Annotated in this window: 211 protein-coding genes, 6 tRNA genes and 4 pseudogenes; 100 read left to right on the top strand and 121 right to left on the bottom strand. The window is 59.1% G+C overall.

Annotated elements, in window-relative coordinates; all coding sequences use genetic code 11:
- Nucleotides 1-1,646: arylsulfatase (locus ACJ8PL_RS16575; RefSeq protein WP_442531288.1), on the bottom strand; the 1,646-nt coding region annotated here is incomplete at its 3' end.
- A 481-nt stretch (nt 1,647-2,127) separates the two neighbouring features.
- Between ACJ8PL_RS16575 and ACJ8PL_RS16580 the strand changes: the two genes are divergently transcribed.
- The 4 genes from ACJ8PL_RS16580 to ACJ8PL_RS16595 all read left to right on the top strand — a co-directional run bounded on the left by ACJ8PL_RS16580 (nt 2,128) and on the right by ACJ8PL_RS16595 (nt 6,113).
- Nucleotides 2,128-2,775, top strand: coding sequence for a helix-turn-helix transcriptional regulator (locus ACJ8PL_RS16580; protein ID WP_016929201.1), 648 nt, complete (start codon nt 2,128-2,130; stop codon nt 2,773-2,775).
- Nucleotides 2,776-2,915: 140 nt separating this feature from the next.
- Complete coding sequence (locus ACJ8PL_RS16585; RefSeq protein ID WP_442531289.1) at nt 2,916-4,103, top strand: MFS transporter; 1,188 nt, start codon at nt 2,916-2,918, stop codon at nt 4,101-4,103.
- The gene (locus tag ACJ8PL_RS16590) at nt 4,100-5,212 is read left to right on the top strand and encodes a class II histone deacetylase (RefSeq protein WP_305179387.1); all 1,113 of its coding nucleotides are present in this window, start codon (nt 4,100-4,102) and stop codon (nt 5,210-5,212) included. Before ACJ8PL_RS16585 ends, ACJ8PL_RS16590 begins: the two co-directional genes overlap by 4 nt.
- Nucleotides 5,213-5,306: 94 nt before the next feature.
- A complete protein-coding gene (locus tag ACJ8PL_RS16595; RefSeq protein ID WP_079450054.1) occupies nt 5,307-6,113 on the top strand; it encodes an alpha/beta hydrolase in 807 nt (268 codons plus the stop codon).
- 38 nt (nt 6,114-6,151) lie between these two features.
- Here ACJ8PL_RS16595 and ACJ8PL_RS16600 read toward each other — a convergent pair whose 3' ends face one another.
- The 3 genes from ACJ8PL_RS16600 to ACJ8PL_RS16610 form a co-directional block, all read right to left on the bottom strand.
- A complete protein-coding gene (locus tag ACJ8PL_RS16600; protein WP_004933207.1) occupies nt 6,152-6,517 on the bottom strand; it encodes a cupin domain-containing protein in 366 nt (121 codons plus the stop codon).
- 18 nt (nt 6,518-6,535) lie between these two features.
- On the bottom strand, nt 6,536-7,837 hold the full coding sequence (locus ACJ8PL_RS16605; RefSeq protein WP_016929206.1) for an NAD(P)/FAD-dependent oxidoreductase: 1,302 nt from the start codon (nt 7,835-7,837) through the stop codon (nt 6,536-6,538).
- Between the two features lie 220 nt (nt 7,838-8,057).
- Entirely contained in the window at nt 8,058-8,816 is a 759-nt protein-coding gene (locus tag ACJ8PL_RS16610) for a helix-turn-helix transcriptional regulator (RefSeq protein WP_016929207.1), read from the bottom strand.
- A 229-nt stretch (nt 8,817-9,045) separates the two neighbouring features.
- On the opposite strand from ACJ8PL_RS16610, the gene ACJ8PL_RS16615 reads away from it, so the two are divergent.
- Nucleotides 9,046-10,173, top strand: a complete 1,128-nt coding sequence (locus ACJ8PL_RS16615; protein ID WP_115116240.1) for an iron-containing alcohol dehydrogenase — start codon at nt 9,046-9,048, stop codon at nt 10,171-10,173.
- A gap of 258 nt (nt 10,174-10,431) precedes the next feature.
- On the opposite strand, the gene ACJ8PL_RS16620 is transcribed toward ACJ8PL_RS16615, so the two are convergent.
- Nucleotides 10,432-11,361 (bottom strand): LysR family transcriptional regulator, encoded by a 930-nt coding sequence (locus ACJ8PL_RS16620; protein ID WP_016929209.1) that lies wholly within the window; start codon nt 11,359-11,361, stop codon nt 10,432-10,434.
- A 135-nt stretch (nt 11,362-11,496) separates the two neighbouring features.
- Between ACJ8PL_RS16620 and ACJ8PL_RS16625 the strand changes: the two genes are divergently transcribed.
- The 4 genes from ACJ8PL_RS16625 (at nt 11,497) to ACJ8PL_RS16640 (ending at nt 16,988) form a co-directional block, all read left to right on the top strand.
- Nucleotides 11,497-12,837, top strand: a complete 1,341-nt coding sequence (locus ACJ8PL_RS16625; RefSeq protein ID WP_116404113.1) for an aspartate aminotransferase family protein — start codon at nt 11,497-11,499, stop codon at nt 12,835-12,837.
- A gap of 10 nt (nt 12,838-12,847) precedes the next feature.
- The gene (locus ACJ8PL_RS16630; protein ID WP_048795368.1) at nt 12,848-14,356 is read left to right on the top strand and encodes a CoA-acylating methylmalonate-semialdehyde dehydrogenase; all 1,509 of its coding nucleotides are present in this window, start codon (nt 12,848-12,850) and stop codon (nt 14,354-14,356) included.
- Between the two features lie 143 nt (nt 14,357-14,499).
- Nucleotides 14,500-15,876 carry an APC family permease gene (locus ACJ8PL_RS16635; protein ID WP_016929212.1) on the top strand — a complete coding sequence of 459 codons (1,377 nt, stop codon included), beginning with the start codon at nt 14,500-14,502 and terminating at the stop codon, nt 15,874-15,876.
- A 2-nt stretch (nt 15,877-15,878) separates the two neighbouring features.
- A complete protein-coding gene (locus tag ACJ8PL_RS16640) occupies nt 15,879-16,988 on the top strand; it encodes a DmpA family aminopeptidase (RefSeq protein ID WP_049300758.1) in 1,110 nt (369 codons plus the stop codon).
- 38 nt (nt 16,989-17,026) lie between these two features.
- Here ACJ8PL_RS16640 and ACJ8PL_RS16645 read toward each other — a convergent pair whose 3' ends face one another.
- The 5 genes from ACJ8PL_RS16645 to ACJ8PL_RS16665 are packed head-to-tail and all read right to left on the bottom strand — an operon-like array spanning nt 17,027 to nt 22,408.
- A complete protein-coding gene (locus tag ACJ8PL_RS16645) occupies nt 17,027-18,277 on the bottom strand; it encodes a phospholipase D-like domain-containing protein (protein WP_033638814.1) in 1,251 nt (416 codons plus the stop codon).
- A complete protein-coding gene (locus ACJ8PL_RS16650) occupies nt 18,270-18,920 on the bottom strand; it encodes a MotA/TolQ/ExbB proton channel family protein (protein WP_016929215.1) in 651 nt (216 codons plus the stop codon). Before ACJ8PL_RS16650 ends, ACJ8PL_RS16645 begins: the two co-directional genes overlap by 8 nt.
- Nucleotides 18,921-18,966: 46 nt before the next feature.
- Nucleotides 18,967-21,201 carry a TonB-dependent receptor family protein gene (locus ACJ8PL_RS16655; protein WP_016929216.1) on the bottom strand — a complete coding sequence of 745 codons (2,235 nt, stop codon included), beginning with the start codon at nt 21,199-21,201 and terminating at the stop codon, nt 18,967-18,969.
- Nucleotides 21,202-21,240: 39 nt separating this feature from the next.
- Complete coding sequence (locus ACJ8PL_RS16660; RefSeq protein ID WP_079451108.1) at nt 21,241-21,999, bottom strand: energy transducer TonB family protein; 759 nt, start codon at nt 21,997-21,999, stop codon at nt 21,241-21,243.
- A gap of 1 nt (nt 22,000) precedes the next feature.
- Nucleotides 22,001-22,408, bottom strand: a complete 408-nt coding sequence (locus tag ACJ8PL_RS16665) for an ExbD/TolR family protein (RefSeq protein ID WP_004933244.1) — start codon at nt 22,406-22,408, stop codon at nt 22,001-22,003.
- Between the two features lie 653 nt (nt 22,409-23,061).
- On the opposite strand from ACJ8PL_RS16665, the gene ACJ8PL_RS16670 reads away from it, so the two are divergent.
- Nucleotides 23,062-24,081, top strand: a complete 1,020-nt coding sequence (locus tag ACJ8PL_RS16670; RefSeq protein WP_028127883.1) for a hypothetical protein — start codon at nt 23,062-23,064, stop codon at nt 24,079-24,081.
- A gap of 12 nt (nt 24,082-24,093) precedes the next feature.
- Nucleotides 24,094-24,390 (top strand): hypothetical protein, encoded by a 297-nt coding sequence (locus ACJ8PL_RS16675; protein WP_016929218.1) that lies wholly within the window; start codon nt 24,094-24,096, stop codon nt 24,388-24,390.
- 249 nt (nt 24,391-24,639) lie between these two features.
- Here ACJ8PL_RS16675 and ACJ8PL_RS16680 read toward each other — a convergent pair.
- The 3 genes and pseudogenes from ACJ8PL_RS16680 to ACJ8PL_RS16690 all read right to left on the bottom strand — a co-directional run.
- A pseudogene (locus tag ACJ8PL_RS16680) lies at nt 24,640-25,557 on the bottom strand (L,D-transpeptidase family protein); the annotation flags it as partial.
- A gap of 229 nt (nt 25,558-25,786) precedes the next feature.
- A complete protein-coding gene (locus tag ACJ8PL_RS16685; RefSeq protein WP_079451109.1) occupies nt 25,787-26,662 on the bottom strand; it encodes a helix-turn-helix domain-containing protein in 876 nt (291 codons plus the stop codon).
- Nucleotides 26,663-26,675: 13 nt separating this feature from the next.
- Nucleotides 26,676-27,053 (bottom strand): hypothetical protein, encoded by a 378-nt coding sequence (locus ACJ8PL_RS16690; protein WP_016929221.1) that lies wholly within the window; start codon nt 27,051-27,053, stop codon nt 26,676-26,678.
- Between the two features lie 120 nt (nt 27,054-27,173).
- On the opposite strand from ACJ8PL_RS16690, the gene ACJ8PL_RS16695 reads away from it, so the two are divergent.
- Nucleotides 27,174-27,995, top strand: a complete 822-nt coding sequence (locus ACJ8PL_RS16695) for an AraC family transcriptional regulator (RefSeq protein WP_004933266.1) — start codon at nt 27,174-27,176, stop codon at nt 27,993-27,995.
- Between the two features lie 38 nt (nt 27,996-28,033).
- On the opposite strand, the gene ACJ8PL_RS16700 is transcribed toward ACJ8PL_RS16695, so the two are convergent.
- The 7 genes from ACJ8PL_RS16700 to ACJ8PL_RS16730 all read right to left on the bottom strand — a co-directional run bounded on the left by ACJ8PL_RS16700 (nt 28,034) and on the right by ACJ8PL_RS16730 (nt 35,264).
- Complete coding sequence (locus ACJ8PL_RS16700) at nt 28,034-29,170, bottom strand: porin (RefSeq protein WP_004933268.1); 1,137 nt, start codon at nt 29,168-29,170, stop codon at nt 28,034-28,036.
- Between the two features lie 369 nt (nt 29,171-29,539).
- Complete coding sequence (locus ACJ8PL_RS16705) at nt 29,540-30,310, bottom strand: 3-hydroxybutyrate dehydrogenase (RefSeq protein WP_442531290.1); 771 nt, start codon at nt 30,308-30,310, stop codon at nt 29,540-29,542.
- Between the two features lie 12 nt (nt 30,311-30,322).
- Entirely contained in the window at nt 30,323-31,714 is a 1,392-nt protein-coding gene (locus ACJ8PL_RS16710; RefSeq protein WP_015376499.1) for a GntP family permease, read from the bottom strand.
- 45 nt (nt 31,715-31,759) lie between these two features.
- Nucleotides 31,760-32,683 carry a 3-hydroxyacyl-CoA dehydrogenase family protein gene (locus ACJ8PL_RS16715; protein ID WP_016929225.1) on the bottom strand — a complete coding sequence of 308 codons (924 nt, stop codon included), beginning with the start codon at nt 32,681-32,683 and terminating at the stop codon, nt 31,760-31,762.
- A gap of 18 nt (nt 32,684-32,701) precedes the next feature.
- A complete protein-coding gene (locus tag ACJ8PL_RS16720) occupies nt 32,702-33,886 on the bottom strand; it encodes an acetyl-CoA C-acetyltransferase (protein ID WP_016929226.1) in 1,185 nt (394 codons plus the stop codon).
- Nucleotides 33,887-33,900: 14 nt separating this feature from the next.
- Nucleotides 33,901-34,554 (bottom strand): CoA transferase subunit B, encoded by a 654-nt coding sequence (locus ACJ8PL_RS16725; RefSeq protein ID WP_049239732.1) that lies wholly within the window; start codon nt 34,552-34,554, stop codon nt 33,901-33,903.
- Between the two features lie 11 nt (nt 34,555-34,565).
- The gene (locus ACJ8PL_RS16730) at nt 34,566-35,264 is read right to left on the bottom strand and encodes a CoA transferase subunit A (RefSeq protein WP_004933280.1); all 699 of its coding nucleotides are present in this window, start codon (nt 35,262-35,264) and stop codon (nt 34,566-34,568) included.
- 168 nt (nt 35,265-35,432) lie between these two features.
- Between ACJ8PL_RS16730 and ACJ8PL_RS16735 the strand changes: the two genes are divergently transcribed.
- From ACJ8PL_RS16735 to ACJ8PL_RS16745, 3 genes and pseudogenes are all read left to right on the top strand, one after another.
- Complete coding sequence (locus ACJ8PL_RS16735; RefSeq protein WP_342097481.1) at nt 35,433-36,332, top strand: LysR family transcriptional regulator; 900 nt, start codon at nt 35,433-35,435, stop codon at nt 36,330-36,332.
- Between the two features lie 108 nt (nt 36,333-36,440).
- A pseudogene (locus ACJ8PL_RS16740) lies at nt 36,441-37,444 on the top strand (hypothetical protein).
- Nucleotides 37,441-37,839, top strand: coding sequence for a hypothetical protein (locus ACJ8PL_RS16745; protein ID WP_442531291.1), 399 nt, complete (start codon nt 37,441-37,443; stop codon nt 37,837-37,839). Before ACJ8PL_RS16740 ends, ACJ8PL_RS16745 begins: the two are co-directional and overlap by 4 nt.
- On the opposite strand, the gene ACJ8PL_RS16750 is transcribed toward ACJ8PL_RS16745, so the two are convergent.
- Nucleotides 37,830-38,147: a hypothetical protein gene (locus ACJ8PL_RS16750; protein ID WP_442531292.1), complete on the bottom strand. Its 318-nt coding sequence runs from the start codon at nt 38,145-38,147 to the stop codon at nt 37,830-37,832. The two genes, ACJ8PL_RS16745 and ACJ8PL_RS16750, sit on opposite strands and share 10 nt — an antisense overlap.
- A 236-nt stretch (nt 38,148-38,383) precedes the next feature.
- Between ACJ8PL_RS16750 and ACJ8PL_RS16755 the strand changes: the two genes are divergently transcribed.
- Genes ACJ8PL_RS16755 through ACJ8PL_RS16765 form a run of 3 tightly spaced genes read left to right on the top strand, consistent with a single transcriptional unit; the run spans nt 38,384 to nt 40,900 of the window.
- Nucleotides 38,384-39,754: a glutamine synthetase family protein gene (locus tag ACJ8PL_RS16755; protein ID WP_117287167.1), complete on the top strand. Its 1,371-nt coding sequence runs from the start codon at nt 38,384-38,386 to the stop codon at nt 39,752-39,754.
- Nucleotides 39,755-39,786: 32 nt separating this feature from the next.
- Entirely contained in the window at nt 39,787-40,197 is a 411-nt protein-coding gene (locus ACJ8PL_RS16760) for a GNAT family N-acetyltransferase (protein WP_442531293.1), read from the top strand.
- A 13-nt stretch (nt 40,198-40,210) separates the two neighbouring features.
- Nucleotides 40,211-40,900: a trehalose-6-phosphate synthase gene (locus ACJ8PL_RS16765; protein WP_016929237.1), complete on the top strand. Its 690-nt coding sequence runs from the start codon at nt 40,211-40,213 to the stop codon at nt 40,898-40,900.
- Between the two features lie 2 nt (nt 40,901-40,902).
- On the opposite strand, the gene sfnG is transcribed toward ACJ8PL_RS16765, so the two are convergent.
- A complete protein-coding gene (sfnG, locus tag ACJ8PL_RS16770; protein WP_049239726.1) occupies nt 40,903-41,997 on the bottom strand; it encodes a dimethylsulfone monooxygenase SfnG in 1,095 nt (364 codons plus the stop codon).
- Nucleotides 41,998-42,433: 436 nt separating this feature from the next.
- On the opposite strand from sfnG, the gene ACJ8PL_RS16775 reads away from it, so the two are divergent.
- The 4 genes from ACJ8PL_RS16775 (at nt 42,434) to ACJ8PL_RS16790 (ending at nt 46,499) form a co-directional block, all read left to right on the top strand.
- Entirely contained in the window at nt 42,434-44,614 is a 2,181-nt protein-coding gene (locus ACJ8PL_RS16775; protein ID WP_079450037.1) for a carbon starvation CstA family protein, read from the top strand.
- Between the two features lie 218 nt (nt 44,615-44,832).
- On the top strand, nt 44,833-45,036 hold the full coding sequence (locus tag ACJ8PL_RS16780; RefSeq protein WP_004953088.1) for a YbdD/YjiX family protein: 204 nt from the start codon (nt 44,833-44,835) through the stop codon (nt 45,034-45,036).
- 21 nt (nt 45,037-45,057) lie between these two features.
- Nucleotides 45,058-46,020, top strand: coding sequence for a GTPase (gene yjiA, locus ACJ8PL_RS16785; protein WP_116404105.1), 963 nt, complete (start codon nt 45,058-45,060; stop codon nt 46,018-46,020).
- Nucleotides 46,021-46,076: 56 nt separating this feature from the next.
- Complete coding sequence (locus tag ACJ8PL_RS16790) at nt 46,077-46,499, top strand: hypothetical protein (RefSeq protein ID WP_016929240.1); 423 nt, start codon at nt 46,077-46,079, stop codon at nt 46,497-46,499.
- A 24-nt stretch (nt 46,500-46,523) separates the two neighbouring features.
- On the opposite strand, the gene ACJ8PL_RS16795 is transcribed toward ACJ8PL_RS16790, so the two are convergent.
- A complete protein-coding gene (locus tag ACJ8PL_RS16795; RefSeq protein WP_139375546.1) occupies nt 46,524-47,546 on the bottom strand; it encodes a LacI family DNA-binding transcriptional regulator in 1,023 nt (340 codons plus the stop codon).
- 284 nt (nt 47,547-47,830) lie between these two features.
- Between ACJ8PL_RS16795 and ascF the strand changes: the two genes are divergently transcribed.
- Nucleotides 47,831-49,273 (top strand): PTS cellobiose/arbutin/salicin transporter subunit IIBC, encoded by a 1,443-nt coding sequence (ascF, locus tag ACJ8PL_RS16800; protein ID WP_116404104.1) that lies wholly within the window; start codon nt 47,831-47,833, stop codon nt 49,271-49,273.
- A gap of 16 nt (nt 49,274-49,289) precedes the next feature.
- Nucleotides 49,290-50,720: a 6-phospho-beta-glucosidase gene (locus ACJ8PL_RS16805; RefSeq protein ID WP_306376584.1), complete on the top strand. Its 1,431-nt coding sequence runs from the start codon at nt 49,290-49,292 to the stop codon at nt 50,718-50,720.
- A gap of 23 nt (nt 50,721-50,743) precedes the next feature.
- Here the strand turns inward: ACJ8PL_RS16805 and ACJ8PL_RS16810 are convergent, their stop codons facing one another.
- From ACJ8PL_RS16810 to ACJ8PL_RS16820, 3 genes are read right to left on the bottom strand one after another with little or no spacing between them, the layout of a single operon-like run.
- Entirely contained in the window at nt 50,744-51,076 is a 333-nt protein-coding gene (locus ACJ8PL_RS16810; protein ID WP_442531294.1) for a contact-dependent growth inhibition system immunity protein, read from the bottom strand.
- Nucleotides 51,073-51,360 carry a contact-dependent growth inhibition system immunity protein gene (locus tag ACJ8PL_RS16815; protein ID WP_242141295.1) on the bottom strand — a complete coding sequence of 96 codons (288 nt, stop codon included), beginning with the start codon at nt 51,358-51,360 and terminating at the stop codon, nt 51,073-51,075. The genes ACJ8PL_RS16810 and ACJ8PL_RS16815 overlap by 4 nt, the downstream gene beginning before the upstream one ends.
- A gap of 4 nt (nt 51,361-51,364) precedes the next feature.
- Nucleotides 51,365-52,192, bottom strand: a complete 828-nt coding sequence (locus ACJ8PL_RS16820) for an RNase A-like domain-containing protein (RefSeq protein ID WP_306376582.1) — start codon at nt 52,190-52,192, stop codon at nt 51,365-51,367.
- Between the two features lie 378 nt (nt 52,193-52,570).
- On the opposite strand from ACJ8PL_RS16820, the gene ACJ8PL_RS16825 reads away from it, so the two are divergent.
- The 7 genes from ACJ8PL_RS16825 to ACJ8PL_RS16855 all read left to right on the top strand — a co-directional run bounded on the left by ACJ8PL_RS16825 (nt 52,571) and on the right by ACJ8PL_RS16855 (nt 60,003).
- The gene (locus tag ACJ8PL_RS16825) at nt 52,571-52,813 is read left to right on the top strand and encodes an ash family protein (protein ID WP_306376581.1); all 243 of its coding nucleotides are present in this window, start codon (nt 52,571-52,573) and stop codon (nt 52,811-52,813) included.
- Nucleotides 52,708-53,019 carry a hypothetical protein gene (locus tag ACJ8PL_RS16830; protein ID WP_306376580.1) on the top strand — a complete coding sequence of 104 codons (312 nt, stop codon included), beginning with the start codon at nt 52,708-52,710 and terminating at the stop codon, nt 53,017-53,019. Before ACJ8PL_RS16825 ends, ACJ8PL_RS16830 begins: the two co-directional genes overlap by 106 nt.
- Before the next feature lie 164 nt (nt 53,020-53,183).
- On the top strand, nt 53,184-54,614 hold the full coding sequence (locus ACJ8PL_RS16835; RefSeq protein WP_049187780.1) for a DNA cytosine methyltransferase: 1,431 nt from the start codon (nt 53,184-53,186) through the stop codon (nt 54,612-54,614).
- Between the two features lie 8 nt (nt 54,615-54,622).
- Nucleotides 54,623-55,096: a very short patch repair endonuclease gene (locus ACJ8PL_RS16840; RefSeq protein WP_306376579.1), complete on the top strand. Its 474-nt coding sequence runs from the start codon at nt 54,623-54,625 to the stop codon at nt 55,094-55,096.
- A gap of 162 nt (nt 55,097-55,258) precedes the next feature.
- Complete coding sequence (locus ACJ8PL_RS16845; protein WP_306376578.1) at nt 55,259-56,473, top strand: type II restriction endonuclease; 1,215 nt, start codon at nt 55,259-55,261, stop codon at nt 56,471-56,473.
- 298 nt (nt 56,474-56,771) lie between these two features.
- Entirely contained in the window at nt 56,772-58,943 is a 2,172-nt protein-coding gene (locus ACJ8PL_RS16850; RefSeq protein ID WP_442531295.1) for a sensor histidine kinase, read from the top strand.
- Nucleotides 58,936-60,003, top strand: coding sequence for a hypothetical protein (locus ACJ8PL_RS16855; protein ID WP_306376576.1), 1,068 nt, complete (start codon nt 58,936-58,938; stop codon nt 60,001-60,003). The genes ACJ8PL_RS16850 and ACJ8PL_RS16855 overlap by 8 nt, the downstream gene beginning before the upstream one ends.
- Before the next feature lie 1,054 nt (nt 60,004-61,057).
- Here the strand turns inward: ACJ8PL_RS16855 and ACJ8PL_RS16860 are convergent.
- The 7 genes and pseudogenes from ACJ8PL_RS16860 to lptF form a co-directional block, all read right to left on the bottom strand.
- Nucleotides 61,058-62,335 (bottom strand): MBL fold metallo-hydrolase, encoded by a 1,278-nt coding sequence (locus ACJ8PL_RS16860; RefSeq protein ID WP_306376575.1) that lies wholly within the window; start codon nt 62,333-62,335, stop codon nt 61,058-61,060.
- 41 nt (nt 62,336-62,376) lie between these two features.
- Entirely contained in the window at nt 62,377-63,402 is a 1,026-nt protein-coding gene (locus tag ACJ8PL_RS16865) for a hypothetical protein (protein WP_306376574.1), read from the bottom strand.
- A 236-nt stretch (nt 63,403-63,638) separates the two neighbouring features.
- A pseudogene (locus tag ACJ8PL_RS16870) lies at nt 63,639-64,384 on the bottom strand (tyrosine-type recombinase/integrase); the annotation flags it as partial.
- Between the two features lie 198 nt (nt 64,385-64,582).
- Nucleotides 64,583-64,667: transfer RNA gene (locus tag ACJ8PL_RS16875), tRNA-Leu, on the bottom strand.
- A 1,070-nt stretch (nt 64,668-65,737) separates the two neighbouring features.
- Nucleotides 65,738-66,454, bottom strand: a complete 717-nt coding sequence (locus ACJ8PL_RS16880; RefSeq protein WP_242141285.1) for a helix-turn-helix transcriptional regulator — start codon at nt 66,452-66,454, stop codon at nt 65,738-65,740.
- Nucleotides 66,455-66,590: 136 nt separating this feature from the next.
- Complete coding sequence (gene lptG, locus ACJ8PL_RS16885; RefSeq protein ID WP_004933350.1) at nt 66,591-67,661, bottom strand: LPS export ABC transporter permease LptG; 1,071 nt, start codon at nt 67,659-67,661, stop codon at nt 66,591-66,593.
- Complete coding sequence (gene lptF / locus ACJ8PL_RS16890; protein WP_016929274.1) at nt 67,661-68,755, bottom strand: LPS export ABC transporter permease LptF; 1,095 nt, start codon at nt 68,753-68,755, stop codon at nt 67,661-67,663. Before lptF ends, lptG begins: the two co-directional genes overlap by 1 nt.
- A gap of 282 nt (nt 68,756-69,037) precedes the next feature.
- On the opposite strand from lptF, the gene pepA reads away from it, so the two are divergent.
- The 5 genes from pepA (at nt 69,038) to ACJ8PL_RS16915 (ending at nt 76,510) form a co-directional block, all read left to right on the top strand.
- Nucleotides 69,038-70,549, top strand: coding sequence for a leucyl aminopeptidase (gene pepA / locus ACJ8PL_RS16895; RefSeq protein ID WP_004933352.1), 1,512 nt, complete (start codon nt 69,038-69,040; stop codon nt 70,547-70,549).
- Nucleotides 70,550-70,633: 84 nt separating this feature from the next.
- Entirely contained in the window at nt 70,634-71,083 is a 450-nt protein-coding gene (locus ACJ8PL_RS16900; protein WP_016929275.1) for a DNA polymerase III subunit chi, read from the top strand.
- Between the two features lie 12 nt (nt 71,084-71,095).
- Nucleotides 71,096-73,972, top strand: a complete 2,877-nt coding sequence (locus tag ACJ8PL_RS16905) for a valine--tRNA ligase (protein ID WP_442531296.1) — start codon at nt 71,096-71,098, stop codon at nt 73,970-73,972.
- 199 nt (nt 73,973-74,171) lie between these two features.
- A complete protein-coding gene (locus ACJ8PL_RS16910; RefSeq protein WP_442531297.1) occupies nt 74,172-74,675 on the top strand; it encodes a GNAT family N-acetyltransferase in 504 nt (167 codons plus the stop codon).
- A 227-nt stretch (nt 74,676-74,902) separates the two neighbouring features.
- Nucleotides 74,903-76,510, top strand: coding sequence for a GMC family oxidoreductase (locus ACJ8PL_RS16915; RefSeq protein WP_016929278.1), 1,608 nt, complete (start codon nt 74,903-74,905; stop codon nt 76,508-76,510).
- Between the two features lie 15 nt (nt 76,511-76,525).
- Here the strand turns inward: ACJ8PL_RS16915 and miaE are convergent, their stop codons facing one another.
- Nucleotides 76,526-77,290 carry a tRNA isopentenyl-2-thiomethyl-A-37 hydroxylase MiaE gene (gene miaE / locus ACJ8PL_RS16920; protein WP_015376459.1) on the bottom strand — a complete coding sequence of 255 codons (765 nt, stop codon included), beginning with the start codon at nt 77,288-77,290 and terminating at the stop codon, nt 76,526-76,528.
- 180 nt (nt 77,291-77,470) lie between these two features.
- Nucleotides 77,471-77,896 carry a ribonuclease E inhibitor RraB gene (gene rraB / locus ACJ8PL_RS16925; protein WP_004933365.1) on the bottom strand — a complete coding sequence of 142 codons (426 nt, stop codon included), beginning with the start codon at nt 77,894-77,896 and terminating at the stop codon, nt 77,471-77,473.
- Nucleotides 77,897-78,058: 162 nt separating this feature from the next.
- Between rraB and argF the strand changes: the two genes are divergently transcribed.
- The 6 genes from argF to ACJ8PL_RS16955 all read left to right on the top strand — a co-directional run bounded on the left by argF (nt 78,059) and on the right by ACJ8PL_RS16955 (nt 86,212).
- Complete coding sequence (argF, locus tag ACJ8PL_RS16930; protein ID WP_048795039.1) at nt 78,059-79,078, top strand: ornithine carbamoyltransferase; 1,020 nt, start codon at nt 78,059-78,061, stop codon at nt 79,076-79,078.
- A gap of 196 nt (nt 79,079-79,274) precedes the next feature.
- On the top strand, nt 79,275-80,843 hold the full coding sequence (locus tag ACJ8PL_RS16935; protein ID WP_261420084.1) for an ABC transporter substrate-binding protein: 1,569 nt from the start codon (nt 79,275-79,277) through the stop codon (nt 80,841-80,843).
- 289 nt (nt 80,844-81,132) lie between these two features.
- A complete protein-coding gene (gene pyrB, locus ACJ8PL_RS16940) occupies nt 81,133-82,068 on the top strand; it encodes an aspartate carbamoyltransferase (protein ID WP_004933375.1) in 936 nt (311 codons plus the stop codon).
- Nucleotides 82,069-82,080: 12 nt separating this feature from the next.
- On the top strand, nt 82,081-82,545 hold the full coding sequence (gene pyrI / locus ACJ8PL_RS16945) for an aspartate carbamoyltransferase regulatory subunit (RefSeq protein ID WP_004933377.1): 465 nt from the start codon (nt 82,081-82,083) through the stop codon (nt 82,543-82,545).
- 98 nt (nt 82,546-82,643) lie between these two features.
- Nucleotides 82,644-83,030 carry a 2-iminobutanoate/2-iminopropanoate deaminase gene (gene ridA, locus ACJ8PL_RS16950; protein WP_004933379.1) on the top strand — a complete coding sequence of 129 codons (387 nt, stop codon included), beginning with the start codon at nt 82,644-82,646 and terminating at the stop codon, nt 83,028-83,030.
- Between the two features lie 203 nt (nt 83,031-83,233).
- Nucleotides 83,234-86,212 (top strand): non-ribosomal peptide synthetase, encoded by a 2,979-nt coding sequence (locus ACJ8PL_RS16955; protein ID WP_234213533.1) that lies wholly within the window; start codon nt 83,234-83,236, stop codon nt 86,210-86,212.
- 36 nt (nt 86,213-86,248) lie between these two features.
- Here the strand turns inward: ACJ8PL_RS16955 and ACJ8PL_RS16960 are convergent, their stop codons facing one another.
- A complete protein-coding gene (locus ACJ8PL_RS16960) occupies nt 86,249-88,639 on the bottom strand; it encodes a beta-N-acetylhexosaminidase (protein ID WP_282677098.1) in 2,391 nt (796 codons plus the stop codon).
- Nucleotides 88,640-88,906: 267 nt separating this feature from the next.
- Complete coding sequence (gene mgtA, locus ACJ8PL_RS16965; RefSeq protein ID WP_442531298.1) at nt 88,907-91,615, bottom strand: magnesium-translocating P-type ATPase; 2,709 nt, start codon at nt 91,613-91,615, stop codon at nt 88,907-88,909.
- Between the two features lie 424 nt (nt 91,616-92,039).
- On the opposite strand from mgtA, the gene treR reads away from it, so the two are divergent.
- From treR to treC, 3 genes are all read left to right on the top strand, one after another.
- Nucleotides 92,040-92,987 carry a trehalose operon repressor TreR gene (gene treR / locus ACJ8PL_RS16970; protein WP_016929286.1) on the top strand — a complete coding sequence of 316 codons (948 nt, stop codon included), beginning with the start codon at nt 92,040-92,042 and terminating at the stop codon, nt 92,985-92,987.
- A gap of 137 nt (nt 92,988-93,124) precedes the next feature.
- Nucleotides 93,125-94,540, top strand: a complete 1,416-nt coding sequence (gene treB, locus ACJ8PL_RS16975; RefSeq protein ID WP_019453304.1) for a PTS trehalose transporter subunit IIBC — start codon at nt 93,125-93,127, stop codon at nt 94,538-94,540.
- A gap of 197 nt (nt 94,541-94,737) precedes the next feature.
- Entirely contained in the window at nt 94,738-96,402 is a 1,665-nt protein-coding gene (gene treC, locus ACJ8PL_RS16980) for an alpha,alpha-phosphotrehalase (RefSeq protein WP_110146642.1), read from the top strand.
- A 28-nt stretch (nt 96,403-96,430) separates the two neighbouring features.
- Here the strand turns inward: treC and ACJ8PL_RS16985 are convergent, their stop codons facing one another.
- Nucleotides 96,431-96,955: an NAD(P)H-dependent oxidoreductase gene (locus ACJ8PL_RS16985; RefSeq protein ID WP_079451141.1), complete on the bottom strand. Its 525-nt coding sequence runs from the start codon at nt 96,953-96,955 to the stop codon at nt 96,431-96,433.
- Between the two features lie 105 nt (nt 96,956-97,060).
- On the opposite strand from ACJ8PL_RS16985, the gene ACJ8PL_RS16990 reads away from it, so the two are divergent.
- The 3 genes from ACJ8PL_RS16990 (at nt 97,061) to nrdG (ending at nt 100,991) form a co-directional block, all read left to right on the top strand.
- Nucleotides 97,061-97,975: a LysR family transcriptional regulator gene (locus ACJ8PL_RS16990; protein ID WP_240293834.1), complete on the top strand. Its 915-nt coding sequence runs from the start codon at nt 97,061-97,063 to the stop codon at nt 97,973-97,975.
- 244 nt (nt 97,976-98,219) lie between these two features.
- Nucleotides 98,220-100,358 carry an anaerobic ribonucleoside-triphosphate reductase gene (gene nrdD / locus ACJ8PL_RS16995; protein ID WP_049294746.1) on the top strand — a complete coding sequence of 713 codons (2,139 nt, stop codon included), beginning with the start codon at nt 98,220-98,222 and terminating at the stop codon, nt 100,356-100,358.
- 168 nt (nt 100,359-100,526) lie between these two features.
- Nucleotides 100,527-100,991: an anaerobic ribonucleoside-triphosphate reductase-activating protein gene (gene nrdG / locus ACJ8PL_RS17000; protein WP_116404086.1), complete on the top strand. Its 465-nt coding sequence runs from the start codon at nt 100,527-100,529 to the stop codon at nt 100,989-100,991.
- Between the two features lie 341 nt (nt 100,992-101,332).
- Here nrdG and ACJ8PL_RS17005 read toward each other — a convergent pair whose 3' ends face one another.
- Both ACJ8PL_RS17005 and ACJ8PL_RS17010 read right to left on the bottom strand, forming a co-directional pair.
- Nucleotides 101,333-102,448, bottom strand: coding sequence for a helix-turn-helix domain-containing protein (locus tag ACJ8PL_RS17005; RefSeq protein WP_240430055.1), 1,116 nt, complete (start codon nt 102,446-102,448; stop codon nt 101,333-101,335).
- Entirely contained in the window at nt 102,445-103,116 is a 672-nt protein-coding gene (locus ACJ8PL_RS17010) for a hypothetical protein (RefSeq protein WP_060419616.1), read from the bottom strand. The genes ACJ8PL_RS17005 and ACJ8PL_RS17010 overlap by 4 nt, the downstream gene beginning before the upstream one ends.
- A 224-nt stretch (nt 103,117-103,340) precedes the next feature.
- On the opposite strand from ACJ8PL_RS17010, the pseudogene ACJ8PL_RS17015 reads away from it, so the two are divergent.
- Nucleotides 103,341-103,601, top strand: a pseudogene (locus ACJ8PL_RS17015) (4Fe-4S cluster-binding domain-containing protein); the annotation flags it as partial.
- 414 nt (nt 103,602-104,015) lie between these two features.
- The gene (locus tag ACJ8PL_RS17020; protein WP_261420069.1) at nt 104,016-105,113 is read left to right on the top strand and encodes a CBS domain-containing protein; all 1,098 of its coding nucleotides are present in this window, start codon (nt 104,016-104,018) and stop codon (nt 105,111-105,113) included.
- A 234-nt stretch (nt 105,114-105,347) separates the two neighbouring features.
- Here the strand turns inward: ACJ8PL_RS17020 and ACJ8PL_RS17025 are convergent, their stop codons facing one another.
- The 3 genes from ACJ8PL_RS17025 to ACJ8PL_RS17035 form a co-directional block, all read right to left on the bottom strand.
- A complete protein-coding gene (locus ACJ8PL_RS17025; RefSeq protein WP_261420068.1) occupies nt 105,348-106,727 on the bottom strand; it encodes an RES domain-containing protein in 1,380 nt (459 codons plus the stop codon).
- A gap of 223 nt (nt 106,728-106,950) precedes the next feature.
- Nucleotides 106,951-107,148: a hypothetical protein gene (locus tag ACJ8PL_RS17030; protein WP_442531299.1), complete on the bottom strand. Its 198-nt coding sequence runs from the start codon at nt 107,146-107,148 to the stop codon at nt 106,951-106,953.
- 44 nt (nt 107,149-107,192) lie between these two features.
- Nucleotides 107,193-108,248: a permease gene (locus ACJ8PL_RS17035; protein ID WP_117287203.1), complete on the bottom strand. Its 1,056-nt coding sequence runs from the start codon at nt 108,246-108,248 to the stop codon at nt 107,193-107,195.
- 227 nt (nt 108,249-108,475) lie between these two features.
- Here ACJ8PL_RS17035 and phnF point away from each other — a divergent pair, with 227 nt between their 5' ends.
- Genes phnF through phnP form a run of 11 tightly spaced genes read left to right on the top strand, consistent with a single transcriptional unit; the run spans nt 108,476 to nt 116,782 of the window.
- Nucleotides 108,476-109,204 (top strand): phosphonate metabolism transcriptional regulator PhnF, encoded by a 729-nt coding sequence (phnF, locus tag ACJ8PL_RS17040; RefSeq protein WP_048325886.1) that lies wholly within the window; start codon nt 108,476-108,478, stop codon nt 109,202-109,204.
- Complete coding sequence (gene phnG / locus ACJ8PL_RS17045; RefSeq protein ID WP_019453314.1) at nt 109,205-109,648, top strand: phosphonate C-P lyase system protein PhnG; 444 nt, start codon at nt 109,205-109,207, stop codon at nt 109,646-109,648. It abuts the gene before it with no gap.
- A 3-nt stretch (nt 109,649-109,651) separates the two neighbouring features.
- Nucleotides 109,652-110,233, top strand: a complete 582-nt coding sequence (phnH, locus tag ACJ8PL_RS17050; RefSeq protein ID WP_442531300.1) for a phosphonate C-P lyase system protein PhnH — start codon at nt 109,652-109,654, stop codon at nt 110,231-110,233.
- Complete coding sequence (locus tag ACJ8PL_RS17055; RefSeq protein ID WP_117187876.1) at nt 110,233-111,318, top strand: carbon-phosphorus lyase complex subunit PhnI; 1,086 nt, start codon at nt 110,233-110,235, stop codon at nt 111,316-111,318. The genes phnH and ACJ8PL_RS17055 overlap by 1 nt, the downstream gene beginning before the upstream one ends.
- Entirely contained in the window at nt 111,311-112,171 is an 861-nt protein-coding gene (locus ACJ8PL_RS17060; RefSeq protein ID WP_004933420.1) for an alpha-D-ribose 1-methylphosphonate 5-phosphate C-P-lyase PhnJ, read from the top strand. The genes ACJ8PL_RS17055 and ACJ8PL_RS17060 overlap by 8 nt, the downstream gene beginning before the upstream one ends.
- Nucleotides 112,171-112,959 carry a phosphonate C-P lyase system protein PhnK gene (gene phnK, locus ACJ8PL_RS17065; RefSeq protein WP_079451151.1) on the top strand — a complete coding sequence of 263 codons (789 nt, stop codon included), beginning with the start codon at nt 112,171-112,173 and terminating at the stop codon, nt 112,957-112,959. The genes ACJ8PL_RS17060 and phnK overlap by 1 nt, the downstream gene beginning before the upstream one ends.
- A gap of 16 nt (nt 112,960-112,975) precedes the next feature.
- Nucleotides 112,976-113,680 (top strand): phosphonate C-P lyase system protein PhnL, encoded by a 705-nt coding sequence (gene phnL, locus ACJ8PL_RS17070; protein WP_019453319.1) that lies wholly within the window; start codon nt 112,976-112,978, stop codon nt 113,678-113,680.
- Complete coding sequence (gene phnM, locus ACJ8PL_RS17075; protein ID WP_033638888.1) at nt 113,680-114,816, top strand: alpha-D-ribose 1-methylphosphonate 5-triphosphate diphosphatase; 1,137 nt, start codon at nt 113,680-113,682, stop codon at nt 114,814-114,816. Before phnL ends, phnM begins: the two co-directional genes overlap by 1 nt.
- Nucleotides 114,816-115,385, top strand: a complete 570-nt coding sequence (gene phnN, locus ACJ8PL_RS17080; protein WP_079451152.1) for a ribose 1,5-bisphosphokinase — start codon at nt 114,816-114,818, stop codon at nt 115,383-115,385. The genes phnM and phnN overlap by 1 nt, the downstream gene beginning before the upstream one ends.
- On the top strand, nt 115,382-115,984 hold the full coding sequence (locus ACJ8PL_RS17085; protein WP_442531301.1) for a DapH/DapD/GlmU-related protein: 603 nt from the start codon (nt 115,382-115,384) through the stop codon (nt 115,982-115,984). The genes phnN and ACJ8PL_RS17085 overlap by 4 nt, the downstream gene beginning before the upstream one ends.
- 15 nt (nt 115,985-115,999) lie before the next feature.
- Nucleotides 116,000-116,782: a phosphonate metabolism protein PhnP gene (gene phnP / locus ACJ8PL_RS17090; protein WP_079451154.1), complete on the top strand. Its 783-nt coding sequence runs from the start codon at nt 116,000-116,002 to the stop codon at nt 116,780-116,782.
- Here the strand turns inward: phnP and ACJ8PL_RS17095 are convergent.
- Both ACJ8PL_RS17095 and ACJ8PL_RS17100 read right to left on the bottom strand, forming a co-directional pair.
- Nucleotides 116,739-117,371, bottom strand: a complete 633-nt coding sequence (locus ACJ8PL_RS17095; protein WP_028127579.1) for an NAD(P)H-binding protein — start codon at nt 117,369-117,371, stop codon at nt 116,739-116,741. The two genes, phnP and ACJ8PL_RS17095, sit on opposite strands and share 44 nt — an antisense overlap.
- Before the next feature lie 30 nt (nt 117,372-117,401).
- Nucleotides 117,402-117,842, bottom strand: coding sequence for a YhbP family protein (locus ACJ8PL_RS17100; RefSeq protein ID WP_015376428.1), 441 nt, complete (start codon nt 117,840-117,842; stop codon nt 117,402-117,404).
- 433 nt (nt 117,843-118,275) lie between these two features.
- On the opposite strand from ACJ8PL_RS17100, the gene speFL reads away from it, so the two are divergent.
- From speFL to ACJ8PL_RS17125, 5 genes are all read left to right on the top strand, one after another.
- Nucleotides 118,276-118,380, top strand: a complete 105-nt coding sequence (speFL, locus tag ACJ8PL_RS17105) for a leader peptide SpeFL (RefSeq protein ID WP_004933443.1) — start codon at nt 118,276-118,278, stop codon at nt 118,378-118,380.
- A 275-nt stretch (nt 118,381-118,655) separates the two neighbouring features.
- Entirely contained in the window at nt 118,656-120,818 is a 2,163-nt protein-coding gene (speF, locus tag ACJ8PL_RS17110) for an ornithine decarboxylase SpeF (protein WP_079451155.1), read from the top strand.
- 62 nt (nt 120,819-120,880) lie between these two features.
- A complete protein-coding gene (gene potE / locus ACJ8PL_RS17115) occupies nt 120,881-122,197 on the top strand; it encodes a putrescine-ornithine antiporter (RefSeq protein WP_025305085.1) in 1,317 nt (438 codons plus the stop codon).
- A gap of 500 nt (nt 122,198-122,697) precedes the next feature.
- On the top strand, nt 122,698-123,216 hold the full coding sequence (locus ACJ8PL_RS17120; RefSeq protein ID WP_004933453.1) for a nuclear transport factor 2 family protein: 519 nt from the start codon (nt 122,698-122,700) through the stop codon (nt 123,214-123,216).
- 136 nt (nt 123,217-123,352) lie between these two features.
- Nucleotides 123,353-123,649 (top strand): GIY-YIG nuclease family protein, encoded by a 297-nt coding sequence (locus ACJ8PL_RS17125; protein ID WP_033634297.1) that lies wholly within the window; start codon nt 123,353-123,355, stop codon nt 123,647-123,649.
- Here ACJ8PL_RS17125 and ACJ8PL_RS17130 read toward each other — a convergent pair.
- Nucleotides 123,636-124,139: a GNAT family N-acetyltransferase gene (locus tag ACJ8PL_RS17130; protein WP_016929312.1), complete on the bottom strand. Its 504-nt coding sequence runs from the start codon at nt 124,137-124,139 to the stop codon at nt 123,636-123,638. The genes ACJ8PL_RS17125 and ACJ8PL_RS17130 overlap by 14 nt on opposite strands.
- Nucleotides 124,133-124,654 carry a ubiquinone anaerobic biosynthesis accessory factor UbiT gene (gene ubiT / locus ACJ8PL_RS17135; protein ID WP_028127577.1) on the bottom strand — a complete coding sequence of 174 codons (522 nt, stop codon included), beginning with the start codon at nt 124,652-124,654 and terminating at the stop codon, nt 124,133-124,135. The genes ACJ8PL_RS17130 and ubiT overlap by 7 nt, the downstream gene beginning before the upstream one ends.
- A 258-nt stretch (nt 124,655-124,912) precedes the next feature.
- On the opposite strand from ubiT, the gene ubiU reads away from it, so the two are divergent.
- Together ubiU and ACJ8PL_RS17145 are read left to right on the top strand one after the other, a co-directional pair.
- Nucleotides 124,913-125,908, top strand: coding sequence for a ubiquinone anaerobic biosynthesis protein UbiU (gene ubiU, locus ACJ8PL_RS17140; protein WP_016929314.1), 996 nt, complete (start codon nt 124,913-124,915; stop codon nt 125,906-125,908).
- Nucleotides 125,909-125,919: 11 nt separating this feature from the next.
- Nucleotides 125,920-126,798 carry a U32 family peptidase gene (locus ACJ8PL_RS17145; RefSeq protein WP_016929315.1) on the top strand — a complete coding sequence of 293 codons (879 nt, stop codon included), beginning with the start codon at nt 125,920-125,922 and terminating at the stop codon, nt 126,796-126,798.
- A gap of 307 nt (nt 126,799-127,105) precedes the next feature.
- Here the strand turns inward: ACJ8PL_RS17145 and ACJ8PL_RS17150 are convergent, their stop codons facing one another.
- From ACJ8PL_RS17150 to ACJ8PL_RS17165, 4 genes are all read right to left on the bottom strand, one after another.
- Nucleotides 127,106-127,480 (bottom strand): hypothetical protein, encoded by a 375-nt coding sequence (locus tag ACJ8PL_RS17150; RefSeq protein ID WP_126502204.1) that lies wholly within the window; start codon nt 127,478-127,480, stop codon nt 127,106-127,108.
- 153 nt (nt 127,481-127,633) lie between these two features.
- On the bottom strand, nt 127,634-128,773 hold the full coding sequence (locus ACJ8PL_RS17155) for an ABC transporter permease (RefSeq protein WP_016929316.1): 1,140 nt from the start codon (nt 128,771-128,773) through the stop codon (nt 127,634-127,636).
- A complete protein-coding gene (locus ACJ8PL_RS17160; protein WP_033651473.1) occupies nt 128,770-129,924 on the bottom strand; it encodes an ABC transporter permease in 1,155 nt (384 codons plus the stop codon). Before ACJ8PL_RS17160 ends, ACJ8PL_RS17155 begins: the two co-directional genes overlap by 4 nt.
- A complete protein-coding gene (locus tag ACJ8PL_RS17165; protein ID WP_016929318.1) occupies nt 129,906-130,877 on the bottom strand; it encodes an HlyD family secretion protein in 972 nt (323 codons plus the stop codon). The genes ACJ8PL_RS17160 and ACJ8PL_RS17165 overlap by 19 nt, the downstream gene beginning before the upstream one ends.
- A 232-nt stretch (nt 130,878-131,109) precedes the next feature.
- Between ACJ8PL_RS17165 and ACJ8PL_RS17170 the strand changes: the two genes are divergently transcribed.
- The gene (locus tag ACJ8PL_RS17170; protein ID WP_028127575.1) at nt 131,110-132,123 is read left to right on the top strand and encodes a luciferase-like monooxygenase; all 1,014 of its coding nucleotides are present in this window, start codon (nt 131,110-131,112) and stop codon (nt 132,121-132,123) included.
- A 37-nt stretch (nt 132,124-132,160) separates the two neighbouring features.
- On the opposite strand, the gene yedF is transcribed toward ACJ8PL_RS17170, so the two are convergent.
- The 19 genes from yedF to rlmE all read right to left on the bottom strand — a co-directional run bounded on the left by yedF (nt 132,161) and on the right by rlmE (nt 151,718).
- Nucleotides 132,161-132,400, bottom strand: coding sequence for a sulfurtransferase-like selenium metabolism protein YedF (gene yedF, locus ACJ8PL_RS17175; protein WP_004933486.1), 240 nt, complete (start codon nt 132,398-132,400; stop codon nt 132,161-132,163).
- Entirely contained in the window at nt 132,397-133,611 is a 1,215-nt protein-coding gene (gene yedE / locus ACJ8PL_RS17180; protein ID WP_442531302.1) for a selenium metabolism membrane protein YedE/FdhT, read from the bottom strand. Before yedE ends, yedF begins: the two co-directional genes overlap by 4 nt.
- 146 nt (nt 133,612-133,757) lie before the next feature.
- Nucleotides 133,758-135,680 (bottom strand): DEAD/DEAH family ATP-dependent RNA helicase, encoded by a 1,923-nt coding sequence (locus tag ACJ8PL_RS17185; protein WP_004933492.1) that lies wholly within the window; start codon nt 135,678-135,680, stop codon nt 133,758-133,760.
- On the bottom strand, nt 135,670-135,750 hold the full coding sequence (gene yrbN, locus ACJ8PL_RS17190) for a protein YrbN (protein WP_099032700.1): 81 nt from the start codon (nt 135,748-135,750) through the stop codon (nt 135,670-135,672). The genes ACJ8PL_RS17185 and yrbN overlap by 11 nt, the downstream gene beginning before the upstream one ends.
- A gap of 116 nt (nt 135,751-135,866) precedes the next feature.
- Entirely contained in the window at nt 135,867-136,751 is an 885-nt protein-coding gene (nlpI, locus tag ACJ8PL_RS17195) for a lipoprotein NlpI (RefSeq protein ID WP_004933495.1), read from the bottom strand.
- Between the two features lie 128 nt (nt 136,752-136,879).
- Complete coding sequence (pnp, locus tag ACJ8PL_RS17200; protein WP_016929321.1) at nt 136,880-138,997, bottom strand: polyribonucleotide nucleotidyltransferase; 2,118 nt, start codon at nt 138,995-138,997, stop codon at nt 136,880-136,882.
- A 256-nt stretch (nt 138,998-139,253) separates the two neighbouring features.
- Entirely contained in the window at nt 139,254-139,523 is a 270-nt protein-coding gene (gene rpsO / locus ACJ8PL_RS17205) for a 30S ribosomal protein S15 (protein WP_004933502.1), read from the bottom strand.
- Nucleotides 139,524-139,647: 124 nt separating this feature from the next.
- Nucleotides 139,648-140,592 carry a tRNA pseudouridine(55) synthase TruB gene (truB, locus tag ACJ8PL_RS17210; RefSeq protein WP_039567792.1) on the bottom strand — a complete coding sequence of 315 codons (945 nt, stop codon included), beginning with the start codon at nt 140,590-140,592 and terminating at the stop codon, nt 139,648-139,650.
- Nucleotides 140,592-141,002: a 30S ribosome-binding factor RbfA gene (gene rbfA, locus ACJ8PL_RS17215; RefSeq protein WP_004933508.1), complete on the bottom strand. Its 411-nt coding sequence runs from the start codon at nt 141,000-141,002 to the stop codon at nt 140,592-140,594. Before rbfA ends, truB begins: the two co-directional genes overlap by 1 nt.
- A 70-nt stretch (nt 141,003-141,072) precedes the next feature.
- Complete coding sequence (gene infB / locus ACJ8PL_RS17220) at nt 141,073-143,760, bottom strand: translation initiation factor IF-2 (protein WP_004933511.1); 2,688 nt, start codon at nt 143,758-143,760, stop codon at nt 141,073-141,075.
- A 23-nt stretch (nt 143,761-143,783) separates the two neighbouring features.
- Complete coding sequence (gene nusA, locus ACJ8PL_RS17225; protein ID WP_004933514.1) at nt 143,784-145,292, bottom strand: transcription termination factor NusA; 1,509 nt, start codon at nt 145,290-145,292, stop codon at nt 143,784-143,786.
- Between the two features lie 21 nt (nt 145,293-145,313).
- Nucleotides 145,314-145,766 (bottom strand): ribosome maturation factor RimP, encoded by a 453-nt coding sequence (gene rimP, locus ACJ8PL_RS17230; RefSeq protein ID WP_028127574.1) that lies wholly within the window; start codon nt 145,764-145,766, stop codon nt 145,314-145,316.
- Between the two features lie 217 nt (nt 145,767-145,983).
- A tRNA-Met gene (locus ACJ8PL_RS17235) sits at nt 145,984-146,060 on the bottom strand.
- Between the two features lie 60 nt (nt 146,061-146,120).
- A tRNA-Leu gene (locus tag ACJ8PL_RS17240) sits at nt 146,121-146,207 on the bottom strand.
- Between the two features lie 68 nt (nt 146,208-146,275).
- Nucleotides 146,276-146,611, bottom strand: coding sequence for a preprotein translocase subunit SecG (gene secG / locus ACJ8PL_RS17245; RefSeq protein ID WP_004933519.1), 336 nt, complete (start codon nt 146,609-146,611; stop codon nt 146,276-146,278).
- 220 nt (nt 146,612-146,831) lie between these two features.
- A complete protein-coding gene (glmM, locus tag ACJ8PL_RS17250) occupies nt 146,832-148,169 on the bottom strand; it encodes a phosphoglucosamine mutase (RefSeq protein WP_021504256.1) in 1,338 nt (445 codons plus the stop codon).
- A 4-nt stretch (nt 148,170-148,173) separates the two neighbouring features.
- A complete protein-coding gene (gene folP, locus ACJ8PL_RS17255) occupies nt 148,174-149,010 on the bottom strand; it encodes a dihydropteroate synthase (protein WP_016929326.1) in 837 nt (278 codons plus the stop codon).
- 90 nt (nt 149,011-149,100) lie between these two features.
- Complete coding sequence (ftsH, locus tag ACJ8PL_RS17260; RefSeq protein ID WP_004933529.1) at nt 149,101-151,032, bottom strand: ATP-dependent zinc metalloprotease FtsH; 1,932 nt, start codon at nt 151,030-151,032, stop codon at nt 149,101-149,103.
- 56 nt (nt 151,033-151,088) lie between these two features.
- On the bottom strand, nt 151,089-151,718 hold the full coding sequence (gene rlmE, locus ACJ8PL_RS17265) for a 23S rRNA (uridine(2552)-2'-O)-methyltransferase RlmE (protein ID WP_004933533.1): 630 nt from the start codon (nt 151,716-151,718) through the stop codon (nt 151,089-151,091).
- 143 nt (nt 151,719-151,861) lie between these two features.
- Here rlmE and yhbY point away from each other — a divergent pair, with 143 nt between their 5' ends.
- Nucleotides 151,862-152,155, top strand: coding sequence for a ribosome assembly RNA-binding protein YhbY (yhbY, locus tag ACJ8PL_RS17270; RefSeq protein WP_004933536.1), 294 nt, complete (start codon nt 151,862-151,864; stop codon nt 152,153-152,155).
- Nucleotides 152,156-152,267: 112 nt separating this feature from the next.
- Here the strand turns inward: yhbY and greA are convergent, their stop codons facing one another.
- Complete coding sequence (gene greA / locus ACJ8PL_RS17275; protein WP_004933539.1) at nt 152,268-152,744, bottom strand: transcription elongation factor GreA; 477 nt, start codon at nt 152,742-152,744, stop codon at nt 152,268-152,270.
- A 256-nt stretch (nt 152,745-153,000) separates the two neighbouring features.
- Between greA and dacB the strand changes: the two genes are divergently transcribed.
- From dacB to pmrB, 3 genes are read left to right on the top strand one after another with little or no spacing between them, the layout of a single operon-like run.
- Entirely contained in the window at nt 153,001-154,434 is a 1,434-nt protein-coding gene (gene dacB, locus ACJ8PL_RS17280) for a serine-type D-Ala-D-Ala carboxypeptidase (RefSeq protein ID WP_028127573.1), read from the top strand.
- An 8-nt stretch (nt 154,435-154,442) separates the two neighbouring features.
- On the top strand, nt 154,443-155,105 hold the full coding sequence (gene pmrA, locus ACJ8PL_RS17285; RefSeq protein ID WP_004933545.1) for a two-component system response regulator PmrA: 663 nt from the start codon (nt 154,443-154,445) through the stop codon (nt 155,103-155,105).
- Nucleotides 155,102-156,163: a two-component system sensor histidine kinase PmrB gene (gene pmrB, locus ACJ8PL_RS17290; RefSeq protein ID WP_097102914.1), complete on the top strand. Its 1,062-nt coding sequence runs from the start codon at nt 155,102-155,104 to the stop codon at nt 156,161-156,163. The genes pmrA and pmrB overlap by 4 nt, the downstream gene beginning before the upstream one ends.
- A 36-nt stretch (nt 156,164-156,199) precedes the next feature.
- Here the strand turns inward: pmrB and cgtA are convergent, their stop codons facing one another.
- The 4 genes from cgtA to rplU all read right to left on the bottom strand — a co-directional run bounded on the left by cgtA (nt 156,200) and on the right by rplU (nt 159,052).
- Nucleotides 156,200-157,372, bottom strand: coding sequence for an Obg family GTPase CgtA (gene cgtA, locus ACJ8PL_RS17295; protein ID WP_442531303.1), 1,173 nt, complete (start codon nt 157,370-157,372; stop codon nt 156,200-156,202).
- Between the two features lie 16 nt (nt 157,373-157,388).
- On the bottom strand, nt 157,389-158,360 hold the full coding sequence (locus ACJ8PL_RS17300) for a DMT family transporter (protein WP_016929330.1): 972 nt from the start codon (nt 158,358-158,360) through the stop codon (nt 157,389-157,391).
- Nucleotides 158,361-158,465: 105 nt separating this feature from the next.
- Entirely contained in the window at nt 158,466-158,723 is a 258-nt protein-coding gene (gene rpmA / locus ACJ8PL_RS17305) for a 50S ribosomal protein L27 (RefSeq protein WP_004933559.1), read from the bottom strand.
- 17 nt (nt 158,724-158,740) lie between these two features.
- On the bottom strand, nt 158,741-159,052 hold the full coding sequence (gene rplU, locus ACJ8PL_RS17310; protein ID WP_004933561.1) for a 50S ribosomal protein L21: 312 nt from the start codon (nt 159,050-159,052) through the stop codon (nt 158,741-158,743).
- 270 nt (nt 159,053-159,322) lie between these two features.
- On the opposite strand from rplU, the gene ispB reads away from it, so the two are divergent.
- On the top strand, nt 159,323-160,294 hold the full coding sequence (gene ispB, locus ACJ8PL_RS17315; protein WP_016929331.1) for an octaprenyl diphosphate synthase: 972 nt from the start codon (nt 159,323-159,325) through the stop codon (nt 160,292-160,294).
- Nucleotides 160,295-160,344: 50 nt separating this feature from the next.
- Here ispB and ACJ8PL_RS17320 read toward each other — a convergent pair whose 3' ends face one another.
- On the bottom strand, nt 160,345-160,701 hold the full coding sequence (locus ACJ8PL_RS17320; protein ID WP_028127572.1) for a DNA-binding protein: 357 nt from the start codon (nt 160,699-160,701) through the stop codon (nt 160,345-160,347).
- 181 nt (nt 160,702-160,882) lie between these two features.
- On the opposite strand from ACJ8PL_RS17320, the gene ACJ8PL_RS17325 reads away from it, so the two are divergent.
- Nucleotides 160,883-161,143 carry a helix-turn-helix domain-containing protein gene (locus ACJ8PL_RS17325; RefSeq protein ID WP_016929333.1) on the top strand — a complete coding sequence of 87 codons (261 nt, stop codon included), beginning with the start codon at nt 160,883-160,885 and terminating at the stop codon, nt 161,141-161,143.
- A 66-nt stretch (nt 161,144-161,209) separates the two neighbouring features.
- Here ACJ8PL_RS17325 and mdh read toward each other — a convergent pair whose 3' ends face one another.
- A complete protein-coding gene (gene mdh / locus ACJ8PL_RS17330) occupies nt 161,210-162,148 on the bottom strand; it encodes a malate dehydrogenase (protein ID WP_028127571.1) in 939 nt (312 codons plus the stop codon).
- Nucleotides 162,149-162,612: 464 nt separating this feature from the next.
- Between mdh and argR the strand changes: the two genes are divergently transcribed.
- The 3 genes from argR to yhcN (ACJ8PL_RS17345) all read left to right on the top strand — a co-directional run bounded on the left by argR (nt 162,613) and on the right by yhcN (ACJ8PL_RS17345) (nt 164,134).
- On the top strand, nt 162,613-163,083 hold the full coding sequence (gene argR / locus ACJ8PL_RS17335) for a transcriptional regulator ArgR (protein WP_016929335.1): 471 nt from the start codon (nt 162,613-162,615) through the stop codon (nt 163,081-163,083).
- Between the two features lie 403 nt (nt 163,084-163,486).
- Nucleotides 163,487-163,750 (top strand): peroxide/acid stress response protein YhcN, encoded by a 264-nt coding sequence (yhcN, locus tag ACJ8PL_RS17340; RefSeq protein WP_193160804.1) that lies wholly within the window; start codon nt 163,487-163,489, stop codon nt 163,748-163,750.
- Between the two features lie 120 nt (nt 163,751-163,870).
- On the top strand, nt 163,871-164,134 hold the full coding sequence (yhcN, locus tag ACJ8PL_RS17345) for a peroxide/acid stress response protein YhcN (protein ID WP_025305042.1): 264 nt from the start codon (nt 163,871-163,873) through the stop codon (nt 164,132-164,134).
- A gap of 197 nt (nt 164,135-164,331) precedes the next feature.
- On the opposite strand, the gene mpl is transcribed toward yhcN (ACJ8PL_RS17345), so the two are convergent.
- Entirely contained in the window at nt 164,332-165,711 is a 1,380-nt protein-coding gene (gene mpl, locus ACJ8PL_RS17350; RefSeq protein ID WP_442531304.1) for a UDP-N-acetylmuramate:L-alanyl-gamma-D-glutamyl-meso-diaminopimelate ligase, read from the bottom strand.
- 169 nt (nt 165,712-165,880) lie between these two features.
- Between mpl and fbp the strand changes: the two genes are divergently transcribed.
- Complete coding sequence (fbp, locus tag ACJ8PL_RS17355) at nt 165,881-166,885, top strand: class 1 fructose-bisphosphatase (protein ID WP_004933587.1); 1,005 nt, start codon at nt 165,881-165,883, stop codon at nt 166,883-166,885.
- Between the two features lie 45 nt (nt 166,886-166,930).
- On the opposite strand, the gene ACJ8PL_RS17360 is transcribed toward fbp, so the two are convergent.
- Nucleotides 166,931-168,484 carry a methyl-accepting chemotaxis protein gene (locus ACJ8PL_RS17360; protein ID WP_016929339.1) on the bottom strand — a complete coding sequence of 518 codons (1,554 nt, stop codon included), beginning with the start codon at nt 168,482-168,484 and terminating at the stop codon, nt 166,931-166,933.
- A gap of 260 nt (nt 168,485-168,744) precedes the next feature.
- Between ACJ8PL_RS17360 and ppa the strand changes: the two genes are divergently transcribed.
- Nucleotides 168,745-169,275, top strand: a complete 531-nt coding sequence (ppa, locus tag ACJ8PL_RS17365) for an inorganic diphosphatase (protein ID WP_004933594.1) — start codon at nt 168,745-168,747, stop codon at nt 169,273-169,275.
- Between the two features lie 52 nt (nt 169,276-169,327).
- On the opposite strand, the gene ACJ8PL_RS17370 is transcribed toward ppa, so the two are convergent.
- From ACJ8PL_RS17370 to tamA, 3 genes are read right to left on the bottom strand one after another with little or no spacing between them, the layout of a single operon-like run.
- On the bottom strand, nt 169,328-169,675 hold the full coding sequence (locus tag ACJ8PL_RS17370) for a gamma-glutamylcyclotransferase family protein (protein ID WP_004933596.1): 348 nt from the start codon (nt 169,673-169,675) through the stop codon (nt 169,328-169,330).
- 2 nt (nt 169,676-169,677) lie between these two features.
- Nucleotides 169,678-173,496 (bottom strand): autotransporter assembly complex protein TamB, encoded by a 3,819-nt coding sequence (tamB, locus tag ACJ8PL_RS17375; protein ID WP_442531305.1) that lies wholly within the window; start codon nt 173,494-173,496, stop codon nt 169,678-169,680.
- Nucleotides 173,493-175,211, bottom strand: coding sequence for an autotransporter assembly complex protein TamA (gene tamA / locus ACJ8PL_RS17380; RefSeq protein WP_249339672.1), 1,719 nt, complete (start codon nt 175,209-175,211; stop codon nt 173,493-173,495). The genes tamB and tamA overlap by 4 nt, the downstream gene beginning before the upstream one ends.
- Before the next feature lie 307 nt (nt 175,212-175,518).
- On the opposite strand from tamA, the gene msrA reads away from it, so the two are divergent.
- Together msrA and ACJ8PL_RS17390 are read left to right on the top strand one after the other, a co-directional pair.
- Nucleotides 175,519-176,157 carry a peptide-methionine (S)-S-oxide reductase MsrA gene (msrA, locus tag ACJ8PL_RS17385; protein ID WP_086013601.1) on the top strand — a complete coding sequence of 213 codons (639 nt, stop codon included), beginning with the start codon at nt 175,519-175,521 and terminating at the stop codon, nt 176,155-176,157.
- A gap of 180 nt (nt 176,158-176,337) precedes the next feature.
- Nucleotides 176,338-177,669: a hemolysin family protein gene (locus tag ACJ8PL_RS17390; protein ID WP_004933603.1), complete on the top strand. Its 1,332-nt coding sequence runs from the start codon at nt 176,338-176,340 to the stop codon at nt 177,667-177,669.
- Between the two features lie 69 nt (nt 177,670-177,738).
- Here the strand turns inward: ACJ8PL_RS17390 and ACJ8PL_RS17395 are convergent, their stop codons facing one another.
- Nucleotides 177,739-177,945 carry a DUF1107 domain-containing protein gene (locus ACJ8PL_RS17395; protein WP_004933604.1) on the bottom strand — a complete coding sequence of 69 codons (207 nt, stop codon included), beginning with the start codon at nt 177,943-177,945 and terminating at the stop codon, nt 177,739-177,741.
- 330 nt (nt 177,946-178,275) lie between these two features.
- Here ACJ8PL_RS17395 and ACJ8PL_RS17400 point away from each other — a divergent pair, with 330 nt between their 5' ends.
- On the top strand, nt 178,276-178,833 hold the full coding sequence (locus ACJ8PL_RS17400; protein WP_025159587.1) for a YtfJ family protein: 558 nt from the start codon (nt 178,276-178,278) through the stop codon (nt 178,831-178,833).
- Between the two features lies 1 nt (nt 178,834).
- Here the strand turns inward: ACJ8PL_RS17400 and cysQ are convergent, their stop codons facing one another.
- Nucleotides 178,835-179,575, bottom strand: coding sequence for a 3'(2'),5'-bisphosphate nucleotidase CysQ (cysQ, locus tag ACJ8PL_RS17405; RefSeq protein ID WP_004933611.1), 741 nt, complete (start codon nt 179,573-179,575; stop codon nt 178,835-178,837).
- Nucleotides 179,576-179,830: 255 nt separating this feature from the next.
- Here cysQ and ACJ8PL_RS17410 point away from each other — a divergent pair, with 255 nt between their 5' ends.
- Nucleotides 179,831-181,783 (top strand): bifunctional 2',3'-cyclic-nucleotide 2'-phosphodiesterase/3'-nucleotidase, encoded by a 1,953-nt coding sequence (locus ACJ8PL_RS17410; RefSeq protein WP_049300851.1) that lies wholly within the window; start codon nt 179,831-179,833, stop codon nt 181,781-181,783.
- Nucleotides 181,784-181,881: 98 nt separating this feature from the next.
- On the opposite strand, the gene fklB is transcribed toward ACJ8PL_RS17410, so the two are convergent.
- The gene (fklB, locus tag ACJ8PL_RS17415; protein WP_004933618.1) at nt 181,882-182,502 is read right to left on the bottom strand and encodes an FKBP-type peptidyl-prolyl cis-trans isomerase; all 621 of its coding nucleotides are present in this window, start codon (nt 182,500-182,502) and stop codon (nt 181,882-181,884) included.
- 267 nt (nt 182,503-182,769) lie between these two features.
- On the opposite strand from fklB, the gene ACJ8PL_RS17420 reads away from it, so the two are divergent.
- Nucleotides 182,770-183,444, top strand: a complete 675-nt coding sequence (locus ACJ8PL_RS17420; protein WP_016929348.1) for an OapA family protein — start codon at nt 182,770-182,772, stop codon at nt 183,442-183,444.
- A gap of 3 nt (nt 183,445-183,447) precedes the next feature.
- Here the strand turns inward: ACJ8PL_RS17420 and ACJ8PL_RS17425 are convergent, their stop codons facing one another.
- The 5 genes from ACJ8PL_RS17425 to rpsF all read right to left on the bottom strand — a co-directional run bounded on the left by ACJ8PL_RS17425 (nt 183,448) and on the right by rpsF (nt 185,361).
- Nucleotides 183,448-183,801 carry a DUF488 domain-containing protein gene (locus ACJ8PL_RS17425; RefSeq protein ID WP_016929349.1) on the bottom strand — a complete coding sequence of 118 codons (354 nt, stop codon included), beginning with the start codon at nt 183,799-183,801 and terminating at the stop codon, nt 183,448-183,450.
- Nucleotides 183,802-183,912: 111 nt separating this feature from the next.
- Nucleotides 183,913-184,365: a 50S ribosomal protein L9 gene (gene rplI / locus ACJ8PL_RS17430; RefSeq protein ID WP_004933629.1), complete on the bottom strand. Its 453-nt coding sequence runs from the start codon at nt 184,363-184,365 to the stop codon at nt 183,913-183,915.
- A 39-nt stretch (nt 184,366-184,404) separates the two neighbouring features.
- Complete coding sequence (gene rpsR / locus ACJ8PL_RS17435; protein WP_000135199.1) at nt 184,405-184,632, bottom strand: 30S ribosomal protein S18; 228 nt, start codon at nt 184,630-184,632, stop codon at nt 184,405-184,407.
- A 4-nt stretch (nt 184,633-184,636) separates the two neighbouring features.
- Complete coding sequence (gene priB, locus ACJ8PL_RS17440) at nt 184,637-184,954, bottom strand: primosomal replication protein N (RefSeq protein ID WP_049233092.1); 318 nt, start codon at nt 184,952-184,954, stop codon at nt 184,637-184,639.
- Between the two features lie 8 nt (nt 184,955-184,962).
- A complete protein-coding gene (gene rpsF, locus ACJ8PL_RS17445; protein WP_004933634.1) occupies nt 184,963-185,361 on the bottom strand; it encodes a 30S ribosomal protein S6 in 399 nt (132 codons plus the stop codon).
- A 236-nt stretch (nt 185,362-185,597) separates the two neighbouring features.
- On the opposite strand from rpsF, the gene ACJ8PL_RS17450 reads away from it, so the two are divergent.
- Nucleotides 185,598-185,804 (top strand): hypothetical protein, encoded by a 207-nt coding sequence (locus ACJ8PL_RS17450; protein ID WP_126186680.1) that lies wholly within the window; start codon nt 185,598-185,600, stop codon nt 185,802-185,804.
- Between the two features lie 10 nt (nt 185,805-185,814).
- Nucleotides 185,815-186,081 (top strand): DUF1471 domain-containing protein, encoded by a 267-nt coding sequence (locus tag ACJ8PL_RS17455; protein WP_004933636.1) that lies wholly within the window; start codon nt 185,815-185,817, stop codon nt 186,079-186,081.
- A gap of 98 nt (nt 186,082-186,179) precedes the next feature.
- Here ACJ8PL_RS17455 and ACJ8PL_RS17460 read toward each other — a convergent pair whose 3' ends face one another.
- Nucleotides 186,180-186,554, bottom strand: coding sequence for a hypothetical protein (locus tag ACJ8PL_RS17460; RefSeq protein WP_016929350.1), 375 nt, complete (start codon nt 186,552-186,554; stop codon nt 186,180-186,182).
- Between the two features lie 124 nt (nt 186,555-186,678).
- Nucleotides 186,679-187,431, bottom strand: a complete 753-nt coding sequence (gene yjfP, locus ACJ8PL_RS17465) for an esterase (RefSeq protein WP_123867819.1) — start codon at nt 187,429-187,431, stop codon at nt 186,679-186,681.
- 127 nt (nt 187,432-187,558) lie between these two features.
- Here yjfP and bsmA point away from each other — a divergent pair, with 127 nt between their 5' ends.
- Both bsmA and ACJ8PL_RS17475 read left to right on the top strand, forming a co-directional pair.
- Nucleotides 187,559-187,867 carry a biofilm peroxide resistance protein BsmA gene (gene bsmA, locus ACJ8PL_RS17470; RefSeq protein WP_016929352.1) on the top strand — a complete coding sequence of 103 codons (309 nt, stop codon included), beginning with the start codon at nt 187,559-187,561 and terminating at the stop codon, nt 187,865-187,867.
- Nucleotides 187,868-187,990: 123 nt separating this feature from the next.
- Nucleotides 187,991-188,266 (top strand): DUF1471 domain-containing protein, encoded by a 276-nt coding sequence (locus tag ACJ8PL_RS17475; RefSeq protein ID WP_025305027.1) that lies wholly within the window; start codon nt 187,991-187,993, stop codon nt 188,264-188,266.
- Here the strand turns inward: ACJ8PL_RS17475 and ACJ8PL_RS17480 are convergent.
- The 16 genes from ACJ8PL_RS17480 to nnr form a co-directional block, all read right to left on the bottom strand.
- Complete coding sequence (locus ACJ8PL_RS17480; RefSeq protein WP_016929354.1) at nt 188,263-188,661, bottom strand: DUF350 domain-containing protein; 399 nt, start codon at nt 188,659-188,661, stop codon at nt 188,263-188,265. The genes ACJ8PL_RS17475 and ACJ8PL_RS17480 overlap by 4 nt on opposite strands.
- A 66-nt stretch (nt 188,662-188,727) precedes the next feature.
- The gene (locus ACJ8PL_RS17485; protein WP_016929355.1) at nt 188,728-190,356 is read right to left on the bottom strand and encodes an isovaleryl-CoA dehydrogenase; all 1,629 of its coding nucleotides are present in this window, start codon (nt 190,354-190,356) and stop codon (nt 188,728-188,730) included.
- Between the two features lie 116 nt (nt 190,357-190,472).
- Nucleotides 190,473-191,204 carry a 23S rRNA (guanosine(2251)-2'-O)-methyltransferase RlmB gene (gene rlmB, locus ACJ8PL_RS17490; RefSeq protein ID WP_004933653.1) on the bottom strand — a complete coding sequence of 244 codons (732 nt, stop codon included), beginning with the start codon at nt 191,202-191,204 and terminating at the stop codon, nt 190,473-190,475.
- Between the two features lie 61 nt (nt 191,205-191,265).
- Nucleotides 191,266-193,740 carry a ribonuclease R gene (gene rnr, locus ACJ8PL_RS17495; protein ID WP_123867817.1) on the bottom strand — a complete coding sequence of 825 codons (2,475 nt, stop codon included), beginning with the start codon at nt 193,738-193,740 and terminating at the stop codon, nt 191,266-191,268.
- Nucleotides 193,741-193,799: 59 nt separating this feature from the next.
- Nucleotides 193,800-194,225: a nitric oxide-sensing transcriptional repressor NsrR gene (gene nsrR, locus ACJ8PL_RS17500; protein WP_004933660.1), complete on the bottom strand. Its 426-nt coding sequence runs from the start codon at nt 194,223-194,225 to the stop codon at nt 193,800-193,802.
- A 233-nt stretch (nt 194,226-194,458) separates the two neighbouring features.
- Entirely contained in the window at nt 194,459-195,757 is a 1,299-nt protein-coding gene (locus tag ACJ8PL_RS17505; protein ID WP_004933663.1) for an adenylosuccinate synthase, read from the bottom strand.
- Between the two features lie 98 nt (nt 195,758-195,855).
- Complete coding sequence (locus ACJ8PL_RS17510; RefSeq protein ID WP_004933666.1) at nt 195,856-196,056, bottom strand: DUF2065 domain-containing protein; 201 nt, start codon at nt 196,054-196,056, stop codon at nt 195,856-195,858.
- A gap of 63 nt (nt 196,057-196,119) precedes the next feature.
- Nucleotides 196,120-197,124 (bottom strand): protease modulator HflC, encoded by a 1,005-nt coding sequence (hflC, locus tag ACJ8PL_RS17515; protein ID WP_004933669.1) that lies wholly within the window; start codon nt 197,122-197,124, stop codon nt 196,120-196,122.
- Nucleotides 197,125-197,127: 3 nt separating this feature from the next.
- Nucleotides 197,128-198,378, bottom strand: coding sequence for an FtsH protease activity modulator HflK (gene hflK, locus ACJ8PL_RS17520; protein WP_016929360.1), 1,251 nt, complete (start codon nt 198,376-198,378; stop codon nt 197,128-197,130).
- Nucleotides 198,379-198,446: 68 nt separating this feature from the next.
- Nucleotides 198,447-199,727: a ribosome rescue GTPase HflX gene (gene hflX / locus ACJ8PL_RS17525; protein WP_004933675.1), complete on the bottom strand. Its 1,281-nt coding sequence runs from the start codon at nt 199,725-199,727 to the stop codon at nt 198,447-198,449.
- Nucleotides 199,728-199,825: 98 nt separating this feature from the next.
- Complete coding sequence (gene hfq, locus ACJ8PL_RS17530; RefSeq protein WP_004933678.1) at nt 199,826-200,134, bottom strand: RNA chaperone Hfq; 309 nt, start codon at nt 200,132-200,134, stop codon at nt 199,826-199,828.
- Nucleotides 200,135-200,248: 114 nt separating this feature from the next.
- Nucleotides 200,249-201,190, bottom strand: a complete 942-nt coding sequence (gene miaA, locus ACJ8PL_RS17535) for a tRNA (adenosine(37)-N6)-dimethylallyltransferase MiaA (RefSeq protein ID WP_033634226.1) — start codon at nt 201,188-201,190, stop codon at nt 200,249-200,251.
- Nucleotides 201,183-203,066 (bottom strand): DNA mismatch repair endonuclease MutL, encoded by a 1,884-nt coding sequence (gene mutL / locus ACJ8PL_RS17540; RefSeq protein WP_079451164.1) that lies wholly within the window; start codon nt 203,064-203,066, stop codon nt 201,183-201,185. Before mutL ends, miaA begins: the two co-directional genes overlap by 8 nt.
- 22 nt (nt 203,067-203,088) lie before the next feature.
- Nucleotides 203,089-204,885, bottom strand: a complete 1,797-nt coding sequence (gene amiB, locus ACJ8PL_RS17545; RefSeq protein ID WP_016929364.1) for an N-acetylmuramoyl-L-alanine amidase AmiB — start codon at nt 204,883-204,885, stop codon at nt 203,089-203,091.
- Nucleotides 204,886-204,892: 7 nt separating this feature from the next.
- Nucleotides 204,893-205,363, bottom strand: a complete 471-nt coding sequence (gene tsaE / locus ACJ8PL_RS17550) for a tRNA (adenosine(37)-N6)-threonylcarbamoyltransferase complex ATPase subunit type 1 TsaE (protein ID WP_028127566.1) — start codon at nt 205,361-205,363, stop codon at nt 204,893-204,895.
- Nucleotides 205,364-205,373: 10 nt separating this feature from the next.
- Nucleotides 205,374-206,888, bottom strand: a complete 1,515-nt coding sequence (gene nnr, locus ACJ8PL_RS17555) for a bifunctional ADP-dependent NAD(P)H-hydrate dehydratase/NAD(P)H-hydrate epimerase (RefSeq protein ID WP_028128242.1) — start codon at nt 206,886-206,888, stop codon at nt 205,374-205,376.
- Between nnr and queG the strand changes: the two genes are divergently transcribed.
- Nucleotides 206,887-208,026 (top strand): tRNA epoxyqueuosine(34) reductase QueG, encoded by a 1,140-nt coding sequence (queG, locus tag ACJ8PL_RS17560; RefSeq protein WP_016929367.1) that lies wholly within the window; start codon nt 206,887-206,889, stop codon nt 208,024-208,026. The genes nnr and queG overlap by 2 nt on opposite strands.
- A 311-nt stretch (nt 208,027-208,337) precedes the next feature.
- On the opposite strand, the gene ACJ8PL_RS17565 is transcribed toward queG, so the two are convergent.
- The 4 genes from ACJ8PL_RS17565 to orn form a co-directional block, all read right to left on the bottom strand.
- Nucleotides 208,338-208,413 (bottom strand) — tRNA-Gly (locus ACJ8PL_RS17565).
- Nucleotides 208,414-208,467: 54 nt separating this feature from the next.
- A tRNA-Gly gene (locus ACJ8PL_RS17570) sits at nt 208,468-208,543 on the bottom strand.
- Nucleotides 208,544-208,608: 65 nt separating this feature from the next.
- Nucleotides 208,609-208,684, bottom strand: a tRNA-Gly gene (locus tag ACJ8PL_RS17575).
- A 192-nt stretch (nt 208,685-208,876) separates the two neighbouring features.
- Complete coding sequence (gene orn / locus ACJ8PL_RS17580; RefSeq protein ID WP_004929689.1) at nt 208,877-209,422, bottom strand: oligoribonuclease; 546 nt, start codon at nt 209,420-209,422, stop codon at nt 208,877-208,879.
- Nucleotides 209,423-209,667: 245 nt separating this feature from the next.
- Between orn and rsgA the strand changes: the two genes are divergently transcribed.
- The 3 genes from rsgA (at nt 209,668) to mscM (ending at nt 215,048) form a co-directional block, all read left to right on the top strand.
- Nucleotides 209,668-210,717, top strand: coding sequence for a small ribosomal subunit biogenesis GTPase RsgA (gene rsgA, locus ACJ8PL_RS17585; protein WP_016929368.1), 1,050 nt, complete (start codon nt 209,668-209,670; stop codon nt 210,715-210,717).
- 76 nt (nt 210,718-210,793) lie between these two features.
- A complete protein-coding gene (asd, locus tag ACJ8PL_RS17590) occupies nt 210,794-211,687 on the top strand; it encodes an archaetidylserine decarboxylase (protein ID WP_028127565.1) in 894 nt (297 codons plus the stop codon).
- 13 nt (nt 211,688-211,700) lie between these two features.
- Nucleotides 211,701-215,048 carry a miniconductance mechanosensitive channel MscM gene (mscM, locus tag ACJ8PL_RS17595; RefSeq protein ID WP_442531306.1) on the top strand — a complete coding sequence of 1,116 codons (3,348 nt, stop codon included), beginning with the start codon at nt 211,701-211,703 and terminating at the stop codon, nt 215,046-215,048.
- A 68-nt stretch (nt 215,049-215,116) separates the two neighbouring features.
- Here mscM and epmA read toward each other — a convergent pair whose 3' ends face one another.
- On the bottom strand, nt 215,117-216,094 hold the full coding sequence (gene epmA / locus ACJ8PL_RS17600; RefSeq protein WP_028127564.1) for an elongation factor P--(R)-beta-lysine ligase: 978 nt from the start codon (nt 216,092-216,094) through the stop codon (nt 215,117-215,119).
- Nucleotides 216,095-216,479: 385 nt separating this feature from the next.
- On the opposite strand from epmA, the gene frdA reads away from it, so the two are divergent.
- From frdA to blc, 5 genes are all read left to right on the top strand, one after another.
- The gene (gene frdA / locus ACJ8PL_RS17605; protein WP_028127563.1) at nt 216,480-218,276 is read left to right on the top strand and encodes a fumarate reductase (quinol) flavoprotein subunit; all 1,797 of its coding nucleotides are present in this window, start codon (nt 216,480-216,482) and stop codon (nt 218,274-218,276) included.
- The gene (locus ACJ8PL_RS17610) at nt 218,269-219,003 is read left to right on the top strand and encodes a succinate dehydrogenase/fumarate reductase iron-sulfur subunit (protein WP_004929676.1); all 735 of its coding nucleotides are present in this window, start codon (nt 218,269-218,271) and stop codon (nt 219,001-219,003) included. Before frdA ends, ACJ8PL_RS17610 begins: the two co-directional genes overlap by 8 nt.
- A gap of 14 nt (nt 219,004-219,017) precedes the next feature.
- Entirely contained in the window at nt 219,018-219,410 is a 393-nt protein-coding gene (gene frdC / locus ACJ8PL_RS17615) for a fumarate reductase subunit FrdC (RefSeq protein ID WP_025305010.1), read from the top strand.
- Between the two features lie 12 nt (nt 219,411-219,422).
- Complete coding sequence (frdD, locus tag ACJ8PL_RS17620) at nt 219,423-219,782, top strand: fumarate reductase subunit FrdD (protein WP_016929374.1); 360 nt, start codon at nt 219,423-219,425, stop codon at nt 219,780-219,782.
- An 84-nt stretch (nt 219,783-219,866) separates the two neighbouring features.
- The gene (gene blc, locus ACJ8PL_RS17625) at nt 219,867-220,400 is read left to right on the top strand and encodes an outer membrane lipoprotein Blc (RefSeq protein WP_028127562.1); all 534 of its coding nucleotides are present in this window, start codon (nt 219,867-219,869) and stop codon (nt 220,398-220,400) included.
- Here the strand turns inward: blc and sugE are convergent.
- The 4 genes from sugE to efp all read right to left on the bottom strand — a co-directional run bounded on the left by sugE (nt 220,394) and on the right by efp (nt 221,924).
- A complete protein-coding gene (sugE, locus tag ACJ8PL_RS17630; protein ID WP_004929669.1) occupies nt 220,394-220,711 on the bottom strand; it encodes a quaternary ammonium compound efflux SMR transporter SugE in 318 nt (105 codons plus the stop codon). The genes blc and sugE overlap by 7 nt on opposite strands.
- 192 nt (nt 220,712-220,903) lie before the next feature.
- Nucleotides 220,904-221,035, bottom strand: coding sequence for an entericidin A/B family lipoprotein (locus ACJ8PL_RS17635; protein ID WP_004929668.1), 132 nt, complete (start codon nt 221,033-221,035; stop codon nt 220,904-220,906).
- 120 nt (nt 221,036-221,155) lie between these two features.
- Nucleotides 221,156-221,287, bottom strand: a complete 132-nt coding sequence (locus ACJ8PL_RS17640) for an entericidin A/B family lipoprotein (protein ID WP_004929667.1) — start codon at nt 221,285-221,287, stop codon at nt 221,156-221,158.
- A gap of 70 nt (nt 221,288-221,357) precedes the next feature.
- On the bottom strand, nt 221,358-221,924 hold the full coding sequence (gene efp / locus ACJ8PL_RS17645) for an elongation factor P (RefSeq protein ID WP_004929666.1): 567 nt from the start codon (nt 221,922-221,924) through the stop codon (nt 221,358-221,360).
- Nucleotides 221,925-221,966: 42 nt separating this feature from the next.
- On the opposite strand from efp, the gene epmB reads away from it, so the two are divergent.
- Complete coding sequence (gene epmB / locus ACJ8PL_RS17650) at nt 221,967-222,995, top strand: EF-P beta-lysylation protein EpmB (protein WP_028127561.1); 1,029 nt, start codon at nt 221,967-221,969, stop codon at nt 222,993-222,995.
- Nucleotides 222,996-223,083: 88 nt separating this feature from the next.
- On the opposite strand, the gene ACJ8PL_RS17655 is transcribed toward epmB, so the two are convergent.
- From ACJ8PL_RS17655 to ACJ8PL_RS17670, 4 genes are all read right to left on the bottom strand, one after another.
- The gene (locus ACJ8PL_RS17655) at nt 223,084-223,428 is read right to left on the bottom strand and encodes a DUF4156 domain-containing protein (protein ID WP_025305007.1); all 345 of its coding nucleotides are present in this window, start codon (nt 223,426-223,428) and stop codon (nt 223,084-223,086) included.
- Nucleotides 223,429-223,672: 244 nt separating this feature from the next.
- Nucleotides 223,673-225,319 (bottom strand): chaperonin GroEL, encoded by a 1,647-nt coding sequence (groL, locus tag ACJ8PL_RS17660; protein WP_004929662.1) that lies wholly within the window; start codon nt 225,317-225,319, stop codon nt 223,673-223,675.
- 44 nt (nt 225,320-225,363) lie between these two features.
- Complete coding sequence (locus ACJ8PL_RS17665; RefSeq protein ID WP_004929661.1) at nt 225,364-225,657, bottom strand: co-chaperone GroES; 294 nt, start codon at nt 225,655-225,657, stop codon at nt 225,364-225,366.
- 189 nt (nt 225,658-225,846) lie between these two features.
- Nucleotides 225,847-226,335 (bottom strand): FxsA family protein, encoded by a 489-nt coding sequence (locus tag ACJ8PL_RS17670; RefSeq protein ID WP_004929660.1) that lies wholly within the window; start codon nt 226,333-226,335, stop codon nt 225,847-225,849.
- Between the two features lie 368 nt (nt 226,336-226,703).
- Here ACJ8PL_RS17670 and aspA point away from each other — a divergent pair, with 368 nt between their 5' ends.
- Complete coding sequence (gene aspA / locus ACJ8PL_RS17675; RefSeq protein WP_004929659.1) at nt 226,704-228,140, top strand: aspartate ammonia-lyase; 1,437 nt, start codon at nt 226,704-226,706, stop codon at nt 228,138-228,140.
- Nucleotides 228,141-228,280: the final 140 nt, after the last annotated feature.

A 228,280-nucleotide genomic window follows, 5' to 3' on the forward strand; every position in this document is an offset into this window, starting at 1 on the left:
GCGTCAACGCCGAGATAGTCGATCGCTGCGCCTTTGGCTTCAATGACCATGCTCTGCTGCGCAAAGCGGCGATACGCTTCGCTCAGCCGTTTGACCCGTTCCGGGTTAGCGGCGGCCAGATCGCGCGTTTCCAGCGGATCGTCATGCAGGTTGAACAGCCCCCACGGCGCCAGCTGCGCCGTCGGCCCGGCCTTCACCAACCGCCGCAGCTTCCAGATGCCGTCTACATAGGCGGCCTGGTTATGCAGCTCCACGCCGTAGGTCGCGCGCGGCACGCCGTTGGCCTCGCCGCTGAAATAGCGCTTGAAGCTGACGCCGACCATCGGCAGCGTCGGTTTCGCCTTCAGCGGTTTGTTGGCGTCGATGCCGGCATAGTCGTACAGCGTCGGGGCGATGTCATACACCGCCATCGGCGTGCGGTCGATGCCGCCGCGCCCTTTCAGCTGTGGCGCGGAGATGATGAAATCGGTATTGATGCCACCCTGTGCGCTGGTGGTTTTGTGGTAGTTGGCATACGGCGCATTGCTGACGTTGGCCCAGTGCGGCCCGTAGGAGATGAACGATCCCTTGCGGCCGAGGTTGGCGTAGCTGTTGTCGAACTGCCGCCAATACTCCGGCTTCGAGCCGTAGTAGAAGCCGCTGGCGGGGTTGGCGCCGTTGTCGGTGGCGAACACGATCACCGTATTTTGATCGCGACCGGTCTGCTTCAGGGTGTTCAGCACCGCGCCGACCTGATCGTCCATATAGGCAATCATCGCCGCGTACACCTGCATGGTCTTGGCTTCATATTTTTGTTGCTCGGGCGTCAGCGCGTTCCAGGCCTTATCCAGCGCCAGCGTCGGCATCGGCGTGCGATCGGAAATCAACCCCAGCGCTTTCAGGCGTTGAATGCGCTGCTGATAGGCCTGCTGGTAGCCGGCGTCGTATTTGCCGTCGAATTTGGCGATCCAGTCATCCGGCGCCTGCAGCGGATCGTGCGGCGCGGTGAACGCCAGATAAGCGAAGACGGGCTTATTCTGCGGCGTCTCGCGGATCCACTGTTCCAGTTGATCGGCATAGGCCTTGCTGGAGTAGAAATCTTTGGGCAATGACACGCGTTTGCCGTTCAGGGTGTAGAAGGTGTGGAACGCCTCCACGGTGCCCAGCGGTTTCGCATCGTCGAAATGGCTGGTGCCGCCGCCCATGAAAGCGAAGGCGCGCTCGAAGCCGCGATCGGTCGGTTTGGTGCCGTCGACATAGCCCAGGTGCCATTTGCCCGCCATCATGGTGGCGTAACCCGCGTCGCGAAAGCGCTCCGGCAATGTGGTCACTCGGTCGGTCAGCCGCATTTCATAGCCCGGCTGCGCGGCGGTGCTCTCATACCACCACATGCCGCCCATGCCGGCCTGCTGGTTGGTGTTGCCGGTCATCAACATCGACCGCGCCGGCGCCGACATCGGCGAGGTGTAGTACTGGCTCATGCGCACGCCCCGCTCGGCCAGCGCCTGCAGGTTGGGGGTCGGTATCTCGCCGCCGAACGGGCTGATGTCGGAGTAGCCCATGTCGTCCACCAGAATGATCAGCACATTGGGGCGATCGGCGTCCGCCCCCTGAGCCAGGCCCGATAAGGCGCCGCTCAACGCCACCGCCAGCGTTTTTTTCTGCATCGTTCGTTCCCCGTATGGTCATGTGGACTGAACAACCCGACGCCTCAGCCCGAGAAAGGTCATCATTTTTTCGTCTTATACGTTTGGCGCCGCCTGGCGCTATCTTCAATTCGCAGTGTAGGAAGCGGTGGAAAAGCCTGGCTATCGTTCTTAAGAACGAGGGACGGCGACGGTCGCGCCGGTTGTAGCACGCGCAGAGCGGCGAGGGCCTCGCCCAGGCAAGCATTGAAAAGCGCTGTAAATTCAGCGGGAAAAGCGGTGAATTATTTCATTAACCTATTAATGAAAATCGCGATGAATACAGCCTGAAAAGCCCTGACTAACGCAGTGTCATCTTGTTATTTATGTGTTTTATTGCAATCGGCCTCACGTTGTTAATATGTTTTTATTGTGTTGCCAAATTGCTACAACTATGCTTGTATCGTTCATATATTGACCGCCAACATTCTCCAGTTGAACGATAAAGGGAGGAACACGAATCATGCACAGCACCGCATCCGATGCCTTTATCAACAGTTGTTTGGCGACCATTACGCACCTTATCCCGGTGTCCGCCGGGGTGTTTTATCTGGTCGATCGCGACCTGCGGCCGGATCACTACATCCTGCACGGCATGCCCGATAAAACGCATCAGCAGTACCTGAACCACTTCCAGCAGATAGACCCGCTGCAGCCGGCCAATTTCCATCGCCAGGACATCACCATGGTCGGCATGAGCCCGGCGGCGATCGCCGGCAACCGCCGCTATTACCACGACTTTATGCTGCCGAACGACATGCGCGACATGACGGAGATCTTCATCCGCCAGCGCAAGCGCATCGTCGCCGGGGTATCGCTGATCCGCGATACGCCGTTTACCGAAGCGGAGCGCGGCCGACTGCGCGCGGTGCTGCCGCTGATCGAGCTGGCGACGCGCGATCTGCTGCCCGACGGCGAGGCGCAGCTGCTGACCGCCAAAGAGCAAGAGATCGTCAACCTGGTGCGCGAAGGCGCCAGCAATAAGCGCATCGCCCTGAAGCTGGGCATTTCGCTGTCCACGGTGAAAACCCATATGCGCAATATTTTCGCCAAAACCGACGTGGTGAACCGCACCGAACTGGTCGCCGGCGGTTTTCTCGCCCACGGTTAACGCCCGATAGCGGCCGCCGCTGCCGACGGCCGAAAAATAACGCCAGAACGTATTCGCCATTTATGGCGCGGCTTCCCCCTGCCCGCAATCGGGCCGAGCGGGATATTTCATCGTCACTTAACGCTTGGGGAATAAGGTTTATGTCCAGTGATTCGGTTTCCGCGCCCGCCGTCGGCGCGGCGCTCCCCTGCCCGCCGCGGCTGCTGACCGCCATTATCGTCTTCGCCGCCATCGCGCCGGGCATTCTGATGACCGCCCCCGCCGTGGCCGCCCAGCTCGCCGCGCAGTGGCAGCTCGGTCCGGCGCAGATTGGCCACCTGTTCTCCACCGAACTCGGCGCCATGAGCCTGGCCACGCTGCCGGCGTGGTGGTGGATCGGGCGCATCAACTGGCGGCGGGTCGCTACGCTGTCGGCGCTGGTGTTTATCGCCGGCAACCTGGCTTCGGCGCTGGTGCAGGATTTCACCCTGCTGCTGCCGCTGCGCTTTATCGCCTCGCTGGCGGGCGGCACCCTGATGATCCTGTGCATCACCTGCGCCGCCGGCACCGCCAATCCCAGCCGCGTCTATGCCTTCTGGGTGCTCGGCCAGCTGGTGCTGGGCGCGGTCGGGCTGCTGGTGCTGCCGCCGCTATTCGCGCACTTCGGCCTGATGGCGGTCTACCTGATTTTGGCGGCCATCATGCTGTGCTGCCTGCCGCTCATCCCGGCGTTCCCCAACGGTTTCACCGCCGCCCGCGCCGCCCGCAGCGGCTCCGCCGCCTCGCTGGCGCGCAAGCTGTGCGCCGTGCTGGCGGTGCTGACCTTTTACATCAGCCTGAGCGCGGTCTGGACCTTTATCGGCGGCATCGCCGCCGGCGCCGGGCTGTCGCCGGCTCACAGCGGCCAGGTGCTGGCCGTCGCCACCTTGCTCGGCATCGTCGGCGCCGGCGCCGCGGCGCTGATCGGCGCGCGCTTCGGCGGCGGGCGCCTGATCGTGCTGGGGTACGCCCTGCTGCTGGCCAGCGTGGCGCTGCTGGCGGGCCAACCCTTGCTGCTGCGCTTCGCCCTGGCCGCTCTGCTGTTCAAATTCACCTGGACCTTCGTGCTGCCGTTCATTCTGGCGCGGGTCGCCGGGCTGGATAACGACGGCAAGCTGATGAACGGCATCAACCTGGTGATCGGCGGCGGCATGGCCATCGGCCCGACGCTGGCCGGCTCTCTGATCGAATCTTCCGGCGGTTTCAACGCCTTGCTGCTCGGCGCGCTGGGCTGCGCGCTGCTGTCGCTGCTGTTGATTTCGCTGGCTTCACCGCGCGCACCGCGCCGTATAACAGGAGGAGAAAGGTGAAAAGAACAACCGGTTTCTTGTTTGATGAACGCTGTTTCTGGCACAGCACCGGCCTGCACGCCACCACCCTGCCGGTCGGCGGCTGGGTGCAACCGCCCTCGGGCGCCGGCCATGCCGAGTCGCCGGAAACCAAACGGCGCATGAAGAACCTGATGGACGTATCCGGCCTGTCGCGCCGGCTCACCCTGCTGAGCGCTGAACCAGCGACGGAAGAAGATCTGCTGCGCATCCACCCCGCCCACTACCTGCAGCGCTTCAAACAGGTGAGCGACAGCGGCGGCGGCCTGCTGGGGGAGGAAGCGCCGCTGGGGCCGGGCAGCTATGAAATCGCCAAACTCTCCGCCGGCCTGGCCTGTGCGGCGGTGGAGACGGTGCTGCAGGGCGAACTGGATAACGCCTATGCGCTGTCGCGCCCGCCGGGCCACCACTGCCTGCCGGATCAATCGATGGGCTTCTGCTTCCTGGCCAATATTCCCATCGCCATCGAGCGCGCCAAGGCCCGTTACGGCCTCGGAAAAGTGGCGGTGCTCGACTGGGACGTGCACCACGGCAACGGCACCCAGCACATCTATTGGCAGCGCGGCGACGTACTGACGCTGTCGCTGCATCAGGACGGCTGCTTCCCGGCGGGCTATTCCGGCGAGCAGGATCGCGGTGAAGGCGACGGGGCGGGCTGCAACGTTAACGTGCCGATGCTGGCCGGCGCCGGCGACGACGGCTACCTGCACGCCATGCGGCGCATCATCATCCCGGCGCTGGAAAAATTCGAGCCGGAGCTGATCATCGTCGCCTGCGGTTACGACGCCAACGCCCTCGATCCGCTGGCGCGCATGCAGCTGCACAGCGACAGCTTCCGCGCCATGACCGCGCTGGTGCAGGACGCCGCCGACCGACTGTGCGGCGGCAAGCTGGTGATGGTGCACGAAGGCGGCTACGCCGAATCCTACGTGCCGTTCTGCGGGCTGGCGGTAATGGAACAGCTGAGCGGCGTGCGCACTGAAGTGCAGGATCCGCTGCTGGCGTTCATCCAGCAGCAGCAGCCGCGCGACGCCTTCAACCGCTTCCAGCGCGAAGCGCTCGATGCGCTGGCGCGCCAGTTCGGCCTGTAATCCCCCCTTTGCGGGCGCCGCACCCGGCGCCCCTGACAACCTCGCCGCCAGCCGCTACGCTGAAGGGCAACCCTACCACCATGAGAACAATAACATGTCCGAACAAACCGTCAGCTTTATCAAAGGCCGTCACGGCGACATCGCCGTGCACGACTGGGGAAACGACAAGCCGCGCTATCTGGCGCTGCTGGTGCACGGCTACGGCGAGCATCTCGGCCGCTATCAATACGTGGCGCGCACGCTGCAGGCGCAGGGCGCGCGGGTGTTCGGCCCCGACCACCTCGGCCACGGCCTGTCGCAGGGCGAACGCGTGCTGATCGAGGATTATGACGCCGTGGTCGACGACGTGCAGCGCGTGGTCAGCCATTTCCGGCAGCAATACCCCACCTTGCCGCTGGTGGCGATCGGCCACTCGATGGGCGGCATGATCGCCACCCGCTACGTGCAGCGCCATGGCGAGGAAGTGCGCGCGCTGGTGCTGTCCGGCCCGCTGCTCGGCGACAGAACGGCGATCTCCGATCTGGCCGAACTGCCGACGATCCCCGACGCGCCGCTGGATACCGCCACCCTGGCGCGCGATCCGGCGGTCGGCGCAGCGTATCAGGAAGATCCGCTGGTGTGGCACGGGCCGTTCAAGCGCCCCACCCTGCGCGCCATGCAGCGGATCCTCGCCGCCATCAACGCCGGATCGGGGTTCGGCGCGCTGCCCACGCTATGGATCCACGGCGACGACGATCGGTTAGTGCTGATGAGCGAAACGCAAACCGCGCTCGATCGTCTGCAGGGCGACGATTTCGAACGGATGATCAATGCGGGCGGGCGGCACGAGAGCTTTAACGAAACCAATAAGGATCAGATCCTCAAGCGGGTGACCGATTTTATTGCGCGGGCGTTAGGCTAAGGCGTTCCCCCTCAGCAGGCTGAGGGGGCACGACGGCGTCAGCCTTCGACGATGGCGAGGTAGTGTTTGACGAAGCGATCCGAGGTGATGTCCCAACGCACCGGGGTGCCCTTCTCGACGAACCAGGAGTCGCCGGCCTGATAGTGTACCGACTCGCCGGTGCGTTCGTTGGTCAGAGTGGCGCTGCCTTCCCACACCGTGGCGTGCTCGGCGAACGGGTACTCCATCACGAAGCTGCCGCGGGTGCAGCTGAATACGCCGCAGTTCAGGTTGTCGGTCGGTTCGCCGAAAATGCTGGCCACGCCGACGTTTGGCGTGCCGGCGATCACCGTGGCGCCCAGGTTGCTGACGCTGCCGATCTCCAGCAGTTCCGGCAACGGTTGTTTAAGCAGTAACGGTTTCATGTCATTCTCCTCTGAGGGTTAACGGCGGCCTTTCCAGTAGCCGGATGTCTGGTGCCAAACCTTACCGGCGGTGGTCATCACCCGCCGCAGCTTGTCCTTGCCGAAGATGTTGACGTGCGGGATCGAGCTCATCAGATCGTACCGATCGGATCCTTCGCTCATGCCCTCCGCCAGCACCTTGCACACGATGTGGCTCGGCGTCACGCCGAAGCCGGAGTAGCCCTGCACGTAAAACACGTTGTCGCGATCCGGCAGCGTGCCGATCTGCGGGAACAGGTTCGCGCTGCAGCACAGCGGGCCGCCCCAGGCCAGATCGATCTTCACGTCTTTCAGGTACGGGAACACCTTCAGCATCAGGTTGCGGTTCCAGGCCTTGAGATCCGACGGGAAATATTCGATCAGGCGGGTGGCGCTGCCGAACAGCAGCCGGTTTTCGTTGGTCACCCGGTAATAGTCGATCACCGGGCGGATGTCGCTGTAAGCGCCGCGGATCGGACTGATCTGGCGGATCAGTTCGTCAGACAGCGGCTCGGTGGCCAGCTGGAAGGCGTAGGTATTGATGGTCTTGCGGTAGATCTGCGGCTCCATGCCGTTGAGGAAGCCGTTGCAGGCCCACAGCATCTTGTTGGCGCGCACCGAGCCCATGGCGGTGCGCACCGTGATGCGCGGGCCATACTCGACGTCGAGCACGCTGCTGTTCTCGAAGATTTTCACTCCGTAGCCGCTCAGCGCCTTGGCCTCGCCCAGCAGCAGGTTGAGCGAATGCACGTGGCCGCCGCCCATGTGTTTCAGCGCGCAGGTGTAGGCGTCGGAGCCCACCACCTGCTTCACCTCCGCCCCGGTGTAGAGCTCAATTTCCTCCTCCGGCGCCACCGCCCTGAACTCCTTCAGCCAGCCGCGCAGGGTCTTCTCCTGGCGCGCGTTGCTGCCGAGATAGCCGTAGCCGAAGCAGAAGTCGGCGTCGATGTCATATTTCTTGATGCGTTCGCGGATGATGCCGGCGCCGAGGTTGCTGATCTTGAAGATGGTTTCCAGCCCGGCCGGGCCGACGTGGCGTTTGATCTTCTCCAGATCGTGGCCGATGCCGGCCATCACCTGGCCGCCGTTGCGCCCGGTGCCGCCGTAACCCAGATAGCGGCCTTCGAGAATGGCGATGTTGGTGATGCCCTTCTCCGCCAGCTCCAGCGCGGTGTTGATGCCGGAGAAGCCGCCGCCGATGATCACCACGTCGACGTCCAGATCCTCTTCCAGCGTCGGGAAGCGCAGATCGTATTTTTTGGTCGCCGCGTAGTAGGTTAAGGACTCGATTTCGTTGTTCACTGCCGCACTCCCGATTGCCTATGCCATGACATCGGATTATCGGGAGCAGTGGGATCGTTCGCTATGTCCCCTTAGGGACATTCGTCCCCTTCATCTTTCAAACCACAGCGTTGTTGGCTGCTGACGTTCACCCCAGTCACTTACCGAAGTAAGCTCCTGGGGACTATCGTCCTGGCCACCTAGCTGTAGCTTGAAAGCTATAGGGGATACATCGATACATTCACGCGCTGCGCCGCTGCGGGGCGGTCAGCAGCAGGCTGAACAGTTCGGCCTGCGAACCGATGTTCAGCTTGCCGTAGATGTTCTTGCGGTGGTTTTTTACCGTGCCGAGGCTGATGAACAGCCGGTCGGCAATCTGCTGCGAACCGCAGCCGGCGAGGATCAGATCGACGATCTCGCGCTCGCGCGGCGTCAGCAGATAGCGCGCCTGCGCGCCGTCGCTGTTCACCGTCGCGGCCTCGGCCGGCGCCGCCACCACCTCACCGTGCAGCCGAGCCACGCTTTTCACCAGCGTCAACGCGCTGCGCAGATCCGCCCGTTGCGGGTAGCGCACCGCCACCGTGCGGCGCGCCGAGCCGAAGAACACCCCCAGCCCGCGCTCCGGCGTCAGCTGCAGCAGCACGCCGGCCTCGTCGTGCCAGCCGGTCTTGCGATAAAAATTGCGGTAATAGTCGCTGTGATAAAACCCGCAGGGCGCCAGCTGGCGCAGCGTGAGCACCTCACCTTCGCCGCCGTCGCTCAGCGCGCGGTAAAACGGATCCTGCAGGTAGGCGCCCTGTTGGTAGAGCTGGTTGACCGCATCGCTGTTTTCCCGCTCGGTTTTGATCAGGCAATGCGGCGGCCGACCGCGTTCGAAGGCATAGACGATGGCGTTGTCGAAGGCGAAAAACCCTTCCAGCCAGTTCAACAGGCTGGGATAAAAGCGTGGGCTGGCCACCGCATCGATCACCGCAGACAAGCGTTCAACCTGAATTTCCATACCCGCCTCGCCATTATTAACACATTAACAATCTACCGATTTCGGATGGGGTTGGCCGCACGACGGCCGGTACTGTTAAAAAAAGCATCCGCAGCGCCGAAATGCAAGAACGCGATCGTTTACATGTTAAACAACTCACAGGTTGCCGCGGCGGGGAAAGCGGTGGCCGCTCCGCGCCCGCTGGCTTATGCTGTGGCATCGCGACCTGCAACGCCGTCAAGGAGACCTCATGTCCGTCAGCCACATCATCGCCAACCGCCAGACCTGGTTCGGCCACGGCAGCATCCAACAGCTGTCGCCGCTGCTGCTTGCCGATCCGCAGCCGACGCTGCTGTTCAGCTGCCGATCTTTTCTCAACGGCCCGGTGTACGCCGGCCTGCGCGAATCGCTGGCGCCGCTGTTCATCGGCACCGAGATCGTCAGCCACGAGGCGTCGCCGCAGGAAATCGACGCCTGGGTGGCGCGCTGGCGCGGACAGGTGCGGCGCGTAGTGGCCATCGGCGGCGGCAGCGTGCTGGACGCAGCCAAAGCGTTCTCCGCGCTGGTTGAGCACCCGCTGCCAACGCTGCGCTATATGGAAAAGGTGGGCGACAGCAAAATCAGCGGCGCCACCCTGCCGCTGATCGCCATTCCCACCACCGCCGGCACCGGCAGCGAGGTGACGCAGAACGCGGTGATCACCGATACCCAGATCAGCAAGGTGAAAGCTTCGCTGCGCCATAACAACTTCGTGCCGCACATCGCCATTCTCGATCCGCAGCTGCTGGCGGGCGCCCCGGACAAGGTGCTGGCCTACTGCGCCATCGACGCCTTCACCCACCTGTTCGAGGCCTATCTGTCGAAAACCGCCGGCGCCATGACGCGCGACATGTCGCTGAGCGGCATCCGCCACTTCCTCGCCGCCTGGCCGGCGCTCAACCGCAGCGACGCGGCGCGCGAGGCGATCATGCAGGCTTCCTACCTCGGCGGGCTGACGCTGAGCGCCGCCGGGCTGGGGGTCATTCACGGCATCGCCGGCGAGATCGGCGCGCTGCGCGACTACCACCACGGGCAGGTCTGCGGCCGCCTGCTGCTGCCGTTCCTCGCCCTGCTGGAAAACAGCGAACAGCCGCAGCAGCGCGCGCTGATGGCCGAGCTGGCCGCCAGACTGTACCCGCACTGGCAGGGCAGCCCGGAGAGCTACCTGACCGATTTCATCACCCGCCACGCCATCGCGCCGTTCTGGCAGGACGATTTGCCGATTTCCGGCCAGGAATTGGCGGTAGCGCTGGAGAAATCCAACAGCAAGAATTCCTGGATCGACTATGCGCCGGCGCAGCGGCAACGGATGATCGAAGAGGCGTTTCGCGTCGAATGATGATATCTACCCTAAATAGTTGGAGCTGCATCCCGGCGGCAAGAGGCGGCTCGCCAGGAGCTTACTCAAGTAAGTGACTGGCGTACGCACTCGCAGCCAACACAGATGCAGTTTCAAGTATGACGGGTATAATCAGATCAACGCACTAGCAGGAGTAAGGAAATGGGCATCATCGGCTGGATCTTCGCCGGCATCGTGGTCGGCATCCTGGTCGGCGCGCTGATCAGAATCTTCGGCAAGAAGAAAGAACAGTAAGCGTCACGCTGTTCCGTGGGCCGCCAGCAGGCACTCATGGAACAGCTTCACCACCCGCTGCGGCACCGGCGAGCGGCGCAGCACGCTGGAGTATTCGCAGTGATAGCGGAACAGCGCCGGTTTGATCGCCCGCATCATATTCTGCGCCACGAAAAACGCCGCGTAGTGATCCGGCAAAAAGCCGACGTATTTGCCGGACAGGATCAGCGTGGCGATCGACTCCTGCGCAAACCCCGTCGCCTTGCGATGCAAATGTTGCTGCAGGCTCAGTTCCATATTCGGCGAATGATAGCCTAATCCGGCGAAGGCATAATTGTGCAGCAGATCCCAATTTAATGTTTCATGGGGGCCGGAAAATAATTCATGCTGCGCGCCGCAATATAAGAACATCCTCTCACTGAATAACGAATGATAAGATAAACTTTCCGCGCTGCGGTGCATGGGAATAACGCCAACCTGAAATTGCCCGTCAATGACGCCGCGTTCAATGGTATTAATCGGCTCCACGTACATTTGCAAAGAAACCTCCGGCGCGCGCTCGCTGAATAATGCGATGGCCCGGCCGATCTGCGCCTGCGGATTGCTGACCGTATGGTCGAATATCGCCACGTGCAGCTGCCCGCCCATGCGCTGGTGCACCTCGTCCACCCCGCGCCGGAATGCCTCGGTGGCCGCCAGCAGGTTGACGGTTTCCTGGTAGATAATCAGCCCCTCGTCGGTGACCGCAAAGCCCTCACGCCCGCGCTGGCACAGCGTCAGGCCCAGCCGTTGTTCCAGATCCTTGATGTGCTTGCTGATGGTCGACAGGCTGATATTCAGCTCCAGTTCGGCGGCGCTCATGCCGCCGCAGTCGACCACGGCCTTGAATACCCGCAGCAAACGCAGATCCATATCCGACAATTGTCCTAACAGCGCGCGCTTTTTTACTTGCATAAAACCTTAAGTAAGTTTCGACATATGATTATTCACAGTAGAGAACAAGCGGTACATAGTCAATTTCGCACAACAATTCGTTAACAACTCAGTTTATTTCATTAATCGCTCTTATTTTCCTGTTCGGAGGAAAACATGGCCGCTGAAAATCACCCGCTAAATAACCTCGATGCCGCAGGATTAGAGGCCCATTGGATGCCTTTCACCGGCAACCGCAATTTTAAAGCGCAGCCGCGCATCATTACTCAAGCCGCGGGGGCGTATTACACCAGCCACGACGGCAGAAAGATTTTCGACGGCCTGTCCGGATTGTGGTGCTGCGGATTGGGGCACGGCCGGCAGGAAATCACCGACGCCGCCCAGCGCCAGCTGGCGACGCTGGATTACTCGCCGGCGTTTCAGTTCGGCCACCCGCTGTCGTTCGAGCTAGCCAACAAAATCAAAGCGCTGACGCCGGCGGGGCTGGATTACGTGTTCTTCACCGGCTCCGGCTCGGAAGCGGCGGACACCTCGCTGAAAATGGCGCGCGCTTACTGGCGCGCCAAAGGCCAGGCGGGCAAAACCTGCTTTATCGGCCGGGAAAAGGGCTACCACGGCGTTAACTTCGGCGGTATCTCGGTCGGCGGCATCGCCGGCAACCGCAAGGCGTTCGGCGCCGGCGCCGAGGCGGACCACCTGCCGCACACCCTGCTGGCCGGCAACGCCTTTTCGCGCGGCATGCCGCAACAGGGGGCGGAGCTGGCGGAAGAGCTCAACCGCATCATCGCGCTGCGCGACGCCTCGACGATCGCCGCGGTGATCGTCGAACCGTTCTCCGGCTCCGCCGGCGTGATCGTGCCGCCGGTCGGCTATCTGCAGCGCCTGCGCGAGATCTGCACCCAGCATGACATTCTGCTGATCTTCGACGAAGTGATCACCGCCTTCGGCCGCTGCGGCGCGATGACCGGCGCCGAGGCGTTCGGCGTCACGCCGGACATCATGAACATCGCCAAACAGGTGACCAACGGCGCGCAGCCGATGGGCGCGGTGGTGGTGCGGCCGGAGATCTACCAAACCTTCATGAACGGCGGCGAGCCGGACTACCAGCTCGAATTCCCGCACGGCTACACCTACTCCGCCCATCCGGTCAGCTGCGCGGTCGCGCTGGCGACGCTGGACATCCTGCAGCGCGAACAGATGGTGGAGCGCGTACAGGCGCTGGTGCCCTATTTCGAACGCGCGGTGCACAGCCTGCAAGGAGCCAAACACGTCGCCGACATTCGCAATATCGGCCTGGCGGCCGGCATCACGCTGGCGGCGCGGCCCGGCGAACCGGCGCGGCGCCCCTTCGAGGCGGCGATGCGCTGCTGGGAAAGCGGATTTTACGTGCGCTACGGCGGCGACACCCTGCAGCTGGCGCCGCCGTTCATCAGCAGCGAGGCGCAAATCGACGCGCTGATCAACGCCGTCGGCGACGCCCTCAACGCCACCGAATAAGGAGAGAATCATGACCATCACCCATTGGATCAACGGCGAGCCCGCCGCCGGCGGCGAACGCAGCCAGCCGGTTTACGACCCGGCCACCGGCCAATCGGCGCAGGAGGTGCAGCTGGCCGACCGCGCCACGGTGGAGCGCGCCATCGCCGCCGCCGAACAGGCCTATCCCGCCTGGCGCGATACCCCGCCGCTGAAACGCGCGCGCATCATGATGAAGCTCAAGGATCTGCTGGAGCAACATGCCGACGCCGTCTGCCAATTGATCACCGCCGAGCACGGCAAAGTGCTCAGCGACGCCCTGGGCGAACTGCAGCGCGGCATCGAGAATATCGAATACGCCGGCTATGTGCCGGAACTGCTGAAAGGCGAACACAGCAAAGAGGCCGGCCCAGGCATCGACAGCTGGAGCGAGTTTCAGCCGCTGGGGGTGGTGGCGGGCATCACGCCGTTCAACTTCCCGGCGATGGTGCCGCTGTGGATGTGGCCGATGGCGGTCGCCTGCGGCAACACCTTCGTGCTGAAGCCTTCCGAGCGCGTCCCTTCCGCCGCGCTGTATATCGCGCGGCTGGCGGCGGAAGCCGGGCTGCCGCCGGGGGTGCTCAACGTGGTCAACGGCGATCGCGAAGCGGTGGAGACGCTGCTGCATGACGGACGCGTGAAGGCAATCAGCTTCGTCGGCTCAACGCCGGTGGCGGAGCACATCTATCACACCGGCTGCGGTCAGAACAAACGGGTGCAGGCGCTGGGCGGCGCCAAGAACCACGCGGTGGTGCTGCCGGACGCCGATATCCCCGGCGCGGTCGGCGCGCTGATGGGCGCGGCGTTCGGCTCCTGCGGCCAGCGCTGCATGGCCATCCCGCTGGTGGTCGCGGTGGGCGACGGCACCGCCGACGCGCTGATCGCCGGGCTGCGGCAACAGATGGCCGCCATGCGCGTCGGCCCCGGCAGCGACAATCGCAACGACATGGGGCCGCTGGTAACCCAACAGCATTATCAGAAGGTGAAAGGCTATATCGAGCAGGGCGTGGCCGAAGGCGCCGAGCTGCTGGTGGACGGCCGCGAGCTGAGCGTGACCGGCGACGACGGCCGCCCCAGCCAGGGGTATTTCCTCGGCCCGACGCTGTTCGATCGCGTGACGCCGGGCATGCGCATCTATCAGGAAGAGATCTTCGGCCCGGTGCTCGGCGTGGTGCGCGCGGCGTCGCTGCAGGAGGCGATGACCTTGATCGACGCCCACGAATACGGCAACGGCACCTGCCTGTTCACCCGGGACGGCGAAGCGGCGCGTTACTTCTCCAGCCGCATTCAGGTCGGCATGGTGGGGATCAACGTGGCGCTGCCGGTGCCGGTGGCCTACCACTCGTTCGGCGGCTGGAAGCGCTCGCTGTTTGGCGATCTGCACGCCTACGGCCCGGACGCGGTCAGGTTCTACACCAAACGCAAGACCGTGACCCAGCGCTGGCCGGCCTCCGGCGACGCCCGGCTCGCCAGCTTCAGCTTCCCGTCGGGGCAGGGGTAATCCCAGCATAACGAAAAGTCCTTTCCGGGGAAGTTCGCTTCCCCGGTATTTCCACGCGCTCCATTTCATCTTTACGCAGGACAACAGAGCCGCCCTTCTGGCGGCAACAACAATTCACCCAAGCGTTAATGGAGTAGTTCCCAATGAAAGAGTCCGCCCCTGAACACACCTTCAAAGGCAATCTCAGCGTCCTCGACGTGGTGATGATCACCGCGTCCGGCGTGACGCCGGCCAGTTCGATCTTCGTCATCGCGCCGCTGGCGATCGCCAACGCCGGCAGCGGCGCCTTTCTGTCGTTTCTGATCGCCGCCTGCGTCGCCGCCGCCATCGCGCTGTGCTATGCCGAGCTCGGCGCCGCACACCCCAGCGCCGGCGGCGAATACAGCATCATCAAGCGCCTGTTCGGCACCCTGTGCGGGTTGCAGACCTACCTGTTTATCCTCAGCGCCTCGCTGTTCGTGCCAGCGGTGCTGGCCACCGGCGCAGTGCCCTACCTGAATACCGCGCTGGGCACCCAATTCGACGCCTCCACCGCCGGCATGCTCACCGTGCTGGTCGGCGGTATCTGCGCCATTTTCAACATCAAGGCCAACGCCCTGCTGACCGGCGCCTTTCTGGTGGTGGAAGTGGCGGTGCTGGCGCTGATCGCCTGGCTCGGCTTCAGCCACCCGCATCAGAGTACGGAGATCCTCACCGCGCCGGTGATGCTGGACGCGCAGGGCAGCCTGGCGCCGGTATCGCTGCCGCTGATCGTCGCCATGGTCGGGGTCGCGCTGTTCTCCTACAACGGCTACGGCGCGGCGGTGTACATGGCGGAAGACATGCGCGAACAGGGCAGGCCGATGGCGATCGCGATCATGCTGACGCTGGCCATCGTGGTGCTGGTGGAACTGGTGCCGTTCACCGCCCTGCTGATCGGCTCGCCGTCGCTGACGGAGATGGCCAAACAGGCCGATCCGGTCGGCTACGTGGTCACCCAGCTCGGCGGCCCGACGCTGGCGCGGGTGGTGAGCGGCGCGATTTATCTGTCGGTGTTCAACGCCATTATCGCCATCGTGGCGCAGTTCAGCCGCATGATGTTCGCCAGCGGACGTGACGGCTTCTGGCTGCCGGCGTTCAACCGGGCGCTGAAAATCATCCACCCGCGTTTCGGCACCCCCTGGATCGCCACCCTGCTGTTCGGCGTGCCCTCGGCGCTGCTGGCGTTTTGCTCCGATCTCGAATCGCTGACCTCATTCACCGTGATCCTGCTGCTGCTGGTGTACATCATCATGGCGGTGGCGGCGCTGATCAGTCGCCGTCGCCGCCACTTCCACCACCCGTACCTGATGCCACTGTGGCCGCTGCCGGTGGTGGTGGCGCTGCTGTGCTGCCTGTACGTGCTGTGGACGATTTTGATCGCCAGCAGCCTGAAAGACTTTATTATCATTGCCGGCATCATCGGCTTCGGGTTGGCGCTGAACCATCTGCGCGGCCGCCAGACGGCGCCCCTCGCCGCCCCCTCTATAGAAGGAGAATAACCATGACGCAGCGCGCTCAGGATCTGGGCATCATCATCGGCCAGGGCACGCCCGGCCCGCTGAACGCCATCACCGACGTGCCCGGCGTGCGCGTCGGCCATGCCAGCATTCATGCCGACTTGGCGGACGGGCGCAGCGTGCGCACCGGCGTGACGGTGATCGAACCGCGCCCCGGCTCCGCCCGCCACGCGCCCTGCTTCGCCGGCGTGCACGTGCTGAACGGCAACGGCGACGCCACCGGCCTGGAATGGGTGCGCGAAGCGGGCCTGCTGACCAGCCCAATCGCCTTCACCAATACCCACAGCGTGGGCGTGGTGCGCGATGCGCTGATCGCGCTGGAGCGTGAAGCGCTGCCCGCGAGCGACAACGCGGTGTACTGGAATATGCCGGTGGTGATGGAAACCTTCGATGGCCTGCTCAACGACATCAACGGCTTTCACGTCAAGGCTGAACACGTGCGCGAAGCGCAGCAGGCGGCCCGGAGCGGCTTGCCGCAGGAAGGCGCGGTCGGCGGCGGCAGCGGCATGATCTGCCATGAATTCAAAGGCGGCAGCGGCACCGCATCGCGCCGCTTGCCCGCCGATCAAGGCGGCTGGACGGTGGGCGCCATCGTGCAGGCCAACCACGGCAAGCGCGAGTCGCTGTTGGTGGGCGGCTACCCGGTGGGCCGCCACCTGGGGCATCTCCCCTCGCCGTTCACGCCGCAGTTGCCGCATCCCGGCATGGGCTCCATCGTGGTGGCGCTGGCGACCGACGCGCCGCTGCTGCCGCACCAGTGCGCGCGGCTGGCGCAGCGCGCCAGCATCGGCATCGCCCGCACCGGCGGCGGCACCGAGGATTCGAGCGGCGACATTTTCATCGCCTTCGCCACCGGCAACGACGGCCTGCCGCCCGCCGACTACGCCAATAAAGGCGATTTCACCACGCCGCTGCGCATGGTGAACAACGACTACATTTCGGCGCTGTTCGCCGCGGCGGCGGAAGCGGTGGAAGAAGCGATCGTCAATGCGTTGCTGGCGGCCAATACCGTCAGCGGCAACGGCCATCGGGCGGAAGGGTTGAGCGCCGAACAGCTGGTGACGGCGCTGGAGAAAGCCGGTTGGCGGCGGTAAAAAAACACAGGGCGCGGGGGTTAACCGCGCCCTGATTATCAGGATTCGCCGCCCGGCTTGGGCGTCGGGTAGTCGTAATCCAGCCGCAACGGTTCGGCGTAGACGCTGTTCCACAGCTGTTGGTACAGCTGGTCCAACCGCCCGCTCATCGCCGCGCTGTGCAGCACCAGCTCCAGATTGCGCGAGTTGTCCAGATAGCCGCCGGTCCAGTTGCTGGTGCCCACCCAGGCGATCTCATCATCAATGGTCATCAGCTTGCTGTGGATCACCCGGGCAAACGGGATGAAGCCGCTGCTGGCCGGCGGAATGGTCACCACCTTGATCTGCACGTTCGGCACCAGCGCCAGGCTCTTCAGCCAGGCGATATCCGGCTTTTTGGTGTTCCAGTTTGCCACCATCAGCTCGATCTGCACGCCGCGCGCCGCCGCGCTGCGCAGCGCGTTGTCGATCACCGCATAGAAGGGACGGCTGCGTTCCGGGCCGAACGACAGCGGCGCGTAGTCCATCACCTGCACCCGCACCCGCCGTTTGGCGTCGGCCAGCAGGCGCGGCAGCTCGGCCTGTGAGTCGATCACCCCTGCCGGATTGTAGGCGCGCGGGCTGGCCACCAGATAGTTGCCCTGCGGGGGCGCGGTCGGCGGCGAGTCGGGCAGCGCCGGCACCGGCTTATCCTGCGCCAGCAGCGCCTGCGCTCGCCAGTCCTGTTCGAAGATCGCCTGGATCTGCCCCACCACCCTGGCGTCGCTGATGCGCAGCCCGGTTTCGTGAATGTGTTCCAGCGCGCGCCAGTCGAAGTTCTGGCTGCCGACGAACGCCTGCTCGCCGTCCACCAGCAGATACTTGGCGTGCAGGATGCCGCCGCTCAGCTTCTGGTAAGGAATGATGCGCAGCTCCAGATTGGGGATCGCCTTCAGCTGTTCCAGCGTTTCGGCGGTAGAAATGCGAAGGCCCTTCTCTTCGACCAAAAAGCGGATTTTCACCCCGCGCTCGCCGGCCGCCTTCAGGTGCTGCAGCACGCCGTCCAGCAGCGAACCGTCCTGATTCGCCACGTAGAACTGCCCCAGGTCGATGCGGGTTTTCGCCGCGTCGAACATCTCGCGCCACACCTCGGCGGTGTTGCGCAGGTCGTCGGCCTGCAGCGCGGTTTCCACCGGCGCGGTGTACACCAGCTCGTAACCGGGAATAGCAAAACGCGCCGCAGCGCTCTGGCTCAACATCAACAAACAACCGCTCCACAATGCCGTATAAAGGCGGCCTCTCGGCCGCCGTGCTGGATGGCCATTAGGCATAGCGCGGCGCTCCGCTGTCAACCCATTGTTCGCCGCTGCCGCTCTCCGGACGGCTGGCCGGTTGACCGGCGCGGATCAGCAGCACCTTCAGCAGTTCGTTGATGCGCTCCATGCGGCTCTGCAGAAAATTGTTGGCCACCAGGCACAGCAGCGCGATGGCGATGCCCAGCCCGGTGGCGTACAGCGCGGTGCCCATGCCGGCCGACACCAGACTCGGCTCGGACACCCCCGAGGCGGCCAGCGCCTTGAAGGTTTCGATGATCCCCATCACCGTGCCGAGCAGCCCCAGCAACGGCGCGGCGGTGACCACGGTTTCCAGCAGCCACAGGCCGCGCGCCATCGGCGGCTTGCTCAGCAGGTACTGGGCGTCGATCAGATCGCCGATCGCCTCGCGGTCGCCGGCGCGGTGTTTCTGCGCCAGCACCGGCGCGATCACCGCCATCGGCAGGCTGTTGCGCTGGGTCAGCGCGTCGGGCAAATCGGCGGCGCGGCGCACCTCCGGCGTCAGCGCCTGCTCCAGCCGGCGTGCCTGGCGCTGGGTATAGGCGAAGTACAGCGTGCGTTCGATGATGATCACCAGCGCAATCGCCAGCGCGGCGTACATCACGTAGAAAATAATGTCGTGCAACAGATTGGCGTCCATACAGGTTTCCTCTTCCCCGCCGCACGGCAGGCTGCGGGGTATTCAGTTAAAAGGTGGCTTCCAGCGAGACGCTGAAGGTGCGTTCTTCGCCGACGTTGTAATACGGCGTGCTGGCCTTCACACCGCCGTAGGGCGCCGCGTTGAAGGTGGTGGTGCGCACCGAGGTCAGGTATTCCTTGTCAAACAGGTTGCTGATGCCAAAGCGCAGCGCGGCGCTTTTGACGATTTTCTTGTCCACCGGCAGATGCACCCCCGCCGCCAGATCGAACACCGTGCGGCCGCCGATCTTCTCGTCGTTGGTCAGATCGCCGTAGAACGCGCTTACGTACTTGCCGCTGACGCTGCCGTAATACAGCCCGTCGTCATAACCCAACGTCATGTTCAGCAGGTTTTTCGGCACGTTCGGCACCTCTTTGCCGGAGGTCGGCAGCGGCTGCCCGCCATTGCTGACGATGTCGCTCTTCTGCTTCGATTGGGTATAGGTATAAGAGGTGTAGTAGTTGAAGTTATGCGGCAGTTGGCCGCTCCACTCCAGCTCCAGCCCTTTGTTCTCCACGTTGCCGATGTTCATCATCTCGTAGTCGCCGGCCGCGTTGGTGGTGGAGATTTGGCGATCGCTGTAGCGCATGTAGAACAGCGTGGCGCTCAGCAGCATGTCCTCTTGCTGGAAACGCCAGCCCAGCTCGTGGTTCCAGCTCAGTTCCGGCTTGGTGCTGAGCGAGTCGCCGACGTTGTACAGCACGTAGTTTGGCGGCGTGCGCATGTTGCGCGTCAGGTTGTAGAACACCTGGTTTTCCTGGTTCACCTTATAGCTGGCGCTGAAATTCGGCAGGAATTCGTGATAGGTGGCTTTGCGCTTCTCCGGCACGTTGTACAGGCTGCCGCGGTTGTCCCCTTTGCGCTCCACATACTGATAGGCCAGGCCGCCGACGAAGGTCCAGTCCGGCGTGGCGAACCAGGTGTCCTGCAGCCACACTTTCTGCGCCGGGGTGATGGTGTACTGGTTGCGTCCCTGCACGGTGTTGCCGTTGGCGTCCTTCACCTGATCGGAACCGCCAGGTTTCCCCCAAATCTGTGACGGGTTGCCGTCGCCCTTGATGCTGATGAACGGCTGAGTCTGCAACTGGCGCGCGCGCTCGTACCAATAACCGACGTCCAGGCTGTGCTGCTCGTTGATGTCCCATTTCAGCTTGGTGGTGATGCCCGGCCGCCAGGTTTGGGTCCACGACGGGCGGTAATAGGTGTTGGACTGCAGGTTGCTGAGGTCATACTGCCCGGCTCTGTCCGACGTGCTGGACAATACCGACGCCGTCTGGCCGTTGAAACTGCCGCCGTTGCCCCAGTAGTAATAGGGCTGCAGAGTCAGCGACAGGTTGTCGCGCAGCTGCAGTTTCTGGGTGAACGACAGCGTAAAGTTCTCGAACGGGTTGCGTTCAATCTTGTAATACTTGTTCAACTGCCCTTTGCTGTTGTACTCCGGCGAGGTGACATAATCGGTGTCACGACCGTCGTTTTGGAACTGCGCCTTGCTCAGGGTGTTGTAGTTGGTGTTGTTCTGGCGGTTGTACTTCATCACCAGATTGCTGCTGTTGCCGTTGCCGTCTTCATACAGCGAGTTCATCTCGAACTTGTCGGAGTACAGCCGCCCCTCGCCGCGCCATTTCTTCGCCTCGGTGTGCGAATAGGAGAGCCAGTTGCTGAAGCCGTTATACTCGCCGGTTTCCAGGCGGGCGAAGGTTTTGCTCAGGCTGTTGCTGCCCAGCGTCTGCTTGACGAAACCGCCGAAGTCTTTCGCCGGGCGGCGCGTCACCAGGCCGATGTTGCCGCCGCTGGAGCCGATGTGCGGGCCGTCCGCTTCGGAAGACCCCTGGGTGACGAACACCTCTTCCAGGTTCTCCGCATCGCCGAGCAGGTTCGGGTAGACCGCGTAGTTGCCGGAGTCATTGATCGGGATGCCGTCCATCGACAGGCCGATCTGATCCGAGTTCATGCCGCGCATGGTGTAGTCCACGCCGCTCAGGCCGCTGGCGTCGTTGCTGTTGACGTTCAAGCCCGGCGTGTATTTCAGTTTATCGATGGCGTTGGCCGCCGACGGCATTTTGTCCATCGCTTCTTTGGTGACGGTGGAGCGCGCCTTGGCGCTGTCATCCTGCACCATCATGCCGCCGCCGAGCGACTGCCCCTTGACGCTGATGGTGCCGACATCGGTGGCGTCGGCCGCCAGCGCGGCGCCCGGCAGCATCACCGCCAGATAGATCCCAGAACGATTAAACGATTTCATTGTGTGCATCCCATAAAAATCAAACGATTAACCCTTGCGCTAAGGCGCCTGATAATTGAACGTCGCGGTAAATCTTTTGGTTGTTTGCCCGGCGAACGCCTCGCTCGGGAACGGCTTCACTGAACTGATGCTTTGCAGGCTGCTCATCGCCGCGCGATTCAGCAGCATGCTGGCGGCTTTGTTGGCGATGCCGGAAGAGAGCACCCGCCCGCTGCGATCGACCTCCAACCACACCTCGACGTTGCCCTGCGGACGCTCGAGCGAGGCCTGCCGCCCGCTCGGGTAGCGCTTGCGCTGTTCCAGCTCACGGCGCAAGGCCAGCAGGTAGCCGTTTTCTATCGCCTGCGCGTTCACCTTCGGCGCCGCGGGGGCGGCCGGTGCGGGCTGCGCCGCCGGTTTGCTGGCCAGCGCGCGCGGTACGGCAGGCGCCGGCGTCGGTTTGGGTTTCTCTACCGGTTTGGCTTTCTCTTTCACCGGTTTGGGTTTGGGTTTGGGCTTCGGCTGTGGCTTCGGCACCGGCTTGGCTTCCACGATCGGTTCCGGCGCCGGCACCACCGGTTCGGGGATCGGCTCCGGCTCGGGCTCGGGCGGCGGCGGTTCGGGCTGAGGTTCCGGCGGCGTTTCCGGTTGGGGTTCCGGCGCCGGTTCAGGTTCCACCAGCGCCAGTTCAATGGCGGTTTCGTCATAGCGCGGCTGGATCTTCAGCGCCGCCTGTTGGCTGGCGAACAGCAGGCAACCGGCGACAATCAGCGCCGGCAACCAGCTGAAAAGATGACGTGAGCGATAGAGCAGATACATGTCACAGCTTCCGTGTCGCGATGGAGACGGAGAAGAAGCCGCCCTGGCGCAGGTTGTCCATGACCGCCACCAGCCGCTCGACCGCCACGCCTTTATCGCTGTTGACGATGATGGTGGTGGTCTGGTTGGCCTGCTGCTGTTGTTTCAGCGTGTTGACCAACGCGTCGAGCGCGATCGGCTGGCCATCCAGCTGCAGCTGTTCGTCGGCCCCCAGCGTGATGATCGCTTTCTTCTGCGGTTTCAGCTGTTGCGCGCTGCCGGCGGACGGCAACTGCGTTTTCAGCCCGAGCGCCGGGATGACGTTCAGGCTGATCAAGACGAAAAACACCAATAAAAACATCATCACGTCGATCATCGGGATCAGTTCGATGTGCGCTTTGTTCTTTTTCGGTTCGTTCCAGTTACGCATGACACTCCCTCCAAAAGCGAAGCAGCCAATATAGGAGGGGTTTGTTTACCTTTTGTTACGCTTGTGTGATCTTATTTTCACAGTACGGATTTTTTGCGAGAATTTTTTCAATGGCAGGCGATAAGGGAGTAGATATAACTTATTAATTAGCGATAGTTTTTATTGGAATAATTGCAGAGTGACGTATAGACAAGGCTACCGGCATGCCGAAAATGTGAGAATAGTGACAATCAGGCCGACACAGCAGAATGCCACCACTTCAGGCGAAGGAGCCGTTACCCAAATATCCCATCAGCTTATCCTGCCAGCATCGCCACATCTGGAATAAAATATCGACAATAAAGATACCAGGACGATGAATGACACAATTTATTAGAACGCGCACAAGTCAGACATAAATCAACTGGAATAATGCAAGATAAGCAGTAGATTTAATAATAACACCATGAAAGCTTATCTTATCACGATAATGATTTGCAGACTATGAAGAAATAAAAATCACAATAGCAACCTTGGAATACATCATTCTTATTAGCATTCCTTTGATGCGCCTTCCGTCTTTGAAGGTCAAAATTCCATTGCTATAACACTCGTCCTAAATGCCTTGAAAAATTGTTACTGTTAATAATTTAACGACCACAGCGAGAAAGGCCATGAAAACAAAAAAATCCATTTCCATGCTAGCCATCACATTATTGCTGGTTAGCTGCAGTTCCGGAAAACTCACTATCAACCATACTAAAGAAACAGTCACTGCCGGGCATGAAGCTATAGGCGAATCAAAAAAATATTTTGACGTATTGTTGGCGCTTCAACAAAAACGGGCCGTTGTTGTCTACGCGACTCAACCTAATTGCAAATTTAATACAGACGGAAAGATAACAGTAAGAATTAACGAGTCATCTGTACCTAATCCAAACTCACCTCTTTGCGCCACGCCTCAGGACTTCAAAAATAATAATGTTATGCTACTTAACCTTATGCCATTGGATCTACAGATGTTCCAGCCGGACCTGGACATTCTCTCTGCTTTCTCCAGCTATCTCTCCGCCCTGACGGTGTACACAGCGGATCCGACATACCCGGTGGGCGATCTTGTGGACAAGGCATTGACCAAAGCCGAATCGGTAAAATCGCTGGCTAACCTCACCGATAACCAAAAAAAGTCCGTCAGTAACCTGGCGGGGTTCTTGCAAAGGCTCGCTGAAGAGGAAAAAAACGGACGCGACATTGCCAAATTGATTAAACAAGAAGGAAAAAACCAGAATGATAATATGGAGTTGGTTAAGCAAGATATCCATCAGCTAAAGACGCAATATGATGACGTAATGAAACAGGACATTTTCAACTTCACCGTCGACAATTTTAACAAAAGAACGCCCAAATCCCCTCAACCCTCTGACATGGAAAAGTCCGCTGTCTATATCGATAACATTATCACGCTCAATAACCTGACGCAAAAAAGTATCAAAAACCCCACCGCGGCCGAACAGGCGATTGAGGCCTTCCAGCGGTACCATGAAGGGTTAATCTCGATTATCGATGACAACATTATCGATAAAAAAATAAAAGAAGAAAAACTAAAAATCCAACAGGAAAATTTAAAGGAGGCCTTAGGATATATAAAAGACTTTGTCAAAGACTTCACACCGCTTCTGGTAGCGGCTCTTTAAGAGGACAATATCATGGCGACTAAAGAACAAAAAGATGAGCTTGTTAATGCTCTGCATATTCTTAAAAAAGAATGCGACAACATGATCACCACGCCCAATGGGAACGTATTTGTCTATATCAGTTTGAAACTGTCTGCTTTCATCGGAAAAGTATACAGTATCGATCCTTCAATATTGAGCCCCCTTGTTATCAGCGATTTACTGTACTGGACAGAAGGTGCAATAGAAGCCCTTCAAAGCAGCAACACCTCTGATGATATTCCCGCATTGAATATTGTCGTTGGAAAGTTGTACTACCAATTTCCCTGACATTAACGAAGCCGCTTGCCAAGCAAGCGGCGAACCAGGGCTGGGGGACAGGCGGCATACACTATACAGCGTGTCGTTGTTGACAGTCCTCCAGCTTGGTTTACCTAAAACGCCTCATGCGCACTAGCACTGGATATCCTGCCCCGCTGCGCGTCTGCATAAGCCCATGCAACGTTCGCAGGCCAAACACCACAAAAAAAGACGCCCGCAGGCGTCTTCTTGGCATTGTCACTGAGCCCGAGGCGATCAGTTCACTTTCACCGGCATACCGGAACGGGCCTTGATCGCCGCGTCCACTTCGCTCTGGTTGACGCCGGCGTCCATCAGCACTTTGCCGACCGGCGCAGAGATGGTCAACGGCACCGGATCCTTGGATTGCAGCTGCTCTTCGTTGGCCGACAGCGGGTTGTGCACTTCCACGTAGCGCGAGCCGTCCGGTTCGACGGTGGCCTTCATCGGTTCGTTGATGAACTGCACGCGGGTGCCGACCGGCACGTTCTGGAACAGGTACTTGATGTCGTCGGCGCGCAGACGCACGCAGCCGTGGCTCACGCGCAGGCCGATGCCGAAGTTGGCGTTGGTGCCGTGGATGGCGTACAGGCGGCCGACATACAGCGCATACAGCCCCATCGGGTTGTCCGGGCCGGCCGGGAACACCGCAGGCAGGATCTCGCCGTCAGCCGCGTATTCGGCGCGCATCTTGGCGGTCGGCGTCCAGGTCGGGCCGTCTTTCTTGCGCTGCACGGTGGTGGTCCAGTTCAGCGGGGTGTCTTTACCCAGCTGGCCGATGCCGATCGGCAGCACCACCACGGTGTTGGAGCCTTTCGGGTAATAGTACAGACGCATTTCGGCGCTGTTGATGATGATGCCTTCACGCGGCGCGTCCGGCAGGATCAGCTGCTGCGGGATAGTCAGGGTGCTGCCGGCCTTCGGCAGGAACGGATCCACGCCCGGGTTGGCCTCCAGCATGTTGCTCAGCCCCATCTGATACTGGGCGGCGAAGCTCTCCAGCGGCAGTTTGCTGTCTTCCGGTACGGTGATTTGGATATTCTCGCCCACCAAACGGCTGTCTTTTGGCGGCAGCGGGTAAACGACGGCGAAGGCAGCCTGGCTGAATGCAACCAGTGCCGTAAACAGGGTTAATAACGCGCGAATGCTCATTTTCATCTTCGTGTTGGTCAAGGCCACTGGCGATTAGGGATATCGGTTTCTACGGCCACTTCGCCCCGATGAGTTTCAGCCGGCAGCCACTCGCTGCGGCCTGAAAAACAGGGGGATTGGACCGGATGCGCATTATATGTGCACATCAATCAAAGTGTGAACCATTACCGATGTAATATCGCAATTTTTTGTAACCTCACGCGCCACGAAGGCGATTTTTTGCGAGAACCGCCGCCTAGCTGGCGGCGGCCAACGCTTCCTCCCGCCGTATCGGGATCAGGTATTCACAGCGGATCGCCGCGCCACCGAGCGGGCAACTGCCCTCCTGCGCCGGGTAGAAACGCTCGATATCCTGCCCCGGCCGGCGGATGGCGTTCATCTGCGGCATGGCGGTGTCATACAGCCGGACAATAAAGTTTTGTAACCCTTCCGCCTGTCCCTGGTAGGTGAAACGGGCATACTCGCCCTGCTCGATAGTCACCCGCTCTCCCGGCGCCCCTTCGTCCGGCAGAGCGGCGGTGTAGGCCATGCGCGGGCTGCCCCGGCGGCGCCGGTCAACTTCCAGACTGGTAAGGCCGTATACTACCTCCGGCAGCACCTGCGGCTGCAGCAACTGCCGCCAGGCGTGGCGGCGCAGCTCACACTTGGAGGCCGCCAGTTGCCCCAGGGTAAAACTGCGGCGCTGGGTATGGCCCACCAACTGCATGGCGGGCAGCGTCACGATATCGGCCTGCGGCAATGGCGCTTCGGTCAGGCGCAGCGGCGGCTGCAGGCCATAGCTCGACCAATCCTGGCTGCGACGATAGCTGGCCGGCGGCAGACCGAACTGCTTGCGGAAGCAACGGGTGAAGGTCTGCTGCGAATCGAACTGGTAAGTATCGGCGATGCAGGCCACGCTGGTGCCGGTCAGGCGCAGTTCACGCGCGGCGGCGGTCAGCCTTCTGCGGCGCGCGTAGGTGCCGAGAATATGGCCAGTATGCTGCTTGAACATCCGCTGCAAATGCCATTTGGAGTAGCCGGACTTGGCGGCGATATCGTCCAGCGTCAGCGGCTGATCCAGGCTCTGTTCGATCCAGGCCAGCAGCTGTTCAATCACCTGTTGCTGGTGCATGGTGTTCTCCCCCTTATTTGATCAATAACGTCTGCGCCAATACCCGGCCTGCGGCTTCATTGGCGGCCACCAGCACCGGATAGCCCCAGAATTTGGCGCCGTATTCGGCGAATTCTTCCGCCGCCGCGCGTTTGGCGTCGTCCGGCTCCAGCATGATCATGCCTTTCACCCACCGCTTCAGCGCCTCGCGGTTATCGCGTTTCCACAGCGCCACCTGGGTGCGAGCATCGCGGTCATGTTCTTCTTCTTCATCGCCGACGCTGCGGTCGGTGATCAGAACAAAAGGTTCGGCGCGCGCCAGCAGCGCGCTGAATTCGGCCAGCTCGGCCTGGGTATCGCGCCCGTTTCGGCGCATCCACACCAGCGGAAAATCGGCGGTATCCAATGACATAATCAGTTTCCTCGCGAAAGGGTTTAGGACTGGCGCTTACTTTATCGGCACCGGTGCTAGACCGCATTGCGCAATCAGGACATAATACTTTTCAATTCCGCCAAATTGAGAACTATTCTCATGAAAGTACAGATCCCCCGCCACTGTCTGGATATCGATCAAGTGCCGCGCCCGCTGTTTGCCCTGCAGGGGTCGACCCTCGAACAGGATTGGGAAGTCGAGCCGCACCGCCACCGGAAGGCGCAACTGATCTACACCGTGCGCGGCATGATCCGCTGCGAAGTGGAAAACGGGCTGTGGCTGGTGCCGCCGCAGTGCGCGCTGTGGATGCCGGGCAACGTGTTGCACAACGCCCAGGGCGCCGGCTCCACCGAGGCTTACTGCCTGTTCGTCGATCAACATGCCGCCGCCGGCCTGCCGCAAAGCTGCTGCACGCTGTCGGTCTCGCCGCTGCTGCGCGAGCTGCTGCTGCAGGCCAGCACCTTCGAGCCGCTTTACGACGAACAGGGCGCCGAGGGGCGTCTGACGGCGGTATTGCTGGATCAGTTGGCGGCCGCGCCGATCGAGAATCTGCATCTGCCGGTGTCCGACGACGCGCGCATCCGGCAGTTGACCGAAGGCATGCTGAGCAGCCCGGCGGACAAATCCACCCTCGGGCAGTGGGCGCAGCGCATCGGCATGAGCGAACGCTCCCTCAGCCGCACGCTGCAACAGCAGATGGGCATGAGCTTCGGCCACTGGCGGCGCCAGTTGCACGTGATGCTGGCGCTGCAGCGCTTGACGCAGGGCGAGAGCGTACAGACGGTGGCGCTGGATCTGGGCTACGAGAGCGCCAGCGGCTTCGTCACCATGTTCAGAAAGGCGGTGGGCAAACCGCCGGCGCGCTACCTGGCGGAGCGCAACGCCTCTGGAGAAACCCTGGGCGGCGCGATCACCATGTGAAAAAGCCGGCGCAGGCGCCGGCTTGGAGCAGGTGAAAATCAGAAATCGTAGAACACCGTTATCCAGGTGGAATCCGGCTCGTTGTCGCTGCTGTTGGCCAGCGTACGCTCCACATACACCGAAAGACCGTAACCGATGGTGGTGCCCGCGCCAAGATAGACGTGGTTGGCGTGATACGCCTCGTCTCCCTTCAGCCGCAGCGAGTCCGCCGCCACATAAGGCTGGACGGATTTGAGGAACGGCTTGTCGATATTGAAGGTATAACCGACGAAGCCTTCCAGCCCGTAGCCGTCACCGGCGAAGAAGTGCGACAGCGTGCGCTGGCGGGTGCTCGGCACATAATCTTTGTAATAGCTGGCGGTGCCGACGATGTACCAGTTGTTCGGCTGCCAGGTCAACGCGGTGCCGGACAGCTGCTGGTGATAATCCTGTTCGTGGTACAGATTGTCTTTGATCTTCGCATCGGTATAACTGTAGGCGGCGCTGAAGGTGAAATCCTTCGTCACCTTGTAATCGAAGCCCAGCCCGCCACCGCCCTTGCGGCGGTAAATCAGGTTATCCGCGGTGTGCAGATCGTCTTCCGGCAATAAATAGTTGGCGTACAGCGTGACCGGCCCGAAATCATTGGTGTATTTGATGCTGTTTTTCGGTTTATTGCCGCCGTCATAGTCGCCGGAAATACCGATGCCGGTGCCGCCCGCATGGCCATCGTTATCCCAGACGTCGCTTTTAATGCCGACCACCGAATAATAGATGCCGTATTGATGGCCATAGGTCAGGGTGCCGTAACGATCGTCCTTGAAACCGGCGTACAGTTGGCGCTGATAGTCGCGCTTGCCGTCTTCGTTATAATGCCCGTCCCAGCTGAGCGCGTGCGCCAGATCGACGCCCCACTCGTAATAGCCGATGATTGAAGTGTCCTGCGTCAGCGCATAATCGCCGCTGAAGCGAAAACGCGTGCCGCCGTCGTGGCCGTTTTTGTCATAGCCCGGCTCCGGGCCGTTATTGAAGATCCACTCGGGGCGAATGCTGCCACCCACCTTTAAACTGAGCGGCGCCAGCAACACATTGCTCTGCGGGTTTTTATCCAGAATGGTGATCTCGGCCTGCGCACCGGCGGAAATCGCCGACAGCAAGACGCCGCCAATGAATATTGGCGTTGTATTTTTTCTCATTATTACCCCTGCCCGAAAAAATTATTGTTATAAACGCGGTGGTCTTAAGCCACGCAGAAATAATTAACCGATGTGAACAGCGCACGCAAGATATAAAAATTCACGCCATAACCTGCCATTATTTCAGGTTGGATTTAATTTCAGCAAACACGTGTTCACCTGTAACACGGAGAAAAACAATGTAATAATCGCAGCACGAAATAAACCAATCCGCACGCTTCACCCAAAATAACCCTTCGTGATTATCTGGAAATAAAGATAGCAAATAACAAATAAATATTATTGCCGCAGGTAAACCGTCACGCGAGGGAATTAATTAAAGGCGGGAAATAACGACGGAGCGCGTTGCGCGCTCCGGGGAAAATCTCACTACTGCGCCAGCCAGCCACCGTCCATGTTCCAGGCCACGCCGCGCACCTGCGCCGCCGCATCGCTGCACAGGAACAGCGCCAGCTCGCCGAGTTGCTCTGGCGTGACGAACTCTTGCGAAGGCTGCTTCTCCGCCAACAGCTCATCGCGCGCCCGCTGCGGATCGGCACCGGCGGCGATGCGCTTGTCGATCTGCTGCTGCACCAGCGGCGTCAGCACCCAGCCGGGGCAGATGGCGTTGCAGGTGACGGGCGTGCGGGCGGTCTCCAGCGCCAGCGTCTTGGTCAGCCCCACCACACCGTGCTTGGCCGCCACATAGGCCGACTTGTCTTTCGACGCCACCAGCCCGTGCACCGACGCTACGTTGATGATGCGCCCCCAGTGGTGCTCGCGCATCCCTGGCAGCGCCAATCGGCAAGTGTGGAACACCGCCGACAGGTTGATGGCGAGGATGGCGTTCCATTTCTCCACCGGGAACTGATCCAGCGGCGCCACGTGCTGAATGCCGGCGTTGTTCACCAGAATGTCCACGCCGCCGAACTCACGTTCGGCATACTGCATCATGTCCGCTATCTGGGCCGCATCGCCGAGATCGGCGCCGTGATACCCCGGCGCGGCGCCCAGCCGGGCAACCTGCGTCTTCGCCGCTTCCACATCGCCGAAGCCGTTGAGGATCACGCGCGCGCCGGCGGCGGCCAGCACGGACGCGATCCCGAGACCGATGCCGCTGGTCGAGCCGGTCACCAGCGCGGTTTTGCCTTGTACACTCATGGTATCGCTCCTTTAAACAATGCCGGTCAGGTAGAACACGCCGATCACGAACAGCACCGCGGCGCTCTTGATCAGGGTGATGGCGAAGATGCCGCCATAGGCCTGCCGGTGGCTGAGGCCGGTGATCGCCAGCAGGGTGATCACCGCGCCGTTGTGCGGCAAGGTATCCATGCCGCCGCTGGCCATCGAGGCCACCCGGTGCAGCACTTCCAGCGGGATATGCGCGGCGTGGGCGGCGGCCACGAAGTTATCGGCCATCGCCGCCAGCGCGATGCTCATGCCGCCGGAGGCCGAGCCGGTGATGCCGGCCAGCAGGGTGACGCTAATCGCTTCGTTCAGCAGCGGATTGGGGATCGCCGACAGCGCCTGCGACAGCACCAAAAAGCCCGGCAGCGCGGCGATCACCGCGCCGAAGCCGTATTCGGAAGCGGTGTTCATCGCCGCCAGAATTGCGCCGCCGACCGCCGTCTTGCTGCCTTCCGCCAGCCGGCCGCGAATATTGCCAAAGCCGAACGCCACCACCAGTAGAATACCCGACACCAGCGCCGCTTCCACCGCCCAGATGGCGGTGATCTTCGCCACGTCGGTGGTGATGGGCTTGGCCAGCCCCGGCAGCGTCAGATCGTGGCTGGCGCCGTACCACTGAGGGATCCAATGGGTGAAGGCCAGGTTGAATACCCCGACCAGAATCAACGGCAGGATGGCGATCAGCGGATTAGGCAGGTTGATATCGTCCGGGGTTTCCGGTTCGTTCAGCAGCTCGGTGCCGTACCCTTCGCCTTTCAGCTGCGCCTTGCGCCGCTGGCGTTCAAGATACAGCAGACCGACCGCAATGATGAACAGCGAGCCGATCAGTCCCAGCCAGGGCGCGGCCCAGGCATTGGTGCCGAAGAAGCTGGTCGGGATGATGTTTTGGATCTGCGGCGTGCCGGGCAAGGCGTCCATGGTGAAGGAGAAGGCGCCGAGCGCCACGGTGGCCGGGATCAGCCGCTTGGGAATGCCGCTCTGGCGGAACAGCTCGGCGGCGAACGGATAGACCGCGAACGCCACCACGAACAACGACACCCCGCCGTAGGTCAGCAGCGCGCACACCAGCACGATCACCGGAATGGCGTGGCGCCGGCCGAGAATGCGGATCGCCGCCGCGACGATCGAACGGGAAAAACCGGACAGTTCGATCAGCTTGCCGAACACCGCCCCCAGCAGGAACACCGGGAAGTAGAGCTTCACGAAGCCGACCATCTTCTCCATAAACAGCCCGGTGAAGGTCGGCGCCACCGCGCCGGGGTCGGTCAACAGCACCGCGCCCAGCGCGGCGATCGGAGCGAACAAAATCACGCTGTAGCCGCGGTAGGCGGCCAGCATCAGTAATCCCAGTGCTGCCAGGGCAATTAAAACGCTCATCGGGCACCTCGCTATCGTTGTTATTGTCAGGTACGGCGTGCGAAATTACGGTTTCAGCGCAAAGCGCAGCTGATGCGCCCGTCGCCGTTGAATGCGTTCCCTGCGGGCTTCATCCCAAAGATAAAATCCCCGGCCGCTGCGCTGGCCGCTATCGCCGCGCTGCAGCCGCTGTTCTACCAGCGCCATCATCTCGTCGCCGGTCGCCAGTTCCGGGAACAGGTGGCGGGCGATGTCCGCCACCGTCGCTAGCCCGGTCATGTCGGCGGCCTCCAGCGGGCCGACCATGGCGTAGCGCCGCCCCAGCGAGGCGCGCATCACCTGATCCACCACCTCGGCGCTGGCGATGCCGCTGTGGACGATGTGCAGCGCCTCGCGCAGCACCGCAAACTGCAGCCGGTTGCCGACAAACCCCGGCGCGGCGCGCTCCAGCAGCACCGCCTCCAGCGCCATCCCGCCGAGCAGCGCCTGCACCGCCGCCAGATGGCGCGGATCGGTGGCGCGGCCGGGCACGATCTCCACCAGCGGGATCAGGTGCGGCGGGTGCCAGAAGTGGGCGATCAGCAGCCGCTGCGGATGGGTCATGCGCGCCGCCAGCTCGTCCGGCGGCAGGCCGCTGGTGTTGCTGGCAATCACCGCGTCGTCGGCGATCAGCCCCTCCAGTTGCTCATACAGCGCGTGCTTCAGCTCGAGCCGTTCCGGGATCGCCTCGATAAGCAGCCGGGCGCGCGCCACGTCGTTCAGATCGCCGGTCACGTGCAGACGCGCCAGCGCCGCGCCGCGCTCAGTATGCGCAAACTGCCCGACGTCGCTCAGCTCGGCCAGAATGCCGCTCGCCACCGCCGGCGCTTCCGCCAGGCGCTGCGGATCCGGGTCATACAGCAGCACCTCATGGCCGTGGCGAATAAAGTGGGTGGCGATGCCCACCCCCATCAGCCCGGCGCCCAGTACCGCATAGTCAGATGACTGCATGGTGCCCTCCTCGGTTGTTTACGGGCGCTCTACCGCCAGCGCCACCCCCTGCCCGCCGCCGATGCACAGCATCGCCAGCCCCTTGTTCACCCCGCGGCGCTGCATTTCGAACAGCAGCGACACCAAAATGCGACAGCCGGAGGCGCCGATCGGATGCCCCAGCGCGATCGCTCCGCCGTTGACGTTGACCCGCTCCGCCTCCCAGCCCAGTTCTTTACCCACCGCCAGCGCCTGCGCGGCGAAGGCTTCGTTGGCTTCGATCAGATCGACCTCCTCCAGCCGCCAACCGGCTTTTTCCAGGCAGCGGCGCGCGGCCGGCACCGGGCCGATGCCCATGATCGCCGGATCGACGCCCGACGAGGCGTAACCGGCGATGCGCGCCAGCACCGGCAAGCGCAGCTCAGCGGCTTTTTCCGCGCTCATCAGCAGCACCACGGCGGCGCCGTCGTTGAGCGACGAGGCGTTGCCGGCGGTCACCGAACCCTCCTTGCGAAACGCCGGACGCAGCCGCGCCAGCGCCTCTAGGCTGGTGTCGCGCGGCTGTTGGTCGCGCTCAACTCTCAGCGCCTCCCCCTTCGGCTGCGGCACCGTCACCGGCGTGATCTCCTGCGCGAAACGCCCGGCCTGCTGCGCCGCCTGCGCCTTCTGCTGCGAACGCAGCGCAAAGCTGTCCTGCTCGGCGCGGCTGATGGCGTATTTCTCCGCCAGGTTCTCGGCGGTGATGCCCATGTGGTAGTCGTTGAACGCGTCCCACAGGCCATCGTGGATCACGCTGTCCACCATCTGCGCGTGACCGAGGCGCAGACCGGCGCGCGCGCCGGCCATCAGGTAAGGCGACTGGCTCATGCTCTCCTGGCCGCCGGCGATCACCGCCTCGGCATCACCGCTGCGGATCGCCTGCACCGCCAGATGCACCGCCTTCAAACCGGAGCCGCACACCTTGTTGATGGTCAGCGCCGGCGTCGTAACGGGCAGCCCGGCGTTGAGCGCGGTCTGGCGCGCCGGATTCTGCCCGCAGCCGGCGGTCAGCACCTGGCCGAGGATCACTTCATCGATCTGCTGCGGCGGCACGCCGCTTTGCGCCAGCAGCCCCTGCACCGCCGCCGCGCCCAGTTCCACCGCCGTCAGCGGCGCCAGCGCGCCGTGAAAACTGCCGACCGGCGTGCGCGTCGCCGCCACGATCACCACTTCACGTTGTTGCACATTCACCTCCCGTCTCAGAAACGCATTTCCGGCACTTGATCCGGCACGATCAGCCGGCCGGCGGTTTTGGCGACAATCTCCGCCACGCTGACGCCCGGCGCGCGTTCGCGCAGCACGAAGGCGCCGTCTTCAATTTCCAGGTAGGCCAGATCGGTCAATACCTTGCGGATGCAGCGGGCGCCGGTCAGCGGCAGCGTGCAGCGCGGCAGCAGCTTGGACTCGCCGCCCTTCGCGGCGTGGGTCATCACCACGATGATGTTCTCCGCCCCCGCCACCAGATCCATCGCGCCGCCCATGCCCTTGACCATCTTGCCGGGGATCATCCACGAGGCGATGTTGCCCTCGACGTCCACTTCAAACGCCCCCAGCACGGTCAGATCGACATGGCCGCCGCGGATCATGGCGAACGACTGCGCCGAATCGAAAATAGACGCGCCGAGGCGCGCGGTGACCGTCTGCTTGCCGGCGTTGATCATGTCGGCGTCCAACTGCTGCTCGGTCGGGAACTCGCCCATCCCCAGCAGGCCGTTTTCCGACTGCAGCATCACGTCCATGCCCGCCGGCACATAGTTGGCCACCAGCGTCGGTATGCCGATGCCCAGGTTGACGTAGTAACCGTCCCTCAGCTCTTGCGCCACGCGCTGCGCCATTTGTTCACGGGTAAGCATGCGAATTCTCCTTATGCCCGCAGGGTGCGTTGTTCGATACGCTTTTCGAAGGTGCCCTGGATCAGCCGATCGACGTAGATGCCGGGGGTGTGGATCGCCGCCGGATCCAGTTCGCCCGGCGCCACGATCTCTTCCACTTCCACCACCGTGATGCGCCCGGCGGTCGCCATCAGCGGATTGAAGTTCTGCGCAGTGTGGCGGTAGATGACGTTGCCGAAGTGATCGGCCTTCCAGCCTTTAACGATGGCGAAATCGCCGGTGATGGCGGTTTCCATGATGTAAGGGCGGCCGTTGAACTCGCGCACCTCTTTGCCTTCGGCGATCGGCGTGCCGTAACCGGTGGCGGTGAAGAATGCCGGGATGCCGGCGCCGCCAGCGCGGATCTTCTCCGCCAGCGTGCCCTGCGGCGTGAGATCCACCTCCAGCTCGCCGCTGAGCGCCTGCTGCTCGAACAGCGCGTTTTCGCCGACGTACGATCCCACCACCTTGCGGATCTGATGGGTCTCCAGCAGCCGCCCGAGGCCGAACCCGTCGACGCCGCAGTTGTTGGAGACCACCGTCAACCCGCGCACGCCGCGCCGGCGGATCTCTTCGATCAGGTTTTCCGGGATGCCGCACAGGCCGAAGCCGCCCGCCAGCACCGTCATGTTGTCCGTCAGCCCTGCCAGCGCTTCCTGGTAGCTGCCGACGCGTTTGTCGAGCCCTGCCATATCGTTGCCCCTGCATGTTGCGGCGCAGGGCGAAATGCCCTGGCTTGCGTGAGGGCATCTTCAGGTCACAAAAATGATTTGTTAATTTTGTTTTTATGCCTCATTCATTTAGAATTTTTATTAATCAGTCGCTAACCGACAATTAACAAAGAGTTAACGCCAACCAAAATGAAAATGAGCATCAAACAGTTACGCGCGTTTTTAGCGGTAGCTCACACTCTGAATTTCGCCCAGGCCAGCGAGCGGCTGAATATTTCTCAGCCGGCGCTCAGCCTGGCGATCCGTGGGTTGGAAGACGCGTTGGGCGGGCCGCTGCTGCTGCGCACCACCCGCCGGGTGACGCTGACGCCGGAAGGAGAAACCTTCTTCCCGATGGCACGCCAGCTGCTGGCGGATTGGGACAACGCGGAAGAGGCGATGCGTCAGCGCTTCACCCTGCAGATGGGCAAGGTGGCGATCGCCGCCATGCCGTCGTTCGCCGGCAACCCGCTGCCACCGATCCTCAAGGCGTTTCGCGATCGCTATGCCGGCATCAACGTGGCGGTGCACGACGTCATCAACGAACAGGTGTTTGAAATGATCCGCGAAGGCCGGGTGGAGATGGGCATCGCCTTCGAGCCGGAGCCGAGCGACACCCTGCACTTCACCCCGCTGTGCCGCGATCGCTTTCTGGCGGTGGTGCCGAAGGATTCGGCGCTGGCGCGCAAGGCGCAGGTGAGCTGGAAGGAGCTGCTGACGCTGGATTTCATCACCCTGCAGCGGCCATCGGCGGTGCGGCTGCTGCTGGAGCAGGAACTGGCCCGCAGCGGGCGAACGCTGGAGGTGGCGTTTGAGAGCCACCAGCTGGTGACGGTCGGGCGCATGGTGGCCAACGGCCTCGGCGCCAGCGCAGTGCCGGCGCTGTGCGAGCGACAGATGGATGAGCTGGGGGCGGTCTGCGTGCCGCTGATCGGCCCGATCATCGAGCGGCGCGTGGGCCTGATCCGCCTGGCGCAGCACCAGCTCTCTTCCGCCGCGCAGGCGCTGGCGACGGTAATCGAACGGGAGATGACGGGGAGTGGCGGGTAAGGCGGCACCAGCATTTTCAGATGATTCTCCGATCGAGAGCGTGAGCCAGAACCCGTTGCCACCCTGTAGAAAATGTTAAGTTTCCTAAAAATAAGGAGGCTTTTCGACATGGAACAGAAGTCCAACAGCATCGCACCGGGCTATTGCATCGCCCAACAAACCGGCCCGCTCGCCTTCCACGCCAACTACCTGTTCGGTGGCAAGCCATCGGAAGCGGCACGCTTTTTTATGCAGCTCAATGCCGATACGCCGCTGGTTCAACCGGGGCAAATGCTGATCGTCGCCGATCCGCGCAATCATAATCAATCTACGCAGATCGCCGCCCTGATGCAGGCCAAGAGCCGCACCAGCAAAGCGGTGAAAGCCGGTGACAGCGATTTCTCCACCTTCTTGCACCGCAATTACGCCGCTATCGCCGCCTTCACCAGCTATGGGAAACGGTCGTCGGGCTGGCTTCGGATGCCGGAGAACGCTACTTCAGTCAGATCAAAAATATCCTGGTCGAGATTGAAAAAACCTACCAAAATCAGTTCCGCACGAGTGGCGCGTTGATTGGCACCCAGTTTCAGGTGGAACGAGCGCGGCTGTTCGGTACATTAAAACCGTTACTGAATCGCCTTACTCGTGCTCAACTCAATATGAAAGAGTATGCGCAAATCAAACACGCGCTGGGGCTCTCCAGTAAATCGCTGGTGCATGAATGGAGCACCGCCGGCGTCGGCGCCATCAAGGGTTATTCGAACTACGTCGACAGCGCCAGCCGGGCGGCCAAGTTTATGAAAGCCGGCGGCTGGATCGGCATCGGATTAAGTGGGCTGAATACCACCAACGACGTCTACAACGCCTGCACCACCGGCCGCGAACAGGAGTGCGCCAAGATCGCGGTGAAGGGATACAGTCATTTTGCGGCAAGTACTGCGGCGGGGATTTGGGTAGGGAATGCAGGTGCAGGTCTTGCGATTGCAGCCTGTTCAATTGTGTTAGGTGCAGCAACAGCAGGAACAGGTGTGATCGTTTGTGGTATCGCTGGAGCCGCTATAGGCGGCGCAGCAGGATCCACACTGGGTGGCATGGGTTCCGATTATTTGACGACGTTAGTGGTAGGTGAATGATGAAATTTATCGTCATATCGTGTTTGATATTGCTGGTTTTAAGCGCCTTCATCCAGTTCATTGGTTACCGTCGCCATAAAAAAGAGTTTGATGCTTTCTATCAACGTTACGCTGGCAGCGGACATTTTATTCCGCCCTACGTCGCCTTTGCCGATAGCCTCGGCATGCTTGGAACCTCATTGAAAGCACAGTGGTTTCTTTGGATTCTGAAAAGGAAAAAAATAAAAATAAGGGATCAAGTTTGGCTCGATGCGAAAACCTACGATTTCGTGCAAAAAACCGCCACTCCTGAACTACAGAAGTGGCTGGCGATGGACTTTATACTTTTGCTTGTAGAGGCAATTATTACCACCGTGGGCTGTATTTTTATTTATCTCATCAAACATCAAGGTTGAGCAGACCCGTTGCTCCCCTCCACCGCCTGCACCGCCGCCTTCTGCGTGGCGCGCTGATATAAGCACAGCTCCCTGCCCGGCTGGTTTTTCATAAACGGCTGCGGGTAGCGCCCGCCGATAAACAGCGCCGAATAGCCGACGTCATCACCGTAGTGAACGATCGCCCCTTCCACCCTGGCGTTTTTTAGCCCGCTGGCTTTCAGGCAGGCGGCGCGCATCGCCTGTTCGCTCTCGGCCCACGCCTGTGGGGAAGACGCAGTGGCGTTGAACGCGGCCAGCGCGGCGATAAGCAGCCCTATTCTCTTCATCGTTATCTCTCCTTCTACGGCCCGTCTCGCCAGTATAGACCGTGCCGACCCGGCCAACCCGCCGCGCTCTTTACGGCATTTTTATTCCGCGCCCCGTTAACGTTACGGCGTTTTTACAGACAGTTTTTGCCGCCGCAGATACCCTTTTCACATCGCCGCTATGGCCTCACAAGAGAGTTGTCTCATGCGTTTATCCCTGCCTCTGGCCGTGACCGGTCTTCGTTCTGGAGCGCGCCATGCATTCTAATATCATCGGGTTCAATCCTTTGCTGGCGGAGCTGCCCGCTTCGCCGACACGCGCCTTCCGCAAAGAGCTGGAACACTACCTGCAGCGCTATCCGGATACCGAACAGTTGGATATTTATCTGCACGATCTGAACGGCCAGTTGCGCGGCAAGCGGTTGCCGATCGCCGAAGCCTTTGGGCTGGAAAAAGGCTGCTACTTCCCGCTGTCGATTTACGCCCTGGATCTCCATGGCCGGGTGACTGAAGAGAGCGGGCTGGGGCAGCGGGCGGGCGAGCCGGACCGCTTGTGCCTGCCGGTGCCCGGCACGCTGCGCCCCTGCGCGCGCGATCCCGAACGCCACGCCCAGCTGCTGCTGACGATGCAAAACGCCGACGGCGGCGCCTGCGAGCTGGAGCCGCGCGTGGTGCTGCAACGGGTGCTGAAGCGCCTGCACGAGCGCAACTGCTTCCCGGTGGTGGCGGCCGAGCTGGAGTTCTACCTGCAGGATCCGCTGCGCCCCGCCGAGGCGGAAGCCTGCCCGACGCAGAGCTTCGCGGTGGATGCGCCCGAGCGCCACCATGCGCTGCTGAGCGACATCGAACGGCACGCGCGGCTGCAAAACCTGCCGCTGACCGGCGTGGTGGCCGAAGCCGCCTCCGGCCAGTACGAGCTGAACCTGCATCACAGCCGGCGCGTGCTGGAAGCCTGCGACCAGATCATGGCGCTGAAACGCCTGACGCGGCAGATTGCCGAGCAGCATCACCAGCACGCCTGCTTTATGGCCAAACCCTGCGCCCATGCTGCCGGCAGCGGGCTGCACTTTCACATCAGCCTGCAGAACGAGCACGGCGAGAACCTGCTGACCGGCGCGCCGGGCGAACTGAGCGACAACATGCAGCAGGCGATGGCGGGCATGCTGGCGCTGATGCCGGCGTCGATGGCGATCCTGGCGCCCAACATCAACGCGTTTCGCCGCTTCCGCCCCGGCATGCACGTGCCGCTGCGCGCCTCCTGGGGCCACAACAATCGCACGGTGGCACTGCGCCTGCCCTGCGCCGACAGCGCCAATCAGCGCATCGAATACCGCCTGGCCGGCGCCGACGCCAACCCCTATCTGGCGCTGGCGGTGATGCTCGGCGGCCTGCTGCACGGGCTGGAACACCCGCTGCCGCTGCCGCCCGCCGCCCACGGCTGCGAAAGCGACAACGCCGCCCCCTTGCCGCTCGGCCAGCAGGAGGCGCTGGCGCTGTTCCGCCACAGCGATCCGCTGCGCGAGCTGCTCGGCCCGGCGTTCTGCACCCTGTGGCACACCTGCAAAAGCGCCGAACTGCGCCGCTTCGAGGAACAGGTCACCGCCGCCGAACTCGGCTGGATGCTGTAACCATCCACTGATTCGTTAACCTAAGGATAATCATGAACATGCAACCGCAATTGACCCCCGTACAGCCGCTGCTCTGCTGGCGCAAAGGCGTTTTTCATATCAGCACCGATCGGCAGTTATTGGATATCGAGGCGATCCAGCGTTTCCTCAGCCTGCCGGATCGGGCGGCGGCGGAGCGCCTGGCGCGCCACGGCCTGTGCTTTGGCCTGTACCGCAAACGCCACCAGCTCGGCTTCGCCCGTATGGTGACCGATTACGCCACCTTCGCCTCGGTGAGCGAGCTGTTCGTCAGCGCCGAATACCGCGGCGTCGGGCTGGGAAGCTGGCTGACGCGCTGCTGCCTGGCGCACCCGGCTTTGCGCGGCCTGCGCGTCACGCTGCCCGCGCTGCAAGCGCCCTGGCGCGCCGACTGCGCGGCGCACGCCCCGCGCGCCCTGCACTGATAAGGAGAGCCCGATGTCTCGTTTGGTGCTGATTTCCAACAAACAGTGCGACGGCAAGGATCTGGCCTGCGCCGGCCGGACGTTGGCGGCCGACGCCGAACCGGGGCTGTGGCTCGGCTGGAACGGCGACGTGCAGAATTTCGCGCAGCGCCCGATCAGTTGCCGCCAACGCGCCGGTTACGATCAGGTGACCTTCCCGCTGTCGATCGAGGAGTTTCGCCGCCACTATCAGGGCTACTACCACGACGGCCTGTGGCCGGTGTTCCACAACCAGCCGGAGAAGGCGCACTTCACGCCGGAAAACTACCGCGCTTACCGGCAGCTGAACTGCCGTTTCGCCGATATCGCCTGCGAGCACCTGTGCCCGGGCGACATCGTCTGTATCGACGACTACCAGCTGCTGCCCTGCGCCCAGGCGTTGAAGGAGCAGGGGCTGCTGAATGCCTGCGCGTTCTTCTTCCACCTGCCGTTCCCGTCGGCGGCGCTGCTGCGGCGCATCCCGGAACATCGCCAGCTGATCGCTTCGCTGCTGTTCTACGATCTGATCGGCTTTACCACCACGGACGATCGCAACGCCTTTCTCAGTTGCCTGTCAGGCGAGTTCCCACTGGAGATGCTGCCCGACGACCAGATCCAGGCCAACGGGCATATTTTCGCCACCGGCATTTTCCCCGCCGGCATCAACGCCAGGCAGGTTTACTGAACTCAGGCCGCCGCTCGCTGGCGCTCCAGTTCGCGCACCAGCGGGATCACCTCGCGGCCGAAGAACGCCACTTCTTCCTGGAAGTGCAGGAACGCCAACAGCATCAGATCCACCCCGGCGTCTTTCAGCGCGATGATGCGCTCGGCGATCTGCTGCGGCGTGCCGATCAGGTTGGTTTTAAAGCCGTCGTTGTACTGCACCAGATCCTCAAACGAGGATTTGGCCCAGTTGCCCTCGCCCTCCGGCGAAGCCGCCCCGGCGTTCTTCACCTCGTGGCCGAATCCTTGCACCGCCTCCGGGTTGGCGTGATCGATAATCTCCTGCAGCACCGCCTGCGCTTCCTGCTCGGTATCGCGGGCAATGACGAAGCCGTTCACCCCCACCTTGACCCGGTGCTGGTTGGCCCTGGCCTTGGTCTGCAGATCGTCCACCTGCTGGCGAATGCCCTCCACGCTGTTGCCGTTGGTGAAATACCAGTCCGAAACCCGCGCCGCCATGTCGCGCGCCGCCCGCGAGCTGCCGCCCTGGAAGATCTCCGGCAGCGGATCCAGCGGCTTGGGCTTCAGCGAGTAGTCGCGATAGCGATAAAAATCGCCGGCGAAGCTGAAGCTGGGCTCGGCCCAGATGCCGCGCAGGCAACGGATAAACTCTTCCGAACGCAGGTAGCGCTCTTCGTGGTCCAGCCACGGCTCGCCGATGGCCTTGAACTCGCCGCGGAACCAGCCGCTGACGATATTGACCGCGATGCGCGCCTCCGAAAGGTGGCTGATGGTGGCGATCTGCTTGGCCGCCAGCGTGGGGTTCCACGGCCCCGGCAGCAGCGCGGCGATCACCTTCAGCTTCTCGGTAGAATCCAGCAACGCCTGCGAAAACGACACCGACTCGTGCTGGTTGTCGGCGCCGTAACCGGCGGTGAAACGGATCTGGGTGAGCGCGTAGTCGAAACCGGCGCGCTCGGCGATCTGCGCCAGCTTGCGGTTGTAGCCGATGTCCCAACCGGTGCGCTGCGGGATGTTGCTGATCACCAGACCGCCGGAGACGTTCGGCACCCAGTAGGCGAACTGAATAGGCTGCTGCGAGTGGTTTGCTGCTGACATGCTTCTCTCCCTCTGCTCGTTGGCGCCGCGATGCGGCACGCATATAACCATTATTGATTTACAAATATTGAAAATCTTTTTTTGGTTATAAATCCGATAGCAGGATGCGTGCCAACCGCCGCGTTAAGGCATCTGGCTGAAAAACCGAAGGTTTAAAGCCGGCGGGTTAAAGCGGGTGCTGCATTGGTAACAGCGGCTGGCGGGCGGCTGTTGCCAATGCAGCAAACCGCTCACCCCGCCAATCCAACCGTTCACCCGGCGGATCTGACCGCTGAGCGAAATACGCCTGTCTTCCCCCCTTACCCCCGGCGATGATGAGCTGTTCCTAAACCCGCCTTACCTCGGGAAAGACGCTACGGCTCGCCGCGCCACTCTGACATCTCTTACAAGCGGATGAGTTCATTCATATTTTGCAGACTGGAATTAAGGATACCTCATGAAACGAGAGGGGATTTTAAAGCACATTCCGTGGATGCTGCTGGGGATACTCGGCGCAGCCTGCCTCGGCGTGGTGGCGCTGCGCCGCGGCGAACACATCAGCGCGCTGTGGATCGTCGTCGCTTCGGTGGCGGTGTATCTGGTGGCCTACCGCTACTACAGCCTGTACATCGCCACCAGGGTGATGAAGCTGGACGCCGGCCGCGCCACCCCGGCGGTGGTCAACAACGATGGCCTCAACTACGTGCCGACCAACAAGAACGTGCTGTTCGGCCACCACTTCGCCGCCATCGCCGGCGCCGGGCCGCTGGTGGGGCCGGTGCTGGCCGCACAGGTCGGCTACCTGCCCGGCACGCTGTGGCTGCTGGGCGGCGTGGTGCTGGCGGGGGCGGTGCAGGACTTTATGGTGCTGTTCATCTCCTCGCGTCGCAACGGCGCCTCGCTCGGTGAAATCATCAAAAAAGAGATGGGGCCGATACCGGGCACCATCGCGCTGTTCGGCTGCTTCCTGATCATGATCATCATCCTGGCGGTGCTGGCGCTGATCGTGGTGAAAGCGCTGGCGGAAAGCCCGTGGGGGGTGTTCACCGTCTGCTCCACCGTGCCGATCGCGCTGTTTATGGGCATCTACATGCGCTACCTGCGCCCTGGCCGCGTGGGTGAAGTGTCGATCATCGGCATCGTGCTGCTGGTGGCCGCCATCTGGTTCGGCGGCGTAGTGGCGCACGACCCGTACTGGGGCCCGGCGCTGACCTTTAAAGACACCACCATCACCTTCACGCTGATCGGCTACGCCTTTGTCTCCGCCCTGCTGCCGGTGTGGCTGATCCTGGCGCCGCGCGACTACCTGGCCACCTTCCTGAAAATCGGTGTGATCGTCGGGCTGGCGATCGGCATCGTGATCCTCAACCCTGAGCTGAAAATGCCGGCGGTGACCCAGTTCGTCGACGGCACCGGCCCGGTGTGGAAAGGCACCCTGTTCCCGTTCCTGTTCATCACCATCGCCTGCGGCGCGGTCTCCGGCTTCCATGCGCTGATCGCCTCCGGCACCACGCCGAAGCTGTTGGCCAATGAGACCGACGCGCGCTTTATCGGTTACGGCGCGATGCTGATGGAGTCCTTCGTTGCCATCATGGCGTTGGTGGCGGCGTCCATCATCGAGCCGGGCCTGTACTTCGCCATGAACACCCCGCCGGCGGCGCTGGGCATCACCATGCCGGATCTGCACCGCCTGGGCACCGAAGACGCGCCGATGATCATGGCTTCGCTGAAGGACGTGACCGTGCACGCGGCGGCGGCGGTCAGCTCCTGGGGCTTCGTCATCAGCCCGGAACAGATCCTGCAGACCGCCACCGACATCGGCGAACCTTCGGTGCTGAACCGCGCCGGCGGCGCGCCAACCCTGGCGGTGGGCATCGCCCACGTGTTCCACCAGATCATTCCGGGCGCCAACATGGGCTTCTGGTACCACTTCGGCATTCTGTTCGAGGCGCTGTTCATCCTGACCGCGCTGGACGCCGGCACCCGCTCCGGCCGCTTCATGCTGCAGGATCTGCTCGGCAACTTCGTGCCGTTCCTGAAGAAAACCGACTCGCTGGTGGCCGGCATCGTCGGCACCGCCGGCTGCGTCGGGCTATGGGGCTACCTGCTGTATCAGGGCGTGGTGGATCCGCTCGGCGGCGTGAAGAGCCTGTGGCCGCTGTTCGGCATCTCCAACCAGATGCTGGCCGCCGTGGCGCTGGTGCTGGGCACCGTGGTGCTGATTAAGATGAAGCGCGCGCAATACATCTGGGTGACCGTGCTGCCGGCGGTATGGCTGCTGATCTGCACCACCTACGCGCTGGGCCTGAAGCTGTTCAGCGACAACCCGCAGCTGGAAGGCTTCTTCTTCCTGGCCGGCGAGTACAAGCGCAAGATCGCCGAAGGCGGCGCCGAGCTGAGCGCCCAGCAGATCGCCAACATGAACCACATCGTGGTGAACAACTACACCAACGCCGGGTTGAGCATTCTGTTCCTGCTGGTGGTGTACAGCATCATCTTCTACGGGGTGAAAACCGCGCTGGCGGCGCACAAAAACCCGAAACGCACCGACCAGGAAACACCTTACGTGCCGGTGCCGCAGGCCGCGCCCGCCGACGGCGTAACTGAGGGGGAGGTCAAAGTTTCGACCCAGCATTGATGTGATTTAACGGATACCCTGCATAATAAACGTTAAGCAGTACCCAAAGCCGCACGGCCTGCGCATCGCAAGACGCCAGGCGTGCGGCGCGATGCAATCGAGATACCCGGGGCGACCCGGAGGTGGGGCATCCCTGCGGGAACCCCATCCCCCGGCTTCCCCTAATATCAGGCTTAAGCAAGCGCTGTAGTGATGCAGGGTAGAGTTGGAGAAGGCTTATGTTCGGAAATCTCGGCCAGGCGGGGAAATATCTTGGGCAGGCGGCGCGCATGTTGGTGGGCGTGCCTGACTACGATACCTACGTCCAGCACATGAAAGACAACCACCCGGACAAGCCGGTGATGACCTATAAAGAATTTTTCCGCGAGCGCCAGCAAGCGCGCTACGGCGGCGACGGCAAAGGCGGCATGCGCTGCTGTTAACCCGCAGTCACAAGGACCCGTATGAAACCCATTGCAGTCACCATCCTGACCGGCTTTTTGGGCGCCGGCAAAACCACCCTGCTGCGCCACATCCTGAACGCCGAACACGGCTATAAAATCGCGGTCATCGAGAATGAGTTCGGCGAAGTGCCGATCGACGATGCGCTGATCGGCGATCGCGCCAGCCGCATCACCACGTTGAGCAACGGCTGCATCTGCTGCAGCAAGTCCAACGAACTGGCGGACGCGCTGCTGGATCTGCTGGACGGCGTCGACAGCGGCCAGCTGGCGTTCGACCGGCTGATCATCGAATGCACCGGCATGGCCGATCCCGGCCCGATTACCCAGACCTTCTTCTCGCACGAGATCCTGTGCGAGCGTTTCCTGCTGGACGGCATCATCACCCTGGTGGACGCGGCGCACGCCGAGCAGCAGCTGAGCCAGTTCAGCATCGCCCAGGCGCAGGTGGGCTACGCCGACCGCCTCCTGCTGACCAAAACCGACGTGGCGCCGGACTGCGAAGCGCTGATCCAGCGGCTGCAGCGGATGAACGCCCGCGCGCCGGTCTACCAGGTGACGCACGGCGACATCGATCTGAGCGTGCTGTTCGACATCGAAGGCTTTACGCTGAACGACAAGCTGAACCTGACGCCGCCCGCCCCGCTGTTCCGCCTAATCCCGCAGCCGCAGAGCGACATCCGCTCGATCGTGGTGACGCTGGAGCGCCCGCTGCCGCTGATGCAAATCTCCGAGGTGATGGAAGGCCTGCTGCTGGAATACGCCGACAACCTGCTGCGCTACAAAGGCATTCTGTCCATCGAAGACGAACCGCGCCGCCTGCTGTTCCAGGGCGTGCAACGGCTGTATAACGCCGACTGGGATCGGGAGTGGCAGCCGGAGGAAGAGCGCAAGAGCACCTTGGTATTTATTGGCGTGGATCTGCCGGAGGAGGAGATTCGGGGAAGGATTGGGGGGTTGGGGTAAGATAAACCATTCCCCAGGCCAACACGGTCCATATCCAGCAAACTCAAGGATGAACGATGGCAAACAACGTGATGATAGTAGGATTAAAGGCGCTTAACCTGTGCGCGAGCGCCTATATCGTCATCAAACTGAGCACGGTGTTAGCCATCGGCATCATGTTTCTTATTGTCTCTTACGCCGGCGTGGAGGACGTTGGGCTGTCCAATCTCCTCGCCGGGGCGCTCATCATCCTGCCGCTGTTGGTCGTCGTCGGTGGCACGCTTATCGTCTGCGCCGTCGCCGCCTATCTCAACCTAAAGGCGCCCTATCGTAAAAAAGCGCTGTTCTTTAGCCTGCTGTTGGGCAGCATCTCTGCGGTTGGCCTGCTGCTGCCCTACACACGCGAGTTCGCGCTATCCACGGCAGCCGCCAGCGCCCTGGCATTGGGCAGCGCGCTGGGGATTTTTGCTTTGTCGAAGAGGCGGGTTCAAGCGTTGTAACGCCTGAAAAAGGCGGGTACGCGCTTATGCCTTTCCCCAATACGGCCCCGCCGCCACCGACTCGCGCTCGATCAGGCTGGCCGGGAAACTGGGGCGCTTGCTGAGTTCACCGCCGTCCAGCATCGACAGCAGGCGGTTGATGGTCTCCTGGATCATCTCGGTGACCGGCATCTTCATGCTCGACAGCGACGGCACGGTATAGGGCGCCAGCGGGATGTCGTCGAAGCCGATCACCGATACCGCCTCCGGCACCGCCACGCCGCGCTCCGTTAGCCGCTTCATCGCGCCGATAGCCATTTCGTCGTTGCCCGCGACGATGGCGCTGAACGGCTGCCCGCCGGCCAGCAGCACATCGACCGCCGCCACGCCGCTTTGCGCGTGCCATTTCCCCTCGACGATCAACGCCTCGTTAACCGCGATGCCCTGCTGCGCCAGCGCGGATTTGTAGCCGGAAAGCCGCTCCAGCCCGGTGGGGGAATCGAGCGAGCCAGTGATAAAGGCGATGTCGCGATGGCCGCGCGCGATCAGGTGCGCCACCGCCGCCGCGCCGGCGGCGTGCTGATCGCTGAAGATGCAGTAGCTGTCGTTCAGCCGCAGTCGCCGGTTGATCACCAGAATCGGCTGGCGGTGTTGGGAGACGATCTCGTCCATTTCCGCGATCGACAGAAAACGCGGATAGATGATCACCCCGTCGCAGCGCAGATCCAGCAAAAACTGAATGGCGGCCCGCTCCTCTTCGGCGGTGTGCTTGCCGTCCGCCAGGATCAGTTGGCGGCCGTTCGCCTCCATGATGCGCGCCGACTGCGCCATCAGTTCGCTGAAATAGTTGCCGCTGTAGAGGGTGTTGGTGACCACCAGGCCGAGGGTTTGGGTGGTGTTGGTCGCCAGGCTGCGCGCCAGCAGGTTGGGCCGATAGCCGGTTTCCGCGATGGCTTTATCCACCAACGCGCGTTTCTCCTCGCTGACATAGCCGCTGCCGGACAAAACGCGCGACACCGTCGCCTTTGAAACGCCGGCCTTTTTCGCCACCTCGAGTATCGTTGCCATCTGTGCGCCGCCAAAATCCATAGGTTCAGCGCAGTCTACCCAAGACGCCCGGCGTTTGGAACGTTTTCACGCCCCTGCACATCGGTATGCGCTTACCCCTAACGATCCAGATCACGAAAACGCAACGCCAAAAATCATAGTTCTTGCCAACCATGAAACACCAATACATGATTTTGTGAAACCGGTTTCTTATGGGCGTTTCATATGGATGGAACGACGGATCGCCCAGGCAGTAAATATTCGCCTTTGGGCTATCCGAATTGCTATCTGAGAGACGACACGCCATGCCGAAGAACTACGCAGAGATCTCGCACGCTATCGTGGCCGCCCTGGGCGGCGCGGGCAATATCGAGGCCGTGACCCACTGCATGACCCGCCTGAGATTCGTGGTGAAAGACAAAACGCGGATCGACACGCCGGCGCTGAAGGCCATCGACGGCGTGCTGGGCGTGGTGCACAGCGGCGAGCAGTGCCAGGTGATCATCGGCAACGAGGTGGCCAAGGCCTATCAGGCGGTGCTGGCGCTCGGCATGCCGGGCGCGGCGGCCCCCGCCGCCCCGGTAAAACGCCAGCTCACCCTTAAGGGCATCGGCACCGGCATTCTCGACGCGCTGGTGGGCACCATGTCGCCCCTGATCCCCGCCATCATCGGCGGCTCGATGGTGAAGCTGCTGGCGATGATCCTGGACATGGCCGGCGTATTCGAGAAAGGCTCCTCGACCCTCGTCATCCTCAACGTGATCGGCGACGGCGCGTTCTTCTTCCTGCCGGTGATGGTCGCCGCCTCGGCGGCGCTGAAGTTCAAAACCAACATGTCATTGGCGATCGCCATCGCCGGGGTGCTGGTGCATCCCAACTTTATCGATCTGATGGCCAAGGCGGCGCAGGGCCAGGCGGTGGAATTCGCTTTCATCCCGGTGACGGCGGTGAAATACACCTACACGGTGATCCCGGCGCTGGTGATGACCTGGATCCTGTCGCACATCGAACGCGGGGTGGATCGCATCACCCCGGCGGTGACCAAGAACTTCCTCAAGCCGATGCTGATCGTGCTGATCGCCGCGCCGATCGCCATTCTGCTTATTGGCCCGCTCGGCATCTGGATCGGCAGCGGCATCTCTGCGCTGGTCTACACCGTGCACGGCTATCTGGGCTGGCTTTCCGTAGCCATCATGGGGGCGATCTGGCCGCTGCTGGTGATCACCGGCATGCACCGGGTGTTTACCCCGACCATCATCCAGACCATCGCCGAGACCGGCAAAGAGGGCATGGTGATGCCTTCGGAGATCGGCGCCAACCTGTCGCTGGGCGGCGCTTCGCTGGCGGTGGCGCTGAAAACCAAGAACCGCGAGCTGCGCCAGACCGCGCTGGCCGCCGCCGCTTCCGCCATCGTGGCGGGGATTTCCGAACCGGCGCTGTACGGCGTGGCGGTGCGCCTGAAGCGGCCGCTGATCGCCAGCCTGATCAGCGGCTTCGTCTGCGGCGCGGTCGCCGGCATCGGCGGGTTGGCCAGCCATTCGATGGCCTCGCCCGGGCTGTTCACCAGCGTGCAGTTCTTCGATCCGGCCAACCCGATGAGCATCGTGTGGGTGGTGGCGGTGATGGCGCTCTCGGTGGTGCTGTCGTTCGCGCTCACGCTGATGCTGGGCTTCGAGGATCTGCCGGAAAACGCCGCCGCGCCCGGCCAAACCGCACCGGCGGCGAACGCCGCCAGCGCAACGCATTGAGACACCAGAGGATTGCATGTCCGATTCAACATTCCCGACAGGATTTTTATGGGGCGGCGCTTTAGCCGCCAACCAGGCGGAAGGCGGCTATCGCGAGGGCGGCAAAGGGCTGACCACCGTCGATATGATCCCGCACGGCGCCAACCGCATGGCGGTCAAACTCGGGCTGGAGAAGCGCTTTAGCCTGCGCGACGACGAATTTTATCCCAGCCACGACGCCATCGATTTCTACCACCGCTACCGCGACGACATCGCGCTGATGGCGGAGATGGGCTTTACCGTGTTCCGCACCTCCATCGCCTGGAGCCGCATCTACCCCAACGGCGACGAGCTGACACCCAACCCCGAGGGCATCGCCTTCTACCGCAGCCTGTTCGAAGAGTGCCGCCAATACGGCATCGAGCCGCTGGTGACCCTGTGCCATTTCGACGTGCCGATGCACCTGGTGACCGAATACGGCTCCTGGCGCAGCCGCAAGATGGTGGAGTTCTTCACCCGCTACGCCCACACCTGCTTCGAGGCCTTCGACGGGCTGGTGAAATACTGGCTGACCTTCAACGAGATCAACATCCTGCTGCACAGCCCGTTCTCCGGCGCCGGGCTGGTGTTTGAAGCGGACGAAAACCCCGAACAGGTGAAATACCAGGCTGCGCACCACGAACTGGTGGCCAGCGCGCTGGCGACGCGCATCGCCCACGAAGTGAACCCCGCCAACCAGGTGGGCTGCATGCTGGCCGGCGGCAACTTCTACCCGTGGTCCAGCAAGCCGGAAGACGTGTGGGCCGCGCTGGAGAAAGACCGCGAGAACCTGTTCTTTATCGACGTGCAGGCGCGCGGCACTTACCCCTCCTACGCCGCCCGCGTATTCCGTGAGAAAGACGTCAGCATCGTCATGGAACCGGAAGACGCCGACATCCTGAAGCACACCGTCGACTTCGTCTCCTTCAGCTACTACGCCTCGCGCTGCGCCTCCGCCGACATGAACGACAACAACAGCAGCGCCGCCAACGTGGTGAAATCGCTGGCGAACCCGCACGTGCCGCGCAGCGACTGGGGCTGGGGCATCGATCCGCTGGGGCTGCGCATCACCATGAACATGATGTACGACCGCTACCAAAAGCCGCTGTTCCTGGTGGAAAACGGCCTGGGCGCGCACGACGAGCTCAATGCAGCAGGCGAGATTGAGGACGACTACCGCATCAGCTACCTGCGCGAACACATCCGCGCCATGGCCGACGCCATCGCCGACGGCGTGCCGGTGCTGGGTTACACCACCTGGGGCTGCATCGACCTGGTGGCCGCCTCGACCGGCGAAATGAGCAAGCGCTACGGCTTTGTCTACGTCGACCGCGACGACCAGGGCAACGGCACCCTCGCCCGCACCCGCAAGAAATCGTTCTGGTGGTATAAGAAAGTGATCGCCAGCAATGGGGGGGATTTGAGGTAGGTTTGGGCGGTGGGGTTGGGGGCTTAAATTCGCTTAAGCTGCCCCAGCTTGTGTTCCGTTTTTCGTTGCAATATGGCAAAGAACCCTACCGCTGTCGTGCCCCAGCTCTCCGGCATAAATTCATCTGAAAAATGCTCCGCCATGCCTTCGTTTATACGCCCTGCATAAGTAGCCTGAAACTCTTTAGTCTCCTCGAGGATATCGCGGATGACTTGAGTGCCGTTTTGCTCCAGGATGCCGTCAATCACCCTCTCGGCCGTTTCGGCATCAGTAAACAGATCATAATCCTGACCGAAGTAAATACTGAATAGGCTACTGAGCTCGCTAAAGTGATTGCGAATCACGGTGGTGTTCAAAGCACTTTCACTGCAGCGCTTCTGGCCTGTTGTAGGAATGCGGGAACCGTGGTTCCCCATAGCTCCGGGCTGAAGGTAAAACCGAAACGTTGGCTGAATAATGACTCCACATTATCCTGCGCCAATAACGCATCTATCTCATTGACCAAATCCTCGCGCTGCTGATGAGTCGCCAGACGAATGTACTCTGCGATCAGCGCAGTAATATCGCCCTCTGCATTTATCAGGTCATAATCTTGACCAAAATAAACAACGATCAGGTTATCAAGTTCGCTGGTTTTCATCGGCTTATCTCGCAGGGAAGGCGCTAAGGATAAAGTAAGGTTTGCCATTATAGCGGGTAAATTCAATCACAACGCCAACCCGGTGACATTGATAGACGTCAGTGCTGCCGCGTAACACGCCGTAACCCACTGACTCTGAAAAATTATGATACACGCTCAAACGGCTGCCGGGAGATGCGTACTTTACCCAATTCATAATATCTGCACGGTTCGCCTTGACCGTGACAGATACATACTTTTCGGCCTCCTTTACCGATCTGAAGGTACTTGCCGCGATCAGTTTCGGGCGCCTGGCTAGCCTGGCAATAAGCGCTTCCGGAGCTATGTTTATATGCCGAGCCAATGTGTGCCCGCCCGGATATTTACCGCTAACGGACTCATGCTCAATCAGCTTAACCCGCCCCATGCGCACGGATGCGGCTCTGGCAGCACCAACCGCTCCGGCAAAGACTAAAGGCACGGCAATATCGACCGTTAAACCGACGTTATAGGCCGTTTCCCTATCGGCACCCAGTGTTTGCGCCAATAAAACGGCAGACTGATAAGTATCGGTAGTTGTTGGATGCCCGGTAATCATCTGATTGGAAGCAGCTTTGATGCTGTCCAGGCTATGCGTTCCCACCACCACACACCCGACTTTGGTGATAAACGTCGGATCCGGCGCATAGCACAACACCCCCGCCCCCATCAGCTCAACGACACCACCGGCAAGCCCCAAACCGCCAAGCAGACGGTTACTGAGCGTTTCGCCTTCAGTGACGCTTTCATCAGACAGTACCGCCGCAAGCTGCACCGGCGACAAGGCAATACGCAACTCATCTTCATTCGCCATGTTCGTTCATCCGTGAATTAGCAAAGCCGTATGATTAACATAAGCTCTAGAAAGGATAAATACTGGAACGGTTAACATTTAGTAGCGCGAATAGAGGATTACTGAGCATAACATTCATTTAGAGAATGGAATGCCATGAATTATATTCACTATATATAGACAACATTACAAATATAAAAGAGCACCATAAATAACTGCGATCTGTATTCCAATGCTGAAAGCAAACAAACTGTAATTCCATACAGCTTATTTTTTCCTTTTACTGATAACGCTATAGTTTTTTCGCTGCGGCAAAATCCGCAGCCGGAGTTAGCGTTCCGAACACTTACACAAGGCAGCATTATGTATATAATGTTGGGGCTTTAAACATCCAGAATTATGGTGGCCCAAGTGGGGGCTTCGCAAGAAGCGCCGGTTTCCTTCGTGTCCGGTAACGCTAACTCCGCTTGGGCTACCACCATGGGTTTAGCGTCTCATGTGGTAGTACGCATACTACACACTAAGGATAAAGACACATGGAAAATGTCGCCATCACCGAAAACACCACAAGTACCCTCACCCTTTATCGCCAACTGTTTAACCACCTCGATCTTAGCGCTTTCAATCCCTCAGAACTCTTAGACCTGGCCGCCCTCTCTGCCGAACAGGCGGAAGGGCTGTGCCACGGCCTGATACTGTTTGGCCACTTACTGCAAAAGCACCCACAGTTGGATACCGAAGGCTGGGAACAACTGAACCGCTACCTCAACGCCACGGCGCATCTGGTTCCTGCGCTATGTAACCTTTATGGACGTGCGTTGCGGGAGATGGAAGGCGTAGAACGATGAACTGTAGTAGCAGTGCTAGCCTTTGACCATCACTGCTACACTAAACTCATTGTCTACATCCAGACCTGAAGGAAATTCACTGGATATTTATCCATACACCTTTTAACTGGGTATAGTGAGTGATAAGCTATCACTAAGTCGTTCCACATTTGGAAAATGTTATTATGCAAGAGTTCCAAGAGTATGCCAGAAAGCTGCGTGTCGAAGCAGAACATCAGCAACAAACCAGACAAGAGCAAGACAAAGCTCTGGTCGAGAAACTGGTAGAAATTTACGATCAAAAAGCCATAGCTGAGCTTTTGCGTGAGGTCAGCGGGAGCTACGAGTGGACTCGTGAGTCACTCAATCGTTGGCTGAAGGGGAAAACCCCACAAAAAGTTTTGACAGAGGAAGAGTTCAAGTTACTTAGATCGATGTTGCCGGAACCTTCCCGGTTTCACCCCAACTATAAATTCCGCTTTATCGATCTGTTTGCTGGTATCGGTGGCATTCGCAAAGGTTTTGAAGACATCGGTGGGCAGTGCGTGTTTACCAGTGAGTGGAACAAAGAGGCTGTTCGTACCTACAAAGCGAACTGGTACTGCGATCCTGAACATCACAAATTTAATTCAGATATACGTGAAATAACTCTTAGCGAAGATAATGATGTCTCCGTTCAGGATGCTTATAAAAATATTGATAAAGAAATCCCTGATCACGATGTATTACTCGCAGGCTTCCCCTGCCAGCCATTCTCCCTTGCAGGGGTATCCAAGAAGAACTCACTTGGCCGTGCTCACGGTTTCGAGTGTGAGACTCAGGGTACATTGTTTTTTGATGTTGCACGGATCATTGCGGCCAAAAAACCTGCAATCTTTCTGCTAGAAAACGTTAAAAATCTTAAAAGCCATGATAAAGGAAAAACATTCAAAATTATCATGGAAACGTTAGATGAATTAGGTTATGAAGTTGCTGATGCTCAGGCTTCAGGCCCCAGCGATCCTAAAATCATCGATGGAAAAAACTTCTTACCTCAACATCGTGAACGTATCGTGTTAGTGGGATTCCGACGCGATCTCAATATTCATAGTGGTTTTACATTGAACGATTTACATCGTTTCTTCCCAGAGAATCGCCCCTCTTTCGGTGAGTTATTAATAGAGAACCCACCTGAAAAATATATTCTTACGGAGCATCTATGGAAGTATTTGTATAACTACGCAAAAAAACATCAGGCTAAAGGAAATGGCTTTGGTTTTGGCTTAGTCGATCCGAAAAACAAGGCAAGTATTGCCAGAACACTCTCAGCACGCTATCACAAAGACGGTTCAGAGATTCTCATCGACAGGGGTTGGGACATGAAGCTCGGTGAAACAAACTTCTCAGATCCCAACAACCAGGCCAACAGACCACGTCGTTTAATGCCCAAAGAATGCGCCAGAATTATGGGTTTTGAAAAACCTGATGGCGAATCATTCCGCATCCCTGTTTCAGATACTCAGGCATACCGGCAGTTCGGTAACTCAGTCATTGTCCCCGCTTTTGCAGCCGTTGCTAAGTTGCTTGAACCTTACATTGTTTCTGCTGTTGAAAAAGATAACAGTAAAGCTGCTTGAGGTGAAAAATGGCTGATGTGCATACCCCCGCAGTCAGAAGTAAAAATATGCGGGCCATACGCAATCAAAATACAGCCATTGAGAAAAAGCTATCCCAGCTTCTGGACGAAGCGGGGATAGCTTACCGTACTCAAGTTACGGACCTGCCAGGTAAACCTGATTTTGTTCTCGATGCATATAAAGCCGTCATCTTTGTTCATGGATGCTTCTGGCATCAACATGATTGCTATCTGTTCAAGATACCAGCTACAAGAACAGATTTTTGGCTAAAAAAAATTGATGCAAATGTGAAACGAGATAATAAAGTCACGGAATTATTATCAGAGCAAGGATGGCGCGAGTTGATTATATGGGAGTGCGCCATGAAAGGACGGCTCAAGCTTTCAACCAGAGCACTTTCAGAAAGAATTGAAGAATGGTTGTGTGCTAGCGATTCACATGCGGCTATTGATTCTAAAGGTATTCACAAACCAAATAATTAGCATTATAACAATATTAACTCAATGCTCCTTCTATGCAAAGAAAAGGCCTCACGACTAACTAAAATTTAGTCTTTTATCATCGACATCTGACCAATAACATGGATAATAGATTCATAGTAATAGATAGGTGGTATACATAACGATATTGATGAGAGGGATTAAGTGTCTAACTTTCAACATTGGCTAATAGAAAAGTCGTCAGATAATTGGTACATACATATAAAAAGACTCTCGGCAAATGATACCGGAGCTAGCGGTGGCCATCAATCTGGTGTTTATCTTCCTAATAATTCAGCAAATTTTATTTTTCCATCAATTAATCGGATTGATAAAAAGAACCCATCAGTGTCTCTTACTGCAAAAATAATTTCCCATGAAGCCAATGACTCTCAAGTAAGAGCTGTATATTACAACAGTAAACTAAGAAATCTTAACTCAAATGGCCGTAATGAAACTCGTATCACTTGTTGGGGTGGACAAAAAAATCCAGTACAGAGCCAAAATAATACAGGTGCCATAGCTATCTTTGCTTTTTATAGCCCAGATAATACAAAAGATTGTGAGCTTGTCGAAGTATGGGTGTGCAACTCCATTGAAGAAGAAGATTTACTTGAAGCAATTATTGGTGAAGTATTGCCTGGGACGGCGCTATCAGGGCCATCAGATCAGATATTGGGCGGTTTCGTTATTGATGATAGTGATTGGAAATCTCATAATTATACAATACCTGATTCATGGAAATTAACGTTCCCCAGCAGCAATGATATTATAGAATATCTTCCAAATATTTTTAAATTCAAAGCTAATACTCCAGATAAATTATTATTAGAACGACGTGATAAAGAATACTCCTTGTTCAGAAAAATCGAGGAAATTCACGTCATAGATAAAATAAAAGAAGGCTTCAACTCCGTAGAGGAATTCATTAAACTTGCGAATTCTGTCAGTAATCGCCGAAAATCTCGTTCAGGAAAATCACTTGAGATGCATCTTGAGAAAATATTTCTTGCGAATGGCCTTAAAAATTTTTCTACACAAAGCATTACCGAGGGAAAAAAGAAACCTGACTTTCTTTTCCCATCTTGGATGGAATATCACAATCCAGCATATCCTGCAGAGAAATTAAGAATGTTAGCAGTTAAAACGACCTGTAAAGATCGCTGGAGACAGGCGCTGAATGAGGCTAATCGTATTGATAGAATACATTTGTTTACTCTCCAAGAAGGCGTCTCAGTAAATCAGTTTATGGAAATGAAAGACGCCGGAGTTACATTGGTTGTTCCAAAACCTTTACACAAAAAATATCCTGAAAAAATCAGAAATGAATTAGTTTCCTTGAATGACTTCATTAGCGAGATTTTGTCTATCTATGCATAAATCATAGCATTAAGTTAATAGTTTACATCATCGCCCCCGGATATGTTACTCTAGGAAATAAAATACATGATATACTGAATGGGATCTTCTGATAGAGCAATCACAAGTAAGCTATGTTTTCCCATTTTATAGTTAGCAATTTAAAGAAGTTATTTCAGTAAAATATGGCAAACATCGCCAATATACGGCTGTTACTGTTCCGGAATCATCTGTTAGTTAACAATAATAACTTTACAGGGTTTTCGTGCCTAGGCTCAATGGGATAAAATAGTGCAAAATTTAAGACAGGAGTGTGAATATGGATTCAATTATTAGCTATAAAATCCGCCCAGCGGGAAGACATATACTCACCATTGGAAGAGACTTAATCCAAGACAGTTATGCAGCTGTCGTTGAGTTGGTAAAGAATGCTTATGATGCTGACTCACCTGACATACATATTGAATTTCGAGCGACCCCAAATTTAAATACAACTACAATTGTCATTACTGATCGTGGGCATGGTATGTCCAGAGATACCGTCGTTAATAAATGGATGGTTCCCTCTACCAAGGATAAACAAGAAAGACGAAAAAGCCCCTCTGGAAGGATAATGCAGGGACGGAAAGGAGTTGGCCGATATGCAGCTTCTATTCTAGGAACCGATTTTCTATTAGAAACAGTAGATAATCATGGAGATAAAACAACAGCCTTTATTGAATGGGATGCATTTGAAAATGCTGAGTTTCTTGAAGATGTTGAGATCCTCATCGAGACAATACCTACATTAGAACCCTCTGGCACAAAACTAACAATGTCTGGAGATATTAATGTGTTACAAGAGTGGGATCAAACCCAGTTTAATAAACTTAGGTTTGAGTTAAAAAAATTAATCCCGCCAATTAGCTCAATAAATAATAATGATTTTTCTGAAGATTTTCGTATCACACTTAGTATTGAAGGTTTTCCTAATGTTGACGACATTATAGAAAAAATCGTTCCCTATCCTATATTTGATCTATTTGATTATCGTATCACCGGATTTATAGGTGCCGATGGAAATGGTACATTGAGATATTCCCAACAGAATGCACGTAATACGTTTGAGGATGAGATTATTTTCGATAGCAGTACGGGTTCTTCTTGCGGTGATCTATTTTTTGATATTCGTGCTTACGACCGTGACAAAAATGCTATTGAATCGTTGATTGAACGCGGACTAAGGGATGAAAGAGGTAATTATGTTGGAAAACTTCAAGCGCGCCAATTGCTGAATAAGTACAACGGAATTGGTGTTTACCGTAATGGATTTCGAATTCGTCCACTAGGAGATGCTGACTTTGATTGGCTGAAACTCAATGAACAACGTATCCAAAATCCATCATTACGTATTGGTAATAACCAAGTTATCGGTTATGTTCTTATTCAATCAGACGAATCATCCGGCCTAGTAGAAAAAAGTGCACGTGATGGCCTTAAAGAGAACAAGGCTTTTTCCCGTTTGAAAGAAATCACAAGAATGGTAATTTCTAAATTGGAGGAGCGCAGATTTGATTACAGAAGAACAGCTGGAATAAGTCGGCCTGCAACTAAAGTCGAGCGTGAGTTAGAAGGGCTATTTTCTTTTGATGCTTTGAAAAAAGACATTAGTTTCCGACTAACTAAAGGTGGGGTAGATCAGCAAACGGTTCGTGAAGTGTTTGAAATAATTGATCGGGATGCTGAAGAAAAGAATAAAGTAGCTGACGATATTCGCCAAACTGTTGCTATTTATCAAGGTCAAGCCACACTTGGCAAAATTATCAACGTTATTCTACATGAGGGACGTCGTCCTCTCAATTACTTCAACAACCAGATTCCTAACATGAGTTTCTGGGCTAATAGATTTCGTCAAGAAAATGATATTGAGTCATTGGAAATGGTTATACCAATAGCTGAGGGAATTGCTGAAAATGCCGACATCTTCGTTAAATTATTTAGTAGGCTAGATCCATTAGCCGCGGGCAAACGTGTGGCTAAGAAACTATTTGATCTAAAAAAGATAATTCAAGATTCTTTTTCTGTCTTCACGGAGGAAATGAAAACTCAAAATGTTCAGCTGAGAGTTATCGGCGAAGATGGAATTAAATTCTTATCTTGGCAACAGGATATTTATGCTATTTTCACCAACCTTGCTGATAATAGTCTTTATTGGATGGAAAACAAAAAAATCACCGACCGACAGATAATCGTAGAGATCGTTACAGACAATGGGGTTTTACTCCATATCGATTATCACGATACAGGCCCAGGCATAGAGCCTAAATTCATATCAAGTGAAATGATATTTGAACCAGAATTTTCAACAAAAAAATCGGGTACCGGATTAGGGTTAGCCATTGCAGGTGAAGCTGCAATGCGTAATGGTTTGGAGTTAAAAGCCTTTGAGGCTAAGCCTGGTGCGTGGTTCCGACTGCAACCGATTACGGAGGATAATGAATCAAATGAGTAAATTCAGACTATTGTTGGTGGAGGATAATGAGCAAGACCGCGAGGTGTGCAGAGATACAATTATTCGTTATCGAGCCCAAACCCATCGTGATATAGAACTAATTGAGTGTGAAAACCTAGAAGAAGCACTTGAGAAAATCGATAACACCTTCGACGGAGCCATTATCGATATGAAACTGGCTGAACAAGGAAATGAGGGTAATCAAGTAATACAACTTATTGAGCAGTCTCAATTAAGAATCCCTGTTGCAATTCTTACTGGAACTCCGGATCCAGTAAATACTGATTTCGTAAATATTGGTATATTTAAAAAGGGCGATCCCGGTGCTAAATATGAGGATCTTCTCAACATTTTTTGGAAAATTTACGATACTGGCTTAACAAGAATTATGGGAGGTCGTGGTATTATTGAATCTACCCTCTATCAAGTCTTCCGCGGAAATCTACTACCGCAAAAAGAAAAATGGATGCTATATGGTTCTCAATGCCCCGAAAGAACGGAGAAAGCACTACTCCGACATGCCTTATCTCATTTATTGCAACTATTAGATGATGATGGAGATCGTAGCTACCCAGAAGAAATGTATTTATATCCCCCATTAACAGTACAAATAAAAACTGGAAGTATTGTAACAGAGCTTACGGGGAGCGTAAAATACGTAGTAATGAATCCTGCCTGCGACTTAGTAATGCGTGCACCAAACAAGTGTAATACAGATAGAATCTTACTCGCGGAAATCATACCACAACAACAACTGTTCCCAGACTTTCCAAATACTGGTTATAGTAATTCACAAAAAGGGGAGTTGCAGAAAGCATTTAGAAATAACAAAGCAACGTATTTTCATTGGCTTCCAAAAACTAATTTTTTTGATGGAGGTTTCATTAATTTTAGAAATATCTCAACCGTTTCTTATGATAGTTTTTTTGAAATGTATTCGCAACCTGAAATACAGGTTTCATCATCATTTATTAAAGAGATTATTGCAAGATTTTCAATTTATTATGCCCGCCAAGGTCAGCCAGATATAAATTTCGATAATTTCATCACCCCACCATAAACTACCATTGAAATTTCTGATGTTTATATTAAATGCTCATCAGAAATTTCATTTAAGCTTCACTAAAGCGAATTATGCATTTAATGGTGAATTTTTCCTGCCCCTCGCATAGTCGCTGTCAACACAGGAAATTAAGTTTGGAAGCCATTTTAAAACGCGCCTGATTGACTTCGCCCGGCGTTAACACCCGCGTGCTCGCTTCCTATTGTGGTTCCATCCTGGAACTCCTTTATCCGAAAGGGTTCAATGAAACGCCATTTTAGTCTTTAAGGTCAATCAGATAGGCCTTAGGAAAGCATCAGGAAGATCCGGTTTTTACTGAAATGGGAAATACGTCAATATAGAGTAAAGTGTGTAGGTAATTGCGGCAGGCAGATCCCAGGCACAAAAAAACCACCTTTCGGTGGCTTCTTGTTCGCGCGGTACTTAATGGTGCGAAGGCCGGACTCGAATTACACACCCAACAGACTGATATCAATGTAGTTTATAAGAAGGAATAATTAATTATACCCGCACTTGTACCCACAAGTTAAAATCCGTATAAAAAATAGACATCGCGAGTGGGTATAAAGCCATACCAGTAGAACACTGATATGGCTGTCGAAGCAAGACTCAGGCAGGCAGGAACGTTTTCTTCAGAGATATCAATTCCCATCCACTCAGAACAAAGTCAGATTTGGCTGCGAGTTGGACATTAAACTTACTCTTGCGATGCTAGTTCCCATGGCAAATCTCTGCGTCTATTAACTGGTTTCAGAGTACCCTCGTTTCTCAATTGTTGAGCGGCCCAACGAATGTCATATTGCCACGTATACAACATATCTCCCGAATCTCTAAGCTCAGCCTCGTAGCTGTCCCATACGTACTTTGAAACTTCACGTGGCCAAGCACTACCACCACGTTCCCGAAGACACTCAACGATCCATTGTTTCATGCTCCCCCTTGTTACCGTCATAGCATCAAACCTTAACCAATTGATAGATAGTAATTTCAGCATCTCGGTAAAAACGACCATTAATGCAACACAGCATTATGTGCTCCATATTTTTAAGCATCAAATATTGTAGCCAATCGATACCCCATTAGTGCGATCAGCAGTATGAACAACAAAACCGCTCAAATCTTTCGTTACTTTAGGATGAGGATGGTGCTTACTTCCCGAAGCACAATGTAAAAATTGGGCCGGAGCCAGTAATCCTGCATTTCCACTTCTCCATGAATGCTGAGAGCCGTGATGAGGAACCTGAATTAAACCAAGCTTATCCCAGCGTTGTAGGCCTAAGTGACTCTTAAGATCTGCGATCACGCTACTAGTGAGGGTAATATCGCCGGTGCACAAAGTTGCCAGACGCGAAGTTTGAAATAGAGTATATTGCGGATAAAACAGATAAGTAGGATGAAATGGATAGTTTTGCACTTGGGAGTTACGTATTACCAAAAAATCGCTGACATTATTTCGAGCGGGAGCTGTATACATACAAAGTGATATATTATTTTTTGCCTTACCTGTTTGGCCGAAATGTTTCTCGTAGCAACTCTTCAATGTCTTACGCCATCCCAGAGGCATAGTCGAAGATGGGATATGCAGATTAATGCTTTCGATTGTATTTTGAATATCTGCTTTCACATCAGTAAGAGGCCTGCCTGAATTTTTCGCACACCATTTCCCACCCTTTTTTACAATGAGCCCCAATTCTTTGAAATCTTTCTCTGCATTATAAAAGACAAATTCAAGATCACTCTTATGGGAATAAATAGGGTGATTGTGTCGCACAGTTTTGATCGTTGTCCTACCCAACATAGAGCGTTGGTTAAAAGTAAAGTAGTTCTCGCTAAACGCCCTAGGATCATCGTCCTTTGGGAAATTATCGGAGACAGGACTAGGCCTGTCAGAACCTCCCTGAACGAGTAAAACTTCGTCAACCTGAACATCAAAATCTCTGGATGCTAGCCATTGCAGTGGATTGAGTTGTAAAAGAGCCGTGGAGGAGGAGACCCCTTTTTTTCCAAGAACTGAAATTTCGCGTACGCTTTGGGCCCACTCAGAGAAGGGAAGAACCAACGATTTTACATGGTTATGTTTGAGAAGTGTTTCAACACCATTTACGTGATCATCATCAAAGTGGGAAAGAACCAGCATGTCAATGTAACCGGGCCACCCCTTATGCATGGTGATGTCCCTGAAGATGCGATTAAGAGTTGAGGGACTGGTGGAACCACAGTCATAGACCCAATTAAACTGGTTACCGTCGCTCCAGTTAAAAACAGAACCCGTTTTGAACGTCCCATTACCGACAGAGTGAAAATGTTGAATTACCTTAGTATTATTCATTTTATCTTCCCTTAGCCAATCATGCAAAAATGCCCTTCCCGTTATCGTCTTGAATTGAACCAATCTTCAATTGTTTTTTTTCGTTTGATACAGTCCCGTCCAACTACATCAGTAATACGGTCAAATACTGGTTTACCATGAGGATCAACGATGGTCACTTTAGCGTGCCCGGTAGGTTCCTCTCTGCTACCATCTACCTTCAGGGCACCGAAATCCTGGTTATGAAAACCACATCGCAATATGAAGCGAGCGTGAAAATCAGCTGGTGCCAATGAGTATCCAAGGAAGCGAACTTCACTTGCAGTACTTAAAACAGAAACAGTTTCTTGCCATAAACGCTGAAAAACATCCCCTTCAAACTGTTTTGCATATACTGGAGGGACAATTAATGGCATGTATTCACGCTTTGTAGATTTCGGTGAGCGATAAGGGCGAAAGGCAAATACTTTGTCTTTCCCAGTACCTGTCAGGTCTATTTTTTTCTCATCTTTAATATATTTCCCTGTGCGCATCTCGTACCAGTTTAATGAGCCGTGTGGCTTAATCAGCCTGACACGATCTTTATGTTCACCAAATCCATAACAGCTCGAATCAAGATCCTTCCCAAAGAGAAGCTGATCAAGAACCAGATCCCAATTGAATGAAATTACTTGTGCATTCTCCGCCTTCATTTCTGAAACTAACTGTTTCAGCCATTCTGGAGGTTTTTTTAGGGCTATATCTTTTAATTCATGGAACCATGTTGCCAATTCGAGTAGAAGGTTTTGTCGCTGATCTTGCAGTTTTTCAGATGTGAAGTTTCCTGTTGCTGGTCTACTGGAATCAAATAATTGCTCATTTGCCTGCATTTCTGAAAGCAACTGCTCTATGTTTGGATATGTTTCTTCCAGTGCGGGATTAAAATTTGGATGGTGAAACCGTATAATTTTACTGAGGTCATCTGCAATCTTCTTTTCCTCGAGTCTCCCCCACATTTTTGGTAGGAGATTACCTATTGTTGGAAAGCCTAAACCGGCAGAAAGACCGGCACCGACGACATAAACGATATTGGGACGTTTGTTACTCATTAGGTCCTCGCTGAACAAGCTTCGTTAAAGTCTATGAATTATAACAGAATTATTAATAATAAAAATCATGAAAGAAAAATTACCAGCAGTAAATAAAAAGATTACTTGTTGAACCACACAGGCAATCCTAGAAGCTACACTCTTTGTGAAAGGTAACCTGGATAACAACACATAACCGATTTCCCCTTGAAGTTCGTAAACGTGCTGTTCGCATGGTTCTAGGAAACTAGGTTACCTGACCAGCGTGCGAAACGCAGTTCACTAGATCGTATGAATACTAATAGCGTTAGTTCCATCGCCAGTCGAGTGAGAGGTCTGCCAGTGTAGGTATCTATTCGATGAAGTAGTTCAGGAATGCGATTAAGTTCTAACGCAGCGCGATGCTGTCGCTTAGCTGTAGCAGCCGCTCCAGCGATCTCTTGTGCGGGGTTGTAATCGATTAAACCGCTCTGCACGGCAAATCACATAATTACTGTTGTCCGTTGTTATAGACGCGCCGCCACCTCAAGACCTCCAGATATCTCCACGACTGTAATCGGTGTAAGCAGATCTCTGTTTTTAACTCTGCAATACTTCGCTAACCAATCGCATCGAACAAATTATCTTCCAAACTTTTAAGAACACGGCCACTATACGACTCAGACCACTTTTTGATTGCTAGCGTGCCAGTATCTGGCAACCACTTCAAACGTTATCTCCTCTTGTTCTTGTTCTACCTTAACGGCTTTCTTATTCTCACCGGGATCGACGCCATTAGCTAATAGCTTACGGGCCTCATTCCTGCGTGCCCTGGCATCCGCTAGCGAAACCTCAGGGTATCTCCCCAGAGCTAGCATCTTCTCCTTACCGCCAAAACGATAACGAAGCCGCCAGTATTTGGAGCCGTTAGGGTGAACCAGCAACACCATGCCTTCACCGTCAGTAGGTTGTAGGCTTTTGCTTCAGGCTTTGCCGAACGAACCTTCACATCACTCAGAGCCATGATGAGTATCCTTTCAAGGGTTCTGTGTGGGTACAAACATTATCGAACCGAGATATACCCGCAGTTGTACCCGCATCAGTAAGTTGATGTAGATTAAATCAGGTTGACTTAGGTCGAGTGAAAAAGCGAGGAAAGCCTTGCGGATACTGGATTTCAGGCACAAAAAAAGACGTCCATTGACGTCTATTGATGTTCCGATGGTGCCGAAGGCCGGACTCGAACCGGCACGTATCTCTACGGTTGATTTTGAATCAACTGCGTCTACCGATTTCGCCACTTCGGCACTGAAGTAGTATGCGGAAAACGGGTGAATTATACCTTCCCGCGACCAGCACGCAACACTTATCCGTTGTTCAATGAGTTAAGTGTCGAAAAAACCGCCGCCACGCGCGTTTGCACGCCCCCTCTTCCCGCTGCGCACCCTTCACAACCGCGTTGATGATGAGCATCAGGCTATTGCAACGAGCATCCAGGATCAGGCGCCGCACTCACGCAATACCGTCCGATTCCAGATTCCAGCATCGTTGCGCAGCACAATGATGGTTCATGTGCCGTACGTCATTCACTCTCACTAGCCAGAACCGCTCGCCCAGCTAGCGAAACAAGTTCAGGAGCCCGGCACGCCGCAACCCGCCTCTCCCATCACCACTGTACCACCCAGCGCCTGTCAAAAACAAAATAATCCCCAGCCGCAATGACAACGCTGCAAATAATTGCATAACAATGTGTCAGCCAATAAAGAATGAGGTTGCGTAACATTCCGAGAACACTATTTTTTCATTGGTAAATATCAGACGGGAAATATAAAGAGAGGAATAACGCCATCAAAAAAGAGACGGTATTTTCGGTTGGATAGGCTTCGAACTAAAATCACCAGAAAATAGCGCACATACCTAACAAAATGGCTGGTTAATGCCTAAAAACCAGCTGAGATCGCTTGCCTCTGCGGAGTTAATCGCTTTAAGATGGTGCAAGAAAATTTTCCCTGGTGTTGGCCAATATTGGCAACCTGGCCCTACGCGGTCAGGTTTTTTTTTGTATTTTTTATCAAAACATTACCGGGAAATTGTATCGCCTCAAGGGGTGAGAAACCAGTTAGACTAAAGTACAGTCCCTTACTAGACCTTTATAAGTTCAGATAGGTGATTATTTCATATCGCAGAGTTCGGGGCCGATACGTTATTGCGGCCTTTACGTTAATCGCCTCGGCGCCAACTCAATACCGATTTAACGCCCGTCATTTCCTGAATCGAAAGACGCTGTTCGCCAGCCGATATTTTCTCACTTTAGACGTATCCCGCTGATGAGTTCTGCGCAGTCGTTGCCTCAGTATTCCACGGGCTAGCATGCCCGTCATTCCACCGGTTTAATCAGCCGCAGCTCCATCCCCAAGCGCACGGCATGTCGGGCATTCGTGACCCCCAGCTTTTTGACGACGTTGGACATATGAAACTTGATGGTGCCGGTCTTGATGCCCAGGATCATCGCCGTTTCCTGGTAGGTTTTACCCACGCTGGCCCAATAGAGGATCTCGTTTTCCCTGTCGGTAAAGCGGGCGTTTCTCTCCAGCGCTGCGGCGTTTTTTGCTGACAGTGGGGACAGCGCCAGGTACGACTCATGGATTGAGGCCAGCAATACCGAAATGTCGCCTTTACGCTCGGTGAGCGCCTGGATGGCCGCCATTTTCTGTTCCGCGCTGAAGGCAAAGGAAAGCGTGACGAGGTTGTCGTTGTAATCGTGCAGCACGAAGGTATAGCCGTGCGTCACGCCAAACTCGCGGGCCTGTTCGAACAGTTCGGGAAAGTGCAGCCCTGCGTCGGCCATGATTTGCTCGTCCCAGGCGAAGGGGGTCAGGCGGTTACGGGCGGTAAGCACCACCGGATCAATGTACTGCAACCCCTGCTCTTGATACTTTTTTACCCATTCACTCGGGTAGTTGGTGACGCCAAAGATGCAGGCAATGTCTTTTTTGGATAACACCACATATGCCCACAGGAGATCGCCCAACTCTCCTAGTGCCGCTTCCAGGCGCTTGCCGATAATGTTGCTGAGATTATATTCATCTTCCATTGGCTGCCAGCTCCCTCTCCCTGCATTGCCGCTGAGGTGACTATAGCACGACAAAAACCGCAGGCGGGGGGCATGCCGCACCCACAAAAAAGGCGCGGCCCCGCGGCCACGCCTTTCTTCACTACCGCTTGCTCCGCTACTTGCGTTTGAGCAGCATATACACGCTGATCAGCAGGAACAGCATGCTCGGCAACAACGCGCCCAGCACCGGCGGCATGCTGTACACCAGGCTCAGCGGGCCGAAGATCTGATCCAGCACGTAGAACAGGAAGCCGAAGCTGATGCCGGTCACCACGCGGATGCCCATCGGCACGCTGCGCAGCGGGCCGAAGATGAACGACAGCGCCATCAGCATCATCACCGCCACCGACAGCGGCGAGAAGATTTTGCTCCACATGTTGAGCTGGTAACGGCTGGCTTCCTGGCCGCTCTGCTTCAGGTACTTCACGTAGTTGTGCAGCCCGCTGATGGAGAGCGAATCCGGATCCAGCGCCACTACGCCCAGCTTGTCCGGGGTCAGGTTGGTTTTCCATTCGCCGGTCAGCGTCTGGGTGCCGGTCACCTGTTTCGGGTTGGTCAGATCCGAGGTGTCCACCTGCGAAAGCTGCCACAGGCCGTTCTCGAAGCTGGCGGTGGCGGCATAGCGCACCGTCTCGAGGCGACGCTGATCGTTGAAGTGGTAGATGTTCACGCCGGAGAGTTCTTTATCGCCGGAGACGCGCTCGATGTAGATGAAGTCGTTGCCGTCCTTCGCCCACAGCCCGCTCTTGGTGGAGAGCAGCGAGCCGCCGTACATCTGCTGGGCGCGGTAGTTGCGCGCCATCTGCTCGCCCTGCGGCGCCACCCACTCGCCGATCGCCATGGTCAGCAGCACCAGCGGAATGGCGGTTTTCATCACCGAGCCGGCGATCTGCAGGCGGGTGAAGCCGGAAGCCTGCATCACCACCAGTTCGCTGCGCGTCGCCAGCTGGCCCAGGCCGAGCAGCGCGCCGAGCAGCGCCGCCATCGGGAAGAAGATCTCGATGTCTTTCGGCACGCTCAGCAGGGTGTACATGCCGGCGCTCAGCGCGGTGTATTCGCCCTGGCCGACCTTGCGCAGCTGATCGACGAACTTGATGATGCCGGACAGCGACACCAGCATGAACAGCGTCATGATGATGGTGTTGAAAATCGTTTTACCGATATACCGGTCTAATACGCCAAACATCAGGCCGCTCCTCTCAGGCGTGCGCGCAGCTTGCGCATCGGCACGGTATCCCACAGGTTCAGCGCCAGCGCGATCGCGAAGTAAACGCCGTTAACCAGCCACAGCCACAGCATCGGATCCAGCTTGCCCTTGCCGGCGTTGGAGCGCAGCGAGGTCTGCAGCAGGAAGAAGATCAGATACAGCAGGATGGCCGGCAGCATGCTCAGCACGCGGCCCTGGCGCGGGTTCACCACGCTGAGCGGCACCACCAGCAGCGCCATCAGCGCCACCGACACTACCAGCGTCAGGCGCCAGTGCAGCTCGGCGCGCGCGTCCGGATCGTCGGATTCCCACAGCGTCTGCATCGACATCTGTTCGGATTCGGTGTTGTCCGCCGCCACGGTGCGGTGGCCAATCACCGCCTTGTAGTCGGTGAAGTCGGTAATGCGGAAATCGCGCAGCAGCGCGGTGCCTTCAAAACGGGTGCCCTTGTCGAGCGTCACCACCTGCGAGCCGTCTTTCTGCTGCACGATGTTGCCGTGCTCGGCCACCACCACCGACGGGCGTTGGTTGCCGTTCGGCCGCAGCTGCGCCAGGAACACGTCGTTGAAGGTGCTGCCCTTCACGTTGCCGATAAACAGCACCGCGTTGCCGTCTTGCGAGGGTTTGAACTGCCCTTCCGCCAGCCCGGCGATGCTCGGGTTGGCCTTGGCTTCGTTCACCACCACGTCCTGATAGCGCGAGGCCCAGGGGCCGGCCCAGAACACGTTCACCGCCGCGACCGCAGAGGTGAACAGCGCCAGGATCATGGCGGCGATAATCAGGGTGCGTTTGCCCAGCCCGCAGGCGTGCATGACGGTGATTTCGCTCTCGGTATACAACCGCCCAAGCGTCATCAGCAAGCCGAGAAACAGGCTCAAAGGCAGGATGAGCTGCGCCATCTTCGGCACGCCCAGAGCGAGCAGAGAGAGTACTAAGTTTGTCGGGATATTGCCGTCCACCGCGTCGCCCAACACCCTGACCAGGTTCTGACAAAAGAAGATCAGAAGCAGGATGAACAGGATGGCGATTTGGCTCTTGAGCGTTTCCCGTACCAGATATCTTATGATGATCACGCTTATTACGCCTGTGAAAACTTGTCTTTTTGCAGGAAAATCGATAATTTCATCGCTAATCCGCCATTTATTCTCATCATATGGCAACCTTCACAGCTAAAATAGTATTACAACATCAAGCCGTTTGGGTGTCCTATAGGAACTTGCTTATAGTCGCCAAAACAGAGCAATTTACGCCGTTCAGGTTAACATAATCCGTTAACTCAAATGGCGGGAGATCGTTACGGAGTCGGTTATTCTAGCCGTAGCGTCCGCCTTTGTCTTTAAGATTCAGGAGAGTGCATGGAGTTCAGTGTAAAAAGCGGTAGCCCGGAAAAACAGCGCAGTGCCTGTATTGTAGTCGGCGTTTTCGAACCGCGCCGCCTGTCCCCTATCGCAGAACAACTCGACAAAATCAGTGATGGTTATATCAGCGCATTGCTGCGCCGCGGCGAACTGGAAGGCAAGGTCGGGCAGACGCTGCTACTGCACCATGTGCCCAACATTCTCTCCGAGCGCATCCTGTTGATCGGCTGCGGCAAAGAGCGCGAGCTCGATGAGCGCCAATACAAGCAGGTGATCCAGAAAACCATCAATACCCTCAACGACACCGGCTCGATGGAAGCGGTCTGTTTCCTGACCGAGCTGCACGTGAAAGGCCGCAACACCTACTGGAAAGTGCGTCAGGCGGTGGAAACCGCCAAAGAGACGCTCTACACCTTCGATCAGCTGAAAAGCAACAAGGTGGAGCCGCGTCGTCCGCTGCGCAAAATGGTGTTCAACGTGCCGACCCGCCGTGAGCTCACCAGCGGCGAGCGCGCCATCCAGCACGGCCTGGCGGTGGCTTCCGGCATCAAGGCGGCCAAAGATCTCGGCAACATGCCGCCGAACATCTGTAACGCCGGCTACCTGGCCTCGCAGGCCCGTCAGCTGGCGGACGCCTTCAGCACCAACATCACCACCCGCGTCATCGGCGAACAGCAGATGAAAGAGCTGGGCATGAACGCCTATCTGGCGGTCGGCGCCGGTTCGCAGAACGAATCATTGATGTCGGTGATGGAATATAAGGGCAACCCAAATCCGGACGCTAAGCCGATCGTGCTGGTAGGCAAAGGGCTGACCTTCGACTCCGGCGGCATCTCGATCAAACCGGCCGACGGCATGGACGAGATGAAATACGACATGTGCGGCGCGGCGACCGTGTACGGCGTGATGCGCGTGGTGGCGGAGCTGAATCTGCCGCTGAACGTGATCGGCGTGCTGGCCGGCTGTGAAAACATGCCGGGCGGCCGGGCGTATCGTCCGGGCGACGTGCTGACCACCATGTCCGGCCAGACCGTCGAGGTGCTCAACACCGACGCCGAAGGCCGCCTGGTGCTGTGCGACACCCTGACCTACGTCGAGCGCTTTGAGCCGGAGCTGGTGATCGACATCGCCACCCTGACCGGCGCCTGCGTGATCGCCTTGGGCCACCACATCACCGGCCTGATGTCGAACCACAATCCGCTGGCGCACGAGCTGCTGGGCGCTTCCGAGCAGGCCGGCGACCGCGCCTGGCGCCTGCCGATGGCCGACGAGTACTACGAGCAGCTGGACTCCAACTTCGCCGACATGGCGAACATCGGTGGCCGCCCTGGCGGCGCCATCACCGCCGCCTGCTTCCTGTCGCGCTTCACCCGCAAGTACACCTGGGCGCACCTGGATATCGCCGGCACCGCCTGGCGCTCCGGTAAAGCCAAGGGCGCGACCGGCCGCCCGGTGGCGCTGCTGTCGCAGTTCTTGCTCAACCGTGCAGGCCTGAACGGCGACGATTAAATCTGAGCGGTAATTCAGGTATAATCCCAAGGGGCACAGCATGCTGTGCCCCTACATTTTTTTATCGGCAGCGGTGGATCCTTAATGAAACAGGCGACGTTTTATTTGCTCGACAACGCGGAACCGTCAGGCGCGCTCAGCGCCCATGAGGCCGTGGCCTGCGCCGTTGCCGCCGAACGCTGGCGTTCCGGCAAGCGGGTGCTGATCGCCTGCGAGAGCCAGGAGCAGGCCCAGCGGCTGGACGAAGCGCTGTGGCAGCGCGAGCCGCATGAATTCGTGCCGCACAACCTGGCCGGCGAAGGGCCGCACTACGGCGCGCCGGTGGAACTGTGCTGGCCCGGCAAGCGCGGCAACGCCCCGCGCGATCTGCTGATCGCCCTGCTGCCGCAGTTTGCCGACTTTGCTACCGCTTTCCATGAAGTGGTAGACTTCGTTCCTTACGAAGACACTCTGAAACAGTTGGCGCGCGACCGTTACAAGGCCTATCGCAGCGTCGGCTTCCATTTGACCACGGCTACGCCGCCAACTCACTGAATACGATAAAGAATGGAAAAGACAAACAGTCAGCTCGACACCGCATACGACCCAAAACAGATCGAACAGAAGCTGTACGATCACTGGGAGAGTCAGGGTTACTTCAAGCCGAACGGCGACACCAGCCAGGAAAGCTTCTGCATCATGATCCCGCCGCCGAACGTCACCGGCAGCCTGCACATGGGCCACGCGTTCCAGCAGACCATCATGGACACCATGATTCGCTATCAACGCATGCAGGGTAAAAACACCCTGTGGCAGGCGGGCACCGACCACGCCGGCATCGCCACCCAGATGGTGGTGGAGCGCAAGATCGCCGCGGAAGAAGGCAAAACCCGCCACGACTACGGCCGTGACGCGTTCATCGACAAGATCTGGCAGTGGAAGGCGGAATCCGGCGGCACCATCACCCGCCAGATGCGCCGTCTGGGCAACTCCGTGGACTGGGAGCGCGAGCGCTTCACCATGGACGAAGGCCTGTCGAACGCGGTGCGCGAAGTGTTTGTCCGTCTGCACAAAGAAGATCTGATCTACCGCGGCAAGCGCCTGGTGAACTGGGATCCGAAGCTGCGCACCGCCATCTCCGATCTGGAAGTGGAAAACCGCGAATCCAAAGGCTCGATGTGGCACCTGCGCTATCCGCTGGCCGACGGCGCGAAAACCGCCGAGGGCAAAGACTACCTGGTGGTCGCCACCACCCGTCCGGAAACCGTGCTGGGCGATACCGGCGTGGCGGTCAACCCGGAAGATCCGCGCTATAAAGACCTGATCGGCAAAGAGATCATTCTGCCGCTGGTCGGCCGCCGCATCCGCATCGTCGGCGACGAACACGCCGATATGGAAAAAGGCACCGGCTGCGTGAAGATCACCCCGGCGCACGATTTCAACGACTACGAAGTCGGCAAACGCCACGGCCTGCCGATGATCAACATTCTGACCTTCGACGGCGACATCCGTCAGGAAGCTGAAGTGTTCAACACCCTGGGCGAAGTCTGCACCGACTACTGCAGCGAGATCCCGGCCGAGTTCCGCGGCCTGGAGCGCTTCGCGGCGCGTAAAGCGGTGGTCGCCGCCTTCGAAAATCTGGGCCTGCTGGACGAGATCAAACCGCACGACCTGACGGTGCCTTACGGCGACCGCGGCGGCGTGGTGATCGAGCCGATGCTGACCGACCAATGGTACGTGCGCACCGCGCCGCTGGCCAAAGTGGCGGTGGAAGCGGTCGAACAGGGCCAAATCGAGTTCGTGCCGAAGCAGTACGAAAACATGTACTTCAGCTGGATGCGCGACATTCAGGACTGGTGCATCTCGCGTCAGCTGTGGTGGGGCCACCGCATCCCGGCCTGGTACGACGTGAACGGCAAAGTCTATGTGGGCCGCAGCGAAGAAGAAGTGCGCAGCGAGAACAACCTGGGCGCCGACGTGGCGCTGACCCAGGACGAAGACGTGCTGGACACCTGGTTCTCGTCCGGCCTGTGGACCTTCTCCACCCTGGGCTGGCCGGAGCAGACCGACGCGCTGAAAACCTTCCACCCGACCAGCGTGATGGTCAGCGGCTTCGACATCATCTTCTTCTGGATCGCGCGCATGATCATGCTGACCATGCACTTCATCAAGGATGAAAACGGCAAGCCGCAGGTGCCGTTCAAGACCGTCTACATGACCGGTCTTATCCGCGACGACGAAGGCCAGAAGATGTCCAAATCCAAAGGCAACGTGATCGATCCGCTGGACATGGTCGACGGCATCTCGCTGGAAGACCTGCTGGAAAAACGCACCGGCAATATGATGCAGCCGCAGCTGGCGGAGAAAATCCGCAAGCGCACCGAGAAGCAGTTCCCGAACGGCATCGAGCCGCACGGCACCGACGCCCTGCGCTTCACCCTAGCGGCGCTGGCCTCGACCGGCCGCGACATCAACTGGGACATGAAGCGCCTGGAAGGCTACCGCAACTTCTGTAACAAGCTGTGGAACGCCAGCCGCTTCGTGCTGATGAACACCGAGGCGCACGACTGCGGCTTCAACGGCGGCGAGAAAGTGCTGTCGCTGGCGGATCGCTGGATCCTGGCCGAATTCAACCGCACGGTGAAAGCCTACCGTGAAGCGCTGGATACCTACCGCTTCGATCTGGCGGCCAACATCCTGTACGAATTCACCTGGAACCAGTTCTGCGACTGGTATCTGGAGCTGACCAAGCCTGTGGTGAGCAACGGCAGCGAAGCGGAACAGCGCGGCACCCGCCACACGCTGATCACCGTGCTGGAAGCGCTGCTGCGCCTGGCGCACCCGATCATTCCGTTCATCACCGAAACCATCTGGCAGCGCGTGAAGCCGCTGACCGGCACGGCCGCAGACACCATCATGCTGCAGCCGTTCCCGGCCTACGACGCCGCGCTGGAAGACGAGCAGGCGCTGAACGATCTGGAGTGGATCAAGCAAACCATCATCGCCGTGCGCAACATCCGCGCCGAGATGAACATCGCGCCAAGCAAAGCGCTCGACGTACTGCTGCGCAACTGCAGCGCCGATGCCCAGCGCCGCGTGCAGGAGAACCAAAACTTTATCGCCCGCCTGGCGCGCCTGGGATCCATCGCGCTGCTGCCGGCCGGTGAGAAAGGCCCGGTTTCCGTCACTAAGCTGGTGGACGGCGCCGAGTTGCTGATCCCGATGGCCGGTTTCATCGACAAGGACGCCGAGATCGCGCGTCTGGCCAAAGAGATGGGCAAACTGGATGCGGAAATCGCTTCGATCGAAGGCAAGCTGGCGAACGAAGGCTTCGTGGCGCGCGCGCCGGAAGCGGTGGTCGCCAAAGAACGCGATCGCCTGGCGGCCTGCAAAGAAGGCAAAGTGAAGCTGCAGGAACAGCAGGCGACCATCGCCGCGCTGTAATCCACCGGCTCACGCCAACGCCTGAAAACAGCGGGGTCTTCCCCGCTGTTTTTTTATCGCCGTTGCATCCGGGCCGGGTTAGATGTTATTACAAGATATTACTGCTGCAGGGACGCCGCCGGGAAATAACCCCCGGCGCGTTTCGTGCTGCGATAAAAACGAAAAACGAACGTGGTCTCTTTCAATGGCGAGTGTAAACATGACAACAGCAACCCCGGCGCGCCTGCTGGTGCGCCCCATCACGGCGGAAGACAATGCCGCCATTGCTCACGTCATTCGCGAAGTCTCCGCCGAGCACGGCCTGACGGCGGATAAAGGCTATACCGTCTCCGATCCCAACCTGGATGCCCTGTATCAGCTCTATAGCCTGCCGCGCAGCGCTTACTGGGTGATCGAGGTGGACGGCCAGGTCGCCGGCGGCGGCGGCATCGCGCCGCTGCAGGGCGGCACAGACGATATTTGCGAATTGCAGAAGATGTATTTCCTGCCGGTGTTGCGCGGCAAGGGATTGGCGAAACGCCTGGCGCTGCAGGCGCTGGATTTCGCCCGCCAGCACGGCTTCCGCTGTTGTTATCTCGAAACCACCGCCAGCCTGACGCAGGCCGTCGCGCTGTACGAACACCTGGGCTTTGAACACATCGACCACGCGATGGGCGCCACCGGCCATGTCGATTGTGAAGTCACCATGCTGAAAACGCTGTAATCCTCCCCTGCCTCTTCATCAGGGCGCAGCTTGCTGCGCCTTTTTTATTAATATCGCAATCAATCAGTAAAACTCGCTATAACGCCGTTTTTCAAGCAGATAAACTTACGTTTAAAACCACGATGTAAATTTAATGTGAAGTTCGTTAATAAATTAACGATCGCAAATTGACCGCTTTTTCCCCCGCGTTACTCTGCCAGTATCCCAATCGCGCACGGAGAGCTGTCATGTCGGAAAATACCTTTGATTACATCATCGTCGGTGCCGGTTCCGCCGGCTGCGTGCTGGCGGCGCAGCTGATCCGCCGCACCCAGGCGCGGGTGCTGCTGCTGGAAGCCGGCGGCGACGACAATAACCTGTTTATCAAGATGCCGGCCGGGGTGGCCAAAATCATCGCCAAAAAGAGCTGGCCTTATGAGACGGAACCGGAACCGCACGCCAATAACCGCCGCATGCAGATCGCGCAGGGCAAGGTGCTGGGCGGCAGCAGTTCGGTCAACGGCATGATCTACCTGCGCGGCCAGCCGCAGGACTACGACGACTGGGCCGAACGCTACGGCTGCGCCGGCTGGAGCTACCGCGAGGTGCTGCCCTACTTCAAGCGCGCCGAGGCCAACGAAAGCCTGTCGGACGACTACCACGGCGCCGACGGGCTGCTGCCGGTCAGCGAAAACCGCTATCGCCACCCGCTCAGCATGGCGTTTATCCGCGCCGGCCAGGAGCTGAACCTGCCCTATCGCAACGACTTCAACGGCGACAGCCAGCACGGCGTCGGTTTCTACCAAACCACCACCCACAACGGCGAACGCGCCAGCACCGCCCGCACCTACCTGAAGGCGGTGCGCGACGAACGGCGGCTGGTGGTGAAACTGAACGCCCTGGCGCATCGGCTGACCTTCGAGGGCAACGTCGCCACCGGCGTGGTCTACAGCCAGAACGGAGGCGCCGAAGTGACCGCGCGCGCCACCAAAGAGGTGATCGTCAGCGCCGGCGCGGTCGGTTCGCCGAAGCTGCTGATGCTGTCCGGCATCGGCCCGCGCGACCACCTGCAGCAGCTGGGCATCGAGGTGCGGGCGGATCTGCCGGTGGGCAAAAACTTCCACGACCATCTGCATATGTCGATCAACGTCAGCACCCGCGAGCCGATCAGCCTGTTCGGCGCCGATCGCGGCCTGCAGGCGCTGAGCCACGGCGCGCAGTGGCTGGCGTTTCGCAGCGGGGTGCTCTCATCCAACGTGCTGGAAGGCGCCGCCTTCACCGACAGCCAGGGCGACGGCCGGCCGGACGTGCAGATCCACTTTCTGCCGCTGCTGGACAGCTGGGACGACGTGCCCGGCGAGCCGCTGCCGAACATTCACGGCTTCACGCTCAAGGTCGGCTACCTGCAGCCGAAGGCGCGCGGCGAAGTGCAGCTGCGCAGCAGCAACCCGCGCGATCCGGTCAAGCTGCACGCCAACTACCTCGGCCACCCGGACGATCTGGCCGGCAGCGTGCGCGCGGTGAAGTTCGGCCTGGATTTCCTGCAAACCGCGGCGCTGAAGCCGCTGATCAAAGATCTGCTGATGCCGCAGCCGGAGTGGACGCGCGATGAAGCGCAGCTGGAAGAATTCGTGCGCAACTTCTGCAAGACGGTGTATCACCCGGTGGGCAGTTGCCGCATGGGGCCGTCGCCACAGGACGCGGTGACCGATCCGCAGCTGCGGGTGCACGGTTTTGAACGGCTGCGGGTGATCGACTGCTCGGTGATGCCGCAGCTCACCAGCGGCAACACCAATGCGCCGACCATCATGCTGGCGGAAAAAGCGGTAGATTTGTTGCTGGGCGCGCCGCAGTAAGGGCGCGCCTCAACGTCAGGCGGCGGCGGGCACGCCGCTGTGGAAGCGCAGCTCGCTGTCCGGCGACAGGATCAGCTCAGCTTCGAGGCGGCCGAAATGCGCCACCCGTTCGCTGATGTCGCCGCCGGCGATCTGCTCGGCCAATGTCAGGTAGTCCTGGTAATGCCGCGCTTCGGATCGCAGCAGCGAAACGTAAAAGCGGTTCAACTCGTCGTCCAGGTGCGGCGCCAGCTTGGCGAAGCGTTCGCAGGATCGCGCTTCGATGTAGGCGCCGCAGATCAGTTTATCGATCAGCGTCGCCGGATCGTGGGTGCGGATCTCGCGGATCATGCCCTTGGCGTAGCGGCTGGCGGTGATCTTGCGATACGGGATCCCGCGCGCCTGCATGATCTCCAGCACCTGCGAGAAGTGATGCAGCTCTTCCTTGATCAACAGCACCATGCGATCCGCCAGATCCTGGCCGTAGGCCGAGCCGTTTTTCGGCAGGATCTTGCGGGTGAACTGGCCCTGGCGGAACAGCGTGTCCGGCGCGCCCTGCGCTTCGTGCAGAAACGCCTCGTAGGGCCGCAGCAGCGCCAACAGCGCGTCGCCGCTCTCTTTGTCCGCCACGTAACGGCGGATCAGCCACATGCCGGTCTGCGCGGCCTTCAGCTCGCACACCAGGTGGTCGGTCAGCAACAGCTGCAGGTTTTCCGGACGGCGCGCGGCGTCGATCCAGGCATCGGGAGTTTCACAGTGCAGGAAGCTTAAAATCGGGGCTAACAGGGATTGGTATGTCATCGGCTTCATTGCCCTATGTATTTCAAGTTGCAGCTAGGCGGCCAGCTCACTCATCCCCAGGAGCTTACTCAGGTAAGTGACTGGGGTGAGAGAGTGCAGCCAACAACGCTGCAGCTTGAAAGACGACGGGGATATCAGGGGCCGGCGAGAGCCGGCCCACAGGCATTAATAGGAAAGGAATTAGTGGCGTTTGCCGTCGTCGTCTTCGTCGATGTAGTCGCCGTCTTCGTCATCCTCACCGTCTTCACCGTTCGGATCTTCGAAGTAGGTGCCCCAGCCGTCGTAGTTGACGCCGCAGCGTTCCGCCAGCGCCACCAGCTGCTCGACCTGGGCGTCGATCAGTTCGGCATTCAGGCCGACTTCGCTGATCACGTCGCAGCACATCACCAGCGAACCGTCTTCCACTTCCAGCTCTTCGGCGTCGGTCACTTCGTAGCCCAACTTGAAGGCTTCAACGGCGGCCTGCTCCAGAACCTCAAATTTCTCGGCGGACAGATGGTGCTCGATGGTGTAGAGCGCGTCCGGATCGCTGCCGTCTTCCAGCAGTTCTTCGATGATCAGGCGGGTCTCTTCACGTTGTTCTTCCAGCAATTCGCGGTTTGCCATGCCTATATCCTCAAGTCAAATGGCCTTCATTCCTTCTATTTTCACACACCGCCGACATTGCTTCCACGATAAACGTGAAAGATTTCCTCGTCGGGGTTGAAATTGAATATTCATACATATAAAGTGAATTTTAATTCAATTAAACAATCAGGGAATCGGACTATGAGCACCGGCAATGCGTTCTACCAACGTCACTTTCTGAGGTTAATGGATTTCACCCCCGCCGAACTGCAGGCGCTGCTGAAGCTGGCGGCCGATCTGAAACAGGCCAAAAAGCAGGGGCGGGAACCGCGCCGGCTGCAGGGCAAAAACATTGCGCTCATCTTCGAAAAAGACTCGACCCGCACGCGATGCTCTTTCGAAGTTGCCGCATTCGATCAGGGCGCGCAGGTGACCTATCTCGGCCCAAGCGGCAGCCAGATCGGCCATAAAGAGTCGATGAAAGACACCGCCCGTGTGCTGGGCCGCCTGTACGACGGCATTCAGTATCGCGGCTACGGCCAGGCGCTGGTGGAAACCCTGGCGGAACATGCCGGCGTGCCGGTGTGGAACGGCCTGACCGACGAGTTCCACCCTACCCAATTGCTGGCGGATCTGCTCACCGTGCAGGAACACCTGCCGGGCAAGGCGCTGAGTGAAGTGAAGCTGGCGTACGTCGGCGACGCGCGTAACAACATGGGCAACACGCTGCTGGAAGCCGCCGCGCTGGCGGGCATGGATCTGCGGCTGGTGGCGCCGAAGGCCTGCTGGCCGCAGCCGGAGCTGGTGGCCGAATGCCAGGCGCTGGCGCAGCAAACCGGCGCGAAACTCACCCTGACCGAAGACATCGCCGAAGGGGTGCAAGACGCCGACTTCCTCTACACCGACGTGTGGGTGTCGATGGGCGAACCGAAAGAAACCTGGCAAGAGCGTATCGCGCTGCTGCGGCCGTATCAGGTCAACATGGCGATGCTGAAACTGACCGGCAACCCGAACGTGAAGTTCCTGCACTGCCTGCCGGCGTTCCACGACGACCAAACCACGCTCGGCAAGCAGATGGCGCAGCAGTACGATCTGCACGGCGGCATGGAAGTGACCGACGAGGTGTTCGAGTCAGCGCACAGCGTGGTGTTCGATCAGGCGGAAAACCGGCTGCATACCATCAAGGCGGTGCTGGTCGCCACGCTGAGCGAAACCCTCTGACAATCCTCCTCCTCCGCCCTGGCGCCCCCGGCCAGGGCGGCTAATATATTCCAGGAATATCAAATAGCGCATTGACCTTTGCCCGCCGCCGGCAAAGGTTCTACCGTGACAGGCCGACGGCGCCCGCGCCGTAAAAACCAACGATAACAAACCGTTCTCAGCGCCACCTTGTGGCGCCTTCAGGGGATATACACCGATGAAAGCCAAACTCTTGCCGCTGTTCCTGCTCGCCGCCCTGCCTGCCGCCGTGTTAGCCGCCACGCCGCCGAATACGCTGGTGGTGGTGCAATCGCTGGATGACATCGTCAGCCTCGATCCGGCGGAAGCCAACGAACTCTCCAGCATCCAGACGGTGCCCAGCCTGTACCAGCGCTTGGTGCAGGCGGATCGCGACGATCCGGCCAAGGTGGCGCCGGTGCTGGCGGAAAGCTGGCAGAGCGATGCGGCGGCCAAAACGCTGACGGTGAAGCTGCGGCCGCAGGCGGCGTTCGCCTCCGGCAACCCGCTGACCGCCGACGACGTGATCTTCTCCTACAGCCGCGCGGTGAAAATGAACAAGTCGCCGGCGTTCATCCTCAACGTGCTCGGCTGGCAGCCGGACAACATCGACGCGCAGCTCAAGAAGATCGACGAACATACCGTGCAGCTGCGCTGGACGGCGGACGTCAGTCCGGCGGTGGCGCTGAATATCCTCTCGACGCCGATCGCCTCGATCGTCGACAGCAAAGCGGCGCTGGCCAACGTCAAAGACGGCGACTTCGGCAACGCCTGGCTGAAGATGCACTCCGCCGGCAGCGGCCCGTTCAAGATGCGCGTCTATCAGCCGCACCAGGCGATCGTGCTGGACGCCAACCCCACCTCGCCGGGCGACAAGCCGCAGCTGAAAAACATCATCATTAAAAACGTGCCGGATCCGGCCACCCGCCGCCTGCTGCTCCAGCAGGGCGACGCCGATATCGCCCGCGAACTGGGCGCCGACCAGACCGACACGCTGAAGAACCAGCCGGGCGTCAAGGTGCTGGAGATCCCGTCCGCCGAGCAAAACTATCTGGTGTTCAACACCGGCAACGGCGCCAATCCGCTGCTGAACAACCCGGCCTTCTGGGAAGCGGCGCGCTACTTGGTGGATTATCAGGGCATCACGAAGGATCTGCTGAAGGGCCAATACTTCGTGCACCAGAGCTTCCTGCCGGTCGGGCTGCCGGGCGCGCTGGAGACCAACCCGTTCAGCTACGATCCGGCCAAGGCGAAAGCCATCCTGGCCAAGGCGGGCATCACCCACGCCGCCTTTACGCTGGACGTGGAGAACAAACCGCCGTTCATCACCATCGCGCAGGCGCTGCAGGGCAGCTTCGCCGCCGCCGGCGTGAAGATCGAGCTGCTGCCGGCCGCGGGCAGCCAGGTTTACTCGCGCGTGCGCGCCAGACAGCATCAGGCGGCGATCCGGCTGTGGATCCCGGATTACTTCGACGCCCACTCCAACGCCAGCGCCTTCGCTTACAACGACGGCAAGAGCAGCACGGTGGCCGGGCTGAACGGCTGGCAGATCCCGCAGTTGAATAAGCAGACGCTGGCGGCGCTGGCCGAAGCCGATCCGGCCAAGCGCCGCGCGCTGTACACCGCCATGCAGCAGGAGCTGCAGCGCAGTTCGCCGTACGTGTTTATCGATCAGGCTAAAACCGAAGTGGTGCTGCGCGACAACGTCAAAGGCTATCAACAAGGGTTGAACGCCGACATGGTCTACTACGATCGCGTCAGCAAATAGCCGGCGAGCGGCCATCGCCGGCCAATCGATTGCGGGGCGGCAAAAAACGGCGTTTTAACGCTTGCAGTGGCGAAAAGCGCGAGTATAATGCGCCACAATTTGCCAGGAGAAAGCATGAAAAACGACGTTTGTTTTGTTAGCCGCAATCGACAAAACCGACTGCCTATCGGCGGCCAGCTGCCGTTGTTTCTCCTGTTGCTAAACCGATCTTTTCAAGCCCCTCATTGAGGGGCTTTTTTTTGCCTTAAAAAGTCCCGCGCCACGGGCACGCGTCGAGGAGGAGTGAAAAATGGCCAACCCGCTGTATCACAAACACATCATCTCTATTAACGATCTCAGCCGCGAGGATCTGGAGCTGGTGCTGCGCACCGCCGCCGGTCTGAAAGCCAACCCGCAGCCGGAGCTGTTGAAACACAAGGTGATCGCCAGCTGCTTCTTCGAAGCCTCGACCCGTACCCGCCTGTCGTTCGAAACCTCGATGCACCGCCTCGGCGCCTCGGTGGTCGGTTTCGCCGACGGCAGCAACACCTCGCTCGGCAAGAAAGGCGAAACCCTGGCCGACACCATCTCGGTGATCAGCACCTACGTGGACGCCATCGTGATGCGCCATCCGCAGGAAGGCGCGGCGCGCATGGCCTCGGAGTTCTCCGGCAACGTGCCGGTGCTCAACGCCGGCGACGGCGCCAACCAGCACCCGACCCAGACCCTGCTGGATCTGTTCACCATCCAGGAAACCCAGGGCCGCCTGAGCAACCTCAGCATCGCCATGGTCGGCGACCTGAAGTACGGCCGCACCGTGCACTCGCTCACCCAGGCGCTGGCCAAGTTCGAAGGCAACCGCTTCTACTTCATCGCCCCGGACGCGCTGGCGATGCCGGCCTACATCCTGAAAATGCTGGAAGAGAAAGGCATCGAGTACAGCCTGCACGGCAGCATTGAAGAAGTGGTGCCGGAGCTGGATATTCTCTACATGACCCGGGTGCAGAAAGAGCGCCTCGATCCGTCCGAGTACGCCAACGTGAAGGCGCAGTTCGTGCTGCGCGCCGCGGATCTGGCCGGCGCGCGCGCCAACCTCAAAGTGCTGCACCCGCTGCCGCGCATCGACGAGATCGCCACCGACGTGGATAAAACGCCGCACGCTTACTACTTCCAGCAGGCGGGCAACGGCATCTTCGCCCGCCAGGCGCTGCTGGCGCTGGTGCTCAACGCAGATTTGGCTCTTTAAGGGGGAACCGCCATGACTCATGACAACAAACTGCAGGTCGAAGCGATCAAATGCGGCACGGTAATCGACCACATTCCGGCGCAGATCGGTTTCAAACTGCTGACGCTGTTCAAGCTGACCGCCACCGACCAGCGCATCACCATCGGCCTGAACCTGCCCTCCAACGAGCTGGGCCGCAAGGATCTGATCAAGATCGAGAACACCTTCCTGACCGAGCAGCAGGCCAACCAACTGGCGATGTACGCGCCGAAGGCCACGGTAAACCGCATCGACAACTATGAAGTGGTGCGCAAGCTGACCCTCAGCCTGCCGGACCACATCGACGGCGTGCTGACCTGCCCGAACGGCAACTGCATCAGCCGCAGCGAGCCGGTGGCGTCGAGCTTCAGCGTCAAATCGCGCGGCGGCGAAGTGCACCTGAAATGCCGCTACTGCGAAAAAGAGTTCGAGCATCAGGTGGTGTTGCAGGCCGACTAAGCCCGGCATGGGCGCCGGGAGATGGCGCTGTCATTCTCCCGGTGACGCCCTATAATGGGATTTCTGGATAGAACAATCCTCGTTTATCAGGAGAAAACATGTCACGTAACATCAGCACTGAACTCGCCCCGGCAGCCATTGGTCCTTACGTGCAGGGCGTTGATCTGGGCAGCATGATCATCACTTCCGGCCAGATCCCGGTCGATCCGAAAACCGGCGCCGTCGCCGACGACGTCGCCGCACAGGCGCGCCAGTCGCTGGAAAACGTCAAGGCGATCGTCGAAGCCGCTGGCCTGATCGTTGCCGACATCGTGAAAACCACCGTGTTCGTGAAAGACCTGAACGACTTCGCCACCGTCAACGCCGCGTACGAAGCCTTCTTCACCGAGCACAGCGCGCCGTTCCCGGCCCGCTCCTGCGTAGAAGTGGCGCGTCTGCCGAAAGACGTGAAGATCGAAATCGAAGCCATCGCCGTGCGTCGTTAATCGACGCGCACGCGAATCACGGTCAGCTTCGGCTGGCCGTTTTTATTGATAATAATTTTTTAACCCAATTAATTTATAGCGATAGCGTAATATCGTTCACATTTACAATTCCCTAATAAAAATACGCCTATAATTGTTTTTCACCCGGCCGGGTCATTGCTGTTTCATTTCGTTCACTTCGTGAATAATGACAGGAGATAACCATGGCACCTAGCGTATTGGATTATTTTATCCAACAAGCTTCCCGTTATCCGGAAAAACTTGCCGTCGTCGGCGATAATAAACGCCTGACCTACCGTCAATTGGATGAAGCCAGCAGCGCACTGTGCGCGCTGTTGCTACGGCGGGGCGTGGCGCCCGGCAGCTATGTGCCGCTCGTCACGCTGCGCACGCCGGAAATGCTGATCGGTATGTTGGCGATCGTCAAAGCCGGCGCAGGCTATATTCCCATCGACGCCCGTTACCCGGAAAAAAGAATACAGGATATCGTTACGCAAAGCGGTTCCCCTTTAATACTCGCCAGCAACGCGACGATAGCGCTTTCGGAAAATAACTTCAGCGAGGATATTATTTATATTGATAATATATCAATTTCTCCGCAGGAGAATATAACGTTAATTTCTCCGTCTCCCGATGCCATCGTTTATCTCATTTTCACTTCAGGTACCACCGGCAAACCGAAAGGAGTGCTGATAGAACATCAGTCGCTGCTGAATTTAATTCTCTGGCATAACAAGCAATTCGCTATGGATGCCGAAAGTCGTTCTACGCTGATCGCCGGCTTGAGTTTCGACGTTGCGCAATGGGAGATCTGGTCGCCTCTGACCAGCGGCGGCACATTGTATCTGCCCCCGGAAGACGCTCGCCTGCAGCCGGAAGTCCTGCTGGCCTACTTTGCCGAACAGGGCATTACCCACGCCAGCCTGCCCGCCGTACTGGTCGCCGAAGTGGTCGGCGCGCCGCAACCGGCCAATCTGGCGCTGCGGTATCTGTTCAGCTCAGGGGAGAAACTTCATCCGGTCGATCTGCGCGGCATCGATTATTCATTGATCGATTACTACGGCCCGACGGAAGCCACCATATTCGCCACCTGCAACCGGGTGGCTTGCGCCACGCAAAACCCGCCCGCCAGCATTGGGCGGCCCATCGGCGATACCGAAATCTTCATCCTCGATGACCGACTGCAGCCCGTGATCGGCGATCGCCCCGGCGAGCTGTATATCAGCGGCCGCTGTCTGGCCCGCGGCTACCTGAACAATCCGGCGTTGACCGCCGAGCGCTTCATCACCCCGCCTCACTTCGCCGGATTGCGCCTGTACCGCAGCGGCGATCGGGCTCGTTGGCTGGCGGATGGCCGCATTCAATATCTGGGCCGTATCGACGATCAGGTCAAAATCCGCGGCAATCGCATTGAACTGGGCGAAATCGAAAACGCCATGCTGCAGGTTGCGGGCGTCCGTAAAGCGGTGGCCGCCGTGGCGATGGCAGATGATCCGCTGGGCAAGAAAATCGTGGCGTTTCTGATCGCGAAGTGTGACGGCGAAAACGTGATCGCACGCGTCCGACAGAAACTAAAAGAAACGCTGCCCACCGCATTTCTGCCCGCCGATTATCGTTTACTGCAACACATGCCGCTGAACAACAACGGCAAAATCGACAAAGCGGCTCTGTTGGCGCATTACCAACCGGTCAGCGCCGGCGTTGCGCAGCCGCTGACCGCCGATCAGCGCATCGTCGCCGATCTCTGGCGTTCGTTGCTGAAAGTGGAACAGCCCGCAACCGACGATGATTTTTTCTCGCTGGGCGGCCATTCGCTGTTGGCGGCCAAGCTGATGACGGCGCTGGCCGAGGCATTTGCCGTCGAGACTTCGGTGCACGACATCTATGAATATCCCACTCTGGGCGCCCTGGCGCAGGCACTGGCACAACGCAGAGACCGGCAACCGACACAGCGGCAAGGCGAAGCGCGTGCCTTACAGGATGATGTGTATTTGCCGTCGGATCTCGTCATCGATCCGACGTTCGATCCGCGGCAAATCAGCGCGCCGCGCGCTATTTTGCTGACCGGCGCCACCGGCTTCGTCGGCGCGCATCTGTTGGCCGATCTGCTGCGCACCACCGACGCCGAGCTGTACTGTCTGGTGCGCGACGGCGCCAAACTGCCGCCGAGACAGCGGCTGGAGGCGGTGCTGCAGCGCTACCGGATCGCGCTGAACGCCAGCCAGCACGCGCGCATTCATATCGTGCCTGGCAACGTAGCGGAACACGACTTTTCGCTGACGCCGGCGGCCTACAGGGCGTTAAGCCGAGATATCGATCTGATTTACCATTCGGCCAGCGCGGTGAATTTTATCCAGCCTTACGCCTACATGAAGCGCGACAACGTGCAGGGCCTGCGGGAAATCATTCGCTTCGCGGCGCATAGCCGCACCAAGCCGCTGATGCTGCTGTCGACCATCTCCGTATACAGCTGGGGGCATCTGCACACCGGCAAGCGGGTGATGCGGGAAAGCGACGATATCGACCAAAACCTGCCGGCGGTCAGCCGCGATATCGGCTACGTGCGCAGCAAATGGGTGATGGAGAAAATCGCCGATTTGGCGGCGGCGCAAGGCCTGCCGCTGATGACCTTCCGCCTGGGCTACGCCACCTGCCACAGCCGTACCGGCGTCAACGCCGATTATCAATGGTGGGGACGGCTGGTGAAAACCTGCATCAGCAGCGGCACGGTACCGGATTTACGGGATATGCGCGAAGGGTTGACCACGGTGGATTACATGACCCGGGCCATCGCCCACGTCTCTCGCAATCCGCAGGCGCTGGGGCAGAAATTCAACCTGATCCATCAAGGTGACAATAATCTGACGCTGCGTGAGTTTTTCAGCCTGCTGGAGCGCGAGTTCGGTTATCGTTTTCGTCCCTTGCCCTTCGCACAGTGGCGGGCACAATGGGAAAACGACAGCGACGCGCCGCTGTACCCGCTGCTCAGCCTGTTCAAGGATCCTATGGTGGACGAGCTATCGACGGTGGAGCTCTATCAAGACACCTATCGGTGGGACTGCAGCAACCTGCAACGCTTCCTGCAGGGCAGCGGTATCGATGAGCCGCGCTTCACCCGCCAGCTGCTGCTGAATTACCTGCAGCACGCCATCGGGTATGCGCCGCTGTCGCTACAGGCGTAACAAAACCGGGGCTCAACTGGCCGAGCCCCGTCACCCTCACTCCGTTTTAAGCCCCCGCAGCAGCGCTTCCAGCGGGTACACCGCGGCAATCACCACTTCGTCGCGCGTCTGCGCCGCCGCATCCAGCCGGCGCTGCGCTCGTTCGGCCTCGGCCCGGCTCAGCGGTTTGTCCTGCTGATGGCGATCCAGCAGCGTTAACCCCAATGCGGCCAGGGCATCCACGTCCTGCGCCACCGGCGCCAGCTCCCGCAGCGCGCGGTTGCCCGCGATCGCCGTTTGCAATGCCGCGCCGTTCGCCTGCCAGCGCTGCAGCCGTTCGCGCAGCGCCTGCGCCGCCGCCTTATCGCGCTTATCCTTCAGCAAAGCCGCGACCTGGGCATGCATGGCGCGCACCGCCTCGCTCTCCGGCGGCAGCGCATCGGCGAAGCGGTTCAGCGGTTCGAACTGGTGATAGTTGCCGGCCTGGAACTTCAGGTGCTGGCGGGTGTAATAGTGCGCCGGTTCCACCGCCTCGGCCAAGATCTGCAGCGGCACGATCTGCACGCTGTTGCTCAGCCGGGTGAATTCGCGCGCCGTTTCCGCGTGCTGCTGCAGGCCGACCGACACCACCGACCAGGCGTCGATCGCCGCCAGCCGCCGGTACATATTGTTCTCATCGGTGACGTCCTGCGCCGACCACAGCCGCTCCGCCACCGCAAAGGCGCGCGGCCACAGCTTAAGATCGATCAGCGGCGCGCGCACGTTTTCCGCCCACAGCGCCGCTTCCCCGCCGAGAATGTTGGCCTGCCCCTTATCATCCGGCACCACCGGCATCTTGCCCGCCGGCGCCGCCGCCAGTTTGTCGCCCTGGGTGGGGTAACGCACGTTGCCGACCAACGTATAGCCGCTGAGTTTGTCCTGTTGCAGCGTAAACACCGGCCGTGTGTCGCCCATCCAGGTATCGACGCGGAACGTCACCTGCTGCGGCGTGCGCCAGACGATATCGTGCACCGCGCGGCGCGATTTGCCGTTGAAATCGATAAAGCCGCGCCAGCCCTGCTTGCCCTCGATCAGCGTGAAGCTGCCCTCCACCGCGCTGCCCTTCAGGCGCGGCATGCTGAAACGCCAGCTTTGCGCCTGCTCGCCGGGTTGTACCGCCGTCTCAACCCCCAGCGGCTGCGGCAGAATTTCATTGCGATAGTGATAGGCGGTGCTTTGCGGCTGATCGAGGTAGAAACCGGTGGAGAGGATGCCCTGATAGCCGTCCTGCGCGCTGGCGCCCAGCGAGTCTTGCCCCTGCCAGGACTGAATGACGATCGAACGCGGCAGCGACGGATGGTAGATCTCGTCCCAGCCGACCATCTGCCGCTGGTGCTTCTCGAGGATCTTTTCCAGCTTCTGGTTGAAGTAGGCCTGCAGCGCATGGGTATCCGCCAGCCCGTTCTGCTGCATAAACGCCTGAATCAACGGCGACGCCCGCCACTGGCTGGCGTCCACTTCGTCGCCGCCGATGTGCAGATAAGGATCGGGGAAGATCGCCGCCAGCTCGCCGACGATCGTATCGACAAACTGATAAACCTCGTCGCGGGTTGGATCGAGCGTCGGCTTATGCACGCCCCACTCGCGCTCCATGCGATACGGCCCCGGCGCGCTCATCAGGTCGGGATAGGCCACCGCGATGCTGGAGGCGTGCCCCGGCATGTCGATCTCCGGCACCACGCGAATGCCGCGCGCCGTGGCGTAAGCCACCACCTGCTGCATTTGCTCACGGGTGTAGAACTGGCCGTCGCTGGCCTGCTGCTGCAATTTAGGGTAATGCTCGGAGGCGAAGCGCCAACCCTGATCGTCGCTCAGGTGCCAGTGGAACACGTTGAGCTTGGCCGCCGCCATGCCGTCAAGCTGGCGCAAAATGTCCGGCAGCGGCAGGAAATGGCGCGCCGAATCCAGCAGCACGCCGCGCCACGGAAAACGCGGCACGTCGCGAATATCCACCAATGGCAGGAAAGTGTTTTGCCCGTCGGTCTGCAGCAGCTGCAGCAGGGTCTCCATGCCGCGCAGCGCGCCGAAGCGGGTGTTGGCGGTCAGCGTGGCGCCCTGCGGTGTGACCGCCAGCCGGTAACTCTCATCGCTGCCCGGCAGCGGCTGCGCCGCCACCCGATCCTTGATCACCACCCTGATCGCCGCGCCGTTTGCTTCTTCCCTCGGCGCCAGCGTCCAGCCGGTCTGCAGTTCGATGCGTTGCCGCCAGCGCGGCAGCGCGTCGCCCAAGTCGTCACCCTGCAGCGTCAGGGACAAACGGTGATCCAAAACCAGCTTGCCCGCCGGTTGCGTCACTTCCACCTGCTGCGGCCAGGGCATCAGCGGCAAATCACCCGCCGGCTGCGCCAGCGCGCCGCAAGAAAACCATAACGATGAAGCCAGTAGCGTATAACGGAAAGGTCTGTGCATCGGAAATTCCTCAGAGGAAAAAAACAAAATATCCCCAATGAATTTCAAACCACCGCTAGGCGGCAAGCGCCCGCATCCCCAGGCGCTTAGGTCTGCTAAGTAACTGGGGGGCGGGCGTACAGCCAACAACGCGGTGGCTTGAAAGGCGCAGGGGAAAACAGCCAACGCTGTAGATAAAGACTCAGCACAGAACAGATGTCCAACCGTTGCGGTGAAAAAGCGGACGGGATCACAGTTGCCCCCTCCCGGCCGGAGGGGGAGAACGGGTTATTGCCAGCCGTAGCGGCGCACGAACCAGCCTTTCACGCACTGGGTCAGCACCATGTAACCGGCGAGGATCAGCACCAGCCACGGGAAGTAGCCGAGCGGCAGCGCCTGCAGCTGCAGGAAGCCGGCCAGCGGTGAGAACACCAGGCCGATGCCGGTGGCGATCACCGCCAGCGTCATGATGCACAGCGGCCAGGACGGGCGGCTCTGGATAAACGGAATTTTGCGCGTGCGGATCATGTGCACGATCAGCGTCTGCGACAGCAGCCCTTCCACGAACCAGCCGGACTGGAACAGCGTCTGCATGTCCGGCGTATTGGCCTTGAATACCCACCACATCAGGCTGAAGGTCAGCACGTCGAAAATTGAACTGATCGGCCCAAAGAACACCATAAACCGCCCCAGATCGGCGGAGTTCCAGCGCTGCGGCTGGGTGATCTGATCGTCGTCGACGTTATCGAACGGGATGGCGATCTGCGAGATGTCGTACATCAGGTTCTGAATCAACAGGTGCAGCGGCAGCATCGGCAGAAACGGCAGGAAGGCGCTGGCGATCAGCACGCTGAACACGTTGCCGAAGTTGGAGCTGGCGGTCATCTTGATGTATTTCAGCATGTTGGCGAAGGTGCGGCGCCCTTCGATCACCCCCTGCTCCAGCACCATCAGGCTTTTTTCCAGCAGGATGATGTCCGCCGCTTCCTTGGCGATGTCCACCGCCGAATCGACGGAGATGCCGATATCGGCCGCGCGCAGCGCCGGCGCGTCATTGATGCCGTCGCCCATAAAGCCCACCACGTGCCCCTGGCGGCGCAGCAGTTTGACGATGCGCTCCTTGTGCAGCGGCGTCAGCTTGGCGAACACCGTGGTGCGCGCCGCCGCCTGCGCCAGCTGCTCGTCGTCCATCTGCTCGATCTCGCTGCCGCGCAGCAGATGATCGGCCTCGAGCCCGACGTCACGGCACACTTTGGCGGCTACCAGCTCGTTGTCGCCGGTGAGGATCTTCACCGTGACGCCGTTCTGTTTCAGCGCCGCCAGCGCCGGTGCGGTGCTTTCCTTCGGCGGATCGAGGAAGGCGACGTAGCCTTCGAGGATCAGATCCGACTCGTCCGCCACGCCGTATTCATGGGTTTGCGCCGGCAGGATCTTGTTGGCCACTGCCACCACCCGCAGCCCCTGCTGGTTGAGATCGTCGGTGATACGGCGGATCCTCGCCAGCAGCGCCTCGCTCAGCGGGATCACCTCGTCTTCGTGGCGCACGTGGCTGCAAATCGCCAGCATCTCTTCCAGCGCGCCCTTGCACACCAGCTCGTGATACTCGTTGTCTTTGGCCACCACCACCGACATGCGGCGGCGCACGAAGTCGAACGGGATCTCATCCACCTTACGGTAGTTTTGCAGCGCCTCCGGCTGCCGGTTCTGCTCCGCGCAGCTCAGCACCGCCACGTCGAGCAGGTTTTTCAGCCCGGTCTGGTAGAAGCTGTTCAGCCAGGCGTAGCGCAGCACCCGCTCGCTGCCGGCGCCGAACGCATCGGTATGGCGCTCCAGCACGATCTTGTCCTGGGTCAGGGTGCCGGTCTTGTCGGTGCACAGAATATCCATGGCGCCGAAGTTCTGGATGGCGTCCAGCCGTTTGACGATCACCTTCTGGCGCGACAGCTTCACCGCCCCTTTGGCCAGCGTCGAGGTGACGATCATCGGCAGCATCTCCGGCGTCAGCCCGACCGCCACCGACAGCGCGAACAGCGCCGCCTCCCACCAGTCGCCCTTGGTGTAGCCGTTGATCAGCAGCACGATCGGCGTCATCACCAGCATAAAGCGGATCAGCAGCCAACTGACCTTGCTGATGCCGCTCTGGAAGGCGTTCGGCTGCTCATCCTGGCTGGTGACGCGCTGCGCCAGCTGGCCGAAATAGGTGCCGCCGCCGGTGCCGATCACCATCGCCAGCGCGGTGCCGCTGACCACGTTGGTGCCCATGAAGCACAGATTCCGGCAGTCGAGCGGATCGGCCGCCGGCGCCTGCGGCGCGGCGGATTTCTCCACCGGCAGCGATTCGCCGGTCAGCGCCGCCTGGCTGATGAACAGATCCTTGGCCGACAGCACGCGCAGATCCGCCGGGATCATGTCGCCGGCCGCCAGCTTGATGATGTCGCCCGGCACCAGCTGTGCGATCGGCAGCTCCACGTGTTCGCTCTTGCCGGTGTGCGCGTCGCTGCGGATCACCGTGGCGGTGTTGCTCACCATCGCCTTCAGCGCATCGGCCGCCCGGTTGGAGCGCGCCTCCTGGATGAAGTTCAGCAACGTGGAGATCAGCACCATCAGCGCGATCACCAAGGCGCCGGTCAGATCCTCGGTGGCGTAAGAGATCATGCCGAGCGCGGTCAGCAGCAGGTTGAACGGGTTGCGGTAGCAGTGCCAGAGGTGTTGCCACCAGGCCTCTTTCTGCTGATCGTCGATGACGTTCTCGCCGCAGCGCTGGCGCACCTGTTCCGCCTCATGGGCGGTGATGCCTTCCGGGTGGCTGTGAAAACGCTCAAACAGTTGCATCGTCTCTGCGGCGGCGCATTCCAGCCGCTGCTGCGCCAGGCCGGCCGGCATATCGCGCGCAGCGCCGCTGACGCCGTCCAGCAGGCTGTCGCGACGCACCAAACGGCGCGGGAGGCCGCGGGCGAACAGGCCCAGCAGCTGACGGGGGAGTTTTTTCAATTTCATGGGTCGCACCTCGTCGCCCGGTGCCTCACGGCAGCGGGTAAACGGGGATCGTCATCGGCCGGGCGGATGGCGGGTGCGCCAAAAAGCCTCTGCCAACGCAGATCCTTATTCTTTTTTTCAGCAGCAGGAGCGAACGACGACGCGCACGCTACCGGTTACCGTGATGTACTTCACCGGTAAAACAGCAGCGCCAGGCGGAGAGGTTTTACCGGAGAACCGAGTGAGTGTCTAAAGCAGTCGGGTCGGGGTCCATATGGGGAATAACCTCCGGTAAAGGGGAAAACAGAGCGGCAGGAGCGGCCGTTCAGCGCAGTGCAACAATCCCGTTTTGCATCAAGATCCCCGTAGGAAAATGAGCTATGCTGACGGGCATTGTTTTACAGGCCGTTATGTTACGCCTGTCCACTTCAACGAAAAGTAAACCATGCAAAACCGGCTGACCATCAAGGACATCGCGCGCCTGAGCGGCGTAGGCAAATCCACCGTCTCACGCGTGCTGAACAATGAAGGCAGCGTGAGCCCGCAAACCCGTGAACGGGTGGAAGCGGTGATCCGTCAGCAAGGGTTTACCCCCTCCAAGTCGGCGCGCGCCATGCGCGGCCAGAGCGACAAAGTGGTAGGCATCATCGTTTCTCGTCTCGATTCGCCGTCGGAGAACCAGGCGGTGCGCACCATGCTGCCGCTGCTGTACCAGCAGGGCTTCGATCCGATCGTGATGGAGAGCCAGTTCGAAACTCGTCTGGTGCAGGAGCATCTGCACGTACTGCATCAGCGCAACGTCGACGGCGTGATCCTGTTTGGCTTCACCGGCCTGACCGCGGCGATGCTCAAGCCGTGGCAGGAAAAAATGGTGGTGATGGTGCGCGAATACGACGGCTTCTCGTCCGTCTGCTATGACGACGCCGGCGCGGTGAACCTGTTGATGGATCGCCTGTATCAACAAGGGCATCGGCATATTGGCTATCTGGGGGTGCAGCTCAGCGACGCCACCACCGGCCAGCGCCGCTATCAGGCCTATCTCGACGCCTGTGAACGCCTCACGCTCACGCCACGTGCCACGCTGGGCGAGCTGAGCTACCAGAGCGGTTTCCAGCACGCCGCCGAAGTGATCGATGCGCACACCAGCGCGCTGATTTGCGCCTCCGACAGCATCGCCCTGGGGGCGATCAAATACCTGCAACAACAGCCGGCGCGCGCCATCCAGGTATGCGCCATCGGCAACACCCCGCTGCTCAGCTTCCTGTTCCCCGACACGCTGTCGGTCGAGTTCGGCTACGGCAGCGCCGGCCTGCTGGCGGCGCAGCAGCTGTTGGCACAGCTCAGTGGCGAACAGGGGATCCGCCGCCTGGTGGTGCCCAGCAAACTTTCCTGACTCCCTGATTAGAAGTTGACCATTTTTTGTCATTTTGTGATCCTCGCCCCAAACCGGGAACGTTCCCATTTCATTCAAAAAGCCGAGTGGCTAAGCTTTGATCATTACTCAGTCAACACCTCTGCAGGTATCCCATAATGAGCAAAGTAAAACAGCAGGATATTGATCGCCTGATTGTTTTGGTCGGCGGCCGCGAGAACATCGCCACCGTCAGCCATTGCATTACCCGGCTGCGTTTCGTCCTCAACGATCCCAGCAAGGCCAGCCCCAAAGAAATCGAAGAGCTGCCGATGGTCAAAGGCTGCTTCACCAACGCCGGGCAGTTCCAGGTGGTGATCGGCACCGACGTCGGCGACTACTATCAGGCGCTGATCGCCAGCACCGGCGTCAACGAGGCCGACAAGGAGCAGGCCAAGGTAGCCGCCCGCCAGAACATGACCTGGACCGAGCGCACCATCTCCCACTTCGCCGAGATCTTCTTCCCGCTGCTGCCGGCGCTGATCAGCGGCGGTCTGATCCTCGGCTTCCGCAACGTGATCGGCGACATCCCGATGTCCGGCGGCCAAACGCTGGCGCAGATGCACCCGGCGTGGAAAACCGTTTACGACTTCCTGTGGCTGCTCGGTGAAGCGATCTTCATGTTCCTGCCGGTGGCCATCTGTTGGTCGACGGTGAAAAAGATGGGCGGCACCCCGGTGCTCGGCATCGTGCTGGGCGTCACCCTGGTGTCGCCGCAGCTGATGAACTCCTACCTGCTCGGCCAGCAAACGCCGGAAGTGTGGAACTTCGGCTGGTTCGTGATCCAGAAAGTGGGTTATCAGGCGCAGGTGATCCCGTCGATCCTGGCGGGCATGGCGCTGGGCTGGATCGAAACCCGGCTGAAAAAGATCGTCCCCGACTATCTCTATCTGGTGGTGGTGCCGGTGGTTTCGCTGCTGCTGGCGGTGTTCCTGGCGCACGCGCTGATCGGGCCGTTCGGCCGCATGATCGGCGACGGCGTCGCCTGGGCGGTGAAAGCGGTGATGACCGGCAGCTTCGCGCCGGTGGGCGCCGCGCTGTTCGGCTTCCTGTATGCGCCGCTGGTGATCACCGGCGTGCACCAGACCACGCTGGCCATCGACATGCAGATGATCCAGAGCATGGGCGGCACCCCGGTGTGGCCGCTGATTGCGCTGTCCAACATCGCGCAGGCCTCGGCAGTGCTCGGCATCATCATCATCAGCCGCAAGGCCAACGAGCGTGAAATTTCGGTGCCGGCGGCGATCTCCGCCTACCTCGGCGTGACCGAACCGGCGATGTACGGCATCAACCTCAAATACCGCTTCCCGATGCTGTGCGCGATGATCGGCTCCGCGATCGCGGGCCTGATCTGCGGCCTGGACGGCGTAATGGCCAACGGCATCGGCGTCGGTGGCCTGCCGGGCATCCTGTCTATCAAGCCGCAGTTCTGGCTGATTTACTCGCTGGCGATTCTGGTGGCGATCGTCATCCCGCTGGTGCTGACCATCATGGTCTACAAACGCAAGGCCGCCCGCGGCGAGCTGCCGGTTTAATTGACGCAAAATACGCAACATGAATGTAGAGGCTGGAAATACCCTATAGCTTTCGAGCTGCAGCTAGGCGGCAAGGGTGCAAGTCCCCAGGAGCTTACTCAAGTAAGTGACTGGGGTGCAGCGCCAGCAGCCAACAACGCTGCAGTTTGAAAGATGAAGGGTACGGGCCCGTTGTCACGATTCAAAGGTATACAGCTATGAGCAACCCAACCCCCTGGTGGCAGAACGGCGTCATCTACCAAATTTATCCGAAGAGTTTTCAGGACAGCACCGGCAACGGCTACGGCGATTTGGCCGGCGTGACCCGGCGGCTGGACTATCTGCAGGAGCTGGGCGTCGACGCCATCTGGCTGACGCCGGTCTACGTATCGCCGCAGGTGGACAACGGCTATGACGTGGCGGACTACTGCGCCATCGATCCGGCTTACGGCACGATGGCGGACTTCGAGCAGTTGGTCGCCGCCGCCCACCAGCGCGGCATCCGCATCGTGATGGACATGGTATTCAACCACACCTCGACCGAGCACCCGTGGTTCAAGGCCGCGCAGGATCGCCACAGCCCGTATCGCCAGTTCTACGTCTGGCGCGACGGCGAAGGCGATACGCCGCCGAACAACTGGCGCTCCAAGTTCGGCGGCAACGCCTGGCAATGGCACGCCGACAGCGGCCAGTACTACCTGCACCTGTTCGCCACCGAGCAGGCGGATCTCAACTGGGAACACCCGCCGGTGCGCGAAGAGCTGAAGAAAGTGTGTCAGTTCTGGGCGGACAAAGGCGTCGACGGTCTGCGCCTCGACGTGATCAACCTGGTGTCCAAACAGCAGGACTTCCCGTCCGACAGCCAGGGCGACGGCCGCCGCTTCTATACCGACGGCCCGCGCATCCACGAGTTCCTGCAGGAGATGAGCCGCGAGGTGTTTCAGCCGCGCGGCCTGATGACGGTGGGCGAGATGTCCTCCACCACGCTTGAGCATTGCCAGCAGTACGCGGCGCAGAGCGGCGAAGAGCTGTCGATGACCTTCAACTTCCACCACCTGAAGGTGGACTACGCCGGCGGCGAAAAATGGACGCGGGCGGCGCCGGATTACGTGGAGCTGAAGCAGATCTTCCGCCACTGGCAGCAAGGAATGCATAACCGCGCCTGGAACGCGCTGTTCTGGTGTAACCACGATCAGCCGCGCATCGTGTCGCGCTTCGGCGATGAAGGCGCACTGCGGGCGCCGGCCGCCAAAATGCTGGCGATGGTGCTGCACGGCATGCAGGGCACGCCTTATATCTACCAGGGTGAAGAGATCGGCATGACCAACCCCGGCTTCCGCGCCATCGAGCAGTATCGCGACGTGGAAAGCCTGAACATGTACGCTGAACTGCGCGCTCAGGGCCGCGGCGACGCCGAACTGCTGGCGATCCTGGCCGACAAATCGCGCGACAACGGCCGCACGCCGATGCAGTGGAGCGCCGCGCCGCACGCCGGTTTCACCACCGGCACGCCGTGGATCGGCTGCGCCGAGAACTACCCGCAGATCAACGCCGAAGCGGCGCTGGCCGACCTCGACTCGGTGTTTTACGCCTACCGCCAGCTGATCACCCTGCGCAAGCAGTATCCGCTGCTGACCCACGGCGACTATCAGGATCTGGCGCCGGAGCATCCGGCGCTGTGGTGCTATCAGCGCAGCTGGAACGGCCAGCGCCTGCTGGTGGCGGCCAACCTGAGCCGCGAGCCGCAGGCCTGGGCGGCGGCGGGCGTGGAGCCTTCCGCCCAGTGGCGCCCGCTGATGAGCAACTACAGCGACTCAGCGGATCAGCCGCAGGCGCTGACGCTGCGGCCGTTCGAAGCGGTGTGGTGGCTGCTCGAAGACTAACCCCACAGGGCGCGGCGAGCGCTGCGCCCTACCATTTCCCCAGCAGCGCCGCCACCCCGGCGGCCTCTTGCGCCAACTGCTCATCGCTCATGTCGCTCACGCCCTGCACCAAATGCGGCGGCAGATAATCCATGCCGGTCAGGTTGGCCATGGCGTGGAACGGCAACAGCAGATCCTGCACCGGATAACGGTTATACCCTTGCGCCGTATAAGCCTGCGCGTCGCCGCCGGTGCTCACCACCAGCTGCAGCGGCTTGCCGTGCAGCTGGGTGCCTGCGCTGCCGTAGGCGAAACCGTAGGTTAATACCGCATCCTGCCATTCGCTGAGGATCGCCGGCGAGCTGTACCAATAAAACGGGAACAGCATCACTACCGCATCATGGCTCTGCAGCAGTTCCTGCTCGCGCGCCACGTCGATGCGGTAATCCGGGTACGCGCGGATCAGTTCGTGAACGGTCACGTTGGGCAGCGGGCGTACGGCCTCGATCAACGCCTTATTAATGCGTGACTCGTCGGGGGTGCGGTGGGCGGTTAACACTAAAATGCGTGACATAACGATTCCTCGGTCATAAGAAGATGAGGGCATTTTTCCATTTCCGCCGCTTCGGGTGTAGGCTGTTAAAGGTCACTTCAATTTCAACCGAAAGTATCAACCACTATGTCGCTGCCCTTTGACGTGCACCGCCTGCTGCCGGCCTTCCTCGCCGCCGCACAGGCGCAAAATTTCTCCGCCGCCGCTCGCCAGCTGGGCGTGACGCCGGCGGCGGTCAGCAAAAACATCCGCGCGCTGGAAGAGAAGCTGGCGCTGCGGCTGTTTCAGCGCAACACCCACAACGTGCTGCTGACCGACGAGGGCAAAGCGCTGCTGGCGCAGGTGGCGCCGCTGTGGCAGGCATTGGCGGCGACGCTGGAAAGCGCCGGCGGCGAACGGCAGGCGCCTGCCGGCGTGGTGCGCGTCACGATGATCCCCGGCTTCGGCCGCCAGATGCTGATGCCGTTGATCCCGCAATTTCTGGCGCGCTACCCGCAGATCGATCTCGATCTGTCACTGGATGCGCGGGTGGTGAATCTGGTGGGCGAAGGTTTTGACGTCGGCATCGGCAGCCGGGTCGATCCCGACAGCCGGCTGGTGGCCCGCCCGCTCTACCCGATGCATATGGTGCTGGCGGCGTCACCCGACTATCTGGCGCGGCGCGGTGAACCGCAAACGCCGCACGATCTGCTGCGGCACGACTGCCTGCTGCACCGTAACCCGGCCAACGGCCGCCACGTCAAATGGCAGTTGCGCCATAAAGGCGAAACGCTGGCGCTGGATCTGAACGGCCGCCTGGTGGTCAGCCGCCCGGAGATGTTGCTGGATGCAGCGCTGGCCGGGCTGGGCATCGTCAACCTGGCGCACTGGTACGTCGAGAAACACTTCGAGCAGGGCACGCTGCGGCCGGTGCTGGCGGAATGCTGGCCGCGCCCGGTGCAGCTGTGGCTCTATTACGCTTCGGCGGATCTGCCGCCGCGGGTGCGCGTCTGGGTGGATTTTCTGCTGGAACATTTTCGCGATCGGCCGGCGGGCGATTGACGACTGTTCAGCTTGCGCACGCTCTTCCGTTTTCCTTGTTCTACATCAAAAGAATCGCGCCAATATCTATATATAGTGCATTAAGAATTGCTAACACCTATATATAGTAGTTATCCACAAAATCATCCACACGCCGCCACAGCCCTTGCGCGCTGCGGCTTTGCCCTGTGGATAAGCGAAATTTGACGGTTGCTCGCCACGCCAGGCGGGTATGAACGCTCCCTCGGGGAACAAGGAGTACAACGTGAAACCAGTAGTGATTAAGCGGGACGGTTGCCAGGTACCTTTTGACGAAGCGCGCATTGCGCAGGCCATCGAGCGCGCCGCGCTGGCGGTGGGCGTGGTCGACGCCGACTACTGCGCCACCGTCGCCCGCGTGGTCGCTCAGCGCATGGAGCAGCAGCCGCGCGTCGATATCCACGAGATCCAGCAGGCGGTGGAAAACCAGCTGATGGCCGGCGAATACAAACAGCTGGCGCGCGCCTATATCGAATACCGCCACGATCGCGACGTGGCGCGCGAGCTGCGCGGCCGCCTGAATCAGGAAATTCGCGGCCTGGTCGAGCAAAGCAACCGCGCGCTGCTGAACGAAAACGCCAACAAGGACAGCAAGGTGATCCCCACCCAGCGCGACCTGCTGGCGGGCATCGTCGCCAAACACTACGCCAAGCAGCACATCCTGCCGCGCGACGTGGTGCTGGCCCATGAACGCGGCGAAATTCACTACCACGATCTCGACTACTCGCCGTTCTTCCCGATGTTCAACTGCATGCTGATCGATCTGAAAGGCATGCTGACCAACGGCTTCAAGATGGGCAACGCCGAGATTGAGCCGCCGAAGTCGATCTCCACCGCCACCGCCGTGACCGCGCAGATCATCGCCCAGGTCGCCAGCCATATTTATGGCGGCACCACCATCAACCGCATCGATGAAATTCTGGCGCCGTTCGTCGACGAGAGCTTCCGCAAACACCTGCAGGTGGCGGAAGAATGGCAGATCCCGGACGCCAAAGGCTATGCCATGGCGCGCACCGAGAAAGAGTGTTACGACGCCTTCCAGTCGCTGGAGTACGAGGTCAACACCCTGCACACCGCCAACGGCCAGACGCCGTTCGTCACCTTCGGCTTCGGCCTCGGCACCAGTTGGGAATCGCGCCTGATCCAACGCTCAATCCTGAAAAACCGCATCGCCGGGCTGGGCAAAAACCGCAAGACCGCCGTGTTCCCCAAGCTGGTGTTCGCCATCCGCGACGGCCTCAACCACCAGTACGGCGATCCGAACTACGACATCAAGCAGCTGGCGCTGGAGTGCGCCAGCAAGCGCATGTACCCGGACATCCTCAACTACGATCAGGTGGTGAAGGTCACCGGCTCGTTCAAAACGCCGATGGGCTGCCGCAGCTTCCTCGGCACCTACGAGCAGGACGGCGAGCTGGTGCACGACGGCCGCAACAACATCGGCGTCATCAGCCTCAACCTGCCGCGCATCGCGCTGGAGGCAATGGGCGATGAGTCGCGCTTCTGGGCGCTGCTGGATCAGCGCCTGCAGCTGGCGAAAAAGGCCCTGATGACGCGCATCGCCCGGCTGGAAGGCATCAAGGCGCGGGTGGCGCCAATCCTGTACATGGAAGGCGCCTGCGGCGTGCGGCTCAAGGCCGACGACAACATCGCCGATATCTTCAAGAACGGCCGCGCCTCGATTTCGCTGGGCTACATCGGCCTGCACGAGACCATCAACGCGCTGTTCGGCGGCAAAAACCACGTGTATGACGACGAAGCGCTGCGCGCCAAAGCGGTGGCGATCGTCGCGCGGCTGCGCGCCGCCGTCGACGCCTGGAAAGACGAGACCGGCTACGGCTTCAGCCTCTACAGCACGCCGAGCGAAAACCTGTGCGATCGCTTCTGCCGGCTGGACACCGCCGATTTCGGCGTGGTGCCGGGCGTCACCGACAAGGGCTATTACACCAACAGCTTCCACCTCGACGTGGAGAAGAAGGTCAATCCGTACGACAAGCTGGACTTCGAAGCGCCCTACCCGCCGTTAGCCAGCGGCGGCTTCATCTGCTACGGCGAATACCCGAACCTGCAACACAACCTGAAGGCGCTGGAAGACGTATGGGACTACAGCTACACCCGGGTGCCTTACTACGGCACCAACACACCGATCGACGAGTGCTACGAATGCGGCTTCACCGGTGAATTCTCCTGCACCAGCAAAGGCTTCACCTGCCCGAAATGCGGCAACCACGACTCGGCCAAGGTCTCGGTCACCCGCCGGGTGTGCGGCTATCTCGGCAGCCCCGATGCCCGGCCGTTCAACGCCGGCAAGCAGGAAGAGGTGAAACGCCGGGTGAAACACCTCGGTAATGGGCAGCTCGGCTGAAAAGCGCCGTGCAACCTAGGCAGAAGCCTGTTCATCAGGCGTGATTGTCGCAGTCAGTTTGCCTTCGGCCTGCGCGCACCAACCGCAGCGTACACGCAGTACGTGAGGATTGGGAGCACTGCCCGGAGGCAAAATGGCCAGTAAAATAGCCTGATGGGCAGGCCTCACATGAATTATCACCAGTACTATCCGATCGACGTGGTCAACGGCCCCGGCACCCGCTGCACGCTGTTTGTCGCCGGCTGCGTGCACCAGTGCCCCGGTTGCTACAACAAAAGCACCTGGCGACTCAACTCCGGCCAGCCGTTTACCCCGGCGCTGGAAGATCGCATCATCGCCGATCTGAACGATGCGCGCGTGCCGCGCCAGGGGCTGTCGCTCTCCGGCGGCGATCCGCTGCATCCGGCCAACGTGCCGAGCATCTTGAAGCTGGTGAAACGAGTGCGCGCCGAGTGCCCCGGCAAGGATATCTGGCTGTGGACCGGCTACCGGCTGGCGGAGCTGGACGCGCAGCAAATGCAGGTGGTGGACAGGATCAATGTGCTGATCGACGGCAAGTTCGTGCAGGATTTGAAAGACCCGGCGCTGATCTGGCGCGGCAGCAGTAACCAAGTGGTGCATAGGTTGCGTTGAGCTGACAACAACACATGTCTCAGCGTCTGTTGACCTAGCTACAACTACGGTATGGAGACAATCTGACCGGTGGGTCTGGCCAAGAGTAGACGTTGCTAAAACCGTTCTGTACCTACCAATGGGGGCTGGTCAGGGTATTGCGGGTAAATACCACTACATTTTTCCGAGCCCCTCATGGTATTTCAGTTACATTGGCCGATACCTAGTATATGAGTAAGAATAAGGCGAACATTAATATGAGGGTTACTATTCAGAAGCATGTCAGCGGCAAGACGGCTGACCATCAATAATAAGCCGCTAAAGACCCCCTCTAGCGGCTCAAGGCATGAGCAGTTTCCTGTTCACACCAGACGGAGCGAGGCCCTTGATAGTGAGGTTGAGGTTCCTCCGCTATTACCCCCGTTAATTGCCGCCACACCGTAAAGCAGACTGCTCAGTTCATCGAGAGGCACGTTAAGCTCATCACTCAGTTGAGCCAGATGAATGCCGTTACTCGCCAGAGCGACCATCACTTTTTCAATAATGAGCGACCTTTCACGCTCAATTCCTCCCGGCTCACCGGTTCGATATCCCTTTGCCGTTGCATCGCGCATCAGGCTGTTATACTGCCATTCCGTCAGCACATTCAGATTGCGCATTCTGACAATCAGAGCCATCGCCGAGACTTTCCAGAGCGATTTCAGCTGAATGATTTTGTCGAATGTCGGGAACGCCATTTTAACGGCCATTACGTTTTCCGGGGGCATCAGAAATGCTGACGCAAAAGCATCCGCTTCACGCTCAGCATCCTGTCCTTTAACATCACCATGGCGGTGAAGTACCAGGTGGGCCAGCTCATGTGCCGCATCAAAACGGCTGCGTTCACCTGATTTACGCGTGTTAAGGAAGATGTAAGGGACATCATCTTTCCAGAACGAAAATGCATCGATACTCGCCGTTTCCTCCGAGAGCCAGAAGACCTTAACGCCGTGCTTCTCCAGAAGATGAACAACGTTGGTGATGCTCTTCTTACCAATTCCCCAAGCTTCGCGCACCGCCTGAGCAGCGATCTCAGGTTCACTTCCACGAAGATTAGGTAATTCAGGTTGAGGCAGAGTGAAGCGGGTGCTGAAATACTCGCTCAGCATAACTCCCAACGCACCGGCACCAATTGCCGCATGCTGATCTGCGGCTTTTGTCGTGCGCAAAGAACGGAATGAAACCGTCAGTGGATCGATTGCTTCAACGTCATCCCCGAAGAAAAAGGACTCTGGATATTTCAGAGCACCAGCGTACGCTTGGATCGTCTCCTGAGTGGGTTCATACAGACAATAGTCTTTCTCGTACTCAATTACTATACGACTGGAGAGCCCCATTTGCTCTGCCAGTTCTTTCAGGGTCAGCTTACGTCTAATCCGAGCCAACTTGATTCGGGACGGATTAAAAAGACGTTTACCGTCATCAACAGGATTACTCATTTGCTTTCAACAGAAATTGATATGTCATCATCGAAATCCTCATCAGGGAAAATATCCGCACCTTCAAATGGCAGAGGACTCAAAATAATACGCTCACTCCATGCGCTTACGCGGGCAAATCCGTCCTGATTTACCATTCCTACCGGATAAGACACCTCGCAGCGAACCTCTTTGTTAGCCGCATCATAATAATACAGGACGATATAAGTACGGGTGCTGTCTATCGGAGTGATTTCAGACTTGCCTGAATACAACGTATCCGTCTGGAACATATCAACTGTGCCAGGATTGTTGTGAACAATCGAGCGAGTTGCCTCACCCTTGGCATTTTTGGTTTTCGGTAATCCATCAGGACGTCCAGTGTGTCTGTCGCCCGAGGTGATAATCAGATTAACCCCCCTAGCTGAGTTAGCGACCATTTCCATTCGCTTGACCACTTCAGGAGACCAGCCGTTACCCTTGCCAATCAGTACACGACGGGTCGCGGCAACCATCTCACTCCAGAAACGGAACCCTGCATCCACTGCGGGGTGAAGCTTGCTAGATTTGCGACGCTCGTACAAAGCAGACGTCAGAGCAGCGTGAATATCGTTTTCTGAAAAACCCAGTTCATTAAGTACAACATCTGAATCAGCTTCAGTATGCAGGATACAATAAGGCATGGTCATGAAGGTCTCTCCGTCAGGTTCACTTCATGATTTCAACATAATTATTATGATAAAATCAAGAAGTGATTACCGGGAAAGTCACTGTAGGGTACGATCGCCTACCGGGGTGGGGTCAGTCCAATCCGCGCTGAAGACTTTGAATAGCAGCCTTTTGCTAAGGTGTGTAAGTCGATAACACACTTTTTTCTTGGTTCACAAGACATTAAAAGGATATAACTGTTGAGCTGTCGCTCTCCGGCGGCGATCCGCTGTACCCGGCCAACGCGACGAGCATCTTATAGCGGGTAAAACGGGTGCGCGCCGAATGCACCGGTAAAGATATCCGGCTGTGGACCGGCTACTTGCTGGCGGAGCTGGACGCGCAGCAAATGCAGGTGGTGGACAGGATCAACGTGCTGATCGACGGCAAGTTCGTGCAGGATTTGAAAGATCCGGCGCTGATCTGGCGCGGCAGCAGCAACCAGGTGGTGCATAGGTTGCGATGAGCTGATAACTCGTGTCTCGACGTGTGTTAATCCAGAGTCGGCTGACACAGCTACGGTCAGAGCTAAACCTGATCTGATAGGTGGCTTTGTGCCAGAAACGGACAGTGAGCCTCGAGTGGAAAAATAACGATTAATATTGAAGCTTGTTGTCCGAGTCTTGTATTTTTATCAAATTCTAAATGAATAAGGCATCTACTAAACTCAACGCGCTGGTACTAGCGGTAAGGGCAATTCGTTTTCTGGCCTCCTTATACTGAACATTAGGAATCTGAGCTATTTGTATGGGATGGTGCAATCTGAGGTGAGCTGAAAAAGTCAATGCAGCCTCGTTGTCCAGATTTAAAAAAAAGCGTGAGAAGCCTGAATCAAGACTGAAAGCTAACAGTAGCCGCCAACCTACATGGAGAAAATTTTATGGCAGTAGAAAATCGAGAAAGACTTAACGAAATCCTTCGTGAACTAAAAGACGGTATGTCCCCAAACCCAATATCAGTGCGAGAATTCATAAGCTGGTTTGGCGCAGAGCGTCGAGGCTACATGGTTGCGTACAAAATTCGCAAAGCATTAGAAAGCTTAGGAGTTAAAACCGAACCTGATTTTGATAGTGTGCCGCTGGATGCAAAAATTACTATCTATGCATCTCCGGGGAATGACGCAACGACCCATGAAGCAGGTGAATGCTTAGGCGAGGCAACCGAATCAAGTAACGCCGAATTGGCTACACCTGAAACAGTATTTCAGCCGCAAGATGAACTAATTTCCGGTGCAGTTTCCGAGCCAGCCTTCCGTGTTAGTCGACTCGAAGCATCGGATGTTAAGCTAGTGACCGTGAAACCTGACGCCACATTAACAGAAGCCATCACATTGATGTTGCGGCATGACTACTCTCAACTACCCGTTATGACCAGCGAGCGAGATGTTAAAGGTGTTATTAGTTGGGAAAGCATTGCTCCAAAACTAGCGTTGACCAAATCTGAATCTGCGGTTGTGCGTGATTATATGAAGCCACACAGGGAAATAAACGCCAGCGACTCTATTTTTTCTGCACTACCTAGAATTATTGAGTATGCTTACGTATTAGTGCGATCTTCTGATCAAAGAATTAGTGGGATTATAACTACTACCGATCTTAGTTCTCAGTTCAGACAGTTGTCAGAACCTTTTCTTTTACTATCTGAAATCGAAAATCATATTCGTAAGCTGATAGATGGAAAATTTACGAAAGATGAGCTTGTTAGCATCGTTAATCCATCTGACAGCGAACGGGTTATAGAGTCGGTCGCAGATTTAACCTTTGGGGAATATATACGACTTTTTGAAAATCCAGAATTGTGGAAAAAAACCGAACTTCAAATAGATAAGAAAATCTTTACTAAAGAGCTCGACAAGGTCAGAATAATTCGTAACGACGTGATGCACTTTGATCCAGATGGTATATCAGAGGAAAATCACGAGCTTCTTCATAACTTTGTAAGGTTTATTCATACTATACAAAGCTTATCAAGAAAATAAGAGTGACCTGCTCCCTGTTGATTAACACGCAGCAATGTTAGTAATGCGACTATTTGGGTGCGAGATCAACTGTCAACTTCCGCTCCTCGCTCAAAACAGACGTGTCTGTTCACCAATCTGTCCGCTTGGCATCAAGGGACGCCAGTAACGCGATACCGGCGACACAGGGTGAGTTCCTTCCTTAAGTGCCCTCACATCATCTTTAATAATGGTTTACCCTGATGTAACGGATGATCAGAAGTCCATCAGGTCATCGAATTTCTGAGGTGGCTCTTGTTTTCTAACGCTATCTCCCTGATGAATCTCCGTTTCATTTGTTTGGTATTTTACACCAGTAATTTTATGATAAGTCATACTGTTGGTTTTCATCAGTAGTACATCATTTGCGTCATGCGAGGATGAAAATGAACCCATATATCTCGGTTTTATTTTTTCCTCAACTATCAACTGAATTTCCGGAACAAAAGCATACTGGTCATCTTCGATGTGTTCATACATCTCGACATTATATCGGCGAGATTTATCTGCGGCATGCCTGACGCCGGAAGACTTATTAAACAGAACGATATTATATCCTGTCTCAGCATCCTCACCGTTGGCATCTACCTGGGTAGATTTAAAGCTGACACCATCAAGCTTGAATTTATTTCGGTCACCGAGGTAATCGGCAACCACTTGGGTGATGAGGTAATCACTGTCCTGCCTTTTTCCAAAAGTAGGGAGCGTCAGCTTACGGGAAAGCGTACTGAAAAAAATCGCGCGCTCACTGGTTTTGCGAGTCTGAGGATCAAATTTACTACCCGAGCCGAAACTAAGCGAGTCAAGGGCAGAAATGTCCAGCACTTTTAGCTCGCGTAACGGTACAAAACAGGCCGTTACTACAATACTGCCGACGGGCGGCCTTACTTCAGCAATTGCCACATTCACTGAGGTTGCACCGTAAAATACTGAAATCCCCTGTGCGTTCATACGGCCCGACCGCGCCAAAGTTGTTGGGGGAGGTCCAAAATTTTTCTCGGGCTGCTCCAAAGCTTGCTTTACTTCCTCTTGGTCCTCAAAGACCCTTGCACGAAAAAGATGAACTTCATCAGTCAGAGTTTTTATCGGTGAATTACTGTCTCTGTTTTTTAGTTTATCGATATCACTGAAAAGTGAATCCAGGAAATCATTAACTTCACGGTTAAAATATCGTGTTTCTTTCATAAGGGAGTCAGTGGCTTTACTCCAGGTATGTGCAAGCTCTCCGCTATAGTGATTTATATGCCGATAAACAAACCCATCATTATACCGGATGTAGTCATAATCGTTATGTGGATTATATTCATCACAAAGAAATTGATAAATATCTTCAGCTACGTCCCATTCGACGCCCAGTTCTCCGCAGATGACATCCTGCGCGCTATCACCGCGCCCGGAATCATATATATCCTCATACATATCATAGTAGTATTCAAAAACCTCATTCATCATCCTGAGGATATATTCGAGGTGGATATTTTTACGCTTCCTTTTGCAGTAAGAGCAAATCTGACCGTTACTTCCGGTTTTCCTTATATGCTGCATGACATATTTATCGCTCACGCATTTATGACAAATATACTTATCTTCCCACATTTTTTACCCACTCATCATCAGCTGATACAAGGTCACTTTCCTGCAATTTTATAATTAAATCAAGCATGGAACACCCCTTCTCACCTCAATGCTTTCAGTGTAAAAATAATTAGTAATGCGCTGTACTGATAATAATTACGAACTTCCGCTTCTCGCTCAAAACTAACGGCCAGTGACCTACTCCCCGTAAACGCTGCCAACCCCGCTCTGAACGCCCCCCCCCTCAACACCCTCGCCAATAACGCCCCCAGATTTTCGCCTTAAATATAGCCATTCGTTTTTCTACCTCCGAATGGCTGAGATAAACCGCGGTGCCGTTTCTTAAGCGTTCAAAGGCGGCATCCACCCTTTCACGCAACGCTTGCTCCAAGAACATCGCCTCGACATCCATTTCAGGTTTATTCCGCTGTTCCATTTCCATCTCCTCCTTGAGACAGCATCGGGCCACTCAGCAGCAGCGGTAAGTTACACCAACCCCATCCCCACCACGCCGGTCAGTGCGCCGCACAGCGCCACCAACGCCGCCGTCAGGCACAGCGCGCGGGCGGAGAAGGCTTTGTTGAGCATCAGCAGCGAAGGTAGACTGACCGCCGGCAGGGTCATCAGCAGCGCCAGCGCCGGGCCTGCGCCCATGCCCGCCAGCATCATGGTCTGTACGATCGGGATTTCCGCCGCGGTGGGGATAACAAACAGGCAGCCGACGATCGCCAGACCGATGATCCACAGTAGGCTATTGTCGACGGCGCCGTCGGCGTGCGGGAACAGCCAGACCCGCGCCGCGCCCAGCGCCAGCACCGCCAGCACGTAGATCGGGATGGTCGACCAAAACAGCGCCCACAGCGCTTTGCCCCAGCGGGCGAGGAACGGCTGCTCGTCGCTCTGCGCCATCATCACCGGCGGCTGCGGCGCGGCGGGCTGCGGATCGTTGGCGGTCACGCGCTGCACCAGCCAGGCGATGCCCAGCACCATCACCACGCCCGCCACCAGACGGATGGCGGCGAACGGCCAACCGAGCACAAATCCCATGAACACCAGCGTCGCCGGGTTCAATACCGGGTTGGCGAGCCAAAAGGCCAGCGCGGCGCCGCTGGATACCGACTGGCGGCGCATGCCGGCGGCAACCGGTGCGGCGCAGCAGGTGCACATCATGCCCGGCAGCGCGATCAGCGCCCCCAGCACGGTGCCGGAAAAACGCCGGTGGCCGAGCGTGCGCGCCAGCCAGTCGCGCGGGATCAGCACCTGCACCAGCGAGCCTAACAGCACGCCGAGCAGCGCCGCCTTCCACACCGCGGTGAAGTAGACCAGCGCGTACTGCCAGGCCGCCAGCCAGGGGCTCGCGGCGCCGTCGGCCAGGATAGATTTGCCGATCGAGTGGCTGTCCGCCGCCACGAAGGCCTTGCCGTAGTAAGGCTGCCATTTGACGTAGTAGAGGCCAACGGCCACCACCAGCAGAAACAGGATCGGTTTCCACAGCGGCCAGGCGCGTGGGGCGTGTTCAGGGGCATTCAGAGATTGCGGCATGGTAGCGGCCAGAGTCAGTCAACAAAGGCGCCAGCATAGCGCGCCGCCGCCGCCCGTGCACGCCCGGGCTGTCCTAAATAGTTCATCTGTTCGCCACCGACGCGTAACGCGATTGTCATCTGCGCCCGTCACCATGATGCCGACGAGAAAACCACAGGGTAGACGCCCGATGAAACGCACCGCTTCCGCCTTCATCGCACCGCCATCAGCATGACGAGGTTTTTATTATGATGGAGTTATCTAGACATCCGACCACTTACCCCACCCGCTATCAGCAGATCGCCGCGCAGTTGGAACAGGAGCTGCGCACGCAGTACCGCTGCGGCGACTACCTGCCTTCGGAACAGCAGCTGGCCGAGCGTTACCAGGTCAATCGCCACACCCTGCGCCGCGCGGTGGATCAGCTGGTGGAGCGCGGCTGGCTGCAGCGCCGCCACGGCGTCGGCATTCTGGTGCTGATGCGGCCTTACGACTACCCGCTGCACGCCAATACCCGCTTCAGCCAGAACCTGTTCGAGCAGGGCAGCCACCCCACCAGTGAGCGCTTACTCGCTGTCTTGCGCCCGTGCAATGGGCATGTCGCCAGCGCGCTCTCGCGTGAAGAAGGCGAAATGGTGATCCACCTGCGCACCCTGCGCCGGGTCAACGGCGTGCCGATGAGCGTGATCGACCACTATCTGCCCGATCTGGAGTGGTGGCCGGCGCTACAGCAGTTCCACAGCGGTTCGCTGCACCAGTTTATCGAACAGCACCTCCAGCAGCCGCTGGCCCGCCGCCAGACGCGCATCAGCGCGCGCCGCGCGCAGGCCAAAGAGAGCCGGCTGCTGGAGATCGCCACCCACGCGCCGCTGCTGTGCGTGCGCACCCTTAACGTCCGCAGCGGCGGCGAAGACGTGGCGGAATACTCCGTCAGCCTGGCCCGTGCCGACATGATTGAACTGACGATGGAGCACTGAATGCAAGCCTTAGAGTCGAGACAACGCTGGATGTCGGTGCTGGCGCACAGCCGGCCCGAGCAGCTGCGCAGCCACTGGCAGGCGCTGAACCTCAGCCCGGGTTACCGCAGCATCCGCGCGCCGGAAATCGGCCTGGCCCAGCTGCAGGGACGCATGGGCGCCACCGGCCGCCGCTTCGTGTTGGGGGACATGACGGTCACCCGTGCGGTGGTGCAGCTGGACAACGGCGGCTACGGCTACAGCTATATCGCCGGGCGCGACAAGGCGCACGCCGAGCTGTGCGCGCTGGCCGATGCGCTGCTGCAACAGCCGGAACACGGCGAACGCCTGCAACAACAGCTGATCGCGCCGTTGGCCGCGCTGCAGCACGAACAGCGCCAGCTGCGCGCCCGGGCGATCGCCGCCAGCCGGGTGGACTTCTTTACGCTGGTGCGAGGGGATTAAGCCATGAGTTTATTGACCGGTTTTGAACAACCGATAGACCAATCGCAGCACGCTTTTCGTTTGATTCTTAAAGCCTTGAGCGAACCGGGCCACCGGGTGGCGCTGCCGGCCGGCCCGGCCTGGGCGCCGCTGAACGCCGCCAGCACCGCCGCGCTGCTGACGCTGGCCGATCAGGAAACGCCGCTGCAGCTGTGTGCGGCGCTTAAAAGTGAGCAAGTGCTAACAAACATTCGTTTTCACAGCGGCGCGCCGTTGGCCGCCACGGCGCAGGAGGTCTGTTTTGCCCTGTTCGATGAGCAGCTGCAGGCCGCCGATCTGCAGGCGTTGCCGCACGGCACTGAAATCTCGCCGGAGTTCGGCGCCACGGTGGTGGTGCAGCTTGCTGAGCTGGAGAACGGCGCCGCGCTGCGCCTGACCGGCCCCGGCATCGAGAATCATCGCCTGATTGCGCCGCGCCTGCCGCCGGCGCTGCTCGATTACCTGGTCAACCGTCCGCAGCGCTTCCCGCTGGGGCTGGATATTTTGCTGACCTGCGGCGATCGCCTGCTGGCGATCCCGCGGACCACCCACGTGGAGGTGTGCTGATGTACGTAGCGGTAAAAGGGGGCGAAAAAGCCATTGAGGCCGCCCATCAGCTGCAGGAACAGCTGCGGCGCGGCGACGAGGCGCTGCCGGCGATCGGCGCGGAACAAATTGAACAGCAGCTGGGGCTGGCGGTGGATCGGGTGATGACCGAAGGCGGCATCTACGATCGCGAGCTGGCGGCGCTGGCCATCAAACAGGCCAGCGGCGATCTGGTGGAGGCGATCTTCCTGCTGCGCGCCTATCGCACCACCCTGCCGCGCCTGGCGGTCAGTGAGCCGCTGGCCAGCGAAAACATGCGGCTGGAGCGGCGCATCTCGGCGGTTTACAAGGACTTGCCCGGCGGGCAGGTACTGGGGCCGACCTACGACTACACTCACCGGCTGCTGGACTTCGCGCTGCTGGCGGAAGGCGAGGCGCCGCGCGCGCCGCAGGCCGACGAACCGCTGCCGGACAACTGCAGCCACGTGTTCGATCTGTTGTGTCGACAGCAACTGGCGCGGGAGGAACAGGACGACGGCAGCGCGCCGGACGACATCACCCGCAACCCACCGGTCTACCCCTGCTCGCGCTCGGCGCGCTTGCAGCAGCTGGTGCGCGGCGACGAAGGCTTCCTGCTGGCGCTCGGCTACGCCACCCAGCGCGGCTACGGCCGCAACCACCCGTTCGCCGGCGAGATCCGCACCGGCCACGTTTCGGTGGAGATCGTGCCTGAAGAGCTCGGTTTCGCCATCGATATCGGCGACATCCTGCTGACCGAGTGCGAAATGGTCAACGGCTTCGTCGATCCCAAGGACCACCCGCCGCACTTCACCCGCGGTTACGGGCTGGTGTTCGGCCGCGCCGAGCGTAAGGCGATGGCGATGGCGTTGGTGGATCGCGCATTGCAGAGCCCGGACTACGGCGAAGGCGTCGCCGGCCCGGCGCAGGACGAAGAGTTCGTGCTGGCCCACGCCGACAACGTCGAGGCCGCCGGCTTCGTCTCCCATCTCAAGCTGCCGCACTACGTCGACTTCCAGGCCGAACTGGAACTGCTCAAGCGGCTGCGGCAGGAATACAGCGAGCGTCAGGAGGCCCGCGATGAGTGAAGTATTGACCGGCTATAACCTCGGTTATCTGGACGAGCAGACCAAGCGCATGATCCGCCGCGCTATCCTGAAGGCGGTGGCGATCCCCGGCTATCAGGTGCCGTTCGGCGGCCGCGAGATGCCGATGCCCTACGGCTGGGGCACCGGCGGCATTCAACTCACCGCCAGCGTCATCGGCCGCGCCGACGTGCTGAAGGTGATCGACCAGGGCGCCGACGACACCACCAACGCGGTGTCGATCCGCCGCTTCTTCCAGCGCGTCGCCGGGGTGGAAACCACCGAACGCACGCCGGAGGCCACCCTAATCCAGACCCGTCACCGCATTCCGGAAACCGCGCTGCGCGAAGACCAGATCCTGATCTATCAGGTGCCGATCCCGGAGCCGCTGCGCTTTATCGAACCGCGCGAAACCGAGACCCGCAAGATGCACGCGCTGGAGGAGTATGGCGTGATGCAGGTGAAGCTGTATGAAGACATCGCGCGCTACGGCCATATCGCCACCACCTACGCCTACCCGGTGAAGGTCAACGATCGCTACGTGATGGATCCGTCGCCGATCCCGAAATTCGACAACCCGAAAATGCACATGATGCCGGCGCTGCAGCTGTTCGGCGCCGGGCGCGAGAAACGCATCTACGCCCTGCCGCCGTTCACCAAGGTGGAGAGCCTGGACTTCGACGACCATCCGTTCAGCGTGCAGCAGTGGGACGAACCCTGCGCGCTGTGCGGCTCGCGCCACAGCTATCTGGACGAGGTGGTGCTCGACGATCGGGGCAACCGCATGTTCGTCTGTTCGGACACCGACTACTGCCGGCAGCAGCTGGCGCAATCTTCGCAAGAGGCGCAGCACTGATGACTTCCACCCCATTGAGCACCACCCCGCTGCTGTCGGTGAAGCGGCTCACCCACCTGTACGCCCCCAGCAAGGGCTTCAGCGACGTGTCGTTCGACATCTACCCCGGTGAAGTGCTGGGCATCGTCGGCGAATCCGGCTCCGGCAAAACCACGCTGCTGAAGTCGATCTCGGCGCGGCTGGCGCCGCAGCGCGGGCAGATCCTTTACCGCCCGCAGGCGGACCAGGAACACGATCTGTACGCCATGGCGGAGAGCGATCGCCGCCGCCTGCTGCGCACCGACTGGGGCGTGGTGCACCAGCACCCGCTCGACGGGCTGCGGCCGCAGGTCTCCGCCGGCGGCAACATCGGCGAGCGGCTGATGGCCATCGGCCAGCGCCACTATGGCGACATTCGCCGCCAGGCCGGCCAGTGGCTGGAAGACGTCGAAATCCCGCTGTCGCGCCTCGACGATCTGCCGACCACCTTCTCCGGCGGCATGCAGCAGCGGCTGCAGATCGCCCGCAACCTGGTCACCCACCCCAAGCTGGTGTTTATGGATGAGCCGACCGGCGGGCTGGACGTGTCGGTGCAGGCGCGCCTGCTCGATCTGCTGCGCAACCTGGTGGTGGAGATGCAGCTGGCGGCGGTGATCGTCACCCACGATCTCGGCGTGGCGCGGCTGCTGGCCCACCGCCTGCTGGTGATGAAACAGGGCGAAGTGGTGGAGAGCGGCCTGACCGATCGGGTGCTCGACGATCCGCACCATCCTTACACCCAGCTGCTGGTTTCTTCGGTGCTGTCGTAACCCAAGGCGATAACAGATGACTATGCAAATCCGAGTTGAACATCTCAGTAAAACCTTTGTGCTGCATCAGCAGTACGGCACCCGCCTGCCGGTGCTGCACGACGCCAACCTGACGGTCCACGGCGGCGAATGCGTGGTGCTGCACGGCCACTCCGGCAGCGGCAAATCCACCCTGCTGCGCTCGCTGTACGCCAACTACCTGCCGGACAGCGGCCATATCTGGATCAACCACCAGGGCGACTGGCTGGACATGGTCAGCGCCGACGCGCGCCAGATTCTGGCGGTGCGCCGCCATACGCTGGGCTGGGTCAGCCAGTTCCTGCGGGTGATCCCGCGCATCAGCGCGCTGGAGGTGGTGATGCAGCCGCTGCTGGAACAGGGCGTCGAGCGCGCCGAGTGCCGCGAACGCGCCGAAGCGCTGCTCGCCGCGCTCAACGTGCCGCAGCGCCTGTGGCCGCTGGCGCCGTCCACCTTCTCCGGCGGCGAGCAGCAGCGGGTGAACATCGCGCGCGGTTTTATCGTCGATTACCCGATCCTGTTGCTGGACGAACCGACCGCTTCGCTCGACAGCCGCAACAGCGCGGCGGTGGTGCAGCTTATCGAACGCGCCAAGGCGCGCGGCGCGGCGATCGTCGGCATTTTTCACGATGAAGGCGTCCGCCGACAGGTCGCCGACCGGCTTTATGACATGCAGGCGCCGCAGGCGCTGGAGGCCCTCTGATGATCGTCAATAACGTTAAGCTGGTGCTGGATGACCAGGTGGTGCAAGGCTCGCTGGAGATGCAGGACGGCGTGATCCGCAGCTTCGCCGACGGCCCGAGCCGGCTGCCGCAGGCGCTGGACGGCGACGGCGGCTGGCTGCTGCCGGGGCTGATCGAGCTGCATACCGACAACCTGGACAAGTTCTTTACCCCGCGCCCGAACGTCGACTGGCCGGCCCATTCGGCGATGAGCAGCCACGACGCGCTGATGGTGGCCAACGGCATCACCACGGTGCTGGACGCGGTGGCGATCGGCGACGTGCGCGACGGCGGCCACCGGCTGGAAAACCTGCAGAAGATGATCGACGCGGTGATCCACAGCCAGCGCGCCGGGGTGAACCGCGCCGAGCACCGGCTGCACCTGCGCTGCGAGCTGCCGCACGAGAGCACGCTGCCGCTGTTCGAACAGCTGATGGACAAGCCGGGTGTGTCGCTGGTGTCGCTGATGGACCACTCGCCGGGCCAGCGCCAGTTCGCCTCGCGCGAAAAGTACCGCGAATATTATCAGGGCAAATACCACCTCAACGATCAGCAGATGAGCGAGTACGAGGCGCAGCAGGTCGCCCTGTCCGCCCGCTGGGCCGCGCCGAACCGCGAGGCGATCGCCGCCCACTGCCGCGCGCGCCGCATCTCGCTGGCCAGCCATGACGACGCCACCGCCGCGCACGTGGCCGAATCCTGCGCGCTGGGCAGCGCCATCGCCGAGTTCCCCACCACCGAGGCGGCCGCCCGCGCTTCGCACCAGCAGGGCCTGCAGGTGCTGATGGGCGCGCCGAACATCGTGCGCGGCGGCTCCCATTCCGGCAACGTGGCGGCGCACCACTTGGCGGCGCTGGGGGTGCTGGATATTCTCTCTTCCGATTATTACCCGGCCAGCCTGCTGGACGCGGCGTTTCGCCTCGCGGCGGACGAGCGCAACGCCTACGATCTGCCCCAGGCGGTGCGCATGATCACCCGCAACCCGGCGCGGGCGCTGGATCTGCAGGATCGCGGCGCCATCGCCGAAGGATTGCGGGCGGATCTGGTGCTGGCGCGGCCGCACGGCGAGCACGTTTACGTGCAGAACGTGTGGCGTCAGGGCAGGCAGGTGTTCTGATGGCGCGGCTCATCTATCTGATGGGGCCTTCCGGCGCAGGCAAGGACAGCCTGCTGGCCGCGCTGCGGGCCGACGCCGACCGCGCGCCGCTGGTGGCGCACCGTTACATCACCCGGCCGGCGGACGCCGGCTGCGAGAATCACATCGCGCTGAGCGAAGCCGAATTTCTGCGCCGCCGCGCCAAGGGGCTGTTCGCGCTCGACTGGCAGGCCCACCAGCAGCGCTACGCGTTCGGGATCGAAGTGGATCTTTGGCTGCTGCAGGGGATCGACGTAGCGGTCAACGGTTCACGCGCCCACCTGCCGCAGGCGCAGCAGCGCTACGGTGCACAGCTGCTGCCGGTATGCCTGCAGGTCAACGCCGCGATCCTGCGCCGGCGCCTGCAGGATCGGGGGCGGGAAAGCGCTGAACAGATCGAGCAGCGGCTGGCGCGGGCGGCGGAATATCAGCAGAGTCTGCCCGCCGGCTGCCGGGTGCTGCACAACGACGGCCCACTCGACGATACCCTGGCGGCGCTGCTGGCGCTGCTGCCTACCGCCACCCGACAAGCTCAGGATGCGACGCCATGAACGACTTTGCCCAGCCGAAAATCGGCGACAACGTGACCCTTAACCGCACCCGGCTTGGCCAATATGTGCACCTGGCCGACGATGCGATCCTGGAAGAGGTGGAGATGGGGGACTACTCCTACACCGCCGGGCACAACCAGATCTTTTACGCCGCTATCGGCAAGTTCGTCTCCATCGCCTCCTATGCGCGCATCAATCCCGGCAACCACCCGACCTACCAGCGCATCGCGCAGCATCACTTCACCTACCGCGCTTCCGAATACGGGCTGGGGGAAGACGACGCGGCGTTCTTCGACTGGCGGCGCGAGCACCATGTCACCGTCGGCCACGACGTGTGGATCGGCCATAACGCCATCCTGATGCCGGGCGTCAGCGTCGGCAACGGCGCGGTGATCGGCAGCGCGGCAGTGGTTACCAAGGAGGTGGAGCCTTACAGCATCGTCGCCGGCGTGGCGGCCAAAAAGATCGGCATGCGCTTCGACGACGCGCTGATCGAGCGTATCGAACGCAGCCAGTGGTGGCACTGGGATCACGCCACGCTGCAGGCGCGGCTGGCGGATTTTCGCGACATCAACCGCTTTGCGCAGAAGTACCTTTAACGGAGGGGGGGAACGATGCAACTGACCTTTCTCGGCACCGGCGGCGCGCAGCAGGTGCCGGTGTTCGGCTGCGACTGCCCGATCTGCCAACGGGCGCGGCGCGAGCCGGCATTTCGGCGGCGAGCGTGCAGCGCCATGCTCAACTATCAGGGGGAAACGACCTTATTGGATGCGGGATTGCCGGCTTTGGAGCGGCGATTTTCGGCGGGGCAAATTCAACGTTTTTTACTGACACATTACCACATGGATCACGTTCAGGGGTTATTTCCTTTGCGTTGGGGGTGCGGAAATTCCATTCCGGTGTATGGTCCGCCGGATGAACAGGGCTGCGACGACCTGTTCAAACACCCTGGCATTCTGGCGTTTCAGCCGCCGCTGGCGCCCTTCGCCACCGTCGAGCTGGGCGGCATGCGCATCACCCCGCTGCCGCTGCAACACTCCAAGCTAACCCACGGCTACCTGATCCAGGCGGCGGGCGCTTCACTGGCCTACCTGACCGACACCGTCGGCCTGCCGCCGGCCACCGCCGACTATCTGCAGAATGTGGCGCTGGATCTGCTGGTGCTCGACTGCAGCCTGCCGCCTCAGCCGCAGGCGCCGCGCAACCACAACGATCTGACCCGCGCGCAGGAGACGCAGCGGTTGCTGCAGCCCAAGCGCACGCTGCTGACGCACATCAGCCATCATCTCGATCGGTGGCTGCTGGACAACGAGCTGCCCGCCGGCCTGGAGCTGGCGTTCGATCACCTCAGCGTCAGTCTCGGTAGCAATGCAGCCGATCCGATTCCAGCACCCTGACCCCTTCGCCCGGCGTGAACGCCTGCTGCAGCAGCGTTTGCGCCACGTCTTTGGCGGAGACGGCGCGCCATTTGCCGGGCAGCAGCCTGAACAGCGGCAGCGTGAGGCGCTCCATCAGGCGCGGCGCAGGGCGATCCCCCACCAGCATGGAAGGCCGCACCAGCGTCAGGCGCGGCCAGCGCTGTTCGCGCAGCGCCTGCTCCATCTCGCCTTTGGTGCGGTTATACAGGAAGGTGGAATCCGCGTTGGCACCCAACGCGCTCACCACCAGACAGTGCTGTGCCCCCAACCGGCGGCCAGTCAGCGCGCTCTCCACCACCAGTTGGTAATCGACGTAGCGGAAGGCATCGGCGCTGCCCGCCGCCTGGCGGGTGGTGCCCAGGCAGCAGAACACCAGATCGACCGGCTGCTGCAGGCCGCTCAGCAGTTCGAACAGCGCATCACCGACCGGGTTGGTCAGCTTGCCGTGCGGCGGCAGCGGCGTGCGCGTCGGCGCCACAATGGCCGTTATCTGCGGATCGCTTTGCAACAGCTGCAACAATTCGCGCCCCACCAGCCCGGTTGCGCCGACTAACAATGCTCGCGCCATGCGATCTCCCGTTGTAATCAATACGTCGATTTAAAGTATAGACCGCGCCCAATGCAGCTTCTTGCCGAAACCAAGGGTGTTGTCGGTCATCTTCACCTCGTGCAGATCCAACCGCCATACCGAGGCCTTCATCGCCCTGGCGATCGGGAAGCGCTTGCAGTAACGCGCGCGCGCCGCCTCGGCCTCTTCGCCGCTCAGCAGCACCGCCTCGGCGCGGTATTGCACGCCGCGGATCAGCGCGATGCTTTTCGGTTTCGGCGCGATGGTGCCAACCACCCGGCCGTTGTTCAGCATCAGCCCGCCGTGGCGGGTGTGCGGTTCGGTCATCAGCCACAGCGCCATCGTCGCGGCGTCGAACACGTAAAAACAGTTGGCGCACCACATGTCGAGGCCGTCGCCGGCGCACAGCGTCAAGACGTGTTGCTTGCCGATGAAATCCGCAATCTGCTGCCGTTGTTCTGGGGTATTCAAGGTTACTCGCCTCCCTGTTCACTCACTTCATCTTACCCTGCGTTGTTGAAGCGAGTCACAAATAACGATAATCATCAAAAAACAAAATTGAATATAAAAACACAATAAATGCATTTTTATTAACTTAAGCCCAAAGCGGATTTATAACATAAAAAATACAAGGCGGATTTATTTGATCGTTATGCAACCGGTTAATCGAGCGATTTTATTGTTCTCATCCTGACGACACGCAAATTTAGCGCACACGTCCGGCACCGATTAGCAATTTATTTACATACCCAGTTGACTCCCTGAACACGATTTATGCAATTCACTGCATAACTTATGAATAGTTATTTATCAAAACCGGCATTTATGTGACTTTAATCACGATTTTTAGCCCGCCTTGCGTTAAAATAGCGCCATCTTTTCACTCAGCAAGGTGGATTAGAAAATGGAAAACAATAACCGAAAAATGGCGCACATCAGGCGCACAACCCATATTATGATGATGGCTCATCGCAGCTGCTTTAGTTTCGCATTCTTCAACTACAGATAACCCTCACCCCCTCGCTCTTACGCCGTTGTTAAGAGTGTCTTTGCGTTTCACTTTATTCTCCGCACTCCGGTGATAATGTCTTTCCCCCGCAAACCGGGAAGGGCGCGCAATACATTTTTAATACCGTTAAAGAGCCTCCAAGAAAAATAAAACAAAGAACACAGTTAATGTCTTAGGGCATCACTGGGCTCTCGTACACCTTTATTTTCGTGAAGGCGTTAGCGGCAAATTAAATTATTTGCCGGCGGAATGCCTTTGCCTGAAGAATGAGAAAAATGAAAAATTTAAAAATTGCCGCCAACACCCAAACCCTCGGCTGCTTTGAAACTGAACGCGACATCGTCGATGTGCATCACAGCGATTTCAATGACGTCGCCGCCATCGTGCTGTCGGTGGAGGACGTTGCGCAAGGCATGGTGGCGCGCATCGAAGAACACGGCCTGAACATTCCGCTGTTCGTCGCCGTCTGCTGCGAAGAAGAGCTGGATAACGCCGTCTTGCCAGCGCTGCACGGTGTGTTTGAACTGTGCGGCAAGAATACCCAGTTTTACGGCAAACAGCTGGAGGCCGCCGCCGCCAAATATGAGAGCGAACTGCTGCCGCCGTTCTTCAACACGCTGACGCAATACGTAGAAATGGGCAACGCCACTTTCGCCTGCCCCGGCCACCAGGGCGGCGAGTTCTTCCGCAAACATCCGGCGGGCCGCCAGTTCTTCGACTTCTACGGCGAAACGCTTTTCCGCTCCGACATGTGCAACGCCGACGTCAAACTGGGCGATCTGTTGATCCATGAAGGCGCGCCTTGCGCCGCACAGCAGCACGCCGCCAAGGTGTTCAACGCCGACAAGACCTACTTCGTGCTCAACGGCACCTCGGCCTCGAACAAGGTGGCGACCAATGCCCTGCTGACGCGCGGCGATCTGGTGCTGTTCGACCGCAACAACCATAAATCCAACCACCACGGCGCGTTGATCCAGGCCGGCGCCACGCCGGTTTATCTGGAAACCGCGCGCAACCCGTTCGGCTTTATCGGCGGCATCGACGCGCACTGCTTCGACGAACGCTACCTGCGCCAACAGATCCGCGAAGTGGCGCCGGAACGCGCCAACGAAGCCCGCCCGTTCCGCCTGGCGATCATCCAGCTCGGCACCTACGACGGCACCATCTACAACGCCCGCCAGGTGGTCGACAAGATTGGCCACCTGTGCGATTACATCCTGTTCGACTCCGCCTGGGTGGGCTATGAGCAGTTCATTCCGATGATGAAAGACTGCTCGCCGCTGCTGCTGGAGCTGAACGAGAACGATCCCGGCATCATCGTCACCCAGTCGGTGCACAAGCAGCAGGCCGGTTTCTCGCAGACCTCGCAGATCCACAAAAAAGACAAGCACATCAAGGGGCAGAGCCGCTACTGCAACCATAAGCGCTTCAACAACGCGTTTATGCTGCACGCCTCCACCAGCCCGTTCTACCCGCTGTTCGCCGCGCTGGACGTCAACGCCAAGATGCACGAGGGCAAAAGCGGCCAGCGCCTGTGGCAGGAGTGCGTGCGCGTGGGTATCGAAGCGCGCAAAATGCTGCTGGATACCTGCACGATGATCAAACCGTTCGTGCCGGATCAGATCGACGGCAAGCCGTGGCAGGCCTATGACACCGCGGCGATGGCCAACGATCTGCGCTTCTTCAACTTCGTGCCCGGCGAGAAGTGGCACGCCTTTGAGGGCTATGCCGAGTCGCAGTACTTCGTCGATCCATGCAAGCTGCTGCTCACCACGCCGGGCATCGATACCGCCACCGGCAGCTACAGCGAGTTCGGCATCCCGGCGACCATTCTGGCCAACTACCTGCGCGAAAACGGCATCGTGCCGGAAAAATGCGATCTCAACTCGATCCTGTTCCTGCTGACGCCGGCGGAAGACATCGCCAAGATGCAGCACCTGGTGGCCCTGATAGCCCGCTTCGAGAAGCACATCGAGCAAAACTCCCTGCTCAGCGAGGTGCTGCCTGCGGTCTATAAAAACCACGAGCAGCGCTACAAAAACTACACCATCCGCCAGTTGTGCCAGGAAATGCACGATCTTTACGTCAGCTATGACGTTAAAGAACTGCAAAAAGAGATGTTCCGCAAAAGTTATTTTCCGCGCGTGGTAATGAATCCGCAGGACGCCAATACCGAGTTCGTGCGCGGCAATGTGGAATTGGTGTCGCTGGCCAAGGCCGAGGGCCGCATCGCCGCCGAAGGCGCCCTGCCTTACCCGCCTGGCGTGCTGTGCGTGGTTCCCGGTGAAATTTGGGGCGGCGCCGCGCAGCGTTATTTCCTGGCACTGGAAGAAGGCATCAATTTATTGCCGGGGTTCGCGCCGGAATTGCAGGGCGTTTATATCCAACAGGATGAGGACGGCTGGAACCGCGCTTACGGCTACGTCATGAAAAATTAATCACCTTACGGGGCGGCGATTATTCTCGCCGCCCGGATCGCATCCTAAAAGAGAAAATGATCATGAGTAAGTCCAATAATAAAATGGGGGTCGTGCAATTAACGATCCTGACCGCCGTGAATATGATGGGTTCCGGCATAATTATGCTGCCGACCAAGCTGGCCGAAGTGGGCACGATTTCGATCGTTTCCTGGCTGGTGACCGCCGTCGGCTCGATGGCGCTGGCCTACGCCTTCGCCAAATGCGGCATGTTCAGCCGTAAATCCGGCGGCATGGGCGGCTACGCCGAATACGCCTTCGGTAAATCAGGCAACTTCATGGCGAACTACACCTACGGCGTTTCGCTGCTGATCGCCAACATCGCCATCGCCATTTCCGCCGTCGGCTACGGCACCGAGCTGTTCGACACCACGCTCAGCCCGCTCGGGATCTGTATCGCCACCATCGGCGTGCTGTGGCTGGCGACCGTCGCCAACTTCGGCGGCGCGCGCATCACCGGCAAAATCAGCGGCATCACCGTCTGGGGCGTGATCATTCCGGTGGTGGGCATCTCGGTCATCGGCTGGTACTGGTTCAGCGGCAGCGCCTACGTCGCCGCCTGGAACCCGCATCAGGTGCCGACCTTCGAAGCCATCGGCGCCTCCATCTCAATGACCCTGTGGGCGTTCCTGGGGCTGGAATCCGCCTGCGCCAACACCGACGTGGTGGAAAACCCGGAGCGCAACGTGCCGATCGCCGTACTGGGCGGCACCCTCAGCGCGGCGGTGATCTATATCATTTCGACCAACGTGATCGCCGGCATCGTGCCGAACATGGATCTGGCCAACTCCACCGCCCCGTTCGGGCTGGCGTTCTCCCACATGTTCAACCCGACGGTCGGCAAGATCATCATGGCGTTGATGGTCATGTCCTGCGTCGGCTCGCTGCTCGGCTGGCAGTTCACCATCGCTCAGGTGTTCAAATCCTCCGCCGACAGCGGCTTCTTCCCGAAAATCTTCTCCAAGCTGAGCAAGGCCGACGCGCCGGTTAAAGGCATGCTGACCATCGTCGTCATCCAGAGCGGTTTGTCGCTGATGACCATCAGCCCGTCGCTGAACAAGCAGTTCAACGTGCTGGTGAACCTGGCGGTGGTGACCAACATCATCCCTTACATCCTGTCGATGGCGGCGCTGGTCATTATTCAGAAAGTGGCGAAGGTGCCGGACAACAAGGCGCGCATCGCCAATATCATCGCCGGCATCGGCGCGCTGTACAGCTTCTATGCGCTCTACAGCTCCGGTGAAGAAGCGATGATGTGGGGCGCCATCGCCACCTTCCTCGGCTGGACGCTGTACGGCATCGTTTCGCCGCGCTTCGAGCTGGCGGGAAAAAAGGGGTAAAGCGGTAAGGCTCCGGCGGCCGGGGATGGGATTGTGATGGGGTGCAATATCACCTCATCGCAACCCTGGCCAGCCGATGCTCTCTGTCGCCCACGCCGCTCTAGTGACTGGAATGACTCACTCTCTTTTTACTCTCGGGCTTTATTATCAGTAAATCCAAGCCACCAAGCATAATCCCTGTTCACTACCGCCATTCATAAATAAAAAGCATCAAAACATCATTGATACCGCTTATATAAATCCATTTAAAACAGCGTTCTCGCTTCGTCACCCCATGTGCGCCAATGCCTTCACCATGAATAAAAACCTTATTTAACATGGCGTTAGGATGATTAATGCCGTTTTACAGGGACTTTATTTCCCGAACGCCTAAGCACTTTCTATCATCTGCTCTGCTTTCCGGCGGTGCTATGATCATCGTTGATTTACAACCAATCACCGGCTCATCATCGGAATAAACGGCCAATTATTCACCCCGGAAGTCACGTGACGAGGTTTATATGAAAAACAATGAAAAACTCATTGTGAAAGCAGAAGAGACTCAACTGCCAAAAGATGTGGTTTATGCATTCTTGATGAACACGGCAAAGGAAGACGTCACCAATGCCGCCATGCGTCTTATCGATGAAAACGCGGTTTATACTTCCCTGAACTTTGAAAACAAAGAGCTCAAACAGATCGAGCCCTGGGCGGGCACTTCTCAAGGGCGACAGGTTTACATCGATACCTTTTCAAATGTCGGCACTTACTGGGAGATAAACGACTTCACGATCGGTGACATTCTTGCCGACGGAGGCACCGTGGCCGTATTTGGTCAATTCACCTATACCTCAGTAGCGCTAGGCCATCAGTTCACCTCTCCTTTCGCAATAAAAGCGCAGGTCAAAGACGGAAAAATCGTTTATTTCCAGTTTATGGAAGACACCTATGCTTCCGCGGCTTCATTCCGCGTCAGTGGCGAGTGGACAATTCAGCATCATAAAGGGGAAGAAAACAAATTTACCGTGGGCGTAAAATAATCCCTTATCGTCAAGACGGAATAAACAAACCGTTCCGCCAGTGGTGAAATCCATCGTTAAATCGTGACAAAATAGAGATGCCGCGCTTAGCTATGGCGGCCTGATGTCATCTCTACCCTTGCACAGGACCCCAATGATGGACTTGCCCCACTGGTATCTCTATATGCTGCGTTTACCGAGCGGCATGCTGTATACCGGCATCACCACCGACGTGGCGCGCCGCCTGGCGCAGCATCAGGCCGGCAAAGGCGCCAAGGCGCTGCGCGGCAAAGGGGAATTGACGCTGGCGTTTCACTGCCCGGTGGGGGATCGCTCAACGGCGCTGAAGCTGGAATACCGCGTCAAACAGCTGAGCAAAATACAAAAAGAGCGGCTGGTGAATCACCCGCCGCTGTCGTTGGAGTATTTGTTGCCAGGCGCTAGAAGCGATTAAACGGCGCCGAAAAAGCCACTTCGCCACTGACGCCATTCAGGGCGTCTTCCGCCAGCGGATACACCTGGAATGCGCTTTCCGTCTCCGGCCAGCGGCAGTGCAGGCCATAGGCGGCGGCCGGTTTAAAGCCGAAGCGGCCGTAGTAGGCCGGATCGCCCAGCACCACCACCGCGGCGTAGCTGAATTCGTTCAGCGAATCCAGGCCTTCGTACACCAGCTTTTCAGCCAGCCCCTGGCGGCGCAGGCTTTCATCAACCGCCAGCGGCGCCAGCGCCACCCATTGGCGGTCTTCGCCGGCCACGTCTACCGGGCTGAACGCGGCGTAACCCACTACCCCACCTTCGTCGTCAGTGGCGACCACGCCCAGCGTCAGCAGGCCGTCTTCACGCAGCTGCTGCACCAGATCGGCTTCGTCGTCGCGGCCAAAGGCGCGGCGCAGCAAGGCGTCAATGCCCGCCGCGTCTACCGGGATCTCTACGCGGATCAGCATGATACCGCCACACGGGAAACCGACGCCGTGCCCTCCTGCAGCCCTGCTTCGACAAAATCAGCCAACTGCAGCAGCCCCATGCGCAGCGGCGCAGGCATGCTTTCCAGCTCGATGGCGTCCATCAAATTTTTCACATACAGGCCCAATTCGGTATCCCCTTCAATCTGCAGCCGACGCTGAAAGAACAGCGTATCCGGATCTTGCTTGCGCGCCGCGATCAGGATCAGATCGTTGGCGTCGCCGCTGAAGCTGACGTCCGCTTCGGCGTGCTGGCTGACCACCAGTTTGTCGTTTTCTACCGTCATAAACCAGTGTAGCGCCAGATCGCGAACTTCGATCTTCAACCAGCGCGATTCGAGAAATTCCAGCTCGCCATCCGCCAACGCCTGGCGGAACTGCCAGCTCAGCACCTGTTGCAGCAACTGGCGCTGCAGGGCGAACGGCGTGAATTTCAGCGGGATGCGCAGCAGCGACGGCCCCTGGCGCACAAGGCGTGCTCGTAGTTGTTCCAACACGGTCATCCACTCCTTTCAATACGGACTACCGCTATTTTGCCACACTGGCGCGCGGCTTCAGCGGTCTATATCAACAAATAGTGCATTTCACCGCCATGTTTATCAATACGCCATAAGCTGCCCCAAATCAAAACCTGTGTGCGCCCCTTTGCCTAAAATGGCCTCCCCGATTCGCGTTTGCCGGCGGAACACCGCCGCCGGCAACCTTTAAAGACAGCGTGCGCCCGGCCGGGCGTACGGCTAAGCCAGGATAAATCTATGGAGCTGCTTTGTCCCGCCGGCAACCTGCCGGCCCTGAAGGCCGCGGTGGATAACGGCGCCGATGCCGTTTACATCGGGCTGAAAGACGATACCAACGCGCGCCACTTCGCCGGCCTCAACTTCACCGAGAAAAAGCTGCAGGAAGCGGTCGATTACGTGCATCGCCACGGCCGCAAACTGCATATCGCCATCAACACCTTCGCCCATCCCGACGGCTACGCCCGCTGGCAGCGCGCGGTGGATATGGCGGCTCAATTGGGCGCCGACGCTCTGATTCTGGCGGATCTGGCAATGCTGGAATACGCCGCCCAACGCTACCCGCAGCTGGAGCGCCACGTTTCGGTGCAGGCTTCCGCCACCAATGAGGAGGCGATCCGTTTCTACCAACGCAACTTCGAGGTCGGCCGGGTGGTGCTGCCGCGGGTGCTGTCGATGCACCAGGTGAAACAGCTGGCGCGCACCAGCCCGGTGCCGCTGGAAGTGTTCGCCTTCGGCAGCCTGTGCATCATGGCCGAGGGGCGCTGCTACCTTTCCTCCTACCTGACCGGCGAGTCGCCGAACACCGTCGGCGCCTGTTCGCCGGCGCGTTTCGTGCGCTGGCAGCAAACCGCACAGGGCATGGAGTCGCGCCTGAACGACGTGCTGATCGACCGCTATCAGGACCACGAAAACGCCGGTTACCCGACGCTGTGCAAGGGCCGCTATCTGGTGGACGACGTTCGCTACCACGCGCTGGAAGAACCCACCAGCCTCAATACGCTGGAGCTGCTGCCGGCGCTGCTGGCCGCCAACATCGCCTCGGTGAAGATCGAAGGCCGCCAGCGCAGCCCGGCTTACGTCAGCCAGGTGGCGCGCGTCTGGCGCCAGGCGATCGACCGTTGCCAGGCCGATCCGGCCGCCTATCGCGCCGACGCCGCCTGGATGGAGACGCTGGGCGCGATGTCCGAGGGCACCCAAACCACGCTGGGCGCCTATCACCGCAAATGGCAGTAGCCGGAGGAAACATGAAATACGCACTCGGGCCGGTACTCTACTACTGGCCGAAAAACGACATCGCGGCGTTCTATCAACAGGCGGCGGAGAGCAGCGCCGACATCATTTATCTCGGCGAGAGCGTCTGCACCAAGCGGCGCGAGATGAAGGTCGGCGATTGGCTGGCGCTGGCGCGTGAAATCGCCCGCAGCGGCAAGCAGGTGGTGATCTCCACGTTGGCGCTGCTGCAGGCGCCGTCCGAACTGAATGAGCTGAAACGCTATGTGGAGAACGGCGAGTTCTTGTTTGAAGCCAACGATCTGGGCGCGGTCAACATGGCGGCGGAGCGCGGTCTGCCGTTCGTCGCCGGCCATGCGCTGAACTGCTACAACGCCTATACCCTGCGCCTGCTGCGCCGCCAGGGCATGGTGCGCTGGTGCATGCCGGTCGAGCTGTCGCGCGACTGGCTGGCCAACCTGCTGACGCAGTGCGACGAACTGGGCTTCCGCCACGACTTCGAAGTGGAGGTGCTGAGCTACGGCCACCTGCCGCTGGCCTATTCGGCGCGCTGCTTCACCGCCCGCTCGGAAAACCGCGGCAAGGACGAATGCGAAACCTGCTGCATCAAGTATCCGCAGGGCCGCATGATGCGCTCACAGGAGCAACAACAGGTGTTCGTGCTCAATGGCATCCAGACCATGAGCGGCTACTGCTACAACCTCGGCAACGAGCTGCCGAGCATGCAGGGGCTGGTGGACATCGTGCGGCTATCGCCGCAGGGCGCCGAGACGCTGGCGCAAATCGACGCCTTCCGCGCCAACGAGTATGGCGAGCAGCCGCTGACTTTGACCGACCACGCCGACTGCAACGGCTACTGGCGCCGCGTGGCGGGGTTGGAGTTGGTGTCTTAGCGAGGACAGTGCCGGCGGCGGACGCTGCCGGCACTGTTTATTTATCAAGATTAATGCGGTCATTTCCACCGTGGAACCAATGGAATAAACTTACACACATCAGGCAGCAGCTTCTGATACCAAAATACGTGAAAACCGCGATGGCCGCATCTACCAAATGTTCTCCGTATGAAATAATACTCAATGAGGAGAACGAGATAAGTAACATACTCAACGTTAGCGCCATCATATTACAAAGCGGGTTTAAAAGACGCCTATTAACCATAACCCACCCTCTATTTTTGACACTCTAAAAGCAATTGACTCATCACCAGCGACATTGCCCATTAACGCTATTGGCGTTTTTATTCCCGCCCAAGGCACCACCGTTATTCTTATTATTCCCGGCTGGGCTGTTATCTGCGCAAGAGACCGCCCCCATTAAGCCACCGGCAACGGCCATTCCGACCATCCCAGGCGGGCCGCCGGAAAAACCGGTAAATGCGCCAATGATAATGCCCATTCCAACCTGATTGGCACAAGAGTTTGGCGCACCTCTGCTTGGCCTATCACGATCGCCGCCGTTATTTCCATCGCCACAACCGCCAATCAGTTTCATCTCATCAAATGTAAGCATTCTTATTGTTGACATATTATTCCATCCTTTAAATAACACGTTATAGATAAAATTAACGTCAACCATTAACTCCCTAAGCAGGTCGACAATTACAATTACCAAAGTCAAAATAAGAAATCAAATTAAAATAAGAGTGAACATTCCACTAAATAAATCACCTTAACCATATCAATAATACGAAATAATAAAGGCACCGAAAATGGCGCCTTTATTTATCCCCTACGCCCGCCGCTTCCTGAACATCCCGCGCAGCGCCACGCTGTTGCGCAAGAAGGCCACGCCGAAGCCCAGCAGGGTGTAGACCACGCCGAGTATCAACATCATCACCACATCGCCCCACACTTCATTCAGCGACAGCCCCATCTGGTTGACGCCGGCGATCGCCTTGGTGCCCCAGGTGGAGGGAATGCTGTACGAGATGGCGCGCACCCAGGCCGGCATCGACTGCAGCGGCCAGATGGTGCCGGACAGGTAGAAGACCGGCGTCGTGATGAACGCCAGCGTGAGGTAGATCATCTCGACGCTGCGCAGGCACTCGGTCACCAGCTTGCCCAGCCCCAATACCGCCAGCAGGAACGGGAAGGTCAGCAGCAGCAGTTCGGCGATGTTCGCCGTCTGCCTATAGCCCAATACCCACGGCCACAGCACGAACAACACGATCGACAGGAACAGCCAGATCGGCAGCAGCGCCGTCAGCCCGCCGAGGTGCGCCGCCAGCGGCGCTTTGCCGCCGGGCATGCTCTTCATGGCAATATTGACGCGGATACAGGCGATCAGCAGCGAGTGCTGCAACAGCATCACCAACAGGCCGGGGAAGATGATCGCCGCGAAGCTGATGCCGGGGTTGAACACGTCCAGCGTTTGCCCCAGTATCGGCGTCAGCAGTATCTGCGCCTGCCGTTCGCTGAAGCCGCTGCGCAGCAGCAGCCCGTTGTTGTACTCCGTCAGCAGTTGCTGATAGGCCGCCACCACGTCTTGTTGGATCTGGCCGTTGGCCAGGCGGTTGGTGGCGTCGCCGTAGACCGGCACCACGATGTTTTGCCCGCTGAGAATTTTCTTCTCCAGATCCACCGGCATGATGATCACCGCAAACAGCTTGCGCCAGCTGAGATCGCGCTGCGCCTGTTCCAGGCTGTCGTAGGTTTCAATCGCGATCTTGGAGGTGGCGTCCAGTTGGCGGATCAGCTGGCGGCTGGCGGTGCTGTGATCCTGATCGACCACCCCCACCGGCAGATCCCACACCGTGCGGTTGGCGTACACCAGGCTCATGATGCACAGCGACAGGATCAGCATCAGCCACACCGGTCGCTCCAGCATGCCGAGCAGCACTTTAACGAAGGTTTGCCAATAGAGCTTCATCCGGCGTTCCCCTCTTTTTCCAGCCGCGCCGGCAGGCGATTGCGCACCAGCAGCGCGGCCACCAGCGGATAGACCGCCAGCAGCGCGCACACGCTGAAGATGGCGCTGGCGTGCACCTGCCGCAGGAAGACGTCGAACATCGCGTACAGCGCGTGGGTCAGCGGTTCGATGTTGGAAATGATGCGCGCCGGCAGCGGCATCGACAGCTCAGGCACCGCCATACCGGAGAAGGTCATCGCGATACTGACCAAAATACCGATCAGGCTGTAGGCGGTGATGGTGCTGCCGGTAAAGGTGTACAGCAGCAGGCCGATGCTCTGCGCCGCCATCACATAGAACAGGCCAATCATGAGCATAAACAGCGGGTTGCCGCTGACGCGGGCGTCAAAGATGCCCACCAGCGCCGCGATCTCGACCATCAGCAGGGTGGTGAAACACAGCGTGTACGGCGCCAGCTTGCCGAGCAGCGCCAGGCTGAACGGCTTGGCCTGCAGCAGTGACTTGCTGCGCGCCAGCACATAGATCATGCAGGTCACCGCGAACAGCTGCAGCAGGTGGATGGTGGCGGCGAACTGCTGGTAATAGATATAGCTGCCGCTGGCGTTGAACAGGCTGCCGTAGGAGAGCGTCACGTCCGCCAACGGCGGCAGCGTTTTGCCCATCTCGGTGGCGATGATGCTGCGGGTGCTGGCGTTGATTTCGTTCATCAGGCCGCCGAAGTCCTGAGTGGAGTACAGCCCGGCGCCGTAGAACAACGCATTGTAGTACATCACCACGCTCGGCTGTTTGCCCGACAGCGCGTTGGCCTCAAGATCCGGCGGGATATACAGCAACGCGTAATCCTGCGCGCTGCGCAGGCGGCTCAGTGACTCCGGCAGCCCGCCGCCGTAAGCCTCGACGTGGGCGTGCGAACCGGCGTCCAGCCGGCGCGTCAGCGATTTGGACAGCGGGCTGTGATCGCTGTCCACCACCGAGACCGGCAGATCGAGCAGCGTGCCTTCGGAGAAGTTGCTGCTGATCAGCGCAAACAGGATCAGCGGAAAGATCCAGCTCAGCCAGTGCACCACCGGGCTGCGAAAGGCGACGCGACACTCTTTGTCGAACGCGTGACTGAAGCAGCGCCAGCCGGCCCTTACTCTTTCCATTGCCATAAGGTGCTCATCCCCGGACGCAGGCCGTCCACCGGCTGTGACGGATACAGGCGCACTTCGAAGGTTTTCAGGTCGAAGTCGCCGGTGGCGCGGGTGGCGCGTTTGGTGGCGTAATCCCCCAGCGGCGCGATGTAGCGCACCTCGGTGTCGATCATTTTGTCCTTCAGCGCCGGCACCCGCAGCTTGACCTTGTCGCCTTTGCGCACGTGGGCCAGGATGTCTTCACGCAGGTTAAACACGAAGTAGGCGTCCGGCACCCGGATCAACGTCACCAGCGGGCTGCCGGCGTTCAGCAATTCGCCCACTTCGGCCGGGATCGGCCCCACTTCGCCGTCCACCGGCGCTTTCACCTGCAGATCGTCGCTCTGCGCCTGGACCTGCAGCAGGTTCTCTTCCGCCGCCCGCAGCGCCGCCGCATATTGCTGCCGCTGCTCGACGCGGTCGCCGTTGATGCCTTCATCCAGGTTGGCCTTGGCGGCCTGCACCTGCTGGAAGGCGGTGTCGCGCGACCGGCGCGAAGCGTCCAGCTCGGACTTCGAGATATAGCCCTTGCCGGCCACGCTCAGGTTACGGTTATAGTCGTTTTGCGCATTGCGATACTGCGCCTCGGCCTGCGCCAGGTTGGCGCGCAGGTTGCGGATGCTCTCTTCACGGGTGCCGTGCAGCGACAGCTCGAGCTGCGCTTTGGCCTCGTCGCGCGTCGCCTGCGCGGAACGCAGCTGCGCCATCAGTTCGGGGCTGTCGAGTTGGATGATCAGTTGGCCGCTTTTCACGTCGTCGCCGCGTTCGATCAGGCGTTCAACGACTCGGCCTTTCGCCTTGGATGCGACGATCACTTCGGGGGCATCCACTTCACCCTGCAGTAACAGATCCTGATTGTGCGCGCGGAACAGGATCGCCAATGCGATCGCCGCCAACATCAGCAACAGGGTAAACAGCGTCTTTTTTTTCATTATGTCAGCTCCCGGAACGGTAAGCGGCGGGCGGGGATCATCATTTCCATGTCTCAAATTGCTCCAAAAAACACCATTGCACTCATGAGGATATCACAAGCACATATCTCCTCTTTTATAACTATAAATTGGATTATGCTTTTAACACTAAAAAGCATCTTTTTTTCGGCCTTTTAGTATGCAGACTCCTGCAATCGCCCTTTAAGCGATCCACTCTCTGATGGACGATGTCATGACTGAACACACTGCCGTACCGCTTTCGGTACTGGATTTATCGCCAATCCCGCAAGGGGCCAAGGCGCGCGACGCTTTCCACTGTTCGCTGGATCTGGCGCAGCACGCCGAACGCTGGGGCTACCAGCGTTACTGGCTGGCCGAGCACCACAATATGACCGGCATCGGCAGCGCCGCCACCTCGGTGCTGCTGGGCTATCTGGCCGCCGGCACCCAGAGCATTCGCCTCGGCTCCGGCGGCGTGATGCTGCCGAACCATGCGCCGCTGGTGATCGCCGAGCAGTTCGGCACGCTGGAGTCGCTCTACCCCGGCCGCATCGATCTGGGGCTGGGCCGCGCGCCCGGCACCGATCAACGCACCATGATGGCGCTGCGTCGCCACCTGTCCGGCGACGTGGATACCTTCCCGCGCGACGTGCAGGAACTGCAAAACTACTTCTGCGACGCGCAGCCCGGCCAGCCGGTGCAGGCGGTGCCGGGCCAGGGGCTGCATGTGCCGCTCTGGCTGCTCGGCTCCAGCCTCTACAGCGCCCAGCTGGCGGCGCAGCTCGGCCTGCCATTCGCCTTCGCTTCGCACTTCGCTCCGGATATGCTGTTCCAGGCGCTGCAGCTGTACCGCGAGAACTTCAAACCCTCCAAACAGCTGGCGCAGCCGCACGCCATGGTGTGCGTCAACGTGATCGCCGCCGACAGCGACCGCGACGCGCGCTTCCTGTTCAGCTCGATGCAGCAGCAATTCATCAATCTGCGCCGCGGTTCGCCCGGCCCGCTGCCGCCGCCGGTGGATAACATCCACGCGCTGTGGACCGCCGGCGAGCAGTATGGCGTCGAACAGGCGCTGCGGATGTCGATCGTCGGCGATGAAAAAACGGTGCGTCACGGGCTGCAAACGCTGCTGCGTGAAACCGATGCCGACGAGATCATGGTCAACGGCCAGATCTTCGATCATCAGGCGCGGCTGCGTTCGTTCGAGATCGTCGCCGGGATGAAGGGCGACATCGTGAAGGGCTAAAAAGCGAAAAGGCGGTGGGAACCCCACCGCCTTGGCGTTAACGCTGGATCAGGTAGCGGATGGTCGGCCCGTCCTGCTGGATATCCAGCACCTTGTAGCCGTGGTTGCGCGCATCAAGCGGGATGTTGTTGATCGACTGCGGGCAATCGCTGATCACCTCCAGGATCTCTCCCGGCTTCAGCTGCGGCATCGCCTCCAGCGTCGCCACCGCCGGGTACGGGCAAGGCTCGCCCAGCATGTCCAGCCGGTAGTCCGGCACTATCGTCGTCTCTTTCATGGCATGCTCCTCAAATTCACCACCTGCGCCTCAGGCCGGGCGCGGAAAAAGCGTTTCTCCCACCACAGCATGGCGGCGAAGGCCAGCGCCAGCAGCAGGTAAGTCACCAGCAGGCCGCCGATCGGGCCGAAGGTATCGAGCAGGTTGATCTTGTCGTAATCGGTCGCCAGCGCCGGCGCCAGGTCGTCCCAGTAATAGGCCAGCAGCGTAGCGCCGATGATGTTGCCCAGCCCCACCCACCAGTAGTGCACCTGCCCTTCCACCGCACGGTACATCCAACCGGTCTCGCAGCCGCCGGCCAGCACGATGCCGAAGCCGAACAGCAAACCGCCCAGCACCGCATTCGGGCCGGCCCACATGATCTTCGGCGCCACGCCGAGCTGCACATAGCTGAAGATGCCGATGGCGCTCACCGCCATGCCGATGATGATGGCTTTCGCCATGTGGGTGCGGCCGGTGATCCACAAATCGCGGAACGCCGAGGTGAAGCAGATCTGCGCGCGTTCGATCAGCAGGCCAAAGCCGATGCCGAACAGCATGGCGATGCCAAGCTTCGGCGCATCGAACAGTGTCCACAGCGACCAGGCCACCGCCAGGCCGAAGACGGCCATGCCCAGCAGGAAGCGGCGGCGCGCCTGCTCAGGCTTCTGCGTCAGCGGCGCGGCGGCCTTCACCTTTTGCAATTTGACCGGAATGCGGAACATCGGCAGCAGCGTGAATTTGGCGCCGAAGTAGGAGCCGGCGGCAGTCGCCAGCGCGAAGAACCAGGCGTGCAACGAGAACTGCGGAATGCCGGTGAAGAATGCCGCCAGGTTGCAGCCCATCGCCAGGCGTGCGCCGAAGCCGGCGATGATGCCGCCCAGCAGCGCCTGCACGATGCGAATGCGGTGCTGCGGCTGACGCAGTTTGATGTTGTTGGCCCACAGCGCGGCGGCGATGCAGCCGGCGAACATGCCGATGATCATGCGCCCGTCGATGCGCTCCAGCGGCGTGCCCTGCAGGCCAATGACCTTGAAATAGCCCCATTGCTCGGGGTGCAGGCCGAACCACTGCAGCACATGGCCGCCCCAGCGGGTGAATTCGCCGGTCACCGCCCAGAAGGTGCCGGTCATGCCGAAGTAGTAGGTAGAAAGGATCCCGGCGGCGATCACCGCCGGCAGCGGCGCCCAAAAGCGCACCAGGTATTGAGATTTAAACTGCTGCCAACTCATGGCATCTCCCGTGCATATCATCCGTAAGAAAAAACCTTATGAATGATACGCCATTCAGGGGCGTTTGACGGCAACTTTCAGGCATAAAAAAACCAGCCCGCAGGCTGGTTTTTCAGAGCGCTTCACCGCGAACGGCGAATCAGCGATTACGCGTCGCCGAAACGACGACGTGGTGCTGCCGGTGCGCCGTCATCACGGCGTGGCGCCGGCTTGCCGTCACGGTTGTAGTTGCCGCCACGACGCTCGCCGCCGTTACCGCCTTCACGACGTTCGCCGAAGGAGCGACGTGGGCCGCCTTCGCGACGTTCGCCGTTGAACGGACGACCGTTGCCGCGACGCTCGCCGCCGTTGCCACCGTCACGACGCTCGCGACGTTCGAACGGCTGTGCATCGCCCAGCAGCTGCATGTTCATCGGCTTGTTCAGGATGCGAGTGCGAGTGAAGTGATTCAGGATCTCGCCCGGCATGCCTTTTGGCAGTTCGATGGTGGAGTGGGAAGCGAACAGCTTGATGTTACCGATGTAACGGCTGCTGATGTCGCCTTCGTTAGCGATAGCGCCAACGATGTGACGCACTTCTACGCCATCGTCACGACCCACTTCGATGCGGTACAGCTGCATTTCGCCAACGTCACGACGTTCGCGACGCGGACGATCGCCGTCACGGCTGTCGCGGCGATCTCCACGGTCACCGCGACGATCGTCACGGTCGTTGAACTCGCGGCGCTGACGCGGTTTGAAGACCGGATCCGGCGGCAGGATCAGCGGACGTTCGCCCTGAGCCATTTTCAGCAGCGCTGCGGCCAGGGTTTCCATATCCAGCTCTTCTTCCGGCTGCAGTTTGGTCAGCAGTGCACGGTACAGGTCCAGATCGCTGCTTTCCAGCTGCTGTTGAACTTTCGCGGCGAACTTGGCCAGACGACGCTCGCCCAGCAGTTCTGCGTTCGGCAGTTCCACTTCAGGGATGGTCAGCTTCATGGTGCGTTCGATATTGCGCAGCAGGCGGCGTTCGCGGTTTTCCACGAACAGCAACGCGCGGCCGGCGCGGCCCGCACGACCGGTACGGCCGATACGGTGAACGTAAGACTCGGAGTCCATCGGGATGTCGTAGTTGACAACCAGGCTGATGCGCTCAACATCCAGGCCACGGGCCGCAACGTCGGTCGCGATCAGGATATCCAGACGACCGTCTTTCAGACGCTCCAGAGTCTGCTCACGCAGCGCCTGGTTCATGTCGCCGTTCAGCGCGGCGCTGCTGTAACCGCTGCGCTCCAGCGCTTCGGCCACTTCCAGGGTCGCGTTCTTGGTACGGACGAAGATGATCGCCGCGTCAAAGTCTTCGGCTTCCAGGAAACGCACCAGCGCTTCGTTTTTACGCATGCCGTAGACCGACCAGTAGCTCTGGCTAATGTCCGGACGGGTGGTCACGCTGGATTGGATGCGCACTTCCTGCGGCTCTTTCATGAAGCGGCGGGTGATGCGACGGATCGCTTCCGGCATGGTGGCGGAGAACAGCGCGGTCTGATGTTCAGCCGGGATCTCAGCCATGATGGTTTCTACGTCTTCGATAAAGCCCATGCGCAGCATTTCGTCGGCTTCATCCAGCACCAGACCGCTCAGATTGGAGAGGTTCAGGGTGCCGCGCTTCAGGTGGTCCAGCAGGCGGCCTGGGGTACCCACAACGATTTGCGGGCCCTGGCGCAGAGCGCGCAGCTGCACGTCGTAACGCTGGCCGCCGTACAGGGCTACCACGTTGACGCCGTTCATGTGTTTGGAGAAATCGGTCATCGCTTCGGCAACCTGAACCGCCAGTTCACGGGTCGGCGCCAGCACCAGGATCTGAGGTGCTTTCAGGTCTGCCTGCAGGTTGTGCAGCAGCGGCAGCGAGAACGCTGCAGTTTTACCACTACCGGTCTGCGCCATGCCCAGCACGTCGCGGCCGTTCAACAGGTGAGGAATACACTCAGCCTGGATCGGAGATGGTTTTTCATAGCCCAGATCGTTCAGGGCGGAAATGATTGGAGCAGACAGCCCCAGATCAGCAAAAGAGGTTTCAAACTCAGTCGTCATGTACACGTGCCTCATTAATAATGGCAGCCAGTCTACATAACTCGTCGAGAAAATTTTCAGTCATTTTCATTGAAAAGTGTGAACCGGCTCAAATTAGATTATAAAACGAACAAAAAAGCCCTCGCCCGTGAAGGCGATAACTTTGGTTAAAAACCAATGTCCATCAGGCTGATAGGTGTTCGTCAGCTATTGCTGGTCCGATTCCGATAGGTCGTCTTGCTCTTGGCCCAAAAGCGCCAATTCCAACAATGCATAGCGGTGCTCAACGAAGTTGTGAACGTTGTTAGACACCGTCAGTTTGAACAGCGCCGAAGCGGTGTCCTTGTCCCCCAGACTCAGGTAGTGTTTACCCAAATAGAAGTCAGTTTCACTGAGATGCTCAGCGAGCGAAGTGTTATCCGTTGCATCTGCCTTGAGGCGTTCCATCAGCGTTTTTTCGCTGATCTTGCCCAGGTAGAATTCGACAATATTCCATCCCCATTGCCCTCTGTCCGCTTTGTCATAGCGCTGCTGAAGCGCTACCTCGGCCTTCTTGGGATCGATTTCTCTCTCCACCAGATACAGCCATAACGAACGGAAGGGATCGTTTGGGTCGTCTTGATAAAACGCCTGCAGATCATCCTGCGCCAACGGGAAGCGGCCGCCATAATACAGTGCGATGCCCCGGTTTAAACGCGCGTAATTGTAAGTTGGATCAAGCTCTAGTACAGAATCAAACGCTTCATAGGCAGCATCAAAATTGCCTGCCTGCGTTAAGTAAATGCCCAGGTAGTTGAAAACTTCCGGCATGTCGGGACGTATCGCCAGCGCCTGCGAGAAATCATTGCGCGCTAATGCACGTAACCCGAGGCTATCATACAGCACACCGCGCTCATATAAAAGCTGTGCGCGTTCGTCATCCGTCAGTGCCCGGCTGGCAAGAATTTGTTCCATGCGCGCCAGGATCACTTCCTGCTGCAACGTTGGCTGCAACGGGATTGCCAAAACTTCGTCTTTACGCCAATCATGGTTGCTGCATCCTGCCAGCATGAGTGCTGTCGCAACGTAACACCAGCGCAAGAAAGGCTTCATTTCCCACTCCCGAAGACAAACATTGGATGAACGTCCTGTCCTCCGTTTGCTAAAACGCGGGCATCCTACCCGCGCGATACGAACAGCTCCCAACCCCGTGGCGGGGAGCTGTAAAACTATCTATACAGTTATTCTGCTTCAGGCGCAGGTGAACCCGCTTCCGGCGCCATCGCTTCTTTGATGCTCAGACGCACGCGGCCCTGACGGTCAACTTCCAGTACCTTAACCGGCACTTCCTGACCCATCTGCAGATAGTCGGTCACTTTCTCAACGCGCTTGTCGGCGATCTGAGAAATGTGCACCAGGCCTTCTTTACCACCGCCGATAGCGACGAATGCGCCGAAATCAACGATACGGGTCACTTTACCCTGATAGATACGGCCCACTTCGATCTCTGCCGTGATCTCTTCGATGCGACGGATAGCGAATTTCGCTTTCTCACCGTCGGTCGCAGCGATTTTAACTGTACCATCATCTTCGATTTCGATGGTAGTGCCAGTCTCTTCGGTCAGCGCGCGGATAACGGAACCGCCCTTACCGATCACGTCTTTGATTTTATCCGGGTTGATGCGGATAGTATGAATGCGCGGTGCGAATTCGGAGATATCGCCGCGCGGAGTGCTGATAGCCTGTTCCATCACGCCCAGGATGTGCAGACGCGCGCCCTTGGCCTGGTTCAGAGCCACCTGCATGATTTCGCGGGTGATGCCTTCGATTTTGATGTCCATCTGCAGCGCGGTGATACCGTCGCGGCTACCGGCCACTTTGAAGTCCATGTCGCCCAGGTGATCTTCGTCACCCAGAATGTCGGACAGAACCACATAGTTGTCGGCTTCTTTCACCAGGCCCATCGCGATGCCCGCAACGGCAGCCTTAATTGGCACACCGGCGTCCATCAGCGCCAGAGACGCGCCGCACACGGAAGCCATGGAAGAAGAACCGTTGGATTCGGTGATTTCAGACACCACGCGAACCGTGTACGGGAAATCTTCCGGTTTAGGCATCATAGCCAATACGCCGCGTTTCGCCAGGCGACCGTGACCGATTTCACGACGCTTAGGAGAACCGACCATGCCGGTTTCGCCTACGGAGTACGGAGGGAAGTTGTAGTGGAACAGGAAGCTGTCGGTCTTCTCGCCCATCAGCTCGTCCAGGTTCTGTGCGTCGCGCGCGGTGCCCAGGGTCGCGGTAACCAGCGCCTGAGTTTCGCCACGGGTGAACAGCGCGGAACCGTGGGTGCGCGGCAGTACGCCGGTGCGCACGTCCAGGCCACGGATCATGTCTTTTTCACGGCCGTCGATACGCGGCTCGCCACGCAGTACGCGGCTGCGCACCACGTTTTTCTCGACGGTGCCCAGGATGTCCTGGATTTCGCCGGCGTCCAGCGTCTCGTCCTGCGCCAGCAGGGTTTCAACAACGCTGTCTTTGATCGCGTCAACCTGAGCGTAACGCTCTTGTTTTTCGGTGATGTGGTAAGCGTCGCCCAGGCGAGCTTCGGCCAGTTCAGCCACGCGCGCGTGCAGCGCTTCGTTGACCGCAGGCGCCTGCCAATCCCACTTCGGTTTGCCCGCTTCGGCAACCAGCGCGTTGATGTTTTCGATAACCACTTGCTGCTGGTCATGGCCGAACACCACGGCGCCCAGCATCTGGTCTTCGCTCAGCACGTCCGCTTCGGATTCAACCATCAGCACCGCGCCTGCAGTACCGGCAACCACCAGATCCAGACGGCTTTCTTTCAGTTCGTCAGTCGTTGGGTTCAGTACGTACTGGTCGTTGATGTAACCTACGCGCGCGGCGCCGATTGGGCCGTTGAACGGAATACCGGACAGGCTCAGGGCCGCGGAAGCACCGATCATCGCAACGATGTCCGGGTTCACCTGTGGGTTAACGGAAACCACGGTCGCAATCACCTGAACTTCGTTCAGGAAGCTGTCCGGGAACAGTGGACGGATCGGACGGTCGATCAGACGGGAAGTCAGCGTCTCACCTTCGCTCGGACGGCCTTCGCGACGGAAGAAGCTGCCCGGGATGCGGCCGGCGGCGTAGGTACGCTCTTGGTAGTTAACGGTCAGCGGGAAGAAGCTCTGGCCCGGCTTGGCTTTTTTCTGGCCAACGACGGTAACGAATACGGCGGTGTCATCCATGCTCACCATAACGGCGGCGGTGGCCTGACGCGCCATCATACCGGTTTCGATGGTGACGGTATGCTGGCCATACTGGAATTTGCGAATGATCGGTGTCAGCAAAATTATATCCTTGATTAACGGCGCGCAATCGCATTGACGACTCGACACGCCTGTGACTCGATTTGCCTTCTCACTACATCCTCGCGACTAATGACAATCCTTATCTCAGGCGGGAGATAAAGCCTCTCATTAGCCGCGCGAACCTCTGTAACGGAAGAACCTGTTTGGAAACATCAGTAATACATTAACCTGATTTGCTTATGCTTCCTAGAAGAAAGGGGCCAAAATAGGCCCCTTTCCACTGAAACTTGCTAGATTAGCGACGCAGACCCAGACGCTCGATCAGGCTGGTGTAACGTGCTACATCTTTACGCTTCAGGTAGTCCAGCAGCTTACGACGCTGAGAAACCATACGCAGCAGACCACGACGGCTGTGGTGATCTTTTTTGTGCTCGGAGAAGTGGCCTTGCAGATGGTTGATCTGCGCAGTCAGCAGGGCAACCTGAACTTCGGTAGAACCGCTGTCGTTAGTACCACGACCGAAATCAGCTACGATTTGAGCTTTAGCTTCAACACTTAGAGACATTGTAATACTCCAGATTATAGATAATAAAAACAGGCGCCGATCTCTAATTCAGCAACCCAATGCATAAGCTGCGCCATTCTACTCTTAGCGCAGTGCGATCGCAAGGCGACGCAGTGCCCCGCCGTCAGTCGAAATGCTCGACCACCAGGCGGCGCGGCGCCACGCGACCATCCTCGGCGATGTCGCCAACGCCGATGAATTTTCGCTCTTCACCCTCGGTGATGCGCACCAGACCGGAAGCCGGCGCGCCGGCCACTTGCACCGGTTGCCCCTGCTTGACGTAACCCGCCACCACCGGCAGCAAATTCACTTCCGGATAGTTCTCAACCGGGCTGTCCATCGGCATCAGCAGCGGATCGAGCAGCTCGCCGGGCGCGATCGCTTGTTCCTGCGCCTGCGCCAGCAAAGCATTCAGCTGTTCCAGCGTCACCATGCGCGCGATCGGATAAGTCGCCACCTGCAGGCGGCGCAGATAGATCACGTGCGCTCCGCAGCCCAGCAACTCGCCGAGATCGTCGGTGATGGTGCGGATGTAGGTGCCTTTCGAGCAGTGGATCTCCAGCTCCAGCTCATCCCCTTCCCAGCGGATAAACTGCAGCTCGTACACCGTGATGCTGCGCGCTTCTCGCGGCACTTCAATCCCCTGGCGCGCATACTCGTAGAGTTTCTTGCCCTGGTATTTCAGCGCCGAATACATCGACGGCACCTGCTGGATGTCGCCGCGGAAGGTGTCCAGCGCCGCGTCGAGCTGCGCCTGGGTGAAGTTCACCGGGCGTTCCTGCACGATCTGACCGTCGGCGTCGGAAGTATCGGTACGCTGCCCCAGCTTGGCGATCACCCGATAGCGCTTGTCGGAATCGAGCAGGTATTGCGAAAACTTGGTCGCTTCGCCCAGGCAGATAGGCAGCATGCCGGTCGCCAACGGATCGAGCGCGCCGGTATGGCCCGCTCGGTTGGCGTTGTACAGGCGTTTTACTTTTTGCAGCGCATCGTTGGACGACAACCCTTGCGGCTTGTCCAGCAACAGCACGCCGTGGATATCACGGCCGCGGCGACGAGGGCGACTCATTAATCCTCCTTGTCATCGCCTGAGGCGGAACGGCGCTCGGCGTCGTTCTTCACCACGTTGGTCACCAGGTTGGACATGCGCATGCCTTCCACCAGGGAGTTGTCGTAGGCGAAGGTCAGCTCCGGCACCACGCGCAGGCGCATCGCTTTGCCCAGCAGGGTGCGGATATAGCCGGAAGCGTCCTGCAACGCTTTGATGCCGTTGGTGACCAGATCCGGATCGTGGTTCTCGGTCAGCACGTTCAGGAAGGTGACGTAAACCTTGGCATACGCCAGATCACGGGAGACTTCCACGCCGGAAACGGTCGCCATGCCGACGCGCGGATCTTTCACTTCACGCTGCAGAATGATCGCAATCTCTTTCTGCATCTCTTGCGCCACGCGTTGACCGCGGCTGAATTCTTTTGCCATTTTGGATTCTCCAGACAAATCGGGGGGCACAAAGGCCCCCCGTAAACAGATATAAGCAGATGTGCAATCGTTAAGCGATGGTGCGTTGGATCTCAATGATTTCGAACACTTCGATCATGTCGCCGACGCGCACGTCGTTATAGTTCTTAACGCCGATACCACATTCCATGCCGTTACGGACTTCGTTAACGTCATCTTTGAAGCGGCGCAGGGATTCCAGCTCGCCTTCATAGATAACCACGTTGTCGCGCAGTACGCGGATTGGGTTGTGACGCTTGATGGTCCCTTCGGTAACCATACAGCCGGCGATAGCGCCGAACTTAGGCGATTTGAACACGTCGCGCACTTCGGCCAGGCCGATGATCTGCTGCTTGTATTCCGGCGCCAGCATGCCGCTCATCGCCTGCTTCACTTCGTCGATCAGGTTATAGATCACGGAGTAGTAACGCAGATCCAGGCTTTCCGCTTCGATTACGCGGCGCGCAGAAGCGTCGGCACGCACGTTGAAGCCCAGGATGATGGCGTTGGAAGCCGCAGCCAGCGTCGCGTCGGTTTCGGTGATCCCACCTACGCCGGAGCCGACAATCTTCACCTTCACTTCGTCGGTGGAGAGTTTCAGCAGCGAGTCGCTGATCGCTTCGCAAGAACCCTGTACATCGGATTTCAGTACGATGTTCAGCTCGGACACTTCGCCGTCGGTCATGTTGGCGAACATGTTTTCCAGCTTGGACTTCTGCTGACGCGCCAGTTTGACTTCGCGGAACTTGCCCTGACGGTACAGCGCCACTTCACGCGCTTTCTTCTCGTCGCGCACCACGGTGGCTTCGTCACCCGCTGCAGGCACGCTGGACAGACCCAGGATTTCCACAGGGATAGACGGACCGGCGGAGGTCACTTCACGGCCCAGCTCGTCGCGCATCGCACGCACACGGCCGTATTCGAAGCCACACAGGACGATGTCGCCCTTGTTCAGCGTACCTTCCTGAACCAGCACGGTGGCAACCGGGCCACGGCCTTTATCCAGGAAGGACTCGATCACCACGCCGCTCGCCATGCCGCTGCGTACCGCTTTCAGTTCCAGAACTTCGGCCTGCAGCAGGATAGCCTGCAGCAGCTCGTCGATACCGGTACCGGCTTTCGCGGACACGTGGACGAACTGCGCTTCGCCGCCCCACTCTTCCGGCATCACGCCGTACTGAGACAGTTCTTGCTTAACGCGGTCCGGATCGGCTTCCGGCTTGTCGATTTTGTTCACCGCAACCACCAACGGCACCTGCGCCGCTTTCGCGTGCTGGATAGCTTCGATGGTCTGTGGCATCACGCCGTCATCAGCCGCCACCACCAGAACCACGATGTCAGTCGCCTGAGCACCGCGAGCACGCATCGAGGTAAACGCGGCGTGGCCCGGGGTATCCAGGAAGGTGATCATGCCGTTCTCGGTTTCTACGTGGTAGGCACCGATGTGCTGGGTAATGCCGCCGGCTTCGCCCGCCGCCACTTTGGTGGAGCGAATGTAGTCCAGCAGAGAGGTTTTACCGTGGTCAACGTGGCCCATGATGGTCACGACCGGCGCGCGCGGCTCGGCCGCAGCGCCCGTATCACGGTCGCTCATCAGCGCTTCTTCCAGCTCGTTTTCACGACGCAGGATAACTTTGTGGCCCATCTCTTCGGCAACCAGCTGCGCGGTTTCCTGGTCGATAACCTGGTTGATGGTGGCCATGGCGCCCAGCTTCATCATCACTTTGATGACCTGAGAACCTTTTACCGCCATCTTGTTGGCCAACTCGGCCACGGTGATGGTTTCGCCGATCACCACGTCGCGGTTAACCACCTGCGCCGGCTTGTTGAAGCCCTGCTGCAGAGCGCTAGGCTTGCGTTTGCCTTTACCGCCACGGGTAACGGCGCGCGCTTCTTCGCGATCCGCTTTGGATTCGGACAGCTTGTTGCCTTTCTTCTGCTTGGTCGCTTTGCCGCCGCGGGTGCGGCTGCGACGATCGCCTTCAACTTTGGCGTCGTTTTCATCTTCTGCGGCACGGGCGTGCTGAGAGGTGGTCACGTGATAGTCGGCGCTTTCAACCGCGGCGCTTGCCGCGTCTGCCTGGGCCCACTTCTCGCCGTTCTCTTCGGCCATGCGACGGGCTTCTTCCGCCACGCGCTTGGCTTCCTCTTCAACCTTGCGGCGCACTTCCTCTTCCGCTTTGCGTTTCAGTTCAGCGGCTTCGGCTTCACGGCGTGCTTTTTCCGCCTGAGCTGGCTTGGTCATTTCGTCGGTATGTTGATTGGTCACTTTTTCTTTTTCCGCTGAATTACGCTTAGCAATCTCCGCGGCCTCACGTTTGGCTTGCTCTTCGGCTGCGCGCTTCGCTTCCGCTTCGCGTTTTGCGAGCTCTTCCGCTTCGCGCCGTGCCTGCTCTTCCGCTTCACGCTGTGCCTGCTCTGCCGCTTCAGCCAACTGGGCTTCCTGCGTATCGCGATTTACATAAGTGCGTTTCTTGCGGACCTCAATTTGCACCGATTTACTTTTACCGCCGGTGCTCGGGATATTCAAGGTGCTGCGCGTTTTGCGCTGCAAAGTGAGTTTACCCGGCGCGCTGCCGTGTTCACGGTTCAGGTGCGCCAGCAATGTTTCTTTTTCTTGCTGGGTAACAGAGTCCGACTCGGACTTGTTGATCCCTGCATCAGCAAACTGCTGTACCAGGCGATCAACCGGAGTCTGAATCTCTGCTGCCAGCGATTTTACGGTTACATCTGTCGTCATGCTGTTCCTTCCTGCTACAGTTATTACGCGTTGTCGCCAAACCAACAGATATTGCGCGCAGCCATGATCAGCTCGCCGGCTTGCTCGTCGCTAAGCCCTTCAATATCAGCCAGATCGTCAACACCCTGCTCGGCAAGATCTTCCAGCGTACAAACCCCACGCGCGGCCAGTTTAAAGGCCATGCTGCGCTCAAGACCCGGCAGGTTGAGCAAATCGTCGGCCGGTTTGTTGTCGCCCAGGCTTTCTTCTTGTGCCAGGGCCAGCGTGGTCAATGCAGCTTTGGCGCGTTCGCGCAATGCTTCAACCGTATCTTCATCCAGACCGTCGATTTCCAACAGCTCTTTGATCGGCACGTAGGCCAGCTCTTCCAGCGTGGAGAAGCCTTCTTCAACCAGTACGGTGGCGAAATCTTCGTCGATATCAAGATACTTGGTGAAGGTATCAATAGCGGCATGAGCCTCGGCCTGGTGCTTGGCCTGCAGGTCGTCCGCCGTCATCACGTTCAGTTCCCAACGATCGTCGCCGCGGTGTTGTTTCAGCAACTGGGAAGCCAAACGCACGTTTTGGCCGTTACGGCCGATCGCCTGTGCCAGGTTGCTGGCTTCAACGGCGATATCCATGGTGCAGTTATCTTCGTCTACCACGATCGACGCGACGTCGGCCGGCGCCATGGCGTTGATGACGAATTGCGCTGGGTTATCATCCCACAGAATGATGTCGATGCGTTCGCCGCCGAGCTCGCTCGACACGGCCTGAACGCGCGCACCGCGCATACCTACGCAGGCGCCGACCGGGTCGATGCGCTTGTCGTTGGTTTTCACTGCAATTTTCGCACGGGAGCCAGGATCGCGGGCTGCCGCTTTAATTTCAATCACTTCTTCGCCGATTTCCGGCACTTCGATGCGGAACAGTTCTTTCAGCATTTCCGGGCTGGAACGGCTGACGAACAGCTGCGCGCCGCGGGCTTCAGGACGCACGGCGTACAGTACGCCACGAATGCGGTCGCCCGGACGGAAGTTTTCGCGCGGCAGCATGTCTTCACGGCCAATCACCGCTTCGGCGTTGTTGCCCAGATCCAGCGCGATGCTGTCACGGTTCACTTTCTTCACCACGCCGGTGACGATCTCACCTTCGTGTTCACGGAAAGCGTCGACCACCATCGCGCGCTCGGCCTCGCGCACTTTCTGCACGATAACCTGCTTGGCGGTTTGGGTGGTGATGCGGTCGAAGGTCACGGATTCGATCTGATCTTCGACGTAGCCACCGAGCTCGATGCTCGGATCTTCAAACTGAGCGGCTTCCAGCGTGATTTCACGCGTTGGCTGCGTCACTTCGTCTACGGCGACCCAACGGCGGAAGGTATCGAAATCGCCGGTTCTGCGGTCAATGCTGACGCGCACGTCGATTTCCTGCTCGTATTTTTTCTTGGTTGCGGTGGCTAATGCAGTTTCCAGCGCTTCGAAAATCTTCTCGCGCGGAAGGGATTTTTCATTGGAAACTGCTTCAACAACAGCCAGAATCTCTTTGTTCATCCTAGTTGCCTCTTCCAAACTTTAAAAGTGGGGTACCAGGTTCGCTTTCTGGATGTTGCTCAGCGCGAACACTTCATCTTTCCCTTCCACAGTAACCGTGATCATCTCGCCTTCGACAGACTTGATAATACCCTGCCACTTGCGACGGTTCTGTACCGCCATGCGCAGGACCAGGCTGACTTCTTCACCGAGGAAACGCGTATAGTGCTCTGCGGTGAACATCGGGCGATCAAGGCCAGGAGAGGAGACTTCCAAGTTGTAAGCGACCGTGATTGGATCTTCGACGTCCAATACAGCGCTGACCTGGTGGCTGACATCAGCGCAATCATCAACATTGATGCCGTTATCACTATCAATATAGATGCGGAGCGTCGATTGGCGCGCACGAATGAATTCGATGCCTACAAGCTCAAAGCCCAACGCTTCTACCGGTGCCGAAAGCATCTCTGTTAACTGTTGCTCTAATGTGGACAAGCCCACCCCCAAGACATAAAAAAAGGGCTAAATAGCCCAGTGATTCTGTTGCCAAATAACAAAAAACCCCGAAAAATCGGGGCTTTATGCAACTGGACCCTGTTTGCCGCTAGGCGGCCTCGGTACAACTTTCGAGCAAGTGTCATTTTCAAATGATGATCGAGAAAAGCGGATTTCAATCGAAAAGTGTATTTGAAAATAAACACTTAAAGGAAAGTGGTTGCGGGGGCCGGATTTGAACCGACGACCTTCGGGTTATGAGCCCGACGAGCTACCAGGCTGCTCCACCCCGCGTCCGAAAACGTGGCAAATGCTACGCCGATAATCGCAAAATTGCAAGTTATCTCTGGGATTTGGTACCGAGGATGGGACTCGAACCCACAAGCCCGTTAGGGCACTACCACCTCAAGGTAGCGTGTCTACCAATTCCACCACCTCGGTACTGATTCTTACTGCTAACGGCCGTTGTTCTTTCGAGTTCACAACCACCGTTTACAAACTTTTACGGCTTACTGCGGGATATCGCTGCTCGGCTTGGCAGGTGCTGCCGGCGCGGTTGTCTGCTCAGTTTTCACCGGCTGACCCAGATTTTCCCACTCGCTGCCTTTCTTGCTTTGGTTGCTGCTGAGGTTGCCCAAAATCAGGCTGATGACGAAGAACAGCGTCGCCAATACAGCAGTCATGCGGGTCATAAAGTTACCGGAACCACTCGAACCGAACAACGTGCCTGATGCACCTGCTCCGAAAGAGGCTCCCATATCAGCGCCTTTACCTTGCTGCAACATAATCAGAGCAACCAGCCCGATTGAAATCAGCAGGAAAATTACCAGAAGAGCTTCGTACATAGTAGTACCCGTATCCTTGCGGCCTCACCGCATGCCAAATGCTTCACACTCATCAAGCAGGCGTGTTTATAAACTGCCTACTGAAGCGGGTGTGAATACTAACCAAAGCCGCCAACCCGCGCAAGGGCAATTTGCAGCCGCCGGCGCGTTTGCGGAAAAAAACGCCAACAATCGTCTATTCGGGCTCAGCGATGCCAAGCCCGGTGGCTAACTGTCTGTTTTAACCTGCGGATTTCACCGCGTCGGCGATGCGATGTGCCAGCGCGGTCACCTGCTGCTCGTCCTCGCCCTCCACCATCACGCGGATCAGCGGCTCGGTGCCCGATTTACGCAGCAGCACCCGGCCGCGGCCGGCCAGCTCGGCTTCCACCTGTTCGGTGACCTTGCGCACCGCTTCAGATTCCAGCGGATTGTGATCGCCGGCGAAACGCACGTTGACCAGGATCTGCGGCAACAGCTTCATGCCGCTGCACAGGTCATGCAGGCTCATGTGGTTGCGCACCATGGCGGTCAGCACCTGCAACCCGGCCACGATGCCATCGCCGGTGGTGGTTTTGTCCAGCAGGATCACATGGCCGGAGTTTTCCGCACCGATGCGCCAGCCCAACTCCTGCAACTTCTCCAGCACGTAACGGTCGCCCACTTTGGCGCGAGCGAACGGAATGCCCAGCTGTTTCAGCGCCAGTTCCAGCCCCATATTGCTCATCAGGGTGCCGACCGCGCCACCGCGCAGCTGACCCTGACGCAGGCCTTCGCGGGCGATGATGTACAGGATCTGATCGCCGTCCACCTTGTTGCCCAGGTGATCCACCATCATCACGCGGTCGCCGTCGCCGTCGAACGCCAGGCCAACGTGCGCTTTTTCCTGCAGCACGCGCTCCTGCAGCTGACGCACATCGGTAGCGCCGCATTTCTCGTTGATGTTCATGCCGTCCGGCTCAACGCCGATGGCGATCACCGTGGCGCCCAGCTCGCGCAGCACGCTCGGCGCGATGTGGTAAGTCGCGCCGTTGGCGCAGTCGACCACGATTTTCAGCCCTTTCAGACTCAGCTCGCTCGGGAAGGTGCCTTTGCAGAATTCGATATAGCGACCTGCGGCGTCGATGATGCGGCTGGCTTTACCCAACTCCGCGGACTCCACGCAGGTCAGCGGTTTTTCCATTTCGGCCTCGATCGCTTCTTCGACATTGTCCGGCAGCTTGGCGCCGTCGATCGAGAAAAACTTGATGCCGTTGTCATAGAACGGGTTATGCGAAGCGGAAATGACAATGCCCGCTTCAGCCCGGAAGGTACGCGTCAAATAAGCCACCGCCGGCGTGGGCATCGGCCCGGTGAAGGACGCGGACAATCCGGCGGCCGCCAGGCCGGCTTCCAGCGCGGACTCCAGCATATAGCCGGAGATGCGCGTATCCTTTCCGATGATGATCTTGCGGGAACCGTGACGCGCCAGCACCTTACCGGCCGCCCAGCCCAGCTTCAGCACGAAGTCCGGCGTGATGGGGCTGTCCCCGACCTTGCCACGGATGCCGTCGGTGCCAAAATATTTGCGCTCGCTCATGTTTCTACTGTCCCTTAGCTGAAAGTGTTGCCTCGACGACACGCATCGCCTCGACGGTTTCTTTAACGTCATGCACTCTGACAATCTGCGCACCCTGCATCGCCGCGATCACCGCGCAGGCCACGCTGCCGATAACCCGTTGATCCGGCGGTACGTTCAACAGTTGTCCAATCATCGATTTGCGCGACATGCCGACCAACAGCGGCAAACCAAAACGATGAAACTCCGACAACCGGGCCAGAAGCTGATAGTTGTGCGCCAAATTTTTACCGAAACCGAAGCCTGGGTCGAGCAGCAATTTCTGATTTGTTATCCCTGCCTCGTTACAGCGCTGGATATGGTGTTCGAAAAACGCCTGAACGTCGGCGATCAGATCGTCGTAGTGCGGTGCCTGTTGCATGGTACGCGGCTGCCCCTGCATGTGCATCAGGCAGACCGGCAGGCCGCTTTCCGCCGCCGCCGCCAGGGCACCCGGCTCCTGCAGCGAACGAATGTCGTTGATCAGATGCGCGCCGGCGTGCGCCGATTCGCGGATCACGCCCGCTTTCGAGGTATCGACCGAGATGAAGACTTCGAAACGCTGCGCCAGCGCTTCCACCACCGGCACGACCCGTTCCAATTCTTCCTCTTCACTCACCTCCGCCGCCCCCGGCCTTGTCGACTCGCCGCCGATATCAATCATCGTAGCGCCGGCCGAAATCAGCGCATGCGCGTGCAGCAACGCCTGATTCAGCGTGTTGTGGCGACCGCCGTCGGAAAACGAATCCGGCGTCACGTTGAGGATGCCCATCACCTGTGGATGAGAGAGGTTGAGCGTCATGTCGCGCACGGTTAACTGCATGTTGTTTCACCTTACTGTTGCCTGGTTCACTGCCCGCCGGGCAAAAAAAACCCCGGCGTACCGGGGTTTGATGTTATTACACAGCCGTTCTTACTTGTCGAGCTGTTCGGACATGGTGTTGCCCGGCGTTGGGGTGCGCGGCTCATCTACCGGCGTCGGGGCTTTCGGGGTGCCGCCGTTGTCGGAGCTGTTGCCTTTGTTCGCATCGTCCCAGCCCGCCGGCGGACGCACGTCTTTGCGGTTCATCAGATCGTCGATCTGCGGCGCATCGATGGTTTCATACTTCATCAGCGCATCCTTCATCGAGTGCAGGATGTCCATGTTTTCCATCAGCAGCGAGCGAGCACGCGTGTAGTTACGTTCGATCAGCGACTTCACTTCCTGGTCGATGATACGCGCGGTTTCATCCGACATGTGCTTCGCCTTGGCCACGGAGCGGCCCAGGAACACTTCACCCTCTTCTTCCGCATACAGCAGCGGCCCCAGCTTCTCGGAGAAGCCCCATTGGGTCACCATGTTGCGGGCGATGGAGGTCGCCACTTTGATGTCGTTCGACGCACCGGTAGAGACTTTTTCCGGCCCGTAGATGATCTCTTCCGCCAGACGGCCGCCGTACAGGGTGGAGATTTGGCTCTCCAGCTTCTGACGGCTGGCGCTGATCGCATCCCCTTCCGGCAGGAAGAAGGTCACGCCAAGCGCACGGCCACGAGGAATGATGGTCACTTTGTGTACCGGATCGTGTTCAGGAACCAGGCGGCCGATGATGGCGTGGCCCGCTTCGTGATACGCGGTCGACTCTTTCTGCGCTTCGGTCATCACCATGGAGCGACGTTCCGCACCCATCATGATCTTGTCTTTGGCTTTCTCGAACTCCACCATCGACACCACGCGCTTGTTGCCGCGGGCGGCGAACAGCGCCGCTTCGTTGACCAGGTTGGCCAGGTCGGCACCGGAGAAGCCCGGCGTACCGCGCGCAATGACGGAGGCGTCGATGTCGGCAGCCAACGGCACGCGGCGCATGTGCACCTTCAGGATCTGCTCACGGCCACGCACATCCGGCAGCCCGACCACGACCTGACGGTCGAAACGGCCCGGGCGCAGCAGCGCGGGGTCAAGCACGTCCGGACGGTTGGTGGCCGCGATGACGATGATGCCCTCGTTGCCTTCGAAACCGTCCATCTCAACCAGCATCTGGTTCAGGGTCTGCTCGCGCTCATCGTGACCGCCACCCAGGCCGGCGCCACGCTGGCGGCCGACGGCGTCGATTTCATCGATGAAGATGATGCACGGCGCGGCTTTCTTCGCTTGTTCAAACATGTCACGCACGCGGGATGCCCCCACGCCGACGAACATTTCAACGAAGTCGGAACCGGAAATGGTGAAGAACGGCACCTTCGCTTCGCCGGCGATCGCTTTCGCCAACAGCGTTTTACCGGTCCCCGGCGGGCCGACCATCAGCACGCCTTTCGGGATCTTGCCGCCCAATTTCTGGAAACGGCTCGGCTCGCGCAGGTATTCCACCAGTTCGCTCACCTCTTCTTTCGCTTCGTCACAACCGGCGACATCGGCGAAAGTGGTCTTGATCTGGTCTTCCGTCAGCATGCGGGCCTTGCTCTTGCCGAAGGACATCGCGCCCTTGCCGCCGCCGCCCTGCATTTGCCGCATAAAGAAGATCCAGACCCCGATCAGCAACAGCATCGGGAACCAAGAGATAAAGATAGAAGCCAGCAGGCTCGGCTCTTCAGGCGGCTCGCCGACAACTTTCACATTCTTCGTTAACAACGTATCCAGCAACTTGGGATCGTTGACAGGGATGTAGGTCGTGTATTTGTTACTGTCTTTCTTGGTAACGTTAATTTCACGTCCGTTGATTCGCGCTTCGCGAACCTGGTCCTGGGTCAGTTCGGACATGAAGGTAGAGTAATCCACCCTACGGCCATTCGACTCGCTGGGCCCAAAGCTCTGGAATACAGACATCAACACTACCGCGATGACTAACCAGAGAATTAGGTTTTTCGCCATGTCACTCAAGGGATTAACCTCATCTTACAACTGTGTTAACAAACAGCGTTAGGGTACTACAGTTTGCGCCCTGTCGCTACAATGTACACTTCGCGCGAACGGGCGCGGGAAGCGTCTGGCTTACGAATCTTAACCTTCGTAAACAGGGAGCGAATTTCCCGTAGGTACTCGTCAAAGCCATCTCCCTGGAACACCTTCACCAGGAAACTTCCGCCTGGTGCGAGGACATCACGACACATATCCAGCGCCAACTCCACCAGATACATCGACCTTGGAATGTCGACCGCCGGGGTGCCACTCATATTCGGGGCCATATCGGACATGACCACCTGAACCTTACTCTCGCCTACTCGTTCCAACAGCGCCTTCAGCACCAGTTCATCACGAAAATCGCCCTGAAGGAAATCGACGCCAACGATAGGATCCATTGGCAAAATATCACAGGCGATGATGCGCCCGGTACCGCCGATTTGGGTGACCACATACTGCGACCAGCCGCCCGGTGCGGCGCCCAGGTCAACCACGGTCATGCCCGGTTTGAACAGTTTGTCGCTCTGCTGTATTTCATCAAGTTTAAACCAGGCACGGGAACGCAGTCCCTTTTTCTGCGCCTGCTGTACATATTTATCGCTAAAGTGTTCTTGTAACCAGCGACTGGAGCTAGCCGAACGCTTTTTATTAGCCATCTCGTTTTCCAACTATCATAAAAAGAGTCTTATGTCAGGGTCGCTGCTCACGTAGACTCACACCGGTGAAGACCGATTTGGTGATATACATGAGATGGCGGTAGAATGTACCGTTTTCAATCCCAACTTAAGCAAAAAAGACAATGAATCTGAATAATAAACAAAAACAGCACCTGAAAGGCCTGGCGCATCCGTTAAAACCGGTGGTGATGCTGGGCAATAACGGTCTTACCGAAGGGGTGCTGGCTGAAATTGAACAGGCTCTGGAGCATCATGAGCTGATCAAGGTAAAAATCGCCGCTGAAGATCGCGAAACCAAGACCCTGATCGCCGACGCTATCGTGCGTGAAACGGGCGCCTGCAATGTGCAAGTTATCGGCAGTACACTTATTCTTTACCGCCCGTCGAAAGAGCGCAAGATCAGTCTACCGCGTTAATAACCATCAGGTTAACGAAAAGGTGCCATGCGCCTGACCAAGATAAAAGGCCGCTTGCGGCCTTTTTCCTATCTTTACAAAACGTTGGCGCATTAATGACCAACGGTCCCGATCAGAGATACTCGACCTTCAGGATCTCGTATTCCACGTCGCCGCCAGGGGTTTTGATCACCACCACATCGTCTTGCTCTTTGCCGATCAGGCCGCGCGCCATCGGCGAGTTTACCGAGATCAGATTTTTCTTGAAATCGGCCTCATCGTCGCCAACGATGCGGTAAGTCACTTCTTCTTCGCTGTCCAGATTCATCACCGATACGGTGGCGCCGAAGATCACCCGACCGGTGTTCGGCATCTTGGTGATATCGATCACCTGCGCATTGGACAGCTTGGCTTCGATCTCCTGAATGCGGCCTTCGCAGAAACCCTGCTGTTCGCGGGCGGCATGGTACTCGGCATTTTCTTTCAAGTCGCCGTGTTCACGCGCTTCAGCGATATCCGCAATGATTTTCGGGCGGCGCACGCTTTTCAGATATTCGAGCTCTTCGCGCAGTTTTTCAGCGCCAAACAAGGTCATCGGAATTTGGTTCATCGTATAAATACCTCTAAATCTTTCCTGTTCAAATAACCGTCATCCTGACGTATTCGTATGAAAACACGGTTGGCATTCCGCCCCCCGCCTCCAGGCGACAAACAAAAGAAACCTGACTCGGAACGGGGCCCAAGCCAAGATCGGTTTTGCATTTTGATACGCATTTTAGCCTAGAGTTCCTTGAGGGTCATCGTTTACTTTTTCCCTGATTGCACCGTAGTATGACGGCACGTTATCCAGCTGTTATCCCGAGATTATGCGTTTTTCACGAATTGTCAGTGCATTGGCTTGCGCATTTGTTCTGAATGCGAATGCGGCCCCGGTTGAAGAGTACACACAATATCTGCCTGATGGGGCCAACCTTGCCCTGGTCGTTCAGAAGATCGGTGCCGGTGCGCCGACGATCGATTATCACTCTCAGCAGATGGCGCTGCCGGCCAGTACCCAAAAAGTGCTGACGGCGCTGGCGGCATTGCTGCAACTCGGGCCCGATTACCGTTTCACCACCACGCTGGAGAGCCAGGGCGATATCCGCGACGGCGTGCTGCGCGGTAACCTGATCGCCCGCTTCAGCGGCGATCCGACCTTCAAACGTCAGAGCCTGCGCAATATGGTGGCCGTCCTGAAGAAGCAGGGCGTGCGCCAAATCAGCGGCGACGTGCTGGTCGATACCTCAGTCTTCGCCAGCCATGACAAGGCGCCCGGTTGGCCGTGGAACGATCTGACGCAGTGCTTCAGCGCGCCGCCGGCCGCCGCCATCGTCGATCGCAACTGTTTCTCGGTCTCGCTGTACAGCGCGCCGAACCCGGGCGACATGGCGTTTATCCGCGTCGCCTCCTATTATCCGGTCAATATGTTTAGCCAGGTGCGCACCCTGGCGCGCGGATCCGCAGATGCGCAATACTGCGAACTGGACGTGGTGCCGGGCGAGCTGAACCGCTTTACCCTGACCGGCTGCCTGACGCAGCGCAGCGAACCGCTGCCGTTGGCCTTCGCCATCCAGGACGGTGCCAGCTATGCGGGCGCCATACTGAAAGACGAGCTGACGCAGGCCGATATCCAGATCGACGGGCATTTGAAACGCCAAACGCGCCCCGGCATCACCGGCACGGTGATCGCGCAAACCCAGTCGGCGCCGCTGCACGATCTGTTGAAAATCATGCTGAAGAAATCGGACAACATGATCGCCGATACCGTCTTCCGCACGATCGGCCACGAGCGCTTCGGCGTGCCGGGCACCTGGCGAGCAGGTTCCGATGCGGTACGCCAGGTGCTGCGCCAGAAGGCAGGCATCGATCTGGGCAACACCATCATCGCCGACGGTTCCGGCCTGTCGCGCCACAACCTGCTGGCCCCGGCGACCATGATGCAGGCGCTGCAGTACATCGCGCAGCACGACAACGAGCTGAACTTTATCTCGATGCTGCCGCTGTCCGGCTATGACGGCACCCTGCGCTACCGCGGCGGCCTGCATGAGGCCGGCGTAGACGGCAAGGTGTCGGCCAAGACCGGCGCGCTGCAGGGCGTCTACAACCTGGCGGGCTTCATCACTACCGCCAGCGGCCAGCGCATGGCCTTCGTGCAGTATCTCTCCGGCTACGCCGTGCCGCCGGAAGATCAGAAACAGCGCCGCGCGCCGCTGGTGCGTTTCGAAAGTCGCCTGTATCGGGATATTTACCAAAACAACTGAGGATCGCCATGAAGCTGCTGGTCGTTGAAGATGATGAACTGCTGCAACAAGGGTTGGCGCTGGCGCTGACCGGCGAAGGCTACGTGTGCGACTGCGCCGCCACAGCGGCGGAAGCCAGCAGCCTGCTCATCACCAGCCAATACAGCATGGTGATCCTGGATCTCGGTCTGCCGGACATGGACGGCGCCGCGCTGCTGCGGCAGTGGCGCCGCCAACAGATCGATCTGCCGGTGCTGATCCTGACCGCCCGCGACGCCCTGGAAGACCGCGTCGATGGGCTGGACGCCGGCGCCGACGACTACCTGGTCAAACCCTTCGCGCTGGTTGAGCTGCAGGCGCGCGTGCGCGCCCTCCTGCGGCGCTACCAGGGTCACAGCGACAATCTGATGCAGGTGGATGACCTGCAGTTGAATCTCTCCAGCCAGCAGGTCTATCTGCAACAGCAGCCGGTGGAGGTCACGCCGAAAGAGTTCGCCATTCTGGCGCGCCTGATCATGCGTGCCGGGCAGACGGTCAACCGCGAACTCCTGCAGCAGGATCTCTACACCTGGCAAGACGATTTAGGGTCCAACACCCTGGAAGTGCATATCCACAACCTGCGCCGCAAACTGGGCAAGGATCGCATCCGCACCGTGCGCGGCATCGGCTACCGCCTGGAACCCTCGTCATGATCAGCATGCGCCGCCGCCTGCTGCTGATGCTGGCGCTGATCCTGCTGGTCACGCAACTCATCAGCGCCTTCTGGCTGTGGCACGAAAGCCAGGAACAGATCAGCTTCCTGGTGGACGAAACCCTGTCCGCCAAAGTGCGTACCGAACGCGTCGATACCGAGATCGCCGAGGCCATCGCGTCGCTGTTGGCGCCTTCGCTGATCATGATGATCGTCACGCTGTTGGCGTCGTTTTGGGCCATCAGTTGGATCATCCGCCCACTCAACCAATTGCAGCAACGGCTGGAAAAACGCTCTGCCGATAACCTGACTCCGCTGCCAATCACCAGCGACAGTCAGGAAATGGTGGCGGTCACCAATGCACTCAATCAGCTGTTTTCACGGCTGGATAACACCATTCAACAGGAACGCCTGTTCACTGCCGACGCCGCCCACGAGCTGCGCACGCCGCTGGCCGGCATCCGCCTGCACCTGGAGCTGATGGAAAAGCAGGGCGTCAAGGGCAGCCAGGCGCTGATCGCCCGCATCGATCAGCTGATGCACACCGTCGAGCAGTTGCTGATGCTGTCGCGCGCCGGGCAAGACTTCGCCAGCGGCCATTATCAGCATTTCGATTGGGTGGCCGATGTGATCCAGCCGCTGCGTGAAGAGCTCGACGAAATGAGCGCCCAACGCGGGCAGACGCTGGGCTGGCAATTGCCGGCTGCTGCCACCGTGAACGGCGATCCGGTGCTGCTGCGGCTGCTGCTGCGCAACCTGGTCGAAAACGCCCACCGTTACGGCCCGGAAGGCGGCGCGATACAGGTGCGGTTAACGCCGCAAGACAACGGCTATCTGCTGCAGGTCATCGACGATGGCCCGGGAATCAAGGAAGAGATGGTCGGGGAACTGACGCAGGCGTTTCGCCGCATGGATCAACGCTACGGCGGCAGCGGACTGGGCCTGAATATCGTGATCCGCATCGCGCAACTGCACCAGGGGCGTTTGACGCTGGAAAACCGCCGCGATGCGCGCGGCCTGAATGCCCAGTGCTGGCTGCCGGAAAAGGCGCTCAAATAACAAGGGCCCAGCGTTGCTGAGCCCTTTATCACCGAATTACTTCTGGTAAATGATTTCGACGCCTTCGTCGTCGTCTTCGTCCCAGTCGTCATCCCAGTCATCTTCCGCTTCGGCTTCCATTTCCGCGATTTGCTCGCGGTGGTAGTCATCCCACATGAATTCGACTTTTTCCGGTGCGCTTTCTTCGATCGCCATCGCTTTCGGCTGGGTGTTGATGAAGTTCATCACGTCCCAGCACAGCGCATTGACGCCTTCGCGGTTGGCGGCGGAGATCATGTAGTACTTCCCTTCCCAGCCCATGCCTTCCACAATCGCCTTGGCGCGTTCGGCGGCTTCTTCCTCACCAATCACATCAATTTTGTTGAACACCAGCCAGCGCGGCTTCTGCGCCAGATTTTCGCTGTATTGGTTCAACTCGTTGATAATGACTTTGGCGTTTTCCACCGGATCGGATTCGTCGATCGGCGCGATGTCCACCAGGTGCAGCAGCACGCGGCAACGCTCCAGGTGTTTCAGGAAACGAATACCCAGGCCGGCGCCTTCCGAGGCGCCCTCGATCAGCCCCGGAATGTCGGCGACCACAAAGCTCTGCTCGTGGTCCATGCGCACCACGCCCAGGCTCGGCACCAGCGTGGTGAACGGATAATCGGCCACCTTCGGCTTGGCGGCGGACACCGCGCGGATGAAGGTCGATTTGCCGGCGTTCGGCAGCCCCAGCATGCCCACATCGGCCAGCAGCAACAGCTCCAGCAACAGGTCACGCGCTTCGCCGGCGGTACCCAGCGTCTTCTGACGCGGCGCGCGGTTGACCGAAGATTTGAAACGGGTGTTGCCCAGACCGTGCCAGCCGCCTTTGGCGACCATCAGCTTCTGCTCGTGGCGGGTCATGTCGCCGAGGATCTCGCCGGTGCCCTGATCCTTCACGCGCGTGCCGACCGGCACCTTAATGATGACGTCTTTACCGCGTTTGCCGGTACAATCGCGGCTCTGGCCATTCTGGCCGCGCTCGGCGCGGAAAGACTTCTCAAAGCGGTAGTCGATCAGGGTGTTAAGGTTCTCGTCCGCCAGCAGGTAGACGTCGCCGCCGTCGCCGCCGTCGCCGCCGTCAGGCCCACCGTTCGGGATATATTTTTCGCGGCGGAAGCTGACGCACCCGTTGCCGCCGTCGCCTGCAACGACCAGAATCGCTGCTTCATCTACAAACTTCATTTACCGTCTCCGTAAATCATTCACCGGGCTGCTTCAAAGGAGCAACCAGGGGGGGGTCTGCCCGTCGCGGCCACCACCGGTGACCAATTGCGGAAAACATGGCGCCCGCCACAACCACAAACGCACCGACATAGCCGACGATGTTCAGCGTCGGCATGGCGAATGCCTGGGGCCAAGCCAGCGCCAATAAATCTGAAAACAGCAGGGTAAACAGCGGGGTCAGCGTAACCAACGCGCTCACCTGCGCCGCCTGCCAGCGCGCCATCGCTTCTGCCAGCGCGCCATAGCCGATCAGCGTGTTGGCGCCGCAAAACAGCAGGCATGCCAATTGCCAGCCGCTAAGCTGGAAAATCACCTCGGGTTTGGCCAGAGGGAACAACGCAATCGCACATAAAGTGTACAACATAACCAGGATCTGCGGCGAAGCCAGCCGGCGCAGCAACACCTTCTGCGCCACGCCATAGCTCACCCAGACCATCGCCGCGCACACGCCCAGCATGACGCCCAGCGTGTAGTCCGTCAGCCGGGTGAAGATCTCTATCAGACTGACGTTGAAAAACAGCATCAGCCCGCAAATCAGCATCAGGGCGCCAATGACCTGGGTGATGCGCATGCGTTCTTTTAAAATCAGCACGCTGGCGAACATCATACCGACTGGCGACAGCTGGCCAATCACCTGCGACGCCGTCGGGCTCAGGTATTGCAGCGAGGAGCTGAAGAACACAAAGTTGCCAAGCAGCCCCGCCGTCGCGATCGCCAACAGCAGCAGCCAACGCGGCTGGCGGAACATCGTCAGCGGCGGCAGCTTGCCGCGCACCGCAAGGATCAGGCCCAAACCGATGGCGGCCATGGTAAAGCGATACCAGACAACGGTAAACGGCTCCATCACCACCAACACTTCTTTCATCGCGATCGGCAACGCGCCCCAGCAAACCGCCGTGGTTAACGCCAAAGAAATACCAACGCCGACCTGCTGCTTCGTATCCATATCACCTTCGCCAACGCTGACGGGCCTGCCCTCAGGCAACCCATAAATGTAAAAAGCCCCGCAACGAATTGCGGGGCTTACATCTATTTCGTAAGGCTCGAAAAATTATTCAGCTTCGATGCTGATGAATTTACGATTGCTCGGGCCTTTAACTTCGAATTTGACTTTACCGTCTTTCAAAGCAAACAGAGTGTGGTCTTTGCCGCAACCCACGTTGGTACCAGCGTGGAATTTGGTGCCGCGCTGACGAACGATGATGCTGCCTGCCAGTACTGCTTCGCCGCCAAAGCGTTTTACGCCCAGACGTTTAGCTTCTGAATCGCGACCGTTACGAGTCGAGCCGCCAGCCTTTTTGTGTGCCATTAATCCGCTCTCCTAACTTAAGCGCTGATGCCGGTGATTTTAACGTCAGTGAACCACTGACGGTGGCCCTGCTGCTTACGGTGGTGTTTACGACGACGAAACTTAACGATTTTAATTTTCTCGCCACGACCGTGAGCAACGACTTCAGCTTTGATCTTGCCGCCATCGACGAAAGGAACGCCGATTTTGATATCTTCGCCATTAGCGATCATCAGAATCTGGTCAAACTCAACCGCTTCACCAGTTGCGATGTCCAGCTTTTCCAAGCGAACGGTCTGACCTTCGCTTACTCGGTGTTGTTTACCACCACTTTGGAAAACCGCGTACATATAAAACTCCGCTTTCCGCGTGCCCGACTGTGTTAGTTCAGAGCGCGCTATAAATATTCACAATAGGGCGCGAATTCTACGCAAAAAAGCAGCGCATGACAAGAGCAGAATAAGACCAGAACAAGAAAAAAGAAGAAAAAAAGCGCAGTTTCTTTCGTGGCGTTTATCTGAACCGTTTTTCAAGTACAATCATAGGGACAGTTACCGCCATGTACCGATGTGAGCAGCGATCTCAACGCGGTGAAGAGAAACACAGCTGAAAAAAACACAATGAACCTAGAGCAAATTACCGAGTTAACCGCGCAAGATATGGCGGCCGTGAACGCAACAATTCTCGAACAGCTGAATTCCGATGTCACGCTCATCAATCAGCTTGGCTATTACATTATCAGTGGTGGCGGTAAGCGCATCCGGCCGATGATCGCCGTCCTGGCGGCGCGGGCGTTGGGCTACGAAGGCAACAAGCACGTCACCGTCGCCGCCCTGATCGAATTCATTCATACCGCCACGCTGCTGCATGACGACGTCGTCGACGAATCGGACATGCGCCGCGGCAAAGCCACCGCCAACGCGGCGTTCGGCAACGCCGCCAGCGTGCTGGTCGGCGACTTTATCTATACCCGCGCCTTCCAGATGATGACCAGCCTGGAATCCCTGCGCGTGCTGGCGCTGATGTCGGAGGCGGTCAACGTCATCGCCGAAGGTGAAGTGCTGCAGTTGATGAACGTGCACGATCCCGACATCAGCGAAGAAAGTTATATGCGGGTGATCTACAGCAAAACCGCCCGTCTGTTTGAAGCGGCGGCGCAATCGTCGGCGATCCTGTCCGGCGCCAGCGCTGAGCAAGAACAGGCGCTGCAAGATTATGGCCGCTACCTCGGCACCGCTTTCCAGCTGATCGACGATCTGCTCGACTACAGCGCCGACGGCAGCACCCTGGGCAAAAACACCGGCGACGATCTGAACGAAGGGAAACCGACCCTGCCGCTGCTGCACGCGATGCACAACGGCGACGACGCCCAGCGTGACATGATCCGCGGCGCGATTGAGCAAGGCAACGGCCGTCACCTGTTGGAGCCGGTGCTGCAGGCGATGCAGCAATGCGGTTCGCTGGAATACACCCGCAAACGCGCCGAGGAAGAAGCCGACAAGGCGATCGCCGCGCTGCAGGTATTGCCGGCATCAGAGCACCGAACAGCGCTGGAAGGCCTGGCCCATTTGGCGGTACAACGCGACTTTTAAGAAATCGTGATTTCCAAATGTATTCATCAGGCCCGCCCAGGCGGGCCTGCCTAGGTATTGCTCTCTTCGTCGATACGCGCCAGCAGGCCGCCGATCCCTTCCCGCATCAGGAAAGCCACCATTCTCTCGCGCTCGCTCTCCGTCAAATGGTAGTAATACTCGATCCAGACCGCCAACGGATCCTGGCGTTCTACGTCATATGCCGCCCCGTCTTCCTTCAGCGCCAGCAGGTTACGCACGCCTGGAGGCAGGCTGTCGATATGGTACTCCAACGCTTTTCCCTGCACGCCTTTACGCCTGCGGCTGATCCAGCCTTCGCGTCGGGCCATCAGATTGATTCCCTGTGGTGAGGAGGGTAATCCTGCGATGCCTGTCAGTTCCTTGGCGGCAAACCACTCGTTTTTCATAGCCATCATCTCTGGGCAATAGTGGGCAATGTCGTTTTTTGGAAATTACCTGGGTATTTTTTAGGAAATTTAATGGTATTCTTATTTCCGAATAAGCGTTTCACGTTGTTCAAACGCTTAACCATGACCCGTTAGTTATACCACTAACGCAACTTTGGCTAATCAGAAAAGGAATGTAAACATGAATTCAAGGAACCCAGATTGGCATCCGGCAGATATCATCGCGGCGCTACGCAAGCAGGGCACCACGCTGGCGGCAGTGTCGCGCAAGGCCGGATTAAGCTCATCGACGCTGGCCAATGCGCTGTCGCGCCCGTGGCCGAAGGGGGAATGGCTGATCGCCGAAGCGATAGGCATCCACCCTTCGGAGATCTGGCCAAGCCGCTATTACGATCCGCACAACGATTGCCTGCTGGATCGCAAAGCACGTATCAAATCGTGAACGCGGAGCAAAAAAAACCGCCGGAACAGCGTCCGGCGGCGTTTATCGGCTGACTATCGGTGTCGATCAGTTATTGATGAACTTCTCGCCCAGTTCAATATCTTTATGCAGCACGTCCAGCATCTCGTTCAGCGCTTTCTGCTCGAAGGCGCTCAGGGTGCCGATATCTTTGCGTTCTTCAACGCCGTTTTTGCCCAGCACCAGCGGCTGCGCGAAGAAGCGAGCGTATTTGCCGTCGCCTTCAACGTAAGCGCATTCCACAACGCCTTTCTCGCCCTGCAGCGCACGCACCAGAGACAGACCGAAACGGGCGGCCGCCTGCCCCATGGACAGCGTTGCAGATCCGCCGCCGGCTTTGGCTTCCACCACTTCGGTACCGGCATTCTGAATGCGTTTGGTCAGATCCGCCACTTCCTGCTCGGTGAAGCTCACGCCAGGGATCTGCGACAGCAGAGGCAGGATGGTCACGCCAGAGTGGCCGCCGATCACCGGCACGTTCAATTCTTCCGGCTGCTTGCCTTTCAGCTCGGCCACGAAGGTGTTGGAACGGATGATATCCAGCGAAGTCACGCCGAACAGTTTGTTCTTGTCGTAAACGCCGGCTTTTTTCAGCACTTCCGCCGCGATGGCAACCGTGGTGTTAACCGGGTTGGTGATGATGCCGATGCAGGCTTTCGGGCAGGTTTTCGCCACTTGCTCAATCAGATTACGCACGATGCCGGCGTTAACGTTGAACAGGTCAGAGCGATCCATGCCAGGCTTACGGGCCACGCCGGCGGAAATCAGCACCACGTCCGCGCCGTGCAGAGCCGGAGTCGCGTCTTCGCCGCTGAAGCCTTTGATTTTAACTGCGGTTGGGATGTGGCTTAAGTCGACGGCAACGCCTGGGGTAACGGGGGCAATGTCGTAGAGAGAGAGTTCAGAACCTGAAGGAAGCTGGGTTTTGAGTAGAAGGGCGAGGGCCTGGCCGATACCGCCAGCAGCACCGAGAACTGCAACTTTCATCCTATACTCCTTTATTATCTTAAATATATAAAGCGCCGTGAATGTGTTGGTTACGGACCTTACGTTATTACACCTTTCAAAACAATAAATTAGCCAATTCTTGCCTGCAGGTGTAATAAAACGGCCGCTGTCGCGCCCATTTTAGATTAAATCGCTTACGCATGAAGGGCATAGCGCACACTAATCAAAAATAGTGCGAGGTTATTCACGAGCAAGTTAACCGGCCGTTACATTACACCCTTACGCAACATCAGAACAACATCATTTTAATAACATTTTATTTACCACTGCAGGCCGATTTTCCGTCGTCAAAAGGGCATATTCATCGCGGCCGGATTTTGTTAAAATGCCGCCCTTTCCTCGCCGTCCGGTCATTTTTATTTTCTTTGGGGCGGCCTTTGTTGCATAAAAATTCATCTATATGCATAATCATGACTTCCACTATCAACATTCCACGGTGCAAAATGCGTAATCCCGCAAAACAGGAAGATCTGATCAAGACGTTCAAAGCGTTATTGAAAGAAGAAAAATTCAGTTCTCAAGGCGAGATCGTTTTGGCGCTGCAAGAAGAAGGCTTCGAAAACATTAACCAATCCAAAGTATCGCGCATGCTGACCAAGTTCGGCGCGGTACGTACGCGCAATGCCAAAATGGAAATGGTGTATTGCCTTCCTGCCGAACTCGGCGTGCCGACCACCACCAGCCCGTTGAAGAATCTGGTGCTCGACGTCGACCATAACGATGCCGTCGTGGTGATCCACACCAGCCCGGGCGCCGCGCAGCTGATCGCCCGCCTGCTCGACTCACTGGGTAAATCCCAGGGTATCCTCGGCACAATTGCCGGCGACGACACGATTTTCGTCACCCCGTCCAGCGGCTTTACCGCTCAGAAGCTGCATGAAGCGATCCTGGGCGTGTTCGAGCAAGAGCTGTGAAACCTGGCGCTAACAAAGTGCGGCTGTAAACCGCATTTTGTTAGCGCTTCTTTAACCCTCGCGTTACCTTCCCAGCCTTCAACCGCGTTTAACACTGCTTTTTTATCCCGTAACAACACATTTCCATGACATATCCATGTAACCAGCAGTACCCACTGTGATCTTCCGCACTTTTGGTCAAAATCACTTACCTTATTGAAATTACATAAATTTAACATCAAAAGATCGTTTTATGAGCGTTTTTTATTCCTTACGGTTATAAAAAATAAGGATCATGAGGTTAAAGTTTCACTAGCAACTGTTAGCTAACTATTAATTTTTCGCGTTACTAGCTGTATACTCATTTTCGTGAACTGAATCACAGTTCGTTGGAACTGATAAAAGAATACGATGAGGTGAGATGATGAAAATTAAAGCTACCGTTGCAACCCTGAGCGTTATGTCCATGCTTTCCTTTGGTGCATTCGCAGCACAATCTGTTGATGCAACCCAGGCCGCAAAACTGCAGCCCGCCGGTGTGATCACCGTGAGCGGCGTCGCCGCGGCGCCTTCCGACATTCGCCAGGCGCTGTCCGACAAAGCTGACGCCAAAGGGGCGACCGCTTACCGCGTAATCGAAGCGCGCAACGACGGCAACTTCCACGCGACCGCTGAAATCTACAAATAAGTAACGGCATTACCCGGCAACGGGCAATACCTCTCTGGAATCAAACGCTGTCATAACGGCCTTCAAGAATAAAAATCGCTGCCAAGCCCTTCCAGGCTGTTATGAACAAGGATCGCTATCATGAACATGAAAACTACTCTTGCTGCACTCGGTTTGCTGTCCGTCATCTCCTTCGGCGCATCTGCCGCCCAGTTGGTGACTAACGATCAGACCGCCAATCTGCAATCTATCGGCACCATTACCGTCAGCGGTATCGACGGCGCGCCGACCGATATTCGCCAGGCGTTGTCGGAGAAAGCCGACGCGAAAGGCGCGACCGCCTACCGCGTGATCGAAGCCCGTAACGAAGGCAACTACCACGCCACCGCCGAGATTTACAAATAACAACTCTGGGAACGGCTTTGCAGAGCTGATTACCCTCGTCACTGCCACTGCCGAGTTCTGACGCAAACGCCGATTTCCCAGAGACCCTCTCGTCGTCCTATCCGACGAACCCCGTTGCCCTCGCTCGCGAGGGCTTTTTTATGGGCGTAAAAAAGGCCGCGAATGCGGCCCTTAGATTGGCTTATGCGGCTGAACGATCAGTAGGTCACCTTCGGTTCCTGCTTTTTCGCCAACGCGTCCAGCAAGCGATCGTGAATGCCGCCGAAACCGCCGTTGCTCATCACCAGAATGTGGTCGCCCGGCTGCGCGGTTTTCACCACCATCTCCACCAGCGTATCGAGATCCGCGCTCCAATGCGCCGGCTGCACGCAGGCATCCGCCACTTCCGCGACCTGCCACGGAATGTGGTGCGGCTGGAACAGGAACACTTCGTCGGCGCGGCCGAGCGAAGGCGCCAGATCGTTTTTGCTGATGCCCATTTTCATGGTGTTGGATCGCGGCTCCAGCACCGCCAGAATGCGCGCCGTGCCGCCGACCTTGCCGCGCAGCGCGGCCAGAGTGGCCAGGATCGCCGTCGGGTGGTGCGCGAAATCGTCGTAAACCGTGACGTCGTTGGCTTCGCCACGCAGCTCCAGGCGGCGGCGGGCGTTGATGAAATCGCCCAACGCGCGGCAGGCGTCCGCCGGCTGCACGCCGACGTGACGGGTCGCGGCGATGGCCATCAGGCCGTTATGCATGTTGTGCTCGCCCACCAGCGCCCAGTTCACTTCGCCGACCTGCTCGCCGTCGAGGAACACCGCGTAATGGCTGGCGTCCGGCGTCAGCTTCTGCGCGCGCCAGGCGCCCTCTTCGCCCACCAGCTCCTGTTCGCTCCAGCAGCCCATCGCCATCACCTGCTTCAGGTGGCTGTCGTTGTCCGGCAGGATGATCTTGCCTTTGCCCGGCACCAGACGCACCAGGTGGTGGAACTGTTTCTGGATGGCTTTCAGATCGTCGAAGATATCGGCGTGGTCGAACTCCAGGTTGTTCATGATCAGCGTGCGCGGGCTGTAGTGCACGAACTTGGAGCGTTTGTCGAAGAACGCGCAGTCATACTCGTCGGCCTCGATCACGAAGAACGGGCTGCCGCCGAGGCGGGCCGAGACGTCGAAGTTGCCCGGCACGCCGCCGATGACGAAGCCGGGCTGGTAGCCGCAGGCTTCGAGGATCCAGGTCGCCATGCCGGCGGTGGTGGTTTTGCCGTGGGTGCCGGCGACCGCCAGTACCCAGCGATCGCGCAACACGGCGTCGTGCAGCCACTGCGGGCCGGAAACGTAAGGGATACCGCGCTCCAGCACCGCCTCCACGCACGGGTTACCGCGCGTCATGGCGTTGCCGATGATCACCAGATCCGGCGCCGGATCCAGCTGGGCGGGATCATAACCCTGAATCAGATCGATCCCCTGGTTCTCCAGCAGCGTGCTCATCGGCGGATAGACGTTGGCGTCCGAACCGGTGACGTCATGCCCCAGTGAGCGCGCCAGCATCGCCAGCCCGCCCATAAAGGTGCCACAGATCCCAAGAATGTGAATGCGCATAGGTTTCTCATGTGAGTGCATCGAATGTCGGCATATTCTAACGCTCAGAATCGTCCAGAAGAAATGGATTTGCCTATGAATGGCGCGCATCTTTGGGCTACACTGCTCGCGAAAACGTTGGCGGTTTGTTAACAGGCCGCTATCCATCCGTAGATTCAGGGATTGTGTCATGAAAACGTTAGGCGAATTTATCGTCGAGAAACAGCACGACTTCTCGCACGCCACCGGCGAGCTGACTGCGTTACTTTCTGCCATTAAACTGGGCGCCAAAATCATCCACCGCGACATCAACAAGGCCGGCCTGGTTGATATTCTGGGGACCAGCGGGGTGTCCAACGTACAGGGCGAAGTTCAGATGAAACTGGACCTGTACGCGAACGAAAAACTGAAAGCGGCGTTGAAAGCGCGTGGTGAAGTTGCGGGTATCGCTTCCGAAGAAGAAGATGAAATCGTGATATTCGACGGCGAGCGAGCTGAAAATGCCAAGTATGTCGTATTGATGGATCCGTTGGACGGTTCGTCCAACATCGATGTCAACGTCTCGGTCGGTACGATTTTCTCTATCTATCGTCGCATCACGCCGGTCGGCACGCCAGTGACCGAAGAAGACTTCCTGCAGCCGGGCAGCGCCCAGGTCGCAGCGGGTTACGTGGTTTACGGCTCGTCCACCATGCTGGTGTACACCACCGGTTACGGCGTCCACGCCTTCACGTACGATCCGTCTCTGGGCGTGTTCTGTCTCTCTCACGAGAAAGTGCGCTTCCCGGCGAGCGGCAACATGTATTCCATCAACGAGGGCAACTACATCAAGTTCCCTCTCGGCGTGAAGAAATACATCAAGTACTGCCAGGAGCAGGATGAAGCGACGCAGCGCCCTTACACCTCGCGCTACATCGGTTCTCTGGTGGCGGACTTCCACCGCAACCTGCTGAAAGGCGGCATCTACATCTACCCAAGCACCGCCAGCCACCCGCAAGGCAAGCTGCGCCTGCTGTACGAATGCAACCCGATGGCGTTCCTGGCCGAACAGGCCGGCGGCAAGGCCAGCGACGGCAAAAATCGCATTCTGGACATCACGCCGGTGAAACTGCACCAGCGCGCGCCATTCTTCGTCGGCACCAAGTCGATGGTAGAAGACGCAGAACGCTTCATCGCCGAAAACCCGGACGAGTAACGCGTTTCTGGCAAGGGTTCGGCACCACGCCGAACCCTTATCGCCTTACAGCTTGAACGCTGCCATGCTCTGCGCCAGCAGCTGAGCCTGATCTTCCAGCGAGCGCGTCGCCGCCGCAGACTCCTCCACCAGCGCCGCATTCTGTTGCGCCACCTGATCCATCTGCGCCACCGCCAGGTTCACCTGTTCGATACCGCTGCTTTGTTCGCGCGTCGCCGCCGAGATCTCACGCATCAACGCCGTCACCCGGCCCACTTCACCGGTGATGCCGCTCATGGTCTGCGCCGCCGACTCCACCATCTGCTCGCCTTCCTGCACCCGGTTCTGCGACGCTTCGATCAACCCTTTGATCTCTTTCGCCGACTGGGCGCTGCGCTGCGCCAGATTGCGCACTTCGCCGGCCACCACCGCGAAACCGCGGCCCTGTTCACCGGCGCGCGCCGCTTCCACCGCTGCGTTCAACGCCAGGATATTGGTCTGGAAGGCGATGCCGTCCATCACGCTGATGATGTCGGCGATGCGGCGCGAGCTGTCGGTGATCGCCTGCATCTTGCTCATGACCTGACTGACCACGTCGCTGCCCTGGTTGGCGATATCGGACACGCTCAGCGCCAGCTGATTGGCCTGCTCGCAGTTCTCGGCGTTCATTTTCACCGTCGAAGTCAGCTGTTCCATGCTGGCGGCGGTCTCTTCCAGCGACGCGGCCGACTCTTCGGTACGCTGCGCCAGATGCAGGTTGCCGGCCGCCAGTTCGCGCGAGCCGGTGTCGATCTGGCTGCTGGCGTCACGCACTTTACTGACCGAACTGGCCAACGCCTGCTGCATGCGCTGCATCGCCCGCACCAGGCGGCCCATCTCGGTATCGCCCTCACCACGGATCTCATGGGTCAGATCGCCGCCGGCGATGTGTTCCAACTGCGCGATGGACTCGTCCAACGGGCGCAAAATGATCACGCGCAGCGCGAACCAGGCCAGCACCGCCAGCAGCACGCTGAGCAGGCCCGCCACCACGATCAGCGAGATCTTGGTGCTGGCGTTGTTTTCCGCGTCATACACCTGCTTTTCGCCGAGCTTCATGGCGAAGCTGCGGAAATCGCTGAGATCCTTTTCAAACGCGATGCTCAACGCAGAGATGCGGGTCTCCTGAATATGGTAATACTCATCGATTTTACCGGCCTTGATGGCGGCGGCCATCGGCTTCACGCCCTGCTCGAGGTAGGCGCGATAGCTGTTTTGCAGACGATTGGAGAGTTCGCGGCCGCGCTCGGTCACGGTGCCGACGCCGACAAAGCGCGCCATTTCCTTGTTCGACTGCTCGAGGTAGCCGTAAATGCGGCCCACGGTGGCGTCAGCGACATCGATCTGGCCGATCTCCCGTTGGCGCACCGCCAGCGAGGCGGCGGTGCGAGCGCGCAGCGTCAGGTTGGAGCTGTTGGCCAGCGAGCCCAGCTCTTCGCCGAGGATCTGGTTTAAGGTATGGATCGAGCGCGATCCTTCGTTAATCGCGTTGACGCCAATAACGCTGACCATGATCAGCAGCATGGTCATCAGGCTCAGCAGGGCGATCAGCCCAGCCTTCACCGTAATCTTTTTTAGCATGAGTTCTTCCCGGCTTCAGAATAGTGAGATCAGACGTAGTAGGGGTGGCAAAACGCGGAGCCAGCTTTGCTGGCTCATTATTGTTTGTTGAAGTTATCGGCAGGCGGAGACAAAACTTCATGCCGTCGCGGGATTAATCTGGAAATTATCCCTGCGCCGGCACGCGGGGTTTTCGACGATGAAAAGGGCAGGAAATCGCAAAAGAGTCCGCTATAATAGCCGCCACTCCATTTCTGGTTTGATGATTAAAGGAAACCGACATGAGCTTGAATCTGGTCCCTGCTGGCAAAGACCTGCCGGAAGACATCTACGTAGTAATCGAAATCCCGGCCAACGCCGATCCAATCAAATACGAAATCGACAAAGAAACCGGCGCGCTGTTCGTTGACCGTTTCATGTCCACCGCGATGTTCTACCCGTGCAACTACGGCTACATCAACCACACTCTGTCTCTGGACGGTGATCCGGTTGACGTGCTGGTCCCAACCCCATACCCGCTGCAGCCGGGCTCCGTGATCCGCTGCCGTCCGGTTGGCGTGCTGAAGATGACCGACGAAGCCGGTGAAGACGCCAAGCTGGTTGCGGTACCGCACAGCAAGCTGACCAAAGAGTACGATCACGTGAAAGACGTGAACGACCTGCCGGAACTGCTGAAAGCCCAGATCGCTCACTTCTTCGAGCACTACAAAGATCTGGAAAAAGGCAAATGGGTGAAAGTGGAAGGCTGGGCAGACGCTGCCGCGGCTAAAGCGGAAATCATCGCCTCCTTCGAACGCGCTGCCAAGAAGTAATTTTCGCCGCCGTCCGATGAAAAAACACCGCTCATTGAGCGGTGTTTTTTTATTACTGATCTTCGAGGCGTTTCAGCCAGTCACCGCTGGTAATTCGCGGGTAACCGTCCACGCTGTGTTTATACAGGTAGATCCACGCACTCCCATAAGGCGTCTGAATCAGCTCGCGCTTATAGTCCTTGGTGTTGCTTTTCAGTTCGTCCAGCTCTGCCAGAATCGATGAGTTAATACGATACACTTCGCAATGTATCGTGCCCTCTCCAGGGATCGCCGCCGGGTAATGGCCCAGATTATAAATCTGATAGCCTTCGAGCTCGTGCTCGCCGAGCCATTGGGCGTTGGTCATCCAATGGCTGTTTCCCTGTTTGCGCCGTAAACTGCCGTAGACAATTATTCGCATCGCTAAAACTCAAACTGATAGAGCAAATCTAATGCCTGGTCGAGACCAGACACCGCTTCAAGATACAACTTAGGCATCAGGCGATAACGCAACGTCAGCGTGGCCAGCGAGTCGAAAATGCCCACCCCATATTTTACTTGTAAGCCTGGGAGGACATAGCCGCTCACGACAACCTGGGAATTGTCGCCAACCCCTTGGGTGTCCAGAGCCAAATTACTCACGCCGAATGCCTCGCCGATTTTACCCACAAGTTGACCACTTTGTGCAACCCCCATGCCGATTAACATCGACGTCATGGCGTTGCCGTCGGCGCCGGAGCTGTTCAAGCCCTGGCCGCGCAGCAGATAAGACAGGGCTTCCTGTTGCGATTTGGCCGGATCGGAGAACACTTCCAGCTTCGGCGCATCCGCCAGGCCGGTCACGCGCACGCCGGCGGTCACGTCGTCCTCGGTGGATTCCGGGTTGCGGATCGCTTCGATATTGAGCAGCGGCTGATCCGGCGGGCCGGAGAACATCAGCTGCCCTTTACGCACGATCAAATCCTGACCATAAGCATGGAAGCGACCGGAAGGGATGTCAATCTGGCCGTTGAGGCCCAGCCCTTTCTTGTCCTGCACCACTTTCAAATCGCCCTTCAAACGGGCTTTCAGGCCAAAGGCGTCCAGCCGCACGTCGTTGCCGACGTGGATCATCAGGTTGCTGTTGATCGGGATCGAGGCGGTCTTCGGTTGAATCGGCTTCAGCTGATCGTCCAGCATGACTTCGTCGGAAGAGACGCCCACCGCGCTTTCCGGCAGCTCCTGCACCGTGATGCGCGCCCAGGGAATGTCGACCTTGCCGTTGAGCGAGAACAGCTGCGGCGTGGCTTCGAACACCAGATCCGGCGATACGTCGATGCGGATCATCGGCGGCACCGTCACCCGCAGCTTGTCACCCTTGGCGGCAATGCGCGCGCGCCAGGCGTTGATGTCACGCCAGTCGGCATCGCCCGCCAGATTCAGCTGGCCGCGCGTGGTGCTGAGCAGCCCTTCCAGCGTCGAGGTCATGCCGTTGAAATTCACCGCCAGCCGCGCGTCGGTCATATCGAACGGCATCCAGTGCCCCTGCACCTTCGCCCGATCCAACGCCAGACGCCCGAACACCAGCGGCTTCTGCGCGCTGCCGCCCAGACGCAGGTTGGCGTTCAGCATGCCCGCCGCGCTTTCGCCCTTCATCAGCGCCGGGTTGATCAGCGCCAGCGAGATGTTGGTGATATTGACGTTGCCGCTGATGGTGCGCCGCACCTGCGGATCCGCCACCTGGATATTGCCGTCGAACTGGCCGTTGTTGGTCAGTTTGATCCGCCAGTCGGCCTGCGCGCGGCCGTTGTTCAGGCCGGCGTTGAGGGTCAGCGCATCGAAGGCGATCGGCAACGCGTTGCCCTGCACCTGCTGCACCACCTTGACGCCGTTGCCGGCGAGCGTGACTTTCGCCTCCGGCAGCGCGCCGCCCGGCTTCCAGCTGACGTCGGCCCGGCCGGTGAACACGCCGCTCAGGGCGGTTTCCGGGCCAAGGAACGGCTTGATCATCGCCAGATCGAACCGGTTGAGCACCACGCTGGCCTGGCCGCTCTGGCCGGCTTCAATGGTCTTTGGCACGCACAGCTCGGCGTTCGGGTTCTGCCAACAGTGCGGCCCGACGCTGACTTTCTGCTCGGCGTTCAGGTAGTCCAGCGCGATGGCGCGCGTCAGGCGCCACTCCCCTACCGGCGTATCGAAGCGGGTATTGTTCAAATTGCCGCGCCAGCGCTGCTGCTGACGATCGAAGCTGCCCTGCAGCGCCAGCTGGCCGGAGACCGGTTTGCCGTCGATCTTCAACTGCAGTTGGTGCTGCTTCTCGCTGCCCTTGGCGTCGAGGGTCAGCAGGCTGACCTCCAGCGCGTCCTGCTTCAGCTGCTCGACACGTACCGCCAACTGCCCCTGAATCTGATCCGTCGAGCGCACGTCGCCGTCGATCTTCACGCGGTTGATGCGCAGCGCCTGCCACTGCAAGCCGGAAGCGGTCAAATCCGCCAGCAGCTGCGGCGCCTGCAGATTGCCGCGCAGTTTCAACAGCCCTTTGGCGGTGCCGCCGAGGCCCGGCAGCGCGCCGTCCAGACGCGGCGCGTCGATGTTGGCGTCCAGGTTCCAGCTCTTCTCGTCCAGCTGCCCTTTGACGTTCAGCTGGTTGCGCCCCAGCGTCAGATCGATGCCGGGGATTTTCCACTGCCCGGCGGCATTGCCGCTCAGCGTGCCGCGCGCCGTGACCTTATTCTGCTTCACATTGCCGTCCAGCTGCAGCACCGGCACCTGCAGCTGCCAGCTGCCGCCGTGCAGGCTGCCGCGCGTGGTGATCTTGCCATCCAGCTTCGCCGGCCATTCCGGCCACTGCTTGGCGGTATTGATGCCGCTCAGCGTCAATTGCGAGGTCCAGCTGATGGCCTTGCTCCAGTCCACCAGCGCGGTGAGATCGGTATTGCCCTGCAGCGCCGCCAGCCGCAGGCGCTCCAGCTTGAACTGCTCGACGTTGCCTTTGCCGTCCAGCGTCAGCACCGCCGGCGGCAGATCCTGGCCTTTCAGATTGGCGCGCGTCGACAGCGCGTAATCGGTCGCCTTGCCGTTAAAGCGCAGGCGGAAATCGTTGACCTGGTACTGCGCCTCGCCGCTCAGCGGCCATTTCAGCTGTTTGCTCTGCAGCGTCAGCACCAGCGGCAGGCCAGCTTCGGCCAGCCGAGTTTGCACATCGAGCTGGGCGCCGACCGGGCCGGACAGGTTCAGCGCGACCTTCAGCTCGTCGCGCAACCCGCCGCCGATGTTCAGTTTCACCTTCTCGCCCTTCAGCGGGTCAATGTTCAACGCGCTGTTGGCGGTCAGCGCCACCGGCCAGTCACCGGTCAGGGTCGCCTGCCCCTGCACCGACAGCGTGCCCTGCGGCGACTTCACGTCGAAATTGTCCAGCTGGATATGCTGATCCTGCGTGCTGGCCTGCAGCAACAGGCTCGTGATCAGCACGTCGGTATCGCCGGTCAAGCGCAGCTGTTCGCCGCTGATCTCTTTCACGGTGATATCCAGCGGCAGGCGGATGTCCGGCAGATCCGGCAACAGCGGTTTGGCGAACAGTTCCTTCAGCGTTTCGCCGAGCGGCTTCTCTTCCGGCTGCGGCGCCGGTTTCGCCGCGTCGGTGACCTGCTCGCCGACCTTTTTCGCCACCTCGACCGCCGGTTGCACCGCTTCCGGCAACGGATTTTGCGGCGTTTTCGGCAAGGCGATCAGCAACGAGCCGATCTTGGTCGGCATCAGCGTCAGCGCGCGCTCTTGCCACTGCGCGCCGGTGCGGAACTCGGCCAGAGAGATGGCGGTATCGTCGACGGTGACCTTGACGTTATTCAGCGCCAACAGGCGCAGGGTGATCGGATAAGGGGTGCTGAGATTGGTGGTCGGCTCACTGCTCTCCTCCACCGGCGCGGAGGGCGCCATCTCTTTGGTGTTCACCGCCACGTCCACGTCCTGAGCGGTCAAGGCGTTAACGCACAGCGAGCTGCGTTTAAAGCAGGAGAGATCGAGGGACAGATGGAATTGCCCGGCGTTGACCGTCACGCCCGGCATCTGATACTTCACGCCCTTCAGCGTCAGATCGCGCCAGCCGCCACTGACGCCGGCGATCTCCAGCCCCGGCACCCAGCGCGCCGCGCCGTTGATGACCATATGCAAACCGGTGGTGGTCCCCACCAGGAAGGCCAGGCCGCCGATCAGCAACAGCAGGACGACCAGAAATCCAAGGCAAATCTTTTTAATCAGGCTCATAGTTCAGGCCCCAAACCGATGTAGAACTGCATCCCGTGGGTGTCCTTGTCCCCCACGGGCGCGGCGATATCCAGCTTCACCGGCCCCACCGGCGACTGCCAGCGCACGCCTACGCCGGCGCCGGTCTTGAAGTTGCTCTGCTTGATATCGTTCACCGCTTCACCGGAATCGACGAACATCGCCCCCCACCATTTGCCGGTCACGTTGTATTGGTACTCCAGCGAGCCGGTCAGCATCTTGGAGGCGCCGGTCAGCTTGCCGTCGTCGCCGCGCGGCGAAATGTCTTTGTACTTGTAGCCGCGAATGCTGCGGTCACCGCCGGCGAAGAAACGCAGATCCGGCGGCACCTTGTCGAAGTCGTTGGTTTCGATCCAGCCCACCTGCCCGCGCGCCACAAAACGGTGCTTGTCGGCCAGAGTGCGGATCCAGACGTTCTGCGCCTGCATCAGCGCGAAGTCCACGCCGGAGCCCCAGGAGGTGTCGGACACGTCGATGGAATAGCGCTGGCTGTCGCCCCAGGTCGGCATCAGCCCGCCGCGCGAACGGGTGCGGTTGAAGCTGACGCCGGGGTACAGCAGCATAGTGGTATTGCTGACGTTGCCCTGGGTAAAGTTATCCCAGCGCCAGGTCAGGTTGATCGCCCGCTGCCAGCCGCTGGAGAGATCCCAGTTGCGCGAGGCCACCACTTTGGAGGTCACGGATTTGGTGTCGTTAAGATCGACGTTCTTGAGCCCGCCCTGCAGCAGGTAATACTGCTCCAGCGGATTCTTCAGCAACGGGATCTTATAGGTCAGATCCAGCTGCTGCTCCGGCGCCGACACGCTGGCGCTGGTTTCCAGGCTATGCCCGCGATCGTTGAGCCAGGGCTTTTTCCAGGTGCCTTTCACCCGCGGGCCGACGTCGGTGGAATAACCGATACCGGTTTCGACGGTGTTGCGCGTGCGCGGCGTCACCAGCGCGTCCAACGGCAAAATCTTGTTCTCTTTGGCATCGTTGAAATCAGGGGACACCACCACCGAGTTAAACCAGTTGGTGGCGGACAAACGGCGATTCAGCTCGGCCAAATCCTCCGAACTGTAGTAATCCCCCTGATGAAAGGGCACCAGATTTTGCAGATAGTCTTCGCGAATTTGCGAACCGGTGAATTTCACCTTGCCGAAGCGGTAACGTTCGCCGCTGTTGAAATCGATATCCCAAAACGCCTTGTGCAGATCTTCGGCCACGCCGAGCTGGCTTTTGGTCATATCGGCGTCGAAGTAGCCTTTGCGCAGCGCCAGGCCGGTCAGCGAGCCTTTGAAACTGTCATACTTGCCGTGGTTGAGGATCTCGCCGATGGTCGGCCGCCCCTTCTTTACCAGCGTCAGGTAGTCCTCATCGGTCTTTGCGCCGCCCTCCAGCACGATGTTGGCGCCGGCAATGCGCACCGGCTCGCCCGGATTGACCTTGGCGTGCAGCACCGGGCGCGACATCCCCGGCCGATCGTCCAGCGTAAACTCGATGGTCGGCTGGTAATAGCCGAGCGCGCGCAGCCCCTGGCGCACCGCCTCATCCACCCGCGCGCGGAAGCGGCCGTCGGTGCCAACCTCTTCAGGCGTGATCGACGACAGCCGCACCCGGACGTTTTTTTCCAACTCTCCGCTTAACCCCTCCACCTGCAGCCGCACGTTGGCCGCATAGGCTGCAGGTGCCGCAAGCAACACAGATATCAAGCACATGACCGGGTACTTTGGCACGTGTTCTCCTTATTGATTTTACTGTCCTGTTATGGTGTTCGCTCCGGGGCCAGGGCAGACTCCGCGCTATCATGACGGCAGCCCTCTTCAACCTTATTCCGGACGCCGCCCGCCGCGCTTTGCCACCGCCGCGCAACAGGCGAATTCTTCACTTTTGGCGCTCAAAATACTGCGTTAAGCTTATACAAAATCCAACTTGCCGCTTATTGTGGGCAAAGACGCGGTGAGATACAACCGAACCACCGCCATGTAGGGTCAATTCTTACTGTGACAACAGGAGTCAACCGTGGTGCCATTTTTTGATAAATCACAAACCGTCGATAAGGCAAGCGCGCTGCCTGGCCGCACCACGCCAATGCCTGTCGCAACGCTCAACGTGGTCACCGAGCACTCGATGACCCAGGTGCCGGCAGGCATGGACGTGGCGATCTTCGCCATGGGCTGTTTCTGGGGCGTTGAGCGTCTGTTCTGGCAACAGCCGGGCGTCTACAGCACCGCCGCCGGCTACAGCGGCGGCTATACGCCGAACCCGACCTACCGCGAAGTGTGCAGCGGCCAGACCGGCCACGCCGAAGTGGTGCGCGTGGTGTTCGATCCGCAGATCGTCAGCTACAAACAGCTGCTGCAGCTGTTCTGGGAAAATCACGATCCGGCGCAGGGCATGCGCCAGGGCGGCGACGTCGGCACGCAGTACCGCTCGGCGATTTATACGCTGAGCCCTGAGCAGCAGGCCGAGGCGGAAAGCAGCCTGCAACGCTTCCAGCAGGCGATGGACGCGGCGGGCGACAAGCGCGTCATCACCACCGAGATCGCGCCGGCGCTGCCGTTCTATTACGCGGAAGACGATCACCAACAGTACCTGTACAAGAACCCGGAAGGCTACTGCGGGCTGGGCGGCATCGGCGTTTGCCTGCCGCCGCAGGGCTGATTTGATGCCGGCCGGCGGCACTTTTTTAACCGCTGGCGGCCCCTGTGGGGCAACTGCTATACTATGCGGGCCGCTTCTGCGGCCCGATAGCTTCCCTTCTGGTTGTTATCGCTGCTTTTTTTACTATGTACTACCCTTCCTCAAGAGCGCCGTCATCCCGTCGGCACGTATGGATAGATTATGTTAAACAGTATTTTACTGATTCTTTTTCTGATCGCGGTGAGTGCGTTCTTCTCACTGTCGGAAATCTCTCTGGCCGCCTCGCGCAAGATCAAACTGAAGCTGATGGCTGACGAAGGTAACGTCAACGCCGCCAGAGTGCTCAAGCTGCAAGAAACCCCTGGCATCTTCTTCACCGTGGTGCAGATCGGCCTGAACGCCGTGGCCATCCTCGGCGGTATCGTGGGCGACGCGGCTTTCTCTCCCACCTTCAAGGTGTTGTTCGATCGTTTCCTGTCGCCCGAATTGGCGGAACAGGTCAGCTTCATCTGCTCTTTCGTGCTGGTGACCAGCCTGTTTATCCTGTTCGCCGATTTGACCCCGAAGCGCATCGGTATGATTGCACCAGAGACGGTCGCCGTCCGGATCATCAACCCGATGCGTTTCTCCATCATGATCTTCCGCCCGCTGGTGTGGTTCTTCAACGGCATGGCCAACCTGATCTTCCGCATGTTCAAGCTGCCGATGGTGCGTAAGGACGACATCACCTCCGATGACATCTACGCGGTGGTGGAAGCCGGCGCCCTGGCGGGCGTGCTGCGCAAGCAGGAGCACGAGCTGATTGAAAACGTGTTCGAACTGGAGTCGCGCACCGTGCCGTCTTCGATGACCTCGCGCGAAAGCGTGGTGTACTTCGATCTGCGCGAAAGCGAAGAGAGCATCAAGGAGAAGGTCTCGACCCATCCGCACTCCAAGTTCCTGGTGTGCGACGGCCATATCGATCAGGTGGTGGGTTACGTCGATTCCAAAGACCTGCTGAACCGCGTGCTGGGCAACCAGAGCCTGGTGCTGAGCAGCGGCGTGCAGATCCGCTCGGCGCTGATCGTGCCGGATACGCTGACGCTGTCCGAAGCGCTGGAAAGCTTCAAAACCGCCGGCGAAGACTTCGCGGTGATCCTCAATGAATATGCGTTGGTGGTGGGCATCATCACGCTTAACGACGTGATGACCACGCTGATGGGCGATCTGGTCGGCCAGGGCCAGGAAGAGCAGATCGTGGCGCGCGACGAAAGCTCATGGCTGATTGAAGGCGGCACGCCGATCGACGACGTGATGCGCGTGCTGGACATCGACGAGTTCCCGCAAGCGGGCAACTACGAAACCATCGGCGGCTTTATGATGTACATGCTGCGCAAGATCCCGAAACGCACCGACTTCGTCAAATACGCCGGCTACAAGTTCGAAGTGGTGGATATCGACAGCTACAAGATAGACCAGCTGCTGGTCACCCGGCTGAGCGACAAACCGGCGGCGGTGCTGCCGAAAGCGCCGGACGACACGCCTGCGGCCTGACGGCGGTAAGACAAAAACATCAGCGGCCCCATCGGGGCCGCATTTTTTTTACCGCTGTCAGCGAGGTGTTCACCCCATCTCGGTCTGCAACAGCAGCACCTGACGGTTCACTTCAGACATCACGCTGAAATGGCGCTTGTCGCGAATCTTCGGCGGCAGGATTTTCCCCTCGTCGAATTCAAATGCGCCCACGTCCTTGATATACAGCCTTCCCCGAAACAGGGTCTTAACGTACTTTGCCACTTTCAAAGGGTTATAACGCTGGAAGATTCTCATTCTTTTACGCTCCTCCCGTTGATCCATGCGCTCAGCGAGCCGCCAAAGGTGGCAGCCTCGAAATTCAGAACGCAACTTGATTGCATGTAGTAGACCCAGTAAAGACCAGAACGTTCACTTCTGCCCGGATTTCTACGCTGGATTTACACTTTTTGACAGAATTGTATATGATAATTTATAACGTTTTCAGGATATCCCTTCAAAATCTGATGATTAGCGAACCAAGGGAAAATCTGCGATCCGGTTAACAGGACAGACCTCTTATCACATCCTATGCTTTAGGCTGTCGAAGTGCTGTCGCACAAATTCCCCCCATTACAAGGAGAAAGCATGAAAACAAGTCGCATGCTGATGGTATCCCTGCTGCTCGCCCCGCTTTTCGCTTCCGCGCACAACTTCCAGCTCCAGCAGCGCGTGGCGCCGGTCGGCGTCAGCGACAAAGGAGAGCTCAATTACGCCGACGGTAATTTTAGCTACCAAAACTGGAACAGCGCGCAGCTCAGTGGAAAAGTGCGAGTGATACAACATATTGCCGGCCGCAGCTCCGCCAAAGACATGAACGACCCACTGATTGAAGCGATCAAGAAAGCGAAGCTACCACACGATCGTTACCAAACGACGACAATCGTCAACACCGACGATGCCCTGATGGGCACGGCGATGTTCGTGCGCAGCAGCATTGAAGACAGCAAGAAGGAGTTCCCATGGTCGCAGTTTATCGTCGACAGCGACGGCAACGTGCGCAAAGCCTGGGATCTGCAGCCGAAAGGCTCCGCCATCGTGGTGCTGGATAAGCAAGGGCGCATCCAGTTCGCCAAAGACGGCGCGCTGACGCCGGAAGAGGTGCAGCAGGTGATGTCCAAACTGCACCAGTTGTTGGCGAACTAACTCAGAACAGCGACACCCGGAAGCCGGGGTTGAGGAAAGATTCACGCGGGGTATAGAGCAATGGCTTACCCTGCCAATCGTGAATTTGCGCCCCGGCGGCCACCGCCACCGCATGCCCTGCGGCGGTATCCCAAATGTTGGTCGGCCCGAAGCGCGGATAGAGCTGCGCCTTGCCTTCCGCCACCAGACAGAACTTCAGCGAGGAACCGACTGACACGGTCTGGTGCTCGCCCAGCTGCTGCAAATAATCTTTCAGTTCGTCGTCGATATGCGAGCGGCTCACCACCACCAGCGGCGGATGCGCGTTGCTGACGCCGATCGCCTGCCGCACGCCCTTCTCTTCTTTCCAGGCCTTGCCGCGCTCCGCCAGATACAACACGTCGATCGCCGGGGCGTACACCACCCCCATCACCGCCTGCCCGTCTTCAATCAGGGCGATATTGACCGTGAACTCGCCGTTGCGGTGCAAAAACTCTTTGGTGCCGTCCAGCGGATCGACCAGCCAGTAACGCGTCCAGCTGCGGCGCTCTTCCCACGCCGGCGGATCCTCTTCCGACAGCAGCGGCACCTCGGGCGTCAGCGCCGCCAGGCCGCGCTTGATGATGTGATGCGCCGCCAGATCGGCCGCCGTCACCGGTGAATCATCTTTTTTCTGTGCGACATCAAGCGGTTGTTCACCGTCGTACACCGCCATGATCGCCGCCCCCGCCTCGCGGGACAGTTGGCAAATTCGCTCTAACATCATGCACCTCAACTCCGCATCTCCGTGGGAAATTTCCCCCTGTCTCTGCTAGCAGACTAGTTTTTTTTACGCCGAATATCCATCTCAACCGCCTAAGCCCCGGGAATTCCTCAGTTCTTGTTGGGCACAACTGTGAACTTCCCCGCGTTACCCGCCGCCGTTTTCTGCCACACTTCACAGTTTGCTGTGGCAAGCAATGTTAATTACATTTCCCTCTGCGATAACACTCGAATAATGGAATGGAGAGAACCCCAAATGATGAAGCATCCACTGACGCTGTCCGCGCTTGCGCTGCTGGTGTGCGCCTCCGCGCAAGCGGCCACCGTCGATCTGCGCGTGCTGGAAACCACCGATCTGCACAGCAATATGATGGACTTCGATTACTACAAGGACACGCCGACCGACAAGTTCGGCCTGGTGCGCACCGCCAGCCTGATCCAACAGGCGCGCCAGCAGGCCGCCAACGCGGTGTTGGTGGACAACGGCGACATCATTCAGGGCAGCCCGCTCGGCGACTACATGGCGGCCAAGGGGCTGAAACCGGGCGACGTGCACCCGGTCTATAAGGCGATGAACACGCTGGACTACGTCGTCGGCAACATCGGCAACCATGAGTTCAACTATGGGCTGGACTACCTGAAGAACGCCATCGCCGGCGCCAAATTCCCGTATATCAACGCCAACGTCATCGACGCCAAAACGCAAAAACCGCTGTTCACGCCGTACATCATCGTCGATACGCCGGTGAAAGACCGCGACGGCAAGGCGCATACGCTGCGCATCGGCTACATCGGCTTCGTGCCGCCGCAGATCCTGGTGTGGGACAAGGCCAACCTGCAGGGCAAAGTGACGGTGGACGACATCACCGCCACCGCCAAGCGCTACGTGCCGCAGATGCGTAAAGAGGGCGCCGATCTGGTGGTGGCGATCCCGCATTCCGGGCTGTCCAGCGAGCCTTACAAGGCGATGGCGGAAAACTCGGTCTATTACCTCAGCCAGGTGCCGGGCATCGACGCCATCATGTTCGGCCACGCTCATGCGGTGTTCCCGAGCAAGGACTTTGCCAACATCAAAGGCGCGGATATCGACAAAGGTCTGCTGAACGGCGTGCCGGCGGTGATGCCGGGACAATGGGGCGATCATCTCGGCGTGGTCGACCTGCAGCTCAACAACGATGGCGGCAGCTGGAAAGTGACCGCCGCCAACGCGGAAGCGCGGCCGATCTACGACAAAGAAAACAAGAAATCGCTGGCGGCGGAAGATGCCGCGCTGGTGAAGGTATTGGCGGACGATCACAAAGGCACGCGCGAGTTCGTCAGCCAGCCGATCGGTAAATCCGACGGCAACATGTACAGCTACCTGGCGCTGGTGCAGGACGATCCGACGGTGCAAATCGTCAACAATGCGCAGAAAGCCTACGTCGAACATTACATCCAGGGCGATCCGGATCTGGCCGATCTGCCGGTGCTGTCGGCGGCGGCGCCGTTCAAGGTCGGCGGCCGCAAGAACGATCCCGCCAGCTTCGTCGAAGTGGAAAAAGGCCAGCTCACCTTCCGCAACGCCGCCGATCTCTATCTCTACCCCAATACGTTGGTGGTGGTGAAGGCGAGCGGCAAAGAGGTGAAAGAGTGGCTGGAGTGCTCCGCCGGCCAGTTCAACCAGATCGACGTCAACAGCGCCAAGCCGCAGGGCTTGATCAACTGGGACGGCTTCCGCACCTATAACTTCGACGTGATCGACGGCGTCAACTACCAGATCGACGTCAGTCAGCCGGCGCGCTACGACGGCGAATGCCAACTGATCAACGACAAGGCGGAGCGTATCAAGCAGCTGACCTTCAACGGCAAGCCGATCGATCCGAACGCCACCTTCCTGGTCGCCACCAACAACTACCGCGCCTACGGCGGCAAGTTTGCCGGCACCGGCGACAAACATATCGCCTTCGCTTCGCCGGATGAAAACCGCTCGGTGCTGGCGGCCTACATCAGCGCCGAAACTCAGCGGCATGGCGCGGTGCGCCCGCAGGCGGACAACAACTGGCGTTTGGCGAACTTCAGCAGCCAGCAACCGCTGGATATCCGCTTCGAGACCTCGCCTTCGGACAAAGCGACAAGGTTTGTCAAAGCGCACGCCCAATATCCGATGAGCGCCGCAGGCAGCGACAGCATCGGCTTCGCGGTTTATCGCATCGATTTAAGCGGTAAGTGACGCGGTTTATGGCCGGCGCGCCCGGCCATTCATCGCTCGCCTGCGCGGCGCATAAAATAAGGGCGCCACGAAGGCGCCCAGAACAATCCTCGGTGGGATTACAGGATTTCCAGCAGCTCGACGTCGAACACCAGCGCGCTGAACGGCGGAATGGACGCGCCTGCGCCACGCTCGCCGTAGGCCAGGTTGTGCGGGATATACAGCTGCCATTTGGAACCGACCGGCATCAGGGTCAGCGCTTCGATCCAGCCAGGGATCACGCCGCTGACCGGGAATTCCGCCGGCTGGCCGCGCTCAACCGAGCTGTCGAACACGTCGCCGTTGATCAAGCGACCGGTGTAGTGCACCCGCACGCGGTCCTGACGGGACGGAATTGGGCCGTTGCCCTGCTCCAGCACGGAGAACTGCAGGCCAGACTCGGTCAGCGTCACGTCGTCGCGCTTGGCGTTGTCGTCCAGGAATTTCTGGCCTTCAACCGCCATCGCCTGCTGGCGCTCGCGGCGCACCGCGTCAGCACGCTCGTGGATTTCACGCAGCGCACGGTGCACCACGTCTACCGGAACCGCCGGGGCATTCCCTTCCAGCGCGTCACGCAAACCCGCCAGCAAAGCTTCCGGTTGCAAACCTTCCAGCCCGGACTCTTGCAGCTGCTGGCCTACCTGTAAACCAATCCCGTAACTTGCTTGCGCTTCAACGCTGTCAAAAGAAGGGGTTGTCATGGGGTTTTCCTTAAGTCTGTAAAAAGTCGAAAGCGCAGCATAACAGCGCGTCAATGCCGGGTAAAATCTTGTGTGGAGAATGATGACTTTTGTCGTAGAAAAAGAAACAATAACCTTCTGTTAACGCCCGCAGCCGCAAACCCCGGCTCTGCCGCTCAGCCGCCTTTCACTTCAATCAGTTAGCGGACTATACTGAAGGCAGGATATCGGGCAGGCGACGCGTTTAACGCGCCGCACTGATTATTACGCCGTCGAAGAGAGGTCACCATGGGCAGAATCGCGCCCAGGAGAAGGAAAACCACCCGCATCTACCAGCCGCTGCTGCGCACCTGGCTGAACATCAGCCAGCGCCTGAAACCGGGCGCCGCACCCACGGCTGAAGGCGCGGAACCGCCATCGGAGCCGCCGTCGGCCAACGACAAAATGCAGCGGGTCAAAGCGCTGCTGATTAAAGTCTGGCATCTGCCGGACGGTTTCCATTGGATGGAACCACTGCCCTACTTTCACCGCCGCTGGGTGCTGATCTTCGGCATCATCCTGCTGCTGGCGTTGCTGTGGCCCTACTCGCCCGAAAGACAGCCGTTCCCGGTCTCTCAGCAGGAAACCAGCGTGCCGCTGCAGGCCGAGCTGCAAAACGGCGGAAGCGCCGCCACGCCCGCCAATGAGCCGACGCCGGCGGGCAACTGGCAGCGTTATCAGATCCAGCCCGGCCAGACCCTGGCCCAACTGTTTCGCGACAACAATCTGCCGGTGAATGAAGTGTTCGCCATGGCGCAGGTGGAAGGCGGCGACAAGCCGCTGAGCAACATGAAAGCCGGCCAGGAAGTGCGCATTGAACGCGACGCCAACGGCGTGATTAGCGCACTGTCGGTCACCACGGCAGACAATAGCCAGGCGCTGTTCCGCCGCCAGGCCGACGGCAGCTACCGCCGGGAACGCTAATCTCTACAGCTGCGCCAGCAGAAACTCGCGCAGCACCACGCCCTGGTTGTGCTCGGTATCTTTACTGCCATACAGCAGCGTCAGCGCTTGCCCCTGCCGTAACAGCGCCACCAGCGGCTGCCAGGCGTCGTTGGCCGCCAGCTGTTGGCGGTATCGCGTCTCAAAGGCTTCCCACTGGTCGGTATGCTGATGGAACCACTTGCGCAGCTCGTCATCCGGCGCCACCTGTTTCAACCACTGCACGCCCGTCAACCGCTCTTTGCTGATGCCGCGCGGCCATAGCCGGTCTATCAGATAACAATGTTCCGGCGCCGGCGCGCTGAAATCGTAAACCCGCTGTAGCGTAATCGTTGCCATCGCACGCTCTCCTTTTCATCCCGTCTTCAAGCGTAGCGCGTTTTGCCAGGCGCAGAAAAGCAAAACGCCAGCGCGAGGCTGGCGTTTTAACCGGGTTAACAGCAGCGTAAATTACGCTTCTGCAACCACAACTACATTCAGCTGTGCGAACACGTCGCTGTGTACCTGGAAGTGCACTTCGTGCTCGCCAGTGGTACGCAGAACGCCGTTCGGCAGACGAACTTCGCTCTTGGCAACTTCAACGCCTGCCGCAGTCACTGCGTCAGCGATGTCGCGGGTGCCGATAGAGCCGAACAGTTTACCTTCGTCGCCAGATTTGGAAGCGATGGTGACTGAACCCAGTTCGTTGATCTTGGTTGCGCGAGCTTCAGCAGCAGCCAGAACGTCAGCCAGTTTGGCTTCCAGTTCAGCACGGCGTGCTTCGAAGAACTCAACGTTTTTCTTGGTAGCAGGAACAGCTTTGCCCTGTGGTACCAGGAAGTTACGAGCGTAGCCCGCTTTAACGTTAACTTGATCACCCAGGCTGCCCAGGTTTGCTACTTTATCAAGCAGAATAACTTGCATTACCTTATCCTCTCAAAGTCGTTAATGGACAGTGGCCGATTACTGATGACGATCAGTGTACGGCAACAAAGACAGGTAGCGCGCGCGCTTGATAGCACGGGCCAGCTGGCGCTGATATTTTGCACGAGTACCGGTGATACGGCTCGGTACAATTTTACCACTTTCGGTGATGTAGTTTTTCAGCGTAGCGATGTCTTTATAGTCAATCTCTTGAACGCCTTCCGCGGTGAAACGGCAGAACTTGCGACGACGGAAATAACGTGCCATTTGGCTAGTCTCCAGAATCTATCAATTCAATCTGCTCGGCATGCAGAACCAATTTGCTCAGCCCGTTGCGCCCTTGATGGCAGCTTACAAAGCCTTGCACGGTAATCTGACTGCCGACCGTTAATCTTTGAGTTAGTGCTTGTGACTGTTGTCCGCTGACAACCACGGGCATTCGGCACCATGCTTGTCTGCTGAATCCGGCTTCCATCTGCTGCGAACGGTGCTCTAGCACAAATTGGCAGTGCGGTATCCCGGAAGGACTCACTTTTCGAACCGGCGCCTTGCACACAGTGCCCGACAAAACCAGACGATTAGCCGTCACGGCGGCAATTACTCTTCAGAATCCCCAGCATCTGCATCATCTGCGGTTTCGTTAGCGAAGTCTTCGCGGCGATCGCCACGACGTTCGTCTTTCGCTTTAACCATCGGAGATGCTTCAGTTACCGCGTGCTTAACGCGCATAACCATGCTGCGGATAACGGCGTCGTTGAAGCGGAAGTTAGTTTCCAGCTCATCGATCGCTTCCTGCGGCGCTTCAACGTTCAGCAGAACGTAGTGAGCTTTGTGCAGTTTGTTGATCGGATAAGCCAGCTGACGGCGGCCCCAGTCTTCCAGACGGTGAATCTGACCTTGCGCGTTAGTGATGGTAGCACTGTAACGCTCGATCATGCCCGGAACCTGTTCGCTTTGGTCAGGATGGACCATAAAAACGATTTCGTAATGACGCATCGAATTGCTCCTTACGGATTATTCAGCCTCCTGTCAGGGTCAACCGCGGCCCATGGAAGCAAGGAACGTGTTTAGTGTGCGGCTGAAAAATGACGCGTAATCATACTGACGCAGGGCGGGAAACTCAAGGACTGCGTGGGTTTTATTCGCGTTAATGCGAGGCGCTATGGGAAATAGCACGATTTGCTCGTGAGTGAACCTATGTACGCCGATCCATCAGTTTCAAAAATCTTTCAATGAAATCAGCGCTGAGTCACAAATCTATTTCATTTTTTTTGAAAGATGCCTTCAAAACACCCCGCTTTTTAATCGCCGGCAACGGACTAAAATTAACCATATCCGCCGCAGACAGCGCGACGAAAAAGATCCCAGGTTATTCAATGCAGATAAATGACTTTTTGCCGCAGCGACACTCGCTGTCAGGCCGTAACGGCAAAAAGTAAGAGAGGCACTATGAAACGCATTATTCTCGCGACGGCGCTGGCCGCCCTGTTCTCCGCCAACGTGATGGCCGCGACGGAGATCACCTCGCACCAGGCCGACCAACGCCAAAGCGTCGGCTTCGTCACCCTGAACCAGAATGTGGTTTCGCCGGACGACGCCAGCAGCCAGGTCAGTAAAATCGCCGATCAACGCGGCGCAAGCTCTTATCGCATCATCGCCCTGCACGAACCGGGCGACAACAGCACGATGCACGTCAGCGCCGAGCTGTACCGCTAAAGAGACGCGCCACGCCAGGGAAATCCCAGGGCTTCATCAGAAAGTCCGTTCAGTCCGCACCGGAGCGCCGCCTGTCGGGCGCTCCACTTCCTCACCCATCACAGTTTGAGCAACGTCGGCGCACTGAACGCCTTGCCCGGATTGTGCAATTGCAGCGCCATCCGCAGATAGTCTGTCCGTGCCTGCAGCAGTTCGGCGCTTTCCTCCAGCGTCGCCCGCTGCTCGAAGGAGAGCGAGCCGGCCTTCGCGGTTTGCGTGGCCGCCGCTTTCGGCGCGGAGGCGAACAGCGCCGTCATGTTTTGCACCGTCTGCGCGGTGATGCGCGACAGCGGATGCGCCTTGTTTTGCCGCGCCTTGCCGTCGGCTGCCCCCAGCATCTCGCTGAAGGCCGCTGAGTTAAGCTCGGCGCGCGCTTTCATCGTTCCCGCCAGCCCGCGCGCTGTCTCGGCCGTATTGCTGATACCCTTTATCATGCTCTCCGCTCCTTGCTGCCCCTGAAAGAACTCACGCTGACATTCTCCTCCGACATGCATGAAACAATGCCCGAAACAGCCCGCACAGAGCGGCGCAATTCCATGCATCGTGCCCGTCGGCGCATCACAGTTCGCGGCGGAAAAAGTCGGCCGTGGCGGACAGCGCCAGCGGCGTGATGCGGTGCTTCACCCCCGATTCGATGAGCGATGTCAAACGACCGTCCGCGCCTTGCCGCCGCAGTTCAGCCGCCAAACGCTGGCTGTCAGCCGCCGGCACCACGTCGTCCGCCTCGCCGTGCCACAGCAGCAGCGGCCGCCCGGCAATCGTCTCCAAATGCCCCTCCAGCTCATATTCCGCCAGCACGGCGGTGCGCGCCGCAAACGCCGCCGGCGAGAGTGCCTCGCCCTCTTCGTCCAACGGCGGATACAGCGTTTGCGCCAGCGAACGGTAATAACCTGAGCCCATCAGACTGGCGGCCGCCCGGATCCACGGGAAGCGCGCGAAGGCGCCGAGCGCGGTCATGCCGCCCATTGAGGCGCCGGCGACGCCGATGCGTCCGTCGGCTATCAGGCCAAGCCGCTCAAAATGCGCCTTGATCTGCGGCAGTTCGTCGATATTGCTGCGCAGGATCTCCCAGAACGACGCCAGGCGCCGCGTCTCATCGCCGTCGAACCGCTCGCCGTGCCGATCGGCATCCGGCAGCACCGCCCGAAAACCGGCGCGCGCCAGCGCATAGGCGAAGTAGGCGTACACCTCTTTCGACGAGGTATAACCATGGCAGAAGAACACCGTCGGCAGCGGCCGATGATACTGCCCCGCCGGCACCGCATGGATCACCGCAATATCGCCCACCCGCTCGTCATGAATTTCAATCATCCGCTCATCCTCAACTCACCTGTTGGCATTCATCATGACAAACTTGCGCCAGCCAGCGTTAGCTCAATCTGTTCCAGCTTATATTGCGTTACACTGAAGCCATCGCACCGGCTCTTTCGAGGTTCCCATGACGTTTGTCCGCACACTCATCGCCCTGACGCTGGCCGCACAGCTTTCCGCCTGCGGCATCATGACCACCACGCCGAAACCGCCGCCGCCGCCCACCGCACAGGCGCAGGAGATCGTCCGCGCGCAGACCGCCAAACTGGTGAAAATCGGCACCGTCACCGCCGTCGTGCGCGGCAGCCCGATGGACGTGGAAGCGGAGATCCAGCGCAAGGCCACCGCCGCCGGCGCCCGTTATTACGTGATCATCATGAACAGCGAAACCGTCGTGCCGGGCCAATGGTATTCCCAGGCGCTCCTGTATCGTTAAGGCGGGGATTGTTTAAGCAGATTTACACTGGCTTTGCACTGGCTGAAGAAGGGTGTTGCACACTGAGGGACAGCATGCCGCATGTTGCGGGTGTCGATTCAGGATCTGACGAAGGGGAACGCCATGAAACGCTCCACCGCACTCACCTCCCTCCTGCTTTCCATGGGATTGCTCAGCACCGGCGCACAGTCCGCCGAGCTGGCGCCCGCCGATCGCGTGACGCCGCTCAGTGAAATCGCCGAGATCACCTTCAACGATCTGCCCGGCTCGCCGCAGGAAGCGGAACTGGCCATCGCCCGCACCGCCGACCAACACGGCGCCAGCTATTACCGCATCCTGCGGATGGAAGAGCAGGCGCACCCGCTTGGCTGGCGCGCCTCGGCCATCTTATACCTTTAGTAGCTCATGCAAGCCGCATTCAACACGCCGCCGCTAACGGAGACGCCCCCCAGGAAAATCCCGGCGGCCAGGTGATTCGCTTCGATCTTTTCGCTGATGCGCGGCATGTAGATCTTCACGGCCGCGAACAGCAGCAGTTGCACCACCAGCGCCACTACGCCCCACAGCAGGTAATCCAGCAGGCTGATCGAGTTGATCGCCGCGCTGGCCAGCGGGATCACATACCCCAGGCAGGCGCCGATAAAAGCAAAGGCGGCGGATTGATTATCGGCCTTGATCAACGCCCATTCGTCGTGCGGGGTGATGCGAGTATAGACGAACAGAAACACCAAAATCATGGCGAAACCGCTGAAGAAGTAAGAGGCGAACGCCGCCAACGCGCTGAGAATATCCATGTGCATTTTCCTGTCAGAGTGAGGCTGAATTAAAAAGGTTTTCGCCGCCGCGCGCCACCCTTTTCCCTAACCGCCGATGGCGCGGTTCAGCAGCAGTTCGCACACCTCGGCCGACAGCAGGCTCTCGCCGCGATGATCCAGCGTCAGATGACACCAGGCATCGGCGATCTGCGGGCTGGCGTGCTGCAGCAGCTGTGCGGCGCAGCACAGGTCGAACAGCTGTTGAGTGAGCAGCCGCCCCATCTCCTCACTCGGTTGCCGGGCGCGCTGCTGCCACTGCCGCCAGGCGCGATCGAACAACCGATTCTGGCCGCGCACCGGCTGCAGCTCGAACTGCAGCATTTCAAGCGCGCCCGGCAATTTGTGCAGGCTGCGCAACACGTCCAGGCACATGATGTTGCCGGAACCTTCCCAGATGCTGTTCACCGGCATCTCGCGATACAGGCGCGGCAGTTCGCTCTCCTCACAGTAACCGATGCCGCCCAGCACCTCCATCGCCTCGGCGATGAACGGCATGCCCTGGCGGCAGATGCTGTATTTGGCCGCCGGCGTCAGCAGACGGCTGTAGATCAGCTCGCCCTCATTGCTGCGGCTTTCCCAGGCGCGAGCCAGCCGGAACAGCAACGCGGTATGCCCTTCCAGCCGCAGCGCCATGCGCGCCAGAACCTGACGCATCAGCGGTTGTTCGATCAACAGCTTACCGAATGCCTGCCGCTGCAGCGCATGATACAGCGCCACCGACAGCCCGCGGCGCATCAGGCCGTGGCTGCCCAGCGAGCAGTCGAAACGGGTCAGGCCGCCCATTTTCAGGATATGCCGCACGCCGTCGCCCTCATCGCCCAGCAGCCAGGCCGCGGCGTCCTGAAACTCCACCTCGCTGCTGGCGTTGGAGCGGTTGCCCAGTTTGTCTTTCAGCCGCTCCAGACGAATGGCGTTGCGGCTGCCGTCCGGCAAAATGCGCGGCAGGAAGAAGCAGGACAGCCCGCCTTCGGCCTGCGCCAGTACCAGGTGCGCATCGCTCTGCGGCACCGAGAAGAACCACTTGTGCCCCACCAGCCGGTAGGCTTCGCCCGGCCCACGCGCGCCGAGCGGCGCGGCGGTGGTGGTATTGCTCAAGACATCGGAGCCGCCCTGCTTCTCTGTCATACCCATGCCGATCAGCAGACCGCGCTTTTGCCCGCCAGGCAGCAGGTGAGCGTCATAACGATCCGACAGCAACGGGGTCAGCCAGGAACGGAATTCCGCCGGTAACGCCTGCAGCAACAGCGGCGTGGCGCCGAAGGTCATGGTCACCGGGCACAGCGTGCCGGCCTCGACCTGCGCATGCAGCATAAAGCGCGCGGCGCGCGCCACGAAGGAACCGATGCGCGCATCCTCCTGCCAGGGCAGGTTGTGCACCCGATTGGCGATCAGCCCCTGCATCAGAATATGCCAGGCGGGGTGAAAGCGAACGTCGTCCAACCGCTGGCCGGTGGCGTCATAGCGCAGCAGCTCCGGCGGGTTGGCGTTGGCCAGGCGCCCCAGCTCCAGCGACTCTTGCGTGCCGAGCTGCTGGCCCAGCGAAGCCAATACCTCGGCGTCCCAACCGCCTTGCTCGCGCTGCAACGCTTCGCGCAGCGGCGTATCGGAGAGAAACAGGTTGCTGTTGCCCAGCGGCTTGGGTTGGTTAAAAACGGTGTGCGTAGTCCAGACCATGAGAGTGCTCCCTGAAAAAAGCGTCAGGGATAAGTATGGTCGGCGCAGAGATTTCTGCCGCAGGCGGGATCACAAGAGAGGGAATTAACGGGGGCAGAGCGCCCCCGTCAGGAGAATCAGCCGCGCTGACGCACCGCTTCGAACAGGCAGATGCCGGTGGCGACCGACACGTTCAGCGAAGAGACGGTGCCAGCCATCGGGATGCTGATCAGCTCGTCGCAGTGTTCGCGGGTCAGGCGACGCATGCCTTCGCCTTCCGCGCCCATCACCAGCGCCATCGGGCCGGTCATTTTGCTTTGATACAGCGTATGATCGGCTTCGCCGGCGGTGCCCACCACCCAGACGTTCATCTCTTGCAGCAGACGCAGCGTGCGCGCCAGGTTGGTCACGCGGATCAACGGCACGTTTTCGGCGGCGCCGCAGGCCACTTTCTTGGCGGTGGCGTTCAACTGGGCGGAACGGTCACGGGGCACGATCACCGCGTGCACGCCGGCCGCGTCGGCGCTGCGCAGGCAGGCGCCGAGGTTGTGCGGGTCGGTCACGCCGTCCAGCACCAGCAGGAACGGCGTCTCCACGCTTTCCAGCAGGCCCGGCAGATCGTTCTCCTGATACTGGCGCCCTTCGCGCACCCGGGCGATGATCCCCTGATGCACCGCGCCTTCAACCTTGTCATCCAGCCATTGACGGTTCGCCACCTGGATCACGATGCCGGTCGCTTCCAGCTCGGCGATCAGCGGTTGCAGACGGCGATCTTCGCGGCCTTTCAGAATAAACACTTCCAGGAAGCGTTGCGGGTCGCGCTCTAACAGGGCTTTGACGGCATGGATGCCGTAAATAATTTCGCTCATGATGCTCTTTTAAATTCGTGCGGCCGGCGATAACCGGCCGATGATAACGATGTGCGGCAGGTTAGGCCTGCTCGGCACCTTTCTTCTTGGCTGCGCGCTTGGCTTTGGTCGCCGCCGCGATTTTCCGCGTTTTGTCGGACGCTTTCTTGGCTTTCTTCTTCGCCTTCTTCATGTTGTCCGCGGGCTTGGCGTCATCCTGCTTGCGGAAGGCGCTGTCCGGCTCGAAGTTGGCCGGCGGTTTGCCGCCGCGGCGCTTGCCGCGCCCCGCGCTACCGTTGTCGCGCAGCGTGCGCTGGCCGCCCTTCTTGGCGCGATCGCGTTCGGTTTTGCCTTCACCGCGCGCTTTGCGGGTGCTGGATACCAGTGCGAAATCGATCTTGCGCTCGTCCATGTGCACCGCGTCCACGCGGATCTCCACCGTATCCCCCAGGCGATAGACCGTGCCGGAAGATTCTCCGATCAGGCGCTGGCCGATATTATCGTAGCGATAGTAATCATTATCCAGCGTTGATACGTGCACCAGCCCGTCGATGAACAGATCGTTCAGGCGCACGAAGAAGCCGAAGCCGGTCACGCTGGAGATGATGCCGCTGAACACTTCACCGACGTGATCCTGCATGAAGTCGCACTTCAGCCAGTCGGCGACGTTGCGCGTCGCTTCGTCCGCGCGGCGCTCGGTCATCGAGCAGTGTTCACCCAGCTGCAGCATCTCTTCGAATTCGCTGTGCCAGCCGCCGGTCGGCGTCCAGCGCTCTTTCTGCTCGCCGTGTTCTTTGGCCAACTGATATTTGATCGCGCGGTGCAGCGCCAGATCCGGATAACGGCGGATCGGCGAGGTGAAGTGGCCATAAGACGCCAGCGCCAGGCCGAAGTGGCCACGGTTTTCCGGATCGTAAATCGCCTGTTTCATCGAACGCAGCAACATGGTTTGCAGCATTTCGTGGTCAGGGCGCTCGGACACTTCATCCATCAGCACCGCATAGTCCTTCGGCTGCGGCTTGTTGCCGCCGCCCAACGTCAGCCCCAGCTCGCTCAGCACGCTGCGCAGCGCGGAGATGTGGTCGTCGCTCGGACGATCGTGCACGCGGTAAAGCGCCGGCTCGTTGCGTTTCTCGACAAAGCGCGCGGCCGCCACGTTGGCCATGATCATGCACTCTTCGATCAGCTTGTGGGCGTCATTGCGCACCGTCGGCTCCACGCGCTCGATGCGACGCTCGGCGTTGAAGATGAATTTGGCTTCTTCGGTTTCGAACGCGATGCCACCGCGCTCGGCGCGCGCCTTATCCAGCACCTTGTACATGGCGTGCAGCTCTTCCAGGTGCTTGACCAGCGGATGGTAATGCTCGCGCAGCTCCTGATCGCCCTGCAAAATGTGCCACACCTTGTTGTAGGTCAGGCGGGCGTGAGAGCTCATTACCGCCTCGTAGAACTTGGCCGTCGACAGGCGCCCCTGGGCGGAGATGGTCATTTCGCACACCATGCACAGACGATCGACCTGCGGGTTCAGGGAGCACAGCCCGTTGGACAGCACTTCCGGCAGCATCGGGATCACCTGCGACGGGAAGTACACCGAGTTGCCGCGGCTGCGCGCTTCATCGTCCAGCGCGGTGCGCGGACGCACGTAGTAACTGACGTCGGCGATCGCCACCCACAGGCGCCAGCCGCCGCCGCGTTTTTTCTCGCAGTACACGGCGTCATCGAAGTCGCGCGCGTCTTCACCGTCGATGGTGACCAACGGCAGCTTGCGCAGATCGACGCGGCCCTTCTTGGCCGCTTCCGGCACCTGCTCGCTGAGATCGGCTACCTGTTTTTCCACCTGCGGCGGCCAGGTATGCGGGATCTCATGGGTGCGCAGCGCGATGTCCACCGCCATGCTGGTGCCCATCTTGTCGCCGAGGATCTCGACGATCTTGCCGACCGCCTTGGTGCGGCGGGTCGGGCGCTGAGTCAGCTCCACTACCACCATAAAGCCCATGCGCGCGCCGCTGACGCTGTCCGCCGGGATCAGAATATCGAAGCTCAGACGGCTGTCGTCCGGCACCACGAAGCCGGTACCGGCGTCCATGAAGAAGCGGCCGACAATCTGGCTGGTTTTCGGCACCAGCACGCGCACGATGCGCGCTTCGCGGCGCCCTTTGCGATCCGCGCCCAAGGCCTGCGCCAGCACCACGTCACCGTGGATCGCCATTTTCATCTGTTCGGCAGACAGGTACAGATCGTCTTTGCTGCCTTCAACGCGCAGGAAGCCGTAGCCGTCGCGGTGGCCGATCACCGTGCCGCGCAGCAGATCCAAACGTTCCGGCAGCGCGTAGCACTGGCGGCGGGTAAACACTAACTGGCCATCGCGCTCCATGGCGCGCAGGCGGCGGCGCAGCGCTTCCAGCTGTTCTTCGCCGCTGAGGCCCAATTCGTTGCCCAGTTCTTCGCGGCTGGCCGGCGTTTCTCTTTTCGCCAAATGGGCCAGGATATATTCACGGCTGGGGATAGGGGATTCGTATTTTTCTGCTTCTCGTTCCAGGAATGGATCTTGTGACATTGCGGTTCCTCCGTTGTCATCAGCAGGATGACGTTGAGCCTTGTCTTCTCAACGTCGTTTTATTCGACAAGCAATAGCTTGTAGAGCGGCGGATTGTCTTCGACCATGTCGGCCAACGTATGCTTATCCAGCTCTTCAAGGAAATTCTGTACGCCCTGGTGGAGCACCTGCTTCAAGCGGCAGGCAGGGGTAATGTGGCAAAACTCACTGCTGCAGTTAACCAGCGCGAGCGGCTCCAGCGCCCGCACCACGTCACCGAGGCGAATGCTCTCGGCCGGTTTGCCCAAACGTATGCCGCCATGCTTGCCGCGCACCGCCGTGACAAAACCTACCCGGCTTAACTGATTGATGATCTTCACCATATGGTTGCGAGACACGCCATAAACCTCAGTCACTTCCGAGATGCTGGTCATCTTGTCCTGCGGCAACGAGGCCATGTAGATCAACGCCCGCAGGCCATAATCAGTAAAACTTGTTAACTGCACATCTTACCTCTGGGTATCACTTTACCCGTCTGATACGCCGCTTTTCGGCGCTATTCAAAAGATTACTCATTGGATAATAAACCAGCCGGAGAGTTCGTCGCTAATTATTTAGCGAATCCCGCGCCCTAAGGCGGGTTTATGAAAGGATTTTTTGACGTGAAACCGCAATCGGAGGGAGTCAGGATAAAAACAAACCGGGACGCGCCCGGTTTGTTTAATGCCGCAAAGCCTGATTATGCGTCGAACGGGTCGCGCAGGATCATGGTTTCGCTGCGATCCGGGCCGGTAGAGATGATGTCTACCGGTACGCCGGTCACTTCTTCGATGCGCTTGATGTAGTTCAGCGCAGCCTGAGGCAGCTTGCTGTGCTCTTTCACGCCAAAGGTGGTTTCGCTCCAGCCCGGCATGGTTTCGTAGATAGGCTCAATGCCTTCCCAGCCTTCAGCCGCCAGCGGAGTGGTGTCCACTTCGCGGCCGTCCGGCATGCGGTAGCCCACGCAGATCTTCACTTCTTTCAGGCCGTCCAGGACGTCCAGTTTGGTCAGGCAGAAGCCGGACAGGGAGTTAATCTGCACGGCGCGGCGCACCGCTACCGCGTCCAGCCAACCGGTACGACGACGACGGCCGGTGGTGGCGCCGAACTCGTTACCCTGCTTGCACAGGTATTCGCCGGTTTCATCGAACAGTTCAGTTGGGAACGGACCTGCACCCACGCGAGTGGAATAGGCTTTCACGATGCCCAGCACGTAATCCACATAACGCGGGCCGATGCCGGAACCGGTAGCCACGCCGCCGGCGGTGGTGTTGGAAGAGGTCACGTACGGATAAGTACCGTGGTCGATATCCAGCAGGGTACCCTGAGCGCCCTCGAACATGATCAGGTCGCCACGCTTGCGCGCGCCGTCCAGCAGTTCGGAAACGTCAACCACCATGGCGGTCAGGATGTCGGCGATAGACAGCACGTAGTCCAGCGTCGCCTGATAATCGACGGCGTCAACTTTGTAGTAGTTGACCAGCTGGAAGTTGTGGTAATCGACGATCTCTTTCAGCTTAACGGCGAAGGTTTCTTTGTTGAACAGGTCGCCGACGCGCAGGCCGCGACGAGCCACTTTATCTTCGTAAGCCGGGCCGATGCCGCGACCGGTGGTGCCGATCGCTTTCGCGCCGCGCGCTTTCTCACGCGCGTTATCCAACGCAACGTGGTAAGGCAGGATCAACGGGCAAGCTTCAGAGAGTAACAGACGTTCGCGTACCGGGATGCCACGCGCTTCGAGTTCACCCATTTCTTTCATCAACGCGTCCGGCGCCAGAACAACACCGTTGCCGATGATGCTGGTGACGTTTTCACGCAGAATACCTGAAGGAATTAAATGAAGGACGGTTTTTTCACCGTTGATTACCAGAGTGTGGCCAGCGTTATGGCCACCTTGGTAGCGCACAACATATTGAGCCCGTTCAGTCAGCAGGTCTACAACCTTGCCTTTACCTTCGTCACCCCATTGGGTGCCCAGTACGACGACGTTCTTACCCATTTTTCAAAATCACCGATTGCTTAAAAATGGATTCTACCACCGTAATTTTCGATTTTCAGCACTTTTAGCATACGATTGCATAAATTTTGGGCTAGACTTTAAAGACCCGTGCGGCCGCTCAACATGTAGTAGATCACGCAGCCCGCAACCACTATTCCACCGCCAAATCGCCGCAGCGTCGCGTCCGGCAGCTGCGACATCGCCACAATCATTTTGCGCCAGGCCTGCGGAAACAGCATCGGCCCCAATCCTTCCAGCACCAGAACCAGCCCGAGCGCCAGCCAAATCGTTGAGTTCATGCATCCCCCAAAAACAAGAAAGGGCCCGCGTAAACGGGCCCTCGATCAGATTGCCTGCCGCGCTTATTTGCGCAGGGTATCAGGCGACTTCATGTAGCGGAAGAAATCGCTGTCCGGGCTCAGTACCAGCACGTCCTGGTTGTCCTTGAAGCTGGCTTCATAGGCGCGCAGGCTGCGAATAAAGGCATAGAAATCCGGATCCTGGCTGAACGCGTTGGCGAACAGCTTGGCCGCTTCGGCATCGCCTTCACCGCGGGTGATACGCGCCTGACGCTCGGCTTCCGCCAGGGTACGGGTCACTTCGTAATCCGCGCTGGCGCGCAGCTTCTCGGCTTCTTCCTGGCCCTGCGAGCGCAGACGACGGGCTACCGCTTCACGCTCGGCGCGCATACGCTGGTAGATGGCGTCGGACACTTCGGCCGGCAGGTTGATCTGCTTGATACGCACGTCGATCACTTCGATGCCCAACGCCGCCATGCTGTTCGGGTTCACCTGCGGCTGTTTGCCGGTGGTTTCCCGCTCAACGCGCGCCGCCGCAGAGGCGATAGCGTCATCGGCTTCGGTGGTCGCCACCTCTTCGCCGTCACCCACGGTGCCGGTGTTCAGCGCGTCACGCACGTCAGACATCAGCTTGCCGCGCGAGTCGGTCACGATGTCTTTCACGTCCAGACGGCCAATTTCGGAACGCAGACGGTCGCTGAACTTGCGTTTCAGCAGCACTTCGGCCTGGGAGACGTCGCCGCCCCCGGTCGCCAGGTAGTAACGGCTGAAGTCGCTGATGCGCCACTTCAGATAGGAGTCGACGATCAGGTCTTTCTTCTCGCTGGTCACGAAGCGATCGGCCTGGTTGTCCATGGTCTGGATGCGCGCATCCAGGTTCTTCACGGTCTCAATGAACGGGATCTTGAGGTGCAGACCCGGCGCATACACCAGCGGCTTGTTTTCGCCGTCGCGCAGAACCTTGCCGAAGCGCAGCACGATGCCGCGCTGGCCTTCCTGCACCACGAACAGCGAAGCGTACAGCACCACCAGCACCGCGAGGACAATAACTACAAAAGACTTACGCATTGATTACTCTCTCCCTACGCGAGTGGTGTCGTCACGCTGCGCATTCGCCCGGCGCTGATCCATAACCGATCCGCCGCTGGTGCGCGGAGTGCTGCTGTTGGCAGCCGGCGCAGGATTCGGATTGAGGCGAATCAGGCTGGTATCCTTGTTGCCGCTCTCCGTCGCCGCGCCTTGGCCGCGCAGCATCTGATCCAGCGGCAGCACCATCAGGTTGTTGCCTTTGTCGCTCACCAACACCTTACGGGTATGGCCCAGCACTTTTTCCATGGTTTCGATATACAGACGCTCGCGGGTGATCTGCGGTGCGGACTTGTATTCCGGCAACAGCTTGGCAAAGCGCGCCACCTCACCCTGAGCTTCCAGGACGGTGCGGTCCTTATAAGCCTTGGAGTCTTCCAGCAGACGCTGCGCCTGGCCGTTCGCACGCGGCTGAACTTCGTTGGCGTAAGCTTCCGCTTCACGGATGTATTGCTGCTCGTTCTCACGCGCGGCGATCGCATCGTCGAACGACGCCTTCACCTCTTCCGGCGGACGCGCCGCCTGGAAGTTGACGTCCAGCAGCGTGATGCCCATGTTGTAAGGACGGATGGTCTCTTCCAGCATGCGCTGCGTATCGTTACGCACCACGGTACGGCCTTCGGTCAGGATGCGATCCATCGAGTACTTGCCGATCACGCCGCGCAGGGCGCTGTCGGTCGCCTGGCTCAGGCTGTCGTCGGCATTGACGACGCTGAACAGGTACGCTTCCGGGTTGGTCACGCGGTACTGCACGTTCATTTCCACGCGCACCACGTTTTCATCGGAGGTCAGCATCACGCCGGACGCCGCCAATTCGCGCACGGATTCCACGTTCACCGGACGCACGTCGTCGATGAAGGTCGGCTTCCAGTTCAGGCCCGGCTGCACCAGATGGCTGAACTTGCCGAAACGCGTCACGACGCCGCGCTCGGCTTCCTTGATGGTGTAGAAGCCGCTGGCGGCCCAGATCACCACCACAGCGACCGCCGCGATACCGATAATGCGGCCGCTGAAGCCCGGGCCAGAGGTGCCGGTGCCGCCGCTATTGCTGTTGGAGCCTTTGCCCCCGCCGAAACCGCTCAATTTCTTGCTCAGTTTGCGGAAGATATCGTCCAAATCAGGTGGCCCTTGATCACGACCGCCTTTGTTGTTACCGCCAGAGTTGCCGCCATTATTATTGCTGCTCCCCCACGGGTCGCGGTCCTGTCCGTTATTACCGGGCTGATTCCACGCCATGTTTTAGCTCCATATTCTGTGATTGGGTACTTCAGGCTTTCGCGAAGCATAAATGTAACAGGATATGATCATACGATAAAGTCAATCAGGTCCTGTTCTTGCTTGCAGAGACGACGCCATTCGACGATCGGCATTCGCACCACCACGCCAATGCTGCCGTCTTCTTCGTTCCACTCTTTTTCAATCGCCTGAAGCTGGTAAAAACGGCTGCGAAGACGGCCTGCCCGTGGCGGTAAGCGCAATTCGTAATGCGCGATCTCCCCCGATAAGCGCTCCGTCAACGCCTGATACAGCAACGGAATACCCTCTCCGCTGGCGGCGGACAGCCACACCCGGATCGGCAGGTTTTCGTCGTTGCGGTCGATACGCGGCACAAAATCGTCCAGCATATCTATTTTGTTCATCACTAACAGTGTAGGAATTTCATCCGAGTCTATCTCCGCCAGCACGGTGTTCACCGCTTCGATGTTCTCATCGACGCGCGGATCTGCGGCATCGATGACGTGCAGCAGCAGAGATGCCTGGCGCGTTTCCTGCAGCGTCGCCTTGAAGGCGGCCACCAGATCGTGCGGCAGGTGCCGGATGAAGCCTACGGTATCCGCCAACACGGTATCCCCCACGTCCGGCACGTCAATGCGCCGCAACGTAGGATCCAGGGTGGCAAATAGCTGGTCCGCCGCATACACCTCGGCAGACGTTATTCGGTTAAACAGGGTGGATTTGCCGGCGTTGGTGTAGCCCACCAGCGATACGGTCGGCACATCGGCACGGGTCCGCGCGCGTCGGCCTTGTTCACGCTGCTTTTCTACCCGCTCCAGGCGGCGCAGAATCAAGCTGATGCGATCGCGCAACAGGCGACGGTCGGTCTCAAGCTGGGTTTCCCCCGGCCCGCGCAGGCCAATCCCCCCTTTTTGCCGCTCCAGGTGCGTCCAGCCGCGTACCAGACGCGTGGCGATGTGACGCAACTGCGCCAGCTCCACCTGCAGCTTACCTTCATGGGTGCGGGCACGCTGGGCGAAGATGTCTAAAATCAACCCGGTGCGATCGATCACCCGGCATTCGCACAGGCGCTCGAGGTTTCTTTCCTGCGCCGGGGAAAGGGAATGATCAAACAGGACAACAGACGCGCCGCTGGCTTTCACCGCATCTGCAATTTCTTCGGCCTTTCCTTCGCCGACAAAGTACTTCGGATGCGGGGCTTTGCGGCTACCAGTCACCACTTGCAAAGCTTCGACACCGGCTGAGGAGACCAGCGATTCGAACTCGTTGAGGTCTTCCGTATCTTTGTCTTGCGAGAAATAGATATGAACCAGTACGGCCTGCTCACCGGCTTCATAACGGTCAAACAAGCGTGCAACCTCTCAAACGGACACTCACCGTGAGTTTGGGGGACATAAACAGCCCGCGGCTGCTTATGCTCCCCGTCATGGTTGACTTGCAACGCGCTTTATTCAGCGTCATCGCTTTCCTGCTGCGGCTGTTGCTGCGCAGACGGATTGTTGCCATGGTGATAGTTGCTTGAACCGCCGCTCGGGTTGTTGCTGTGATGCGAAACCGGACGTGACGGGACAACGGTAGAGATAGCGTGCTTGTACACCATCTGGCTAACCGTGTTCTTCAACAGGATGACAAACTGGTCAAAAGACTCAATCTGGCCTTGCAGCTTAATACCATTCACCAAATAAATAGAAACCGGAACACGTTCACGACGCAATGCGTTCAGGAACGGATCTTGCAAAGATTGCCCCTTAGCCATTCTATCTTTTCCTTATTTGCTTGTTGTTTGTAACTAAGAACCTGTCGGCTCTAAAATAAACGACGTAAAAAATTTGCGCGCTGAATACTCAGCAATTGTACACAATCACCCAACCTATGCACTAACAACCTGTGTCACCGAGTCCAAAGCCTCTCCCGGCTTTTCACTGTCCAACCAATGGACCGACTCCCAACCCCGTAACCAGGTCATTTGGCGTTTAGCCAACTGACGTGTTGCGCAAATACCACGATAAACCATCTCATCGTAACTAATTTCACCAGACAAGTATGACCACATCTGGCGGTAACCGACACAGCGAATGGAGGGCAAGTCCGTATGCAAATCACCCCGTGCGAAAAGTGCACGCGCTTCCGTCTCAAAACCCGCCGCCAACATTTGATGGTACCGCAGCTCGATGCGTTGATGGATCAACTCACGGCTGGTCGGCGCTATCGCAAATTGGTGAACTTGATACGGCAACGATTCACCCGAAATTTTAGTCAGTTCCGTTAAAGTTTTACCCGAAATAAAAAAAACTTCCAGTGCTCTGGACAGTCTCTGCGGATCATTCGGATGAATTCTCAATGCCGCGACCGGATCGATCGTCTGTAACTGACGGTGCAACGCCTCCCAGCCCTGCTCCGCCGCTTGCCGTTCGATGCGCTCGCGCACCGCGGGATCGGCGGACGGCAACGGCGACAATCCTTCCAGCAACGCCTTGAAATACAACATGGTGCCGCCCACCAACAGCGGAATGCGGCCGGCGGCGGTGATGTCGGCCATCTCTTTCAGCGCATCGGCGCGGAACTCCGCGGCCGAGTAAGCTTCAGCGGGATCGCGAATATCGATCAGCCGATGCGGCGCCTGCGCCAATTCTTCGGCGCTCGGCTTGGCGGTGCCGATATCCATGCCGCGGTAAATCAGCGCGGAATCGACGCTGATCAGTTCCACCGGCAGGCGTTCGCGCAGCGCGATCGCCAGCGCGGTCTTGCCCGAGGCGGTCGGCCCCATGATGAAAATAGCCGGGGGACGTGGTGTCATTTCAGTGTCAGTCATGCTTGAGGGCCGCCAGTGCGGCCTGTAAATCAACGGGTTGTAAAAGTCCGCTCGGTGGCGATTTGACCAGCTGCGGGCAAAGTCGTTCAACGTCGGTCAGCAATTGTATCGCTTGCGAGGTGTTCCACTGTTCATGTTCGCTGCCAAGACGGCGAGCGAGCCAGGTGGCCAGCACCGCGGGCGACATCTCCTGATGTTCGGCCAGATAGCCTAACAGTTCGGGTATCAGTTTTTGTAAATTTTGTTGGCGTAATGGTAAAGGCACTGCGCGCAGCGTCACACGGCCGTGATCCGCCTGCAGATCCAGCCCCATCATCGTCAGCAGCGCCTGATGCCGCGCGATGGCCGCCGCTTCGCTCTTTTCCAACGTCAGCTTGACTGGGATCAGCAGCGGCTGCGGCCGCAGCCCTTCCGTCGGCGGGTTGAGCTGCGCCTGACGCAGCCAGCGCTCGGCCACCGTAAGATTGAGCAACGCCGGCTGCTGGCGCTGTTCAATCAACGCATAACACGGCGGATGGATCATCAACACCCGGCCAAAACTGTGCTGGCCGCCCGCCAACGGCGTTTCCGCTGCGGCTTTCGCCGGCGGGAACAGCGGCGGCTTGATCGAAACTTCCGGCGCGGCCTCGGCCGGCGGCTCGGCGGCGGGCTGCATCAGTTTACCGTACAGCTCGCCTTCGCGTTTCTGATAACCGCCCGCCGCTTGCCAGCTCGGCTGCGGCGGCCGCTCGCGGGCGGTGCCGGCCGGTGGCGGCGTTTCACGGCGCGGCGCAGGCTGAGAAAAATGGTTGCCGCCGGCGGCGACGCGGTTTTCCTGCTGCCAGACCGGCGCGGGCGCTTCGTCCGGCATTTCCGCCAGCGGCAGCGACGGAGTCTGACCGGCCTGTTGTAGCACGGTGGTCACCGCCTGGTAGATAAAGTCGTGCACCAGCCGCGCCTGATGGAAACGCACCTCGTGCTTGGCGGGATGCACGTTGACGTCCACCTGGTGCGGATCGACCTCCAGATACAGCACGTAAGCGGGCTGCTGATCGTCCTTCAACTGATCCTGATAGGCCTGACGAATGGCGTGATTGATCAAACGATCGCGCATCATGCGGCAGTTGACGTAACAATACTGCATTTCACCCAGCTGGCGCGCCCCGGCCGGATCCGCCACCCAACCGCGGATGCTCAGATCGCCGTGCTGCCAGTCGATGTTCAGCGCATGCTGCAAAAACGCCGGGCCGCAGATGCTGCCCAAACGGCGCTCGTGCTGGCTTTCTTCCTTCGCCGCCCGGTATTGGCGGATCAGTTTGCCGTTGTGGCTGAGGTTGATCGCCACATCGAAGCGCGCCAGCGCGATGCGCCGCACCACTTCATCGATATGGCCGAATTCGGTTTTCTCGGTGCGCATGAACTTGCGGCGCGCCGGGGTGTTGTAAAACAGATCCAGCACTTCCAGCGTGCTGCCGACCGGGTGCGCGGCGGGTTTGACCGTCACCGCCTGCTCGCGCCCTTCGGCATAGGCTTGCCACGCTTCGCTCTGGTCGGCGGTGCGCGACGTCAGAGTCAAACGGGATACCGAACTGATGCTGGCCAGCGCTTCGCCGCGAAAGCCGAGGCTGACGATCGCCTCCAGGTCGTCGAGCGTGCTGATTTTACTGGTGGCGTGCCGCGCCAGCGCCAGCGCCAGATCGTCCTTGCCGATGCCACAACCGTTGTCGCGAATGCGGATCAGCTTGGCGCCGCCGCGTTCGATATCGATATCGATGCGCGTCGCCCCGGCGTCCAGGCTGTTTTCCACCAACTCTTTGACGACCGACGCGGGGCGCTCAACCACCTCTCCGGCGGCGATCTGGTTGGCGAGCTGTGGCGGTAACACCTGGATAGGCATGCTGACTCCTGTAGCGGTGGCGCTAGGCCTGCGGAATGGTCAGCGTCCGATCCAGCGGCGCGACGTCCGACTTCAGGTTATTGACCCGTTTCAGATCGCCGACGCTGACCCCGTAGCGGGAAGCGATGGAGGACAGCGTATCTCCGCGGGCCACTTTATGTTTAGACGGCCTTTTCGCCGGCGTTTTCGCTTTGGCGACGGCGGTGACGGCGGCGGTTTTCCCCGCCGGCACCTTCAGGCGTTGCCCGACCCACACGCCATCTTTCTTCAGTTTGTTCAGATCCCGCAGCGCCGCCATGGTGGTGCCGTAGCTGTCGGCGATGCCGGACAGCGTCTCCGCCCGTTTCACCACGTGGATCTGGGTCTTGCCGTTAACGCTGCGGCTCGCGCCGGCCGGGCTGACGATAGGCTCCGGCTGACGCACGTCTGGTGTTGAGGTGTTAACCGCCGCTGCGACGTCCAGCGGTCGGTTTTCCACCTTTGGGTCGGCTTGCAGCGGATGCGCCAGGAAGTAGCTGCGCAGGCCGTTATGAATGGCCTTGGCAATCTTCTCCTGATACGCGCTACTGCCCAGCAGCCGCTCCTCCGTGCTATTACTGATAAATCCGGTTTCCACCAGCAGCGATGGAATATCCGGCGAACGCAGCACGCCCAGGCTGGCGTGTTCCGGCCGGCGTTTATGCAACGATCCGACGCTCTGCAGCTGCTGCAGCACTTTCACCGCCACGTCGTACCCGACGCGCTGCGAGTGACCGAACTGCAGATCCAGCACCGCCTGGCTCAGATAAGGGTCGGCCTGGCTATTGGCCAGCAAATCGCCGGCGCCGCCGAGCAGCTCAGACTGCTTCTCATGCTGTTCGAGCCAACCGGCCATTTCGCTGTTGGCGCGGCGGTTGGACAGCACCCAGACGGAAGCGCCGCTGGCGCTGCGGTTTGGCGCGGCGTCCGCATGGATGGAGACCAGCACGTTGGCGCCCTGTTTACGCGCAACGTCGGAACGCCCCATCACCGAGATGAAATAATCACCGTTACGCGTCAGCACCGGTTTGAACTGCGGGTCGGCGTCCAGCATCGCCTGCAGGCGACGCGCGATGGCGATGGTGACATTCTTTTCTTTCAACCCGCTCGGGCCGATGGCCCCCGGATCCTGGCCGCCGTGGCCGGCGTCGATCGCCACCACCACCCGATCGCCGGAACCGGCGGAAACGCGGCTGCTGCGCGGCGTGACCTCAGTGGCGGTGCCTGCGACCACGGTCTGTTTTTGGGTAAAGGGATTCGATCCCGTCGGCGCTTTGCGCAGCGGCGGCTCCGGCGCTTCACGCACCGCGACCGGCGCCTGACGCGGCGGTTGACTGACGGCGACCGGCGGAGGCGTTTGCACCGGCGCTTTACGCGCCACGATATTGGCGCCGCCTTCGGCCGAAATGGTGAACACCACGGTATGCACGCCGCCGTTCTGGCGAGTGGAAACGCGGGTTTTGGCGCGCTGGGTCAGATCAAACACCAGGCGCACGCTCTGAGCGTCTTTCGGCGCGCTGGAACGAATGCTTTTCACCAGGTTTTGCCCGCTGAAATTGAGCGGAAGACCGCCGACCTTGCCCTTCTGATTAACGTCCAGCACCACCCGTTCCGGGCCGTGCAGCGGGAAAAACGCATAGTCCGGCGGACCATTGAAGCTCACCGACACCGTCGCTTCGCGTTGGGCGTTCGACACTTTGATATCGGACAGCGAGGACGCCGCCAGCGCGTTCAACGCGCCGAGCGGCCCCAGCACGGCGATCAGCATGATGACCGCAAATTTTTTCAACACCTGCGTCATTGCAGCATCATCCCTGTGATCCATGAATGCGGTCTAACAACTGGCTGCCGTATGCGGAAATCGCCTCAATCTTCGCCTCTCGCCCCTCACCCTGATAACTGAGGTACAGCGCCAGGTCCGGCTCCGGCAGCACGCCGGTGCCCTGCTGCGGCCATTCGACCAGGCAGATGGCGTCTTGCGCGAAGTAATCGCGAATGCCCATGAATTCAAGCTCTTCCGGATCGGCCAAGCGATACAGATCGAAGTGATACACCGCCAACGGCTGCAAGGCATAGGGCTCTACCAGCGTGTAGGTCGGGCTTTTGACGTTGCCCTGATGCCCCAACGCCTGCAGGAAGCCACGGCTGAAGGTGGTTTTACCGGCGCCCAGGTCGCCGTAGAGATAGATGACGCTGGCGCGATCGCAGGCCTTGGCCAAAGTGGTGCCCAAAGCGACAGTCGCTGCCTCGTCCGGCAGAGGTAAAACGAGTTCTTTCATTCGATAAAGTCTATTTTGCCCACTCAGGATTAACGAAATGAAGGATGTCCGGCAGTAAATCGGTCGCCAACATGCCTCTTGTTCCTTGTCTTTCCGCTACGCGATCGCCGGCCGCGCCATGCACGACGCAGCCCGCACAGGCGGCATCATACAGCGGGAGCTTTTGCGCCAGCAAACCGCCGATGATGCCCGACAGCACATCGCCCATGCCGCCGGAGGCCATGCCGGCGTTGCCGACGTCGGCGATCGCCATCTGCCCCTGCTCATCGGCGATCAGCGTACCGGCGCCTTTCAGCACCGCCACGCCGCCGTAGCGCGCCGTCAGCTTGCGCACGGCAAGTAAGCGATCACTCTCGATGTCAGCAGTGCTGCAGCTCAACAGCCGCGCCGCCTCTCCAGGATGCGGAGTCATCACGCGATTCTGCCGTTTCTCGGGATTTAATGCCAGCAAGTTCAGCGCATCGGCGTCCCACAAGGCTGGTTTATCGCTGGTTTGCAGCACGCTCAAGGCGTTTTTGCCCCACTCAGCCTGGCCCAGCCCCGGGCCAATCACCAGCACATCCGCCCATTGCATCGCCTGCCGCAGCGTCGCCTCGTCCAGCGCCTGCGCCATCAGCTCCGGCCTGGCCGTCAGCAGCGGCGCAACATGATCAATGTGAGTAAGCACTCGCACCAATCCAGCCCCGCTGCGCAGCGCCGCCTCCGCCGCCATGCGAATGGCGCCACCGAAACCGCTATCGCCGCCCACCAACAGCAGGCGGCCATGCTCGCCCTTATGAGCGCAAGGACGGCGCGGATGCAGCCAGCGCGGCAACACCTCGGCGGTAAGCCGCTGAATCTGCTCCGGTTGCTTCGCCAACCAACCCGATAAGCCTAGCGCATTCTGATGAAGTTGCCCGACCCAGTCACGCGCCTGGCCGGTCAGCAACCCCGGTTTGAGGCCGATGAACGTGACGGTGTGGGCGGCACGCACCACCGCGCCTGGCGCCGCGCCGCTTTCCGCCAGCAGGCCGGACGGAATATCGAGCGCCACCACCGGTGCCGAATGGCGGTTGGCGGCCTCGATCAGCGCGTCGTAAGGCGCACGCGGCGCGCTGCCCAGACCAGTGCCCAGCAGGCCGTCGATGATGAGCGAAACAGACGCCGGCCAGCGGCTGTTCGCCGGCAGAATGTCGCCGCCTGCTGCTTGCCAGGCCTCGCGAGCCGCTGCGGCTTCCGGTGGCAAAGGACGTGCGCCTTCGCAGGCGATCAGCGTCACCTGCACGCCCGCCGCCTTCGCCAGACGCGCCACCACATAGCCGTCGCCCCCGTTGTTGCCGTGGCCACACAGCACCAGCCAGTGGTCGCGGGAAGGGTACGCGTTGCGCGCCAGCGCGTAGGCCGCCTGACCGGCGCGCTGCATCAAATCGTAAAGAGAAATACCGAGCGAGGCCGCCGCCGCGGGTTCCGAGCGACGGATCCAATCCGCAGGCCAGACAGAGTGTGGTAAACTGTCAGCGTATGCTTTTTCACTGTGGCCCGTCATGACGCACCCCCTCGATCTTCATCAACTCGCCCAACATATCAAGCAATGGGGGCAATCGCTAGGATTCCAGCAGGTTGGCATCTGCGATACCGATCTGAGCCTTGAAGAGCCGAAGCTGCAGGCCTGGCTCGACAAGCAGTACCACGGCGAGATGGAATGGATGGCGCGCCACGGCATGTTGCGCGCACGCCCTCACGAACTGTTGCCGGGCACGCTGCGAGTGATCAGCGTACGCATGAACTACCTGCCGGCCAAGGCGGCGTTCGCCAGCACCTTGCAAGATTCGCAGTTGGGCTACGTCAGCCGCTACGCGCTGGGGCGTGACTATCACAAGCTGTTGCGCCAGCGCCTGAAAAAACTGGGCGATCAGATCCAGGAATACTGCGGCGAGTTGAATTTCCGCCCCTTTGTCGATTCTGCGCCGGTGATGGAGCGCGCGCTGGCCGCCAAGGCGGGCATCGGATGGGTTGGTAAACACTCACTAATTCTCAACCGCGAAGCCGGATCGTGGTTTTTCCTCGGCGAATTGCTGATCGATCTGCCGCTGCCGGTGGATCAGCCGCAGGAAGAACAGTGCGGCCGCTGCGTCGCCTGCATCACCACTTGCCCGACCGGCGCCATCGTCGCCCCCTATACCGTCGACGCCCGGCGCTGCATCTCCTACCTGACCATCGAGCTGGAAGGCGCGATCCCGGAAGAATTCCGCCCGCTGCTCGGCAACCGCATCTACGGCTGCGATGACTGCCAGCTGATCTGCCCGTGGAATCGCTTTTCGCAGCTCACCGACGAAGACGATTTCAGCCCGCGCGCCGCGCTGCATGCGCCGCAGCTGATCGATCTGTTCAACTGGACAGAAGAAAAATTCCTGCGCATCACCGAAGGCTCGGCGATACGCCGCATCGGCCACCTTCGCTGGCTGCGCAATATCGCCGTGGCGCTGGGCAATGCGCCTTATGAGGACGGCGTCGTGCTCGCGCTGCGCACGCGTTTGGGCCAGGACAGCATGCTGGACGAACATATCCACTGGGCGCTGGCGCAACAGCTCGCCCGCCGCGAAGCGCAGGGCATCGAGGTGCAGACGGCACAGAAAAAACGGCTGATACGGGCTGTGGAAAAAGGTTTGCCGAGGGACGCCTGACGGTGTGCGCCGCGCGGGCTTATCGCCGGAAGACTCACTCTGTGGATTTGTGCATAAAAATAAAAACACGTTGTCTTTCAACTGCAACAAAAAGAGCAAGTGATCGGCATAACGTTTTGGGATAAATAAATAAGCATATAAATCAAATAGATAAATATTTAATTTGTATGACGTTGATTTTTCAGGCAGGCGAGTTTATGTGCAGAGGCTGTGGATAACTCTGTTCACAACATTTTTAGCAGGCGTGTAAAACGGGACAAAAATCCGCGCCGGATAAGGCGTTGGACTTGAGTTTGAAACGAAGAGAAAATTGGAGCGGGAAACGAGACTCGAACTCGCGACCCCGACCTTGGCAAGGTCGTGCTCTACCAACTGAGCTATTCCCGCATAGAGATGCTTTTGGCATCCGGTCACCAAACACTGGCGTGACCTTTGAATTTTTGGAGCGGGAAACGAGGCTCGAACTCGCGACCTCAACCTTGGCAAGGTTGCGCTCTACCAACTGAGCTATTCCCGCGTCGCATAGGTACTGCTTGATACTGCTTTTTTATTCATCATGCCGCATCGCGACATTGTTGAATTTGGAGCGGGAAACGAGACTCGAACTCGCGACCCCGACCTTGGCAAGGTCGTGCTCTACCAACTGAGCTATTCCCGCCCGGCGTATCGATGGTGGAACGTTACGAAATTCTTCATCGGTACGGGGTGCGCATTATACGAGAAATCCTTTTTGCCGCAAGCCCCTGAAAGCAAAAAAACGCGATTTTTGTTTGATTGCCGATTAAAGCGCCAGATTGGCGAATTAAGCGGCTAAAAACGACGTTTTTTCCCCGCAGGGGCCGCCATCGCCTTAAAGCTGAATGAAATGTTCGCGGTAATAAGCCAGTTCGGCCACCGATTCGCGGATGTCATCCAGCGCCTGATGAGTGCCCTGCTTCTTAAAGCCGCCGAGAATTTCCGGCTTCCAACGGCGCGCCAGTTCCTTCAGCGTGCTGACGTCCAGATAGCGGTAATGGAAGTAGGCCTCCAGCTCGGGCATATAGCGGAACAGGAAACGGCGATCCTGGCCCACGCTGTTGCCGCAAATCGGCGATTTGCCGGCCGGCACCCATTGCTGCAGGAAGGCGATGGTTTCCAGCTCGGCGGCGCGATCGTCCTGGCGGCTGGCTTTCACCCGCTCCACCAGCCCGCTGCCGGTATGGGTGCGCACGTTCCACTCGTCCATCAAGGCCAGCTGCTCGTCGGATTGGTGCACGGCGATCACCGGCCCTTCCGCCAGGATGTTCAGATTGGCGTCGGTGACCAGCGTGGCGATCTCGATAATGCGGTCGCGCTCGGGATCCAGCCCGGTCATCTCCAAATCGATCCAAATCAGGTTATTTTCGTTTCCTGTCATGATGTTTCCTGCCTAAAAGCCGAGAGAAAAACGCTGTGCGGACGAAACGACGGGCGCCGCCGGTGGCAACGCGCCGCAGCCGGCGGCTAACAACGGTTATTTAATATAAAATAGCGTGTATCATAGTCTTTTTGGTCGCCTTGGGCGACATATACCCTGATGGGTTCAAGGCTGCGCCCGGGGCTAGTCCCTCGCCGCAGCTGTGCGTATACGTAAAGGTATAAAACCGATTCAAGTGAGGCGCAGTGAGTAAGAACAAACTGTCCAAAGGTCAGCAACGCCGCGTGCAGGCGAACCATCAGCGCCGTCTGAAGCGCGCCGATAACAAACCGGAACCGGATGATTCCCAGCTGGGCGAGCCGCAGGAAGGCATCGTCATCAGCCGTTTCGGCATGCACGCCGACGTTGAGGCGCCGGATGGCACTCAGCACCGCTGCAACATCCGCCGCACGCTGCGTTCGCTGGTCACCGGCGATCGCGTGGTGTGGCGCCCCGGCCTGGGCGCCCATGAAGGGGTGAAGGGCATTGTGGAAGCGGTGCACGAGCGCACCTCGGTGCTGACGCGCCCGGACTTCTACGACGGCGTGAAGCCGATCGCCGCCAATATCAATCAGATCGTCATCGTGTCGGCGATCCTGCCCGAGCTGTCGCTGAACATCATCGACCGCTATCTGGTGGCCTGCGAAACGCTCGAAGTCGAGCCGCTGATCGTGCTCAACAAAATTGACCTGCTGGACGCCGAAGCGCGCAAGCTGGTCGACGGCATGATGGATATCTATCGCAAGATTGGCTACCGGGTGCTGGAAGTCTCCAGCCAGACGCGGGAAGGCATGGCGGAATTCGAACAGGCGCTGGCCGGGCGCATCAGCATCTTCGCCGGCCAGTCGGGGGTAGGCAAATCCAGCCTGCTGAACGCGCTGTTGCCGCCGTCTGAAGAGCAAATTCTGGTAAATCAGGTTTCCGACGTATCGGGCCTCGGGCAACATACCACCACCGCCGCGCGGCTGTACCACTTCCAGCATGGCGGCGACGTGATCGACTCCCCCGGAGTGCGCGAGTTTGGCCTGTGGCACCTGGAGCCGGAACAAATTACCCGCGGCTTTGTCGAATTCCGTGATTATTTAGGTGGTTGCAAATTCCGCGACTGCCGCCACGATACCGATCCCGGCTGCGCCATCCGCGCGGCGATGGAGAAAGGCGACATCGCGGAAGAGCGTTTCGACAATTACCACCGCATTCTGGAAAGCATGGCGCAGGTGAAGGTTCGCAAGAACTTCACGGACGCCGCAGACTGACACTGACGGGCGGGCATTGACGGCGGCGGCGCCCTCGTTACAATGCGCGCCCTTTACCCTGATTCACGAGGTTAACGTGCTGGATAGCATCAAGATTAAACTGCAATATTGGCTGCCGAAGCTGGCGCTGACCCGCCTGGCGGGCTGGGGCGCCGACAAACGGGCCGGCTGGCTGACCCAACTGGTGGTCAAAACCTTCGCCCGCTACTACCGCGTGGACATGCAGGAAGCGCAAAACCCGGACCTGGCGTCTTACGCCACCTTCAACGATTTCTTCGTGCGCCCGCTGCGCGATGGCGCGCGCCCGATCATCGCCGACGCCAACTGGCTGGCGCTGCCCGCCGATGGCGCCATCAGCCAGCTCGGCCCGATCCGCGAGGACCAAATCTTCCAGGCCAAAGGCCACCACTACAGCCTGGAAGCGCTGCTGGCCGGCAACTACCTGTTGGCCGAGCCGTTCCGCAACGGCCTGTTCGCCACCACCTACCTGGCGCCGCGCGACTATCACCGCGTACACATGCCGTGCGCCGGCGTACTGCGCGAAATGATCTATGTGCCGGGCGATCTGTTCTCGGTCAACCCGCTCACCGCCGCCAACGTGCCTAACCTGTTCGCACGCAACGAGCGCGTGATCTGCGTCTTCGACACAGACATCGGGCCGATGGTGCAAATCCTGGTCGGCGCCACCATCGTCGGCAGTATCGAAACCGTCTGGGCCGGCACCGTCACGCCGCCGCGCGAAGGCATCATCAAACGCTGGACCTACCCGGCCGCCGGCGAAGAAGGCGCCATCGCGCTGGAAAAAGGCGCCGAGATGGGCCGTTTCAAACTCGGCTCCACGGTGATCAACCTGTTTACCGCAGGCAGCGTGCAGTTCGCGCCGCAGCTGCATAACGGCACCGTCACCCGCATGGGTGAAGCCTTCGCCGAAATCCCGGCCGCCGCTGAAACACCACAGACCCCGATCTAAAGGAATCGACGCCGTGCGCCTGATCATCACGCTTTTGCTCGGTTGCCTGCTGTGGCAACCGGCGCTGGCCGCCCCCGTGCCGACCGAGACCCAGCTCAAACAGGAGCTGAAGCAGGCGGAAAGCAGCAAAAACGCGCCGAATCAGGCGGAAACCACCGAGGCGCTGCAAAGCGCCCTCAACTGGCTGACGGAGCGCAAAGAGTCGCAGACTCGCTCCGAGCAGTATCAGAGAGTGATCGACGATTTCCCGAAGATGACGCAGGAACTGCGCCGTCAGTTGGTGCTGGAAAGCAACAAGATCCTGCCGAACGGCGACGATCTGCCGGCCGCCGAGCTGGAACAGCAGATCCTGCAAACCAGCAGCCTGCTGCTGGAACAGGCGCGCCTGCTGCAGCAAGAACAGGATCGCACGCGGGAAATCAGCGATTCGCTCGGCCAGTTGCCGCAGCAGCAGACCGACGCCCGCCGTGCGCTGACGGAAGTGCAGCGCCGCCTGCAGGCGCAGCCCGCCAACCCGACCACGCCGTACGCGCAGGCCGCCCTGGCCCTGCTGCAGACCGAAGCTGCGGCGCGCAAAGCCAAAGTGGACGAGCTGGAGCTGGCGCAGCTGTCGGCCAACAACCGGCAGGAGCTGGCGCGCATGCGCGCCGAGGTCTATAAAAAGCGCCACGAGAAAATAGACGTTCAGCTGCAGGCGCTGCGCAACAACCTCAACGCCCAGCGCCAACGCGAAGCGGAACTGGCGCTGGAAAAAACCGAGCAGTTGGCCGAGCAGAACGGCGATTTGCCAAGAAGCATCAGCCAACAGCTGCAGATCAACCGCGAACTGTCCGCCGCGCTGAACAGCCAGGCGCAGCGCATGGATCTGATTTCGTCGCAGCAGCGGCAGGCGGCGGCGCAGACGCTGCAGGTGCGCCAGGCGCTGAGCACCATCATCGAACAGGCCCAATGGCTCGGCTCGTCGTCGGCGCTGGGGGAAACCCTGCGCGCCCAGGTGGCGACGCTGCCGGAAATGCCCAAGCCGCAACAGCTGGACGGCGACATGGCCCAGCTGCGCGTGCAGCGCCTGCAGTTTGAAAACCAGCTGGAAAAACTGTCGCAGCGCGAATTCAAGCGCGACGACGGCAGCGCGCTGACCAACCAGGAGCAGCGCATCGTCGATGCCCAGCTGCGCACCCAGCGCGAGCTGCTCAACTCGTTGTTGTCCGGTTGCGACACCCAAATCCTTGAGCTGACCAAGCTGAAGGTGGCCAACACCCAGTTGATCGAAGCGTTGAACGAGATCCGCGACGCCACCCACCGCTATCTGTTCTGGGTGCCGGACGTCAATCCGATCAACTTCTCTTATCCGCTCAACGTGGCGCACGATCTGACCCGCGTCCTGTCGCTGGACACGCTGTCGCAGCTCGGCGGCGCCTTCATGATGATGGTGACCAGCCGCGAAACGCTGATCCCGATCTTCGGCGCCCTGCTGCTGGTGATTTTCAGCATCAGTTCGCGCAAGCACTATCACGCCTTCCTCGAGCGCGCCAGCAGCCGCGTCGGCAAGGTGACGCAGGACGAATTCTTCCTGACGGTGCGCACCGTGTTCTGGTCGATTCTGGTGGCGATGCCGCTGCCGGTGCTGTGGGCCGCGCTCGGTTACGGCCTGCAGAGCGCCTGGAACTACCCGGTGGCGGAAGCGATCGGCAAAGGGGTGACCGCCACGCTGCCGATCCTGTGGATCTGCATGATCTGCGCCGCCTTCGCCCACCCGCAGGGGCTGTTCATCGTGCACTTCCGCTGGCCGGCGAAGCAGGTTTCGCGCGCCATGCGCTACTACAAGATGTCGATCTGGCTGATCGTGCCGCTGATCATGGCGCTGATCACCTTCGATAGCCTGAAAGAACGCGAGTTCGCCAACACCCTGGGGCGGCTGTGCTTTATCCTGCTGTGTCTGGCGCTGGCGCTGGTCACCCACAGCCTGAAACGCGCCGGCATTCCGCTGTATCTGGATAAAAACGGCTCCGGCGACAACATGCTCAACAGCGCCTTCTGGGGGCTGCTGCTGTCGGCGCCGCTGCTGGCGGCGCTGGCGTCGACCGTCGGTTACCTCACCACCGCGCAGGCGCTGTTGGCGCGCCTGGAAACCTCGGTGGCGATCTGGTTCCTGCTGCTGGTCATCTACCACATCATCCGCCGCTGGATGCTGATCCAACGGCGGCGCATCGCTTTCGATCGCGCCAAACAGCGCCGCGCCGACATCCTGGCCCAGCGCGCCCGCGGCGAAGACGAAACCTCGCACACCCCGAACAGCACCGAAGGCGCCATCGATCCGGACGATTCGGACTTCGATCTGGACACCATCAGCGCCCAGTCGCTGCGGCTGGTGCGATCGATCCTGATGCTGATCGCGCTGGTGTCGGTGATCGTGCTGTGGTCCGAGATCCACTCCGCGTTCGCCTTCCTGGAAAACATTTCGCTGTGGGACGTGACTTCGACGGTCAACGGCGTGGAGACCGCCCATCCGATCACCCTCGGCGCGGTGCTGATCGCCATTCTGGTGCTGATCATCACCATGCAGCTGGTGCGCAACCTGCCGGCGCTGCTGGAGCTGGCGGTGCTGCAGCACCTGGATCTGTCGCCGGGCACCGGCTACGCCATCACCACCATCACCAAGTACTTGCTGCTGCTGTTCGGCGCGGTGCTCAGCTTCGCCTGGATCGGCATCGAATGGTCAAAACTGCAGTGGGTGGTTACCGCGCTCAGTCTGGGCTTGGGCTTCGGCATGCAGGAGATCTTCTCCAACTTCATCTCCGGCCTGATCATCCTGTTCGAGAAACCGATCCGCATCGGCGACACCGTGACGATCCGCAACCTGACCGGCACCGTCACCAAGATCAACACCCGCGCCACCACCATTTCGGACTGGGATCGCAAAGAGATCATCGTGCCGAACAAAGCGTTCATCACCGAACAGTTCGTCAACTGGTCGCTGTCGGACACCCTGACCCGCGTGGTGCTGACCGTACCGGCGCCGGGCGAAGCCAACAGCGAAGAAGTGACCAAGATCCTGATGAACGCCGCCGAGCGCTGCTCGCTGGTGCTGGATAACCCGGCGCCGGAGGTTTACCTGGTCGATCTGCAGCAGGGCATCCAGATCTTCGAGATGCGTATTTACGCCGCCGAGATGGGCCACCGCATGCCGCTGCGCCATGAGATCCACCAGCTGATCCTGGCGGGTTATCGCGAGCACGGCATCACGCTGCCGTACCCGCCGTTCCAGGTGCGCACCGAGACGCTGTCGCGGTTGACCAACAACGGCCGCACGCCTCCGTCTACGCCGGCGCCGAACACCAAGCGCGACGCCGGGGGGCTGTAAGCGTTTCTCGCAATAAAAAAAGGGCCGGCAAATGCCGACCCTTTTTGCTTTTCTCACCGCCTGGAACGTCAGGCGATCCCGACCGGGAAGGCTAAGACTTCGCTCAGGCTCTCGGCGCCCAACGCCAGCATCACCAGACGATCCACGCCCAGCGCCACGCCGGAACATTCCGGCATGCCGTGCTGCAATGCCGCCAACAGGCGGTAGTCGATCGGCTGCTGCGGCAGGCCGCGCTCCGCGCGCTTGCGGTTGTCCTGCTCGAAGCGCTGCTGTTGTTCACGGCCGTCGGTCAGCTCGCGGAAACCGTTCGCGAGCTCAATGCCCTTGAAATACACCTCGAAGCGCTCCGCCACGCGGTGGTCTTCGGTGCTGATCTCCGCCAACGCGGCCTGGCTGGCCGGGAAGTGGTAAACGAACGCCGGCTTTTCACGGCCGATATGCGGTTCCACGCCCACGGTGAACAGCAGCTGCAGCAGCGTATCGCGATCCTCTTCGGTATCGGCGATGTTGCTCAGATCGAGTTTGGCCGCCGCTTCACGCAGTTGCGCCTTCTCCGCCGACAGCGGATCGATGTCCAGATGGCGCAGGAACGCCTGCTGATAGGACAGGGTCTCCGCACTCTCGCAGTCCAGCACCTGTTGCAGCAGATCGTCCACCTCATTCATCAGGCGGTACATGTCGTAGTGCGGACGGTACCACTCCAGCATGGTGAATTCCGGGTTGTGATGCCGCCCGGCTTCTTCATTGCGGAAGCTGCGCCCCATTTGGTAGATCGGGCCGCTGCCCGCCGCCAGCAGGCGCTTCATGTGATATTCCGGGCTGGTCATCATGTATAGCGTCAGGCCCTCTGCCGCCCCCGGCCCGACGAAACGCGTCTCGAACGGGAACAGGTGAACGTCGGTGACCGTCGCCTGGCTCATGGTGGGCGTCTCAACTTCCAGCACGCCACGATCGGCGAAGAAACGCCGGATCTCAGCCAGAATCGCTGCGCGTTTCAACAAATTGGCGATGGGTGCACTAGGCTGCCAGCTTGCCGTTTCGCTCATGGTAATTAACTCCGAAATCAAACAGGGGATGCAGTCTACTCGCATCCTTGCAGCCAAACAAATTCTTCACGATGCGCAACCGGCCAGAACGCCAATTTCCGACAAATGGGCGGCAAAAGTGCGTTAAAAAGGGTAAAGCACGCCGAACACGCGAAAAGGCAGGCAAGCCTGTTGGGCAAGCGTTAATCGACAAAACAATCGATCACATCAAATTTCGACTACTTAACTTTAGGTATAGTTAATTCCCCATTATTGGTGGGAGATATCTATCCTTAACCTTTAAGCAACATTAATCGGTTCAATTAGTTAGCACCCGAAGAGTTCGCTAAATTTTAAGCATAGATATTTAACTTGCCGTTCTTAACAAGAACATTGGAGGAATGCAGTGCAAACCTTTAACGCCGATCTTGCCATTATTGGGGCCGGGGGCGCTGGTTTACGTGCAGCAATAGCCGCAGCGGAAGCCAATCCCCAACTGAAAATCGCGCTGATCTCTAAGGTCTACCCGATGCGCAGCCACACGGTCGCCGCCGAGGGAGGCTCCGCCGCCGTCACTCAGGATCACGATACCTTCGACTACCACTTCCACGACACCGTCGCCGGCGGCGACTGGCTGTGCGAGCAGGATGTGGTCGATCACTTCGTGCATCAGTGCCCGCGCGAGATGACCCAGCTCGAGCAGTGGGGCTGCCCGTGGAGCCGCAAACCGGACGGCTCAGTCAACGTGCGGCGCTTCGGCGGCATGAAGATCGAACGCACCTGGTTCGCCGCCGACAAGACCGGCTTCCACATGCTGCACACCCTGTTCCAGACCTCGCTGAAATACCCGCAAATTCAACGCTTCGACGAGCACTTCGTGCTGGATATCCTGGTGGATGACGGCCAGGCGCGCGGCCTGGTGGCGCTCAACATGATGGAAGGCACCCGCGTGCAGATCCGCGCCAACGCGGTAGTGATGGCCACCGGCGGCGCCGGGCGCGTTTACCGCTACAATACCAACGGCGGCATTGTGACCGGGGATGGCATGGGCATGGCGTTCCACCACGGCGTACCGCTGCGCGACATGGAGTTCGTGCAGTATCACCCGACCGGCCTGCCCGGTTCCGGCATCCTGATGACCGAGGGCTGCCGCGGCGAAGGCGGCATCCTGGTGAACAAGGATGGCTACCGCTACCTGCAAGACTACGGCATGGGCCCGGAAACCCCGCTGGGCGAACCGAAGAACAAATACATGGAGCTGGGCCCGCGCGACAAGGTGTCGCAGGCTTTCTGGCACGAATGGCGCGCCGGCCGCACCATCGCCACCCCGCGCGGCGACGTGGTCTACCTCGATCTGCGCCACCTGGGCGAGAAAAAGCTTCTGGAGCGGCTGCCGTTCATCTGCGAACTGGCCAAGGCCTACGTCGGCGTCGATCCGGTGAAAGATCCGATCCCGGTGCGCCCTACCGCGCACTACACCATGGGCGGCATTGAAACCGACCAGAACTGTGAAACCCGCATCAAGGGGCTGTTCGCGGTCGGCGAGTGCTCCTCCGTCGGCCTGCACGGCGCCAATCGCCTCGGCTCCAACTCGCTGGCGGAACTGGTGGTGTTCGGCCGCGTCGCCGGTGAGCATGCGGCGCGCCGCGCGCTGGAAACCGCGCCGGCCAACGGCAGCGCGCTGGATGCGCAAACCCGCGACGTCGAAACCCGCCTGAGCAACCTGATGAAGCAGGAAGGCAACGAAAACTGGGCGAAGATCCGCGACGAAATGGGGCTGTCGATGGAAGAAGGCTGCGGCATCTACCGCACGCCGGAGCTGATGCAAAAAACCATCGATAAGCTGGCCGAGCTGAAAGAGCGCTTCAAACGCGTCAAAATCACCGACAACTCCAGCGTGTTCAATACCGATCTGCTGTACACCATCGAGCTGGGCTACGGCCTGGACGTCGCCGAATGTATGGCGCACTCCGCGTTTAACCGCAAAGAGTCGCGCGGCGCCCATCAGCGCCTGGACGAAGGCTGCACCGAGCGTGACGACGTCAACTTCCTCAAGCATACGCTGGCGTTCCATAACCCGCAGGGCGCGCCGCGTCTCGAATACAGCGACGTGAAAATCACCAAGCTGCCGCCGGCCAAACGCGTCTACGGCGCAGAAGCCGAAGCGCAGGAGAAAAAGAATAAGGAGCAGGCAAATGGCTGAGATGCAAACCCTGAAGATCGACGTCATGCGCTATAACCCGGAAAGCGACGCCGAACCGCATTTCGTCACTTACGCCGTGCCTTACGACGAACAGACCTCGCTGCTCGATGCGCTGGGCTATATCAAGGATAACCTGGCGCCGGATCTCTCCTACCGCTGGTCTTGCCGCATGGCGATCTGCGGCTCCTGCGGCATGATGGTCAACCGCGTGCCGAAGCTGGCGTGCAAAACCTTCCTGCGCGACTACGTCGGCGGCATGAAGGTCGAAGCGCTGGGCAACTTCCCGATCGAGCGCGATCTGGTGGTCGACATGACCCACTTCATCGAAAGCCTGGAGGCAATCAAACCGTACATCATCGGCAACGATCGCAAACCAGAGGATGGCCCGAACGTGCAGACCCCGGCGCAGATGGCCAAGTACCACCAGTTCTCCGGCTGCATCAACTGTGGCCTGTGCTACGCGGCGTGCCCGCAGTTTGGCCTCAACCCCGAGTTTATCGGCCCGGCGGCGATCACGCTGGCGCACCGCTATAACCTGGACAACCGCGACCACGGCAAGAAACAGCGCATGCCGCAGCTCAACGGCCAAAACGGCGTCTGGAGCTGCACCTTCGTCGGCTATTGCTCCGAAGTCTGTCCGAAACACGTCGATCCCGCCGCCGCCATCCAGCAGGGCAAGGTGGAGAGCGCCAAAGACTTCATGATCGCCATGTTGAAGCCGCAATAAGGGAGAAAATTGCCATGACAACTCAACGTAAGCCCTATGTGCGCACCATGACGCCCACCTGGTGGCAAAAGCTCGGCTTCTACCGTTTCTACATGCTGCGTGAAGGCACCTCGGTGCTGGCGGTCTGGTTCAGCATCGTGCTGCTCTACGGCGTGTTCGCGCTGAAGGGCGGCGCCGAGAGCTGGGCCGGCTTCGTCGGCTTCTTGCAGAACCCGCTGGTGCTGTTAATCAACGTCGTCGCCCTGCTGGCGGCGGCGCTGCACACCAAAACCTGGTTCGATCTGGCGCCGAAGGCCGCCAATATCGTGGTCAACAGCGAGAAAATGGGACCGGGCCCCATCGTGAAAGGGCTATGGGCCGTCACGATCGTCGTCAGCGTGGTCATCCTGGCCGTGGCCCTGTTCTAATCCGGAGGAATCATGATAAATCAAGCACCTAAACGCTCCGACGAGCCGGTTTTCTGGGGATTGTTCGGCGCCGGCGGCATGTGGGGCGCGATTGTCGCGCCGGCCATCGTGCTGCTGGTCGGCATTCTGCTGCCGCTGGGGCTGTTCCCCGGTGAAGCGCTGGGTTACGAGCGCGTGCTGGCGTTCTGCCAGAGCCTGATCGGCCGCCTGTTCCTGCTGCTGATGATCATTCTGCCGCTGTGGTGCGGCCTGCACCGCATCCACCATGCGATGCACGATCTGAAGATCCACGTGCCGGCAGGCAAATGGGTGTTCTACGGTCTGGCGGCGATACTCAGCGTCGTCACCGTCATCGGCGTCATCACGCTGTAAACCGCTCGGGTGGCCAACGCCCGTTGGCCGCCCTTTTCTCATCGGCTACACTGTCTACTCGCCCCCGGTAAACAGGAGTCACCGATGCGTTTATGGTCAAAGCTTAGCGTCATGCTTTCCGCCCTGCTCTCCGTGGCCTGCAGCGTCTCCCCGCCTAAAGACATCAGGGTCGTGACCCCTTTCGACAGCCAGCGCTATCTCGGCACCTGGTATGAGATCGCTCGTCTGGATCATCGTTTTGAACGCGGTTTGCAGCAGGTGACCGCCCATTACGGCCCGCGCGCCGACGGCGGACTGAAAGTCATCAATCGCGGCTTCAATGCGCAAAAACAGCAATGGCAAGAAAGCGAAGGCAAAGCCTACTTTATCGGTTCACCGCAGGTCGCGGCGCTGAAAGTGTCGTTCTTCGGCCCCTTCTATGGCGGCTACAACGTGATAGCCCTGGATCCGGAATATCGCTACGCGCTGGTTTGCGGCCCTAACCGCGACTATCTGTGGATCCTGTCGCGCACGCCGACGCTTGACGCCAGCGTACGCGACCGTTTATTGCAGATAGCCAAGGGCTACGGTTTCGCCACCGATGCGCTGATCTGGGTGCAGCAGTCCGCCGATCAGTGACTGCTGAACTTCAGCCCGAGGATGCCGACCACGATCAGGCACAGGCTGATGATGCGCGCAATATTGGTCGATTCCCCCAACAGCACCATGCCCATGATGGCCGCGCCCACCGCGCCGATGCCGGTCCACACCGCGTAGGCGGTGCCGGCGGGCAGCGTTTTCATGGCGTTGGCCAACAGCAACATGCTGACCACCATTGCGGCGATGGTGATGATGCTCGGCGTCAGCCGGGTAAAACCGTGGGTGTATTTCAGACCGATAGCCCAAACCACTTCGAGCAAACCGGCGATAAGCAAAATAATCCAGGCCATGAGACGGCCTCCCTACCACTGGGGTCGTCCCCGATAAAATGACGCGTAAACGGGTCGTCCCGTTCAGCTGAGTGATGAATGGCGGGCAACCTCACCCGCACTGCGGCAGGATAGCAGCAGCGTTAACGCGCAAGCAAGAGGTGGAAATGCGGCGGCTCTCCGCAGCCGGAACGCCGCCGGGTGGAATGCGGATTATTCCGCGCTGCGCTGAATAGCCTTGCCGCCGGCCTGAATGTCTTCACCCACGCCGCGGGTGGTGTTGCAGGCGGTCAGCGAGCTCAAAATCATCAAAGAGAAGATCGCGATAATACTTTTCTTCAGCATAAGAAAGTCCTTATTTGTCGTTGATGAAAAAGTACGGCTTTCTAAGCGTAGTCAAAATTGGCGCAGAGAGTGGAATCGCCACCGGCTTTGTGGCGCGAATACATCGGGTTAAGGGCCGGGTCAGCTGGCCGTGCGCGAAATGGCGCCGCCGAGATGCTGAACGTCTTCGCCGAAACCGCGAAACGTATTGCAACTGCTGAGGGAGAAAAGGAACAACAGGGAGAGCACGGCCAACAACGTTTTCTTGAACATGCGGATTTTCTGCCAACGAACGGGGATGGGGTAAAACAGAGGAACCGCCAGGGTTCCTCTGTTTTGAAACTTATTTAACGCGAGAGACGTATTCGCCAGAGCGAGTGTCAACCTTGATCACTTCGCCGATCTGGACGAACAACGGCACTTTCACCACGGCGCCGGTGCTCAGGGTCGCCGGCTTGCCGCCAGTCCCTGCGGTATCGCCTTTCAGGCCAGGATCGGTATCGGTGATTTCCGCTTCGATGAAGTTCGGCGGCTGAACGGCGATTGGACGGCCATCCCACAGGGTGATGATGCACTCTGCGTTATCCTGCAGCCATTTGGCCGCGTCACCGACGGTTTTGCCGTCAACCTGATGCTGTTCGAAAGACTCAGGGTGCATGAAGTGGTAGAACTCACCGTCGCTGTACAGGTAGTTCATGTTGGTGTCCATCACGTCTGCGCCTTCGCAAGAATCGGTAGACTTGAAGGTTTTTTCCACGCGGGTGCCGGTCAGCAGACGACGCATTTTCACGCGTGCAAACGCCTGGCCTTTGCCCGGCTTAACGAACTCACTGGCTTCGACGGCGTAAGGTTCGCCCTCGAACATGATTTTAAGACCCGGACGGAAATCGTTGCTAGAATAAGTCGCCATGATGGCCCTCTGAATATTTGAACTGGTAGCTTAGCCAAAAAAATGGCACACATTATAACCCAAAGTACGGCACATAGAGAAGATTGGTTGCATCAACTCGCCGATGTTATTACCGATCCCGATGAATTACTGCAGCTTTTGTCACTGAATACGCACCCGGAACTGCCGCAGGGGCGAGATGCCCGCCGGCTGTTTGCCCTGCGCGTGCCGCGCGCCTTCGCTGCGCGCATGCGCCCCGGCGATGCCAACGACCCGCTGCTGCGCCAGGTGCTGACCGCCAGAGAAGAGTTCATCAACGCCCCAGGGTTCACCACCGATCCGCTCGATGAGCAGCGCAGCGTGGTGCCGGGCCTGCTGCACAAATACCGCAATCGCGCGCTGCTGCTGGTCAAAGGCGGCTGTGCGGTCAACTGCCGTTACTGCTTCCGCCGCCACTTCCCCTATCAGGATAATCAGGGCAACAAGAACAACTGGCGGCAGGCGCTGGATTATATCCGCCAACACCCGGAACTCGACGAGATCATTTTTTCCGGCGGCGACCCGCTGATGGCCAAAGACAGCGAGTTGGAGTGGCTGGTCGGCGAACTGGAGGCCATCCCGCACCTGAAACGCCTGCGCATTCACACCCGTCTGCCGGTGGTGATCCCGGCGCGCATTACGCCGGCGCTGTGCCGCCTGCTGTCAGCCTCGCGCCTGCAGGTGCTGATGGTCACGCACATCAACCACGCCAACGAAATCGACCGCGAGCTGCGGAGCGCCATGGCCCAGCTGCGCCTCGCCGGCGTCACGCTGCTCAACCAAAGCGTGCTGCTGCGCGACGTCAACGACGATGCCGACACGCTGGCGGCGCTCAGCAACGCGCTGTTCGACGCCGGCATCCTGCCCTACTATATCCACGTGCTGGACAAGGTGCAGGGCGCGGCGCACTTCATGGTCAGCGACGATGAAGCGCGCGTCATCATGCAGGCGCTGCTGAGCAAGGTGTCCGGTTATCTGGTGCCGCGCCTGACGCGTGAAGTGGGCGGCGAACCGAGCAAAACGCCGATCGACCTGCGCCTGATGCAGGAATGACGCGCGCCACATGGCCCGATGGAACGAAAAGAGGAATGCCGTGGCATTCCTCTTTTTTTATCTCTGTGCGGCGTTTGGCCTCAGCGCCTTACGGGCACTTGTAAACCTGGCCGACCATTTTGCTGTCCAGCGGCGCGAAGCTGGAGAGCAGGTTCTGGCTTGGGCTGTTGGCGCCGTAAATGACGTTGCCGCCCATCGCCGCCGCCTTGTTGCGCAGATCGTTGGCCGCACCGCGCATGGAGCTGCCCTCACCGCCGTTGCCGGACAGCCAGTTGCTCTGGGTGCCGGTCACTTCCCCCAGCAGCTGGCATTCCGCCGCCGGCTTGCTGTCGGTGAACTTGATCTGCTGACCCGCAGCGGTCAGTTCATGAGTGGTGCTGCAACCCGCCAGCAGCATCGCTGCCGAAAGACCCAGTAAGGCTTTAATCCGCATCTTGTTCCCCATTCGATGTTGAGAATTACGCAAAAGCTTATCAGAAAGCGATGCCATCTCTTAAGCATCCGTTGCCACGGCTAGCGGGCCAACGTCTTGAGCGACAGCTGATGACTTACCAGTTTACCAGTTAAATCGCCTCCGGCGGCAAAAATATCATCAAATACAGTGCGGCGGCGCTCAGGCATAAAAAAACCCCGGTCACTTGACCGGGGTTCTCAGCACACAAGCGTGTGGGGGATGATTACATCATGCCGCCCATACCGCCCATGCCACCCATGCCGCCTGCTGCGCCCAGATCCGGTGCGTCAGCCTTCGGCAGGTCGGTGACCATGCATTCGGTGGTGATCATCAGGCCAGCCACGGAAGCCGCGTACTGCAGAGCAGAACGGGTCACTTTGGTTGGATCCAGGATACCCATCGCGATCATGTCGCCGTATTCTTCAGAGTAAGCGTTGTAGCCGTAGCTGCCTTCGCCCGCTTTCACCTGGTTGGCGATAACGGAAGCTTCTTCACCGGCGTTGACCACGATCTGACGCAGAGGGGCTTCCATTGCGCGCAGCGCAACTTTGATACCCACGTTCTGGTCTTCGTTGTCGCCTTTCAGCGCGGCGATTTTGCCTGCAACGCGGATCAGCGCGACGCCACCGCCGGCAACCACGCCTTCTTCCACTGCAGCGCGGGTCGCGTGCAGGGCGTCTTCAACGCGTGCTTTCTTCTCTTTCATTTCAACTTCAGTCGCTGCGCCAACCTTGATAACGGCAACGCCGCCGGCCAGTTTCGCTACGCGCTCCTGCAGTTTTTCACGATCGTAGTCAGAGGTCGCTTCTTCGATCTGCTGACGGATCTGAGCAACGCGGCCCTGGATGGTCGCTTCGTCGCCCACGCCATCGATGATGATGGTGGTGTCTTTGTTGATGACAACGCGTTTCGCCTGACCCAGGTCTTCCAGGGTGGCTTTTTCCAGCTCCAGACCGATCTCTTCAGAGATAACGGTACCGGCAGTCAGAGTAGCGATGTCCTGCAGCATGGCTTTACGACGGTCGCCGAAGCCAGGCGCCTTAACGGCAGCCACTTTCACGATGCCGCGCATGGTGTTGACCACCAGGGTCGCCAGCGCTTCACCTTCAACGTCTTCAGCGATGATCAGCAGCGGTTTGCCTGCTTTGGCAACGGCTTCCAGCACCGGCAGCATTTCGCGGATGTTGGAGATCTTCTTGTCAGCCAGCAGGATGAACGGGCTTTCCAGCTCAACAGAACCGGTTTCCGGCTTGTTGATGAAGTATGGGGACAGGTAACCGCGATCGAACTGCATACCTTCAACCACGTCCAGCTCGTCTTGCAGGCCGGTGCCTTCTTCAACGGTGATAACGCCTTCTTTGCCCACTTTCTCCATCGCTTCCGCGATCAGTTTACCCACGGTTTCGTCGGAGTTGGCGGAGATGGTGCCGACCTGAGCGATAGCTTTGGAGTCGGAGCAAGGCACGGACAGTTTTTTCAGTTCTTCAACCGCAGCGACAACCGCTTTGTCGATGCCGCGCTTCAGATCCATCGGGTTCATGCCTGCAGCAACCGCTTTCAGGCCTTCGGTGATGATGGATTGAGCCAGTACGGTTGCAGTGGTGGTGCCGTCGCCCGCCGCGTCGTTCGCTTTGGAGGCCACTTCTTTCACCATCTGTGCGCCCATGTTCTCGAACTTGTCTTCCAGTTCGATTTCACGCGCAACGGAAACGCCGTCTTTGGTGATGGTCGGCGCGCCGAAAGATTTATCCAGCACTACGTTGCGGCCTTTCGGGCCCAGGGTCACTTTTACTGCATCAGCGAGAACATTCACGCCGCGGAGCATTTTCACGCGAGCGTCATTGCCGAATTTTACGTCTTTAGCTGCCATTGGTATTTCCCTTCAACTCGTTCAGTTCAGAAGATAAAGCGCAATTACGCTTCAACAATTGCCAGAATGTCGCTTTCGGACATGATCAACACTTCTTCATTGTCGATCTTCTCTGCTTTCACGCCGTAGCCGTCGTTGAAAATCACGATATCGCCAACTTTCACATCCAGCGGTTGGATGTTGCCGTTTTCCAGCACACGCCCTTTACCCACTGCAACCACTTCACCGCGAGTGGATTTACCCGCAGCAGAGCCAGTCAGGACGATGCCGCCAGCAGATTTTGATTCAACTTCTTTGCGCTTGACGATAACGCGGTCATGCAATGGACGAATACTCATTGAACGCTCTCCTGTAAGAAGGTCTCTATCAGATTTAGGGTTGTACACCGGGTGGTTGTTATTACCGGCCTCGTGGCATTTGAGATGGGGGCGTTCCAGCCCCCTTCAAGGGGGCTAGCGAAAAAAATTTCGCATTTTTGGTTCGGCGAGTGCCGCAGAGATGAAAAACGCGGCCTGGGCCGCGTTTGCTTAACGATCGTGAGGTTTGCGATCCTCGTCCGGGCGATGTTCCAGCACCGGGCGCTCGTCGTCCTTGCGCTGGAATTCGCCGTCAAAGGTGTTGCCGTTGGCGGCGTCGCCGCCCGTCCAACCGCCGGGGCGATACACCGACAGATGCGGCATCAGCTTCAGCGTCAGCGATTTTTGCACCGGCGGCAGCAGCAGCAGCAGGCCGAGGAAGTCGGTGAAGAAGCCCGGAATCAGCAGCAGGAAGCCCGCCAGCACCAGCGAAACGCTTTTCACCATTTCCGCCGCCGGGCTTTCCCCGGCCGCCAGTTTTTGCTGCATCTGGACGAAGGTTTTCATGCCCTGATTGCGCACCAGCGAAATGCCGACGCAGGAGCTGAACACCACCAGCAACAGGGTGACAGCCACGCCGAGCACGGCGGCGACTTTGATAAAGATGGATATTTCTATGTAAGCCAGCAGAAATATCAGCAGTAGCGGTAACCAGCGCACCTGGTTCTCCTATCGGTAGGTAAAGCGCGGCCGCCACGGGGGCGACGGCGCGAAAAAAGAGGCCGTAAACGGCCGACACCATTACAATGAGGGCATCCCCCCACCATTTCAACCGAGAGCCGGTTTTTATTGCTAAAGTTCACAAACGTGAAAGAAGTCACAGAACCGGAAAAGGGCATATCCTTAAACGCCATAAGGTGATCTGGATTCAGTCATTTCTTATCAACCAGCATATGATCTGGGCAGCAACGGGCGATTTGGTTAATCGTTTCACGCCCCAAGCCTTCGGCAATATTAATTTAGGCTGTGCCCTTTAGCCTTGACCTGACAAATTATTAATTCGGCAGCAACACATAGAGAAGGTTCTCATGTCAAACAACATTCGTATCGAAGAAGACCTGTTAGGAACACGTGAAGTCCCCGCAGACGCTTACTACGGAGTTCACACTCTGCGTGCGATTGAAAACTTCTACATCAGCAACAGCAAAATCAGCGATGTCCCCGAGTTCGTTCGCGGCATGGTGATGGTGAAAAAGGCCGCGGCGATGGCCAACAAAGAACTCAAAACCATCCCGCGCAAAATCGCCGACGTGATCATCCAGGCCTGCGACGAGGTGCTGGATAAAGGCAAGTGCATGGATCAGTTCCCGGTGGACGTATTCCAGGGCGGCGCGGGCACCTCGCTGAACATGAACACCAACGAAGTGCTGGCGAACATCGGCCTGGAGCTGATGGGCCATCAAAAAGGCGAATACCAGTACCTGAATCCGAACGATCACCTCAATAAATGCCAGTCCACCAACGACGCCTACCCGACCGGATTCCGCATCGCGGTGTACGCCTCCAACCAGAAACTGATCGACGCCATCAACCAGCTGCGCGAAGGCTTCGATCGCAAGGCGAAAGAGTTCGAAACCATTCTGAAAATGGGCCGCACCCAGCTGCAGGACGCGGTGCCGATGACCCTCGGCCAGGAATTCCACGCCTTCAGCGTGCTGCTGAACGAAGAGACCCGCAACCTGCACCGCACCGCGGAGCTGCTGCTGGAAGTGAACCTGGGCGCCACCGCCATCGGCACCGCGCTCAACACCCCGGAAGGCTATCAGCCGCTGGCGGTGCAAAAACTGGCGGAAGTCAGCGGCCTGCCGGTGGTGCCGGCGGAAGACCTGATCGAGGCCACCTCCGACTGCGGCGCCTACGTGATGGTGCACAGCGCGCTCAAACGCCTGGCGGTGAAACTGTCCAAAATCTGCAACGACCTGCGCCTGCTCTCCTCCGGCCCGCGCGCCGGCCTGAACGAAATCAACCTGCCTGAGCTGCAGGCGGGATCGTCCATCATGCCGGCCAAAGTGAACCCGGTGGTGCCGGAAGTGGTCAATCAGGTGTGTTTCAAGGTGATTGGCAACGACACTTGCGTTACCATGGCGGCCGAAGCGGGCCAGCTGCAGTTGAACGTGATGGAGCCGGTGATCGGCCAGGCGATGTTCGAGTCGATCCACATCCTGACCAACGCCTGTTACAACCTGCTGGAAAAATGCATTAACGGCATCACCGCGAATAAAGAAGTCTGCGAACACTACGTCTTCAACTCGATCGGTATCGTCACCTATCTGAACCCGTTCATCGGCCACCACAACGGTGACATCGTCGGGAAGATCTGCGCCGAAACCGGCAAGAGCGTGCGCGAAGTGGTGCTGGAACGCGGCCTGCTGACCGAAGCCGAGCTGGATGACATCTTCTCCGTGGAGAACCTGATGCACCCGGCCTATAAAGCCAAACGCTATACGGATGAAAATGAACAATAACAGACCTACCCGGTAGCCCTGAAAGGCACGCTAAATCCTCTGGATAGCGTGCCTTTTTACTTTTAGGCGCCCACAAAATTTTAACGTTTTATTTTCAATTTACACCCTAAATCATTGGGACTGCATCAAGGCGGCAAGAG

The sequence above is a fragment of the Serratia sp. CY83965 genome (assembly GCF_052166375.1).
Classification (GTDB): domain Bacteria; phylum Pseudomonadota; class Gammaproteobacteria; order Enterobacterales; family Enterobacteriaceae; genus Serratia; species Serratia marcescens.

Coding starts and splice junctions, on each gene's coding strand:
- rlmB (WP_004933653.1), bottom strand. CDS start 191,204: ATGAGCGAAATTATTTACGGCATCCATGCCGTCAAAGCCCTGTTAGAG.
- miaE (WP_015376459.1), bottom strand. CDS start 77,290: ATGACATACCAATCCCTGTTAGCCCCGATTTTAAGCTTCCTGCACTGT.
- ACJ8PL_RS16855 (WP_306376576.1), top strand. CDS start 58,936: ATGAGTAAATTCAGACTATTGTTGGTGGAGGATAATGAGCAAGACCGC.
- yhbY (WP_004933536.1), top strand. CDS start 151,862: ATGAATCTGAATAATAAACAAAAACAGCACCTGAAAGGCCTGGCGCAT.
- rpmA (WP_004933559.1), bottom strand. CDS start 158,723: ATGGCACACAAAAAGGCTGGCGGCTCGACTCGTAACGGTCGCGATTCA.
- ACJ8PL_RS17300 (WP_016929330.1), bottom strand. CDS start 158,360: ATGGATACGAAGCAGCAGGTCGGCGTTGGTATTTCTTTGGCGTTAACC.
- ACJ8PL_RS16820 (WP_306376582.1), bottom strand. CDS start 52,192: ATGGCGAATGAAGATGAGTTGCGTATTGCCTTGTCGCCGGTGCAGCTT.
- pmrB (WP_097102914.1), top strand. CDS start 155,102: ATGATCAGCATGCGCCGCCGCCTGCTGCTGATGCTGGCGCTGATCCTG.
- ACJ8PL_RS17655 (WP_025305007.1), bottom strand. CDS start 223,428: ATGCGGATTAAAGCCTTACTGGGTCTTTCGGCAGCGATGCTGCTGGCG.
- ACJ8PL_RS17635 (WP_004929668.1), bottom strand. CDS start 221,035: ATGCTGAAGAAAAGTATTATCGCGATCTTCTCTTTGATGATTTTGAGC.
- ACJ8PL_RS16905 (WP_442531296.1), top strand. CDS start 71,096: ATGGAAAAGACAAACAGTCAGCTCGACACCGCATACGACCCAAAACAG.
- pyrI (WP_004933377.1), top strand. CDS start 82,081: ATGACTCATGACAACAAACTGCAGGTCGAAGCGATCAAATGCGGCACG.
- rpsR (WP_000135199.1), bottom strand. CDS start 184,632: ATGGCACGTTATTTCCGTCGTCGCAAGTTCTGCCGTTTCACCGCGGAA.
- phnF (WP_048325886.1), top strand. CDS start 108,476: ATGATGGAGTTATCTAGACATCCGACCACTTACCCCACCCGCTATCAG.
- ACJ8PL_RS16955 (WP_234213533.1), top strand. CDS start 83,234: ATGGCACCTAGCGTATTGGATTATTTTATCCAACAAGCTTCCCGTTAT.
- yedF (WP_004933486.1), bottom strand. CDS start 132,400: ATGAAAGAGACGACGATAGTGCCGGACTACCGGCTGGACATGCTGGGC.
- ACJ8PL_RS17010 (WP_060419616.1), bottom strand. CDS start 103,116: ATGACCATGCCTTATTGTATCCTGCATACTGAAGCTGATTCAGATGTT.
- ACJ8PL_RS17450 (WP_126186680.1), top strand. CDS start 185,598: ATGAAATCAGCGCTGAGTCACAAATCTATTTCATTTTTTTTGAAAGAT.
- ispB (WP_016929331.1), top strand. CDS start 159,323: ATGAACCTAGAGCAAATTACCGAGTTAACCGCGCAAGATATGGCGGCC.
- ACJ8PL_RS17095 (WP_028127579.1), bottom strand. CDS start 117,371: ATGGCGCGAGCATTGTTAGTCGGCGCAACCGGGCTGGTGGGGCGCGAA.
- nrdG (WP_116404086.1), top strand. CDS start 100,527: ATGAATTATCACCAGTACTATCCGATCGACGTGGTCAACGGCCCCGGC.
- ACJ8PL_RS17155 (WP_016929316.1), bottom strand. CDS start 128,773: ATGAAGCTCTATTGGCAAACCTTCGTTAAAGTGCTGCTCGGCATGCTG.
- ACJ8PL_RS16735 (WP_342097481.1), top strand. CDS start 35,433: ATGAAAATGAGCATCAAACAGTTACGCGCGTTTTTAGCGGTAGCTCAC.
- ACJ8PL_RS16825 (WP_306376581.1), top strand. CDS start 52,571: ATGGTGGCCCAAGTGGGGGCTTCGCAAGAAGCGCCGGTTTCCTTCGTG.
- frdD (WP_016929374.1), top strand. CDS start 219,423: ATGATAAATCAAGCACCTAAACGCTCCGACGAGCCGGTTTTCTGGGGA.
- ACJ8PL_RS16840 (WP_306376579.1), top strand. CDS start 54,623: ATGGCTGATGTGCATACCCCCGCAGTCAGAAGTAAAAATATGCGGGCC.
- rlmE (WP_004933533.1), bottom strand. CDS start 151,718: ATGGCTAATAAAAAGCGTTCGGCTAGCTCCAGTCGCTGGTTACAAGAA.
- ACJ8PL_RS16860 (WP_306376575.1), bottom strand. CDS start 62,335: ATGAATAATACTAAGGTAATTCAACATTTTCACTCTGTCGGTAATGGG.
- yrbN (WP_099032700.1), bottom strand. CDS start 135,750: ATGAAAATGACTGAAAATTTTCTCGACGAGTTATGTAGACTGGCTGCC.
- sfnG (WP_049239726.1), bottom strand. CDS start 41,997: ATGTCAGCAGCAAACCACTCGCAGCAGCCTATTCAGTTCGCCTACTGG.
- mdh (WP_028127571.1), bottom strand. CDS start 162,148: ATGAAAGTTGCAGTTCTCGGTGCTGCTGGCGGTATCGGCCAGGCCCTC.
- ACJ8PL_RS17020 (WP_261420069.1), top strand. CDS start 104,016: ATGGCAGTAGAAAATCGAGAAAGACTTAACGAAATCCTTCGTGAACTA.
- ACJ8PL_RS16815 (WP_242141295.1), bottom strand. CDS start 51,360: ATGAAAACCAGCGAACTTGATAACCTGATCGTTGTTTATTTTGGTCAA.
- orn (WP_004929689.1), bottom strand. CDS start 209,422: ATGACAGGAAACGAAAATAACCTGATTTGGATCGATTTGGAGATGACC.
- ACJ8PL_RS16865 (WP_306376574.1), bottom strand. CDS start 63,402: ATGAGTAACAAACGTCCCAATATCGTTTATGTCGTCGGTGCCGGTCTT.
- hflK (WP_016929360.1), bottom strand. CDS start 198,378: ATGGCGTGGAATCAGCCCGGTAATAACGGACAGGACCGCGACCCGTGG.
- mutL (WP_079451164.1), bottom strand. CDS start 203,066: ATGCCTATCCAGGTGTTACCGCCACAGCTCGCCAACCAGATCGCCGCC.
- ACJ8PL_RS16985 (WP_079451141.1), bottom strand. CDS start 96,955: ATGTCACGCATTTTAGTGTTAACCGCCCACCGCACCCCCGACGAGTCA.
- nnr (WP_028128242.1), bottom strand. CDS start 206,888: ATGACGGGCCACAGTGAAAAAGCATACGCTGACAGTTTACCACACTCT.
- ACJ8PL_RS16610 (WP_016929207.1), bottom strand. CDS start 8,816: ATGGAAATTCAGGTTGAACGCTTGTCTGCGGTGATCGATGCGGTGGCC.
- rpsF (WP_004933634.1), bottom strand. CDS start 185,361: ATGCGTCATTACGAAATCGTTTTTATGGTCCATCCTGACCAAAGCGAA.
- ACJ8PL_RS16650 (WP_016929215.1), bottom strand. CDS start 18,920: ATGGACGCCAATCTGTTGCACGACATTATTTTCTACGTGATGTACGCC.
- ACJ8PL_RS16935 (WP_261420084.1), top strand. CDS start 79,275: ATGAAAGCCAAACTCTTGCCGCTGTTCCTGCTCGCCGCCCTGCCTGCC.
- dacB (WP_028127573.1), top strand. CDS start 153,001: ATGCGTTTTTCACGAATTGTCAGTGCATTGGCTTGCGCATTTGTTCTG.
- ACJ8PL_RS17475 (WP_025305027.1), top strand. CDS start 187,991: ATGAAACGCTCCACCGCACTCACCTCCCTCCTGCTTTCCATGGGATTG.
- nlpI (WP_004933495.1), bottom strand. CDS start 136,751: ATGAAGCCTTTCTTGCGCTGGTGTTACGTTGCGACAGCACTCATGCTG.
- sugE (WP_004929669.1), bottom strand. CDS start 220,711: ATGGCCTGGATTATTTTGCTTATCGCCGGTTTGCTCGAAGTGGTTTGG.
- miaA (WP_033634226.1), bottom strand. CDS start 201,190: ATGACTGACACTGAAATGACACCACGTCCCCCGGCTATTTTCATCATG.
- phnM (WP_033638888.1), top strand. CDS start 113,680: ATGATCGTCAATAACGTTAAGCTGGTGCTGGATGACCAGGTGGTGCAA.
- ACJ8PL_RS17005 (WP_240430055.1), bottom strand. CDS start 102,448: ATGAGTAATCCTGTTGATGACGGTAAACGTCTTTTTAATCCGTCCCGA.
- ACJ8PL_RS16635 (WP_016929212.1), top strand. CDS start 14,500: ATGAAAGAGTCCGCCCCTGAACACACCTTCAAAGGCAATCTCAGCGTC.
- ACJ8PL_RS17025 (WP_261420068.1), bottom strand. CDS start 106,727: ATGTGGGAAGATAAGTATATTTGTCATAAATGCGTGAGCGATAAATAT.
- ACJ8PL_RS16600 (WP_004933207.1), bottom strand. CDS start 6,517: ATGAAACCGTTACTGCTTAAACAACCGTTGCCGGAACTGCTGGAGATC.
- glmM (WP_021504256.1), bottom strand. CDS start 148,169: ATGAGCGAGCGCAAATATTTTGGCACCGACGGCATCCGTGGCAAGGTC.
- ACJ8PL_RS16900 (WP_016929275.1), top strand. CDS start 70,634: ATGAAACAGGCGACGTTTTATTTGCTCGACAACGCGGAACCGTCAGGC.
- phnH (WP_442531300.1), top strand. CDS start 109,652: ATGAGTTTATTGACCGGTTTTGAACAACCGATAGACCAATCGCAGCAC.
- pyrB (WP_004933375.1), top strand. CDS start 81,133: ATGGCCAACCCGCTGTATCACAAACACATCATCTCTATTAACGATCTC.
- ppa (WP_004933594.1), top strand. CDS start 168,745: ATGAGCTTGAATCTGGTCCCTGCTGGCAAAGACCTGCCGGAAGACATC.
- ACJ8PL_RS16675 (WP_016929218.1), top strand. CDS start 24,094: ATGGCGACTAAAGAACAAAAAGATGAGCTTGTTAATGCTCTGCATATT.
- ACJ8PL_RS17085 (WP_442531301.1), top strand. CDS start 115,382: ATGAACGACTTTGCCCAGCCGAAAATCGGCGACAACGTGACCCTTAAC.
- rpsO (WP_004933502.1), bottom strand. CDS start 139,523: ATGTCTCTAAGTGTTGAAGCTAAAGCTCAAATCGTAGCTGATTTCGGT.
- ACJ8PL_RS16915 (WP_016929278.1), top strand. CDS start 74,903: ATGTCGGAAAATACCTTTGATTACATCATCGTCGGTGCCGGTTCCGCC.
- ACJ8PL_RS17510 (WP_004933666.1), bottom strand. CDS start 196,056: ATGAACTCAACGATTTGGCTGGCGCTCGGGCTGGTTCTGGTGCTGGAA.
- ACJ8PL_RS16700 (WP_004933268.1), bottom strand. CDS start 29,170: ATGAGAAAAAATACAACGCCAATATTCATTGGCGGCGTCTTGCTGTCG.
- ACJ8PL_RS17390 (WP_004933603.1), top strand. CDS start 176,338: ATGTTAAACAGTATTTTACTGATTCTTTTTCTGATCGCGGTGAGTGCG.
- ACJ8PL_RS17485 (WP_016929355.1), bottom strand. CDS start 190,356: ATGGTCTGGACTACGCACACCGTTTTTAACCAACCCAAGCCGCTGGGC.
- ACJ8PL_RS16625 (WP_116404113.1), top strand. CDS start 11,497: ATGGCCGCTGAAAATCACCCGCTAAATAACCTCGATGCCGCAGGATTA.
- ubiU (WP_016929314.1), top strand. CDS start 124,913: ATGGAGCTGCTTTGTCCCGCCGGCAACCTGCCGGCCCTGAAGGCCGCG.
- yjfP (WP_123867819.1), bottom strand. CDS start 187,431: ATGATTGAAATTCATGACGAGCGGGTGGGCGATATTGCGGTGATCCAT.
- ACJ8PL_RS17505 (WP_004933663.1), bottom strand. CDS start 195,757: ATGGGTAAGAACGTCGTCGTACTGGGCACCCAATGGGGTGACGAAGGT.
- pepA (WP_004933352.1), top strand. CDS start 69,038: ATGGAGTTCAGTGTAAAAAGCGGTAGCCCGGAAAAACAGCGCAGTGCC.
- tsaE (WP_028127566.1), bottom strand. CDS start 205,363: ATGAAAGAACTCGTTTTACCTCTGCCGGACGAGGCAGCGACTGTCGCT.
- ACJ8PL_RS16670 (WP_028127883.1), top strand. CDS start 23,062: ATGAAAACAAAAAAATCCATTTCCATGCTAGCCATCACATTATTGCTG.
- ACJ8PL_RS17320 (WP_028127572.1), bottom strand. CDS start 160,701: ATGAAAAACGAGTGGTTTGCCGCCAAGGAACTGACAGGCATCGCAGGA.
- ACJ8PL_RS16705 (WP_442531290.1), bottom strand. CDS start 30,310: ATGAGTGTACAAGGCAAAACCGCGCTGGTGACCGGCTCGACCAGCGGC.
- speF (WP_079451155.1), top strand. CDS start 118,656: ATGAAAAATTTAAAAATTGCCGCCAACACCCAAACCCTCGGCTGCTTT.
- speFL (WP_004933443.1), top strand. CDS start 118,276: ATGGAAAACAATAACCGAAAAATGGCGCACATCAGGCGCACAACCCAT.
- hfq (WP_004933678.1), bottom strand. CDS start 200,134: ATGGCTAAGGGGCAATCTTTGCAAGATCCGTTCCTGAACGCATTGCGT.
- argF (WP_048795039.1), top strand. CDS start 78,059: ATGAGCACCGGCAATGCGTTCTACCAACGTCACTTTCTGAGGTTAATG.
- ACJ8PL_RS16745 (WP_442531291.1), top strand. CDS start 37,441: ATGATGAAATTTATCGTCATATCGTGTTTGATATTGCTGGTTTTAAGC.
- folP (WP_016929326.1), bottom strand. CDS start 149,010: ATGCAGTTAACCGTGCGCGACATGACGCTCAACCTCTCTCATCCACAG.
- cgtA (WP_442531303.1), bottom strand. CDS start 157,372: ATGAAGTTTGTAGATGAAGCAGCGATTCTGGTCGTTGCAGGCGACGGC.
- ACJ8PL_RS16910 (WP_442531297.1), top strand. CDS start 74,172: ATGACAACAGCAACCCCGGCGCGCCTGCTGGTGCGCCCCATCACGGCG.
- mpl (WP_442531304.1), bottom strand. CDS start 165,711: ATGCGCATTCACATTCTTGGGATCTGTGGCACCTTTATGGGCGGGCTG.
- ACJ8PL_RS17130 (WP_016929312.1), bottom strand. CDS start 124,139: ATGCTGATCCGCGTAGAGATCCCGGTAGACGCGGCGGGCATTGACGCC.
- ACJ8PL_RS17030 (WP_442531299.1), bottom strand. CDS start 107,148: ATGGAAATGGAACAGCGGAATAAACCTGAAATGGATGTCGAGGCGATG.
- yhcN (WP_193160804.1), top strand. CDS start 163,487: ATGAAAATTAAAGCTACCGTTGCAACCCTGAGCGTTATGTCCATGCTT.
- efp (WP_004929666.1), bottom strand. CDS start 221,924: ATGGCGACTTATTCTAGCAACGATTTCCGTCCGGGTCTTAAAATCATG.
- nusA (WP_004933514.1), bottom strand. CDS start 145,292: ATGAACAAAGAGATTCTGGCTGTTGTTGAAGCAGTTTCCAATGAAAAA.
- ACJ8PL_RS16760 (WP_442531293.1), top strand. CDS start 39,787: ATGAACATGCAACCGCAATTGACCCCCGTACAGCCGCTGCTCTGCTGG.
- ACJ8PL_RS16730 (WP_004933280.1), bottom strand. CDS start 35,264: ATGGCAGGGCTCGACAAACGCGTCGGCAGCTACCAGGAAGCGCTGGCA.
- ACJ8PL_RS16835 (WP_049187780.1), top strand. CDS start 53,184: ATGCAAGAGTTCCAAGAGTATGCCAGAAAGCTGCGTGTCGAAGCAGAA.
- ACJ8PL_RS16620 (WP_016929209.1), bottom strand. CDS start 11,361: ATGCAAGTAAAAAAGCGCGCGCTGTTAGGACAATTGTCGGATATGGAT.
- rplU (WP_004933561.1), bottom strand. CDS start 159,052: ATGTACGCGGTTTTCCAAAGTGGTGGTAAACAACACCGAGTAAGCGAA.
- ACJ8PL_RS17325 (WP_016929333.1), top strand. CDS start 160,883: ATGAATTCAAGGAACCCAGATTGGCATCCGGCAGATATCATCGCGGCG.
- ACJ8PL_RS16645 (WP_033638814.1), bottom strand. CDS start 18,277: ATGCCTAATGGCCATCCAGCACGGCGGCCGAGAGGCCGCCTTTATACG.
- yedE (WP_442531302.1), bottom strand. CDS start 133,611: ATGAGTTGGCAGCAGTTTAAATCTCAATACCTGGTGCGCTTTTGGGCG.
- ACJ8PL_RS16795 (WP_139375546.1), bottom strand. CDS start 47,546: ATGGCAACGATACTCGAGGTGGCGAAAAAGGCCGGCGTTTCAAAGGCG.
- epmA (WP_028127564.1), bottom strand. CDS start 216,094: ATGAGCGAAACGGCAAGCTGGCAGCCTAGTGCACCCATCGCCAATTTG.
- rraB (WP_004933365.1), bottom strand. CDS start 77,896: ATGGCAAACCGCGAATTGCTGGAAGAACAACGTGAAGAGACCCGCCTG.
- truB (WP_039567792.1), bottom strand. CDS start 140,592: ATGAGTCGCCCTCGTCGCCGCGGCCGTGATATCCACGGCGTGCTGTTG.
- yhcN (WP_025305042.1), top strand. CDS start 163,871: ATGAACATGAAAACTACTCTTGCTGCACTCGGTTTGCTGTCCGTCATC.
- rplI (WP_004933629.1), bottom strand. CDS start 184,365: ATGCAAGTTATTCTGCTTGATAAAGTAGCAAACCTGGGCAGCCTGGGT.
- ACJ8PL_RS17120 (WP_004933453.1), top strand. CDS start 122,698: ATGAAAAACAATGAAAAACTCATTGTGAAAGCAGAAGAGACTCAACTG.
- secG (WP_004933519.1), bottom strand. CDS start 146,611: ATGTACGAAGCTCTTCTGGTAATTTTCCTGCTGATTTCAATCGGGCTG.
- phnL (WP_019453319.1), top strand. CDS start 112,976: ATGACTATGCAAATCCGAGTTGAACATCTCAGTAAAACCTTTGTGCTG.
- ACJ8PL_RS17170 (WP_028127575.1), top strand. CDS start 131,110: ATGACTGAACACACTGCCGTACCGCTTTCGGTACTGGATTTATCGCCA.
- ACJ8PL_RS16640 (WP_049300758.1), top strand. CDS start 15,879: ATGACGCAGCGCGCTCAGGATCTGGGCATCATCATCGGCCAGGGCACG.
- ACJ8PL_RS16615 (WP_115116240.1), top strand. CDS start 9,046: ATGTCCGTCAGCCACATCATCGCCAACCGCCAGACCTGGTTCGGCCAC.
- ACJ8PL_RS16990 (WP_240293834.1), top strand. CDS start 97,061: ATGTCGCTGCCCTTTGACGTGCACCGCCTGCTGCCGGCCTTCCTCGCC.
- ACJ8PL_RS16660 (WP_079451108.1), bottom strand. CDS start 21,999: ATGTATCTGCTCTATCGCTCACGTCATCTTTTCAGCTGGTTGCCGGCG.
- ACJ8PL_RS16580 (WP_016929201.1), top strand. CDS start 2,128: ATGCACAGCACCGCATCCGATGCCTTTATCAACAGTTGTTTGGCGACC.
- phnP (WP_079451154.1), top strand. CDS start 116,000: ATGCAACTGACCTTTCTCGGCACCGGCGGCGCGCAGCAGGTGCCGGTG.
- ACJ8PL_RS17370 (WP_004933596.1), bottom strand. CDS start 169,675: ATGCGAATAATTGTCTACGGCAGTTTACGGCGCAAACAGGGAAACAGC.
- hflC (WP_004933669.1), bottom strand. CDS start 197,124: ATGCGTAAGTCTTTTGTAGTTATTGTCCTCGCGGTGCTGGTGGTGCTG.
- ACJ8PL_RS16630 (WP_048795368.1), top strand. CDS start 12,848: ATGACCATCACCCATTGGATCAACGGCGAGCCCGCCGCCGGCGGCGAA.
- ACJ8PL_RS16960 (WP_282677098.1), bottom strand. CDS start 88,639: ATGCACAGACCTTTCCGTTATACGCTACTGGCTTCATCGTTATGGTTT.
- treR (WP_016929286.1), top strand. CDS start 92,040: ATGCAAAACCGGCTGACCATCAAGGACATCGCGCGCCTGAGCGGCGTA.
- tamB (WP_442531305.1), bottom strand. CDS start 173,496: ATGAGCCTGATTAAAAAGATTTGCCTTGGATTTCTGGTCGTCCTGCTG.
- ACJ8PL_RS17480 (WP_016929354.1), bottom strand. CDS start 188,661: ATGGATATTCTCAGCGCGTTGGCGGCGTTCGCCTCTTACTTCTTCAGC.
- ACJ8PL_RS17145 (WP_016929315.1), top strand. CDS start 125,920: ATGAAATACGCACTCGGGCCGGTACTCTACTACTGGCCGAAAAACGAC.
- ACJ8PL_RS17125 (WP_033634297.1), top strand. CDS start 123,353: ATGGACTTGCCCCACTGGTATCTCTATATGCTGCGTTTACCGAGCGGC.
- ACJ8PL_RS16595 (WP_079450054.1), top strand. CDS start 5,307: ATGTCCGAACAAACCGTCAGCTTTATCAAAGGCCGTCACGGCGACATC.
- ACJ8PL_RS17060 (WP_004933420.1), top strand. CDS start 111,311: ATGAGTGAAGTATTGACCGGCTATAACCTCGGTTATCTGGACGAGCAG.
- ACJ8PL_RS16780 (WP_004953088.1), top strand. CDS start 44,833: ATGTTCGGAAATCTCGGCCAGGCGGGGAAATATCTTGGGCAGGCGGCG.
- mgtA (WP_442531298.1), bottom strand. CDS start 91,615: ATGAAATTGAAAAAACTCCCCCGTCAGCTGCTGGGCCTGTTCGCCCGC.
- ACJ8PL_RS16710 (WP_015376499.1), bottom strand. CDS start 31,714: ATGAGCGTTTTAATTGCCCTGGCAGCACTGGGATTACTGATGCTGGCC.
- ACJ8PL_RS17055 (WP_117187876.1), top strand. CDS start 110,233: ATGTACGTAGCGGTAAAAGGGGGCGAAAAAGCCATTGAGGCCGCCCAT.
- aspA (WP_004929659.1), top strand. CDS start 226,704: ATGTCAAACAACATTCGTATCGAAGAAGACCTGTTAGGAACACGTGAA.
- ACJ8PL_RS16585 (WP_442531289.1), top strand. CDS start 2,916: ATGTCCAGTGATTCGGTTTCCGCGCCCGCCGTCGGCGCGGCGCTCCCC.
- epmB (WP_028127561.1), top strand. CDS start 221,967: ATGGCACACATTATAACCCAAAGTACGGCACATAGAGAAGATTGGTTG.
- ACJ8PL_RS16830 (WP_306376580.1), top strand. CDS start 52,708: ATGGAAAATGTCGCCATCACCGAAAACACCACAAGTACCCTCACCCTT.
- fbp (WP_004933587.1), top strand. CDS start 165,881: ATGAAAACGTTAGGCGAATTTATCGTCGAGAAACAGCACGACTTCTCG.
- ACJ8PL_RS16655 (WP_016929216.1), bottom strand. CDS start 21,201: ATGAAATCGTTTAATCGTTCTGGGATCTATCTGGCGGTGATGCTGCCG.
- ACJ8PL_RS16775 (WP_079450037.1), top strand. CDS start 42,434: ATGAAACGAGAGGGGATTTTAAAGCACATTCCGTGGATGCTGCTGGGG.
- ACJ8PL_RS17420 (WP_016929348.1), top strand. CDS start 182,770: ATGGGCAGAATCGCGCCCAGGAGAAGGAAAACCACCCGCATCTACCAG.
- ACJ8PL_RS17425 (WP_016929349.1), bottom strand. CDS start 183,801: ATGGCAACGATTACGCTACAGCGGGTTTACGATTTCAGCGCGCCGGCG.
- lptG (WP_004933350.1), bottom strand. CDS start 67,661: ATGTTTGGCGTATTAGACCGGTATATCGGTAAAACGATTTTCAACACC.
- ascF (WP_116404104.1), top strand. CDS start 47,831: ATGCCGAAGAACTACGCAGAGATCTCGCACGCTATCGTGGCCGCCCTG.
- infB (WP_004933511.1), bottom strand. CDS start 143,760: ATGACGACAGATGTAACCGTAAAATCGCTGGCAGCAGAGATTCAGACT.
- ACJ8PL_RS16805 (WP_306376584.1), top strand. CDS start 49,290: ATGTCCGATTCAACATTCCCGACAGGATTTTTATGGGGCGGCGCTTTA.
- ACJ8PL_RS17165 (WP_016929318.1), bottom strand. CDS start 130,877: ATGAAAAAAAAGACGCTGTTTACCCTGTTGCTGATGTTGGCGGCGATC.
- ACJ8PL_RS17395 (WP_004933604.1), bottom strand. CDS start 177,945: ATGAGAATCTTCCAGCGTTATAACCCTTTGAAAGTGGCAAAGTACGTT.
- frdC (WP_025305010.1), top strand. CDS start 219,018: ATGACAACTCAACGTAAGCCCTATGTGCGCACCATGACGCCCACCTGG.
- ACJ8PL_RS17665 (WP_004929661.1), bottom strand. CDS start 225,657: ATGAGTATTCGTCCATTGCATGACCGCGTTATCGTCAAGCGCAAAGAA.
- ACJ8PL_RS16665 (WP_004933244.1), bottom strand. CDS start 22,408: ATGCGTAACTGGAACGAACCGAAAAAGAACAAAGCGCACATCGAACTG.
- phnK (WP_079451151.1), top strand. CDS start 112,171: ATGACTTCCACCCCATTGAGCACCACCCCGCTGCTGTCGGTGAAGCGG.
- ACJ8PL_RS17360 (WP_016929339.1), bottom strand. CDS start 168,484: ATGCTAAAAAAGATTACGGTGAAGGCTGGGCTGATCGCCCTGCTGAGC.
- ACJ8PL_RS16850 (WP_442531295.1), top strand. CDS start 56,772: ATGGATTCAATTATTAGCTATAAAATCCGCCCAGCGGGAAGACATATA.
- ACJ8PL_RS16755 (WP_117287167.1), top strand. CDS start 38,384: ATGCATTCTAATATCATCGGGTTCAATCCTTTGCTGGCGGAGCTGCCC.
- yjiA (WP_116404105.1), top strand. CDS start 45,058: ATGAAACCCATTGCAGTCACCATCCTGACCGGCTTTTTGGGCGCCGGC.
- treB (WP_019453304.1), top strand. CDS start 93,125: ATGAGCAAAGTAAAACAGCAGGATATTGATCGCCTGATTGTTTTGGTC.
- ACJ8PL_RS16725 (WP_049239732.1), bottom strand. CDS start 34,554: ATGCTTACCCGTGAACAAATGGCGCAGCGCGTGGCGCAAGAGCTGAGG.
- amiB (WP_016929364.1), bottom strand. CDS start 204,885: ATGACGCAGGTGTTGAAAAAATTTGCGGTCATCATGCTGATCGCCGTG.
- fklB (WP_004933618.1), bottom strand. CDS start 182,502: ATGACAACCCCTTCTTTTGACAGCGTTGAAGCGCAAGCAAGTTACGGG.
- groL (WP_004929662.1), bottom strand. CDS start 225,319: ATGGCAGCTAAAGACGTAAAATTCGGCAATGACGCTCGCGTGAAAATG.
- ACJ8PL_RS17410 (WP_049300851.1), top strand. CDS start 179,831: ATGATGAAGCATCCACTGACGCTGTCCGCGCTTGCGCTGCTGGTGTGC.
- cysQ (WP_004933611.1), bottom strand. CDS start 179,575: ATGTTAGAGCGAATTTGCCAACTGTCCCGCGAGGCGGGGGCGGCGATC.
- ACJ8PL_RS16690 (WP_016929221.1), bottom strand. CDS start 27,053: ATGTCATTGGATACCGCCGATTTTCCGCTGGTGTGGATGCGCCGAAAC.
- ACJ8PL_RS17640 (WP_004929667.1), bottom strand. CDS start 221,287: ATGTTCAAGAAAACGTTGTTGGCCGTGCTCTCCCTGTTGTTCCTTTTC.
- ACJ8PL_RS16765 (WP_016929237.1), top strand. CDS start 40,211: ATGTCTCGTTTGGTGCTGATTTCCAACAAACAGTGCGACGGCAAGGAT.
- phnG (WP_019453314.1), top strand. CDS start 109,205: ATGCAAGCCTTAGAGTCGAGACAACGCTGGATGTCGGTGCTGGCGCAC.
- argR (WP_016929335.1), top strand. CDS start 162,613: ATGCGTAATCCCGCAAAACAGGAAGATCTGATCAAGACGTTCAAAGCG.
- greA (WP_004933539.1), bottom strand. CDS start 152,744: ATGAACCAAATTCCGATGACCTTGTTTGGCGCTGAAAAACTGCGCGAA.
- ACJ8PL_RS16790 (WP_016929240.1), top strand. CDS start 46,077: ATGGCAAACAACGTGATGATAGTAGGATTAAAGGCGCTTAACCTGTGC.
- ridA (WP_004933379.1), top strand. CDS start 82,644: ATGTCACGTAACATCAGCACTGAACTCGCCCCGGCAGCCATTGGTCCT.
- ACJ8PL_RS17035 (WP_117287203.1), bottom strand. CDS start 108,248: ATGCCGCAATCTCTGAATGCCCCTGAACACGCCCCACGCGCCTGGCCG.
- rbfA (WP_004933508.1), bottom strand. CDS start 141,002: ATGGCAAAAGAATTCAGCCGCGGTCAACGCGTGGCGCAAGAGATGCAG.
- ACJ8PL_RS17185 (WP_004933492.1), bottom strand. CDS start 135,680: ATGACGACTGAGTTTGAAACCTCTTTTGCTGATCTGGGGCTGTCTGCT.
- ftsH (WP_004933529.1), bottom strand. CDS start 151,032: ATGGCGAAAAACCTAATTCTCTGGTTAGTCATCGCGGTAGTGTTGATG.
- potE (WP_025305085.1), top strand. CDS start 120,881: ATGAGTAAGTCCAATAATAAAATGGGGGTCGTGCAATTAACGATCCTG.
- ACJ8PL_RS16715 (WP_016929225.1), bottom strand. CDS start 32,683: ATGCAGTCATCTGACTATGCGGTACTGGGCGCCGGGCTGATGGGGGTG.
- ACJ8PL_RS17455 (WP_004933636.1), top strand. CDS start 185,815: ATGAAACGCATTATTCTCGCGACGGCGCTGGCCGCCCTGTTCTCCGCC.
- pmrA (WP_004933545.1), top strand. CDS start 154,443: ATGAAGCTGCTGGTCGTTGAAGATGATGAACTGCTGCAACAAGGGTTG.
- queG (WP_016929367.1), top strand. CDS start 206,887: ATGACGCACCCCCTCGATCTTCATCAACTCGCCCAACATATCAAGCAA.
- ACJ8PL_RS16695 (WP_004933266.1), top strand. CDS start 27,174: ATGAAAGTACAGATCCCCCGCCACTGTCTGGATATCGATCAAGTGCCG.
- tamA (WP_249339672.1), bottom strand. CDS start 175,211: ATGTGCTTGATATCTGTGTTGCTTGCGGCACCTGCAGCCTATGCGGCC.
- ACJ8PL_RS17610 (WP_004929676.1), top strand. CDS start 218,269: ATGGCTGAGATGCAAACCCTGAAGATCGACGTCATGCGCTATAACCCG.
- blc (WP_028127562.1), top strand. CDS start 219,867: ATGCGTTTATGGTCAAAGCTTAGCGTCATGCTTTCCGCCCTGCTCTCC.
- ACJ8PL_RS17400 (WP_025159587.1), top strand. CDS start 178,276: ATGAAAACAAGTCGCATGCTGATGGTATCCCTGCTGCTCGCCCCGCTT.
- ACJ8PL_RS16750 (WP_442531292.1), bottom strand. CDS start 38,147: ATGAAGAGAATAGGGCTGCTTATCGCCGCGCTGGCCGCGTTCAACGCC.
- ACJ8PL_RS17150 (WP_126502204.1), bottom strand. CDS start 127,480: ATGGTTGACGTTAATTTTATCTATAACGTGTTATTTAAAGGATGGAAT.
- phnN (WP_079451152.1), top strand. CDS start 114,816: ATGGCGCGGCTCATCTATCTGATGGGGCCTTCCGGCGCAGGCAAGGAC.
- ACJ8PL_RS17460 (WP_016929350.1), bottom strand. CDS start 186,554: ATGATAAAGGGTATCAGCAATACGGCCGAGACAGCGCGCGGGCTGGCG.
- ACJ8PL_RS16685 (WP_079451109.1), bottom strand. CDS start 26,662: ATGCACCAGCAACAGGTGATTGAACAGCTGCTGGCCTGGATCGAACAG.
- rnr (WP_123867817.1), bottom strand. CDS start 193,740: ATGTCACAAGATCCATTCCTGGAACGAGAAGCAGAAAAATACGAATCC.
- ACJ8PL_RS17160 (WP_033651473.1), bottom strand. CDS start 129,924: ATGGCAATGGAAAGAGTAAGGGCCGGCTGGCGCTGCTTCAGTCACGCG.
- ACJ8PL_RS16880 (WP_242141285.1), bottom strand. CDS start 66,454: ATGGAAGATGAATATAATCTCAGCAACATTATCGGCAAGCGCCTGGAA.
- treC (WP_110146642.1), top strand. CDS start 94,738: ATGAGCAACCCAACCCCCTGGTGGCAGAACGGCGTCATCTACCAAATT.
- bsmA (WP_016929352.1), top strand. CDS start 187,559: ATGACGTTTGTCCGCACACTCATCGCCCTGACGCTGGCCGCACAGCTT.